At 44.9% G+C, this 230,686-nt stretch carries 211 protein-coding genes, 6 tRNA genes and 4 pseudogenes (2 of these 221 only partly in view); 120 read left to right on the top strand and 101 right to left on the bottom strand.

The window, feature by feature from the left end; genetic code table 11:
- Positions 1-1,077, bottom strand: partial view of an acyl-CoA dehydrogenase gene (locus tag HMPREF1222_RS04675; protein WP_006187867.1) — the 5' portion only. Its footprint begins 96 nt before the window's first position; 1,077 of the gene's 1,173 nt are visible here — the first part of the coding sequence; it begins with the start codon at positions 1,075-1,077; its stop codon lies off the left edge, out of view.
- A gap of 243 nt (positions 1,078-1,320) precedes the next feature.
- Here HMPREF1222_RS04675 and HMPREF1222_RS04680 point away from each other — a divergent pair, with 243 nt between their 5' ends.
- Positions 1,321-2,697, top strand: a complete 1,377-nt coding sequence (locus tag HMPREF1222_RS04680; RefSeq protein WP_016518423.1) for an aldehyde dehydrogenase — start codon at positions 1,321-1,323, stop codon at positions 2,695-2,697.
- 67 nt (positions 2,698-2,764) lie between these two features.
- Here HMPREF1222_RS04680 and HMPREF1222_RS04685 read toward each other — a convergent pair whose 3' ends face one another.
- Together HMPREF1222_RS04685 and HMPREF1222_RS12490 are read right to left on the bottom strand one after the other, a co-directional pair.
- Positions 2,765-3,001: a type II toxin-antitoxin system MqsA family antitoxin gene (locus tag HMPREF1222_RS04685; RefSeq protein ID WP_016518424.1), complete on the bottom strand. Its 237-nt coding sequence runs from the start codon at positions 2,999-3,001 to the stop codon at positions 2,765-2,767.
- 1 nt (position 3,002) lies between these two features.
- Positions 3,003-3,278, bottom strand: a complete 276-nt coding sequence (locus tag HMPREF1222_RS12490) for a DUF4258 domain-containing protein (RefSeq protein ID WP_016518425.1) — start codon at positions 3,276-3,278, stop codon at positions 3,003-3,005.
- A 156-nt stretch (positions 3,279-3,434) separates the two neighbouring features.
- On the opposite strand from HMPREF1222_RS12490, the gene HMPREF1222_RS04690 reads away from it, so the two are divergent.
- From HMPREF1222_RS04690 to HMPREF1222_RS04700, 3 genes are read left to right on the top strand one after another with little or no spacing between them, the layout of a single operon-like run.
- Positions 3,435-4,457 (top strand): calcium/sodium antiporter, encoded by a 1,023-nt coding sequence (locus HMPREF1222_RS04690; protein WP_016518426.1) that lies wholly within the window; start codon positions 3,435-3,437, stop codon positions 4,455-4,457.
- Positions 4,458-4,517: 60 nt separating this feature from the next.
- On the top strand, positions 4,518-5,483 hold the full coding sequence (locus HMPREF1222_RS04695; protein WP_016518427.1) for an RsmE family RNA methyltransferase: 966 nt from the start codon (positions 4,518-4,520) through the stop codon (positions 5,481-5,483).
- Entirely contained in the window at positions 5,443-7,185 is a 1,743-nt protein-coding gene (locus HMPREF1222_RS04700) for a hypothetical protein (protein ID WP_016518428.1), read from the top strand. The genes HMPREF1222_RS04695 and HMPREF1222_RS04700 overlap by 41 nt, the downstream gene beginning before the upstream one ends.
- A gap of 472 nt (positions 7,186-7,657) precedes the next feature.
- Here HMPREF1222_RS04700 and uvrB read toward each other — a convergent pair whose 3' ends face one another.
- The 9 genes and pseudogenes from uvrB to rplU form a co-directional block, all read right to left on the bottom strand.
- Complete coding sequence (gene uvrB / locus HMPREF1222_RS04705; protein WP_006187872.1) at positions 7,658-9,649, bottom strand: excinuclease ABC subunit UvrB; 1,992 nt, start codon at positions 9,647-9,649, stop codon at positions 7,658-7,660.
- A gap of 4 nt (positions 9,650-9,653) precedes the next feature.
- A complete protein-coding gene (rsfS, locus tag HMPREF1222_RS04710) occupies positions 9,654-10,004 on the bottom strand; it encodes a ribosome silencing factor (protein WP_006187873.1) in 351 nt (116 codons plus the stop codon).
- Positions 10,005-10,101: 97 nt separating this feature from the next.
- Positions 10,102-11,286 (bottom strand): LCP family protein, encoded by a 1,185-nt coding sequence (locus HMPREF1222_RS04715; RefSeq protein ID WP_016518429.1) that lies wholly within the window; start codon positions 11,284-11,286, stop codon positions 10,102-10,104.
- On the bottom strand, positions 11,283-11,939 hold the full coding sequence (yqeK, locus tag HMPREF1222_RS04720; protein ID WP_016518430.1) for a bis(5'-nucleosyl)-tetraphosphatase (symmetrical) YqeK: 657 nt from the start codon (positions 11,937-11,939) through the stop codon (positions 11,283-11,285). The genes HMPREF1222_RS04715 and yqeK overlap by 4 nt, the downstream gene beginning before the upstream one ends.
- Positions 11,932-12,522: a nicotinate (nicotinamide) nucleotide adenylyltransferase gene (gene nadD / locus HMPREF1222_RS04725; RefSeq protein WP_016518431.1), complete on the bottom strand. Its 591-nt coding sequence runs from the start codon at positions 12,520-12,522 to the stop codon at positions 11,932-11,934. The genes yqeK and nadD overlap by 8 nt, the downstream gene beginning before the upstream one ends.
- 377 nt (positions 12,523-12,899) lie before the next feature.
- Positions 12,900-13,916, bottom strand: a pseudogene (gene obgE / locus HMPREF1222_RS04730) (GTPase ObgE); the annotation flags it as partial.
- A 121-nt stretch (positions 13,917-14,037) separates the two neighbouring features.
- Positions 14,038-14,289, bottom strand: coding sequence for a 50S ribosomal protein L27 (rpmA, locus tag HMPREF1222_RS04735; RefSeq protein ID WP_006187878.1), 252 nt, complete (start codon positions 14,287-14,289; stop codon positions 14,038-14,040).
- A 35-nt stretch (positions 14,290-14,324) separates the two neighbouring features.
- Entirely contained in the window at positions 14,325-14,648 is a 324-nt protein-coding gene (locus HMPREF1222_RS04740) for a ribosomal-processing cysteine protease Prp (protein WP_016518433.1), read from the bottom strand.
- A 7-nt stretch (positions 14,649-14,655) separates the two neighbouring features.
- A complete protein-coding gene (rplU, locus tag HMPREF1222_RS04745) occupies positions 14,656-14,970 on the bottom strand; it encodes a 50S ribosomal protein L21 (RefSeq protein ID WP_006187880.1) in 315 nt (104 codons plus the stop codon).
- A 273-nt stretch (positions 14,971-15,243) separates the two neighbouring features.
- On the opposite strand from rplU, the gene HMPREF1222_RS04750 reads away from it, so the two are divergent.
- A complete protein-coding gene (locus HMPREF1222_RS04750) occupies positions 15,244-16,269 on the top strand; it encodes a hypothetical protein (RefSeq protein ID WP_016518434.1) in 1,026 nt (341 codons plus the stop codon).
- 1,140 nt (positions 16,270-17,409) lie between these two features.
- On the opposite strand, the gene HMPREF1222_RS04760 is transcribed toward HMPREF1222_RS04750, so the two are convergent.
- From HMPREF1222_RS04760 to HMPREF1222_RS04770, 3 genes are all read right to left on the bottom strand, one after another.
- Entirely contained in the window at positions 17,410-18,117 is a 708-nt protein-coding gene (locus HMPREF1222_RS04760) for a PP-loop family protein (protein ID WP_016518435.1), read from the bottom strand.
- Positions 18,118-18,183: 66 nt separating this feature from the next.
- On the bottom strand, positions 18,184-18,831 hold the full coding sequence (locus HMPREF1222_RS04765; RefSeq protein WP_016518436.1) for a helix-turn-helix transcriptional regulator: 648 nt from the start codon (positions 18,829-18,831) through the stop codon (positions 18,184-18,186).
- A 6-nt stretch (positions 18,832-18,837) separates the two neighbouring features.
- The gene (locus HMPREF1222_RS04770; protein ID WP_016518437.1) at positions 18,838-19,746 is read right to left on the bottom strand and encodes a hypothetical protein; all 909 of its coding nucleotides are present in this window, start codon (positions 19,744-19,746) and stop codon (positions 18,838-18,840) included.
- A 167-nt stretch (positions 19,747-19,913) separates the two neighbouring features.
- On the opposite strand from HMPREF1222_RS04770, the gene HMPREF1222_RS04775 reads away from it, so the two are divergent.
- From HMPREF1222_RS04775 to HMPREF1222_RS04825, 10 genes are all read left to right on the top strand, one after another.
- Positions 19,914-21,353 (top strand): potassium/proton antiporter, encoded by a 1,440-nt coding sequence (locus HMPREF1222_RS04775; RefSeq protein ID WP_016518438.1) that lies wholly within the window; start codon positions 19,914-19,916, stop codon positions 21,351-21,353.
- A gap of 465 nt (positions 21,354-21,818) precedes the next feature.
- Positions 21,819-23,690, top strand: a complete 1,872-nt coding sequence (dxs, locus tag HMPREF1222_RS04780; protein WP_016518439.1) for a 1-deoxy-D-xylulose-5-phosphate synthase — start codon at positions 21,819-21,821, stop codon at positions 23,688-23,690.
- A 514-nt stretch (positions 23,691-24,204) separates the two neighbouring features.
- Positions 24,205-25,260, top strand: a complete 1,056-nt coding sequence (locus tag HMPREF1222_RS04785) for an aldose epimerase family protein (RefSeq protein ID WP_016518440.1) — start codon at positions 24,205-24,207, stop codon at positions 25,258-25,260.
- A gap of 170 nt (positions 25,261-25,430) precedes the next feature.
- Positions 25,431-26,045 (top strand): V-type ATP synthase subunit E, encoded by a 615-nt coding sequence (locus tag HMPREF1222_RS04790; RefSeq protein ID WP_016518441.1) that lies wholly within the window; start codon positions 25,431-25,433, stop codon positions 26,043-26,045.
- 3 nt (positions 26,046-26,048) lie between these two features.
- Positions 26,049-26,594 carry a hypothetical protein gene (locus HMPREF1222_RS04795; RefSeq protein WP_006187904.1) on the top strand — a complete coding sequence of 182 codons (546 nt, stop codon included), beginning with the start codon at positions 26,049-26,051 and terminating at the stop codon, positions 26,592-26,594.
- Positions 26,591-28,384, top strand: a complete 1,794-nt coding sequence (locus HMPREF1222_RS04800; RefSeq protein ID WP_016518442.1) for a V-type ATP synthase subunit A — start codon at positions 26,591-26,593, stop codon at positions 28,382-28,384. Before HMPREF1222_RS04795 ends, HMPREF1222_RS04800 begins: the two co-directional genes overlap by 4 nt.
- Positions 28,365-29,684 carry a V-type ATP synthase subunit B gene (locus HMPREF1222_RS04805; RefSeq protein ID WP_016518443.1) on the top strand — a complete coding sequence of 440 codons (1,320 nt, stop codon included), beginning with the start codon at positions 28,365-28,367 and terminating at the stop codon, positions 29,682-29,684. The genes HMPREF1222_RS04800 and HMPREF1222_RS04805 overlap by 20 nt, the downstream gene beginning before the upstream one ends.
- A gap of 224 nt (positions 29,685-29,908) precedes the next feature.
- A complete protein-coding gene (locus HMPREF1222_RS04815; protein WP_016518444.1) occupies positions 29,909-30,526 on the top strand; it encodes a V-type ATP synthase subunit D in 618 nt (205 codons plus the stop codon).
- Positions 30,523-32,463, top strand: a complete 1,941-nt coding sequence (locus HMPREF1222_RS04820) for a V-type ATP synthase subunit I (RefSeq protein WP_016518445.1) — start codon at positions 30,523-30,525, stop codon at positions 32,461-32,463. The genes HMPREF1222_RS04815 and HMPREF1222_RS04820 overlap by 4 nt, the downstream gene beginning before the upstream one ends.
- Before the next feature lie 112 nt (positions 32,464-32,575).
- Positions 32,576-32,998 (top strand): ATP synthase subunit K, encoded by a 423-nt coding sequence (locus tag HMPREF1222_RS04825; RefSeq protein ID WP_006187911.1) that lies wholly within the window; start codon positions 32,576-32,578, stop codon positions 32,996-32,998.
- A gap of 136 nt (positions 32,999-33,134) precedes the next feature.
- Here the strand turns inward: HMPREF1222_RS04825 and HMPREF1222_RS04830 are convergent, their stop codons facing one another.
- Positions 33,135-34,985: a methyl-accepting chemotaxis protein gene (locus tag HMPREF1222_RS04830; protein WP_016518446.1), complete on the bottom strand. Its 1,851-nt coding sequence runs from the start codon at positions 34,983-34,985 to the stop codon at positions 33,135-33,137.
- Positions 34,986-35,455: 470 nt separating this feature from the next.
- Here HMPREF1222_RS04830 and HMPREF1222_RS04835 point away from each other — a divergent pair, with 470 nt between their 5' ends.
- The 7 genes from HMPREF1222_RS04835 to HMPREF1222_RS04865 all read left to right on the top strand — a co-directional run bounded on the left by HMPREF1222_RS04835 (position 35,456) and on the right by HMPREF1222_RS04865 (position 39,191).
- Entirely contained in the window at positions 35,456-35,653 is a 198-nt protein-coding gene (locus HMPREF1222_RS04835) for a hypothetical protein (RefSeq protein WP_016518447.1), read from the top strand.
- Between the two features lie 16 nt (positions 35,654-35,669).
- Positions 35,670-35,924 (top strand): hypothetical protein, encoded by a 255-nt coding sequence (locus tag HMPREF1222_RS04840; protein WP_016518448.1) that lies wholly within the window; start codon positions 35,670-35,672, stop codon positions 35,922-35,924.
- 18 nt (positions 35,925-35,942) lie between these two features.
- Complete coding sequence (locus HMPREF1222_RS04845) at positions 35,943-36,140, top strand: hypothetical protein (RefSeq protein ID WP_016518449.1); 198 nt, start codon at positions 35,943-35,945, stop codon at positions 36,138-36,140.
- 64 nt (positions 36,141-36,204) lie between these two features.
- A complete protein-coding gene (locus tag HMPREF1222_RS04850) occupies positions 36,205-37,317 on the top strand; it encodes a GTPase (RefSeq protein WP_016518450.1) in 1,113 nt (370 codons plus the stop codon).
- A 98-nt stretch (positions 37,318-37,415) separates the two neighbouring features.
- Positions 37,416-38,537, top strand: coding sequence for a GTPase (locus tag HMPREF1222_RS04855; RefSeq protein ID WP_016518451.1), 1,122 nt, complete (start codon positions 37,416-37,418; stop codon positions 38,535-38,537).
- A gap of 442 nt (positions 38,538-38,979) precedes the next feature.
- A tRNA-His gene (locus HMPREF1222_RS04860) sits at positions 38,980-39,051 on the top strand.
- 66 nt (positions 39,052-39,117) lie between these two features.
- Positions 39,118-39,191: transfer RNA gene (locus HMPREF1222_RS04865), tRNA-Arg, on the top strand.
- A gap of 48 nt (positions 39,192-39,239) precedes the next feature.
- On the opposite strand, the gene HMPREF1222_RS04870 is transcribed toward HMPREF1222_RS04865, so the two are convergent.
- Positions 39,240-40,199: a GNAT family N-acetyltransferase gene (locus HMPREF1222_RS04870; RefSeq protein WP_016518452.1), complete on the bottom strand. Its 960-nt coding sequence runs from the start codon at positions 40,197-40,199 to the stop codon at positions 39,240-39,242.
- A 70-nt stretch (positions 40,200-40,269) separates the two neighbouring features.
- Between HMPREF1222_RS04870 and eno the strand changes: the two genes are divergently transcribed.
- The 3 genes from eno to HMPREF1222_RS04885 all read left to right on the top strand — a co-directional run bounded on the left by eno (position 40,270) and on the right by HMPREF1222_RS04885 (position 43,193).
- Complete coding sequence (gene eno, locus HMPREF1222_RS04875) at positions 40,270-41,568, top strand: phosphopyruvate hydratase (RefSeq protein ID WP_016518453.1); 1,299 nt, start codon at positions 40,270-40,272, stop codon at positions 41,566-41,568.
- 97 nt (positions 41,569-41,665) lie between these two features.
- A complete protein-coding gene (locus HMPREF1222_RS04880; protein WP_006187923.1) occupies positions 41,666-42,046 on the top strand; it encodes a RidA family protein in 381 nt (126 codons plus the stop codon).
- On the top strand, positions 42,039-43,193 hold the full coding sequence (locus HMPREF1222_RS04885) for a DUF8086 family protein (protein ID WP_244870117.1): 1,155 nt from the start codon (positions 42,039-42,041) through the stop codon (positions 43,191-43,193). The genes HMPREF1222_RS04880 and HMPREF1222_RS04885 overlap by 8 nt, the downstream gene beginning before the upstream one ends.
- Positions 43,194-43,204: 11 nt before the next feature.
- On the opposite strand, the gene HMPREF1222_RS04890 is transcribed toward HMPREF1222_RS04885, so the two are convergent.
- The 9 genes from HMPREF1222_RS04890 to HMPREF1222_RS04930 form a co-directional block, all read right to left on the bottom strand.
- On the bottom strand, positions 43,205-44,242 hold the full coding sequence (locus HMPREF1222_RS04890) for a Gx transporter family protein (RefSeq protein ID WP_016518455.1): 1,038 nt from the start codon (positions 44,240-44,242) through the stop codon (positions 43,205-43,207).
- A 12-nt stretch (positions 44,243-44,254) separates the two neighbouring features.
- Positions 44,255-44,773: an FKBP-type peptidyl-prolyl cis-trans isomerase gene (locus HMPREF1222_RS04895; RefSeq protein ID WP_016518456.1), complete on the bottom strand. Its 519-nt coding sequence runs from the start codon at positions 44,771-44,773 to the stop codon at positions 44,255-44,257.
- A 90-nt stretch (positions 44,774-44,863) separates the two neighbouring features.
- Positions 44,864-45,517 (bottom strand): sulfate/molybdate ABC transporter ATP-binding protein, encoded by a 654-nt coding sequence (locus tag HMPREF1222_RS04900; protein WP_016518457.1) that lies wholly within the window; start codon positions 45,515-45,517, stop codon positions 44,864-44,866.
- The gene (gene modB, locus HMPREF1222_RS04905) at positions 45,514-46,173 is read right to left on the bottom strand and encodes a molybdate ABC transporter permease subunit (protein ID WP_016518458.1); all 660 of its coding nucleotides are present in this window, start codon (positions 46,171-46,173) and stop codon (positions 45,514-45,516) included. Before modB ends, HMPREF1222_RS04900 begins: the two co-directional genes overlap by 4 nt.
- Before the next feature lie 148 nt (positions 46,174-46,321).
- Positions 46,322-47,104, bottom strand: coding sequence for a molybdate ABC transporter substrate-binding protein (gene modA / locus HMPREF1222_RS04910; protein WP_016518459.1), 783 nt, complete (start codon positions 47,102-47,104; stop codon positions 46,322-46,324).
- Between the two features lie 94 nt (positions 47,105-47,198).
- Complete coding sequence (locus tag HMPREF1222_RS04915) at positions 47,199-47,825, bottom strand: MogA/MoaB family molybdenum cofactor biosynthesis protein (protein ID WP_016518460.1); 627 nt, start codon at positions 47,823-47,825, stop codon at positions 47,199-47,201.
- Positions 47,816-48,793 carry a molybdopterin-binding protein gene (locus HMPREF1222_RS04920; protein ID WP_016518461.1) on the bottom strand — a complete coding sequence of 326 codons (978 nt, stop codon included), beginning with the start codon at positions 48,791-48,793 and terminating at the stop codon, positions 47,816-47,818. The genes HMPREF1222_RS04915 and HMPREF1222_RS04920 overlap by 10 nt, the downstream gene beginning before the upstream one ends.
- Before the next feature lie 59 nt (positions 48,794-48,852).
- Positions 48,853-50,331 carry a hypothetical protein gene (locus HMPREF1222_RS04925; RefSeq protein ID WP_016518462.1) on the bottom strand — a complete coding sequence of 493 codons (1,479 nt, stop codon included), beginning with the start codon at positions 50,329-50,331 and terminating at the stop codon, positions 48,853-48,855.
- 82 nt (positions 50,332-50,413) lie between these two features.
- Positions 50,414-51,274, bottom strand: coding sequence for a flagellin N-terminal helical domain-containing protein (locus tag HMPREF1222_RS04930; RefSeq protein WP_016518463.1), 861 nt, complete (start codon positions 51,272-51,274; stop codon positions 50,414-50,416).
- A gap of 449 nt (positions 51,275-51,723) precedes the next feature.
- On the opposite strand from HMPREF1222_RS04930, the gene HMPREF1222_RS04935 reads away from it, so the two are divergent.
- Positions 51,724-52,050, top strand: a complete 327-nt coding sequence (locus tag HMPREF1222_RS04935; protein ID WP_016518464.1) for a DsrE family protein — start codon at positions 51,724-51,726, stop codon at positions 52,048-52,050.
- A gap of 228 nt (positions 52,051-52,278) precedes the next feature.
- Here the strand turns inward: HMPREF1222_RS04935 and HMPREF1222_RS04940 are convergent, their stop codons facing one another.
- The 6 genes from HMPREF1222_RS04940 to HMPREF1222_RS04965 all read right to left on the bottom strand — a co-directional run bounded on the left by HMPREF1222_RS04940 (position 52,279) and on the right by HMPREF1222_RS04965 (position 57,216).
- Complete coding sequence (locus HMPREF1222_RS04940) at positions 52,279-52,515, bottom strand: 2-hydroxyacyl-CoA dehydratase (RefSeq protein ID WP_244870118.1); 237 nt, start codon at positions 52,513-52,515, stop codon at positions 52,279-52,281.
- Between the two features lie 25 nt (positions 52,516-52,540).
- Positions 52,541-52,912 (bottom strand): acyl-CoA dehydratase activase, encoded by a 372-nt coding sequence (locus tag HMPREF1222_RS04945; RefSeq protein ID WP_016518466.1) that lies wholly within the window; start codon positions 52,910-52,912, stop codon positions 52,541-52,543.
- Positions 52,913-53,154: 242 nt separating this feature from the next.
- Positions 53,155-54,303, bottom strand: a complete 1,149-nt coding sequence (grdD, locus tag HMPREF1222_RS04950; protein ID WP_016518467.1) for a glycine/sarcosine/betaine reductase complex component C subunit alpha — start codon at positions 54,301-54,303, stop codon at positions 53,155-53,157.
- Positions 54,300-55,850, bottom strand: a complete 1,551-nt coding sequence (grdC, locus tag HMPREF1222_RS04955; protein WP_016518468.1) for a glycine/sarcosine/betaine reductase complex component C subunit beta — start codon at positions 55,848-55,850, stop codon at positions 54,300-54,302. The genes grdD and grdC overlap by 4 nt, the downstream gene beginning before the upstream one ends.
- 164 nt (positions 55,851-56,014) lie before the next feature.
- Positions 56,015-56,674: an endonuclease III gene (gene nth / locus HMPREF1222_RS04960; protein ID WP_016518469.1), complete on the bottom strand. Its 660-nt coding sequence runs from the start codon at positions 56,672-56,674 to the stop codon at positions 56,015-56,017.
- Positions 56,675-56,691: 17 nt separating this feature from the next.
- Positions 56,692-57,216, bottom strand: a complete 525-nt coding sequence (locus tag HMPREF1222_RS04965) for a cysteine hydrolase family protein (RefSeq protein WP_016518470.1) — start codon at positions 57,214-57,216, stop codon at positions 56,692-56,694.
- 298 nt (positions 57,217-57,514) lie between these two features.
- Here HMPREF1222_RS04965 and glpK point away from each other — a divergent pair, with 298 nt between their 5' ends.
- The 8 genes from glpK to HMPREF1222_RS05005 all read left to right on the top strand — a co-directional run bounded on the left by glpK (position 57,515) and on the right by HMPREF1222_RS05005 (position 65,320).
- Positions 57,515-59,008 carry a glycerol kinase GlpK gene (glpK, locus tag HMPREF1222_RS04970; RefSeq protein WP_038076526.1) on the top strand — a complete coding sequence of 498 codons (1,494 nt, stop codon included), beginning with the start codon at positions 57,515-57,517 and terminating at the stop codon, positions 59,006-59,008.
- 212 nt (positions 59,009-59,220) lie between these two features.
- Positions 59,221-60,786 (top strand): NAD(P)/FAD-dependent oxidoreductase, encoded by a 1,566-nt coding sequence (locus HMPREF1222_RS04975; RefSeq protein ID WP_016518472.1) that lies wholly within the window; start codon positions 59,221-59,223, stop codon positions 60,784-60,786.
- Positions 60,787-60,815: 29 nt separating this feature from the next.
- Complete coding sequence (locus HMPREF1222_RS04980; RefSeq protein ID WP_342302560.1) at positions 60,816-62,081, top strand: NAD(P)/FAD-dependent oxidoreductase; 1,266 nt, start codon at positions 60,816-60,818, stop codon at positions 62,079-62,081.
- A 73-nt stretch (positions 62,082-62,154) separates the two neighbouring features.
- Entirely contained in the window at positions 62,155-63,273 is a 1,119-nt protein-coding gene (locus tag HMPREF1222_RS04985) for a site-specific DNA-methyltransferase (RefSeq protein ID WP_016518474.1), read from the top strand.
- Entirely contained in the window at positions 63,270-63,836 is a 567-nt protein-coding gene (locus HMPREF1222_RS04990; RefSeq protein WP_342302561.1) for a HinfI family type II restriction enzyme, read from the top strand. Before HMPREF1222_RS04985 ends, HMPREF1222_RS04990 begins: the two co-directional genes overlap by 4 nt.
- 185 nt (positions 63,837-64,021) lie before the next feature.
- A complete protein-coding gene (locus tag HMPREF1222_RS04995; protein ID WP_016518476.1) occupies positions 64,022-64,330 on the top strand; it encodes a nucleotidyltransferase family protein in 309 nt (102 codons plus the stop codon).
- Positions 64,314-64,664: a HepT-like ribonuclease domain-containing protein gene (locus tag HMPREF1222_RS13100; RefSeq protein ID WP_016518477.1), complete on the top strand. Its 351-nt coding sequence runs from the start codon at positions 64,314-64,316 to the stop codon at positions 64,662-64,664. The genes HMPREF1222_RS04995 and HMPREF1222_RS13100 overlap by 17 nt, the downstream gene beginning before the upstream one ends.
- Positions 64,661-65,320, top strand: a complete 660-nt coding sequence (locus HMPREF1222_RS05005) for a hypothetical protein (RefSeq protein WP_006190317.1) — start codon at positions 64,661-64,663, stop codon at positions 65,318-65,320. Before HMPREF1222_RS13100 ends, HMPREF1222_RS05005 begins: the two co-directional genes overlap by 4 nt.
- A 148-nt stretch (positions 65,321-65,468) precedes the next feature.
- On the opposite strand, the gene recO is transcribed toward HMPREF1222_RS05005, so the two are convergent.
- The 3 genes from recO to HMPREF1222_RS05020 all read right to left on the bottom strand — a co-directional run bounded on the left by recO (position 65,469) and on the right by HMPREF1222_RS05020 (position 68,366).
- Positions 65,469-66,320, bottom strand: coding sequence for a DNA repair protein RecO (gene recO, locus HMPREF1222_RS05010; protein WP_016518478.1), 852 nt, complete (start codon positions 66,318-66,320; stop codon positions 65,469-65,471).
- 78 nt (positions 66,321-66,398) lie between these two features.
- Complete coding sequence (gene asnS, locus HMPREF1222_RS05015; RefSeq protein WP_016518479.1) at positions 66,399-67,820, bottom strand: asparagine--tRNA ligase; 1,422 nt, start codon at positions 67,818-67,820, stop codon at positions 66,399-66,401.
- Between the two features lie 15 nt (positions 67,821-67,835).
- The gene (locus HMPREF1222_RS05020) at positions 67,836-68,366 is read right to left on the bottom strand and encodes an adenine phosphoribosyltransferase (protein ID WP_006187951.1); all 531 of its coding nucleotides are present in this window, start codon (positions 68,364-68,366) and stop codon (positions 67,836-67,838) included.
- A gap of 84 nt (positions 68,367-68,450) precedes the next feature.
- Here HMPREF1222_RS05020 and murD point away from each other — a divergent pair, with 84 nt between their 5' ends.
- Positions 68,451-69,896, top strand: coding sequence for a UDP-N-acetylmuramoyl-L-alanine--D-glutamate ligase (murD, locus tag HMPREF1222_RS05025; RefSeq protein ID WP_016518480.1), 1,446 nt, complete (start codon positions 68,451-68,453; stop codon positions 69,894-69,896).
- A 15-nt stretch (positions 69,897-69,911) separates the two neighbouring features.
- Here murD and HMPREF1222_RS05030 read toward each other — a convergent pair whose 3' ends face one another.
- The 5 genes from HMPREF1222_RS05030 to HMPREF1222_RS05050 form a co-directional block, all read right to left on the bottom strand.
- Positions 69,912-70,094 (bottom strand): hypothetical protein, encoded by a 183-nt coding sequence (locus tag HMPREF1222_RS05030; protein WP_006187953.1) that lies wholly within the window; start codon positions 70,092-70,094, stop codon positions 69,912-69,914.
- Positions 70,087-71,847, bottom strand: a complete 1,761-nt coding sequence (locus HMPREF1222_RS05035; RefSeq protein ID WP_016518481.1) for an ABC transporter ATP-binding protein — start codon at positions 71,845-71,847, stop codon at positions 70,087-70,089. Before HMPREF1222_RS05035 ends, HMPREF1222_RS05030 begins: the two co-directional genes overlap by 8 nt.
- Positions 71,844-75,158, bottom strand: a complete 3,315-nt coding sequence (locus HMPREF1222_RS13265; RefSeq protein WP_016518482.1) for an energy-coupling factor transporter ATPase — start codon at positions 75,156-75,158, stop codon at positions 71,844-71,846. Before HMPREF1222_RS13265 ends, HMPREF1222_RS05035 begins: the two co-directional genes overlap by 4 nt.
- 81 nt (positions 75,159-75,239) lie before the next feature.
- Positions 75,240-75,980 (bottom strand): energy-coupling factor transporter transmembrane component T, encoded by a 741-nt coding sequence (locus tag HMPREF1222_RS05045; RefSeq protein WP_016518483.1) that lies wholly within the window; start codon positions 75,978-75,980, stop codon positions 75,240-75,242.
- Positions 75,981-76,583, bottom strand: coding sequence for an MptD family putative ECF transporter S component (locus HMPREF1222_RS05050; RefSeq protein ID WP_016518484.1), 603 nt, complete (start codon positions 76,581-76,583; stop codon positions 75,981-75,983).
- Between the two features lie 226 nt (positions 76,584-76,809).
- Here HMPREF1222_RS05050 and secG point away from each other — a divergent pair, with 226 nt between their 5' ends.
- The 3 genes from secG (at position 76,810) to fusA (ending at position 82,479) form a co-directional block, all read left to right on the top strand.
- On the top strand, positions 76,810-77,208 hold the full coding sequence (secG, locus tag HMPREF1222_RS05055; protein ID WP_016518485.1) for a preprotein translocase subunit SecG: 399 nt from the start codon (positions 76,810-76,812) through the stop codon (positions 77,206-77,208).
- Between the two features lie 124 nt (positions 77,209-77,332).
- Entirely contained in the window at positions 77,333-80,350 is a 3,018-nt protein-coding gene (locus tag HMPREF1222_RS05060; protein ID WP_016518486.1) for a ligand-binding sensor domain-containing protein, read from the top strand.
- Between the two features lie 65 nt (positions 80,351-80,415).
- Positions 80,416-82,479, top strand: a complete 2,064-nt coding sequence (gene fusA / locus HMPREF1222_RS05065; protein WP_016518487.1) for an elongation factor G — start codon at positions 80,416-80,418, stop codon at positions 82,477-82,479.
- On the opposite strand, the gene HMPREF1222_RS05070 is transcribed toward fusA, so the two are convergent.
- A complete protein-coding gene (locus HMPREF1222_RS05070; RefSeq protein WP_016518488.1) occupies positions 82,476-83,555 on the bottom strand; it encodes a 6-phosphofructokinase in 1,080 nt (359 codons plus the stop codon). The two genes, fusA and HMPREF1222_RS05070, sit on opposite strands and share 4 nt — an antisense overlap.
- A 339-nt stretch (positions 83,556-83,894) precedes the next feature.
- On the opposite strand from HMPREF1222_RS05070, the gene HMPREF1222_RS05075 reads away from it, so the two are divergent.
- From HMPREF1222_RS05075 to HMPREF1222_RS05110, 8 genes are all read left to right on the top strand, one after another.
- Complete coding sequence (locus tag HMPREF1222_RS05075) at positions 83,895-84,182, top strand: BrnT family toxin (protein WP_038076531.1); 288 nt, start codon at positions 83,895-83,897, stop codon at positions 84,180-84,182.
- Position 84,183: 1 nt separating this feature from the next.
- Positions 84,184-84,396 carry a BrnA antitoxin family protein gene (locus HMPREF1222_RS05080; RefSeq protein ID WP_006187966.1) on the top strand — a complete coding sequence of 71 codons (213 nt, stop codon included), beginning with the start codon at positions 84,184-84,186 and terminating at the stop codon, positions 84,394-84,396.
- Positions 84,397-84,541: 145 nt separating this feature from the next.
- A complete protein-coding gene (gene hisS / locus HMPREF1222_RS05085) occupies positions 84,542-85,867 on the top strand; it encodes a histidine--tRNA ligase (RefSeq protein WP_016518490.1) in 1,326 nt (441 codons plus the stop codon).
- On the top strand, positions 85,864-88,269 hold the full coding sequence (locus tag HMPREF1222_RS05090) for a bifunctional cytidylate kinase/30S ribosomal protein S1 (RefSeq protein ID WP_016518491.1): 2,406 nt from the start codon (positions 85,864-85,866) through the stop codon (positions 88,267-88,269). The genes hisS and HMPREF1222_RS05090 overlap by 4 nt, the downstream gene beginning before the upstream one ends.
- Positions 88,270-88,289: 20 nt before the next feature.
- Positions 88,290-89,750 (top strand): sigma 54-interacting transcriptional regulator, encoded by a 1,461-nt coding sequence (locus HMPREF1222_RS05095; RefSeq protein WP_016518492.1) that lies wholly within the window; start codon positions 88,290-88,292, stop codon positions 89,748-89,750.
- A 12-nt stretch (positions 89,751-89,762) separates the two neighbouring features.
- Complete coding sequence (locus HMPREF1222_RS05100; protein WP_016518493.1) at positions 89,763-90,434, top strand: tetratricopeptide repeat protein; 672 nt, start codon at positions 89,763-89,765, stop codon at positions 90,432-90,434.
- A gap of 22 nt (positions 90,435-90,456) precedes the next feature.
- The gene (locus HMPREF1222_RS05105) at positions 90,457-91,185 is read left to right on the top strand and encodes a hypothetical protein (protein WP_081636878.1); all 729 of its coding nucleotides are present in this window, start codon (positions 90,457-90,459) and stop codon (positions 91,183-91,185) included.
- Positions 91,186-91,238: 53 nt separating this feature from the next.
- Positions 91,239-93,329, top strand: a complete 2,091-nt coding sequence (locus HMPREF1222_RS05110; protein WP_016518495.1) for a methyl-accepting chemotaxis protein — start codon at positions 91,239-91,241, stop codon at positions 93,327-93,329.
- A gap of 3 nt (positions 93,330-93,332) precedes the next feature.
- Here HMPREF1222_RS05110 and HMPREF1222_RS05115 read toward each other — a convergent pair whose 3' ends face one another.
- Together HMPREF1222_RS05115 and HMPREF1222_RS05120 are read right to left on the bottom strand one after the other, a co-directional pair.
- Positions 93,333-94,193, bottom strand: coding sequence for a methyl-accepting chemotaxis protein (locus HMPREF1222_RS05115; RefSeq protein WP_006187976.1), 861 nt, complete (start codon positions 94,191-94,193; stop codon positions 93,333-93,335).
- A gap of 13 nt (positions 94,194-94,206) precedes the next feature.
- Complete coding sequence (locus HMPREF1222_RS05120; RefSeq protein ID WP_006187977.1) at positions 94,207-94,980, bottom strand: oxygen-binding di-iron domain-containing protein; 774 nt, start codon at positions 94,978-94,980, stop codon at positions 94,207-94,209.
- Between the two features lie 308 nt (positions 94,981-95,288).
- Here HMPREF1222_RS05120 and HMPREF1222_RS05125 point away from each other — a divergent pair.
- From HMPREF1222_RS05125 to HMPREF1222_RS05150, 6 genes are all read left to right on the top strand, one after another.
- Positions 95,289-95,362: transfer RNA gene (locus HMPREF1222_RS05125), tRNA-Arg, on the top strand.
- A 57-nt stretch (positions 95,363-95,419) separates the two neighbouring features.
- Positions 95,420-95,668 carry a hypothetical protein gene (locus tag HMPREF1222_RS05130; RefSeq protein WP_006187979.1) on the top strand — a complete coding sequence of 83 codons (249 nt, stop codon included), beginning with the start codon at positions 95,420-95,422 and terminating at the stop codon, positions 95,666-95,668.
- Positions 95,669-95,756: 88 nt separating this feature from the next.
- Positions 95,757-96,185 (top strand): 50S ribosomal protein L13, encoded by a 429-nt coding sequence (gene rplM, locus HMPREF1222_RS05135; RefSeq protein WP_016518496.1) that lies wholly within the window; start codon positions 95,757-95,759, stop codon positions 96,183-96,185.
- 17 nt (positions 96,186-96,202) lie between these two features.
- Positions 96,203-96,592: a 30S ribosomal protein S9 gene (rpsI, locus tag HMPREF1222_RS05140; RefSeq protein ID WP_006187981.1), complete on the top strand. Its 390-nt coding sequence runs from the start codon at positions 96,203-96,205 to the stop codon at positions 96,590-96,592.
- Positions 96,546-97,208, top strand: coding sequence for a regulatory protein RecX (locus HMPREF1222_RS05145; protein ID WP_016518497.1), 663 nt, complete (start codon positions 96,546-96,548; stop codon positions 97,206-97,208). The genes rpsI and HMPREF1222_RS05145 overlap by 47 nt, the downstream gene beginning before the upstream one ends.
- A gap of 17 nt (positions 97,209-97,225) precedes the next feature.
- Complete coding sequence (locus HMPREF1222_RS05150; protein WP_016518498.1) at positions 97,226-98,002, top strand: TPM domain-containing protein; 777 nt, start codon at positions 97,226-97,228, stop codon at positions 98,000-98,002.
- A 63-nt stretch (positions 98,003-98,065) separates the two neighbouring features.
- On the opposite strand, the gene HMPREF1222_RS05155 is transcribed toward HMPREF1222_RS05150, so the two are convergent.
- The 4 genes from HMPREF1222_RS05155 to HMPREF1222_RS05170 form a co-directional block, all read right to left on the bottom strand.
- Positions 98,066-98,353, bottom strand: coding sequence for a PG0541 family transporter-associated protein (locus HMPREF1222_RS05155; RefSeq protein ID WP_016518499.1), 288 nt, complete (start codon positions 98,351-98,353; stop codon positions 98,066-98,068).
- Positions 98,346-101,513 (bottom strand): efflux RND transporter permease subunit, encoded by a 3,168-nt coding sequence (locus HMPREF1222_RS05160; protein WP_016518500.1) that lies wholly within the window; start codon positions 101,511-101,513, stop codon positions 98,346-98,348. The genes HMPREF1222_RS05155 and HMPREF1222_RS05160 overlap by 8 nt, the downstream gene beginning before the upstream one ends.
- Positions 101,514-101,521: 8 nt before the next feature.
- Positions 101,522-102,487, bottom strand: coding sequence for an efflux RND transporter periplasmic adaptor subunit (locus HMPREF1222_RS05165; RefSeq protein WP_016518501.1), 966 nt, complete (start codon positions 102,485-102,487; stop codon positions 101,522-101,524).
- An 84-nt stretch (positions 102,488-102,571) separates the two neighbouring features.
- Positions 102,572-103,876, bottom strand: coding sequence for a TolC family protein (locus HMPREF1222_RS05170; protein ID WP_016518502.1), 1,305 nt, complete (start codon positions 103,874-103,876; stop codon positions 102,572-102,574).
- Between the two features lie 286 nt (positions 103,877-104,162).
- On the opposite strand from HMPREF1222_RS05170, the gene HMPREF1222_RS05175 reads away from it, so the two are divergent.
- The 6 genes from HMPREF1222_RS05175 (at position 104,163) to HMPREF1222_RS05205 (ending at position 110,326) form a co-directional block, all read left to right on the top strand.
- Positions 104,163-104,236, top strand: a tRNA-Val gene (locus HMPREF1222_RS05175).
- A gap of 504 nt (positions 104,237-104,740) precedes the next feature.
- Positions 104,741-106,087, top strand: a complete 1,347-nt coding sequence (locus tag HMPREF1222_RS05185; RefSeq protein ID WP_006187985.1) for a YgeY family selenium metabolism-linked hydrolase — start codon at positions 104,741-104,743, stop codon at positions 106,085-106,087.
- Positions 106,088-106,150: 63 nt separating this feature from the next.
- Positions 106,151-107,350 (top strand): knotted carbamoyltransferase YgeW, encoded by a 1,200-nt coding sequence (ygeW, locus tag HMPREF1222_RS05190; RefSeq protein ID WP_016518504.1) that lies wholly within the window; start codon positions 106,151-106,153, stop codon positions 107,348-107,350.
- Positions 107,351-107,511: 161 nt separating this feature from the next.
- Complete coding sequence (locus HMPREF1222_RS05195) at positions 107,512-108,315, top strand: metal ABC transporter permease (protein WP_038076535.1); 804 nt, start codon at positions 107,512-107,514, stop codon at positions 108,313-108,315.
- Between the two features lie 104 nt (positions 108,316-108,419).
- The gene (locus HMPREF1222_RS05200; protein ID WP_016518506.1) at positions 108,420-109,100 is read left to right on the top strand and encodes an MvaI/BcnI family restriction endonuclease; all 681 of its coding nucleotides are present in this window, start codon (positions 108,420-108,422) and stop codon (positions 109,098-109,100) included.
- A complete protein-coding gene (locus HMPREF1222_RS05205) occupies positions 109,097-110,326 on the top strand; it encodes a modification methylase (RefSeq protein ID WP_196799918.1) in 1,230 nt (409 codons plus the stop codon). The genes HMPREF1222_RS05200 and HMPREF1222_RS05205 overlap by 4 nt, the downstream gene beginning before the upstream one ends.
- 4 nt (positions 110,327-110,330) lie before the next feature.
- Here HMPREF1222_RS05205 and era read toward each other — a convergent pair whose 3' ends face one another.
- The 7 genes from era to rsxC are packed head-to-tail and all read right to left on the bottom strand — an operon-like array spanning position 110,331 to position 116,479.
- Complete coding sequence (gene era / locus HMPREF1222_RS05210; protein ID WP_016518508.1) at positions 110,331-111,218, bottom strand: GTPase Era; 888 nt, start codon at positions 111,216-111,218, stop codon at positions 110,331-110,333.
- A 30-nt stretch (positions 111,219-111,248) separates the two neighbouring features.
- A complete protein-coding gene (locus HMPREF1222_RS05215; protein ID WP_016518509.1) occupies positions 111,249-112,091 on the bottom strand; it encodes an RnfABCDGE type electron transport complex subunit B in 843 nt (280 codons plus the stop codon).
- A 15-nt stretch (positions 112,092-112,106) separates the two neighbouring features.
- Positions 112,107-112,679 (bottom strand): electron transport complex protein RnfA, encoded by a 573-nt coding sequence (locus tag HMPREF1222_RS05220; protein WP_006187993.1) that lies wholly within the window; start codon positions 112,677-112,679, stop codon positions 112,107-112,109.
- Positions 112,680-112,681: 2 nt separating this feature from the next.
- On the bottom strand, positions 112,682-113,500 hold the full coding sequence (gene rsxE, locus HMPREF1222_RS05225; RefSeq protein ID WP_016518510.1) for an electron transport complex subunit RsxE: 819 nt from the start codon (positions 113,498-113,500) through the stop codon (positions 112,682-112,684).
- 13 nt (positions 113,501-113,513) lie between these two features.
- On the bottom strand, positions 113,514-114,092 hold the full coding sequence (locus tag HMPREF1222_RS05230) for an RnfABCDGE type electron transport complex subunit G (RefSeq protein WP_016518511.1): 579 nt from the start codon (positions 114,090-114,092) through the stop codon (positions 113,514-113,516).
- Complete coding sequence (locus HMPREF1222_RS05235; protein WP_016518512.1) at positions 114,089-115,102, bottom strand: RnfABCDGE type electron transport complex subunit D; 1,014 nt, start codon at positions 115,100-115,102, stop codon at positions 114,089-114,091. The genes HMPREF1222_RS05230 and HMPREF1222_RS05235 overlap by 4 nt, the downstream gene beginning before the upstream one ends.
- A 3-nt stretch (positions 115,103-115,105) precedes the next feature.
- The gene (gene rsxC / locus HMPREF1222_RS05240; RefSeq protein ID WP_016518513.1) at positions 115,106-116,479 is read right to left on the bottom strand and encodes an electron transport complex subunit RsxC; all 1,374 of its coding nucleotides are present in this window, start codon (positions 116,477-116,479) and stop codon (positions 115,106-115,108) included.
- Positions 116,480-116,866: 387 nt separating this feature from the next.
- Between rsxC and fabV the strand changes: the two genes are divergently transcribed.
- The 5 genes from fabV (at position 116,867) to HMPREF1222_RS05265 (ending at position 121,772) form a co-directional block, all read left to right on the top strand.
- Positions 116,867-118,063, top strand: a complete 1,197-nt coding sequence (fabV, locus tag HMPREF1222_RS05245; RefSeq protein WP_016518514.1) for an enoyl-ACP reductase FabV — start codon at positions 116,867-116,869, stop codon at positions 118,061-118,063.
- Between the two features lie 74 nt (positions 118,064-118,137).
- Complete coding sequence (gene accB / locus HMPREF1222_RS05250; RefSeq protein WP_016518515.1) at positions 118,138-118,731, top strand: acetyl-CoA carboxylase biotin carboxyl carrier protein; 594 nt, start codon at positions 118,138-118,140, stop codon at positions 118,729-118,731.
- 2 nt (positions 118,732-118,733) lie between these two features.
- Positions 118,734-120,056 carry an acetyl-CoA carboxylase biotin carboxylase subunit gene (locus HMPREF1222_RS05255; RefSeq protein ID WP_016518516.1) on the top strand — a complete coding sequence of 441 codons (1,323 nt, stop codon included), beginning with the start codon at positions 118,734-118,736 and terminating at the stop codon, positions 120,054-120,056.
- Positions 120,056-120,838 carry an acetyl-CoA carboxylase carboxyltransferase subunit beta gene (locus HMPREF1222_RS05260; RefSeq protein WP_006188002.1) on the top strand — a complete coding sequence of 261 codons (783 nt, stop codon included), beginning with the start codon at positions 120,056-120,058 and terminating at the stop codon, positions 120,836-120,838. Before HMPREF1222_RS05255 ends, HMPREF1222_RS05260 begins: the two co-directional genes overlap by 1 nt.
- Before the next feature lies 1 nt (position 120,839).
- Entirely contained in the window at positions 120,840-121,772 is a 933-nt protein-coding gene (locus HMPREF1222_RS05265) for an acetyl-CoA carboxylase carboxyltransferase subunit alpha (protein WP_006188003.1), read from the top strand.
- Between the two features lie 111 nt (positions 121,773-121,883).
- Here the strand turns inward: HMPREF1222_RS05265 and HMPREF1222_RS05270 are convergent, their stop codons facing one another.
- From HMPREF1222_RS05270 to HMPREF1222_RS05285, 4 genes are all read right to left on the bottom strand, one after another.
- A complete protein-coding gene (locus HMPREF1222_RS05270; RefSeq protein ID WP_016518517.1) occupies positions 121,884-122,597 on the bottom strand; it encodes a hypothetical protein in 714 nt (237 codons plus the stop codon).
- 582 nt (positions 122,598-123,179) lie between these two features.
- Positions 123,180-124,028, bottom strand: coding sequence for a carbohydrate ABC transporter permease (locus HMPREF1222_RS05275; protein WP_006188005.1), 849 nt, complete (start codon positions 124,026-124,028; stop codon positions 123,180-123,182).
- 30 nt (positions 124,029-124,058) lie between these two features.
- Positions 124,059-124,994, bottom strand: coding sequence for a carbohydrate ABC transporter permease (locus HMPREF1222_RS05280; RefSeq protein WP_016518518.1), 936 nt, complete (start codon positions 124,992-124,994; stop codon positions 124,059-124,061).
- 172 nt (positions 124,995-125,166) lie between these two features.
- Positions 125,167-126,471, bottom strand: coding sequence for an ABC transporter substrate-binding protein (locus tag HMPREF1222_RS05285; protein WP_016518519.1), 1,305 nt, complete (start codon positions 126,469-126,471; stop codon positions 125,167-125,169).
- A 239-nt stretch (positions 126,472-126,710) separates the two neighbouring features.
- Between HMPREF1222_RS05285 and HMPREF1222_RS05290 the strand changes: the two genes are divergently transcribed.
- The 6 genes from HMPREF1222_RS05290 to xdhC all read left to right on the top strand — a co-directional run bounded on the left by HMPREF1222_RS05290 (position 126,711) and on the right by xdhC (position 133,685).
- Positions 126,711-126,783, top strand: a tRNA-Thr gene (locus HMPREF1222_RS05290).
- Between the two features lie 135 nt (positions 126,784-126,918).
- Positions 126,919-128,196 (top strand): amidohydrolase family protein, encoded by a 1,278-nt coding sequence (locus tag HMPREF1222_RS05295; protein WP_016518520.1) that lies wholly within the window; start codon positions 126,919-126,921, stop codon positions 128,194-128,196.
- Between the two features lie 40 nt (positions 128,197-128,236).
- A complete protein-coding gene (gene ade / locus HMPREF1222_RS05300) occupies positions 128,237-129,988 on the top strand; it encodes an adenine deaminase (RefSeq protein WP_016518521.1) in 1,752 nt (583 codons plus the stop codon).
- A 10-nt stretch (positions 129,989-129,998) separates the two neighbouring features.
- Positions 129,999-132,296, top strand: a complete 2,298-nt coding sequence (gene xdhA, locus HMPREF1222_RS05305) for a xanthine dehydrogenase subunit XdhA (protein WP_016518522.1) — start codon at positions 129,999-130,001, stop codon at positions 132,294-132,296.
- A 1-nt stretch (position 132,297) separates the two neighbouring features.
- Positions 132,298-133,179 carry a xanthine dehydrogenase subunit XdhB gene (gene xdhB / locus HMPREF1222_RS05310; RefSeq protein WP_006188014.1) on the top strand — a complete coding sequence of 294 codons (882 nt, stop codon included), beginning with the start codon at positions 132,298-132,300 and terminating at the stop codon, positions 133,177-133,179.
- Positions 133,180-133,181: 2 nt separating this feature from the next.
- Positions 133,182-133,685 (top strand): xanthine dehydrogenase subunit XdhC, encoded by a 504-nt coding sequence (gene xdhC, locus HMPREF1222_RS05315; RefSeq protein ID WP_006188015.1) that lies wholly within the window; start codon positions 133,182-133,184, stop codon positions 133,683-133,685.
- A gap of 178 nt (positions 133,686-133,863) precedes the next feature.
- Here the strand turns inward: xdhC and mtaB are convergent, their stop codons facing one another.
- From mtaB to HMPREF1222_RS05355, 8 genes are all read right to left on the bottom strand, one after another.
- Positions 133,864-135,360 carry a tRNA (N(6)-L-threonylcarbamoyladenosine(37)-C(2))-methylthiotransferase MtaB gene (gene mtaB, locus HMPREF1222_RS05320; RefSeq protein WP_016518523.1) on the bottom strand — a complete coding sequence of 499 codons (1,497 nt, stop codon included), beginning with the start codon at positions 135,358-135,360 and terminating at the stop codon, positions 133,864-133,866.
- Positions 135,361-135,430: 70 nt separating this feature from the next.
- Positions 135,431-136,069, bottom strand: coding sequence for a tetratricopeptide repeat protein (locus HMPREF1222_RS05325; RefSeq protein ID WP_016518524.1), 639 nt, complete (start codon positions 136,067-136,069; stop codon positions 135,431-135,433).
- Positions 136,070-136,082: 13 nt separating this feature from the next.
- Positions 136,083-136,445, bottom strand: a complete 363-nt coding sequence (locus HMPREF1222_RS05330; RefSeq protein WP_016518525.1) for a bactofilin family protein — start codon at positions 136,443-136,445, stop codon at positions 136,083-136,085.
- A 119-nt stretch (positions 136,446-136,564) separates the two neighbouring features.
- The gene (locus tag HMPREF1222_RS05335; protein ID WP_016518526.1) at positions 136,565-137,512 is read right to left on the bottom strand and encodes an L-lactate dehydrogenase; all 948 of its coding nucleotides are present in this window, start codon (positions 137,510-137,512) and stop codon (positions 136,565-136,567) included.
- 128 nt (positions 137,513-137,640) lie between these two features.
- On the bottom strand, positions 137,641-138,411 hold the full coding sequence (locus tag HMPREF1222_RS05340) for an outer membrane lipoprotein-sorting protein (protein ID WP_016518527.1): 771 nt from the start codon (positions 138,409-138,411) through the stop codon (positions 137,641-137,643).
- A 131-nt stretch (positions 138,412-138,542) separates the two neighbouring features.
- Positions 138,543-141,293, bottom strand: a complete 2,751-nt coding sequence (locus HMPREF1222_RS05345) for an efflux RND transporter permease subunit (RefSeq protein ID WP_016518528.1) — start codon at positions 141,291-141,293, stop codon at positions 138,543-138,545.
- 299 nt (positions 141,294-141,592) lie between these two features.
- Positions 141,593-142,903 carry a right-handed parallel beta-helix repeat-containing protein gene (locus HMPREF1222_RS05350; RefSeq protein WP_006188024.1) on the bottom strand — a complete coding sequence of 437 codons (1,311 nt, stop codon included), beginning with the start codon at positions 142,901-142,903 and terminating at the stop codon, positions 141,593-141,595.
- 25 nt (positions 142,904-142,928) lie between these two features.
- On the bottom strand, positions 142,929-143,519 hold the full coding sequence (locus HMPREF1222_RS05355; protein ID WP_016518529.1) for a hypothetical protein: 591 nt from the start codon (positions 143,517-143,519) through the stop codon (positions 142,929-142,931).
- A gap of 273 nt (positions 143,520-143,792) precedes the next feature.
- On the opposite strand from HMPREF1222_RS05355, the gene HMPREF1222_RS05360 reads away from it, so the two are divergent.
- From HMPREF1222_RS05360 to HMPREF1222_RS05370, 3 genes are read left to right on the top strand one after another with little or no spacing between them, the layout of a single operon-like run.
- The gene (locus HMPREF1222_RS05360; RefSeq protein ID WP_016518530.1) at positions 143,793-144,014 is read left to right on the top strand and encodes a hypothetical protein; all 222 of its coding nucleotides are present in this window, start codon (positions 143,793-143,795) and stop codon (positions 144,012-144,014) included.
- The gene (locus HMPREF1222_RS05365) at positions 144,011-144,202 is read left to right on the top strand and encodes a hypothetical protein (RefSeq protein ID WP_038076538.1); all 192 of its coding nucleotides are present in this window, start codon (positions 144,011-144,013) and stop codon (positions 144,200-144,202) included. The genes HMPREF1222_RS05360 and HMPREF1222_RS05365 overlap by 4 nt, the downstream gene beginning before the upstream one ends.
- Positions 144,203-144,217: 15 nt before the next feature.
- Complete coding sequence (locus tag HMPREF1222_RS05370; RefSeq protein WP_016518531.1) at positions 144,218-144,634, top strand: EamA family transporter; 417 nt, start codon at positions 144,218-144,220, stop codon at positions 144,632-144,634.
- Positions 144,635-144,825: 191 nt separating this feature from the next.
- Here HMPREF1222_RS05370 and HMPREF1222_RS05375 read toward each other — a convergent pair whose 3' ends face one another.
- Positions 144,826-145,458: an NAD(P)-dependent oxidoreductase gene (locus HMPREF1222_RS05375; protein ID WP_006188029.1), complete on the bottom strand. Its 633-nt coding sequence runs from the start codon at positions 145,456-145,458 to the stop codon at positions 144,826-144,828.
- A 125-nt stretch (positions 145,459-145,583) separates the two neighbouring features.
- On the opposite strand from HMPREF1222_RS05375, the gene HMPREF1222_RS05380 reads away from it, so the two are divergent.
- From HMPREF1222_RS05380 to HMPREF1222_RS05435, 12 genes are all read left to right on the top strand, one after another.
- A complete protein-coding gene (locus HMPREF1222_RS05380; RefSeq protein ID WP_006188030.1) occupies positions 145,584-145,916 on the top strand; it encodes a winged helix-turn-helix transcriptional regulator in 333 nt (110 codons plus the stop codon).
- A 341-nt stretch (positions 145,917-146,257) separates the two neighbouring features.
- A complete protein-coding gene (locus HMPREF1222_RS05385) occupies positions 146,258-146,497 on the top strand; it encodes a type II toxin-antitoxin system Phd/YefM family antitoxin (RefSeq protein WP_016518533.1) in 240 nt (79 codons plus the stop codon).
- A complete protein-coding gene (locus HMPREF1222_RS05390; protein ID WP_016518534.1) occupies positions 146,494-146,889 on the top strand; it encodes a type II toxin-antitoxin system VapC family toxin in 396 nt (131 codons plus the stop codon). The genes HMPREF1222_RS05385 and HMPREF1222_RS05390 overlap by 4 nt, the downstream gene beginning before the upstream one ends.
- 236 nt (positions 146,890-147,125) lie before the next feature.
- Entirely contained in the window at positions 147,126-148,064 is a 939-nt protein-coding gene (locus HMPREF1222_RS05395) for a DUF6788 family protein (RefSeq protein WP_016518535.1), read from the top strand.
- A gap of 187 nt (positions 148,065-148,251) precedes the next feature.
- On the top strand, positions 148,252-150,786 hold the full coding sequence (locus HMPREF1222_RS05400) for an excinuclease ABC subunit UvrA (protein ID WP_038076892.1): 2,535 nt from the start codon (positions 148,252-148,254) through the stop codon (positions 150,784-150,786).
- A gap of 153 nt (positions 150,787-150,939) precedes the next feature.
- Positions 150,940-151,554: a TetR/AcrR family transcriptional regulator gene (locus HMPREF1222_RS05405; protein WP_016518537.1), complete on the top strand. Its 615-nt coding sequence runs from the start codon at positions 150,940-150,942 to the stop codon at positions 151,552-151,554.
- A 41-nt stretch (positions 151,555-151,595) separates the two neighbouring features.
- Positions 151,596-153,335: an ABC transporter ATP-binding protein gene (locus HMPREF1222_RS05410; protein WP_016518538.1), complete on the top strand. Its 1,740-nt coding sequence runs from the start codon at positions 151,596-151,598 to the stop codon at positions 153,333-153,335.
- Positions 153,336-153,384: 49 nt separating this feature from the next.
- A complete protein-coding gene (locus HMPREF1222_RS05415; RefSeq protein ID WP_016518539.1) occupies positions 153,385-155,148 on the top strand; it encodes an ABC transporter ATP-binding protein in 1,764 nt (587 codons plus the stop codon).
- A 58-nt stretch (positions 155,149-155,206) separates the two neighbouring features.
- Positions 155,207-155,662, top strand: a complete 456-nt coding sequence (locus HMPREF1222_RS05420; protein WP_016518540.1) for an MptD family putative ECF transporter S component — start codon at positions 155,207-155,209, stop codon at positions 155,660-155,662.
- A gap of 195 nt (positions 155,663-155,857) precedes the next feature.
- A complete protein-coding gene (locus HMPREF1222_RS05425) occupies positions 155,858-156,106 on the top strand; it encodes an AbrB/MazE/SpoVT family DNA-binding domain-containing protein (protein WP_016518541.1) in 249 nt (82 codons plus the stop codon).
- Positions 156,103-156,504 (top strand): putative toxin-antitoxin system toxin component, PIN family, encoded by a 402-nt coding sequence (locus tag HMPREF1222_RS05430; protein ID WP_016518542.1) that lies wholly within the window; start codon positions 156,103-156,105, stop codon positions 156,502-156,504. Before HMPREF1222_RS05425 ends, HMPREF1222_RS05430 begins: the two co-directional genes overlap by 4 nt.
- Positions 156,505-156,529: 25 nt before the next feature.
- Entirely contained in the window at positions 156,530-156,943 is a 414-nt protein-coding gene (locus tag HMPREF1222_RS05435; RefSeq protein WP_016518543.1) for an energy-coupling factor transporter transmembrane component T family protein, read from the top strand.
- Here HMPREF1222_RS05435 and HMPREF1222_RS05440 read toward each other — a convergent pair.
- The gene (locus HMPREF1222_RS05440) at positions 156,890-158,317 is read right to left on the bottom strand and encodes a class I SAM-dependent DNA methyltransferase (RefSeq protein ID WP_016518544.1); all 1,428 of its coding nucleotides are present in this window, start codon (positions 158,315-158,317) and stop codon (positions 156,890-156,892) included. The genes HMPREF1222_RS05435 and HMPREF1222_RS05440 overlap by 54 nt on opposite strands.
- A gap of 471 nt (positions 158,318-158,788) precedes the next feature.
- On the opposite strand from HMPREF1222_RS05440, the gene HMPREF1222_RS05445 reads away from it, so the two are divergent.
- Genes HMPREF1222_RS05445 through HMPREF1222_RS05455 form a run of 3 tightly spaced genes read left to right on the top strand, consistent with a single transcriptional unit; the run spans position 158,789 to position 164,593 of the window.
- Entirely contained in the window at positions 158,789-159,793 is a 1,005-nt protein-coding gene (locus tag HMPREF1222_RS05445) for a hypothetical protein (RefSeq protein WP_016518545.1), read from the top strand.
- 1 nt (position 159,794) lies between these two features.
- Complete coding sequence (locus HMPREF1222_RS05450) at positions 159,795-163,835, top strand: Eco57I restriction-modification methylase domain-containing protein (protein ID WP_016518546.1); 4,041 nt, start codon at positions 159,795-159,797, stop codon at positions 163,833-163,835.
- A 5-nt stretch (positions 163,836-163,840) separates the two neighbouring features.
- On the top strand, positions 163,841-164,593 hold the full coding sequence (locus HMPREF1222_RS05455; RefSeq protein ID WP_016518547.1) for a hypothetical protein: 753 nt from the start codon (positions 163,841-163,843) through the stop codon (positions 164,591-164,593).
- Between the two features lie 34 nt (positions 164,594-164,627).
- Here HMPREF1222_RS05455 and HMPREF1222_RS05460 read toward each other — a convergent pair whose 3' ends face one another.
- The 6 genes from HMPREF1222_RS05460 to HMPREF1222_RS13125 all read right to left on the bottom strand — a co-directional run bounded on the left by HMPREF1222_RS05460 (position 164,628) and on the right by HMPREF1222_RS13125 (position 169,581).
- Complete coding sequence (locus HMPREF1222_RS05460) at positions 164,628-165,122, bottom strand: restriction endonuclease subunit S domain-containing protein (RefSeq protein ID WP_016518548.1); 495 nt, start codon at positions 165,120-165,122, stop codon at positions 164,628-164,630.
- 96 nt (positions 165,123-165,218) lie between these two features.
- Positions 165,219-166,094, bottom strand: coding sequence for a protein adenylyltransferase Fic (gene fic, locus HMPREF1222_RS05465; protein WP_016518549.1), 876 nt, complete (start codon positions 166,092-166,094; stop codon positions 165,219-165,221).
- 34 nt (positions 166,095-166,128) lie between these two features.
- Positions 166,129-166,755, bottom strand: a complete 627-nt coding sequence (locus HMPREF1222_RS05470; protein ID WP_016518550.1) for a hypothetical protein — start codon at positions 166,753-166,755, stop codon at positions 166,129-166,131.
- Positions 166,748-167,608 carry an ImmA/IrrE family metallo-endopeptidase gene (locus tag HMPREF1222_RS05475; protein ID WP_016518551.1) on the bottom strand — a complete coding sequence of 287 codons (861 nt, stop codon included), beginning with the start codon at positions 167,606-167,608 and terminating at the stop codon, positions 166,748-166,750. The genes HMPREF1222_RS05470 and HMPREF1222_RS05475 overlap by 8 nt, the downstream gene beginning before the upstream one ends.
- Entirely contained in the window at positions 167,605-167,946 is a 342-nt protein-coding gene (locus tag HMPREF1222_RS05480; protein ID WP_016518552.1) for a helix-turn-helix domain-containing protein, read from the bottom strand. Before HMPREF1222_RS05480 ends, HMPREF1222_RS05475 begins: the two co-directional genes overlap by 4 nt.
- Before the next feature lie 84 nt (positions 167,947-168,030).
- Positions 168,031-169,581, bottom strand: coding sequence for a type I restriction endonuclease subunit R (locus HMPREF1222_RS13125; RefSeq protein ID WP_016518553.1), 1,551 nt, complete (start codon positions 169,579-169,581; stop codon positions 168,031-168,033).
- Positions 169,582-169,929: 348 nt separating this feature from the next.
- Here HMPREF1222_RS13125 and HMPREF1222_RS05490 point away from each other — a divergent pair, with 348 nt between their 5' ends.
- Genes HMPREF1222_RS05490 through HMPREF1222_RS05500 form a run of 3 tightly spaced genes read left to right on the top strand, consistent with a single transcriptional unit; the run spans position 169,930 to position 171,622 of the window.
- On the top strand, positions 169,930-170,154 hold the full coding sequence (locus tag HMPREF1222_RS05490) for an AbrB/MazE/SpoVT family DNA-binding domain-containing protein (RefSeq protein ID WP_016518554.1): 225 nt from the start codon (positions 169,930-169,932) through the stop codon (positions 170,152-170,154).
- Positions 170,151-170,876 carry an ABC transporter ATP-binding protein gene (locus HMPREF1222_RS05495; protein WP_016518555.1) on the top strand — a complete coding sequence of 242 codons (726 nt, stop codon included), beginning with the start codon at positions 170,151-170,153 and terminating at the stop codon, positions 170,874-170,876. The genes HMPREF1222_RS05490 and HMPREF1222_RS05495 overlap by 4 nt, the downstream gene beginning before the upstream one ends.
- Entirely contained in the window at positions 170,873-171,622 is a 750-nt protein-coding gene (locus HMPREF1222_RS05500; RefSeq protein ID WP_016518556.1) for an ABC transporter permease, read from the top strand. Before HMPREF1222_RS05495 ends, HMPREF1222_RS05500 begins: the two co-directional genes overlap by 4 nt.
- A 215-nt stretch (positions 171,623-171,837) precedes the next feature.
- Here the strand turns inward: HMPREF1222_RS05500 and HMPREF1222_RS05505 are convergent, their stop codons facing one another.
- Together HMPREF1222_RS05505 and HMPREF1222_RS05510 are read right to left on the bottom strand one after the other, a co-directional pair.
- A complete protein-coding gene (locus HMPREF1222_RS05505; RefSeq protein WP_016518557.1) occupies positions 171,838-172,755 on the bottom strand; it encodes a YaaC family protein in 918 nt (305 codons plus the stop codon).
- A gap of 245 nt (positions 172,756-173,000) precedes the next feature.
- Positions 173,001-173,711: a hypothetical protein gene (locus HMPREF1222_RS05510; protein WP_016518558.1), complete on the bottom strand. Its 711-nt coding sequence runs from the start codon at positions 173,709-173,711 to the stop codon at positions 173,001-173,003.
- Between the two features lie 665 nt (positions 173,712-174,376).
- On the opposite strand from HMPREF1222_RS05510, the pseudogene HMPREF1222_RS05520 reads away from it, so the two are divergent.
- A pseudogene (locus tag HMPREF1222_RS05520) lies at positions 174,377-174,961 on the top strand (MptD family putative ECF transporter S component).
- A gap of 54 nt (positions 174,962-175,015) precedes the next feature.
- Here the strand turns inward: HMPREF1222_RS05520 and HMPREF1222_RS05525 are convergent.
- Positions 175,016-176,410 (bottom strand): hypothetical protein, encoded by a 1,395-nt coding sequence (locus tag HMPREF1222_RS05525; protein WP_016518561.1) that lies wholly within the window; start codon positions 176,408-176,410, stop codon positions 175,016-175,018.
- 577 nt (positions 176,411-176,987) lie between these two features.
- Between HMPREF1222_RS05525 and HMPREF1222_RS13430 the strand changes: the two are divergent.
- From HMPREF1222_RS13430 to HMPREF1222_RS05560, 8 genes and pseudogenes are all read left to right on the top strand, one after another.
- A pseudogene (locus HMPREF1222_RS13430) lies at positions 176,988-177,550 on the top strand (ABC transporter transmembrane domain-containing protein); the annotation flags it as partial.
- A 43-nt stretch (positions 177,551-177,593) separates the two neighbouring features.
- On the top strand, positions 177,594-177,755 hold the full coding sequence (locus HMPREF1222_RS12720) for an ABC transporter ATP-binding protein/permease (protein ID WP_155997579.1): 162 nt from the start codon (positions 177,594-177,596) through the stop codon (positions 177,753-177,755).
- 255 nt (positions 177,756-178,010) lie between these two features.
- Complete coding sequence (locus HMPREF1222_RS05535) at positions 178,011-179,495, top strand: ABC transporter ATP-binding protein (RefSeq protein ID WP_016518564.1); 1,485 nt, start codon at positions 178,011-178,013, stop codon at positions 179,493-179,495.
- Between the two features lie 352 nt (positions 179,496-179,847).
- Entirely contained in the window at positions 179,848-180,489 is a 642-nt protein-coding gene (locus HMPREF1222_RS05540; protein WP_016518565.1) for a TM1812 family CRISPR-associated protein, read from the top strand.
- A gap of 18 nt (positions 180,490-180,507) precedes the next feature.
- Positions 180,508-181,446 (top strand): hypothetical protein, encoded by a 939-nt coding sequence (locus HMPREF1222_RS05545; protein WP_155997581.1) that lies wholly within the window; start codon positions 180,508-180,510, stop codon positions 181,444-181,446.
- Between the two features lie 29 nt (positions 181,447-181,475).
- Positions 181,476-183,908, top strand: a complete 2,433-nt coding sequence (locus HMPREF1222_RS05550; RefSeq protein ID WP_016518567.1) for an AAA family ATPase — start codon at positions 181,476-181,478, stop codon at positions 183,906-183,908.
- 8 nt (positions 183,909-183,916) lie between these two features.
- The gene (locus HMPREF1222_RS05555) at positions 183,917-184,219 is read left to right on the top strand and encodes a hypothetical protein (RefSeq protein ID WP_155997583.1); all 303 of its coding nucleotides are present in this window, start codon (positions 183,917-183,919) and stop codon (positions 184,217-184,219) included.
- Positions 184,203-186,431, top strand: coding sequence for a vWA domain-containing protein (locus HMPREF1222_RS05560; protein WP_016518569.1), 2,229 nt, complete (start codon positions 184,203-184,205; stop codon positions 186,429-186,431). The genes HMPREF1222_RS05555 and HMPREF1222_RS05560 overlap by 17 nt, the downstream gene beginning before the upstream one ends.
- Before the next feature lie 206 nt (positions 186,432-186,637).
- Here HMPREF1222_RS05560 and HMPREF1222_RS05565 read toward each other — a convergent pair whose 3' ends face one another.
- A complete protein-coding gene (locus tag HMPREF1222_RS05565; protein ID WP_016518570.1) occupies positions 186,638-187,606 on the bottom strand; it encodes a helix-turn-helix domain-containing protein in 969 nt (322 codons plus the stop codon).
- Between the two features lie 493 nt (positions 187,607-188,099).
- Here HMPREF1222_RS05565 and HMPREF1222_RS05570 point away from each other — a divergent pair, with 493 nt between their 5' ends.
- Positions 188,100-191,153 carry a TOTE conflict system archaeo-eukaryotic primase domain-containing protein gene (locus HMPREF1222_RS05570; protein ID WP_016518571.1) on the top strand — a complete coding sequence of 1,018 codons (3,054 nt, stop codon included), beginning with the start codon at positions 188,100-188,102 and terminating at the stop codon, positions 191,151-191,153.
- A 120-nt stretch (positions 191,154-191,273) separates the two neighbouring features.
- Here HMPREF1222_RS05570 and HMPREF1222_RS05575 read toward each other — a convergent pair whose 3' ends face one another.
- The 10 genes from HMPREF1222_RS05575 to HMPREF1222_RS05620 all read right to left on the bottom strand — a co-directional run bounded on the left by HMPREF1222_RS05575 (position 191,274) and on the right by HMPREF1222_RS05620 (position 200,712).
- Positions 191,274-192,314 carry a YeiH family protein gene (locus tag HMPREF1222_RS05575; protein ID WP_016518572.1) on the bottom strand — a complete coding sequence of 347 codons (1,041 nt, stop codon included), beginning with the start codon at positions 192,312-192,314 and terminating at the stop codon, positions 191,274-191,276.
- Between the two features lie 24 nt (positions 192,315-192,338).
- Positions 192,339-193,760: a hypothetical protein gene (locus HMPREF1222_RS05580; protein WP_016518573.1), complete on the bottom strand. Its 1,422-nt coding sequence runs from the start codon at positions 193,758-193,760 to the stop codon at positions 192,339-192,341.
- Positions 193,761-193,921: 161 nt separating this feature from the next.
- Entirely contained in the window at positions 193,922-194,206 is a 285-nt protein-coding gene (locus HMPREF1222_RS12500; RefSeq protein WP_016518574.1) for a transposase, read from the bottom strand.
- A gap of 51 nt (positions 194,207-194,257) precedes the next feature.
- The gene (locus tag HMPREF1222_RS05590; RefSeq protein ID WP_016518575.1) at positions 194,258-194,695 is read right to left on the bottom strand and encodes a DUF5680 domain-containing protein; all 438 of its coding nucleotides are present in this window, start codon (positions 194,693-194,695) and stop codon (positions 194,258-194,260) included.
- A 197-nt stretch (positions 194,696-194,892) separates the two neighbouring features.
- The gene (locus HMPREF1222_RS05595; RefSeq protein ID WP_016518576.1) at positions 194,893-195,192 is read right to left on the bottom strand and encodes an IS5 family transposase; all 300 of its coding nucleotides are present in this window, start codon (positions 195,190-195,192) and stop codon (positions 194,893-194,895) included.
- Between the two features lie 132 nt (positions 195,193-195,324).
- Positions 195,325-195,564 (bottom strand): transposase, encoded by a 240-nt coding sequence (locus tag HMPREF1222_RS05600; RefSeq protein ID WP_016518577.1) that lies wholly within the window; start codon positions 195,562-195,564, stop codon positions 195,325-195,327.
- A gap of 438 nt (positions 195,565-196,002) precedes the next feature.
- Positions 196,003-197,715 (bottom strand): ABC transporter ATP-binding protein, encoded by a 1,713-nt coding sequence (locus tag HMPREF1222_RS05605; protein ID WP_016518578.1) that lies wholly within the window; start codon positions 197,713-197,715, stop codon positions 196,003-196,005.
- Positions 197,716-197,760: 45 nt separating this feature from the next.
- Positions 197,761-199,479, bottom strand: coding sequence for an ABC transporter ATP-binding protein (locus HMPREF1222_RS05610; protein WP_016518579.1), 1,719 nt, complete (start codon positions 199,477-199,479; stop codon positions 197,761-197,763).
- 107 nt (positions 199,480-199,586) lie between these two features.
- Entirely contained in the window at positions 199,587-200,102 is a 516-nt protein-coding gene (locus HMPREF1222_RS05615) for a hypothetical protein (protein ID WP_016518580.1), read from the bottom strand.
- 40 nt (positions 200,103-200,142) lie between these two features.
- The gene (locus HMPREF1222_RS05620) at positions 200,143-200,712 is read right to left on the bottom strand and encodes a TetR/AcrR family transcriptional regulator (protein ID WP_016518581.1); all 570 of its coding nucleotides are present in this window, start codon (positions 200,710-200,712) and stop codon (positions 200,143-200,145) included.
- Between the two features lie 258 nt (positions 200,713-200,970).
- Between HMPREF1222_RS05620 and HMPREF1222_RS05625 the strand changes: the two genes are divergently transcribed.
- The 5 genes and pseudogenes from HMPREF1222_RS05625 (at position 200,971) to HMPREF1222_RS05645 (ending at position 204,783) form a co-directional block, all read left to right on the top strand.
- Positions 200,971-202,119 (top strand): ATP-binding protein, encoded by a 1,149-nt coding sequence (locus HMPREF1222_RS05625; protein WP_016518582.1) that lies wholly within the window; start codon positions 200,971-200,973, stop codon positions 202,117-202,119.
- Positions 202,120-202,139: 20 nt separating this feature from the next.
- Positions 202,140-202,232, top strand: a pseudogene (locus tag HMPREF1222_RS13405) (L-2-amino-thiazoline-4-carboxylic acid hydrolase); the annotation flags it as partial.
- 284 nt (positions 202,233-202,516) lie between these two features.
- Positions 202,517-202,900, top strand: a complete 384-nt coding sequence (locus HMPREF1222_RS05635; RefSeq protein ID WP_006188651.1) for a VOC family protein — start codon at positions 202,517-202,519, stop codon at positions 202,898-202,900.
- A 341-nt stretch (positions 202,901-203,241) separates the two neighbouring features.
- Complete coding sequence (locus HMPREF1222_RS05640) at positions 203,242-204,174, top strand: hypothetical protein (RefSeq protein WP_016518583.1); 933 nt, start codon at positions 203,242-203,244, stop codon at positions 204,172-204,174.
- A gap of 168 nt (positions 204,175-204,342) precedes the next feature.
- Positions 204,343-204,783, top strand: a complete 441-nt coding sequence (locus HMPREF1222_RS05645; protein WP_016518584.1) for a Dps family protein — start codon at positions 204,343-204,345, stop codon at positions 204,781-204,783.
- Positions 204,784-204,927: 144 nt separating this feature from the next.
- Here the strand turns inward: HMPREF1222_RS05645 and HMPREF1222_RS05650 are convergent, their stop codons facing one another.
- On the bottom strand, positions 204,928-205,491 hold the full coding sequence (locus HMPREF1222_RS05650) for a YbhB/YbcL family Raf kinase inhibitor-like protein (protein ID WP_244870119.1): 564 nt from the start codon (positions 205,489-205,491) through the stop codon (positions 204,928-204,930).
- Between the two features lie 197 nt (positions 205,492-205,688).
- Here HMPREF1222_RS05650 and HMPREF1222_RS05655 point away from each other — a divergent pair, with 197 nt between their 5' ends.
- The 4 genes from HMPREF1222_RS05655 (at position 205,689) to HMPREF1222_RS05670 (ending at position 207,777) form a co-directional block, all read left to right on the top strand.
- The gene (locus HMPREF1222_RS05655; RefSeq protein ID WP_016518586.1) at positions 205,689-206,039 is read left to right on the top strand and encodes an arsenate reductase family protein; all 351 of its coding nucleotides are present in this window, start codon (positions 205,689-205,691) and stop codon (positions 206,037-206,039) included.
- Between the two features lie 236 nt (positions 206,040-206,275).
- Complete coding sequence (locus HMPREF1222_RS05660; protein ID WP_016518587.1) at positions 206,276-207,160, top strand: ketopantoate reductase family protein; 885 nt, start codon at positions 206,276-206,278, stop codon at positions 207,158-207,160.
- A 6-nt stretch (positions 207,161-207,166) separates the two neighbouring features.
- Positions 207,167-207,580 carry a P-loop NTPase family protein gene (locus tag HMPREF1222_RS05665; protein ID WP_016518588.1) on the top strand — a complete coding sequence of 138 codons (414 nt, stop codon included), beginning with the start codon at positions 207,167-207,169 and terminating at the stop codon, positions 207,578-207,580.
- 80 nt (positions 207,581-207,660) lie between these two features.
- Entirely contained in the window at positions 207,661-207,777 is a 117-nt protein-coding gene (locus HMPREF1222_RS05670) for a hypothetical protein (RefSeq protein ID WP_016518589.1), read from the top strand.
- Between the two features lie 117 nt (positions 207,778-207,894).
- Here HMPREF1222_RS05670 and HMPREF1222_RS05675 read toward each other — a convergent pair whose 3' ends face one another.
- The 4 genes from HMPREF1222_RS05675 to HMPREF1222_RS05690 all read right to left on the bottom strand — a co-directional run bounded on the left by HMPREF1222_RS05675 (position 207,895) and on the right by HMPREF1222_RS05690 (position 213,400).
- Entirely contained in the window at positions 207,895-208,410 is a 516-nt protein-coding gene (locus tag HMPREF1222_RS05675; protein WP_006188662.1) for an HdeD family acid-resistance protein, read from the bottom strand.
- A gap of 74 nt (positions 208,411-208,484) precedes the next feature.
- Positions 208,485-209,879 carry a DNA repair protein RadA gene (gene radA, locus HMPREF1222_RS05680; protein WP_016518590.1) on the bottom strand — a complete coding sequence of 465 codons (1,395 nt, stop codon included), beginning with the start codon at positions 209,877-209,879 and terminating at the stop codon, positions 208,485-208,487.
- A 3-nt stretch (positions 209,880-209,882) separates the two neighbouring features.
- Positions 209,883-211,175: a S1C family serine protease gene (locus HMPREF1222_RS05685; protein ID WP_016518591.1), complete on the bottom strand. Its 1,293-nt coding sequence runs from the start codon at positions 211,173-211,175 to the stop codon at positions 209,883-209,885.
- Positions 211,176-211,312: 137 nt separating this feature from the next.
- On the bottom strand, positions 211,313-213,400 hold the full coding sequence (locus HMPREF1222_RS05690; RefSeq protein WP_016518592.1) for a methyl-accepting chemotaxis protein: 2,088 nt from the start codon (positions 213,398-213,400) through the stop codon (positions 211,313-211,315).
- Between the two features lie 248 nt (positions 213,401-213,648).
- On the opposite strand from HMPREF1222_RS05690, the gene HMPREF1222_RS05695 reads away from it, so the two are divergent.
- Together HMPREF1222_RS05695 and HMPREF1222_RS05700 are read left to right on the top strand one after the other, a co-directional pair.
- The gene (locus HMPREF1222_RS05695) at positions 213,649-215,364 is read left to right on the top strand and encodes a hypothetical protein (protein ID WP_244870121.1); all 1,716 of its coding nucleotides are present in this window, start codon (positions 213,649-213,651) and stop codon (positions 215,362-215,364) included.
- Between the two features lie 123 nt (positions 215,365-215,487).
- Positions 215,488-216,120 (top strand): DUF421 domain-containing protein, encoded by a 633-nt coding sequence (locus HMPREF1222_RS05700; RefSeq protein WP_016518594.1) that lies wholly within the window; start codon positions 215,488-215,490, stop codon positions 216,118-216,120.
- A 77-nt stretch (positions 216,121-216,197) separates the two neighbouring features.
- On the opposite strand, the gene HMPREF1222_RS05705 is transcribed toward HMPREF1222_RS05700, so the two are convergent.
- The 5 genes from HMPREF1222_RS05705 to HMPREF1222_RS05725 form a co-directional block, all read right to left on the bottom strand.
- Complete coding sequence (locus tag HMPREF1222_RS05705; protein WP_016518595.1) at positions 216,198-216,830, bottom strand: shikimate kinase; 633 nt, start codon at positions 216,828-216,830, stop codon at positions 216,198-216,200.
- A 29-nt stretch (positions 216,831-216,859) separates the two neighbouring features.
- Positions 216,860-217,534 (bottom strand): YkgJ family cysteine cluster protein, encoded by a 675-nt coding sequence (locus tag HMPREF1222_RS05710; RefSeq protein WP_016518596.1) that lies wholly within the window; start codon positions 217,532-217,534, stop codon positions 216,860-216,862.
- Positions 217,531-219,672: a methyl-accepting chemotaxis protein gene (locus tag HMPREF1222_RS05715; protein ID WP_016518597.1), complete on the bottom strand. Its 2,142-nt coding sequence runs from the start codon at positions 219,670-219,672 to the stop codon at positions 217,531-217,533. The genes HMPREF1222_RS05710 and HMPREF1222_RS05715 overlap by 4 nt, the downstream gene beginning before the upstream one ends.
- A 27-nt stretch (positions 219,673-219,699) precedes the next feature.
- Positions 219,700-220,353, bottom strand: a complete 654-nt coding sequence (locus tag HMPREF1222_RS05720; RefSeq protein ID WP_006188672.1) for a hypothetical protein — start codon at positions 220,351-220,353, stop codon at positions 219,700-219,702.
- Between the two features lie 196 nt (positions 220,354-220,549).
- Entirely contained in the window at positions 220,550-221,224 is a 675-nt protein-coding gene (locus tag HMPREF1222_RS05725; RefSeq protein ID WP_016518598.1) for a DUF2259 domain-containing protein, read from the bottom strand.
- 270 nt (positions 221,225-221,494) lie between these two features.
- Here HMPREF1222_RS05725 and HMPREF1222_RS05730 point away from each other — a divergent pair, with 270 nt between their 5' ends.
- Positions 221,495-221,974, top strand: coding sequence for a Fur family transcriptional regulator (locus HMPREF1222_RS05730; RefSeq protein WP_016518599.1), 480 nt, complete (start codon positions 221,495-221,497; stop codon positions 221,972-221,974).
- Positions 221,975-221,991: 17 nt separating this feature from the next.
- Here the strand turns inward: HMPREF1222_RS05730 and HMPREF1222_RS05735 are convergent, their stop codons facing one another.
- Entirely contained in the window at positions 221,992-224,379 is a 2,388-nt protein-coding gene (locus HMPREF1222_RS05735) for an ATP-binding protein (protein ID WP_016518600.1), read from the bottom strand.
- 86 nt (positions 224,380-224,465) lie between these two features.
- Between HMPREF1222_RS05735 and lspA the strand changes: the two genes are divergently transcribed.
- Both lspA and HMPREF1222_RS05745 read left to right on the top strand, forming a co-directional pair.
- Positions 224,466-225,011 (top strand): signal peptidase II, encoded by a 546-nt coding sequence (gene lspA / locus HMPREF1222_RS05740; protein ID WP_006188677.1) that lies wholly within the window; start codon positions 224,466-224,468, stop codon positions 225,009-225,011.
- 1 nt (position 225,012) lies between these two features.
- A complete protein-coding gene (locus HMPREF1222_RS05745; RefSeq protein ID WP_006188678.1) occupies positions 225,013-225,246 on the top strand; it encodes a hypothetical protein in 234 nt (77 codons plus the stop codon).
- A 17-nt stretch (positions 225,247-225,263) separates the two neighbouring features.
- On the opposite strand, the gene HMPREF1222_RS05750 is transcribed toward HMPREF1222_RS05745, so the two are convergent.
- On the bottom strand, positions 225,264-226,922 hold the full coding sequence (locus HMPREF1222_RS05750; protein WP_016518601.1) for a hypothetical protein: 1,659 nt from the start codon (positions 226,920-226,922) through the stop codon (positions 225,264-225,266).
- Positions 226,923-226,957: 35 nt separating this feature from the next.
- Positions 226,958-227,031 (bottom strand) — tRNA-Ala (locus tag HMPREF1222_RS05755).
- 138 nt (positions 227,032-227,169) lie between these two features.
- Between HMPREF1222_RS05755 and HMPREF1222_RS05760 the strand changes: the two genes are divergently transcribed.
- The 6 genes from HMPREF1222_RS05760 to HMPREF1222_RS05785 all read left to right on the top strand — a co-directional run.
- On the top strand, positions 227,170-227,568 hold the full coding sequence (locus HMPREF1222_RS05760; protein ID WP_006188680.1) for a hypothetical protein: 399 nt from the start codon (positions 227,170-227,172) through the stop codon (positions 227,566-227,568).
- Positions 227,569-227,571: 3 nt separating this feature from the next.
- Complete coding sequence (locus HMPREF1222_RS05765) at positions 227,572-227,964, top strand: (deoxy)nucleoside triphosphate pyrophosphohydrolase (protein ID WP_006188681.1); 393 nt, start codon at positions 227,572-227,574, stop codon at positions 227,962-227,964.
- Positions 227,965-227,966: 2 nt separating this feature from the next.
- Positions 227,967-228,353, top strand: a complete 387-nt coding sequence (locus tag HMPREF1222_RS05770; protein WP_232502090.1) for a hypothetical protein — start codon at positions 227,967-227,969, stop codon at positions 228,351-228,353.
- Positions 228,354-228,465: 112 nt separating this feature from the next.
- Positions 228,466-229,668, top strand: coding sequence for a coenzyme F420-0:L-glutamate ligase (locus HMPREF1222_RS05775; RefSeq protein ID WP_016518602.1), 1,203 nt, complete (start codon positions 228,466-228,468; stop codon positions 229,666-229,668).
- Positions 229,669-229,937: 269 nt separating this feature from the next.
- Positions 229,938-230,462, top strand: coding sequence for a signal peptidase I (gene lepB / locus HMPREF1222_RS05780; RefSeq protein WP_081636880.1), 525 nt, complete (start codon positions 229,938-229,940; stop codon positions 230,460-230,462).
- Positions 230,453-230,686, top strand: partial view of a penicillin-binding protein gene (locus HMPREF1222_RS05785; RefSeq protein WP_016518604.1) — the start only. The gene runs 1,644 nt beyond the window's last position; only the first 234 of its 1,878 coding nucleotides appear in the window; it begins with the start codon at positions 230,453-230,455; the stop codon falls past the right edge of the window. Before lepB ends, HMPREF1222_RS05785 begins: the two co-directional genes overlap by 10 nt.

Below are 230,686 nucleotides of genomic sequence, written 5' to 3' on the forward strand. Positions count from 1 at the left end.
GATCGGGTAGTCACGGGTATAGCCGTATCCGCCGAAGAGCTGTAAACAGCGGCGGGTTACATCGCTTGCAACCTCAGCTGCCACGAGCTTTGCCATCGCCGCTTCTACGGAATAGCGGATATTGGGATTATCGTTTGCCGCTTGCTTCTTGCACGCTGCCGCATAGACAAGATACTGCGCACCTTGCGTACGGGCTGCCATATCGGCAATCTGGAACTGAGTGTTCTGCTGCTGGCTGATGCGCTTTCCGAACTGTACGCGTTCTTTAGTATATTTGATGGTTTCTTCGAGAGCACCTTCCGCAATACCGAGCGCCTGTGCCGCAATACCGATACGTCCGCCGTCGAGGGTGGTCATTGCAATGATAAAGCCTCTGCCCTGTACGCCGAGGAGATTTTCTTTCGGTACGATGCAGTCTTCAAAGACCAATTCACAGGTTGAAGAACCGCGGATACCCATCTTCTTTTCGTGCTTACCGATGGAGAAGCCGGGAAAGCCGCGCTCTACGATAAATGCGCTGATTTCTTTGACAGAGCGGCCTTTCTTATCCTTTACGATACCGGTTACCGCAATAACGATAAAGACATCGGCGTATCCCGCATTGGTGATAAAGATTTTGCTACCGTTTAAGACCCAATGATCGCCGTCAAGCACTGCAGTTGTCTGCTGCCCCTGAGCATCGGTACCGGCGCCCGGTTCGGTCAATCCGAATGCACCGATTTTCTTACCGGAAGCTAAATCGGGAACATACTTCATCTTTTGCTCTTCCGTCCCAAAGTGCATAATCGGATCGATACACAGTGACGTATGCGCGGAAATGATAACGCCGGTTGTTCCGCATACCTTACTCATTTCTTCTACACACATAGCATAGGTTAAAACGTCAGCACCCTGTCCGCCGTATTTTTTGGGGACGGGAATACCGAAGAATCCCAGCTTTGCCATCTTTTTGACATTTTCTTCAGGAAATTTTTCCTCTTCGTCGACTTCGGCAGCAAGCGGTTTTACTTCGTTTTGCGCAAAATCGCGAAACAGTTGCTGCGCCATGAGCTGTTCTCTGCTCAACGTAAAATCCATCTTTGAATCTCCTTCGTTTATTGAATTTTATTAAAATCTCTACTTTATATAGAGGATTTTCTATAGTATAATAGTGATCTACGCTGTTGTGTTCAAGTGAATAATAGTAGTATTTTTATAGATAGATTATATCAGTAAACCGGGGAAATGGATAGAGGAAGAATCCGATTTATAATACTTTTTTCGCGAGGGAAATCAATTCATAATTAAGAATTATGAATTGTTTATCATGGAGGAGTTTCAATGGAGAAAGCAGACATTGCCGCGCTGGTGCGGGATACTTCGGCCTTTTTTGCGTCGAATGTAACGAAATCATACGAGTTTCGAGCCGAACAGCTTCGTAAGCTGGGAGCTGCCGTCGATACATACCAGCAGCGGATAAGCGATGCGCTTTATAAAGATTTGCACAAGGCGCCGATGGAAACCTACCTTACGGAAATCGGTATGGTGCAGGAAGAAGTCCGGTTCTTATTAAAGCATTTAAAAAAATTGATGAAGCCGAAACGGGTGCGTACGCCGCTCAGTCATTTTTTAGCGTCGAGTACGGTGTACTATGAACCGTACGGAACTGCACTGATTATGTCTCCGTGGAATTATCCGGTGAATTTAACACTGACACCGCTTGCCGGTGCAATTGCCGCAGGCAACTGTGCGGTAGTTAAACCGTCTAACTACACTCCCGAAACCTCAAAGGTTATTGCCGAGCTGATTGCGGAGACCTTTGATCCCCGTTTTATAAGCGTTGTAACCGGCGGCCGCGAAGAGAACACCGGGCTTTTGGAGCAAAAATTCGATTATATCTTTTTTACCGGCGGAACGGTCGTCGGCAGGTTGGTGATGGAAGCTGCGGCTCGGAATCTGACGCCGGTAACGCTTGAACTCGGAGGCAAGTCGCCTTGCATTATCGACAAAACCGCCGATATTAAAGCGGCTGCACGGCGCATCTTATTCGGCAAAATTCTGAACGGCGGACAAACCTGCGTCGCTCCCGACTATGTGTTAATTCACTCTGCGGTAAAAGAGAAGTTTATCGAACAGTGCAAGGCGGTTTTACATGAGTTTTTGCCGACGGATGCCTACGTCTCCTGCAACATGACAAGGATTGTAAACGATAAGCATTTTGAACGGCTCTCCCGTTTAACGGGAGGAGAAACGGTTGCTATCGGCGGGGAAAAGGATGCGCACGGGCGTTTTATGCCGCTGACGGTGCTGGACAATATCAACTTTGAATCGCCGGTTATGCAGGAAGAAATTTTCGGTCCCATCTTGCCGCTCATTCCTTTCACCGATTTGCAGTGGGCGGTCGACCAAATCCGCGCCCGTCCCAAACCGCTTGCGCTCTACCTCTTTACCAAAGATGCCGCCGTTGAGCGGAAAATTTTATCGGAAGTATCGTTCGGTGGCGGCTGTATCAACGACACAATCGTACACCTTGCAACGCCGTATATGCCCTTCGGCGGAGTCGGCACAAGCGGCATGGGGAATTATCACGGGAAACAAAGCTTTTACACATTCAGCCACGAAAAGAGTGTAATGAAAAAATCCTTGCTGGTAGACTTACCGATGCGCTATCATCCCTACAGCGAGAAAAATTTCAACCTCGTTAAAAAGTTTATGTAGGCGCATATCGGATGATTTTCTACTATTATTCTTGTTATGTGCATAGCGAACAGGACTGGAAAGAAAACTATGCAGAAACTAACTGCTTATATTCCATAATTGCAACTTCTTGCCCTGATGTAAAACAATTATCTGCACGATGATAAATATTTTGTGCTGTTTGTTCGTCAAGGTAATATTCTCCACAGTTGTCACAAATTTTGGCAGGAACATTACGGAAAATAACTGTCGCATTACCGCGAGTAAGTACAACTTGTGTAAACCCTTCTTGCATCTTTCCAAACTTGCAAATTGGACATTTCATATCAATTTCTCCTCTTTGTGAAATCAGAAGTCCATAACTGTGTATCAGGTTCATAAACGGTGATAATATATTCCATATCATCATCTTGATCATAAGCCGAAACAACATGAATCGGTCTATTACCATCATATCCAAGAATAAGCCTGCTTGGATATGGAGTATCATCAGGATATTCTTTTATTGTTTTACCATTCTGTATGACTTCTTTTATCGTATTGGGCGAAAAACTACGTTCTGCCATACGCCTAAAAACGTGTTCAGAAAAGAAATATTGCACAAACTAACCGCCTACTTTTATCCACAGCATTATAGCATATTTGAATTGTCCTACAAAGTATCTGATGAGTTTGCCCCGCAAGCTGTCTTGCGTGATTTTGCCTAAACCGGTATATTTCCAGATATTCCGGTTACAGATATTTTACGAGGTTTATTTATGGATGCACTCTTACATGATTTCTTAATGAATTCATCGGTTGTGATATCGTTGATTGTGCTTGTTGCAAGTTTATTTACGCTGAGTAAGGGTGCGGATTGGCTGGTAGACAGCGCGGTTGCCCTTTCGCTCAAATGGGGAATGCCCAAGATGGTGATCGGTGCAACGATTGTCAGCCTCGGTACAACGTTGCCCGAAGCGTCGGTGTCTACATTGGCGGCGATTAAAGGCAATGCGGAACTTGCGCTTGGAAATGCTATCGGCTCGATTATTGCGGATACGGCTCTCATTATCGGACTTGCCGCGATGCTTGGTACGGTGCCGGTCGATAAACGGCTTATTCACCGGCAGGGTACCGTGCAATTTGCAGCAGCGCTGCTGCTGACGCTTGTTTCGCTCCCCTTCTTTTCTCCGGGCAGGGAAGGAAAAATTTATCAGTGGATGGGTTGGATTTTTGTCGTGCTGCTTGCGTGTTATATGTATATCTCGTTCCGCTGGGCTAAGGAATCGATGGAAGAGAGCGAACAGGATACGGCAGAAGAAAATCAAAAACCGCTGTGGCTGTTGTTTGTGTGGCTGATTGCTGGAATTGCAACGGTGGTGTTGTCGTCCAAAATTCTTATCCCTGCGGTAGAAGTTTCCGCGATAAAAATAGGTATTCCGCAAAGCATCATCGCGGCGACTTTAGTTGCATTCGGTACGAGCGTACCCGAATTGGTAACCGCGATTACCGCCGTTCGAAAAGGGCACGGAGAACTTGCAGCGGGCAACATCATCGGAGCGGATATTTTGAATGTCCTTTTCGTATTGGGTGTAGCGGCGGCTGTTACCCCCGCGGGTATCCGTGTGCCGATAGATTTTTACTATCTGCAATTCCCGACTATGCTGTTGGTACTCGGTATTTTCCGCTTTTGTTCTACGCGTAAACGAAGCGTCATAACTCGGCTGCAAGGCGCGTTTCTTTTTATCTTTTACGTCGCATATATTATTCTCAACTTTACCTTACGACATATCACGAGCTAACAATGGGGCAAAAGAATAGGAACGGGAATTGCGAAAAGGTAATCGGCTCTTGAGGCATCCTTGTTTGCCTTAGATGTCTCGATCGGCAAGGCTGACATGAATATTATTTTACTACGAAAAGAGGAACTCTCTGAAGGATGTTTTTCTTTTTCTAAAACGGATGAACGTTTTTTACATATCAAAAAAGTGTTGAAGCTCGGTGTCGGTTCGACATTCAAGGCCGGGATTATTGACGGTGAAAAAGGCACTGCGGAAATCATTTCCTTTTCCGATGAGCTTCTGACCGCACGGTTTAGCGCATCGGCGGAGCAGGCTCCGGATAATGGAGACTGTCCGTCTTCCGCATTGCCGCATATCAGACTGATACTCGGTTTTCCGCGTCCCATCCAGCTTCGCCGTATTTTGCGGGATGTTGCAGGACTCGGTATTGAGGCGCTGTATCTGACGGGCACCGAGCTAGGAGAAAAATCCTACCTGCAGGCTGATATTGCCGCAGAGGCGGAGATAGAGCGGCTGCTGATCGACGGATGCAGCCAGGCCGGAGAAACTCATATCCCTACAGTGTACCGCGCCTATAGTTTGCGGCATTTTTTCGATCGGTATGAGGATGAGATACTGCCGGATCACCTACGAGCTGTGCTCGATGTTCCTTTTCAAGTTGAGCAAGATAAAATTGACCAAGCTCACATTGAACGAAAGCCCATTGAACAAAACCGCATTGTACACGGTGAAGACAGCAATCTGTATACCCCTGCGATTTATCCGCTGCCTCAGCTGCAGTGGGACGGGGCAAAAACGCTTTGGCTTGCCGTAGGGAATGAGCGGGGGTGGAGCTTGAACGAGCGGTTGCTCTTTGCCAAAAAACGGTTCACGGTATATGGTATGGGGCAAAGGATTTTGCGTACGGAAACAGCCGTTACTTCCGCCGTTGCAGTGTGTCTTGCATTATCCGGCGCGTGGAATACGGCGTTTGCGGAGGGGCGTGATGAATCAGGATCAGGTAAAAGAAATATTATTGCAGATTGAAGAGTCGGGACTTGAATTTTCGGTAACGTTTACCGGTAAGGCGAGTAAAAAAGTCAACGGGCTTTATAAGAGCGATACGCACGAGATACTGCTGCACAATAAAAATTTTTCCGTCGATAACGAACTGCTGTACACTGCGATCCATGAATATACGCATCATCGGCTCTGCGAACTTGACGGTACCCGTTCCGGCCGTGTGCATACGCAGCGGTTTTGGAGTTATTTTCACCGGCTGCTGCAAAAGGCGGAAGAGAAAGGGCTGTATAAAATCACTCTCGAAGAATCGCCTGAACTGCTCGAATTAACGGATACGATTAGGACAACCATCATGGCGGAGGACGGCAAGCTGATGAAAGAGCTCGGCAGGCTTTTGAGCAAGGCGCGGGTACTCTGTAAACAAGCGGGTGTCCGTTATGAAGATTATATCGATCGCGTGCTGTGCCTACCGCGGGCATCCGCTGCGACAATCGAAAAAATACATGCGTTTGACGTAAAGCCGGAACTCGGTTACGAAGCGATGAAGGTAGTTGCGAATATTGCCAATCCCGATAAACGTGCCGCAGCAGAGGAGCTTTTTTTACATAATAACAGCCCCGCGTTTGTACGCGACAGTGTGAAAACCAAACCGCAGGACGAAGACCCCCGCCGAAAGTTGGAAAATGAAAAACGGCGGATTGAACGCACAATTATAAGCCTTCAAGCGCGGCTCAGCGAATTGGAGGATACTCTTGCAAAGCTGCCCGTAACGCCGTTTATCTTCTGTTTTTTCTTTTTCTTACAGGTGCTTTCTCCCCTCGCTGCGGACAATACCGGAGCAGGCAGCGGACAAATTCCGATGCCTGCAATACCGGATATTCCCGAAGTTACCGTCGGCGGAGGCATCAGACGTCCGCCCGCGCCTCCCGCTATTCAGCCACCGATATTCCGGCAGCAAAACCGTAGTCTATTACCTGAACCGGAAACGGGCGGCAGCAAGACCGGCACAGCCGCTTCCGGCAAAAGCAGTACGGCAAAATCGGCAGCCATAGACGGACTTAATGCCAAAACTCTGTCGGCACTAACGCAGAACAGCGGCAATCTGGCGCTGCTCAATAATTTGCTCGGCAGCGATGCGGGATTAGGCGGCAATGCAGGCTTGGGTAATGTAACCGGTTTGGAAACCGATACGGGCGGCGCTGTTTTAACAAAGATTTTAAGCGAACTGGAAAAACTGCAAGCACAAACCGGCCAAGCTGCCGGCACAAGCGGCGGTACGATTACCGATACTGTCAATGCTGCAAGTGCTGCCGGAAATACCGGCGCGGGCAATGCGGCAAATACTCACACTGCGCTTGCACAAGGGGCTGCGGCGGAACTCATCCGGTTGCGGATAAACGGTAAGGAAATAAAAGACGATTTGGTTTACACATTCTGTTCAAGCCCCGCCGCGAACGGTTCGTTTTTATACGGAGCAGACCGCCGCTTTACCGTCAACGGCGCCGAACTGAACGAAACCGCTTATTTTTTATGCCGAAAGACGGAAGCGCAGCATTATGAAATTACGATGGATTTACGCCAAGAGCCGCTTAATGCCAATTCCTTTCTTTATAAGCTCCGTGAGCTCAGCCCCGTATCGGTAGAACAAACCTCTGACATCATCTTTTGGCATTATAAAGCTTCCGATCTCGAAGTGGAATTAATATTCAGAATTGTGCATCTCTAAAAGCTCGGTTAGCTTTTAGAGATGCACGACGAGTTTTGCTTTAAGTCTTTATATTATAATGACTTAAAGTAAAACATCGCAAATAAACTTAAGGGAAACCACTAAAAACTGCGGTTTTTAGAGGTTCTTAATTAAGGAAGCAAAGGCGTAAGACGCTCCCCGCATATCCCCGAAAAAATCCTTTTTGCCGTACGACGAAGTAGATGCACCGTATATTTCAAAAGGTCGCCTTTTGAAAATAGACGATGCAGATACGAGGCGCGAGCACAAATTAACCGCAGGCGTATCTTTGATACGTTGAGGATTAATTTGTGCGCAGCAACGAAGTAGATGTGTCGTATATTTTTAAACCAGCACTTTTGAAAATAGACGCCACAGATGCTAGGAGCGTACAAAAAACACCCGCAGGCGTACTTGTTGTACGTCGAGGACTGTTTTTTGTTAAGCGACAACGCAGATGTGCCGTATATTTTCAAAAGATCCCGAGGCGCTTAATCTCCTCGATCTTATCACGTATTACCGCCGCTTCCTCAAACAGCAGCATGTCGGCATATTCCGCCATCTGCGCTTCAAGCTTTTTGATGAGTTTTTTGCGGTCGGCGGGGTTCAAAATGTTGAAGCTGTTGACGAGAGGCTCCGTTTCGGCGCGGGCTGCGTCTTTTTTGATTTCCGCCTCGCGTACCAAAATATCTTCAATCGATTTTTTGATTGTTGTCGGCGTAATACCGTGTGCGTCGTTGTATGCTTGCTGGATCGAACGGCGGCGCGTGGTTTCTTCTATGGTTTCCTTCATCGCATCGCTGATGCGGTCGGCGTACATTACTACGCTGCCGTTGGCGTTACGCGCCGCCCGCCCGACAATCTGCACAAGACTGGTGGTTGAGCGCAAAAAGCCGATTTTGTCCGCGTCGAGAATACCGATAAACGACACTTCCGGCAAATCGATACCTTCCCGCAAGAGGTTAATCCCGATCAGCACATCGAACTCCCCTGCCCTCAAGCCTTTGAGGATTTCCACCCGCTCGATGGTTTCCACCTCGCTGTGAATGTACTTTACTTTAAGCCCCAGACCGGTCAGATAGTCGGTCAGGTCTTCCGCCATCTTCTTGGTGAGGGTGAGGATGAGGCTCCGCTCATCCTTTGCAATACGTTTTTTTACCTCACCGTAAATATGTTCCATTTGCCCCTCGCTCGGATGAATTTCGATGAGCGGATCCAAAAGACCGGTCGGACGGATCAGCTGTTCGACGACGCGGGTGGAATACTGAAGCTCCTTCGGACCGGGCGTGGCGGAAACAAAGATTGCCTGATTGAGCATCGCTTCAAACTCGTTGATTTTGAGCGGACGGTTATCCAGCGCGCAGGGGAGCCGGAAACCGAAGTCCACAAGGTTCTGCTTGCGGCTGCGGTCTCCTTCGTACATTGCGCCGATCTGCGGAAAGGTTACGTGGCTTTCGTCCATAAACAGGAGAAAGTCTTTGGGAAAGTAATGGAAGAGCGTCGCGGGCGGCTCCCCCGGTTTGCGGTTAGCAATCGGCGCGGAGTAGTTTTCGATGCCCGGACAATAGCCCATTTCCGAGAGCATTTCGATATCGTATTCGGTACGGGTTTTGAGCCGCTCAGCCTCAAAAAGCTTCCCCTGCGCTTTCAGCACTTCCAGCCGGGCGTCAAGCTCCCGCTTAATCCGCTCGATGGCATTGGGTATTGCATTCTCCGGCATAACAAAGTGCTTGGCAGGGTAGATCGAAAGTTCTTCATACTCTTGACTCACCTCTCCGGTTAGCGGATTAAAACGGCGGATGCGTACAATTTCTTCCCAGTCAAACTCGATGCGGTAGGCTTCCTCCATATAAGCGGGGAAAACTTCCATCACATCGCCCTTAACACGAAACCTGCCGCGTTCCAGCACTGCATCGTTCCGCTCGTATTGCAGGCTGATCAGCTGCTTTTTCAATTTTCCGGGATCGACGGTTTGCCCTTTTTCTATGGTGATACGTAAATCGCGCCACGATTCGGGCAAACCCAAACCGTAGATGCACGACACTGTTGAAACAACGATGACGTCCCGCCGCTCCATCAGGCTGAACGTTGCCGAAAGCCGGAGCCGGTCTATTTCATCGTTGATAGAAGCATCTTTTTCGATATAGAGATCCCGCGCCGGAACATAAGCCTCCGGCTGGTAGTAATCGTAATATGAAACAAAGTATTCGACGGCGTTTTCCGGAAAAAAGCCTTTGAACTCGCGGTACAGCTGCGCCGCAAGGGTCTTGTTGTGGCTGATAATCAGCGTCGGCTTTTGCACCGCTTGGATGATATTCGCCATCGTGAAGGTCTTACCCGAACCGGTTACGCCTTTCAGCGTTTGGAAACGGTCGCCGGCAAGTATACCGTCCGCAAGCTGCCGTATCGCATCTCCTTGATCCCCCGCCGGTTGGTAGTCCGCCATCAGTTTGAATTGTTTCATACTGTTACGCTAACAAATTGGGGCTGTCGTACCATAGGCGTTCAAGGTCGTAAAATTTCCGGGCGGTCGGACTCATTAGATGGACAACAATGGAACCGAAATCGAGCAGCTTCCATTCATCCCCGTCCGGGCTTTTTCTAATTGTCCGGTATTCTTCTATCTGCATCTCTTTCGCCGCTTCCATAATTTTACCTTCAAGACCGCCGGCTTGCTTTCCGCTCGATATAGTCGCAATAACAAAAAAATCAGTCCAAATATGAGCCGGCCGTAAATCGAGCACTACCACCGATTCCGCTTTAAGATCGCGCAGAAGCGTTCCGAATGTTAAAGCCGCCTGTTCAAAATTAACTTCCATATATTCTTATATCCTCTCTTTAAAACCGCATATCATTGGTGAAAATCTCTCAAACTTCGATTTTTAGAGATTTTCCGATGTGTACAGCGGCGTTCTTTTATTTTTTTTGCCGTACCGAATACCCGTTAAAATCCTTACCGAGTATCAGAGTAAAATCGACATTTGTTTCGCTGCCGGAATGATCATCACCGACTTGGGCGGATTCGATATTTTCGCAACGTACGACCTGCCCGACAATTTTTGCAACTGCCTCGTTGCCGATTCTATCGATTAAGACCGTATGTTCGACTCCCGTTTGCGACGCATTGCCGACACGGATAACGTCGTAACCGAAACTTTGATACAGCTCGGAGGCAGTCCGCGCGAGTCCGTTAATATCGGTTCCATTTAAAACTTCCAATGCATAAACCCGCTCCAACGTTGTTCCCTCTCTGGAGGCAAGCGCCGCAAGCGTCTGTCCGATAATTTCCTTTATCTGTTGGCCGTCGCGGAACGGGAAGAGTAACTCCTTTGAATCGACAATACGCACGGCGCCGGTTAACCGCTGAGGTACCAGCCGCTCCGAATCGATTTTACAAAGATATTCCAACAGCTGTTTTAAATTCCCCCCGCTCACATTGCTGTGCAGCAATGGGCTAAACACCTTAAACTGCTCTTTTTCGAGCATATCGGGATGCTCATATAAACTCCTAAGAAAAGCTAAAACAGCCTTTTGCTTGCGGGTTACCGCTTCCCCGTCCGCATCCGATTCGTCTTCATACAGCAGATAGTCGCGCACTTTGTCGCCATCCAACAGTACGGAGCCTGAGGGGAGCAGAACTTTTCCATATTTTTCGGTATCAATATCTATCGACGAAGGTATAAAAACTGAAATGCCGCCGAGTAAGTCGGTTAAGTGCATAAAATCGGTTAAGGAACATACAATATAAAAAGGAATAGAAATACCGGTCAGTTTTTCGATTTCTTCCTTATAAACTGCGGCTCCCTTTTCCGTATAGAGTGAACCGATATCTCCGGTACGTCCCAATTGAGGTAAAATCAGTCCGATATTCGCAGGAATATCGAACATTGCCGCACGCCGTGTTTGTGAATAGTGGGCGACGATATTCGTAGAAATCGGGACATTGTCATTTTCGATTATGAATAAAACCTTTAACACGTTATCATCGGAAAGCGATGTACTGATGGGGTCGATATTGAGATTCCGTGCCACAATAACTCCTGAAGGAATCAGCATAGCCAAGATGAGTACTAAAAAGATAATATTTTTTCCCTCTTTCAATTTCTTGCTCCCCTATTGATTGTATTTGTTTGGATATCCCTTGGATTCCGCCCATCCGGCACGGCATCTCTCTGGTTAAAAAACCGGTACGTTTTATAGGTAGAAGCCTGTACTTTTTTTCCTTTAGATTCTACAAAACCGATAACCTCTTTCAACACTTCAAGAAAGAGTGTATCGAGCGTCAGCTTCTCAACCTTCTCCCGTAAGTAACCGCAATTTTTCCTGCCCGGTTCAATTTTATCTGCAATATAGATAATCTTTCCCAATGCATCGAATTTTGCTGAAGCCGAGGTATGATACCGTACCGCATTTAAAACCGATTTTTTATGAATACCGTAATTCTCTTGCAATAAAACCGCTGCAGCCCGTCCGTGCAGCAGCTCCGAATTTGATTCTTCATCGGGAGTAACGGGATGTCCGTCTGTCCGCACCGTACCAAGCAAAAACTTGACAGATCGCTCTTTGCACATATCGTGAGAAATACCGGCGAGGTAGCAAAGCCGCTGCAGCCTATGCCCGTAACCGTAACGGCGGGCAAGGTCTTCCGCATAAGAGGCAACTCTGCGTGAATGTTCATAACGGTAGTCGGAAAGGTTGCGGCGTGCATCATTATCCAGAGCGGTGATGAGTCTTTCAATACGAATATCATTCATAGAGTTTGTGTTCTTTAATATACGAGTATACGGCGGAAGGTACAAGATATCGCCAGCTCTTTTTTTCTTTTATGGCAGCCCGTATTCCGCTGGAAGATACCGGCAGCAAGGCGTTATCGACCCTTAAATGAGGAACCCTGCCCGCGGAAGCGGCTTGTTCCGTCGAATACCGGTCGATAATGCGGTTTCCTACTATTATATCGGCATAATCGGGTATGTGTTCCGCTTCACGCCAGCCGCTAAAACCTTCCAGTAAATCATCGCCGATAATCAGCCCTATTTTTCCTTCGCACTGCGGATACTTTTCTTTTAAGAATTTCAGCGTATCGATGGTATACGAAACACCTTGCCGCTCTATCTCGCACGGTTCGCAGTAAAAGGCCGGATTATCGGCGATTGCAAGCTTTACCATTGCAAGTCTATCTGCGGCGGTACAGCCTGAGTGTCCGTCCTTAAAGGGAGATAAGAAAGCGGGGACAAAGGCGATGGTGTCGTACCCGTACCGGAGAGAAACCGCATCGGCAAGCATTAAATGACCGATGTGAATGGGATTATAAGATCCGCCCAATACAGCGAGCTTCATTTTTTGCCCTTCCGCTTGCGGCTTAAACTCACCGTTGCGCCGAATCCTTCCTGCTGTACGTAAACGGGATCTTCCAAGTCAGCATGCATAAAGCCGTTGTCCGCTGCGGGCTGCGCTCCGGTTTTTTGCGTAGCGCCGGCGCCGCTAAAACTTCCGGAGAGCTCGCCGCTGCCGTTAAAGCCGCCGGCGGTATTGCCGGTTTTGTCAAAAGGCTCTCTTTCGGCAGCATTCTCGAAATCGAACATGCCGCTTGCAGCCATGCCGTCCGCTAAACCTTCGGCGGTAAAGTCATCACCGGATGCCGCGTTGCCGAGTGCAGAGCTGCCGAATGCGGCGCTGAGTGACGATCCGCCGGAGATGCTCTCTGCAGATGTTTCAGCATTTTTGCCGGCGTCCGATGCGGCGAGCTCTTCCACCAGCGCAACAAATGCATCGCGTACCTCGTCCAATCCCCAACGGTTGAACACCGAAATACCGAGTACGGGCACATCGGAAAGTTTTTCCCGCAGGGTTTTGAGCCGCTCTTTTGTTCCCTCAAGGTCGAGCTTGGTTGCGATAATAACCCGCTTTTTTGCAGCCAATTCTTCCGAATAGGCTGCAAGCTCGCCGCAGAGGGTATCGTACGCGGTTAAATAATTGTCATCGGAAAGGTCGATCAAAAAGGCCAAACCCGCCGTCCGGGAAATATGCTTTAAGAACCGGATACCGAGTCCGACACCCTCCGAAGCGCCCTCCAGTATCCCCGGTATGTCCGCGATAATAATATCCTGCTCATCATCGATACGGAGTACGCCGAGGTTCGGAATCTTTGTGGTAAACGGATAGGGTGCAATCTTAGGACGGGCATTGGTAAAGTAATCGAGGAGCGATGACTTCCCCGCATTGGGAAAGCCGACAAGTCCGATATCGGCAATGATATTCAGCTCAATTTTAAGCCGGCGGGTTTGCCCCTCCTGTCCCGGCAGGGCGGTACGCGGCGCTTGATTGGTAGAGGTTTTAAAATGGCAATTTCCCCAACCGCCGTTACCACCGGTTAAAAACGGAATAAGCCCGTCTGTCCTATCGCCGAAATCGTAGATAAGTTCACCCGTATCGGCGTCTTTAATAATGCAGCCCGGCGGCAGCGGAATAATACAGTCGGCTCCCTTTGCACCGAAACGCTTTGAGCCTTGTCCGTCCAAACCGTTTTTTGCTCTAAATACCCGCTTATGGCGTAAATGCACAAGCGTACGCATATTCCGTTTAATCTCAAACAGCACATTGCCGCCGCGCCCGCCGTCTCCGCCTGCAGGGCCGCCCTTAGGTACGTATTTTTCCCGCCGGAACGCAATACAGCCGTTTCCGCCCTTTCCCGATGAAACTTCGATTAAAGCTTCATCTGCAAATTGAATCATCGCGTTGTTTCCTTCTCGAAAAAAAAGCCGGCATTGGAGCCGGCTTACAACAAGTACCCTCTAAAAAATTCAATTTTCAGAGGGTCTCAATATCATTGCGGAATTAACCGCTCGTCCATCCCTACGCTTGCGTTACAGATGCTAAATGTCTGCCGTTGCGGTGATGATACACAACCGTACCGTCTACAGTTGCAAATAAGGTATCATCTTTGCCGCGGCCGACATTGTCGCCCGGATGGATGGGAGTTCCGCGCTGACGGACTAAAATGGAACCGGCTTTTACCGTCTGTCCGCCGTATACCTTAACGCCCAAATATTTAGGGTTTGAATCTCGTCCGTTTTTTGCACCGCTTCCGCCTCGTTTCCGTGCCATAGTAGCCTCCTCGTATCAGATAAGCATCTGTGTGCTTACCGCTGTATCTTTTTGCATTGAACCGCTTGCGGATATTCTTCCTGTAAAGAAGCTATCCCAAGCCATAAAAATTCCGCTGCATACCGTAATTTTTCGCTTTGCGTTTCATCATAGTTAAGAACCCGAAAAGAAAGCGAACCGCGCCGTTCCGCACTGACATCAGCTTGCACGGAACCGAGCGCCTGTACAGTCGTCCTTAAAAGGATCGTTACGGCTGCACACACAATATCATGTCCTTTCACGCCGCTATTCGCATGGCCGGAAGCTTCAACGGAAAGAAGATGTTCCTCTTCGTCAAGCTCCAAAAGGACTTGTATCATTCCGCGCTTATACTCCGGTAATCGAATTAACCGTTAAATAGGTATAGTGCTGGCGGTGCCCGATTGTACGGTGATAGTCTTTCTTGCTCTTGTACTTGTAGACAATCACTTTCTTATCGCGCATACCCTCTTCAACCGTTGCAGAAATCTTTGCACCCGCAACGTAGGGAGCTCCAACCGAAACCTTACCGTCGTTATTAACCAATAAAACGGTATCGATATCGATAGCCGTTCCCTGCGGTTCGTTGATTTTATCTACCAGAATCTTGGAACCTTGTTCAGCCTTATACTGTTTGCCTTTATATTCAAAAAGTGCGTACATAAAAACCTCTGTTCATGCCTTCGCGGAATCATTTGTCATCGGACAAATAAATCCGTTTGTTTTATAGATTTGCGCATGACGATATACGAACGGGTGTACATCATCAAAACTAAACGGTTGATTTCAAAATATAGCATAAAAAACCTTGAGAGGTCAAGCTATTGATTCGATGCAAACACATCGGATTTTCTTAGGCTTTTCGGTATATTTACCGATACCTCTCATAGAACTCTTTGTTTTTTACTATACCTTACCGCTAAAGGAGGATTTTAAATGAGAAAATCATTGTTGCCGTGCATCTTATTCGGCTTAGTAATAATTGCCGCGGGCTGTAAAACGGCTCCTGCAGATAAAACCCCCGACCCCATACCGATGGAAAATACAGAAGAACTTTCAGGCAAACCGCAAACAATACAGGCTACGGACGAATCCGCAACCGCGCAAAAACAGGATACCGCCGAACAGCCTTATACGGCTTCCGCCAAAATTACGGATATTTCCTTGATGATAGAGCAAGCCGACGCTTCCTTTGTTTCCAAACAGCATAAGGGCCAGGGGAAGATGTTTGTTACGATGCTCGCAAAATATCAAGGCGCCCTAAAGGTGCAAGATTTTCAGGAAGCATTTTTTGCATCCCCAGCCGATGTATGGAGCCTTGATGCAGCAAATGCAAAAGGTCTGATCGAAATCGACAAAACTGATAAATTATTGCTGCTAAAGCATCTTTCTGCGGGAGAAGGCGAAGGCGCCGCTGCGCTCGGTAAATGGTTTGCGTCGATTACGCTTGCAGGCCAGAAGCCTTTTGAAAAAGAATTGAATGTAACCGGAATCGGAGGTCAAACGGTAAAGGTTACGACCGATAAGGCGGTTAAAGGGAGAACGGCAAAAAAGTCCGTTCCGCTTATCGTTCCCGTTGCAAAAGCCGAAAACGAACAGCAGGCGCTCGCGATGCCGGTTATTCACTCCGTTTCCCGCGATGCGGATACAATCGAAATTATCTTTTCAATTAACGATCCACGAGTTAAAAATGCCTATTTTTATTTTGACGTGCCGGGAGAAGAATACTACCGCGATTCCGGCTCGATGATCGATGCAACGGGAAAGCCGGTAAACGGCTGCCGTTCATTTTCTACCGACGGTAAAAAATGCCAGTATGTACTCCGCAGAGATTCGAGTAACAGGAGCTGGTTTGGAAAGGCAACCCGATGTTTTCTCGTAGTTTCCGATGTAAACCGTGTTGCCTCTCCTTGGGAAGAACGGCACCGCAGTGTTAGTGCTGCATCACGTATCACAAAATAGCGACTATGGCGGGGTAATGAGGTATTCTTTTGAATACCTCGCCATCCATAGCAGAATTAATACGGCTCGATATCTTGCAACGTGCTAATAAAAAGATCATCCAGCCACCACTTCAACCTGACATTGCTTCGCAAGGCAGGCGAAGTGTGTTGTTAGGTTGATTAACTAAACTATCGAGTACCCAAATATCTAACTGCCGTTATTGACTCCTTTGCAGCAACATGTATCTCTTTTTTCGGCTATACTATTATTTCGATACTATTTGCCTTTGCAGCAAAAGCGGACATCGATCAAACCGAAGTAAATATCAAGGTATTAGGACAATTTATTGCGCCGTTGGTGGCAACCTTTATTTGTGCAATGACAGGAACCGGTAAAATTATTTTAAAACATTTCGTTTTATATGCGGTATCCGCTTTATCGATTTTGATCTACGGAAAAACAATTTTAGCTTCGGCTGAATTACTATATGCTCTATCGGCGCCGATATTGCCGGTAATAATCTCATTTTTATTAATGAATCGAAAAAGGAAAAACGGTGATGTTTTGAAAAAGCAACCCAACACCGACTAACTTATCAATAGAGCAATCCTCATTGCAGGTTTAACGGGGTGGCGAAAAACATCCGTGTTCGTTCTGATACGTTGAGGATTAATTTTTTCGCAGCAACGGCATATCGTAAAACATACTCTCCGTAAGCCTTTTGAAATAGACTGTTAAGCAGTTGTACATCCGTGTACCTCTCTACCGATGTACGTCCATGTACATCGGTAGAGGACAAGTTTTGTTCCAAAACTTGTTTCTGACTTATTTCCCGCCCATCCTTGGGCGTTCTGACGACGAGATTTGTGCTCAGTACCGCCACGGATGGCGGGCGTATTAAGCAGAAACGATGTTTTGCCTTTGGCAAAACTTGCAAGTCAATTTACAACACGGATGTTGTAAATTGACGCAACTCGCTACTGCTTATAGCCACTGCCATCCTTGGCAGTTTTGATACGTTGAGCGGCGGCACGGATGCCGCTCGTATTAAGCAGAATCAAGTTTGACAATGGTCAAACTTGTGTTCAGCGAAGTACACGGACGTACTTCGCTGAACGAGCGACCCAGTAGATGCGTCGTATATTTCAAAAGGTGTTGCTAGGGTAGATACGCCGCATTAACATTCCTCAACGCATCGAAGAGCTTACGCTTTAACTCATAGTTACCGTCCGTAAGCTTATCCAATCGGGAACGAGCGGTTTTTCTGCCTGAATTATCCTGATAGCAGCATGTACAGGTAGAAGAAATATACCCCTGCATTTCTGCATGACGCACAATCATCGGGATGTCGGCGAGGCAGAGCGGACGGATAAAGGTCAACGGAAATTTATCGAACTTCAATACCGGAGGCATCGCGGCGAGTTCGCCCTTGGTGAGTGCATTCATCAGCGCCGTTTCCAGAATATCGTCCAAGTGGTGTCCGAGCGCAATTTTATTAAAGCCGTACTCCTGCGCATATTTGCTCAGTTCCAAGCGGCGCTGGCTGGAACACCACCAGCAGTTCATCTTCTTGCCGGTTTTAAGCCGTTCCAGCACCGAAATAGTTTTAACGGTTAAATCAATGCCCCAGCTCTTAAAGCGTTCCGCCAATTCAGGCGCGAACTCTGAGCCGATATCCGTAGCGATATGGAGTGCAGCGGCTTCAAAAACCGGGTGCCGGCGTTGGAGCCGTGCTGCAAAATATTCCGTAAGGGCGGTTGAATCCTTTCCACCGGAAGCGGCAATCAAAATCCGATCGCCGGCTTCGATCATGTTGTATTCGGAAACAGCCTTATCGATTGTTCTAAACAGTTTAGGATTCGGCATGGTGAGCGGCGAGGCACGCAATAGGAATAGGCGACCGGAACTGCCGGTATAAAGTGCGGCGCAGCATCATTGATGTCCGTTCGCACCGGCATCTATATAACTGTAGAGCGTGTATTTGGAGATGCCGAAATAATTCGAAACCTTATCTCCCGATTTTGTAATTAAAAAAGCACCCGACTGATTTAAAAATTTAATAGCGGCAATCTTATCGTCTTTATTCATCAGCGCAACCGGCTTTCCCACAATGCGGACGGATTGCTCGATCAGTTCATCTAAAAGATCATTCACATTTTGCGGGATATTTTCCGGTTCATTTTTAACGCTAACAGGTGAAACAAGCTGCTGCAATACGGTTTCGGCCATCTGCATCGGTGTAATATCAAAGTTAATCGAAAGCACCGCTTCAATAGAACTATTTTCGTCTCTGATAAACATACTGCTCGATTTAAGAATACGTCCGTCTTTTGTTTTTGTCAGATAGCTGAGTTTATCTTCCAGTGTTTTATGATCGCTATGCAGCGCTTCAAGCACCACGTGAGACGGCCCGTCGCCTATTTTTCGCATGGTAACATTGCCGTTTTCTATAATGACAATCGAACTGTTGGTATAGTCGGCTGTAAGATCATGCACAAGGACTTCGCAATTATTACCGAAGTGAACTGCAATACCGTGTGCAATTTGCTGCAGCAGTGTAAGGGTGTGTTTAGACATCATAGTATATTATTCCTTTCGCAGTTTATGTATAGCTTGATTAAGCTGCTGCACCGTGGCATTTTGAGGATCGGCTTCGACGGCTCTTTGTAAATAACCAACAACGGTGTCCGTATCGGCATTGCCCGCCATTAAATACGAATAGGCTGTTAAGTACCATGCAAGCTGTAATTCGGCAGGAGACAAATCTCCCGTTTCTGCAGCACTTTTGTATTCGTCGCCTGCTTTAAGATAATTGCCCTGCTGCGCAAAGTTTTTAGCCCGTATGTCCGCACCCATCAGCACGTATTTGCCTTTTAATCCCGTCCGGTTCCCGGGATCGAGTGCCGGTACCTGCATACGCAAGGCATCATAACGGTGTGCCTCCGCATTACCGACCGCATTTAAAAAAGCATCGATCGCCTGCGCCTTTTCCGGCCCCTTTGTGCCGGCGATGCGTTTCCGTGCTTCAACTACGTTTGTCCGCTGTGCCGTTAATGCCTCAATTTTTTCCATCAGCTGCGCTTCGGTTTTTATATCCGCTTCGATAACAGCCGCTGCATACATATCTTGTTCCGCAGTCTGTAATACGATAAAAGGAACTTCCGGTACCGCATATTCGGCAAACAGCAGATAATTTTTTTGCGCAGCTTCCCGTTCATTTTCAGAAGGGTTATGCAGCAAATCGATAAACAGGGCTGTATAGTTTTTTACCAGCTCCGTTTTGCATGATTCGGTTAAAATATTTTTTGAAAAATCTTGCGCGTCTTGTGACCAATCGGATCCGGTAAAGATAAGCAGGATGTCTTTATCGTTCTTGCCCGAATTACGAGCGGCTAATCCGCTTTTTTCCGCCGGCGAAGTAGAAACACAGGCACCGAGCATAACGGCCAAGCAGAATCCGATACATAATAATCCATATCGATATATTTTTTGCATAGAGCAATTATAGCACTAAATAAAAAAACCGCAAAGATGCTTTTTTGATTGCCCTGTTAGTTAGACTGTTGATTTTACCGCTAAAATCGGTACAATCGGCATAAGAAAATCTCTAAAAGCCGACTTGAGTTTTTAGAGATACCCATAGCTCCAACTTTGAGGTTTCTATGATTCTGTTTATCTCGTTTCTTATCATTTTGGCAATGCTGTCGACCAAAATCAGCGATAAATTCGGGTTGCCGCTCCTTATCGGTTTTATTCTTATCGGTGTTCTTGTTGGCGGTGATGTCTTAAATTTATTCTATTTTGATAATGCCCTTTTAACAAAAAAAATTGCTGATATCCTGCTGATCTTTATTATTTTTGACGGCGGATTTTGCATTACAAAGGAGACGTTTCAAAGAGTTGCCGGCCCGTCGATGACGCTTGCAACCCTCGGTGTTGCACTTACTTCCGTGACGCTTGGATTTTTAATTCACTTTATCCTTAAACTAGAGTTAACCTATTCGATGCTGATTTCTTCTATTATTTCTTCTACCGATGCCGCTGGTGTTTTTATGATTACCAAGTCCAATCCGATTAAGGATAAGCTTGCCGCAACGCTCAATGTTGAATCCGCTGCGAACGACCCAATGGCGATTTTGCTTACCCTCACCTTTGTGCATATTGCAACAGGGGCTTTTAAGTCCCCAGCCTTGGCGGTAGCAGAGCTTATTTGGCAATTTGTCGGCGGTATCATTATCGGCTACTTTGCTTTTCAAATTTCGATATGGCTGTTTAACCGGCTGCAGTCGGATAACAGAGGAAACTATAATGTGCTGATACTGGGATGTGTGCTGCTTGGATACGGCGCGGCGGAGCTCTGTCAAGCAAACGGGATTATCGCAGTGTTCTTTATGGGTTACTGGATCGGTAACACCGCTTTTCCTGCAAAGCGCAGCGTCGGAAATTTTCTCGAAAGCATTTCTACAATCTTTAATATCACACTTTTTATTATGCTGGGGCTTTTGTCATTCCCACACCATTTTGTTCATATCTGGAAAGAAGCGCTCATTATTGTCGGTATTATGATGTTTGTCGCCCGACCGCTTGCGGTATTGGTTTCCACGTTTCCGTTTCAATATACACGGAAGGAAAAGTTTTTTTTAATGTGGGGCGGCATCAAAGGTGCGGTTCCGATTGTTCTTGCAACCTATCCCCTTGCAAACGGGTTGGATAAGGACGGCTTTATTTTTAACTCTATCTTTTTTGCCGTTTTTCTTTCCTGCATTATTCAGGGAACCACGCTTGCTCCGCTTGCTCGACTGCTTAAATTTACCGACCCTAAAAAACCGGAATCGCTGTATTCGGTTGAGCTGTATTCGCTGAAAGCAAGCGATATCGATATCTTCGATATTTATATTGAAGATCATTCCGGCAGCATCGGTCAAAAAATCAGTGCGCTTCACCTTGATAAAGATACGCTTATCAGTTCAATCGTACGGGGAGGAAAAATCATCTTTCCTAAGGGCGATACCGTTATTCAAAAAGACGATATATTGTACGTACTTGCCCACTCGGCAAAAATAAAGGAAATTACGGATAAACTTAACGAACCGGCTCAATAAACAAGGGGCTGCATCGTTTTTTATAGCACGCCGGCAAAACTGTTTTGCAGCCACCCGTTTTTATACTTGTTTCAGCTGCCTTGACTTTTTACCGCTGTTCGGCTATTATCATCTATCTTTATAAATAAGGAGTGTGTTCACGTGCCCTGCGGAAAAAAACGGAAGCGACAGAAAATAGCAACGCATAAACGAAAGAAGAAGCTTCGAAAGAATAGACATAAGAACAAGTAATAAATAACCTCTAAAAATACGATTAAACTTTTTAGAGGTTTTCAGTAATCTTGCATCCTTCTTTATTATATCCGTATATACGTAAGTATATAAGCATAAGAAGAAAAGAATTTACTTATTCACAAGATTATTATAGGCGTATTGTTCTATCGCTTTCACTACGGTGAGAAAGGGCTTTGTTGAGTATCTTCACAGCCCTTTTTTTATGTATTCGGCAGTTCACTGAGCATCTACATGAATAAAAACGTACTCTTATCAATACGGGAACCGAAAGACCTGCAGTCTCTCTCTCGAGAGGAGCTTCGTATATTAGCTCAGGAAATGCGCAGCATTATTTTGGAAACGGTAGGCGCAAACGGCGGTCATCTTGCCAGTAATCTCGGCGTTATAGAATTGACAATCGCGCTGCATCGGGTGTTTTCAAGTCCTAAAGACGCAATCATCTGGGATGTAGGGCATCAATCCTATCCGCATAAACTTTTAACCGGACGGTATTATAATTTTCCGACACTCCGTTTAAAGGATGGGCTTGCAGGATTCCCCAAACGGGAAGAAAGCCCGCACGATGCATTCAATACCGGACATGCTTCTACCTCAATTTCGGCGGCTGAAGGGATTTTAACCGGACGGCAACTACGGCGCCAAGACGGAAAGGTTATTGCCGTTATCGGTGACGGAGCGCTAAGCGGAGGAATGGCCTTTGAAGCGCTTTTAAACGTTACGCCTCAAACTAAAAATCTGGTTGTTATCCTCAACGACAATAAAATGTCCATTTCGCCGAATATACGGGCAATTTCCGAATATCTCAGCCGTTTAACCGTGCGGAAAGGATACCAGCAGTTTAAGTATGTCTTTGACACCGCTGTCGGTAAAATTCCGTTTGTAGGCAAGCGAATCAATTTTTTAATTCATCGGCTAAAACGGGGCGCCAAAGGAATTTTTTATAGAAACAACCTTTTTACTGACCTCGGCTTTGAATATGTCGGTCCCTTAAACGGGCACAACGAAAAAGAACTTGAAAAGGTATTCCGAAACGTTAAAAACATTGAGGCGCCGGTGCTCATTCACGTTGAAACCAAAAAAGGCAAGGGATATCCGCTTGCGGAAAACAACCCTTCCGCTTTCCACGGTATCGGGCCGTTTAATATTGCCGACGGAAAGATAGAAAAGGCTCATACCAATTCTTTTACGGAAGCATTTTCCCGGATTATCACCGAGGAAGCGGCAAAGCGGAAGGATATTGTAGCGATTACCGCTGCAATGGCGCAGGGAACAGGGCTTCAACAGTTCCAGCAGCAGTATCCCGAGCGCTTTTTTGACGTTGGTATCGCCGAACAGCATGCGGTAACCTTTGCCGCAGGGCTGGCCGCGGCCGGTTTACGGCCTATCGCAGCTATTTACAGTACGTTTTTGCAGCGGGCTGTGGATCAAATCATCCATGACGTTGCGCTGCAAAAACTGCCGGTTATCTTTGCGATAGACCGTGCGGGAGCGGTTCCCTATGACGGCGAAACCCATCAAGGTTTTTATGACATCTGCTTTTTGCGCAGTATCCCCAATATGACGGTGCTCGCTCCTGCGTCGGCAGCGGAAATGCAGGAAATGTTCCGGTTAGCCTTGCAGTTGGAAGCTCCTGTTGCAATACGCTATCCTAAGAATACTTGTGCGCCTGAATGCCCCGCATTTTCGCTGCCGATGGAAACCGGCCGCGGCGTGTTCGTAACAGAATCGGAAGACAGCGGCTTACTGTTGGTATGTACAGGAGGCATGTTCCCCGAAACAACTGAAGCGGCAGAGCTGCTCCGGCGGAAAAACATCTCCGCCGATATTTACAATCTCCGCTTTTTAAAACCCATCGACGAAGCATTCTTTTTGGAACAGGCAAAAAAATATCATTCCATTCTCTTTATCGAAGACGGCGCGTATATCGGCGGCGTAGGCCACTACCTTGAAGCGCTGATACACAAACAACGTTTAGATATAAAAACGGCAGTACGTGCCTTCCCCGATACGGTTTTTATACAAGGTTCACGGCAAGATATTCTTGAATGCGCAGGATTGACCGGTGAGCAGCTTGCCAAAGCCGCATCGGCTCTCTGCCGTTAAGATACAAAACAGCAATCGCACCACCTGCCTATTTTTACAGGGCAACCGCATTATAAAATATTTGCAGCGGGTGCCTTCCTTCTGTGCGAAATTTCATAGGTATAAGGTGAGCGTCTACAATGACGCCGCTCACCTTAACCATCAAGTTTTCTTTCGAAAACTTGCGTATTGATGTGTGCGCTTTTCGCGCACGAATGCAACAGTTTCCAAAATTCATATTTTGTTCAACTGTTGCATTTTAAGGAAATAAAATTTCGCACATTTTTCCAGCAAAGGGGGAAACACATCAGGCAGAATAGATAAAAATCGCGGAAAAATTGAGACTGTGAGACCATTTGAACCGCGAAGAGGTTCAACTCTGGTCGAATAGTCTCAATTTTTCCGCGGGGGTGTTAAAAAAACGGCCTGATGCGTTTCCCCTGCATATTTGCAAAAGTATCCTTGTAAATTTGTGGAAATGCTTGTACAATAGTACAAGCGTTTACTTTTTTGCAGGTAACTTTGGGCAGGTAGTATGGAAGTAAAGAAAGAGCGGTTCGGGATGCTGTCATCGGGAGATGCGGTATCGATTTTTACGGTTTCTAATGGCACAATGTCGTTTTCGGCAATCGATTACGGCTGCTGTATTACCGCGATTTTATTACCCGCAGCAAAGGGCGGATATGACGATATCGTGCTGGGTTATTCAACGCTCGAAGGATATATCCGCAATAAACCTCATTTCGGTTCTATTGTCGGACGATGTGCAGGCAGGATTTCAAATGCCCGCTTTTCTATAGAAGAAAAATGCTATACACTGACCCGCAATAACGGCGGAAAGCATTGTTTGCACGGCGGTTATCCCCTGTATGACAAGCAGCTGTGGCAAGCGGAACCTATTTCCGGCAACGATGAGGCGGGTATCCGTTTTTCCCGAATAAGTCCTGACGGAGAACAAGGTTTTCCCGGAGAAGTCCAACTTACCGTTTCGTATACCCTCAACAAAAACAATACTATCACGCTTCGGTACGAAGCTCATACAACAAAGACAACACCAATCAATCTGACAAACCATACCTATTTTAATCTCAATCCTGCCGGAATGGAGGCAGATGGCGGTTATATTTCGGCGCTTAATCATCAGGTACAGCTTTTGGCAAGCCGCTATGCAGAAGTTGACGCTTTGCTTATACCGACAGGCAAGTTGGTGTCGGTAGAAGGGACGCCGTTCGATTTCCGTACGCCGAAGCTGTTACCGCAGGATTTTGCTCAATTGAAAAACGGCTATGACGATACATGGCTGCTTGATGCGGATGGTGCGGACGATGTTCCGCTTACTGCGGTTGTAACTGAGCCGGTAACAGGCAGGGCGCTGCGTATTTATTCAACACAGCCGGCAATTACGATGTATACCGCAAACTTTTTAAACGGAGAGCAAGGAAAGAACGGCGATGTGTACAACAAGCACTCCGGCGTGTGCTTTGAAACTCAGCATATACCGGATTCGCCCAATCGTCCTGAGTTCCCTTCCGTATGGGTTCATCCCGGCGAAGTATATCGGCACGAAACGCAGTGGCGCTTTACAGTTTAGCGGTAAGGAGTAAACAGCGCACAATTGGGAATAGATACTATCGGGGTTATAACGATACCGGATAAATGCTATACTTATAGTTGAGATTGATATAATAGAAACTGATCGAGCCTGTTATAAAATCGATACAAACAATATGACGATACATACATAAGAGAGGTGAGTTGATTATGGAAGTTCAGTTACAGGATCTTGTTGAAAAGATCAAGCAGGATGGTATTGCTTCTGCTGAACAGCAAGCTGCGGGTATCATTGCCGAAGCGGAGAAAAAGGCAAAAGCTATCGTTGCGGATGCGGAAAAAGAGGCTGAAACCTTGCTCAAAAAGACCGAGGTCGAATCCCAACGGTTTACGAACGCTTCGGAGGCTGCCGTTAAACAGGCTTGCCGCAATGCGCTCATCGCCTTTAGAGAGGGTGTTGTCGATTCGTTGAATGCCCTCATAAAAACGGAAACAGCGGCGGCGTATAACAGCGATGTGCTTAAAACGCTGATCCCCGAAGCGGTAAATGGCTGGATTAAAACAAACGAAGCCGATATTGCCGTTATTCTTTCCCCGGAAGATGCGAAAAAGCTCGAAAGTTCGCTGCTTGCCGCATTCAAGAAAGAGATTGAAAAAGGCATCGAGGTTAAATCCGATGCTCAGCTCGCAGGCGGCTTTAGAATCGGGGTCAAGGACGGTTCGGCATATTACGACTTTTCTGCAGAAGCGGTCGCCGACTTATTCTCCGCCTATATCAGCTCACGCGCGGCACACCTTCTCAAGGATGCGGTAAAGGAGTTATAAGGAGTGGCTTCATACTATTATTTGATGGCGCAGCTGCCGTCAATTATGCCGCACACCGATCCGCCGCTTTCTTACGCGCAATTTAAAGAGCTTGCCCTGCGGTTTTTAACTGAAAAAGATGCCGCCGTGCTGGAATCTTTAACGCTTGTTCCGCCCCGCGAGGCTGTCCATACGGCTTCTGCGGTGGTGAACGAATGGTATGCGTTTGAACAAGAACTGCGGTTTGCGCTTGAACAAATGCGCGCTGCAAAGCTGAAACGGGATGAGCGGATTGCTCCTGCAGAAACACCTGCTTCCGCCTTTGATATCGGCGCTATTGTGCGCGGGGTTTCCAACATCGATGACCCCTTAGCGGCGGAACGGTATTTGCTGAATGCGCGGCTTGCGGCGGCAGATCAGCTGCGGAAACTGCATTTTTTTGATAGCGAAGCGGTTTTCGGCTATGGAATTGTATTACTGTTGAGCGAACGGGCTTCAAAATTTAAGATGGAAACCGGCCGCACAGAATATCACTCAATTTATACACAAATTCTCGGAGAAAAGATATGAGAGGAACGAAAGGAAAGGTAGTCGGTATTAACGGGAATATGGTCAGCGTTGAGTTTGACGGTCTGGTTACGTTAAACGAAGTTGGCTACGTCCATATCGGCGACACCAAATTGAAGAGCGAGATCATCCGTATACGCGGCTCCGTTGCTCAGATGCAGGTATTCGAAATTACTAAGGGTATCCGCGTCGGTGATGAAGTTGAGTTTACCGGAGATCTCTTGTCGGTTGAACTCGGGCCGGGGCTGCTCGGCAGAGTGTATGACGGTTTGCAGAACCCGCTCCCCGACCTTGCAGAAAAGGCGGGGTACTTTTTGGAGCGCGGTATCTATTTGAATGCGCTTCCTACCGAAGCACAGTGGGATTTTACACCGGTTGCACAGGTTGGCGATACGCTCGTGCGCGGCGATGTGCTGGGAACCGTGCCGGAGGGGAACTTTACCCACCGGATTATGCTTCCCTTCGGTATGTACAGCACATACATACTTTCTTCCATTAAACCGGCAGGACAGTACACCGTACACGAAACCATCGCCGAGGTAACCGACGAGCGCGGTAAAAAGTACCCGCTTACGATGAGCTTCCGCTGGCCGGTAAAGCGTGCCATCGACTGCTATACCGAACGGCTCAAGCCCTCCGAAACGCTTGTTACCAAAATCCGCACCGTAGATACCTTCTTCCCGGTAGCAAAGGGCGGAACCTACTGTATTCCGGGGCCGTTCGGTGCCGGTAAAACCGTTTTACAGCACGCAACCAGCCGTAACGCAGAGGTTGATATCGTTATCATCGCCGCCTGCGGTGAGCGCGCCGGTGAAGTTGTAGAAACCTTAAAAGAATTCCCTGAATTAACCGACCCCCGCACGGGACGTACCTTGATGGAGCGGACGGTTATCATTTGTAATACATCGTCGATGCCGGTTGCGGCGCGCGAGGCTTCGGTTTATACCGGCGTTACCCTTGCCGAATACTACCGCCAGATGGGGCTTGACGTTCTGCTCCTTGCAGACTCCACCAGCCGCTGGGCACAGGCTTTGCGCGAAATGTCCGGACGCTTGGAGGAAATCCCCGGTGAAGAAGCCTTCCCCGCCTACTTGGAATCCTACATTGCAGCGTTCTATGAGCGCGCCGGTATTGTCCGCTTAAAGGACGGCAGCAAAGGCTCTGTAACGATCGGCGGTACGGTTTCCCCCGCAGGCGGTAACTTTGAAGAGCCGGTTACGCAGGCGACGCTCAAAGTTGTCGGCGCATTCCACGGTCTTTCCCGCGAACGCTCCGATGCCCGTAAATATCCCGCCATCCACCCGCTCGATTCATGGTCAAAATACCCGAGCGTACTCGGCACGGCGCAGGTGGAATACGGCAGAGGAATGCTCCGCCGCGGTACCGAAGTTGAGCAGATGATGAAGGTTGTCGGTGAAGAAGGTACCAGTATGGAAGACTTTATCGTCTACTTGAAGGGCGACTTCCTCGACGCGGTTTATTTACAGCAAAACTCCTTCGATAAGGTTGACGATGCCGTTTCCGTAGAGCGTCAGCGCTATATTTACAAACTGATCCTGCGCATATTGGGCTCTCAGTTCTCCTTTAATACCAAGGATGAAGCCCGCGCATACTTTAACAAGCTGCGCCAGTCCTTTATCGACTATAACTATTCGCCGTGGGAATCGCCGGAATTTAAGAAGCACGAAGCAGCTATTACCGGAGCGCTTTCCGATAAGGCAACAGGGCTTGATGAAAAAGCGGCAAAACTCATAAAAGAAGCGGAGGCACATCATGAAGAAAGTGTACAGTAAGATTGAATCCATTAACGGTTCGGTTATAACCGTCAAGGCTGAAGATGTGTCCTACGGTGAGCTTGCGCAGGTTCAGACAAGCTTTGGCACCTCGCTCGCGCAGGTCAATAAGCTGGATAGAGGGCTTGTTTCGTTGCAGGTATTTGCAGGCGGACGCGGTGTTTCCACCGGTGATGAAGTACGCTTCCTCGGTCGGGAAATGCAGGTAAGCTTTTCCGATGACTTACTCGGACGTATCTTTAACGGTTCAGGTGAGCCGCGCGACCAAGGCCCGATGCTCAAGGACAATATGGTAGAAATCGGCGGCCCGTCCGTAAACCCGTCCAAGCGTATTATGGCGAAGCGCATGATCAGAACTGGTATTCCGATGATCGACGTATTCAACACCCTCGTGGTTTCCCAGAAGCTGCCGATTTTCTCAAGCTCCGGTGAACCCTACAACGAACTGCTCGCACGTATTGCAATGCAGGCTGAGGTTGATGTCATCGTACTCGGCGGCATGGGGCTTAAATACGACGACTATCTCTACTTTAAGGACACGCTGGAAGAAGCGGGCGCACTGAGCCGCACGGTAATGTTCGTGCACACCGCCGCCGATCCGACGGTAGAGTGCTTGATGATCCCCGATATGTGTCTTGCGGTCGCCGAACAGTTTGCACTCAAAGGCAAGGACGTACTGGTGCTTTTAACCGATATGACCAACTTTGCCGATGCGATGAAGGAAATCGCCATTATACAGGAGCAGGTTCCGTCCAACCGCGGTTATCCCGGCGACCTGTACAGCCAGCTTGCCGCCCGCTACGAAAAGGCGGTTGACTTTGACGACGCAGGTTCGGTTACCGTTCTTGCCGTTACCACCATGCCCGGCGACGACGTAACGCACCCCGTTCCCGATAACACCGGATATATCACCGAAGGTCAGTTCTATCTTAAACACGGACGCATCGAACCGTTCGGAAGTCTTTCCCGTCTCAAGCAGAACGTCAACGGCAAGACCCGCGAAGATCACCGTGCGCTTATGGACAACATGATCAAGCTCTATGCGTCCTACAAGGACACGCTTGAGAAAAAGTCGATGGGCTTTATGATGAGCGAATGGGACGGCAAGCTGCTGAAATACGGCGAGCTGTTTGAAGCCCGGATGATGGACTTGTCGGTGAACATTCCGCTTGAGGAAGCGCTCGATAACGGATGGAAGATTCTTTCGTCCTGCTTTACTCCTGAGGAAACCGGTATTAAGTCCGATTTGATCAAAACCTTCTGGCCCAAGGATGCGCAGAACAATCCCTCCGCGGATTAATGCGTTTCACTGGGGATGTCTCAAAAGTTGGTTACTTTTTCGGCATCCCTCATCAGCATAGCTGATAACGAGTTTAAAATTAAGTCTTTGTATGGCAATGACTTAATTTTAAACATCGCAGTTAAATCTAAGGAAGCTTTCCAAAAACTGAAGTTTTTAGAAAGCCCAACCCCTAAAACGTTTGTTTTTAGAGATTTTTCTTCTATAAACGAGAAGGAATAGCGATGGCTATTAAACTGACAAAAAACGAGCTGAAAAATCAAAAAGAATCGCTTAAGATGTTCCAGCGGTACTTGCCGACGCTTCAGCTTAAAAAACAGCAGCTGCAAACCGAAATCCGCACGATTGAGATGCATGCAAAAGAGGTTCGGCTGAACCGCGATGCGCTGCACAAGGAGTTTGAGCAGTGGATTGCCGTCTTCGGTGAAGCGGGAGTCTTTACGCCTGAAATCCTCAAGGTGAAAGAAGTGCGTACCTCGACGGGAAATATTGCCGGTGTTTCGATACCGGTATTTTCCGGGGCGGACTTTGAACGCAGCAGCTACGATCTTTTTACAACGCCGCTCTGGCTCGACATTGCTTGCGACCGGATGGAGCGGGTTTTATCGCTCGACCTTGAAGCCCAAATCCTTGACGAACAGGTGGCGCGCCTCAACAACGAACTGCGAACCACAACGCAGCGTGTCAACTTGTTTGAAAAGGTAAAGATACCGGAAACAAAGCGGAACATCAAAAAGATTTCCGTGTATCTGGGAGATCAGCAGGTAGCGGCGGTTGTGCGCGGCAAGATTTCCAAGAAAAACTTGGAAAAGAACGCTCCTGCTGAGGAGGTAACGGCATGATCTTACCAATGAAAAAAATTACGCTCCTTGTGCTGGATTCTCAAAAGAAGGCGGCATTAAAAACGCTGCGGAACTTTGGGGCGGTGCATGTTGAAAAGGAAACCGCCTCAAGCGATACCTTGACGGAGCTGCAAACCGTCTATGCGCGCCTGCAGCAAGCGGAATCCCTGATTACCGAAGCTCAGCCGAAGAAGGGCGCAAAGCAGCCCGAAGCGGCAGCGCTGAATAGACATGACCTATTGGAAGCGGCGGACGGGATACTCGATTTGAAAGATCAAGAATCGAATACGCTTGCCGCTATCAATAAGCTGACCGGAGACATCGAAGCCTACAGCTCTTGGGGAGATTTTAATCCCGAAGATATACGTGGATTTGAAGAAAACGGCATTTGTTTAACGATGGGCGAACTTTCGGAAAAATCCTACGCAGCCTTGCCCGAAACGGTTAAAACGGTGAGACTTGTAGGCGGCAAAAAAACGGTACGCTTTGCGATTGTTTCCGAAACTGCTGACGTGCCTACAGACCTGCCGTCCGATTTTGCTCCGCTTATTTTACCGGAGATGCGGCTTTCTGCAATGAAGGCTGAAAAAGAACGCTTACAAAAGCGGCTCCCTTCATTCAAGGCTCGGATTGGGGCGCGAACGGACTTGCTTGCACCGTTAAAAGCGGAGAAAAAGAAGTTTGAAAAGGAAATAGAGTTTGAAACAGTTCATGCCGGTATGGCGATTATCCCGCTTGAAGACGAATGCGGTACGGAGAACTCTGCCGAAAATACGGCAGCCTCGGCGGTAAACGTTCAGGCTCATTCTGCTGCGGGTACTCCCTGCGCTCAAAAAGAGCCGAGACGGCTTGCACGGCTTTCCGGGTACATACTTGCCGAAAAGCAGGCTGATTTTGCGGGGCTCGCAAAGGCAAACGGCTGGGCGTTTATCTCCGATGACCCGGCAGAAGAAGACGCCGTTCCGACGGCAATGCGGCACAACCGCTTTGTACAGCTGCTGACTCCGCTTACGGACTTCCTCGGCACCGTGCCGGGCTACCGCGAACCCGATATTTCACTCTGGTTCCTGCTCTTTTTCGGTATCTTCTTTGCAATGATCTTCGGAGACGGCGGTTACGGCGGTATTCTGGTAATCTTATCGCTTATCGGAATCGTCAAAGCAAAGGTAAAAGAGCAGCCTGCTCCGCTTGCGATGCAGATGTTTTTGTACCTCGGCATCCTGACGGTGATTTGGGGTACTGCAACCTGTAACTGGTTCGGTATCTCGGTGAACTATATTCCCGCTTGGCTGAAAAACCTGTCCGTACCGGCAATTTCCAATGCAACGGAGGAAAGTATCAGAAATGCCAACCTGATGCAGTTCTGTTTTACGCTCGGACTTATTCAGCTGACAATCGGGCATATCATCTCGATTGTGCGGAATATCCGATCGCCGCAGATACTGGGACACATCGGTTCCATTGCGATGCTGGGCGGTATGTATATCGTGGTACTCAGCCTTGTCGTCAGCGCCGAGCGGTATCAGATTAACCAACCGGTGATGATTGCGATCGGCGGCGGATTTGCGCTTAACTTTATATTTTCAAATTATCAAACCGGTATCGGACAGAGCATCCTCGACAGTCTTAAAAATATCATCACGATGTTCTTAGGCGTCGTAAACGTCTTTGCCGATATTATGAGTTATATCCGTCTTTGGGCAGTCGGGCTTGCGGGTTCCGCAATCAGCGCGACAGTCAACCAGATGGCGGGGCCGGCGCTCGGCAGCTTCCTCATCTTTTTAGGAGTGCTGCTCTTATTCTTCGGTCACGGTTTGAACTATATTATGAACGTACTTTCGGTTATCGTACATGGGGTGCGGCTTAATACGTTAGAGTTTTCAAACCATGTCGGTTTAACATGGGCGGGGTTCAAATACGAGCCCTTTGCGGAATAAGGTATATTTGAAACGCCGGTATCCGCACTGGGTGGCTATCGGCAATATTTCTTACTTCACACGCGGGAGCGGTGAAATAGATCGTGTAGATTACAAACTTGGAGGATTTTCAATGAGTTTTGGTATGTTTGGTGCAGCAGCTGCACTCGGTATTTCGGCATTCGGATCGGCATTAGGACTTGCTATTGCAGGACAGGGCACAATCGGAGCGTGGAAGCGGTGTTATTTGAATAATAAACCGGCTCCCTTCATCCTCCTCGCATTTGCAGGCGCTCCGCTTACGCAGACCATCTACGGCTTCTTGCTGATGAATAAAATGCTTACATCAAAGGCTGATCCGTGGTTCCTGTTGGGCGTCGGTGTCGCGTGCGGTCTCGGTATCGCCGCTTCCGCTATTGCACAGGGCAAGGCTTCCGCAGCAGGTTCCGATGCGTTGGCGGAAACCGGTAAGGGCTTCGGCCAGTACATCACCGTCGTCGGTCTTTGCGAAACCGTTGCGCTGTTCGTTATGGTTTTCGGACTGATTAACTGCTAACGGGATTACAAATAAATCTAAGGGGAACGGGGCTGTCTTAAAAGTTAAGTGCTTTTTCGCTAGCCCCGTTTTCTTATTCGTGCGGAGGGTTTAATACCCGCCGTCCCCGGCAACGCTCGCGTCGGGGTTGTTGATTTTACGATATTTTAAACTTATTAACTTCCGCTGCGAGTCCTACCACAGCCTGTTTATTTTGTTGGGTAATGGTATTTACTTCCTGTACCGCATTATTGATATGGACAGCCTCACTTGCCATGCTGCTCATACTGGAGGTAATTGTTTTTGTCAGGTCATCGAGCTTCCGCATTTCGCCGGAAACTTGAGCTCCTTCTTTAAGCATTTCCTGGGATCCGTTTTTGACATCACGGGTTACTGCATTGATATTTTTTATTGCGGTCAATACTTCCCGGCTGCCGTTATCCTGCTCCTTCATCGCATCCATCAACGTGGTACTCATCACTTTAACCTGCTCGGACAGTTCAAAGATCATATTGAATTTTCCTTCAACCGTTTTGGATGAAGAGGATAAACCTTCAATTTCGGTACCGAGCATCTTCAGTGTTGCAGTAATATTTTTACCTTGCATAGAAGACTCTTCGGCAAGCTTTCTAATTTCATCGGCAACTACAGCAAAGCCTTTACCGGCATCCCCTGCGTGAGCCGCTTCGATTGCAGCATTCATTGCCAAAAGGTTCGTCTGACTTGCAATATTCTGAATAACATTGCTTGCTTCAATCAATCCGCCCGATTCTTCGGCTATCTTCTCCGTAACCGTATTGGAATTAACCAGTGTTGTCCGTCCATCATTGGTAGCGGACGCGAGCTTCTTAATAACCTCATCGGTTTTTTCAAGCGTCTGCGTGATGGAAGCAATATTAGCAACCATTTCTTCTATGGAAGAAGAAGATTGCGCTACACTTTCAGCTTGTATTTCTATGCGGCTATTGAGCCGTTCAATAGTGTTCATAATTTCCTGCACTGCAGCAGTTGTTTCACTCACACTTGCCGCTTGGGTAACCGCTTTTTCTGTTACGTGCTTAATATTCGTATTGATTTGGTCTACTGAGTGCGCACTTTGCGAAGTATTAACAGAAAGGGTATCGATAGAATTATGCATCGCTTTGGTGTTATTCTTAACGCCGGTCAGTAACGCCACTGTATTATCATAAAACCGGTTAACGTTACCTACCAATAAACCGAATACATCACGGCGGTTCATTTCAAGATGATCAGCCACAAAATCTCCGACAGCAAGCTTATCGGTAAAGACGAGAATATCTTCTATCTTGCTATTGATGCCTTTATACAGACTGTAATTGACAAAGAGAGCTCCCGCAAGCAGCACAATGGAAAGCGGCAGAATAGAATGGATTAGGGTATAGGCAATATCAAAACCGTTATATACGGATGCTAAGAAGGGTGCAATGGTTAAAAACAGCAGTCCGGTAAACAGGAAAAAACTTACCAGCATACCGCGCTTTGTATATGACATAGTGATATACTTTTTTTCTAACGGTAAAAACTTTAGATACTGCTCAAACTTTTGTATCCAGATTACATAAAAAAAGAGCGAAACAAAAAAGAGGCAGCCCGTCGAGGTGAAAATAGCCGCCGTAAATTTGATAACGGAATTCATGCCAACCCAGACGAGTGAAACAACAGGAATAACGGTTGCAAGCAGAATCGGTACCACAATACTCAGCTTTGAATACATTGCGATAGCCCGATTTGCCCGGTCAAGTCCATCGGCGTATTCTTGCCATGTTTGTACTGCATGCATACATTTTTTATACAGCATAAACGGAAAAAAGATGGTCATAATAAGTGCAATAACCGTCGGCGGCGCCAGCGCAATTCTGATAAGTTCATGCGGGGGAACTACTTGTGTATATCCTCCATATAAAAAGATAAAAACAAACACACCGCAGTAAATAAGCAAGTTCAATATAAAAAGCGATTTAGGCGGTTGAGGAATAGTATTGTTCATAAAGATCTCCTATTTTGCCCTGAGAGAGGCAGAGGCTGGACAGAAAGGCAGTCAATTCGCTATGCATTTTACAATGCGGCTCATAGTATAGCATCGCTTATGATGTGTCAAGAACACAAAAAAATCAATTTATACAGCTATTAACTAACCTAAAAATATCTCTTGTATTTCGCTAAGAACCGGTGTACAATAAATAATATGTTGTATAAAGTAAACGCTGTGCCGCATATAAGCAGTTTATACAAGCATTGTGATATAAATAATAATTTATCGGGACAGCATTCAGCATTAACCCCGCTCTTTCTGCTCACACTGCAATCTATTTTCCATATCCACAAGACATAAAAAAAGTGCAAAAAAAATTTCACTGCCGACGCTATTTGTCGGGGTCGGGATGCTAGACTATGGTTATGGGCACCGATAAACATTCAGTTTTTAGCAATACCCATAATCATAGAGGATGTAGCAGGATGAATGATATTGAAGTGCTGCACGATGCGGTGTTTGAGCTTCCTGCCGGTTTTACGGTAGAGCAGTACATCGATAAAAATGTCGGCGTATGGATAAACCGCCGGAAGCCGTTTACGGTGCGGGTACTGGAGCCTGCGGAATTAGCGCAAACGGTACAGGAAGAGATAGCAGAAATGAAGAAGCTGTATAAGGCTTAAAGTGAAGGAGATCAGTATGCATGATTTTAGACCGACTGAATCGGCACACGGGATTCCTACTAATCCATTCGTGCAAAAACAGCACTTCCGATGCAGGAACTGCGGAAAGCTCTTTAGTGCGGTAAACGGCACACGGCCGGAAAACAGTTTTGAAGCAAATCCGTTTACGCAATCTGATGAGCCCTCACATTTTTTCAAGCGGCTACGGAAAACGGTTGAGCATTGTCCCGACTGCGGAGGAAAACTTGACGAGTATCTTGAGTTGCTCTGAACACAAAAGGAGAAAATTATGAATTTGATACCGCCAAAGCCGGGCGATACGGGAATGTTTCACTGTTTAGCGTGCGGAGAGTGGTTTGTCGGAAAATTGGAAAAAAGGGGTATTCTTGATGCTATCTTTTTGAAAGGGCTGTGTAAAAGTCCCTGCTGCCCGGTATGCCGGAGCAAGAATACAATACGTATTCCGCCGTGCGGTGAGTATATGTGAAGGAGCTGTTGCAGAAAATATCGTTACCATGCGGTATCATATATTATAGTATCAGGAGGTCTTTATGACAAAAACAGAATTTGAACAAAAGTTCGAGGAAGAGTTGAATAAGCAAATACAGGAACTGCAAAAGCCGAATTTGCTCATTGTAGGTGGAACTGGTGTCGGAAAAAGTTCTCTGATAAACCGGATTTTTGGAAAAAATGTAGCGACAACAGGAGAAGGTCGACCAATTACCAAAGGTATAGATAAGTATGAATCGGAAAATATACCATTAATTTTTTGGGATGCAGAAGGCTATGAAATTTCACAAGATGGACAACCGGATAGGACGAATTTTGAAATGAATGTTATTCCGAAAATCGAAGAGATGAATCAAGGGAATCTAAAAGACCAGATTCATCTTGTTTGGTATTGTATTTCAATTACGAATCATCGCGTACTGGATTATGATCTTCAAAACATCCGTTATTTTATAGATCATAATATGAAAACCGCTATCGTGTTTACACAGTGTGATAATGATGAGGAAGATAGTAACGGCACAGGCAAAGATGCTTCAATTTTCAGAAACGCAATATCAGAAAGTATTAGGGGGCTTGTTTATTTTGAGACATGCGCTTCGGATCAAAGTCTTACACTTGATTTAGAAAAACTTATTATATGGTCATCAGATTCACTTCCCAATGAACAGTTGCGTAAAAGTTTTATTCAGGCACAAAAAGTATCAATTACTGCAAAAAAGACATTAGCTTACAAAATCATTATGACCATTGCATCGACGACCGCAGCAACAGGTGCATTTAATCCTATTCTCGTATCCGATTCGATTTTAATTGCTCCTCAACAATTAGGTATGTGTATTTCAATCACAAATATTTTTTGGATGAATACGAGATTATCATCGGCTATCTCCGATCTGCTCAAAACTCAAATTATTACATTATTAGGCAAGCAGACAGCCACAAGTTTATTAAAACTTATTCCCGGTTTTGGACAATTGATAAACGGTGTGGTTGCAGGCGGCATAACATGGGGGCTTGGCGCTGCATTAACTGAAGCAAATGCAAGAGCCTTAGAAGAATTCTTAAATACCGGTAAGATGCCGGACTGGTCTATTATTTTTTCTTCTGCATCTTTTATTAATGCAGTTAAAGAAATGGTAAATAAGAAATAGCAAGCCGCTAAACTATGTTAAAAAGAAGCCTAAACATATCAAAAAAACGCCGATATGTTTGGGCTGCAATGGTTCTATTATTATGGAAAGGATTTAATATGCAAAAAAAAGTTTTTGATTTTCAAATAAGATGTAATGTGTTATTAATAGGCAAATCAGGATCCGGTAAGAGTTCTTTTGCAAATTACCTTTTCGGTGTTGATACATTTACTACCGGAGCCGGTAAACCGGTAACAAAATGGGAAGAAAATTTCCAACACTATCAATTACTACAAGATAGCATAGAGATTAATGTGTATGATTCTGTTGGATTGGAGCCTAACACCTTTAAGACATGGCAAAAAAAATTAGAAGAGTTTTTACTGAATACCCAAGGAACTCTAGCAAATTCTTTGGTATGTTCTGCTAATAATATAATGCATGTATTATTCTATGTAATTAATGCAGCCAGTGCGCGAATAGAGAATAGTGAAATACAATTAGTAAACAGGATACAAAATAAATATAAGCTTTCTTCGGTATTCATACTTACAAATTGTGACACAGCAACGATACAGCAAATTGAGGCTGCGGAAAGTGAAATAAAAAAATATTCAGATAAAGTTGAAATCATCCGAGTATGTTCTGTTCAAAAAAAGAAACGAAATGGAAGCAGTATAAAGCCATTTGGAAAAGATGATGCGGTAATAAAAATATTGACCGCATCTTACGAAAAAATCGGAAAAGACTTAGTATATGGTGTATGCAATGATGCTATAGATAAGCTTGAAAATATGAAGCCCTATCTGCATCAGAAAATCGATAATATGCCGATGGTAGGAGCCTTTTCCAACCACGCTATAAAAGCTGCAATCAATACTGTAGATTTAGAATTAACGCGGGTTTTTTATGAATCAAAATGGATCCCCCTATCTTATGAGAACTATCATGCATTTATTAATAATTTCCCTAATAAATGGAGAGGAAAAGATGTATTTAATAAAACCTTTGATACAATCATTAAACTTTTTGATAATTGCATGAATCAAGGTCTAAGTATTGAACGACTTATTACAAATGCCTGTGATATATTTGAGGATGGCAATATTTTTGAAAAAATCGCAGCAATATCTGAGATAGCTCCAAAACTACTATTCATCAAAATGACATTAAAAGAAAATATAGATAAACAGATCGATTCACTTATTTTAATTTTAAGGGATCAACAATCTTCTCTATGATTTAAGTAAGAAGCAAGAAAATTAGCTTATGCGATAACGGTTAATCCTGTAAAAACTTTTAATCAATTTTCAAGTATTGCATCTGATCTTATTTCCAGTATTGAAGATCAATACCGCTTGTGTGAGAAAGAAGTATTCGATGCAAAAACGCAAGAAATCGATGCGGTAAGAGAATCGCTTATTCAAATTTAGGAGCAGTAATAATGATTTTCCACTGCGTGGATTTCATGGTACCCATGGAAGCAACATTTAGATATCCTTGGTAGTTATAATAACCAATCAAGTTACCGTTTGTTCGCAGGGCTTCTTTCAGGAAGCGTGCAAGATCGGTAAAGGCCGGATCTTTGTGTTCAAGTTCGATAGCATTTATGCGTTGCTCAACAAAGAAAACACGGCTACTTGACTTTTTTTAGGTTATCTGGCATGATTGCGACCATTCATGGTGGGTGTAGTTCAGTGGTAGAGCGCCAGATTGTGGATCTGGTTGTCGTGGGTTCGAGCCCCATCACCCACCCTTTTACGTCCATGTTCAATTATCGGGCATTGAGCAATCGGTCTTATTGTTGGCATGACGGAAAATGCGCCTGTAGCTCAGTTGGATAGAGCAACGGACTTCGAATCCGTAGGTCGCACGTTCGAGCCGTGTCGGGCGCACGTTTTTTTCCTCATCTCTTTAATTGTAATGCATACCTCGGTCTTTCATCACTCTTCGGATAAATCTTTTACATACAGCAGTCCTCTCCGCTCAAACCTCTCCCGCTCGAGCAGCGCAATGATATAAGGTGGCGTACAAAAGTCGGCAAATATCAACGCAGCGGCTAACGGCTTGCTATAGACACAGGCGCGCTGCAAAAGTTCCTTTCCAAGCCCGAGTCCCCGATATTCAGGCAATACCCGCAAAAACGGAATGCACAAACATTCATTACACGGGAACACAACAACAGCGCACAATCCGCATAGCCCGCTCTCATTGTATGCAGTGATATAGGCCGCATTATCCCGAAGTGTACCGTACTCCCGTCCAGCTGCAGCGCACACATCCGCATCGAAAAACAAGGTCTGCCCGAACAACCGGCCTACGGCAAGCGCCGCCTTTTCGTCAAAGGATATAAACGTATTATCATCATTAACCGGCGAATCCGTCTTACGGATAAAATCCCTTAAAAGCTCAGCATCAAGCGCCTCCCGCTTTTGAACCTGAAACGTAAAATCTTCCTGCAAAAGCCGGGTATCCGTCTCCTCTTCAAAGCTGCTTTTTTCCAACCCCCAGATTGCCCTAAGCTCATTGTACCATTCATACACGGCAGCCTTCATCTGCTGCTCCTTAAAGCGGTACCATTCGCGTTCTACGGAAGGCACGGTTTTCAGCACTTCTTTATACCGGCGGAACACCCCTTTCCGCTGACCGAGGGCATTCAACAGCGCTTCCCGCAGTAAGGGATTATGTACCTGAGCGGTAAACTGTTCCATTACATGGAAACCTTGGGCAGAACTCCATTCGGGAAGATCATAGTAGCGTCGGCCGCTGATAACCGTTTCATCGTCAATCGCATCTTTGTCTACACAGATACCCTCAAGCGCATCAAAAAACAGAATTTCAGTCTGATTTTCCATCGAAAAGAGAATATCGTCGACCATTTCAGGTGATAAAATAAACGTCATACCATTTGATTATATCATAAAATAAGTGTAATATATAACGAATTATCTCTACAATAATGGGAGGTCGTATATGAGTGATATTGTTTATATTGAAGGACGCGAGATTTTGGATTCCCGCGGAAACCCTACGGTTGAAGTTGATGTTGCATTGAGCGACGGCAGTTTCGGCCGCGCCTGCGTTCCATCGGGAGCATCTACCGGTGAATTTGAAGCATTGGAAATGCGCGACGGCGATGCAAAACGCTACGGCGGCAAGGGTGTGTTAAAAGCGGTCGATAATGTGAATACCGTTATTGCGGAAGAGCTTGAGGGAATGGATGCCTTGGAACAGGCTGAAATCGACCAGACCATGCTCAATCTGGACGGAACCCCGAACAAGTCCAAACTCGGCGCCAATGCGATGCTCGGCGTTTCAATGGCGGTTGCCCGCGCTGCAGCCGACTATGTAGGTTTACCGCTGTACCGCTACTTGGGCGGCGCACATACGCTGCAAATGCCGGTGCCGATGGCGAACATCATCAACGGCGGTAAGCATTCCGATAACAAAATCGACTTTCAGGAATACATGGTTATGCCGATCGGCGCCGAATCCATTCACGAAGCGGTGCGCATGACGGCGGAAGTATTCCATGCGTTAAAGAGCCTTTTAAAAGCGGACGGTAAGGCAACTTCCGTCGGCGATGAAGGAGGCTTTGCCCCTGATATCGATAACGAAGCGGCGCTGGAATACATTATGAAGGCAATCGATAAGGCAGGCTATAAGCCGCGCACCGATATTGCTATCGCACTTGACTGCGCCTCTTCCGAACTGTTCGACGAGGGCGGACGCAAGGGCTATAAATTCTGGAAGTCCAATCCCAATAAACTGTTCACTGCGGATGAAATGATCGAAATCTACAAAAAGTGGATTAACACCTATCCGATTGTTTCCATAGAAGACCCGCTCGATCAAAACGATTGGGAAGGTTATGCCCGCCTGACCAAAGAACTCGGCAACAAAATTCAAATTGTCGGCGACGACTTTTTTGTTACCAACACCGAACGGCTGCAGCGCGGCATTAAAGAAAAAGCGTGTAACTCCATTCTGATTAAGCTCAATCAGATCGGCACGGTTACCGAAACCATCGATGCGGTACGCATGGCACAAAACGCAGGTTATACCGCTATTATCTCCCACCGCTCAGGCGAAACCGAGGATGCGTTTATCGCCGACCTCGCCGTCGCAGTAGAAGCGGGACAGATTAAGACCGGCTCGATGAGCCGCAGCGACCGTATTGCCAAATACAACCAGCTGATTCGCATTGAAGAAGAGCTCGGTTGTCAAGCACGCTATGCAGGCGCCGCAACCTTCGCACGCTACGGATTTTAATCAATTCATAATTAAGAATTATGAATGAAGAATTTTTGCCCGTTTAAGAATTCTTAATTATGCATTATGAATTCTTAATTAAGATTAAGGAGTATTTATGAAACAGATTATTGCAACAAACAAGGCGCCGGCCGCAATCGGACCCTATTCGCAGGGAACAGCCGCAAACGGCTTGATTTTTACCTCCGGCCAGCTGCCGATCGATCCCGCTACGGGAGCATTTGTTCCGGGCGGTATTGCCGAACAAACCCGTCAGTCGCTGATGAACCTTAAAGCAGTGCTCGAAGCAGGCGGCAGCAGTTTGGACAAGGTGCTTAAAACAACGGTGTTTTTAAGCGATATGAACAACTTTGCGGAAATGAACAAAGTGTACAGCGAGGTATTCGGTACCGGAAACTATCCCGGACGTTCCGCTGTGGAAGTTGCCCGCCTGCCGAAAGACGGTTTGGTCGAAATTGAGGCTATCGCTCTTGCGTAAGCCGATGTTAGCGCTGCCGCTTGCGGCAGCGCTTGTTTTTTCCGCTTGTACAAAACAAAAAACGGAAACCATCCCGCAGCAAGTGCACAGCAATGCCGCCGCAATATCGGTTGAGCAAGCTCATACCAACCATTGGCGGTATTTTTCTTCCGGCGATAACGGTTCCGTGGAATTAAAAAATGCCGATGCCGTTTCCGAAATACCCGCCGCAGCGTTTAAGCCGTGGACGGAAGCTGTTCGGGTTGCCGATCTTGCGTTAAATCGCGGAGACGCTGTTTTTTTAATCAATAAATGCGGTTTATATCCGTTTACCGGTTTGCAATCAGGTGCACAACTCCCGGTAGGCCACGCACTTTTTTCGCAAGCTACTGCCGGTGATCTCTATACGATAGACGGACAATTTTTTATCCGCGTCTACCAAAATTCGATCTTTTTATCGGACGATGCCGAAAACCCGCACTTCTTATTGCGTGCCGATTCGAATCTCAAAGCCTATACGCCCGCAGCCGATGTACGGAATCTGCATTTACCCAAAGAAGCACAATGCAAATCGCTTGAACAGGGCGGCGGTCAATGGTATGCAAGCTTTAAAGCCGATAACGGAACGGATATTTCCTTCTTTTATGTAAAATGCAATACGTTTGCCTCATTTACGCACGAGGATGCGTACAAACATATCGAACAGCTTTCTGCAGAAGAATTCAGGGCAGCCTGCGAACCGCAGCACTATAGCCGGATGCCGGATATGCTCAAGGCATTGGCCGGCACAATCGAAAATAATACGGACTTGTATCTAAAGACATTCACCGGAGCTTCGGCGCACGGTATTGTTTTCTTAAAGCCCGCACGGAACGAAGCCGACGGCAACGGTGAAGAGAAGGCTCCGGTAAATGCTTATGCAGTTCAATACACCCAAAGCGACGGTAAACAAAGTGCCGCGCTTCTTTTACCCGATGGTGCCTTGTCGGTTAACATGAACGGCAGCGGCATTCGGAACACACATCTGCCGTCTTTACCGGAAAACTTTAGCTACACCGCGTTTTCCATCTCGGATACGTCTATCACTGCTGCATGGGAAGAAACCGTGTTCTACGAAGTCGGCCGCGCGGGAATTTTTACTGCCGAGTTGAGTGAGCTGGGACTGTAAAAACTTATCTTTTATACGTCTCTCGGTTGTTTTACGATATAGGGAAGACCGAGCAACAGCTCGTCGATACTTGTGATAATATGCCGGGAACGTATTTTATCTTTAAATTCAAGCAACTGCTTAAATATGTAGAGAGACTCATCGAGCGCCATGCCGAGCGTACCCGGAATCCGAATCCGCACCTGCAGCGTCCACCGCGAAAGAAAGATCATCGCCTGCAGAACAACGGTTTTTTCCAAACCGTTCAGCAGCGCTCCGCTTGTAATGGGAAAGTTCCCTATTAAGAAAAGTTCTCTTCCTACCGGAATAAAAACATGACAGATGACAATCCCCGCCGTTGAAACACAAAGCGGTATCCAATATATTTTTTGTTTTTCCGCAAGACAGAGTAAAAATCCCGCAAAAAAAATAACCGCTTTTGCCGGTAAGCCCGGGATAAAAAGGAGCGCTGCCAGCAAGGTAAAACCGGTTATCAGCCGAATCCTTGGATGAGGGGCTCGATTTGTATCGCCGGGTAACTGCACGTATAACGGAGCATCTGCATCCCGTATATGGGCATACCATTCGGATTCAGCTTCAAAATTTTCGCAAAAAATGCCGAGGAGCAAGGACGTTACCGCACCGATAAAGAGGAACGGCGGTACCATATAGCGGATACCCTCTCCGAAAACAAAGAAGCGCCCGATAAAAAGCTGTATGCAGTTCGATGCAAAAGCCCCTGCCATACTGATTCCAGCAAGCGATAAGACCTTACGGGGAATCTTATGCAGCGCATACATTGTAAGCGCCGCCCCGATTGTTCCCGCTGCGGAAAACAAAACAAGATAAGAAAAGAGCGTTCCGCTGATAAACGCCTGCCCCAGAATTTTTATCATCGTCAGCAGTAAAAACGCCTTGAACGACAGTACGTCAAGCGCCAGCATCAGCGGAACATTTGCGAGTCCTATCCGCAAAAACGGCAGCGGCTTGGGAATGACAAATTCAATAGCTGAAAGGAAAAAGCACAAGGCACCGAAAACCGGCACCAGTGCATCCTGCTTTTTATTCATAGCGTATGGGACTTAATGGCAGCCTGAACACCCGCCACAGCCGCCTTCGCCGGTTCCGCAGCTGCTTCCGCACCCGCCCGCGAATGACGCTTGAACCTCCTCAAGTTCTTCGGGAGTAGCATCCCGCACACCGGCAACCTTTATATCAAAGTGCAGTGTTTTACCGGCAAGCGGATGGTTTGCATCCAGCGTGATAATGTCTCCGTCGATGCCGGTTATCACCACGTGATGGCCGCTTGTTTCAAATTCCATACCGACTTCCAACTGTGTGTCGGGCGGGAACTGTGCACGGCTTACTTCAAAAACGGCGCGAGGATCGATTTCGCCGTAAGCCTGCTGCGGCGCTACCGTAAGAGAAAAGCTTTCGCCCGCTTCCCGCCCTTCAAGCGCTTTTTCCAAGCCGGGAATAAGCTGCCGATAACCGTGGACATAATCCAGCGGTCCCATCTGTTCCGATGAATCCAAAACCTTTTGGTCATCATCTTTTAAGGTATACTCAAGGGTAACCAAACAATTGTCTGCAATTTTCATGCTGAATATGATACCTATTTTTCGGCTTTCGGGCAAGGCAAAAATCCGAAATATGGCTGCTATAGGGAAGTTTTAAAAATCGTGCAGAATTTAAATTGCGCCTTCGGTTTCCGTTATTCTGCCGTTTTTGATGAAAAGCGAGCGGGTACAATACCGTTCAACCTCATCCTTATTATGAGAGACAAAGAGGACGGGACAAGCGGCGCGTTCGAGGGTTGCTTTTAAATCTTCTTGCAGGGAATCTTTCAGCTCGTTATCGAGGGCGGAAAACGGTTCGTCCAACATAATCAGCGAAGGAGAGGCTGCGAGGAGGCGTGCGAGGGCAACCCGCTGTTGCTGCCCGCCGGAAAGCTCCTTAGGATAGCGGCTTTCAAAGGGAGTAATGTGCAAAAGCTCCAAAAAATGATCGGCAATCTCTTTTTTGCGGTTCCGGTCTTTTATTCCGCAGCAAATGTTTTCCCGCACTGTCATATACGGAAAGAGCGCATACGACTGGAACATGTAGCCGGCGTTCCGATCCCGTACCGGTACGTTGATTTTCCGTTCGGAATCGAAAAGAACATGCTCGTTTAAGATAATTCTGCCCGAATCGGGCGTTAGAATACCGGCAATGGATTTAAGCGTCATGGATTTTCCGCCGCCCGATTCTCCGAGCAAGCCGACAATTTCGCCCTGCGCCGCGGAAAGGCTAACGTCAAGCGTAAAGCCCTTCATCTTTTTTACAATCGATGCTTCAAGCTTCATACCCGTTTTTCCCTCGAAAACATATTCATAATAAAAAGCGACGCGCAGGAAACGGCGGTAATAACGCCGACCCACACCCACGCCGTGTGCATGTCGCCGCCGGCGGTCGCAAAGTAGATAGCCATCGGAATGGTTTGGGTGCGGCCGGGGATATTTCCCGCAACCAGCAGCGTGGCGCCGAATTCTCCAAGCGAGCGGGCAAAGCTCAATGCAAGCCCTGCAAGGATTCCCGGCCACGCTTCCGGCATCATAATGCGGACAAAGATGGAAAATTCGCTCATGCCGAGAGTACGCGCCGCCCATACGTGATCTTCATTTACCTGCTCAAACGCGCCCTTTGCCCCCTTGTACATCAGCGGAAATGACACGACAACTGCGGCGATAACCGTTGCCTGCCACGTAAATATGAGTGAAATTCCCGCTTTTGCAAGCAGCATACCGAGTGGGCTGTTTCTCCCGAATATAACGAGCAGAAAAAAACCCAGCACGGTCGGCGGCAGTACCATCGGTAAGGTAAAGAGCACATCGATAAGAACGAGTAACTTACCTCGTATATTTAAGCAGAGCCGCGCCGCTGCCGTTCCCAGTATGAATACGAAAATACCGGAAAGGACGGCTGCGCGCAGCGAGATAAAGAGCGGCGAGTAATCAAACATAATTTAAAATACTATCTTTAGATATGGAGATGTCTCAAAAGTCGGTTGCTTTCTCGACATTCCCGACAGGTTTAACAGGTTTAAAATTAAATCTATATAACAAAAATGACTTAATTTTAAATATGGTACCTAAAACGGTTAAAGTCGTTTACAGAACGGTAAATCCGTAGCGTGCAAATACTTCCCGTGCAGCATCGGAGAACAGGAAGTCGACGAATTTTTGAGCTTCGGCTGCGTGCGTGCTTGCCTTTACAACGCCGATCGGATAGATAACCTTTTTATGGCTGTTTTCCGGAGCGGTGGCGCAGATGGTAACATCTTTGCTGATCTTCGCATCGGTTTCGTATACGACACCCGCATCGACATTGCCCGTTTCAACCCACGAAAGAACTTCGCGAACATCCTTTGCGAGGACAAGCTTGGAAGCAACCTTATCGGTAAGGCCGAGGTTCTGAAAAACCTGTTCGGTGTACTGCCCGACCGGTACTGATTTCGGTTCGCCGACGCCGATTTTCTTTACGGAATCTCCGGCGAGTGCTTCAAAAGACGCAACGGTTGCCGCGTTTTTCGGGGTAATCAGAACAACTTTATTCTCGAGGATGTTCTTTACGCTTGAATCGAGCATCATGCCCTTTTCCTTCAGTGCATTCATCTGCTTGATACCGGCGGAAAAGAAAATGTCTGCAGGTGCGCCCTGTTCAATCTGCTGCTGCAAAGCTCCCGATGCACCGAAATTCGAGGTGATGGTTACCTGCGGATTTTTTTCGGTATACATGGCCGAAAGATCTTGAATACAGTTTGTAAGGCTGGCTGCTGCCGAAATCAGAATTTCAGTCTTTTTGGCAGGGGCGGCATTTTCTTTGCTACCTCCCGCACAAAGCGGGGCAAATATGATGCTGCCGATAAGCAGCGCTACAATAGTTTTCTTCATAAGATACTCCTTTCGTATTTACGCCCCCCCCTAAAGGTATTCCTCTTAGCGGTTTCCTAAACATGTTTTGAGCGCCTCTAAAAACTTCGGCGTTTTAGAGGCGCTTCTTAGATATATTTGCTTCGGCAGCAGCGCAGTCCTGCGTGCCGCCGGTAAGCACCAAAAGAGCGTGATCCAAGGCGGGCAAAACACAGGCAAGATTTTCCCTTGCCGCCTTGGGACTTCCGGGAAGGTTGATAATCAGCGTACGTTTCCGTATGCCTGCAATACCGCGGGAAAGCATTCCATGCGGTGTTATTTTCATGCTTTCCGCACGCATCGCTTCGGGAATACCGGGAACGGCGCGGTCGATAACCGCAACGGTCGCTTCGGGGGTTATATCGCGGGGAGCCAGCCCCGTTCCGCCCGTCGTAATAATCAGATCGGCGCTGTTTTCATCGGCTATGCTCATCATCGCCGCCCGCAGCGCTTCGTATTCGTCGGGAAGTACCGCAGAAGCGGTAATCTCATATCCTTGACCGGAAAGTATTTCGGCTATTATAGGGATGCTTTCATCTTTGCGCACCCCCTGAAAACACCGGTCGGACGCACAGATAACGGCGGCTCTATACCGGACGGTGCTGTCGTTTTGGGCGCCTCTATCGGTTCGGACATTACCGGCAGCGGCTTCATCCCCGGCAACCGTGCTTCCGGCAGTCAGGGATGTATCGGTTACGGGCATAAGCCGCCCTCTCCCAAGAGCGCAATATCTTCAACGGTAATGGGGTCGCGGGCAAGGATACGCGGCAGCAGCCGGTCAAAGACGGTGCGCTTGGCATACATTACACAGCCGGGAAGCCCCGCGATGGGAACATCGCCCGCGTAGGCTAACAGCATCATCGCGCCGGGAAGGACGGGCGCACCGTAGCTGACAATGCGCGCGCCGCTTGCGCGGATGGCGGCGGGGGTTTTATCATCGGGGTCGACGCTCATGCCCCCCGTGCAGAGCACCATATCGGAACCAGCCTGTACGGCCTTTTGTATCTCCGCCGTAATGGTTTCAACATCGTCTCCGGTATTCACCGTTTTGAGTGTTTCCACGCCGTAATCCGCCAGTTTTGCCTGAACAACCGGTGCGAACGTATCCTTAATCACCCCTGTCAAGACTTCATGTCCGGTTACCAGAATGGTACAAGTTTTAACACTGTAAGGGATGACGGACATCAGCGGATTGGAAGCATCAGCGATTGCAGCAACCTCGGCCATTTTTTCTTTTTCGATAAGGAGCGGAATAACCCGCATTCCCGCCGCCGTTTGCCCCTTCTTGAGCGGCACATAATTGCGCTGCGTTGCAATCATCACCTTACCGAGCTTGTTGATTGCAAAAAGCCGATCGGTATCGATTTTCAGCATACCGTCAACCGTTGCCTTCAGCTCGATCTTGCCTTCTTTGGGAGCGGTCTTTTCCAGATTTGCCCCCATCGCCGCCGTGGCAAGCACCTCCGCCCCTTCGTCCTCGTGCAGCAGGTTTTCGGTCTTTTCCCAGACAAACAGATGCTCTTTGCCCATCGAGCGGAGCACCGGAATATCCTCCTCGGTTACGATGTGCCCCTTTCTAAATCGGGCATCCTTCGACACTCCTACGATAATCTGAGTAAGGTCGTGGCACAATACATGCCCGACTGCCTCGGAAAGCGATATTTCTTTCATATAATATTCTCCATGGATGTCTCAAAAATCGGCTGCTTTTTCGACATCCTCATTCGTTTTTAAACGTTTTCTTTTGCCCAAAGGCGGATTATCGGTTCAAGGCTATCGACACGGAATCCTTGCGCTATTACATCGGCCTGTTCCTTGCTGCCCTGCCATTGCTGATAGGGATTATCGTAATTGGTTTCTAAAAAGTGATAGATAATATTTTCAGCATTATTCTGCTCAGTGCCGAAGAACGACAATTTTTGTACCGCCGAATGCTGGAGTATTGGACGGATCGCCGAACGAACCTCTTTAAAAAAAAGATCGCGGTAAACGCCATAGCTCTTCCCCGTTATTTTTTTCACCGTTTCGGCGATGGACACGGGCAATTCCTTCGGCGAATTGATAGGGTATATTTGAGTCGAAGCACTTTCTATGGCTGTTTGTTCGGATTTAGACGGTGAGGTTTCAACTACTGATTCAAATGTGGTGTCGGTTATTTGAGATGCCTTTTTTTCAGCCGTCGTTTTTTTGTCCCGTTGTTTTGGACATTTTACCCGCTTAGCTTTTTTGGGAGCCGATGCGGGCTGTGCTTTTACCTGCGGCGCAGGAGGCTCCATTCTAAGTTTGAGCTGCTTCCATGCACGCTGTAAATATAAATCCCCCATAATACTATAGTAGTATCCCTGCGCCACATTCGCGAGCACCGCATGTAGCAGTTCTTCATCTTTCCAATTGCGGATTCGGCCTATTTTTAGCGCATGGAAAACAGCATAATGATTGGTACCGTACTTCCTGCTGTATAAAAGCACTATATTTTCAAAAGCCCCATCGGCATAGTGATCCCAATATTTTATTGTATACGCGAGCACTTTATCTTCAATACGAGTTATGGAAGAAGGAATCGTAATTGCGGCGATCTGCTCTTTTGTAAAAACAATCTTTGAAAAATCGACGACAGAGGCTTTTTCCTTTTGCATCGCCCTACGTGTTTTTTCTAAATCGTTTTTCCGGCTTTGTTCCTCACGGTATTCCCGTACCGAAGAAATCGTGTCGGTAATATACATACGGATAATATCGGCAGCTTGGTGCATATCGGTTGCATGATACTTGAGCCTTTCAGCATAACGGACATATTTTTCGGTAAAGCTGATAGCGGCAAAACGATCCGGCGAAATAGCATTAATGACTTTTTCACATACTTTGATAATCGTATAAACTTCCGCACGCTTCAGCGGCGTAATGGTGTCTGCAAAAAAAACGATAACTCTTTTTACCTGAACAATAGTTCTATCGGCAAGTTTAGCAAGCGAATCGGTGAGTAAGATATGAAAGCGATAATCACGTTTCCGATAATACGTCATCAGCAGTACCCGCATCTTATCATCGGGATACCGGCGTACCAGTTTAGTATTATAGAGCTGTAAGGCCTCCCCTTGCCTATTCAAAGAACGGAATTCAAAATAACGTTCAATATCGGGGTCTTCGGTCAAGCTGAGCTGCGGAAATTCTTGCTTTAAAATATAAACATCAAGTTCGGTAAGCTGGCGCATAATGTATAACGAGGGGGATTATAATAAAAAAAAAGGTTGCTTCCTAGTAGGAGGCAACCTTTTCCGTCACTATCTAATGCTCTTAGCGCAACAGCGACATCACGCTTTGTGTCTGCTGGTTAGCTTGCGCAAGCATTGCCGTACCGGACTGCGTCAAGATCTGGTTTCTGGTGTATTCGACCATCTCCTTAGCCATGTCAACATCACGTATGCGTGATTCCGAAGCTTGGAGATTTTCCGCTGCAACGTTGATACCCACAACACTCATTTCGAGTCTGTTCTGGTATGCACCGAGATCAGCCCGCTGCTTGTTGATCTTCTTGATGGCTTCATCAAGGGTACCGATTGCACGGTTTGCTGTTTCAGGCGTATCGATAGTAAGAATCGATTCGTCACCAATGTCGCGAACACCGAGTGCTTTGGCGGTCATTGTACCGACATACGCACGTACGCGCTGATCCATGTTGGCGCCGATATGGAACCACATAGAAGCGGTAACAGTGTTCTCTCCTGTTTCACGAGCGAAACGGCCGGTAAGCATATTCATACCGTTGAACTGTGCGTGACTTGCGATCCGGTCAACTTCAGCAACAAGCTGAGATACTTCAACCTGGATGTACAAGCGGTCTTCGGCACTGTAAATACCGTTTGAAGACTGAACGCTTAATTCACGGATGCGCTGCATAACATCAGTTGTTTCCTGCAGATAGGCTTCTGCAACTTGAATAAAGGAAATGCCGTCTTGAGCGTTGGCACTTGCTCTGTTTAAGCCGCGGATTTGGCTTCGCATTTTTTCGGAAACTGCTAAGCCGGAAGCATCATCTCCTGCACGATTGATGCGTAAACCGGATGAAAGTTTTTCTATGTTTTTCTGAGTAGATACGTTGGTCTGTCCAACAGTTCTCTGTGCAAACATAGCGCTCATGTTGTGATTAATGATCATATTGCTACTCCTTCGGCGATTTTTGACGAGTTTTTTACCTTACGGTGTCCGTCACGGCATCCCTGCCGATATGTCAATAATTATTTTCCAGATCCTCTGCTATCCGACACAGAAGAACGTAACACACTGAAAGGTGCGCAACCTTTTCACTGTGCTTATTACATATATCGGAGTTATCGCAAAACACTTAAGAAGAAAAAAGAAAAAATACGAGGAAATTATTATCTGCCGTAACCGGCTACATGCCGAACACCTTTGTTGATTTCTACAGCTGTCCTCAACACAGATATTTTCAAATGTATAAACAGCTCTGTTGCTGCCGATAGGATCAAATAAACAAACAAAGAGAATAAAGCTATCGTCGAGTGCTTTATAGGCCACATCTACAATGGTTAGCTCTTCAAAATCGGCTTGACAGATGCGGAACCGCACTATATAGTTCTGCCGCTATGCACTATAAAGTTTTATTCAGAATAGAAAAGCTTCGGTTAATTTCAAAATTGCAAAATAAATTGACGAATTACCAAAACTACTGCAAAGAAACGGGGGACACGGTGGAAATCGAAATCGTGTTCGCCGGAGACGTCGTACAATATTTTCAAAACCTTGACAATGAGTTTACGGAACTCGATGCGGATATAGCGTTGTGCCACAATGCACTATCGGGACAGGGTATGGAAGATATACAGTACAAAAATATCCGAACCGTCAGAGCGGGAATCGGCGAAATTATCAAACGGAAAGCCGAAGGTTTTATCGAATACACGATCGAGTAACTCTACTGTCCATCTCTCCTACACGTCTTTCAGTATTGTAAGCGCATTGGGCATCAGTTCGCGGCATGCCCCTATAGGTAGCGAGAAATCAAAGGATACACCGCTTTGTCATAAGCAGCATCTGAGCGACAAACGGGAACATTGCCGTAAAAAAGCCGGGTAGGTGCTATAATGCGGAAGCCCTGCATAGGGAAGTTTATTCTTTTTCCCCAAGCTATTTCTTTACGCTTACATTTTCTCACGGACCAGTTCCAAAAAGGCTTCTATTCTTGTAGCAAACTGACCGGCATCGCCTTGCGAATAATCCGATTCAATGTGAAGATACGGAAGTCCCTCAATGGCACCTCCGGCAATGACCACTTCGTCCGGCACGTGAATACAGAAACTGCCGACTACTTTTCCGCCTTTTTTCTGGAATGCTACCAGTTCGGCGGGGCGAATGCCGTGAATGTCGGCAACCACCATATTGAAGTAGTCCATCGCCTTAGGCCTATTTTTCTGAGATAAATACACATCGCCGAATGCCTGCGGTAACGCCTCGCGGGGTTCCTTTCCCCATCAGGGAGATAACTTCGCTTTCGGCGAATACCGTACAAATGGAAGAAATTTTTACTTCTTTTCCTTTGGCGGCATAATCGAACATCTCCGGCAGCAAAAGCCCGAGCCGATTTGCCATGACTTCCAAAAACTTGCCTGTTCCGGCAGAGCATTTGTCGTTCATCACAAAATCGAGCACCTTCCCGTTCTGCAGCACAATCACCTTGATATCCAGCCCGCCGATGTCGATAACCGTTACGTTTCCATCCGCTAAAAAAGCAGCACCGCGTCCGTGGCAGGTGATTTCGGTAACGGTGCTGTCCAAAAACTGAAAGCCTATCGGCTTTTTCTGTAAGGAAATGATTTGTATATCCGCTAAAGCGGATTGCGTAACAGTTTTTGGACAGTTTCCTTAGATTCAACTGCGATGTTTAAAATTAAGTTATTATTGTACAAAGACTTAATTTTAAACTCGTTATCAGCTATGCTGATGAGGGATGGCGAAAAAGTAACCAACTTTTGCGACATCCCCATCATCCCCCAACACGGGAGGCTTACTGTGATTTTTTAAATATAGTTCGCTGCGGTTAAAATCTTACGCGCTTTTTCGGCATCTTCTCCGGCGAGGAGAATAACGGGGCCGGTACAGCCCATTCCCGCTTCCGCATAGATGTTCTCTTTCCAGAGCGTCTTGCAGGCGTTTTCTATATCGATAACGTCGATGCCGTGGATTTCTTCCGTAACGGCCTTTTTAGGCGGCACCGCTACCGTTTCGGCGCTCGCTTCTTTTGCAGCACCTAAGGAATCGAGTATGGCTTGTAAACCCGCTTTTTCGGCAGCTTGCACCTCGGCACGGCACAGCGCCTGTAAGTTTGCTTGAGCGCTCCGTGCGGAATATGCCAGAGCGGCGGCGATAACCGGAGCCCCGGACGCACGGGAGACAATCGCGACGACATCGGTCATATCCTTACCGGCGCAGGGGCCGTAACCGGAACCGGAGGCTTCGTAGCTGCCGCCCGTTAAGAAGGAACTGAAAAGCTTCATCAGCACATTGCCGGTTAACGTATCGCAGACCATCACATCGGGCGTGCCCTGCAGCAAATCGTTTCCGCGCATACGTACGCCGCCGTCGGCGCGGTGCGATTCGGTAAAGCGTATCGGATAGCCTGCTTTTTGCAGCTTTAACAGCGCTTTTTCAATCGTTGCAACGCCGTCGATGTTTAAAAGCCCGACCGTCGGAGTTTCAATACCGTTTGCTTTTGCAACGGCAATTCCGGCAAAGGTGTTTAACAGCATTGCCTTATATCGGTCGGCATCGGAGGCGCCGGTGGTGGACGCAATAAACATTTCTTTGCCGAAGCCGGGCGTTACCACCTTTCCGATTGTCGTAACGCCGAGCGGGAAAGTGTAGTGCATTGTTACCGCGGCTTTTATTTCGCCCGTTTTAAACAATTCTTCCATTTTATGATGGGCATCTTCCAGCGTCGGCGCTTCGTACCAGCGGAATCCCTCGGTTTTTGGGCCGCCGATCAGCACAATATCCAATCCGGGGTTCGCCTTTGCGGCAAGTTTTGCGGCGCGGATAAGCTCCGCTTCTCCGTGCTCGCTGCCGGGAACGGTTAAGCCGACCGGGAAAGCTTCCGCAAAGGCGCCTGTTTCCAGTCCCTTCGCCATCAAGCTGAATGCATCGGCCAGTTGTTGTTTCGTACTGCTCATTTTGCTCCGTCCTCCGCTAAAATACGGGCAGCGACATCGCGCATAGCATCGGCTACAATCTTCTTAATTTCCGCTTCACCGGCGCCGCCCGCAGCACCGGCACTTCCCTTGCCGTTGTTCGCTTCGATTAAAAGGCTTAAACCGTCAAAGAGGTTTGTCAAACGGCCGAGGAACAAGCTGCCCTTTCCGATAATCATCACACGGTGTAGACTGCCTGCGAGCATATCCCGCCGCGCATGGCCGATAAACGGAACGCCGGAGGGAATGTGCCCTTGAGTAGGTGCAAAACCTTCCACACCGTATTGCTTTACAAATTCCGCAATTTTCGCGCGTTCAAGCTGCCCCTTCATAACCGCAAGCGCGGCAATCATCTTCGTGTTCGCTTCCGGCACATTACCGGCTCCGGCAGGAGCGGTAATTTCGTGGTTCTGCAATTCCGCCGCGAATTTTTCGACATCGGTAATCTTCATCCCCGCCGCATTCAGCGGATCGTAGATAAGCGCCGTCATAACCGCCTGCGGAGAAGAACCGGAAGAAATCGTATGCTTACCGATGACATCGGTATTGATAACGGGGTTTACACCGTCGTCTTCCGTAATCAAAACGGCAAAACCGCCGACCATATCCTCAATGAGCGGCATATCTTTTTTTACGTGGTCTTTACCGTTCATGCCGAGCTTTGGTACGGAACCTCCGGCAACAACCATTACGTTCTTAAAGATGCCCGACCGCACAAGCGCTGCCGCATTGGCCAAGGCATGTACCGGCGCTGCACAGAAACCGCGGATATCGCAGCCGGTAGCGTGGACACAGCCTGCTTTTTCGCCGACCGATTTTGCGATATTTCCGCCTCCGCGCTGGTTTACATCGCCCGCAGCTTCTTCCGAACACTCGATAATATAGTCGATGTCCGCCGCATTAATGCCTTCCAGTTCTGCAAGATGCCATGCGGTTAAAATACCGGTTCCCTTAGTAACAAGGTTTTCCAACATCGTATGAGCGCTCAGGTTCGGGTCGGTGTCATGCGCTTGTTTAACGCAGCCGACCAGCACGTCATTGTCATATAAACCTTCCGCCATGTGAGACTGCACCAATTTTTCTATATCGACTTTCGGATGGCCTTCGCCCAACGCGATCGCCTTGTCCTTCATGAGCGGATGATTTTGGATAATTGTTGCCGCTTCTTTAGTAAATTCTTCGGTTAAGTATACCAGTTCAAAAACGTCGGCGTACTTCATCAAAATATAGAGTTCTTTTTGAGTTGCAATTTCACCGAACGGCCCGAAGCGCTCGGCTTTTTCCGTGCACTTAAACCACGGTTCGGGAATACTGGGTAAATCTTCAGGCTTTTTATTCCCGATATACACTTGATTGGGAGGATATTGAACAGCCTGTTCAAAAGTTCTTAAATGAGACGGAATAGCGGCAATATAGGGATCCGCAGGATCTTTCGCAATCGCTGCGGTTTGAGTTGAACCGTTCCGTTTTAACAGATCGGGGCTGTATGCTAACGTATAGCTCGCCCCTTTAATCACTGCGTTTTTCATAATACATCCTTATAATTAAGATATTTGGGAGTTAAATTTAAGGGAACCGTTCAAAAACAGCAGTTTTTGGCAGCCCCAAAAGCTCCTATATAATGGTAGCATTAACTTTAATTTATAGCCTACACGTTGAAAATGCTCTTGTCAAGCATTCATTTTTTATAGATTTAAGACAGAACTGTCACCCCGTTTTTTAGGCATACATCATTGAGATTACATCCTGCACAATCGGGATTGCGGGCTTTGCAGACATATCGGCCGTGCAGCAGTATCCAATGGTGAGCATCCAGCAAAAATTCTTCGGGCGTTATGCGCAGTAAATCCTGTTCCACCTCCAGCGGCGTTGTTCCGTTCGACAGCCCGATACGCGGAGCAGTCCGCAAAATATGCGTGTCGACCGCTATCGCAGGTTCTCCAAAGCCTACATTCAGCACAACATTCGCCGTTTTCCGCCCAACGCCCGGGAGACTCTCCAATGCGGCACGGTCATGCGGCACTTCCGAATGATATTGCTCGATCAAAATTCGGCTAAGCGCTATAATCCGCTTCGCCTTTGTCGGGTATAAGTTGATGGAATTGATATAGCCTTTCAACCCCTCTTCACCGAGGGCGAGCATTTGTTCCGGCGTATCTACCTTTTCAAAAAGAGGCGCCGTTGCCTTATTTACCCCGACATCGGTCGCCTGTGCGGAAAGAACTACGGCAACCAGCAGTGTGTAGACATTTTTCCAATGCAGTTCGCTCCGCGGGTCGGGGTTCTCCTGCCTCAGCCGTTCATACACCGTGTGAACCGCATCGGCAGGGAGCAATTTAATTGTAGAATCCATAACCTCAATAAGCCTCTTTATTCATTTTCGATAATAATTTGGCACATACGCATAACCTGCAGCGCCGCCTTGTGATTTTCGGGCGTTGTTCCTGCACAGCAAGCAGCATCAACATGAATGGGCACTTCGGGGAAAAAAGCTTTTAACAGCAGCGCATTCGACACGACACAAATATCCGTACATAATCCTATCAGCGTAATAGAATGAATCGGTGTTTTTTTATTTAAATTTTTTAAGGCTTCCGCCAACGAAAGTGAACCGAACGTAGGTTTTTCATAGACTTGCCCGATTATGAGTTTTTTAACCGGCTCGACAAGCTCCCATCCTGCCGTGTTTTTTATGCAATGCTGAACAGGTAAAAACCTTCCTTCCTGTGATTGCAAATAGGAATTTGAATGCGTATCCTGCGTAAAAACAATGTCCCCCTTAAAGGTCTCAATCCTTTTTACAACATTTTGAACGATTGCCTGAGCTTCCTTTGTACCCAAACTTCCGCTGACAAAATCATTCTGCATATCGATAACCGCTAACACATCGCTCATAGAAACCTCCGTTTATCTCACATTCTGCCGCATATGGGAACCTCTAAAAACCTCAGTTTTTAGGGGTTTTCCTTAGATTTAAGTTGCGATGTTTTAATTTAAGTCATTGCGATATAAAGACTTAAATTAAAACTCGTCGGGCATCTCTAAAAATCTAACTGAGTTTTTAGAGATGCCCATATCATTGATGCACATCCTCATATATAATTTTCCATCGTTTATTTCAAGGGTGTATGCCGAACTTACAAACATACCGAACTTGCAAAATTGTCGGAACCGTCTTATAGTATACTGTAGTATGAAAAAGTACATTTTATCATTTGATCAGGGAACAACCAGTTCCCGCGCTATTTTATTCGATAAAACGGGAGCAATTATCGCAACTGCGCAGCAGGAGTTCACCCAGATTTTTCCGAAATCGGGATGGGTGGAACATGATGCAATGGAAATTTGGGGTACGCAAAGCGGTGTTGCGCGTCAGGTATTGGAAGAAACGGGAACACGCCCCGATGAGGTTGCGGCGATCGGGATTACCAACCAACGGGAAACCACAGTCGTGTGGGATAAACATACCGGAAAACCCGTGTACAATGCCATTGTGTGGCAGTGCCGCCGCACCGCTTCGATATGCGATGAGCTCAAAGCGAAGGGTTGGACGGATACCATACGGCAAAAGACAGGGCTTATTCTCGACGCTTATTTCTCCGGTACAAAAATAAAATGGATACTCGATAATGTAGCGGGAGCGCGCGAGCGAGCGAATAGGGGAGAGCTGCTGTTCGGCAATATCGATACGTGGCTTATCTGGAATTTAACCCGCGGCAAAGTGCATGTGACGGACTACAGCAATGCATCCCGTACAATGCTATTCAATATTAATACCCTGCAATGGGATGATGAAATCCTTAAAGAATTGAATATTCCCCGTTTGATGCTGCCTGAGGTAAAGCCGTCGAGCTGTGTATACGGTAATACGGATGAGCATACTTTCGGCGGTGCCGATATCCCTATTGCAGGAGCTGCGGGAGATCAGCAGGCAGCACTCTTCGGACAAGCGTGCTTCGATGCGGGCATGGCGAAGAACACCTACGGTACCGGCTGCTTTCTGCTGATGAATACCGGCACTACGCCGATTATTTCGCAGAACGGCCTTTTAACGACAATCGCATGGGGCATCGGAGATACGGTGTCTTACGCGCTTGAGGGGAGCATCTTCGTAGCGGGAGCTGCCGTACAATGGCTGCGGGATCAATTAAGGCTAGTGTACGACGCTGCAGAAACGGAATACTATGCGGAACGGGTGGAAGATACCAACGGCGTATATGTTGTGCCCGCCTTTACCGGCCTCGGCGCTCCGTATTGGGATATGTATGCGCGGGGTGCGATTGTAGGCTTGAGCCGCGGCGCAAAGCGTGAACACATCGTCCGCGCCACCCTAGAATCGATTGCCTACCGGACGCGGGATGTCCTTTCCGCAATGGAAAAGGATTCCGGCATTATGCTTAAAGCGCTAAAAGTGGACGGAGGCGCGGCAGTCAACAATTTTTTGATGCAGTTCCAAGCCGATATTTTGAACGTGCCGGTACATCGGCCGCAGGTGCTGGAAACAACCGCGCTCGGCGCCGCGTACTTGGCGGGACTTGCAGTAGGTTTCTGGAAGGACATGGAAGAAATTAAACGCAACTGGGCAGTAGACCGCGCGTTTACCGTTCAAATGGACGAAGCGGCGCGCACACAGCGTTATGCAGGTTGGCAAAAAGCGATAACACGTGCCATGAATTGGGACAGCTAGCATCGGTCAAACACATCAGATTTTTGAAAATATACGCCCGCAGAATGAGAGGCGGTTCAAGCAGAATTTCGCCGCTTTGCGTCTCAAATGCTTGCCCCTCCTCTCATTCTACGGTATTTGAATTACAGATCTGATGTGTTTGACCTTTTCGGAAAAAAACTGCACAAAATTTTATCTAAAATTTTGTGCAGCCAAGGAAGATAAAGAAGAATATGTATGATGTGATTATAATCGGCGGGGGCGTTGTAGGGTGTGCTATTGCACGGGAATTGTCTCAGTACCGGCTGAGCGTTGCGCTGCTGGAAAAGCATTCGGAGGTTTGCGAAGGTTCCTCCAAGGCAAACAGCGCTATCGTGCACGGCGGCTTCGACGCAAAACCGGGAACAGTAAAAGCCCGCCTCAATGTACGGGGAAACGAACTGATACGCCGCCTTGCCCCACAGCTTCAATTTCATTTTAAGCAAATAGGTTCGCTCGTTGTTGCCTTTTCCGATGAGGATATGGAAGAACTCAAAAAACTGTATGACCGAGGTATTGCAAACGGCGTACCGGAACTTGAACTGTGGGATAGGGAAAAGACATTAGCGGAAGAGCCGAATCTTTCACCCGAAACGCAGGGGGCGCTGTTTTGCGGGACTGCCGGTATCGTGTGTCCCTTTGGCATGACGTATGCCTTTATCGAAAATGCGGTAGAAAACGGCGTTGAGCTGATATGCGATGCCGAGGTAACCGGTATAAAAAAAATCGGGAGCGGCACAGGGACGGATGGCGCCGCCGTTCAAACACGGGATGGTGCAGCTCAAACTGTAACTGCACAAACTTCGGCGCAAGAAAGCGGCTTTTCCGTCACAACGCCGCAAGGTGTTTTTACGGCGCGGTACGTTATCAACGCCGCAGGTCTGTATGCCGACAAGATTGCCGCGATGATAGGCGACTGCGATTACACAATTCTGCCCCGCAAAGGGGAATACCGCGTGCTGGATAAGGTGTGCGGCGATTTGGTACATCACGTCATCTTTCAGGCGCCGACCAAGATGGGAAAGGGCGTACTGGTAACACCCACCTACGATAACAACCTGTTAGCAGGCCCTACGGCACAAGATATCGACGACCGTGAGGATACCTCGACAACGCTTGCAGGCTTGAATAAAATCGATAGTTCGGCAAAAAAAGCGGTGCCCTCGCTCGATTTCCGGAAGACTATCCGTACTTTTACCGGCGTACGCGCCCGCCCGAGTACCGGCGACTTTATGATTTATGCTTCAAAACAGGCAAAGGGATTTATCCATGCGGGAGGCATCGAATCTCCCGGTTTGAGTTCTGCACCGGCGATTGCCGAATATGTTGCGGAACTTTTACGGCAAGAGGGTATGGCGCTGATAAAAAAGCCGCATGTCATTACCGGACGAAAGGGCATCGGTCAATTTTCCGCGATGCCGAACAAGGAGCGGGCGACCTTAATTGCGGAAAATCCGCTCTACGGACGGATTATCTGCCGCTGTGAAACGGTAACCGAAGCAGAAATCATCGAAGCCATCCGCCGCCCTGCGGGAGCGCGCACTGTCGACGGGGTTAAACGGCGGGTTCGCCCCGGAACCGGACGCTGCCAAGGAGGCTTTTGTACGCCGCGGGTTTTGGAAATCCTCAGCAGGGAATTACGGCTGCCGATGGAAAGCATCCCCAAATCGGACAAAGGCACGGAAATCGTGCTGGGGAAATTAAAGAATCCCGTTGAGAGTAAAAGCCGCAGCGGTGATTCCTCAAAGCATTCAAGGTAATCTGTTCAGAAACGGAAGTTTCCGAACAGATTAATCGGAAAAAGAATATGATGGAATATGATGTCGTAGTTATCGGAGGCGGCCCCGCAGGTTTGGCGGCAGCCCTCGCCGCACGGGAAGCCGGCGTAAAAAAAATATTGATTATTGAACGCGACCGTGAATTGGGCGGAATCCTCAACCAATGTATCCACGCCGGTTTCGGTTTGCATGAATTTAAAGAAGAATTGACCGGGCCGGAATATGCGCAGCGCTTTATCACACAGGCTTCACAGACGGACATTCAGGTGATGCTGAATACCATGGTGCTGGATATTTCGCCCAAGCGGGTTATCACCGCGGCGGCAACGGACGGGCTTAAAACCATTCACGCAGGCGCCGTGGTGCTCGCGATGGGATGCCGAGAACGCACTGCGGGTGCGATTGCCGTAAAAGGGTACCGTCCGGCGGGAGTGTACACTGCAGGCATGGCGCAGCGGATGATGAATATGGAAGGCTGCCGCATGGGTCGCGAAGTTGTTATTTACGGTTCCGGCGACATCGGGCTGATCATGGCGCGGCGTATGACGCTTGAAGGCGCAAAGGTAAAAGCCGTTGTGGAGATCATGCCCTTTTCCAGCGGACTGAACCGGAACATCGCCCAATGCTTGGAAGATTACGGCATCCCGCTTCTTTTGAGCCATAATATCAGCTTTATCCACGGGAAAGACCGGCTGGAAGGCGTTACCGTTTCGCAAATCGATTCGCGCTTTAACGAAATTGAAGGCACGCACGTGTATTACCCCTGCGATACGCTCCTCCTTTCGGTAGGTTTAATTCCTGAAAACGAGCTTTCGATAAAAGCAGGCGTGCAGCTCGATCCTGTTACCAATGGGCCGATGGTTGACAGCGCTATGCAAACCGAAATACCGGGAATCTTCGCTTGCGGAAATGTGCTGCACGTCCACGATATCGTGGACTTTGTAACACGGGAAAGCAGAACCGCCGGTAAACACGCCGGGCTATACGCGCTCGGCGCACTAAGCAGCTCGGCTTCCGTTCCCTGCAAAGTTGGACACGGTATCCGGTATGTCATGCCGCGCAAGGTATTAACGCAGACACCCGACGGGGCAAATCTTTTTATGCGGGTCGACGCAATCTATCAAAACTCTACCGTATCGGTAAAATCGGGAAATACGGTGCTCGCAAAAAAACGGATTGCCCGCATGATCCCCTCGGAAATGATCAACATCCCGCTCAGCGCCGAAACGCTGCGCCCGCTGACGGAACCGATTACCGTAGAAGTTGCAGCAACGTAGTGGGGGGGTATCCGTACAATTACAAATAAGAGGCTCTACTATAAATTTTCAGGAAATTTAGTATAATTCCCCTATGTCAACCTATAAGATAATCAATGGTAACTGTATCGAGGAGCTTAAAAAAATAGAAGCAAATAGTATTAACCTCATATTTGCTGACCCACCGTATTGGATGCGTGTTTCAGGCGTTTTAAAACGTGTCGAAGGAACTGATTATGACGGCTGTGCTGATGAGTGGGATAATCAGTTTGAAAGCCTTGATGACTATATTGAATTTACGCGTAATTGGCTCAAAGAATGTTACCGAGTTCTATCGCCGAATGGTTCGATTTGGGTTATCGGAGGGATGCAGTGTATTTATACTATCGGGAATACTATGCAAGAAATCGGATATTGGCTCATAAATGATATTATATGGTATAAAACAAATCCTACGCCTAATTTTATGGGTACCCGGCTCAATAACAGTCATGAAACTCTTATATGGGCAACAAAATCACAAAAAGCAAAATATACATTTCACTATAAGACAGCAAAAGAACTAAATACGGATACGGTTCTCGTTTCAGATTATGAAAAAGGTATACGTAAGCAAATGGGTTCTATATGGCGATTTCCTGTTTGCTCCGGGAACGAACGTATAAAAGATGATACAGGGAAAAAACTTCACTCTACGCAAAAACCATTTGCATTACTTCACAGAATCGTTGCTATATGTTCAAACATCGGCGATACGGTTCTTGATCCATTTGGAGGAACATTTACTACCGGTGCGGCCGCCATTCAATGTGGAAGGAATTTTATAGGGATAGATGCTTCTGAATTGTATTGCAAATATGGAGAAAAGAGATTATCGGAAACGAAAGAAATGATAGGCGATATTGAAAAAGCAACATTTGATATAAAACCTATAAAAGTAGATTTTATTGATCTAATAAAAAATAATTTTTTATTGCCTGATGAAAAATTTTTCTTAAAAAATAGTGATAGCTTTGCAATTCTGAAATCGGATGGAAAAATTGAACTTCCCTCAAAAAATATTGTAACCGATATTCACAAAGGAGCAGCGATACTTGGCAATAAAAAAGCTGCAAGAGTCAACGGATTTGATTTTTGGTATGTAGAAAGAAATAATAAACGAAAATCAATCAAAGATATACGCGAAAACTATCGAAAAATAATAGCCGGATAAAGAAGAAAAATAATTTTTTTAGCATAACAAAAGAATCGTTTTCACTTGTAGACAATTATATTACCGAGTGTCAACTTATACCATTTAACGAAAAAGAGTCTCTCCATAAGTTTAATACATTGCTTAATGACATAATTGAAGCAGAGCAAGATTCTACAAAATCTGAAAAAATTTCTCATGATGTTGATTTACTCTTTTATCAAAACTCCACGAAACAATATGTTTATGCGGAAATCAAATATAACGATGACCATGACACAGGAAAGTTTATAGATATAAATCGAAAATTTTTGCTTAGTTATGCTTTGCTAGTCAATAAATTAAACATTAAAAAAGTAAATCAGTTAAAACCGATTCTCATGTATTTTAATAATAAGAAGATGAAAGGCAATATTTATGTGCCAGAACAAACAAATATTTTTCGAGGTGAACGATTTTTTAGTGAATTTACAACAATTTCATATAGCGAAATAGATACGGTATTTTCTAATATTTCAGAAGATCCCTGCATAATTAAAAAATTTGATGAACTTTGTAAGAAAATACTTAATGAAAACTATTGAGAGGGACGTATTACAAATTAAGAAAAGATCTTAGAAACTAGTATAACACCGTTTTCAAAACAGACAAGGCAGACAAGATGCGTTGCGGTTTAAAACAATGTTATGTGGACTCGTGCTACTGCACGAGCTGAATTTTTAGGTATAAAGCTAGATTTAATATTAAAAAAACGTATAATAGAGCTATGATGAAACCTAAAGAAAAAAAAGAGATTTTTAATTTCTTAGAATATAATAAAAACATTCTCCAGTCCTATGGCGTAAAAAAAATAGGTCTTTTTGGTTCTTATGTACATAATCAACAAAATAAAAATAGCGATATTGATATATTAGTAGAATTTCATACTAATAAAAAAAACTATAATAACTTTATAAATTTAGTTTATTACTTGGAAGATAATTTGAATACAAAAATAGATTTATTAACTATAGAAAGTTTAAGTCCGTATATTGGTCAGAGAATACTCAATGAGGTTGAATATGTATCGATCCAATGAAGATTTGTATAATCATATTTTTGATGAAATCATTTTTTTGGAATCTGAAACAGGTACTATGACAAAAAAGGCGTTTCTAAAAGATGAAAAAACGCAACGGGCATTTGCACGGAGTATTGAAATTATTGGAGAAGCCGTTAAAAATATTTCAAATGATATAATCATTAAATATAAAGAAGTTCCATGGAGAAATATTGCCGGTATGAGAGATAAACTCATTCATGGTTATTTTTCCGTTGATTATGAAATTGTGTGGGATGTTGCAAAAAACATTATTCCTAAATTTAAGAACCAGCTGATAAAAATCATGGATACAGAAAAAAAAGAAAAATGACAATTAAAGAAATAATAACAGAAATCAATAAAATAGAAATAGATATTGTTGATTTTATAAGTAGTTACAGAAGTGAACGACTTGTCAGTAATTACAATGATTGGAATTATAAAGATGTCATTGCGCATCTTTTTGAATGGATTATGTTTTCAAAAAACAAACTAAACGCTATTGTACATAACCAAGATTTTCAAGAAATAAGTAATATCGATATATTCAATAAACAAAATTATATAAAAAATAAAAATAGGCATATTATAGAATTACAGAAGAAACTAATCTTTGAACTGAATGAATATAAAAATATTGTGTTGTTGTATACAGAAGCGGATTTACAAAGAAAAGATTTGCCAATAGGTTTTTCATTTGAATTATGGCGGTATATGGTAATGGATACTATTATACATCCTGTAATGCATTTATTATATTATTTAATTAAAACAAAAAACTATAAGTTATTTTTCAAATTGTGTAAAAAATATAATGAAATATTTTATTGTTATGCAAAAGGAAATATTGAGGTGTATTCTTTTTATGAATATATTGAAGATAGTAAAAAATTTATTGAGAATATAAAAGAATTAGGCGAGCAGTATAAAAATGATGATATGATACATGCAGTTTTAAAAGCCAATAAAATAGATGAAAACATCTAACACCCGCTTCAACCTGACATTGCGGACAAGCCGCAAATGCAGGTCAAGCGGTAGTTAGGTTGACCCGTGTTACTGCACCAGCTGAATTTCTAAGGCATAAATCTAGATTTAATATTAAAAACCTGAAAACCAATTGAGATTTTACCGATTACACATAACCGGCCTGAAACGTTTTAAGCGGCGCGCCTGCCAGCTTTTCCGTTAAAAAGAAGAGAAAGCGTTTGAGCTCCCCATAGGCAGCGGGGCTGAGCGGCAAGTGCCGTGAATAGCCGGGGGCTTTTTCCGTTACCGCATACAAATACCCGAAAGCTTCTGCAGAAAGCGGAAAGCTATGTCCATCGAAGCTGCGGCAGGAGCTGCAAAAGCATTCATCCTCGGCAGGGCTATACACGGCGCAGCACGCTTCCGCCGGAGAAGACACGGCTCTTGAAGTATTTTCAGCGCCGCCACTTCCCCACCCTGTAGGATTGGTTATACTCTTGGTGCCGCTGCTCCCCGCACCGGCGCCAATTGCGATCTCTGCGCCGCAGAAACCGCAATGAAATATATCGGGCGCAACGCCGGCCGTCTGTAACAGCCGCCATAAAAAGCGTAAAAGCCCGCGCTCGCATCCTTCGTCGTCGGACACACAGAGCCCGTCCAAAAAAGCGTTAACCAGCTGCCAGTTCACCGTGCCGCAGGTTTTTATCGTAATTTCGCTGCACACGGCGGCGCACCAGCTGCGGGCTAAACTTTCGCGCAGCTCCATCCGATAGGCGCTCACTGAAAAATCGGTAATTTTATTTAAATTTTTTATCGGGTTGGAATAGAGCCAGACTTTTCCGCTCTGATAGGCTGCAACCATCCCCCGCAGTTTACTCCGTGCGCCGCCGAAAAGCGTTGCAGGCACAATGGTACACCCGTGCTCTTGCGGCACAAGGAGCGATACGTTCCGATGATCGCTATTAAAAGAAGAAACCGACAGCACGAGCGCCTCGGTATTCCACGAGCGGTTACTCATACTGCCGGTTTTATGGTTAGAACGTGTAAGTACATCACGTACAAGTATATCGCATCGCGGTACAACACGCTGCCGGGGTTAAAATTCCGCGGATTTGGGAGTGCGCGGATACGGGATAACATCGCGGATATTCGCCATTCCGGTAACATAGAGGAGCAGCCGGTCAAAACCGAGGCCGAAACCCGAATGAGGTACGCTACCGTAACGGCGTAAATCCAAATACCACCAATAGTTTTTCATATCAAGCCCAAGCTCGTTCATACGGGTTTCAAGCGCAGCAAGATTATCCTCCCGCTCGGAACCGCCGATAATCTCGCCAAGTCCCGGCACCAGAACGTCCATCGCCCTCACCGTTTTGCCGTCATCGTTTTGCTTCATATAAAAGGCTTTAATTTCCTTGGGATAATCCGTTACGATAACGGGGCCTTTAAACACCTGTTCGGTCAAATATTTTTCGTGCTCGCTTTGAAGGTCGCAGCCCCAGAAGGGTTTAAACTCAAACTCGGCAGCGTGCTTTTCAAGTTCCTTCACCGCCTCCGTGTAGGTGATGCGGGTAAAAGGAGTTTTCACCACGTGTTCCAGCGTTCCGATGAGTCCGGGTTTAATCTGCGCGTTAAAAAATTCAAGATCCGCCCTGCAATGGGTGAGCGCCCATTTAAGGAGATAGACGATAAAATTTTCCGCCAATTCCATGTTGTCTTCAAGCCGGAAAAACGACATCTCCGGTTCTATCATCCAAAACTCGGAAAGGTGGCGCGTCGTGTTTGAGTTTTCCGCACGGAATGTCGGCCCGAAGGTATACACCCGGGAAAGCGCCGTTGCATACGTTTCTATCTCAAGCTGACCGGAAACCGTCAAATAGGCAGCCCGCTCAAAAAAGTCCTGCTTATAATCGAGGATAAAGGTAGCAGGATCGGCTTTATCCTTGAGCGCCTTGCGCACAATCTCCTGCATATCGAGCGTCGTTACCTGAAACATCTCTCCGGCGCCTTCGCTGTCGGAGGCGGTAATCAGCGGCGTATGCACGTACTGAAAGCCGTGCTCTTGAAAGAAGTTATGCACGGCAAATGCCATTTGATTCCGCACACGGGCAACCGCTCCGAACGTATTGGTGCGGGCACGCAAGTGGGCTATGTCCCGCAAAAACTCAAATGTGTGCCGCTTTTTTTGCAGCGGATACGTTTCGCCGGAAGCCTCGCCGTACACAAAAATCGTTTTTGCGGCAACTTCTACAGCCTGTCCCGATGCGGGAGATTCAACCAATGCGCCGGTTGCTTTAATCGAAGCACCGGTCGTAATCCTGCTTAGTTCTTTTTCGGTTTGGGAATCAATTCCCTTATCGCGGTCAAAGGTAAGCTGAATGGATGCAAAGCATGAACCGTCGTTTACCTGAATAAAAATAAGGTTCTTTGTTTCACGCTTGGTACGCACCCACCCGTAGACGGCAACCTCTTGTCCGTCCGGTTTTTGCATCAGTATATCTTTAATCAATGTAATCATTTTAAAATCTCATCCCTATTCGCTGTCGTATTCAATCAGTGTTTTAATCGGTAAATCACCTAGAACTTTGTCGTAGTGCAAAAACGGCAATCCGATAACACCGCAAAAACCGGCCACTTCCGCACCGCCCTGATTCAGCATTTTCCGGGCGGCATTCAGCGTACCGCCGGTGGCGATCAGGTCGTCAAGCAGCAATATCCGCTGGCCTTTTTGTATATCGGAAGTGTGTACTTCGATAGTAGCCTGACCGTATTCGAGGTCGTAAGAACAGGAATACGTTTCTCCCGGCAGCTTGCCCTTTTTCCTGATGAGAATGAGCGGAATACCGAGCCTGTCGGCAAAAGGCGCGGCAAAAATAAACCCGCGCGATTCGATGGCCGCAACCGCATCGATTTTTTCATTCTTATAAAAGCTCGTAAGCTTGTCCAAACAATAGTGAAATGCTTCAGGATTTATCAGAAGCCCCGTAATATCATAAAACAAAATTCCCTTTTTAGGAAAATCCGGAATCTTACGGACGGCACTATCAATCAAAATATCTTTCATATTAACATTTTAACTTTACAAGGTATAATAGTCAAGGTAACGCGAATTATAGCCATAACACTTTTTTTTTGATACTATTGCCCAATGATGATACGGAATTTGAACGATATTGCAGGCCTTTCGGTAACCGTTATGGGACTCGGTTTAAACGGCGGAGGGCTTGCTTCCGCGCGTTTTTTTGCCGAACACGGCGCAAAAGAGGTTGTCGTAACCGACATGAAAACCGAGGAGGAGCTTGCCCCCTCCGTTGCGGAGTTGAAGCCTTATCCGAATGTACGCTTTGCCCTCGGCGGCCATAATATAGAAGACTTCCGTACGGCAGATATGGTGATTAAAAACCCCGGCGTAAAATCGGAAGGAAATCCGTATCTTGCGGCTGCGCGCTGCATCGAAACGGATATTTCAATCTTTTTAAAGCTGAGCTCCGCGCCGGTACTTGCCGTAACCGGCAGCAAGGGAAAATCGTCAACCGTCAGCGCGCTGTATTACGGGCTGCAGCAATGCGGCATACCGGCATTCCTCGGCGGTAACATCACGGTGAGTCCTCTTACCTTTTTAACGGAAACACGTGCCGATACGCCGGTTGTGCTGGAGCTCTCCAGCTGGCAGCTCGGTGACCTCGCGCATTGCCCGCAGTTAAAGCCGAAAATAGCGCTTATCACTCACATCATGCCCGACCATCAAAACTGGTACGGGTCGATGGAGCAGTATGTAGCCGATAAAAAAATTATCTACCGCAATCAGGACAAAAACGATTACACTATTTGCAACTACGATGACGGCTGGGGAAAAATTTTTGCCCAAGAGACTGCAGGGCAGGTCTTTTGGTATAGCGCACATCCGTTGCCGCCGCATCTGCTCGGCGCATGGATAGCCCCCGACGGTTCCGCGCGGATACGGTTAAAAGCTGGCGATGACCGGCTGCTGCTGCCGCCCAAAATTGCGGTACCCGGTGCGGCGCTTAAACAGAATGTCATGGCTGCATCGCTTGCCCTTGCGCTATACGGCGTTGAGCCGAAAAAAATCCCGGACGTTATGAAGACCTACGGAGGAATCCCCCACCGACTCGAATTTTTTTATGAAACGGAACAGTTTAAATTCTACAACGATTCTGCGGCAACGATTCCCGAAGCGGCAGCGGCGGCCGTCAATGCTTTCGATAAGCCGGTTATCCTGATTACCGGAGGCACCGACAAAAAGCTCGACTTTACCGGACTTGCGCCGGAACTTAAAAAGGCAAAGGCCTTGTTTTTGCTTGCCGGCACGGGTACCGATAAACTAATACCGCTGCTGCAAGCCGAGCACACTCCGTACTTCGGCCCCTTTCAAGACCTTACAACGCTGCTTGAAGCAGTCCGCAACGAGACGGAACATGCGTTGCGCAGCGGAAGCACAGCGGCGCAAGAAATTGTCGTATTTTCCCCCGGCGCTACGAGCTTCGGAATGTTTAAAAACGAGTTCGACCGCGGACTCCGCTTTAAAGAAGCGGTACGGCAATGCTGGCCGACAGGACACTCCCCTACTCCTTAAGCCCGCCCCCTTTTCTTACGTCTTCAGCACTTTGTACGCAATAAGACCGCCGATCAAAAAAAGGAGACCGGCGGCATCCAATATGCGCATCATCCAAGGCGGCGCTACGGTTGCAGGAAGATAGAGGCCTGCGAGCAGTAAAAAGATACTGACGATAATAAGGCTAAGGCCGCAGAGTTTTTTGGTTGTTTCAGACATCGGAGTGCGCTCCTTTTTGTTCATACCAAGCATCGGAAGACGGCTGCGCATGAATCATACGGTAATAAAGGCCTTGCTGCGCGAAAAGCTCCGCATGAGTGCCGCGCTCTTTTAATTCACCGTTGTCGATAACAAAAATTTGATCTGCATTGCGGACGGTTTTAAGCCGGTGAGCAATAACGAGCGTTGTTTTTCCGCGGCACAACTCGCTGAGCGCTTTCTGTATCGCCTGCTCGTTATCGGCGTCGAGGCTCGCGGTCGCTTCGTCTAAAATGATAAGCGGGGCGTTTTTGAGCATACTGCGCGCAATGGAGATACGCTGCGCTTCTCCGCCTGACAGGGTCGCCCCACCCTCGCCTATCACCGTATCGAATCCGTACGGAAGCTTCATAATAAAATCATAGCAGCAGGCTTTTTTTGCCGCCTCGATAACCGCCGTCCTGTCTGCATCCGGTATACCGAACGCGATGTTGTTTGCGATAGTGTCTTCAAACAGGTACACCCGCTGAAACACCATACTGATATGATCCATCAGTGCCGCAAGCGGAAGCGTTTTGATGTTTTTTCCCCGCAGCAGAATTTCCCCGTCCGATATATCCCAAAACCGAGCCGCTATATTTGCGACGGTGCTTTTCCCGCTGCCCGATGCCCCCACAAAGGCAACCGTTTGCCCCTGCGCTATATCAAACGAAAGGTTATGCAGCACTTCATCGCCGCCGTACCCGAACGAAACGTTTTTAAACGCAAGTTCCGTGTTTCCGGCCGGCGGAACCGATTCGGTTCCCGTATCGTCAAGCGGCTTTTCGTTAAACAGTTCTTGAATACGATCCAGCGCCGCCTGCATAATCGTCAGTATCCCAATCTTTTGATAGAGCTGTTTAAGCGGCGTAAAAACATTGAACACAAAAAGCATTACCGCAACAAACACGGAATGCGATACGGATCCGCTTTGGAGTAAAAAAATATCCGCCGCAAGAAGCGCCGTCATGCCGATGCCGTAAATAATTAAAAGATTGCGATCCTTCGGTGCGTATTCTTCCTCAAACGTCAAGTTCGTATCCTTCAAGCGGGCAAACCCGTTTCTGATATCCTCGGCACCCTCACCGGTAAGATTGTAGCTTTTTATCACGCCGAGCCCTTCCGTATATTCCAGCACGGCGCCCGTTAAATCTTCTATGCTTTTTTGCCGTATGACGGAGTTACGCGCCGAAAGGCGGATAGCAGTCTGCGCAAAAAGAACCGCGGTAAGCTCCGTGACGAGAGCAACCGCACCGAAAAGCGGATGCAGGGCAAACAAAAAGACGGTCAGTATGATTTGTGCAATGATACTGCCGGTAACATCCGAAACAATCATCATCGCCTGCTCTTCGATGAATACCATGTCGGCGGATAACACGGAGCTTATCTTGCCGAGATTTCCCGCAGTAAAGTATCCCATCGGCAGCGAGCGGAGATGCCGTCCGAGCGCAAGCCTTTTTTCAGCAAAAACCTGAAACCCTGTTCCCGATTGCAGCCGGTCGGCGATATTTTGACAAACTGCTTGGACGGCAAACAACAGTAGCATGGCAAGCACCGCGTAACCGGCCGCCGCAATCGAGGCTTCCCCTTTCATAAGCATGTCGATGAGCTTTACGGCAATCATGAGCGGGGCATTTGCGGCAACCGCTTTTAAAAAAGTAAAGAGATACGCCCAGCGGATTTTACTTGCATACGTGCCGGTAAACTTCAGAATACGATGAACCATTGCAATCATAGAGGGCTTCCTTCTTTTTTCACCGTCCAATCCGCGGCATCTTCCGAAGCGTGCCAAAGGTTTTGGTATTCGCCGCAGGTTTCCATCAGCTGTTCATGGCGTCCCTGTCCTACGATGCCGCCGTCCTTGAATACGATAATGCAATCGGCGTTTATAATTGAAGACAGTTTATGCGCGATGACGATAACCGTTTTATCCCGCACGATCTCGCGGATTGCAAGATTCATTTTTTGCTCGTTTTCCGGGTCGACAAAGGCGGTCGCTTCATCCAACACGATAATAGGCGCATCTTTGAGTATTGCACGCGCAAAAGCAATCCGCTGGCGCTGCCCGCCTGAAAGCTTACTGCCTGCCTCTCCCGCAAGCGTATCGTATCCGTCGGACAGTGCACGGATAAAATCGTCAGCCTGCGCTTTTTTTGCCGCTTCGATTACCTCCGCATCGGATGCGCCTTTTTTCCCGATACGGATATTTTCTCGAATACTCTTGTTAAACAAGAACACATCCTGAGAAACATACGCAATCTTTTCATTGAGCGCCTCCAAAGTCATCTCGCGAATATCCTGCCCGCCGATAAAAATACCGCCGTCCGAAATATCGTAATAGTGAACCAGCAGCTTTGCGGCCGTACTCTTCCCGCTGCCCGATGCGCCGACAAAAGCCGTCATCCGGTTTTCTTTTGCCGTAAAGCTTACTCCCTTTAACGCCTCCGTATCCTTGTAGGCAAAACGGACATCGCGGAATTCGATGCCGCTGCCGGTACCGGCAAACGGTGCGCTGCCTGTTTTAAGCTCAGGGTAATCGAGCGCTTTTTCCAACGATTGAATTTTATAGCTAACCTGCGGTATGGCGCCGATAAAGCTCACGCTTCGCAAAAGAAGCGGAGAGATGCCGAAAGAAATGCAGATAATGAGGATATAGCGCGCAAGTGTCAATTGACCGAGCACAATCAAAAGCGTACCGAACGGCAAGCTGTACAATAAAATGCTTGAAAACAAACTTCCGTACAAGGCCATCCACGGCCATGACACCTTGTACCACGACAGTGCAAAATCGCGGTAAGCGGTAACCGACGAGGCGAAGTGTTCGCCGAATTCTCCCTGCCGGTTAAAGATGCGGATAACCTCCATCCCGTTTACGTATTCGACAATGGTATTGTTGAGGCGTTTTGATGCGGCAAAATAATTTCCCATCTGATCGGTACCGATTCGGAACATTTGCGTTGAAACGCTCACCCCCATCACCACAACGAGGCCGGTAAGCAGCGCGAGCTGCCAGTCGATGGCAATGAGGCACAAAAGAGCGGCGGCTGCAACGGTGAGGTTTGCAATTCCTTCGGGGATGATATGCGCAAGCAAAAGCTCGATCGATTCAATATCATCGGTAAAAAGCTTTTTTACCGCGCCGCTTCCCATCTCTTTGATTTTCCCGAGCGGTATGCGCTCAAGCTTTTCCTGCAAAAAACAGCGGATGTTTTCCAGCGTGCTAAACGCCGCCCGATGAGAAAGCTGCAAGCCGTAAACGTATAAAATAGAATATGCAAGCTCACACAATAAGATGAGTGCGAGTGTTTTCGCACTTCCCTCTAAAGTCGGAGAAGCGCCGCTCAATAAACCGTTTAAAATGCTGTAGACAAAAAGGTACGGCGCGATACTCGCAATAGAAGCGATTGCCATACAAGCGGCTGCGCGGTATATCGTACGGCGATGTACGCCTGCGTAATGCAAAATTTTCCCGACGGCGCTCTGCTTTTCCCGTTTCCTGCTTGTATTCTCGTCGTTTTGCCGTAAAAAATATGCCGAAACCCGATCGATTCCGGCTTCGTTCAAGGGATAAAAGGCCTGCGCTCTGCCGTTTTCAAGATGAAGGATATGCGTACAGCAGTGCATAATCAATTCGGGATCGTGCGTAATAATGAGCGAAAGGGAAGCGCTGCTTTTCAACTCGTTTAAAAGCGTACCGAAGCGTTCCATACCGCGCCGGTCAAGTCCGCTAGTCGGCTCGTCAAAGATGAGTATTTCTTTTTTTGCGCATAACGCGGAAGCAATCGCCGTACGCTGTTTCTGTCCGCCTGAAAGCGAGGCAGGATGACGGTCTTTAAACGGTAAAAGCCCGAGCTTCGATAGCACCGCTTCTGCTTCCTCACGGGAAATATCCGTATTCATCATCACTTCTTCCAATACGCTGTCGGCAAACAGCTGCCAGTTGACATCCTGCATCACCATAAAACTGCGCCTGCTGCGTTCCTTTGCCGACATATACATGCCGTCAAAAGCGATACTGCCGCTTGACGGAATAAGCCCTGCGAGCGCTTCGGCAAGGGTACTTTTCCCCGAACCGTTATTACCGATCAGCGCAACGATTGCGTTCTTCGGCAGCGCCATCCGCTCTATATCGAGAATGCGTGCAGAACCGTAGCCACAGTTTAAATCGAGCAGCTCCAGCGCAGGCTTCGCTTCAAAAGCTACTCCTTCGGCGGGAGTCGCGGTCGGCTGTTCCGCTCTTACCGCATCGGATTTCGGCCGCACAGACGCTTCCGCTTTCTGCGCAAGAGCCGGAAGCGATCGCATATCCGTAATACGCAAGCCCAGCGCTGCTAAATCGGATTCGGCGAGTCCCTTCATTTCGTCCCGTGTAAAAATGCGTTCGATTTTTCCACCGTTCATATAGATGAACCTGTCAGCCAAATCCATAAGGTAGTACAGCCGGTGTTCGGCAATAACGACGGTTTTCTTTTCAGACTTTATTTTAACAAGCATGGAACGGAGCCGTTCAATGGCGCGTTTGTCCAAATTAGAGGAAGGCTCGTCCATGACAAACACCTTGGGGTTTGACGTATAGCAGGATGCGCAGGCAATTTGCTGCTTTTCTCCGCCGGACAGCTCAAAAATATCCCTATCCAGCAGGTTCGCAAGCTGCATATCGCACTTGGTTTTCTCAAGCCGTTTTTTAATTTCTTCCCTCGGTACGCCGAGATTTTCCGAGCCGAATACCAGTTCGCTTGTCGTATCGATATTGAAAAACTGGCTTTTCGGATTCTGAAAAACGCTGCCTACCAGCGCCGCCGTATCGGATAGCGCCGTCTTATCCACGCACACCCCGTCTATCAGCACGGTTCCCGTCATCTCGCCTTCGTAAAAGTGCGGGGCAAGTCCGTTTATCAGCCGGGTTACAGTCGTCTTACCGCAGCCCGATTCTCCGCACAAAACAACAAATTCGCCGTCTGTTATGGTAAGGTCTATTCCGTATACGCCGTCTCCCGTACCGTGTTCTCCACTATAGGAAAAAGAGACGTTTTCAAAATTGATCACACTATTACTCTCCGATAGTATTGAGGGGTTTCTTACTATGACAGAATATTATTGATAGCGCTTTATGGAGAAAGGCCACCTCTACCACCCCACGCCTGTAGCGGCATAGATTGCCATCCCCACAAACAGCAGCATCACGATATAGTCGGGAAGCGTCATCTTTACCGCTTCGTATGACGTGCGCTTCCGCTCCGCATCCAACCCGCGCGCAAGGGAGGCGGCCGCAAGTTCTTCCATTACGGAAATGCAGCTGAAAAGGAGCGGTATCAGCATATATTCAACGGTTTTACCGGGAGCGCGCAAGATTGCACCCGGTTCAAGGGATATACCTCTAAACGCCATCGCCTTTCTGATGCCACTCCATTCCTCTCGAACCGTCGGTATAAAACGCAGTAAAACAGCGATAGGGATGATCACAAAAACGGGCAGGCGCATGGCGGAGAGGGCTGCAATGAGCTTACTAATCCGTGTCGTTTTGATTAAAAGGGCAAGCGCAAGAAACGGAGGAATCCCATACCTAAAAAGCATCGCAATCCCAAGTATGATGCCCGTTACGGCGGGAGCCCCCGTGCCTGAAGAAAGCATAACGTACCTGATGTATTCCATAACGGCAATCAAAAGGAAGCATTTTACGGCAAACCAAACTTCGCCGCACAATGCCAAAAGCACACAGACCACAGTACAATACATCATAAAAGGTTGGCCGTTATAGCAAAATGTACTGAGCACCATACTCGAAAAGAAAATCAGCAGCTTTGTGCGCGGATCGAGCGAGAGAATACCGTTACCGCTTTCACCGCTTCCATACAGCGCGGGGGACATCTAAACGGTTCCGGCCTTTTCAAAGTGTTTTTTGACCAAATTCTTCGCAATGAGCGCACCGCCTATTCCGCCGAGTATTGCGCAGCCTAACACGACATACCATATTTTCCCGTGAAAGGCAAACCGGGCAAACGCTTGCGCGGATGAATCGTTATAATACCCCTTTGTAAAGGACATGAATTTGTCATAGTCCAAAAGGATCATTAACGTGGGAGCGGCCATCGTTAAATTAAAAAAAACAAACGATATAAGATACATAATCCGCGATTTGTACTTGCCTAAGAAAAGGATCAGCTCCGCCAAAAGCGCTGCGGTTAGTGCAAACAGCACGCCATACCAGCTTTGTGCACAGGCTATCAGTGCAAACAGTGCACCGAGTATAAGCGCCGCCCCGAATTTATGTACTTTAAGCACATACAGCATATAGACGGTACCGCCTATCAGACCTACCGTCAGCGGCGCCATAAAATAAAGCAGCGGGCTAATCATTGACGATCCCATAACGATAATCAGCATCAGCACAAGGTAAATTGCGCAAAACGCTCCCGCATAGATAAAATCTCTTGTCCTCATTTTTTTATCGGATTGTGTTGTCGAACTCATCGTTTTAAAACTCCTTACATTTGAAAACCGGTTAAACGGCACTCTAAAAGGCGGGCAGCATTTTAAAGTTGAATAATGGTAGTACATACGCTTCTATCTGTCAATGACGTGTTAACGCAAGGTAACTATTCCTACATATAAAAAAATAAAGTATTGAAGATGGTGTTGCATAAGCTGTCAATTATTTATATAATATAGGGTAATTTGTTAAATTTCTGGAGTATCTATGAGCGGAGTAAGTATTGCATTACTGGTATTTTTTATTATAGTTGCGTTTTTGATTGTCGGATTGGTATTATTGCAGAATGAAGAAGGAGACAGCCTCGGCGGTCTTTTTTCGGGCGGATCGAATTCGGCTTTCGGCTCGCGTTCCGGCAACATACTGACAAGAGCAACGTATACCCTGATAACGCTGTTCTTTGTGGTTACATTTTTTCTCGCATGGCTGAACAAAAGCCCGGGAGATTCCGGTTTACAGCAAGATGCTCAACTGCAGCAAGCCGAAACCGCAACCGAATGGTGGAAGGAAGGAACGCCGAACTCCAATGAAACCGGCAATACGGAGAATACCGAAACCGTACCGCAATCTTCCGAAGGAACAGCTGCCGATAATACTTCTCATTAAATAGTAAAATTTTGCATTTAATAACCTTTTGTGAAACATGAAGTCCGTTAAGTTGCAGCGAGATGAATATATCTTCATTTCATTCTAGGATTGTTCCTCTATAAAAAGGATCGTACGAGCAGGCATGAAATATTTTATAACATTCGTTAGCACACTTTTTTTAATGGCCGGTCTGGTATTTTGTACGGATTTAATACCGCTTTCATTTTATACCGAACCGGCTCTATTCCCCTTTAATGCGGTAGTCGGCGTTGCGGAAGACAGCCATGATTGTCTGTACTTCGCTACCCATTCAGGACTTATTAAGTATAATGGAATTACGTCCGAAAAATATGAGCACCTGCCCTTTGACAACACAACTATCCGGTCAAGCCAAATCCAAACCATTTATATGGACACCGATGATATCCTATGGCTCGGTACATACAGCGGGCTGGAGCGTTTTGATATCAAAAACGGAACGATCGGCCATTTTCCTGTCAGTGATGATGTAATTACAGCGGTTTTCCGAGACTCAAAACGGCACTTATGGATAGGGACAATCAACGGATTATACTTTTGCCGCGACGGCAGCTGTAAAAACTTTACCCCTTTTAATAATCACCAATACAATTCTTTTATCGGAAATAATACCATCCGTTCGATCAGCGAAGATTCCCGCGGCATCATCTATGCCTCAACGTATGACGGAGTATGGCAGTATAATGAAGCAGAGGGCTCATTTGAACCGTGCTCTCTGATACCCGAAGGATGCCCCGGAAAACATGGGGTTGTATACCATTTTATCGAAGACGTTAACGGCACGTATTGGCTTTCTGTCTGGGGTGTCGGGCTTATCCGTATTACACCGAGCAAGAACAAATACGAAGTGTATTCATTACCGGATGCACGGATATACACGCTCTACAATAATTTTATCACCGACAATTATATTGCGGTAGGTACATGGGGCAGCGGCATGTATATCATCAATAAGAAGACAAAAGAAGTAACTCCCTATAAAGCCAATCAAAATCTGACGGGCTCTCTTACCAATAACGTCATTTATTCGCTTTTTATAAACAAATATAATATGCTGTTTGTGGGTACGGCCGATTCGCTGAACATAGCGGATTTAAGCCGGCTTTCGGGCGATATTGCAGTACCTCTCTATACCGAACCTGCCGAAGCTCAAAAAAAATTAGCACATCTTGAGGATACCATTTCTTGTTTAGCAGCCAGCGCCAACTACATTTGGGCGGCTTCACATAACATCCTTGCGCGGTACAGCCTTGGCGGATCGGAACCGAAAGAATTTCCCTTCATAGTGGACGAAAACCAAGTAAACAGCGCCCTCATTTATTCCATCAGTGTTATCAGCGATACGGAAGCTTGGATAGGTACCAACAAGGGACTGTACCTTTTTGATTCAACAGCCGCTTCGTTTACACCTATTTCACTCTACAATAATAGAGTATCCGACACCTCAAGCTTTTTGATACGGTCTATTTATCAAGACCTTGATGATACACTTTGGATCGGCACTTATGGCGCGGGGCTTATTCATTTTTCTCCTACAAAAGGGATACTTGCACAATACCGCCATTCCGATACCCCCCGCTCGTTGAGCAACGACATTGTTTTTTTTGTCAACCGGGACAGTCACGGTACGCTGTGGATCGGTACAAATAAAGGTCTATGCCGATATGTGCCGGAGACAGAAGACTTTATCGCGTACTTATATGATGTAAACAAGCCGACCGGTATTTCTTCCAACCGTGTCGATTCCTTTTGCGAAGATACAAAAGGCTTCCTCTGGTTCGGCACAAACGACGGCGGTATCTGCCGGTTTAACCCAAAAACAGAACTCTTCCGAACCTATACAAAAGATATAGGGCTTTCCTCCAATCAGATTATCGGGATTACCGATGCGGATGACAGCTTTTTATGGATAGCCGCCCTTAAATATTTAAATTTATTCGATATGACACATGAAACGGCTCAAGCATATAATATCGCCAATATACGTCAATACGGCTATTTTTCATGTTCTCCTATCGCTTTAAAAGATAAAGGGCTGTTTTTCTTCGGTACCGACAAGGGTATATTAAAAATCTCTCAAGAAAAACTCTATACCTTCCGCCTCCAATTTGCACCTATCAAGATACGGGCACTGACAGCCGACGGTGAGCCGGTCAATTTATATGCAAAAAAGCAGCCGTTAGTATTCGGCTATAAAACAGATGATATTAAAATTTCATTTGCCGCCCCCTACTCTTCCCGGCGCAAAAAGCCCGTTTGCGCCTATAAACTAAGCGGTATCGACAAAGATTGGATCGTTTCATCCGACCGAAACTATGTACGATATACACACTTACCACCCGGATCGTATACGTTCTCAGTAAAAAATGCGGCGGAAGGGCAAGATGTCGTACACGACAGTGTTTCATTTACCATACAGCAAAGTTTTCTCATTTCTCCCGTTATGATTTGGTTTTATATCGTAGTAGTCTCGATTATGGTTTTCTTAGCCTACAAAATCCATAAGTTGTATTGGCTGCAGCGGTATGCCGATCTGCTTGAAGAAAAGCAGCTGGTATTGATACAAGATAACTTTACTCTTAAAGAGCTTTCCCTGCTTGATCACTTAACCGGAATAGGCAACCGCCGATATATCGATATGCTCGGCTTAAAGATATGGCAAATGGTAATGGAGCATAAAACTGCAATAGCGGTTATGATGTTCGACATTGACTTTTTTAAAAACTATAATGACCGCTTCGGACACCAAGCAGGCGACGAACTGTTACGCTTAATCGGAGCGGATTTAAAAAAGCGTATCCGTACGGAAACGGACTTAACCGGCCGGTACGGCGGTGAAGAATTCCTCATTGTGATGTATAACCTCTTCCCCGACAAAGCGATGCATATCGCGGAAGGCATCCGGAAAACGGTAGAAACAATGCATGAAAGGCATCCGAAAGAAATAGTAGGACAAGCCACAATCAGCATCGGAGTTTTCTCGGAAACACCGTCTGAAGAAGATACCTTTGAGCAGATGATTCATAAAGCTGATTGCGCGCTATATCGTGCAAAGCAGACGGGAAGAAATAAGGTTGTGTTTTATGATACAACGATGGATCAAATAGACGGTTGTAACTAAAACCGCCTATTAATTCGAGTGCAAATCAATCAACACCTCGTTAACGAATTAAAAAGGAGCAGTACGTGCTTAATACTATGCGGAATATCGGCATCATGGCGCATATCGATGCCGGAAAAACCACCACAACAGAACGCATTCTTTTTTATACCGGAAAAATCCACCGTATCGGAGAAATCGATGACGGAGCTGCGGCAATGGATTGGATGCAGCAGGAGCAAGACCGCGGTATAACCATTCAAAGTGCCGCAACGACAACCTATTGGCGCGACCATCAAATCAATATTATCGACACACCCGGACATGTCGACTTTACCGCTGAGGTGGAACGCTCGCTGCGTGTACTCGACGGAGCGGTCGCTGTGCTTTGCGCAGTAGGCTGGGTGCAGCCGCAAACCGAAACGGTGTGGAGACAAGCCGACCGTTATCACGTGCCGCGTATTTGCTTTGTAAACAAAATGGACAGAATAGGCGCCGATTTTTTTGCGGCGATGGAGGATGTTAAAGAAAAATTCGGCTGCACGGTAATGCCGCTTGAAATCCCCATCGGCAGCGCAGAAAGCTTTGAAGGAGTCATCGACCTTGTTACAATGGAAGAGATTCGCTGGGATGCGGAAACCGAAGGGGAAAAATTCACCCGCAGCCCGCTTTCAGAGCAATACCGTGCGGAGGCGGAAAAATACCGCGAAAAAATGCTGGATGTCGTTTCCGCCTATTCCGACACGGTAACGGAGCTGATGCTTGAAGGAGAACCCATTCCTGCAGAACTGATAAAAAAAGAGATCAGAAAGGCGGTACTTCAGCGCGATTATATTCCGTTTTTATGCGGAGCCTCGCGGCGCAATATCGGTATTCAGCCTCTCATCGACGCTATCGTAGACTATTTGCCTGCCCCCGATGAGGTGGCGCCTGCCGAAGGCATTCAACTGAAAAAAGGCACACCCGTTTCTATCCCCTGTAAGGTCGGCGGAGTACCGCTCGGCCTTGTCTTTAAGATTCAATACGATAGGGAAGCAGGAGCGCTCTGCTATGTGCGGATGTATTCGGGAAAGATAAAATCAGGCGATCAGGTATACAATGCAGGAAAGAAAAAACGGGAACGGGTCAGCCGTATCTTGCGGATGCACTCCAATAAATCGGAACCGATGGACAGCGTAGAAGCCGGCGACATTGCCGTGTTTGTCGGGCTCAAGCTGGCACAAACGGGTGACACGCTCGGCAGCGAAGGAATGCCGATACTGCTTGAATCCATGCAGTTCCCCGAACCGGTTATTTCCGTAGCCATAGAACCTAAAAGCCTTTCTGAAAGCGATAAACTAAAAGACACGCTCGCGATTTTATCGCGGGAAGATCCGACCTTTATAAGCCGCGAGGATTCGGAGACGGGGCAGCTGATTATCTCCGGTATGGGAGAGCTGCACTTGGATGTCCTTACAACCCGTATGCTGCAGGACTTTAAGGTGGAAGCCCGTATCGGCAAACCCCAAGTAACTTACCGCGAATCCATCACGCAGACAGTGGAACATACCGAACGGTTCAGTAAGGTGCTTGCCGGTAAAGAACAAACCGCACAGATTACACTCCGTGTGGAACCGCTTGAACGGGGTTCGGGGAACAGCTTTAAGAACAAAGTGAAAGTTTCGACGGGAGGAACTCCGCAGGCGCATTCCCTGCCCGAAGATATTGTCGAGGCGGTAGAACACGCAATCCGCGGCGCCTTTAATTCGGGTATTCAATACGGCTACCCCTGCGTAGACATCGGCGTAACCCTTATCGATGCGGAATACGACGAGCTGACTGCAACAACCTTTGCCTTTGAAGCCGCCGCCGCGATGGGTTTTGACGAGGCCTGCCGTAAAGCCTCTCCCGAACTGCTGGAGCCGGTGATGAATGTCGACATTCTCTGCCCTAAGGAATTTGTCGGAGATGCGATGAGTCAGATGACGCAGCGCGGCGGTATGGTACTCGGCATGGATTCAAAACCGAGCATCGATGTTGTTCATGCACAGGCGCCGATGGCAAAGCTCTTCGGTTTTTCTACCGATCTCCGCTCCGTTACGCAGGGACGCGCCTCTTTTACAATGAGCTTTAGCCACTTTGAAATTAAAAAAGGCGGCCTCGGCAGCTAACCGGCAAGGCAGGTACTGACGTCCCGCGCAGCAAGAATCATCGGGTGGCCTTCCGGCACTTTTTTGACCTTATCGGCGACCTTGCTGAGCGGTACGGCAGTGATAACACCCTGTTGCAGAGCTGTCATAACGCCGTACTGATCTGCTGCAGCAAGCTCCGCAGCAGCGGCGCCGAACCGTGTCGCCAATATGCGGTCGTAGCCGGAGGGAGTGCCGCCCCGCTGCAAATAACCGAGCACGGTTACCCGCGCTTCTGCGCCGGTAACCTCTTCAATCTCTCTTGCAACCCGGTATCCTATTGAACCGGCCATTGTTTTGCGCGCTTCCTTTAAGGCCTTTTTGTTCATATCCTTTTCTTGAAACGACACGGCACCCTCGGCAACCGCAACCACCGAAAAGTTTTTTCCTTTTATACGGCGTTCCCGTAAGTGCTCCGCAATTAATTCAATTCTATAGGGAATTTCCGGAATAATAATGATGTCGCTGCCGCCGGCAATGCCTGCATACAGGGCAAGCCATCCCGCTTTATGCCCCATAATTTCTATCACCATAATACGGTTATGGCTTGCCGCCGTCGTATGCAATCGATCAATAGCATCCGTTGCAATATCAAGCGCAGTGTGGAAGCCGAAGCTCATATCATTATGCACGATATCGTTGTCGATGGTTTTCGGAATACCGATGATGTTCAGTCCTTCGTTTACGAGCATATCGGCAGTAGTCTGCGACCCATTGCCACCGAGAACGGCAAGACAGTCTAACCGTAAGTCTTTGTAATTTTTTTTAATACAATCCACCGCCCCGCTGCCGTCCGCATTACGCCAGCCGCGGTCTTTAAACGGTTTTTCACGGGAAGCACCCAAGATCGTTCCGCCGCGTGCAAGAATACCGGAAAGATCCTGCTCTGTTAATATGTGATACTTATTTTCGATGAGGCCGCGGTACCCTTGCTCAATACCGACCACTTCCATGCCGTAACGGTTCATTGCTGTCCGGGCCAAAGCTCTGATAGCGGCGTTTAAACCGGGAGCATCACCCCCCGATGTTAAGATGCCGAGGCGTTTATGTGCAGTCATGTACAAAGAATACCCTGCTTTTTCCCCTTATGCAAGCGAAAAAATCCGGGCAAACGCATCAGATTGTTTTTTAACAGCCCCGCAGAATAATAGTTAGACGGATGCCGCACAGCGGCACTTATTCTTTATAATAAAAATCTTTCGATATATTTTTGTCTAAAAAGTCAAGTCTCGGTAGCTTTTTATGAATAGAGCAGTGATCGATGCTGCAATAGCGTATGATTTTTTGTATTGGAAAAATAAGAAAGTTCTTATTGAAAAAGTTCCTCAAGTTTAATTTAAGTAAAAATTTAGCTTTTTTTATGTTGACAAATGCAGAAGCATAATTATAATATAATTATGGATACAATAATATTTGAATGGGATCCGGTAAAAGCAGATTTAAATTACGCAAAGCACAAAGTAACTTTTGAGGAAGCAAAAACCGTATTCTATGATGAAAATGCGGTATTGATTGCAGATCCTGATCATTCAAATATTGATGAAGATCGGTTTATTATGCTTGGTTTGAGTTCAGAAATGCATATGCTGCTCGTTTGTCATTGCTATAGAGAAAATGATAGAATTAGAATAATTTCTGCAAGAAAAGCAAATTTACACGAAGCACAACAATACGGAGGTAATTAATATGAGAGCCGATTATGATTTTTCAAATGGAATCAAGAATCCCTATGCAGATAAATTAAAGAAACAGATTACCATCCGTCTTGATGACGAAGTAGTCAATTATTTTAAAAATATGGCAGAGGAAACAGGTATGCCGTATCAGAATATAATCAATTATTATCTAAAGGATTGTGTAAAAGAAAGAAGACACTTGGAAGTTGCTTTTCCGAAATAAGAATCATCTAACACCCGCTTCAACCTGACATCGCCTTTGCGGCAATGCAGGTTAAGCGGCAGATAGGCTGCTCAACCTTTCCTTTTAAAAACAGGCGGTGTGAATTACACTGGTAACAAACGGAAAGTTTCAGTATACTGAAAAAATGAGTGAATTGATACAACCGAAAGTTCTTAAAGGATTTAGAGATTTTTTACCCCGCGACGAAATACGGCGGGCTCTTTTAATCGAAACCGTTACAAACGTATTCAGAAATGCAGGGTTTGTTCCCATCGACACCCCCGCCTTGGAATATTCCGAAGTGCTGCTGCGCAAAAGCAATGGGGAAACCGAAAAACAAGTATTCCGTTTTAACGATAACGGCGGACGCGACATTGCGCTCCGTTTTGACCTTACCGTCCCCTTTGCCCGCTTTATAGCGGAGCACTACAGCGAATTATACTTTCCGTTTAAACGATATCATATTGCAAAAGTTTGGCGCGGAGAAAAACCGCAGGCAGGACGTTACCGCGAATTTATTCAGTGCGATTTTGACAGCGTCGGTTCGGACTGTGCCTATACCGATTTTGAAATCCTGAAAGTTATGTACAGCGCCCTCAAAGCGCTCGGCGTAACAAACTTCCGCATTCATATTTCGCACCGCGGCATATTCAACCGCTTCTTGGCTCGGCTGGAGTTAAAGGATAAAAGCGAAGATATTCTCCGCATCGTCGACAAACTCGCAAAAATTGGCAAAGAAGAGGTAATCAAACAGCTGAGCGAGATTGCCGGAGCGGAAAAGGCCGAGCAGATTGTGCAATACAGCAACAGCTTTCCGGTAGGCGCCGATTTTGAAACGGTTCTTGCGCATATAGAATCGCTTGCAGGAGGCGCCGCCCCCGATACCGGCCGCTTACGGGAAGTATATCAGCTTTTATGCGATGCCGGCATTGCCGGAAACTTTGTGCTTGACCCGTCCATTACGCGCGGCCTTGACTACTACACCGGCATCGTGTACGAAACCTTTTTAACAGACCTTCCGCAGCTCGGCTCCGTCTGCTCCGGCGGCCGCTACGATAATCTAACGGGGCTCTACATGAAGGATACGGTCAGCGGGGTCGGCGCTTCGATCGGACTTGACCGCCTCCTCGCAGGCTTGGAACAGCTCGGTATCGTCTCCAAAGAGGCCGGTTTTATCGACGCCGTTATTTTTTACGAGAAAGGCAACTCCATTCGCCTGAATAGTGCGGCGGCGGCTTATCTCGAACGGAACGGTATCCGCGTCGAAGTATTCCCCGAACCTAAAAAGATACAGCAGCAGTACGGCTATGCCGAAAAGAAAGGCATCGAATGGGGGCTCTTTATCGAATCTTCTTCCGAAAGCGCCGGCGGAGACGAGTTGCCGGTGCGGCTTAAACATCTTCCGACACGGACGGAAACGAATCTCTTATTAAAAGAAGTTCCGGAAGCTCTAAAAGGCGGTAAAAAATGATTATTGCGATAGACGGCCCGGCAGGTTCGGGTAAAAGTACCGTTGCAAAGATGCTCGCAGCGGATTTAGGGTTTACCTTTATGAATACCGGTAGCTTTTACCGTGCAATGGCGCTCGCGGTGCTCCGCTCCTTGGGCGGGGATGAAAGCGGCGCCGGTGCGGAAAAACCGGATTTGGAAAACGAAGCAAAGTGGATAAATTTTGCCGAAACCGTACCGCTTGAATATAAACGGGACGGAATGTATTTAAACGGCGCTTGCGTGGAACCGTATCTCCGCAGCGATGCCGTAGAATCGATCGTTGCCGCTCTCTCCGCGATTGTCCCTATTCGGCATCTTATCAATAAAAAAATCCGCGCTGCGGCGGCTCAACTGGACATTGTCTGCGAAGGCCGGGATATGACCACCGTCGTTTTTCCCGATGCCGAATGCAAGGTATACCTCGACGCGTCCGTAGAAGCCCGCACAAAGCGCCGCTTCGGGCAAGGTACCAGCAGCCTTTCGGAAGCAGAAATACGGAAGAACATAGAAGAGCGGGATACCATCGACCGGAATAAAAAAGAAGGCAGTTTAAAAATTGCTACGGATGCTTTCTATTTAGATACATCGGACTTGACCATAATGCAGGTTTGTGAGAAAATAAAAGACAAAATACACGAAAAAGGGTTGTTTATGGAAAAGAAGGAAGTGGCAATGGATGCGGTTACAAATTCCGATCAGAGCATCCAAACACAATTACCAGAGGAGTATTTAAATTTTGAATCTCCTGAAGTCGGAACATTAAAAGAAGGCCGTATTATTGCGATAACCGATGATTCGGTTTTTATTGACGTTGGCGGTAAATCGGAAGGACGCGTTGCACGCGAAGAATTTACCGAAGAGCCTCAGCTCGGCGATATCGTACAGGTATACATCGAAAAGACCGAGGCGACGGACGGAAAGCTGATTATCTCCAAGCAGAAAGCAGACCGAACCGTTTTACGCAAAAAGCTGCAAAATGCATACCGGGATAAAACTCCGGTAACGGGCGTCATCACAAAGCTTGTAAATAAGAGCGGATACGATGTCGATCTTGGCGCAAACATGATTGCATTCCTGCCGATCAGTCAGGCTGCCGCTCAAAAAGTAGATAAGCCTGAATCCCTGCTCGGCCAAAAAGGCTCGTTCTATATTGAAAAAATGGTGTTCGACCGCAAGGGAAACAGGGACAACATTGTAGTTAATAGAAGAAAATACCTTGAAGATACGGTAGAAAAGAACCGCGAGGCATTTTTTGAAAATACCAATATCGGAGACGTCGTAAAGGGAGCGGTAAAGAGCTTTACCAGTTTCGGTGCTTTTATCGACCTCGGCGGATTCGACGGTTTGCTGCATATCAATGATATGAGCTGGGGTCATGTTACCCGTCCTAAAGACTTTGTTAAAAAAGGACAGGAAATCGATTTAAAAGTTATCAGACTTGATCCTGCCGAAAAACGCATTAATCTCTCATTAAAACACTTTACACCTGATCCGTGGCTTGAATTTGAAGATAAATTCCAAGTAAATGACATTGTCAAAGGCCATGTTACCAAGATTACCGATTTCGGCGCCTTTGTAGAGTTGTCGGAAGGTATCGAAGGCCTTGTGCACATCAGCGAATTCAGCTGGGTGAAAAAGGTGAGCAAACCGAGCGATATGGTTAAAATCGGCGATGAAGTCGAATGCATGATCCTCGGCTACGATATTCAGGCAGGACGCGTTTCGCTCGGATTAAAGCAAGTAACGGCAAATCCGTGGGATAACATCGATGAACGGTATCCTGTCGGAACCCGCTTAACCCGTAAAGTGGTTAAACTGACCAATGCCGGCGCTTTTATTGAGCTTGAAGAAGGAATTGACGGCTTCCTGCATGTTGACGACCTTTCTTGGACAAAACGGGTACGCCATCCGAACAGCGAACTGGAAGTAGGACAAGAGCTTGAGGTTATCGTTATCGAATGCAACCCTGCGGAACACCGCATCAGACTCGGTGTAAAGCAGCTGAGCGACGACCCGTGGAAGACCTTTGCAGAAGCATATAAGCCCGGCTCAATCGTCGAAGGCGAAGTTACTTCGGTAACCGATTTCGGTATATTTGTTAAAGTTCCCGGCGGTATCGAAGGCCTTATTCACAAGCAAAATCTTGTAGAAAACCGCGAAGATAATCCCGATGAAGTATTAAAGAAATATGCTGTCGGCGATAAAGTAAAAGCGACTGTTCTTGACGTAAATGTCAAGGATAAGAAAACGGCTTTTTCAATTCGCGATTATAAGAAACGTCTCCAGCAAGAAGAGCTTTCCCGCTATATGTCTACCAAACAGGAAGACGGCGAAGGAGCCTTTACGTTGGGTGATTTAATGAAGAATAAAGCATCGGAATAGTGTTGCTGTAAGAGCAGCGTATGTATATTTCAGGCCGTATTTTACCCGAAAAACTAGCTGCTCTTATAACTACCCCCTTATTTACCGGCGGCGCTTCGGCTGCCGGTGATACGTTGCTCGAAATTATTCTCCGTTCGAGTATGCAAGCAGTGGATAGTACCGCTGCTTGTCTTTTTTTGGCGGACAAAATGCTGCAAAAAGCTCAAACGGCTGCATATATATGCGACGATACCTTTTATCGCGTTGATGCAAAAAAGGAATTACCGGCAGCAGCGGCGTGGGTATTACGGCAAAACGAACCGTTAAGAATGAATACGCCGGATGCTGAAAATGGGTTTACTTCCAACGGTATGGATGGAACTCCTTATTCGGCATCAGGATTTATTGCCGTACCGCTATCCATAGGAGATGCGTGTATCGGAGTTCTTGAAGCGGTCGGTAAACAAAATGGAGGAGATTTTTCGGAATCCGACCTTTCATTATTGGGTATTGTTGCCGGATACGCCGCTCCGGTTTACCGTACTTCATGCGCATATCGGCTCTATGCCGATGCCGTAAAGTATGGGGAGCAAAGAAGCGGATATATATCGAAAGAAGAGCCCTTTATAGCGGCAAGTCCGGTGATGAGGGAGAAACTTGAGCTTTGTAAACAGCTGGCTTCTTCCGATATACCGGTACTAATTGTAGGTGAAAACGGAGTAGGAAAAGCATCGGTTGCAAGACAGCTGCATATTCACAGCCGCCGTGCGGCTTATCCCTTTATTCGTGTGAATTGCGCCGAACCGGCAGAGGAATTGCTTGCACACCGTTTATTCGGCGGCGAGGACGGCAGCACTGCCGGTGAGGATTGTTTTAAACAAGCCGGCGGCGGAACACTGTTCTTGGACGAAGCGGCTGTCCTTCCGCTTCATCTACAAAAGAAGCTTTTGGACAGAATTTTAGCGCTTGAACAAAGCGGCGGAAACATACGCTTAATCGCCTCGACCGCCCGTGATCTTGAGCGCTTAACCCGCGAAGGGGACTTTCTATCGGAACTGTACGGTAGGTTAAATGTCCTGCCGCTGTACATACCGCCGCTCAGGCAGCGTAAAGAAGATATTGATGCGCTTGCTCAATTTTTTTTACGTCAGACAGCGCAAGAAATAAGAAAGCCCTTCTCCGGTTTTTCGGAAGACGCCCAAGCAGCTCTGCAAAACGCGGAATGGAAAGAGAATATACGGGAACTAAAAAACAGTATAGAATACGGATGTTTAAACGGGTATCCGCCGCTCATTACCGCTGAGTGCTTATTCCCCAACCATACCGCTGCGTTTACCGGCGAATTAGGCAGCCTCAAAAACGCAACCGATATATTTAAACGGAAATACATCAGGACGGTGCTTGAAACTACCGGCGGCAATCAAACGGCTGCCGCTTCAATAATGGGCATTCAAAGAACATATCTTTCACGGTTGATGAAAGAATTAAACATAAAGAACTAACGGGAGACATATATGGCAGACAAAAATGAACAGACACTTTCTTTTTCCGAACGCTGCGGGGAATTTTTAACGAGGCATCGGAAACCGATTATTATTATACTGGGAGCGGTTTGTGTCGTTGTTGCTATCGCTTTGGCTGCATCTGCGGTTACTGCACACGGAGCAAAAAATGCATCCACGGAAACGGAAACGATTATCTCCGAATGGACCGATTTACGGAGTAAAAATAGCGAAGATATGATGGCACAGGAAGATGCGCTCGTCGAAAAACTTGAAAAGCAAGCTGCATCAAACGGCCGTACTTATTCCGGATTCCGGGCATATACAACTCTTGGGGAAATCTACGTACTCCGCAAAGATTGGGAAAAAGCCCTTACCGCTTACCAAAAAGCAGGAGAAGCGCTGCCTAAAGCGTATACCGCCGGTATTGCTTACTTTAATGCGGCTGCCTGCGCCGATGAATTACAGCAACACGAAAAAGCATTGGAACTCTACACGTTATCGGCAGCCTCCGATGATTTTCCGCTAAAACCTCGGGCACTGTTTAATATCGGCCGGCTTGAGGAAAGTCTTTCCCATTCGGATAAGGCGGTCGAAGCATATACCAAGCTTACCGAATTATACCCCGACAACGATTGGGCACTGCTTGCAAAGTCGCGGATTATCGCGCTTTCCATTCAATAACGGTGCAAGCATACTATGAGGGATGATGCAGCCGGTGCAGCTTGACTATAAGAGATATATCTTCCTTCTCTGCGTTCTCGGTAGTATGCTTCTTACCTCCTGCGGCATCCAAAGCTTTATCTACCTTGAGAAGCCGCAGCGTTCAGGGCACGACCCCAGTAATATTACAGACTTAAGTGCCCGTTACTGCCAATTCGCTACCGCCGATACGCAAAATCTCGCCGCAGTAGGTGATTATTTCCGGGGAACCGAAATTTACTACCGTATCTATGAACGGAAGAATGACTGCGAAAACGATAGGAGTCAAATTAATCAATATAATGATGACAATCCGTTCTCGGCAGTGCAGTACTTGGAAACAACTAAAAGATACTATCGCTTAGAGACAACTACAATCTCTACACGTCCGTTAATCGGCAGGCAGTCTTCCAGCGTTACCGTTCGCTTCCGATTGCAGGATTATGGTACACCCGTTACGGATCCGGTACAACTCAGAGTAGCAGGAAGTCCGCAAGGTATACCCCTCAGAGACAGCAGAATTCCTAATACCACTAATACCAAACGAAACTTTGATAGGAATGATATTGCCGTAGGCGATGCAGATGTACAGCAAGCATCCGTATCAGGGGGGGCAGAAGAATACTGGTGCGTAAACTTTTATGCCGTCAGCTATGGATACACTGACACTTTTACTACACTCTACAGCGCCCTCGAATACCTTGGATACATTTTTATCGAGAAAAATCCGTAAAACACTTAACAATAAATCCTAGTTTAACGATAAATAAAGTATAAGGAATAATTATGCTTAAAAGATTTCCCCTCAAAGCCCGTTTATCGGTAAGCTTCGGTTTACTGTTTGCCGTTTCAATGACAATTATCAATGTCATTTCTATTCGTACTTCTCGCCTTGCACTTGAACAGCAAGCAGCCTCCCATCTGATAACGCTTGCGGAGAATCAAGCAACAATATTTGAGCAAACATATATTGAAAAATTTAGAACACAAATGGAAACCCTATCACGGGAATCGATCATTTCACATCAAGACATCCCGTTATCCTCGAAAATAGAAGTTTTAAAGGATGAGGTAGAACTGGCCAAAAAAGACGGATGTTTACGGATGTTGATAACCGATACCCAAGGGAATGCTTACAGAACCGACGGGACGACGGCAGACGCTAGAGAATTTGAATGGTTTAAAAAAAGTTTGCAGGGTGAATTTTTTTTAAGCACTCCATATCCTTCGAATAAAGACGGCTCCCTCGTCTGCACAATAGCGGCTCCTATCTACGGAAAAGACAAAACAATTATCGGAACAATCGCAACCGTGTATGACGGGCTCAAAATATACGAAACAATACGGAACATCAAAATAGGAGAGACGGGCGAAGTCTATATCCTTGATCAAAACGGCGTTACGATTGCCGACAGTAATGTTGCGCTGATTTATTCGCAAGAAAATTCGTATATCAAATCTCAATCCGATAAAAGTCTTGAAAGCGTAGGTCTTTTTGAACATAAAGCAGTTCAATCGGCATCTTCCGGATCCGGTTCATACAAATATGAAGGAGCAATAAAAGACGCCGCATACGCAAAGATCCCGACAACGGGCTGGACACTTATTACAACCGATTATCGGCAAAAATACATGGTTGCAGTTAGACTAATTATCATCATCGATACGGTGCTCGTAATCTTAGTTGTATGTATTATTTTTGCTGTCTCATCAGGACTTTCCCGTGCGCTCCAAAAAACGGCAGACGCTCTTAAAGAGATAGCGCAGGGAACAGGCGACTTAACGGTTGCTCTTCCGGTAAAGGGAAAGGATGAACTGACCGATATAGCGCGGTATTTTAACGAGACTATAGGAAAGATAGCGGGAGCAATCCGTTCGATAGAAGCAAACACCGCCGATATGGAAGTAACCAGCGTTAATCTCGCCGATAATATGCTGGAAACGGCAAGTGCAATACGGCAGATTACGGCAACTACCGAAACCGTAAAAGAAAAAATGATCAATCAAGCGGCGAGTGTTACCGAAACGGCGGCAACCGTTGAAGAGATTATCAGAACAATAAAACAGTTGAATAGCAACATCGAAATGCAAGCCGGCAGCGTCGCTCAATCTTCGTCTTCGATAGAGCAAATGGTTGCAAACATCGCTTCGATCGGCCAAACCCTCGGAAAAACCGACCAAATTATTAAAAATTTTGTTTCCGCCACCGGAGACGGAAAAGCGACGTTGGTAACTTCAAATACCGTAACGCAAAAGATTGCCGAAGAATCCGGCTCTTTGATGGAAGCTTCAAATGTCATTCAGCACATTGCAAGCCAAACAAACTTGCTTGCCATGAACGCAGCCATCGAAGCGGCGCATGCCGGCGAAGCAGGAAAAGGTTTTGCCGTCGTTGCCGATGAAATCCGTAAGCTGTCGGAAGACTCCGCAATACAAGGAAAAACAATTACCGCAACGCTTAAATCTTTAACCGCAGAAATCGAAACGTTATCGGCATCATCTAAAATCGTAGAGGGAAAATTCAATTTAATTTTCGAACTTGCGGAACAAATAAAATCGATGAGCGACCTTTTAACTGCAGCAATGAAAGAACAGGAAAACGGCAGCAAGGAAATTCTATCGGCAATTAAAAATATTAATATCGTAACAACCGAAGTACAGGCCGGCTCCGAAGAGATGCTGAAAGGCGGAGAAGGTGCAGCGCAAGAAATGCATACACTTGACGACTTAACGCGCACCATCACCGATAGTATGAACGAAATGGCCTCAGGCGCAATACAGATTAACAATGCCGTACAGGAAGTCAATGCAATGACGCAGAAAAACCGGCAAAGTATAGAAAAGCTTGCAGCCGAAGTAGGAAAATTTAAAGTATAAGTTTTATTCTTTCTTCTGAAGTAATGTCCCTAAATGTCTGTGGCTTGTCTGTACCACTTCCAAGATAGCGCTTGTTTCTTTTAAGAAGGTTTCGATATCTTTTAAAGAGGCAAATCCTTCATGGATTGTAGTATCCTGCTCTTTAATTGAAGACGTTACTTCCGTCAGTGCGAGCCCTGCATCATTTAAAACGACAGAGTCCTTATCAAAAGCGGTAAGTACACCGTTAAACGATTGTTGAAACTTTGAAAATAGCGAAATAAAAAGAGACATATTTTCGCTGATATCGTTTACCGATGCCTGTAATTCTGCGAGCTTTGCTTCTATCGTTTTTGCAAAAGTTCCTGTTTTGGTAGAAAGAGTCCGTACCTCATTTGCAATAATCCTAAAACTGTCCCCCGCCTTTCCTGCACGGGCAGCTTCGATGGAGGCATTGATCGCAAGGATGCCTGTTTTTATCGATACTTCTTGTATATCCCCAAGCATCGATTTAACTTCCCCCGTACGTTCTTTTAAAAGCTGAAAAGACGAGGCGGTATTTTGCGCATTTAAAGCCGCAGCATCGATCTCCTCTACCCGATGATGAATATCCGTTTGCAGCTGTTTTCTACTTAACAGTGTTTGCTCCAACATATCGTCCACACGGTCGATATTGGATGCGGAAGAACTACTCTCCTTTTCGATTTGTTCAAAAGCCGAAATGATAGTTTCAAACCGCTTTTCCAGTTGTTCCATCGAGCTATTGATAATTTGAAACGAATGTCGCGTTACAAAGTCTAATACAACGCCTTTATTGTATTTAACTACAATTTTATCTACTAAATCGGAAAAATTCTGCAGAGCTGTCTGTTCATCTATTTCCATATACACCTATTTCCTAAAATAACCTATCCAGATAATCGATCCCGCATTGCAAATGGGAAAGCCAATTTAAGAAAAGTTCGACTTTATCGTCGGTATAAATAGCTCCGTGCTGCGGCGCAATAATTACCGGATTTAATAGCCGTACCGCATCAACCCATCGTTTGACAATTTTGTTAGCAGCCATATATCTGACATGAAACGGTTCGATCAATGGAATATGTTTTTGGAAATCGTCGATAAAAAGCGTTTCATCTTCTTCTTTTTCAAAAACGGCGGCACCGATATCACCGCTAAATAAAATACGGGAACGTTCATCAAAAAGCGAAAACTGCCCCGGCGAATGCATAAAATGGGAAGGCACATAGCGCATCTTGCTGCCGGAAGGCAAAGAGACGCTCATACCCTTATCAGGAATGCCGGTCATACGCGAAACATCCACGATACCGAAGTGGGGCATAAATCGAAGCCAGAGAGAAGAAATATAAATTTGAGCCTGCGTAATACCGAGCCATAGCGCAATTCCCGAAGAGACATCCGGATCCTGATGCGAAAAAAAGATAATATCGATTTTGTCTACCGAAATAAACCTGCTTACAGCAGTTACTACCTGTGAAAAAAGATGTACTCCGCCCGGATCAAGTAAAATGCCGCGGCCGTTATCGATAATCAGATACTGCATGGTCTGTACGGCTCCTTTCCGATATTTTGTTTCGCCGCCCAGCCAGATAAACTTGTGATTCTCATCCTCGTAAAGAATCTTTCCGTGTACTTTTGCATCAAGTGTCATTATTACTCTATTACCTCGTATTAAGAAAGTGCATTCACCAGCAGTATACCGATAAAACTTTATAACGACAAGCACGGAATATAAGTTTTGGAGACAGGCTTTTAATGGCAACCGCCTCAGATAATTTGTAGGGCATCTCTAAAAACTGAAGTTTTTAGAGATGCCCTGTAGTATCTGCTGTTTCGATATGTTTTTCCCTTCTTCTAAAATAGAGGGCTTGTAAAAAGCCTATTTTTTTTCTATACTCTATAAAATAGAAGCTGTTTAAGAAGCATAGCTGATATGCCGATATAAGCAGCGTCATCCATGATCCGTTAGCTCAGGTGGATAGAGCGGTTGCCTCCTAAGCAGCAGGTCGCACGTTCGAATCGTGTACGGGTCATCTTTACAGCAAGCCTCTAAAAATTGCAAGTTTTAGAGGTGAAAACAGGAGGTTGCTATGATAGCGCTTATTATCGGGGCTGCTATGATTCTCTTTACGGTTTTTGCAGCGCTCCCGCCGGAGACAGCCGGTATAGGACTTGGCTGGGGAAAAGACATTTTGCTCTTCCTACGCGGCGGTTTACCCATTTTTACAGCCTTTGTCGGACTTATTTCCGTGTTTATCGGCATTGCCGACATTAAAGACAAACAAGACGCTAAAAAAGAAGAAGCTGCAATGAAAGCAGGTGAAAATAAAGCCGAATAAAACCCTGCGGGTTGACTGTATAGGCATTTTTCTGATATAGTATTTTACCCACATTATCTGCAATAAAAATATATAAGGTACACAAAAGATGAAGACAATTTTTTATAACGAGCGTGAAATACCGCGAAGCTGGTATGTTATTGACGCTGCAGGAAAGCCGCTCGGAAGAGTCGCTGCAAAAGTTGCGGCAATGGCTCGCGGGAAGCACAAGGCTTCCTACGCCCCTCATCAGGAATCGGGCGATTATATTATCGTTATCAATGCCGATAAGATTGCCGTTACGGGAAATAAAGGCAAAGATAAGATGTATCATCACCATACAGGTTTTCCCGGAGGTCTTAAATCCGTTAATTTTAATACTCTTATCGGGAAAAAACCGGCCGAACCGCTGTATATCGCGGTAAAAGGTATGCTGCCTAAGGGCTCACTCGGACGTAAACTGCTTAAAAATGTAAAAATTTATGCAGGCAGTGAACATCCGCATGCGGCGCAAAATCCTGTTGCAGTAGCGTTATAATTTTAGGAGAAATGGTTGTGAAAAATATCGGAATAGGAACAGGACGAAGAAAGACCTCGGTGGCACGGGTATATATCCGCGAAGGCAAAGGGGCAGTAACCGTCAATAATAAAAGTATGGACGAGTATTTTGCGACTCCCGAACAAGTTCAAATGGCAAAACGGCCGTTGTTTGTTACTGCAAGCGACACCCGCTACGATATTATAATTACCGTATACGGCGGCGGCTTAAACGGACAGGCAGGAGCTTGCTCACACGGTATCGCCCGTGCACTTGCGCAGGTAGATGCATCTAACCACAGCTCGCTTAAAGCAAACGGCTTATTAACCCGCGATTCAAGAATGGTTGAACGTAAAAAATATGGCCAACGCGGCGCCCGCCGACGCTTCCAGTTCAGCAAGCGTTAATCCTACTATTATTGCTGCGGAACATACATCTCCGGATACCGTCAAAATGGTATTGGCCGGGGATGTATCTATCGTAAGTCGGCTCTGTTACTTCGATGAGCCGCTTGCGGTGGATATTCTTCCGCTACCTCTTACAGAATCCCAAACAGAAGATCTCTATCAGGCAGGCCGGCGTTTCTTAGCTGAAAAGCAAGCTGCCGCTTATCTAAACCGTGCGGAACATTCCGCATATCAACTGACTGTCAAACTGCAGAAAAAAGGCTACGTGAAAAACGAGTATCAGCCGGCATTGGATTATTTATCAGCCGGAGGCGTGCTTGACGATTCCCGCTTTGCCGCGGCGTATTTACATACACGAAGCCTCTCAAAAAAAGAAGGGTATACCCGCCTTTTTTCCGAGCTGCGTAAACGCGGGATTGCTGCAGATACGGCAAAGCAGGCGTTGAGTAATTTTTTTTCAGAAGTTGATGAAGCGGATATATGCGAAGGGGCTGCCCGCAGTCTTATCCGCAAAGGCTACACCGAACAAAAACTTTATAGCGCACTTCAACGCAAGGGGTTCCCTTTTGCGATGATCAAGCGTTGTATCATGCGTATTTCTTCCGCCGCATCATAAAACTTTAGGGAGTGTCTATGAAATTTTCTCACCATCCGGTTAGATTTATTGTAATTGTATATATTTGCCTCCACAGCGCTTTTCTTTTTGCACTCGACGTTCCGCCGCTTAACGGCCCCGTTAATGACTATGCACGAATGTTCACCGCAAGTGAAACTCAGGAATTAAATACATATCTGTATAATATCGATCGTAACAGCGACTTGCAAATAGCGGTATTGACCATTCCTTCCTTGGAAGGTGAAAGCCTTGAAGATTACTCCATCCGCGTTGCGGAAAAATGGCAGATCGGACAAAAAGGTAAAGACAGCGGTATTATTTTGGTAATTGCCGCTCAAGACCGAAAGCTGCGCATCGAGGTTGGATACGGCCTCGAAGACCGTATCACCGATGCTCAAAGTAGTAGGATTATCCGCTCGGTAATTGCGCCTCAATTTAAAAAGCAAGAATACGGGAAGGGCGTTCTGATGGGGGTAAAAAACCTTGCAGGGTTGGCACTCCAAGATGAAAGCCTTATCAGCGAATCCGTAAAAGAATCGGACGATCAAGAGGAGGATTCCATCCCGCTGCCTCTCATTATTTTTCTTGTCATCATCCTTCTATTCGGTTCCCGCTTTATGCCCGGCGGTTTACTTTGGCCGTTATTCCTTCTTTTGTCGGGGCGGAGAGGCGGTTACTCGAGCCGCGGCGGCGGACGTTTCGGAGGCGGTTTCAGCGGAGGGAGCTTCGGCGGAGGAGGTTTTAGCGGAGGCGGCGGCAGCTTTGGGGGCGGCGGCTCCTCCGGTTCATGGTAAGATAAACCTCTCAAAGCTCTATCAAGCTTCAAGAGGTTTATCAGTGATTATCTGCAGATGTCTTTATGCATTTTTATCATGCATTACAAACAATTTGATACCGTCGGTCGGAAACTTTAGCTTTATATACCGAACAATTTGCGCAACCTTCTGTTCAACCTTATCGTCTGCATACGCAATTAAGACAAAGTTAGTCTCCGGCCACGTACTATCTCCCAGTTTATAAGTATCCCGTCCTCTGCCGTAAGCCAAAGGAATGGACGTATATAAGAAATCCGGCAAACAAGCTTCAAGGTTTGCAACGAGTTCCGGATAAACGGATTGGTTAGCGATTATCTCAATTCTAATCATTGTTATTTTCTCCTTCTGCTGCAAAATATTCAGCCCTCATTGCTGCAAGCTCCGGAGGAAGAGGGATTACTGCTTTGGCATTTGCCTTGCTATTAAATAAAGAATAAATAACCGGAATAATAAATAGGGTTACTAAGGTACTGGAAAACAAACCGCCGATTATACACAAACCGATCGGCTGCGTTACGCTTGCGCTGTCTCCTCCAAAAAACGCCATAGGTATCATTCCCAAAATGGTAGTCAACGTTGTCATCAAAACGGGACGCAACCGGCTGGTACCTGCTTCCTCACATGCTTGCAGTACAGGGCGTCCCCGCCGCACTAATAGGTTTGTCTGGTCTACTAAGATAATACCGTTATTTACAACAATCCCGATAAGCATAACAACGCCGATTAACGACACCATACTGAAGGCCTGCCCCGTTACCAAATGAATAAGAACAACACCGACAACAAGGAACGGCATCGTAAAGAGGTTGATAAAAGGATTTTTAAAATCTTCATAAGTTCCTGCCATAACACCGAATACGAGGATAATCGCCAATACAATAATTAACACAAAAACATTTGCAGTCTCCATTGTGTTTTTCCATGAACCTTCATACGTAAGCGTTACATTGTCCGGAACTACCAGATTATCGCTGATAATTTGCTTTATTTGATTTTCTATCTCTTGTGCGCTGCTGCTTGCATCTTTAATACCTGCAGTAAGATGAATAATGCGCGATTGGTTTTCCCGATTGATGGAAACAGGTCCCGTACCGCGAATAATTTCCGCAAAGTTTGCTACGGAATAAAGACCGGATCGCCCTGCAACATAAATCTTTTCCAAATCGGGAATTTCATCTCTATCCTCATTCCTAAGCAAAACAACAACATCATAGCTATCGCCGTTTTTATGATAGGTTGTAGCCGTCATCCCGTTGATGCAATAGTTAATTTCATTTGCGATCGACATGATGGAAATGCCAAAACTATATGCCCGTTCGCGGTCAACTTTAATTTCTACTTGCGGTAATCCGTCTTGCATATCAATCTGAGGTTCGGTAACCGCAGGAAGCTGCTCTTTTATAAGCGCTTGAATTTCCTTTGCTAGGGCAACGCTTGCATCCAAATCATTTGAACGGAAAACAATATCGATGTCGTTGCCGCTCATTTGCTGCATCATACCTTCGTTAAAGGTAAACGTTGCTGCAGGATAAAAATCAAAATGACTTCTGAGTTTCTCTTTTACCGTTTCGGCATTATCAATCTGCTTGGAAGCATCAGGTAAATACACGGTTAAGGAACCTTTATACGATGTATCCGACATGGACATTCCGCCGCCGGACCCGATACTGACAACGATATTATCATATCCCTTAATTTCATCCTGCGCAAACTGATAAAAGTCATCGAGGATGGACTGCGTTTCTTCAAGTTTTGAACCCAAGGGTAAGGTAACATTTAAGGAGACCGAGGAATCATTAAAATTGGACATAAAACTTATGTTCAGCCGGCCTATTAATACGAGTGATGCTACAAAAATTCCGACAGCAATTACCATCGCTGCAAAGCGGTGACGCAAAACAAAATGCAAACCTTTTTGATACCGAGAGGTTACCCAATCGAGCGCCTTTTCAATACCTTTATCGCATTTTGCAAGAAATTTATTTTTAATGGGATGTTCTTTTCTGTTATTGACCGGTAAAAACTTTCCTGCCAAGACGGGTACCAAGAATATCGCAACAAAAAGCGATGAAAGGATCGCTATTAAAATAACGGACATCAAGCTGCTGAACATCTGCCCAAGTATTTCAAGTCTATTTTTAAATACGAAAAAGGGAATAAATACACAAATAGTCGTAAGGTTGCCGGCCGCTACGGAAGTCATAACTTCTTGAGTACCGATTACTGCTGAAGTCAAAGCCTGCGTTCCGCGATTGCGGTAAACATAAATATTTTCCAATACAACAACGGAAGCATCGACAACCATACCGAGCCCCAAAATGAGACCCGTCATAGTTATCATATTCATGGTTATTCCGGCAAACGACATAATGGTAATCGTAACTAAGATACAGAATGGAATGGAAATAGCCATAATAAAGGTACTCTTTCCGCTGCGTAGGAATATGAACAAAACTAACACCGAAAGAATAAAACCCTGTACAATCGATTTGATAAGCTCGGTCAGCGTATCGCTTACCATTGTAGAATCATCACTGATGATTTCTATTTTGATATCTGCAGGCAGTGTTTTTTGAATTTCTTTAATTTTTTCTTTTACCGCTTTTGCAACATTAACCGTATTTGAACCGCTCTGTTTTTGCACCGAAACATACACGCCGGGTTTTCCGTTTATGTAAATTTTACTTGTCACATCGGAGTACCCCATAAAGGCTGTCCCTATATCTTCAAGTTTTACATCATACCCGTTATATGTTCCGACAACACTTTGATTGATTTCATCGATTGATTCAAACTCTCCGGTGGTGCGAACCGTATATCTTTTTGTTCCTTCACTTACATTTCCGCCGCCAACTTCTATATTCTGAGAAGAAAGGCTCCTCGCAATAGAAGAAAGCGTAAGGCCGTATGCTTCCAGCCGATTCTGATCAAGTTCAATTCTTACGATTGCACTGCACCCGCCTCGGACGGAAGCCTGAGCAACACCGTCCGCTTGCTCTAATAGACTGGAGATTTGTTCATCGGCTATTTTTTTTAGCGACTCTTCCGAACGGTTGCCATTGACGGCAAGCGTGATAATAGGCATGGAAGACATATCAAATTGAAAAATAGAAGGTGTACTTGCGTTAGTCGGCAATGCCTGCTTTACTCTATCAATCTTATCCCGTAACTCATTTACCGCTACATCCATATCCGTGCCGTAGTTAAATTGAAGCGAGATTGAAGACATTCCTTCCGATGAAGTTGAAGTCATCTTCTTGAGATTCGTTACGCTGATAAGGCTTCTCTCTAATACTTGCGTAACCGATTTTTCAACCGTTTCAGGACCGGCATTGGGATATGAGGTACTGACCATGGCTACCGGTATATCCATATCCGGCATTAAAGCGATATTTATGTTCCCCAGCGTAAACGCTGATACAATCGCAATCAAGACGAAAGTACAAAGCATTAATACCGGATGTTCGAGTATTTTTTTCGATATGCTCATAGTTGCTCCTATAAAGCGCTTGCCGTATCTGTTGCGGCCGTTTCTTTTATGTGCGCACCTTCGCTCAAGTTTTGTGTTCCGTCTACAACTATTTTATCACCTACGGAAAGCCCGTTTACAATTTCAACAATACCGTCCACATTTACGCCGATGTCAACATTGCGTACTGTTACCGTTGAATCGGATTGAACTACATACACAAAATTTGTACCGTCCAGCGTTTGAATTGCATCGATAGGAAGGCAGAGCGCACCTTTATGAAGTACGGTCAAAAGCTTAATTTTTGCATACATTCCGGCATTTATTTTCGGATCGATGGTATCGAATGCCAGATATATTTCTTTGGTTCGCGAAACTTCATCAACAATAGGTGAAACTCTGATGACATGGGCATCAAAGGTTTGATTTTTATATGCGACAAGAGAAACTTGAGCTTTCAAATCGGTTTTTAGAACCGAAATATCCCGTTCCGGTACCATCGCTTTAATCTGCAGCTCACGGATATTTCCAATCTGAGCTACAGCGGTGTTTGTGTTGACGGAGGTTCCTACCGTTAACGGCAGCGCCGTAATTGTACCTGAAATCGGTGCATACACGGGGCTTATTTCATAATACGTTCCGGGGGTCGAAGGGTCGATTTCTGCAAGCTTATCTCCCCGTCTTACCACAGAGCCGAGCGTTACATAAACTCTGGTAATTTTTCCGCCAATTCCGGGATAAACGGAAATAGTACTGTTAGCTTGGACATTTCCGTTCATGGTTAAATACTCCTGCAAATCCGTTTTTGCCAACACTTGTGTTGTTACGGAATATACGGTTTCGGCAGCATCACCGCCCTGCATATTGCCTCCGGGCATCCCGCCGTTTCCGCCGGACATACTACCTTTGTTTTTGGGCAATATTGCAATTATCACAATAATCGCAATAACAACCGCTACCAATATAATCCGCCGCGTAATTTTGTTTAATTTCATGTTCTTCTCCGTCATTTCCGAATAGATTACAGAAGTTCTTTAGAGAGCTTCCTTTGACTCAGTATTAAGAGGCGTTTGTCCGATTTATTTGCCGATAAGACTTTTAAGCGTTAATCTGCTGTTTATCAGCGACAGTTGCTGGCTCCGATATTGAAGTTCGGCATTGCTATAGGCATTGTGAATAGATTGCAAGCTATTCAAATCTTTCGTTCCGTTTTTATAGGCAACTTCTGCCATTTCGTAACTCTTCTTTGCCAAATCAATATTTAAACGGCAATTTTCCAAACCTTCCTTCGCAATCTCAATTTCGTTCAGTATTTCGATGATATTTGTTTTTATCTGCTGTCTTTTTTTATCAAGCTGCATTTCGAGCGTTTTAATTGAATCGTCCATATCTGCAATATTGTCCCGCACGGCAGACCCCGGAATATAATTATCCAATGCAAACGAGAGACCTGCAGAAACAGACCAGCTGTCTCTTGTAATTCCTATTTTATTAGGCAAACTATAGGAATACGAATAAGGATTGATATTGGCGCTGAGCATTATATTGGGAAGATATGCCGATAGAGCAAGTTGAGAACGGGATATACTATTTTTACTTAAGGTACTCTTTATAGTGCGGATAGCGGGACTGTTTTCTATTAATTCATCCAAGTTTCCTTGCGAAAGCTCAAAATCGTTGGCATTTACATAATCATCAAGGCTTCCCTCAAAAGAAACGCGCTGTCCCGGCTCCACGTTGATTCCTATTTCATTTAAGAATGTAAACGTTGCATTAAAATATGACTTTTCGGTATTCCGTAGATTGATTTTTGCCGATTCATAATTTACCTGACTGGTCAGTAAATCAAGCTCTGTAACAAGGCCTTGGCTTTTTTTAATCTTCGTTTGATTATATTGAGCTTCATTAGCACTTACCGATGCCCTACTGATTTCTACCTGTCCCTGCATATATAACAGCGAATAAAAGCTTTTGCGGATTTCCGTTTCAATTTCGCGGACGGCATCTTCATAATTTTTTTGCCCGCTTTCATAGTCAGCCTTTAAAGCGGCAATCTTTTTACCGACGCCAAGGCTGATATTCAAATTTGCATTGATTCCGGTAGAAAACGTAAGCGCATTGGCTGCCGTAGAGGTCAAGCCGCCGTTTGCCGCGCCGTTTACATTCGCCGAAAGAGACGGCAAAAAGTTATTCCACGAATGATCATACTTCCTTTTAGCTTGCTCCAGCTGTATTCTGCTTTGCTTAACCGAAAGGTGAGTCTGTAAGGCTGATTGTACGGCAGTTTCTACATCGATAATTTTATCGGGGATTTGTGTTTCTTCTCCAAAACCATTGAACGTAAGTAGGATCGACAGCGCAAGTATGATGAGTTTCTGCTTCATGCTTCCCTCCAATATGGGATAAGACAGACGTTGCTCGGCTTATGTAAGGTATAAGCCGTTTGCATAATAATAGTAAAACATGTCATATAAGTACAGGTTACCGAGGGGACTGAATCAGGACAAATGCGTCAGACGTTTTTTGACTATCCCGGTGTGCTCACCTTTTCACTTTATTCGTGTGGAGGATTTAACGCCCCGACGCTCACGCCGGGGTTGTTTATTGTCGATAAATGAAACAACCCTGTTGACATTTTTATCCGGTTCATATATAGTCTTTTCATTGTTAGGGCGCTTAGCTCAGCTGGTACGAGCGTTTGGTTTACACCCAAAATGTCGGCGGTTCGATCCCGTCAGCGCCCATAGTTCCCTTCCTTGCTATATATAGACTTATCAAATCATTGCTTTTAATCATTGCTTTTAATTGATTTTTAACAGGTCAAGTCGGGAGTTTATATATGGATTATCATGTCTTTAAAAAGCCGCAAATCAAAAACGGTAAGAAAGTCTACAAATGGTATTACTATTACATGCAAAACGGTAAGCAAATACAAAAAGCCTGTAAGGGTTGCAGCAACCGTTCCGATGCCGAATCTTACATACGGACGTTACCGCCTTTAAATTACTGCGGTGCCGTAGAGACAGCCGTTCTGCATGCTGAACATCCCTGTAAACAAAGCTAAAAAAGAATTAGCATGGCTAAAAAATTTTTAGAAGATTATGCTTGACAGAAGAATTTTTCGCTTCTATAATTAAATTAACCTAAGGTTCCTTCATCCGGATATATTTTTACGTATTTTTATAGGAGCTGGGTTGTAATCAATATCGTATCAAGCGGTATACTTGAAAAACGATAGAGGAGGAAGCATGAGTTTGGATTTTAACAAAATTAAAACTGCAGCAGAAGGATATAAGGCCGATATGACCGCCTTTCTGCGCGAAATCATCCGCCTTCCGAGCGAAAGCAGTCAGGAAGGGGAAAAAGCAAAGCGCATCCAAAAGAAAATGGACGAGCTCGGATTTAACAAAACATGGATCGATCCGCTCGGTAACGTAATGGGATGGATGGGCACCGGCCCGCACATCGTTTGTTTTGACGGTCATATCGACACGGTCGGTATCGGTAACCGCGACAACTGGAAGTTTGACCCCTACGAGGGTTTTGAAGACGATATATTCATCGGCGGACGCGGAGTTTCCGATCAGACCGGCGGTGTTGTTTCTTCAATGTATGCTTGTAAGATTATGAAGGACTTAGGTCTCCTCAACGATAAATACACCGCTATGGTAGTCGGCTCCGTACAGGAAGAAGACTGCGACGGTATGTGTTGGGAGTATATCCTGAAAAAAGACGTCAAAGTCCCCGGGTACGAAAAACTCTGCAAACCCGACTTTGTCGTTTCAACCGAACCGACCGACGGCGGTATTTATCGCGGGCACCGCGGACGCATGGAAATCCGTGTGGATGTTAAAGGCGTTTCTTGCCACGGTTCCGCACCGGAGCGCGGCGATAACGCCATCTACAAGATGGCCGACATCCTGCAGGAAGTTCGCCAGTTAAACGAAAACGACGCTGCAGACGGTACCAAAATCAAAGGTCTCGTCAAAATGCTCGATAAAAAATACAACAAGGAATGGGAAGAAGCAAACTTCCTCGGCCGCGGAACCGTTACCGTTTCCGAAATTTTCTATACCAGCCCGAGCCGCTGCGCCGTTGCGGACTCCTGCTCCGTTTCGCTCGACCGCCGTATGACGGCCGGAGAAACATGGGAATCCTGCTTGGAAGAAATCCGCCAGCTTCCCGCCGTCAAAAAGTACGGAAAAGACGTAAAGGTGTCGATGTACAATTACGACCGGCCGTCATGGACGGGAGAACAATACCCGATCGAATGCTTCTTCCCCACGTGGGTACTGCCGAAAGAGCACGTCGTTGCCCGCTCAATCGTAGAAGCATATCACAACCTGTACGGAGATAAGCGTATTGGTGCAAAGGATCAACTTGCGATGCGCGAAGCCCGCCCGCTCGTTGATAAGTGGACATTCTCCACAAACGGCGTGTCCATCATGGGACGGAACAAAGTCCCCTGCGTCGGTTTCGGACCGGGAGCGGAAGCACAGGCTCATGCCCCGAACGAAATTACTTGGAAACAGGATTTGGTAACGTGCGCTGCTGTGTATGCCGCGCTGCCGTCCATATACGTTGAAAAACTATAAAAAAGCGGGGATGGCAAAGAACTAAGCGATTTTAAAACCATCCCCACGCCCATAGGAGTAATTATGGCCTTGATTATGGATCCGTACATTACAAAGCTCAATAGTTTGGGCTTTAAGAAGATGTACAACAATGACTTTTTCCTGACATGGGAAAAAACCTTCGATGAAATTCTTGCGACATGGACGGTAGCCGATGCGCTGCGCACCTTGCGGGAAGCTAACATTTCCACCAAGATTTTTGAAAGCGGCCTCGGAATTTCGCTGTTCCGCGATAACTCAACCCGTACTCGGTTCAGCTTTGCGTCTGCTTGTAACCTGCTCGGTTTGGAAGTACAGGATTTGGACGAAGGAAAGTCTCAAATTGCCCACGGAGAAACCGTCCGCGAAACTGCTAATATGGTTTCGTTTATGGCGGACGTTATCGGTATCCGCGACGATATGTACATCGGTAAGGGCAATACCTATATGCACACCTTTATGGATGCGGTTGCCGAAGGCAATAGGGACGGCGTACTTGAACAGCGCCCTACCCTCGTCAATCTGCAGTGCGATATAGACCACCCCACACAGATTATGGCGGACACGCTCCATATCATCCATGAATTCGGCGGACTTGAAAACTTGAAAGGCAAGAAAATCGCTATGACATGGGCATATTCACCCTCTTACGGAAAACCGCTTTCCGTTCCGCAGGGCGCAATCGGCTTGTTCTCCCGCTTGGGCATGGACGTTGTACTTGCACATCCGGAAGGATACGAGATTATGCCTGAGGTTGAAGAAGTCGCAAAGAAGCAGTCCAAGGCATCGGGCGGTTCCTTTACCAAGACCAACAGCATGAAGGAAGCATTTAAGAATGCCGATATCGTGTATCCCAAGAGCTGGGCGCCCTTTACTGCAATGGAAAAACGGACGAACCTTTACGGCGCAGGCGACTTTGACGGCATCAAAACCCTCGAAAAAGAACTGCTCGCACAGAACGGTAACCACAAGGATTGGGAATGTACCGAAGATATGATGAAGCTGACCAAAGACGGTAAAGCACTCTACCTCCACTGCTTACCGGCGGATATTACCGGTGTCAGCTGCAAAGAAGGCGAAGTTGCCGGTTCGGTGTTCGACCGCTACCGTATACCGCTTTACAAGCAGGCAAGCTTTAAGCCGTACATCATCGCCGCAATGATCTTCCTTGCAAAAGTACGCTATCCGCAGCTTACCCTTGAAGAACTGGAAAAGCGGGCAACGCTCCGCCATACCGGAAGATAACATCTAAAGGGAACGGGGCTGTCCCGAAAGTAATTGACTTTTAGGGCAGCCCCGTTTTTTTTAGTATTTAAAAAAACGATAGACTTTTTTCTTTCGATCTGACTGCCTAACTGCGACGCAGCCGATAGCCCTTCCGCATAAAATTTGATAATATAACCGCTATGTTGAAATACGCTTTTATGCAGAATGCCTTTATCGTATCGTTCTTTATCGGTATTCTCTGCCCATTGATCGGCATTTTTCTTGTGTTACGGCGGTATTCGCTTATCGGCGACACTCTTGCGCATGCCTCTCTGACGGGGATTACGCTTGGGTTGGTTACCGGCGTTAATCCCATACTCGGTGCGTTCACATTTACCTCTGCAGCGGGAGCGCTCATCGAAGCGCTGCGCAGCTATTTTAAAGAATACAGCGACCTCATTCTTTCCATCGTTCTTTCGCTTAGCGTCGGTATCGCCATCACCCTGATGAGTTCGGGGCTCATACGTACCAACGCGGAAGCCTATTTATTCGGGAGTATCTTAACGGTTTCGACCTCCGATGTTATCACTGTTATCGCATTGAGCTTTTTTGCCGTCGCCGTATTGGCAGTGCTGTACCATAAGCTTCTTTATATAACGCTTGATGAGGACATCGCGTATGTTATCGGAATCCGCGTTAAGACAATCAATTACATTTTTTCGGTTTTAGTAGCGGCGACAATCGCCGTTTCCATTAAGATAGTGGGGATTTTGGTGCTCAGCTCGATGATTGCTCTACCGGTTGCAGCCGCGCTGCAGCTGCACACGGGATTCAAGCGGACGGTATTTTTTTCAATCTGCTTCGGCATCGCGGATATTATGCTCGGCCTTATCTGTTCGTATTATTTAAACGTAGCCCCCGGCGGCTTTACCGCGCTTATTTCCGTTTTTATGCTGTTGCTGGTGCTGATTATAAAAAAGCTGCGGAGCTATAGGCGGCGCTAACAACCATTAATAAACCTTGTTGGACGGATGTTGCTATCGCAACGCTAGTAAATAAATATATTGAATTTTAGGTTGAAATATAATATAAAGAATCAGGGGTATATATGACTATTGATGAATTCCAAATATTATTTAATAAAATAAAATCTATGGGCTTTATTAAAAGCACTCGAAATGGCCCTACTGGAATTGGTCACACATTGGAAACATACCTTGGACTTGCAGAGAATAATTATGCAAATCCTGATATTGCAGGCGCAGAGTTAAAAGCTCATAGAGCGACAAGTAATAATCTTATCACACTTTTTACATTTAATAATAAAGCATGGAAAATGCCACCGTTAGATGCTGTCAAAAAATACGGCAGTTTAGATAAAAATGGACGGCAAGGATTATATTATACAATGTCATTAAAGCCAAATAGTGTAGGACTTTTTTTATATGTAGATGAGAGTGCTATTTCTGTGCGGCATATATCTGGTGAAATTATTGCTATATGGAAATTAGAAGATATTGCAAAAAGATTTTTACAAAAGCTACCGGCATTGATTTTTGTTTCAGCTGAGACTGAAGAACGTGATGGTATAGAATATTTTCGTTTTTTTAGAGCACAGTTGATGAAAGGAACATCACCAGACTTACTTGGAAACCAATTTAGGCAAGAAAATATATTAGTTGACTTGCGATTGCATGATAAAGGTACTATGGCACGAAATCATGGTACAGGATTTCGTACATACGAAAACAAACTACCATGTTTATTTGAAAGTATAAAGGATTTATGATGTATAAAGTTATTAGAAATGATAAATATGATTTTGTAGGCAGTTCATACTCTGATGCATATCCGAATTTACATAAGTATCCGGCTACAATGTTGCCACAAATTGGGATAGATTTATTTAAAGAATTTAATATAAAAGCAAATAGTTTATTAGATCCATATTGTGGTTCAGGCTCGTCTTTCACCGTCGGATTAGACAGAGGTGTTAAAGAGATGTATGGATTTGATCTAAATCCTCTTGCAGTACTTATTTCAAAAGCAAAATTTACGAAACTGGTCCCTGAAAAAATTGAATCGATTAGAAAAGATTTGCGGTACAAAGTATATGACTTTATAAAATATGAGAAAAATATTATAGATATAGAAGTACCTCAATTTTTTAATATAGACTTTTGGTTTTCTAAAAACACTTCTAAAAGTTTGACAGTTTTAAAAAAATTTATTGATAAAATTGAATTAGAATACAGAAGGCTCTTTTTATTACCATTTTCTGAAACAGCCAGAGAGTGTTCGTATACAAGAAATAATGAGTTTAAGTTATATAAAATGCGGGAAAAAGATGTTCTTTCTTTTAATCCCGATGTATATGCAATGTATTTTTATAAATTACAAGTTATATCACATATATATGTGGCATATTATCTGCCTAAGCTTAATAATATAGAGACAATTGAAATAAAGAATGGTTGTTTCTATGGAGATGATAAAAAATTTGATGTTGTCTTAACAAGTCCTCCGTATGGTGATAGCAAAACAACCGTTGCTTATGGCCAGTTTTCTTTTTTTGGTAATCAATGGATTGGTGTAAAAGATGCACGTAAAGTTGATAATATGCTGATGGGCGGGACAACTGTAAAAGACCTCTATTCAAAAGGAATAATGAAAAATTATATTTGTGAAATAGCGAAAAAATCAAAAAAGCGTGCTTTGGAAGTTTCATCATTTTATTTTGATTTAGAAAAATCAATTAAGTTTGTTGCAAAAAGTATAAATAGAAAAGGAAAAGCAATTTACGTTGTTGGAAATAGGTGTGTAAAAGATATTCAACTCCCTACCGATCAATTTGTTGCAGAGCAGTTTGAATATAATGGATTTAAACATTGTACAACATATGAGCGACTGCTAGGAAATAAATCAATGCCATTGAAAAACTCTCCAACAAATATTGCAGGTCAACGCAAAGGAACAATGACTAAAGAATATATAGTTGTATGTGAAAAGTACTAGCCCCCTACTCTTGCAACACAGCTTGCAGCACCCGGTCTTTTTGGCGCCAATTTTTATCGACGCGCACCTGTAAATCGAGCTGCACCCGATAGGGGAAGATTTTCCGAAGTTCTTTTTGGGATTCCACCCTGATTGCCTTAATGAGCGCCGCACCTTTGCCGATAACCATAGCCTTTTGACTTTCCCGCTCTACGCACAAAAAGGCGCGGACAAAAAGCTCCTTGCCGTTCTTCTTCATCTCCATATCCTGAATATCAACATACAGCGCATGGGGAATTTCTTCATAGAGGCGGCTGATCGCCTGCCCGCGGATAATTTCGGCAATGCGGAAATCCACCGGCTGGTCGGTATAAAAGTCTTCGGGATACAAAAGGTCGCCTTCGGGCAGGAGAGAAAACAGCTCGGCGAGCACGGGCTCAAGCCCCGTCTTTTCCTGCGCGGAAAGCTCGAAAATCCGATCCTGCGGCAGATCGGGTAATGTCTGCATAAGGCTGATACGAGTTTGACCCGGCCGCGCAGCCGGACTGTCGGTTTTGTTAATACCGGCAATTACGCGGTTCTGTTTATCTTTCAGTAATGCGCAGATAGCAAGTTCTTCTTCCCCGAACGGGCGCGCCGCATCGATAAGATACAACACCGCCTCAGCTTCTTGCAGACGGTTTTCCGCAATGAGCTGCATACGGCGGTTTATTTTTTTTTCACTGATATGATAGCCGGGCGTATCAATAAAGATGATTTGCCCCTGCTCCGCCGTGAGGATGCCGCGGACGGAGCTGCGCGTGGTCTGCGGCAGTGCCGAAACAATCGACACTGTTCCGCCGCAGACGCTGTTTAGAAATGTTGATTTCCCGGCGGAGGGGCGTCCGATAATACAGACAACGCCGCTCCGCATTGGTTTATCCGGCACGTTTGCTACCGCTGCCTAGCTCGCTTGGCACGCGCTGCAGGGAGACTGCACGGCAATCTTATCTTCTACTAAGGCAAGTACCTTGGTCGGGCAGCCTTTGATACAGATACCGCAGGAATCGCAAAGTTCGTAATTAACTTCCGGAATACCGTTGATAACTTTTATCGCACCTGTGGGACAATTCTTTTCGCACTTCATACACTTGATGCAGCCGCGTTTACAGTTTTTCATAATAACGGCTTTTCTAGGATTGCGACATGAACAAAGCGCAATGGAACCTTTCCGGGTCGTCGGCACGGTAGTCAAAATATGCTGGGGACAAGCTGCAACGCAAACGGCGCAACCGGTGCACTTTTCGTAATCTACGTGCGGAATACCATCCGCTTCAACGTGAATGGCATCGAAAGGACACGCCATTTCGCAGTCGCCAAGTCCGATACAGCCCCAATCGCATTCCCGCAATCCGTTTACCGAAATCTTTGCGGCGCGGCACGTCTTAACACCGACATAATCAGCCTTTTCTTTGCACACGTCGTGCGAACCTTGGCACAGCAGCACCGCAACCTTTGCATCGGCCGATGCGGAAACACCCATAATAGCGCCAACCTTTGCCGCAACGGGACCCGCACCGACGGAACAGCCATTTACCGGCGCATTACCGCTTGCAACCGCTGCCGCAAAACCGTCGCAGCCCGGGAAACCGCAGGCGCCGCAGTTAGCGCCCGGAAGCACTTCACGAATTTTTGCCACCGTTTCATCAGGGGCAACATAAAACAGCTTTTTAAAAAATCCTAGTAAAAAGCCTATTGCTACGGACAATACCAGCGAAACAATAAGCGTTAAAATGATTATTTGCATACTCTTTCCACTCCTTTAAATCATGCCGGCAAAACCGCCGAATGCCAACGACAACAGCGCTGCAGCGATAAACAGGATGGGAGTACCCTTGAGGTACTTAGGTATCGGAGCAATATCGATGCGTTCACGTAAACCGGCAAACAATACCATTGCCAACAGATAGCTGAGCGCAACACCGATTGAATATACCATCGATTGGATAAAGGTATAGTCGGCAGCGATAACATCGAGCGTAACCGCTAAAATAGCGCAGTTCGTGGTGATCAGCGGAAGATACACACCCATCGCCGAATATAGCGCAGGTGCAGACTTCTTCAAGTAGAATTCTACCAGCTGAACCAAACTCGCAATAACCAAGATAAAGAGCAAGGTTTGCAAAAAGCCGAGGTTGTACGGTGCAAGAACCAATTTGTAAAGCGGATAGGTAGCGGCAGTTGCAATAACCGTAACAAAGAGAACCGCCCATCCCATACCGGTAGATTTCTTAACATCGGATGTCATACCGATAAACGAACACAACGCAAGGAAGCGGATAAAAACGATATTCTTAACAAATACCGCAGCAAGAAAAATCTTAAACAGTTCCATTCTCAGTTCCCCTCCTTTGCAGGCGCCGCAGTAGCCGCAGATTCGTTTTTAGCTGCAGGCTCGATATTGGCAGTGGCAGCTTGTTTTTCCGCTTCAGCTTTTAATGCGGCTTCTTTTTGTGCTGCCTCTGCCTTGAGCGCGGCTTCTTTCGCCAGCTCAGCTTCCCGTAATGCTGCAGCCTCTTTCAGCGCCGCTTCTTTTAACGCGGCCGCTTTCCGTATTTTCCGCTGTTTGCGCTGATCCTGTATTAAATACGTTAAGGCAATCAGCAAGCCGAATACAAAGAAGCCTCCGGGAGAGTTTGCAAAGAACTTAATAAGGTAATCGTCCGGCAGCAGACGTACACCGAGCACGGTACCGCTTCCCAAAAGTTCACGGATGGCGGACATCACAACCAAAACCCATGTAAAGCCCAAGCCCATACCTAAAGCATCAGCCATCGCTTTTATCGGCGACTCTTTTGAGGCAAAAGATTCGACACGTCCCATAATGATACAGTTTACAACGATAAGTTTAATGAAAATACCCATCGATTCGGAAAGCTCCGGTAAAAAAGCCTGCATCAAAAGGTCCACAATGGTAGTAAACGATGCGATAACAATAATAAAAATAGGAATACGGATATCATTCGGAATAAATTTCCGGAACATACTGATAATCATTTCGCTCAACACAATAACGAAGGTCATTGCGAGCCCCATACCGATACCGTTCGCAACCGAGGTTGTAATAGCCAGTGCGGAACATAGTCCGATCATCAGCATAATCAGAGGGTTTTCTTTTACCAACCCGTTCGTAAAAATGCGTACATACTCTTTCATAGCCGTTCTCCTCTTAATTTCCGCTGCCTGAGCTGCCGATACCTTGGCTGTTCATATATGAAGAAGCGGCATCGACGGCAATTTTTACCATGCGGGTAACAGCGGTAGAGGTAATCGTCGCACCGGCAATCGCCTGAACATCGCTTCCCAGCGCAAAGGCGTCGGAGATAGGCTTATTACGGAACTGTCCGATGAACGGTTCATCCTTCGCTTTTGTTCCGATACCGGGTGAATCGGTTAAGACTAAAAACTGAATCATCCTCAGTTTTCCTTCCATATCGATACCGGTAAGAATGGTTGCCTGATCATACGTATGGCCGCTTACCGTTACGATAACTCCTGCAGGTTTATCTCCGTTCAGTGCAAGAAAGGCATCGCCGAACGATACCTTATCAACCGATTTCGGCATTCCTTCGGTGATAGGACGGAAAGAATCCGCATCGGGGAAAATCGCTTGAAGTGCCAGCTTTGTTTTTGCTTCTTTTGCCGCGAGAATGCGGGGAGAGGTCAACATGTTAACCGCCGCAAGCGCAAGGCAGGCCACAACCGTATACAGCGCCAACGTAACGGATAATTTTATCATCTGTTTCATTTTGCACCCTCCTTGGCAGGCTTAACGGGCTTTACATATCCGTATTTTTTCTGAATCAGTTTATTTAAGAACGTAACAACAGAATTCATAATCAAAATACTGTACATAACGCCTTCCGGCATTCCGGCAAACAGACGCATCAAGGCGGTGATCAAACCGCAGCCCGCGCCGAAGATAATCTGCCCTTTAAAGGTTACCGGAGAGGTTGCATAGTCGGTGGCCATAAACACGGCGCCGAACAGCAAACCGCCGCTTAACAGCGTCAAAAGCGGATCGATGCCCGCAAGCCATGTTACCAGCACGGCCGTTACAATCATTGAAACCGGAATCTGCCATTCAATAACGCGGGTTACCAGCAAATAAACAAAACCGATAAGGATAAGCACCGCGCTTGACTCGCCGATACAGCCGCCGTGATCTCCTAAAAAGAGTTTCAGGTATACATCGCTCGAAGAAGATAACCCCATCTTTTCTGCGATTGCTGCCGCGGTGGAAATACCGCCTTCCGACATTTTGAGGTACGAAAGCGGGGTGGCAGTACTCACTGCATCAAAACCGTGATGAGGAGCAACCCACGACGTCATCAAGCGTGAAAAACTGACAAAGGCAAACGCGCGACCTACCAACGCAGGGTTAAACGGGTTTGCGCCGAGTCCGCCGAAGAATTCTTTTGCGACGACAATCGCAAAAATTGCGGAAACAACAACGATCCAGATAGGAATAAGCGGCGGCAGCACAAGCGCCAACAGCAAACCGGTTACGGCGGCGGAACAATCCTTTATGCGGATGTCCTTACCCATCACCTTTCTGAATGCGGCTTCGGCGCCGACTGCAACGGCTACGGAAACGATTATTCGGATAAGCGCCGGCACACCGTACAAATAAATACCGTACAGCGCAAGCGGAGCAAGCGCAATCAGTACGTGTATCATCAATTTTCTAGTGGTTACGGGACTCGCAATATGCGGCGCGGGGGAAAGATAAATTTCGTTTTTATCTGCTTCTGCCATAGTTTATTTTCCTCCTTGCGCAGCGGCTGCTTTTGCCGCTTCTTTCTGCTTTGCTTCACGCAACAGCTGCTTTCCGACCTTGAACCGTTGGACGAGCTTTATACGTGCCGGACACACATAAGAACAAATGCCGCATTCAACGCAGTCCATAAGACCGCAACGGACTGCTTCGTCGAGCTTATTGGCTTTTAACGCACGTATCATAAGAACGGGAGACAGTTGGCAACTACAATGAGTGACACATTTTCCGCATCCGATACAGGGGCTTTCTTCATCAAGATTGACTTCTTCGCGCGTTAAGAAAAGAACACCCGACGTATTCTTTTGTACAGGGAAATCCGCGCTCTTCATCGCGAAGCCCATCATCGGGCCGCCGGAAATAATCTTTGTAACGCCCGGTTTTAAACGCACTACTTCGGGAATAAGGTCACCGATACAGGTACCTATAGGCGCTATCGCATTTATCGGATTTTCACAAGCTCCTCCGCCGATCGTAAGCGGACGGTCGATTAACGGCATTCCCTTACGGAACGCATCGGAAATCGCCTTCATTGTTCCGACATTCTGGACAATACAACCAACCTGAAACGGAAGTCCGCCCGAAGGAATTTCTCTGCCGACAACAGCGGAGGTCAGATTTTTTTCTCCGCCCTGCGGATATTTTGTTTTGCATAATTCAACGGAAATGTCGTAAGCGCCCGGACCGACAGGATTTTGCTTTATTTTTGCAATCGCTTTTTCGAACACAGGAACCAAGTGCGTTTTGTTATCCTCAAGTGCAATAATCCCCTTGTCGGCGCCGGTAACGTGCATGATAATCGCCATTCCAATAATCGTTTCAGCGGGATGATACATCGTAGCAGCGTCGGTGCACAGATACGGCTCGCATTCTGCGGCATTACCTAAAATGTAGTCTATCTTTGCATCCTTAGGAGGGCTCAATTTAACATGTACAGGGAATGAAGCACCGCCCATACCGGTTATACCGGCCTCGCGGATACGTTTAAGGGCATCCTCTTTTGTGCAGGTGAAGGGATCAAGCGGTTCCATAAAAGACTCGGAAGTGTCCTCGCCCGCTTGAATTGCGATACAAAGTGCGTCCGTATTACCGGTAACGAGATGGGGTTCTATTTTCTTTACGGTACCGGAGATCGAAGCATGTACCGGCGCAGACATAAACTTGTCTGTTTCCGCTATTTTTTGACCTCGTACAACCGTATCTCCAACCTTTACTAACGGAGTATTCGGAGCACCGCCTTGGGTAACCGGAATCCATACCATCTTTGTAGATGGCATGACGGCCAAGACTTCGGATTCGGCGGAAATCGCTTTCCGCTCTGGAGGGTGACAGCCCCCCTTAAATGACTTAGTACTCATTCTTTTATTATATAAAACATCGTATTATCAGTCAAGAAAAAAAACACGATTGAATCAGGAGAAACGCACCAGACTCCTTTCCGGATTTCCCCGCAAAATCAGGGGACTGTTCAAGCAGAATTGAACCTCTTCGCGGTTCAAATGCTCGCCCAGCCCCCCTGATTTTGCGATTTATATTTACCCGTCTGATGCGTTTCCTCCTTTGCTGGAAAAATGGAAGGTACTATCGGCAAACGGTAAAAACTGATAAACTAAGCAATCGAGTTCTCTAAGAGCCCTGTTAGATTTTTAGAGATGCCCGGCAAGCAATAATTTGTATACCGTGCATTGCCAATCATGGCGTAATGATGCATTATAAATGACTAATATAGCAAGGAGCAGAAAAGTATGAGTATGAAACCGATGTTGAGGAGCAATATCTGTTTAAACGCGCACCCTCAAGGATGTAAAAAAGCGGTTGAAGATCAAATCGCATATACGAGAAAACGGGCGGCTTCTCACCCGGCGAGAACGGCAACACCGAAAAATGTTCTTGTGATCGGCTGTTCGGGCGGATACGGACTGGCAAGCCGCATTACGGCAGCCTTCGGATACGGTGCTGCAACGATCGGCGTCTCGTATGAGAAAGCCGGTTCCGAAAAAAAGTGGGGAACACCCGGCTGGTATAACAACTTAGCGGTTGACGCCGCGGCGAAAGAGGCAGGGCTTATCTCCGTTACGATAAACGGCGATGCGTTCTCCGATGCTATCAAGGCACAAGTGATTGACGAAGCAAAAAAGCTCAATATTAAGTTCGATTTAATAGTATACAGCGTGGCAAGTTCCGTGCGTACCGACCCCGACACCGGCGTTACCTACCGCTCGGCGCTCAAGCCGTTCGGGAAACCGTTTACCGGAAAAACCCTCGACCCGTTTACCGGTGCACTCACCGAAATTACGGCGGAACCGGCTACCGATGAAGAGGCCGCCGCTACCGTAAAGGTCATGGGCGGTGAGGACTGGCAGCGGTGGATAGAAAAACTCGGCGCTGCGGATGTACTGGCGCAAGGCTGCATCACCGTTGCGTATTCCTATATCGGGCCGGAAGCGACACAGGCGCTGTACCGCAAGGGCACCATCGGCAAGGCAAAGGAGCATTTGGAAGCCACCGCCCATTCGTTGAACACCAAGCTCGCAGCCTTAAAAGGGCAGGCATTTGTGTCGGTTAACAAAGGATTGGTAACCCGTGCAAGCGCCGTCATCCCCGTTATTCCGCTCTATTTGGCAAGCCTTTTTAAGGTGATGAAGGAGAAAGGCACCCACGAAGGCTGCATCGAACAGATCAACCGCCTCTTTGACAGCCGTCTCTACACGGCGGACGGTGTTATCCCGACAGATAACGAAAACCGTATCCGCATCGACGACTGGGAATTGGACGAAGGAGTGCAATCCGCCGTTGCAAAGATTATGGCAACCGTTACCGACGAGACCAGCCGCAAACTCACTGACGTGGACGAGTACCGGCACGACTTTTTGGCTATTAACGGATTCGATATTGCCGGCATCGATTATGATACCGAGATTGACCGGTTCGACCGGATATAACAGGGAAACTGTCCGAAAACTAACATTTTTGGACAAACCCAAGAAGATTATTAGGATTTACACAGAGAAAGAACATGAACGAAAAATTTATTTTGAATGTCTTTGACAAATTTGAAAAAAGCTCGGCTGTGCTGCTCCATATAAAGGAAGGAGAAGCGGAGCTGACCTTAAAAAAAGAGGCAGCCTATCAGAACGTACCGGCGGTACAGCCGTTTGCGCTGCAAAATCCCCCTGCGCAGCCGGTTTTACCTGCAGATGCGAACGGATACGCCGCAGCGGGAGTTGGAGTACCGAATAGTGCGGCAAATCCAGCTGCAGCGGGTATGCAGGGATCAGCTGCCGGTTCTACCGGTACGGGAACAAATCAGCTCGGTACAACTTCGGCGGGAACGGTTAATGCAACTGCCGGAATGTCCGGCGCCGATGCACACCTCGTTACCGTTAAAAGCCCCATTGTCGGCTCATTCTACCGTTCACCCTCCCCCGACGCCCCCGCGTATGTCGAAAAAGGTTCCAAGGTTTCAAAGGGACAGCCGCTGTGCATCCTTGAAGCAATGAAGATGATGAACACCCTTGAGTGCGAATACGACGGAACGGTCGAAGAAATTCTTGCGGCAAACGGTGATTTGGTTGAGTTTGACCAGCCGCTCTTTACAATCAGGATCTAAGTATGATACGGAAAATGCTGATTGCAAACCGCGGTGAAATTGCCGTCCGCGTTATCCGCGCCTGCCGCGAAATGGGCATTGAAACGGTCGCTGTGTATTCAACTGCCGATAAAGAATGTCTGCACGTACAGTTAGCGGACCATGCGGTGTGTATTGGCCCGCCGCCTTCTTCCAAAAGTTATTTGAACAAGGATGCGCTGATCACCGCCGCGCTCTGTACCGGCTGCGATGCCGTGCACCCCGGGGTCGGCTTCCTGTCGGAAAATGCGGATTTTGCACGTGAGGTAGAAAAATCCCGTATGTTCTGGATTGGACCTAAACCAGACACTATAGAAATGCTCGGCGATAAGGTAAGAGCGCGGGAAACCGCTCAAAAAAGCGGACTGCCGATTACCCCCGGCTCTAAGGGCGCAATTACAACCAAAGAACAAGCGGCGGAAACCGCGAAGGAATGCGGTTATCCGGTTATCATCAAGGCAGCCTCAGGCGGCGGCGGCAAGGGAATGCGCATTGTCTGGAAAGAAGCCGACTTAGCCGAAAACCTCGCCATCGCATCCTCGGAGGCAGAAGCCAATTTTGCCGACGGGACGGTGTACATCGAAAAATACTTGAGCGACCCGCGCCATGTTGAGCTGCAGGTTATCGGCGACGGTGCTGGCGGTGTTGCGATTCTCGGCGAACGGGACTGTTCCGTGCAGCGGAATCACCAAAAGTTAATAGAAGAAAGTCCTTCACAGGCAGTAAGCGACGCAATGTACGATGCGATGTGTGCCGGGGCAAAGAAGCTTTTTTCCACGCTCAAGTATTGCGGAGCGGGTACCATCGAATTTCTCGTCTCCGGTGATCAGTTTTATTTTATGGAAGTGAATGCGCGTGTGCAGGTTGAACACCCCGTCTCCGAGATGGTAACCGGCACGGATATTATCCGTGAGCAGATCACCGTATGTACAGGCGGCAAAATGTCGCTGCCCGACGGCGTGCTACCGGTAAAGGGCTGGGCAATCGAAGCCCGCATCAATGCGCGTACCCCCGGTTTGATTACCAAGTTACGGATACCCGGCGGAAACGGCGTCCGCTTCGACGGCTTTCTCTATCAGGGCTATAAGGTGGTACCCTTCTACGATTCTATGATTGCAAAGCTGATTGTACACGGCGCAGACCGGGCGCAGACCATTAAAAAGCTGCTCTGTGCGCTGGATGAGCTGCACATCGAAGGTATCCAAACCAATATCGAAGAGCAAAAAACTATTTTGCGGTCGGCTCAGTTCCAATCGGGCACCTTCGGCACCAGTCTCTATGCACAATTATTTGAGGGAGAAAAATAATGGAATGTCCTCATTGTAAAAAACAATATGAGCGAGAAATACTTTTGAAATACTTGATGGTATGCCCCGACTGCGGCTGCCATCTCCGAATGGATGTATCAGAGCGAATTGCCTATCTTGCCGATAAAGATACGTTTGAAGAACTTGATCCTACTTTGCGAACGATGAATCCTATTCAGATGGCAGGGTATGAAGAAAAAATCTCCGCTGCGGAAGCAAAAACCTCGATGAATGAGGCGGTCGTTACCGGCAAGTGTAAGATAGAAGGTAGGGATGCGCTTTTAGGCATTATGTCGTTCGACTTCCTCGGCGGTTCGATGGGTTCGGTTGTCGGGGAAAAGATTTCACGGCTGATGATGAAAGGAGCCGCAGAACGGATACCGGTAATTATCTACGCAACATCGGGCGGCGCGCGTATGCAGGAAGGTCTTTTCTCGCTGATGCAGATGGCGAAGACCTCAAGCGCGGCGGCAGAACTGGATGATAAGGGCGTCCCGCTTTTTATCATGCTGTGCGACCCCACGACCGGCGGTGTAACGGCAAGCTTTGCGATGCTCGGTGATATTATCGCAGCGGAACCCAATGCGCTGATCGGCTTTGCAGGACCACGCGTTATCGAAGGCACTATTCATCAGCAACTGCCGGAAGGTTTTCAGCGTGCCGAATTTCAGCTTAAAAAAGGTTTTGTCGACTGCATTGTACCGCGCATCGAGCAAAAGCACTTTTTTGCCGTGATGATCGATGCCCATATAAATCCGCCGTTCGGCAAGGAAAGGAAATAACATGAGTAAAGAAAACGAACAGAAAACCGATCAGACCGAGCTTTTAATCGGCTTGCGCGATATTGCGGATAAATACGGACTCGACATTACCACCGAGTTAAAAACGATAACCGAAAAGCTGCAAGCAAGTTCCGCAATTTCGCAAGTATGGCGGAAGATTGAACTCGCCCGGCACAACGACCGTCCGCGCGCCCTCGATTATATCGATATGATTTTTGATAACTTCATCGAGCTGCACGGCGACCGCTGCTTCGGCGACGACCCCGCGCTGATAGGCGGCATTGCCTTTATCAATGGGATACCGGTAACGGTTATCGGCAACCAGAAGGGGCGGAACTTGCGGGAAACCATCGACCGGAACGGCGGCATGGCAAACCCCGAAGGCTATCGAAAGGCGCTCAGGCTTATCAAACAAGCGGAAAAATTCCACCGCCCCATCATCACCTTTGTGGACACGCAGGGCGCCTATCCGGGACTCGGTTCGGAGGAACGAGGCATCGCCGAAGCTATCGCGGTCAACTTACGTGAACTCAGCCGCGTTAAAGCACCGGTCATCTGCTTTGTCATTGGAGAAGGCGGCTCAGGCGGTGCTCTTGGCATCGGCGTCGGCGATAAGGTGTATATGCTGGAGAATGCGATTTTCTCGGTTATCTCGCCGGAAGGCTGTGCGTCTATCCTATTGCGGGACTCGAGCAAAGCGAAAGATGCTGCCGCGATGCTGAAAATTACCAGTCGCGAGGTATTGGGGCTCAAACTGATTAACGGCGTTATTGAAGAGCCGGTAGACGGCGCCCATACCAATCCGCAAAAAGCGGCGGACAAAATACGGGCTCAAATCCTGCACGACCTAGCGGATCTCTGCAAGCGCGACCCCAAAGTCTTGGTACGGTACCGCCGCAAAAAGATACACGCCATCGGGCTTTTCTCCGAATAACAAAAAACGCCTCTCAAGCACAAAACTTGAAGAGGCGTTTTATTCGCTTATTCACTCACAAGCATCCCTAAAAATCTAACGGAATTTTAGAGACATTTTATTCGATTATTCCTATTTCCGGTTTAATGTACCGTTAACCGTTAAAACGTTATCTTTTAATGCAAATTTCAAGGTTCCTTCATAATGGTAGGCTGCATCGGAGGCAAAAGTATCGTCTTTTAGCGGCACCTTATTCCAATCCAAATCGGACATTTTTGCCGGATCACCGCCTTCTTTGAGGTATTCGGGTTTGATCATATAACCGGTTTCGATCTTGTCCGTAATATCTTTTGCGATCTTCGCACCGGTTAGGATGTTAAAATTTCCTTTATTGTCGGTTTTTAACTCATACGCCGTTGCCTTGCGGGCAAACCGTATCGTAAGCGCACCGTCGGTGTTTGTTACTTGGAGTCCGTATTCTTCGACGAATTTCCAATCGGAAAGCGGGAATAAAAACAGACTGCGCAGTGCTGCCGGAATCGCGGCTTTCTTATCTGCGGCATTGCCTGCATAGCGGACAACATTAAATTCTTTTGTAGACCCCTTTAAACTGGCCCCCGAAACGGCATCGAATTTATCCTGCACCGTTTCTTGCTTTCCAAGCGTCCAATTAAAATAATTGGATTCATAATCCTGTTTGGCAATGTTCATTCTAAAATCGATTTTGACATCGGTTGCAGCATCGGTAGCCGCAGCCTTGGAAGATGCAGCATCGGCAGAGCCTGAGGCAAACGAAAAAGCACTTGCCAAAAAAAGAATCGATAATACGAAAACGGATTTTTTCATAATCCTGTCCTCCTAAAATAAAAGAAAATTTCGGATATTCCGGCTACACACAATTGTTTGCTTTGTGCAACTTTAGAACATCGAAGTACAGCATAACGGATTTCCTCTTAAAAGTAAAGTATGTTAGCAGAGATCATCTATGGTGAGTATGACACAGCATTTGATGCATTTGTCTTGTTTATTTTGAGCAACAGCTCTTCCGTAAGCCTTTTGAAAATAGCCTGTTAAGCAGTTGTACGTCCGTGTACAACTGCTTAACGACGAGTTTGCACTGCAAACTCGCTTCTGCCTAGAACCACGGACATCCTTGTCCGTTCTAAAACGACGAGGCGCGAGCACAAATTAACCGCAGGCACGCCCAAAATGAACATCCGTGTTCATTTTGGGCTGCAAGTTTGTAAACAAACTTGTTTCTGTGTGGAACCAGCGGCATACGGTATATAGCCTTCCGTAAGCCTTTTGAAATAGACGGTGCAGATACAAGAAGTACAGCAAAAAAGTACCGCAGGCGTATCTTTGATACGTTGAGGACACTTTTTTGCTGTACGACGCCGTAGATGCGCCGTATATTTCAAAAGGTGGTTAGCCCTTGCGGGATTCGTACACCACCGACCCTCCAATAAAGTATTTGGAAAGTCCGAAGAAGATCAGCATCATCGGGATACTGGCAATAACGGCGGCGGCCATCATCGCCCCTTCATCGGTACTCCGTTCGGCTGTGAACGAGGTGATGTACTGCGGAATGGTTTTCATGGTATCGGACTGAGAGACCAGCAGCGGCCACAAGAGGTTATCCCACTGTGTTCTAAACGAAAGGATGGCAAGCGTTGCGATAACGGGTTTACAGTTCGGCAGCACGATATGTGAATAAATGGAAAACTCGTGCATACCGTCCACACGCGCCGCATCCAAAAACTCATTCGGAAAGGTGATAAGATATTGGCGCATCATAAAAATACCGAAGGCGCTCACCATAAAAGGCAGAATCAGGCCTGTGTACGTATTTTGAATATGCAGCTTAGTCGCAATCATGTACAACGGTATCATAATAGCTTCAAACGGAATCATCATCGTCGCCATAATCAGCATAAAGATGAGGTTCCGTCCGCGGAATCTGAATTTTGCCAGTCCGTAACCGGTAATAGACGCCAGCAAAACCGTAGTAAACGATACGCTAACCGCGACGATAAACGAGTTGATAATATTCCGGACGTAAATGTAATTACCGTCGTTTCCTTTAATCGCCGTTATAAAATTGACATAATGCCAGCTGTCGGGTATCCACTTATACGGCATCTGCATAATCTCTTTTCCCGACATCAACGATGCGGTCAGCATAAAAATCAGCGGCATAACGGTAAATGCAGCCAGCGCCAGCAATAGTATAACTTTAATAACCGAAAGCGCTCCTACCGTCATAGATTGTTTCATATTTTCTCCTATGCGTCTTACGGCGCGCTCTTAATAATCCGTCTCGTCGGGTTTTGACGAACGGAACTGCAGCCATGTCAAAAAGAGCATTATCAAAAATAAGACAACACTCATCGCGCTTGCCCGCCCGATCCGCTGCAGCTTAATACCGGTTTGATAGATATTCAGCGTGATAACATTGATCGGCCCGAGCGAAGCGCCGTTCTGTGTAAATAAATATTGAGTGCTGAACGTCTTTAAACACTGCAGCATTGCCATAATCGAAACGAGTACAACCGTCGGTTTGAGGAGCGGAAGCGTTATAGACCAAAAGACTTGAAATTTATTGGCGCCGTCGATTAAAGCCGCCTCGTACACCACAGGCGGAATAGTCGAAAGGCCGGTAATAAACAGAATAACAAAGTATCCGATATATTTCCAAAAGTATACAATCATCGTCGAAAGCTGAAGCATCGTGCTGTTCAACAGCCATTGATGATCGATACCGGGAGTGGACAGGAGTTTGTTAATCCAATAATTTCCCAATCCGCGGGGATCAAAAATAAGCAGCCAAATAGCGGCGGCAACAACCGATGATAAAATAGCAGGCGTATAGTATGCTATCTGAAAGATTTTTTTAAAACTATCCCGCTTCAATGAACTGATAAGCACTGCAAACAAGAGGCTTAATATAACAAGCGGTATAAATGTCCCCAGCGTAAACACAACCGTTGCACGCAGCGAATTTAAAAACGACATCGGATTATCATAGCGGGAAGCATCAAAAATATAGAAATAATTTTGCAGCCCGACAAATTTCGGGGGAACATTGCTCAATACGCGCTTATCAAAAAAACTTTCGACAAACGCATTTATGATGGGATAAAAACTGAATACGGCAAAAAACAGCACCGCGGGAATAACAAAGATGACGCCCCACCGCGCGATCTTTTTTTCGATACCGCCGCTTTTTTTAGAGATAGACATAACCGCTTTTCCTTTACCGGCAGCCACGGGATAATCCGCTGCTGCCGAAACGTTGCAAGGCGAACACGAAATACTCCGCGCCGCCCTGCATCTTGTTTGATTTTTATGTAATATTCAGACACCCCTAACAAGTCGGCTGGCTTTTAGGGGTGTCTCATCATTTGCTATTTACTTATTTGTTTTCTTCGTCAAGAATTTCTTGAGCCGTTGCCCGCAAAGATACCAATGCTTTTTCGGGGCTTACGCCTGCAAGCATCACCGATTCAACTGCGGAACGGATTGCCGTTTGCAGCTCTGCGCTGTTTGCTCCGTAGTAAACGATATGAGCTTTGTTCATATCGTTGATAAACACTTCGGAATACGGCATGTCTTTAAGCGTCTGCGATTCGAGCAGTGCTTTGGTCGGCTGGATAATATTGCCGCCTTCCCGCAGGTAATCTTCACCGTGTTGCAGTAAAAAGCCGATAAGCTTCCATGCAGCCTGCTGTCTTGCTTTGGGAATATCGTTGTTGACCATCAAGAAATGCCCGTAATAGCAAGCGGGGACTTCTTTAACCGCATCTTTAAATTGAGGGAACGGTACAACCATCCATTCGCCGCTGTTATAGAAATCGGGGTTATCCTTGCGGATACGTCCCTGCTGATACAAACCGGTGTTGGCCATCGCAATATCGTTGTTATCTTTATTAAAGAGGTTGCGGGCACTCTTGTAAGTGGGAGAACCGAGGTTCTTTCCCGATGGTCCCCAATCGCGCATAAAGGTAAGGAACTTTATCCATGCCTCATCGCCGACAATCGCAGTCTTGCCGTCATCGCTGATCAGTTTTCCGCCCAGCTGTTCTACCATCGGAACAAATGCAACAAGATAATACGGATAGCGGAAATCGAAACCTCTGCGTACGAGGATATCGCCGTCGCGGATAACCAATTTTTCGGAAACGGCAACCATATCCTCCCATGTCTTGGGATAATCTTTTTCGGGATCCAGACCGGCATCACGGAAAATCTTCTTATTAATATAGATACACCAGTTGGTAATTTCCAACGGAAGACCGTACACCTGTCCGTCCTTTGTTACGGCGTTGAGGATTTCCGGTAAATAGCTATTGTAGATAGCTGCCTGATCCGCATAACCGGCAGCTTTCGCATCGACAGGAGCAACTCTGCCGTTCGCAACATAAGAATATTCGTCTTCGATAGACAAATTGAAAATATCAGGCCCTTGATTAGCCGCAAACGCGGTTTGAACCAGCTCGATCAGCTTTGCAGCACCCTGTGTCGTCCGCTCTACCTTGATATTCGGATTAGCTTTTTCAAACTCGGCAATAAGCTTTGTTTCAAGCTCGGTACGGGCGGGGTCTTCATGCGTCCAATAGATGAGCGTAATCGGCCCCTCTTCCTTCTTTTCCTGCGCACATGACATAACAGCCGCAAGCATCAGCGCTGCAGCAGTAACACCAATTAATTTTTTTAACATAATATCTCCCTTGCTGCCCGCATCTTAGGATGTGATTAGTACGATGCGAACATCTTTTCTATTGTCTCACACTATTCCCGAAACGTCAATCAAAAAAATAACACCGGAAGACAGCCGGCAGACAGTTCAATATTTTCCTGTCAATATTTTCCTTGACGTAACGAGCTTTTTTCCGTATACTATCGGAACCTTGTTTAAAAGAACTCTATGCGGTAAATCCGTGCCAGGTTCTTTTAATTGCCAACTTAGCTCACCCGGCAGAGCAGCACCCTCGTAACGTGCAGGTACTCGGTTCAAGTCCGAGAGTTGGCTTTTTTATCTTTTTCCTTTTAATTTCTTCACTAATCCTTATATATTGTGAGACATCCTAAAAAAAAATTAGTTTTTTGCGTTTTTTTGCTTGTTTTTGCGGTGAACCGTGCTATACTGGTACAAGGGTATTGCAGTATGAGTCAGACACAGTTTGTCGTTAAGGGTGATTTTATATCAGCCGTAACTAAAGACCTTCTTGTAACGCATCCGAATATGTATGCGCTGTGCAAAAGCGGAAGAATAATTGATTTTGTCAGTACATTACCGGAAGGCGAATGGGAGCATACTCCCTGCTTCGATTTTTCCGGTATGCTTATCGTGCCTGCGTGCGTGGATTTACACGTTCATGCGCCGCAGTATGCGTTCCGCGGAATGGGGATGGAGCTTGAACTCATCGATTGGCTGAATACCTATACCTTTCCCGAAGAAGCGAAATATGCCGATGCGGATTACGCTTTGCAGAGCTATCGGCTTTTTACCGATGACCTTGAAGCGAGTCCGTCCTGCCGCGCGGTAATCTTCGGTACCATTCATAACAGCGGCAATCGTGTGCTGGCGGATTTACTGAAAGCTAAAAAGATGCCGTGCCTCGTCGGCAAGGTGAATATGGATCGGAATGCGCCCGACTACTTATGCGAAACGGCGGAATCTTCTTTTGCGGCGACCCAAGCCTTTGTTGATTCATTAAAAAATGATGATACCGTTGCTCCTATTATAACGCCCCGCTTTGTACCTTCGTGTACGCCCGCTTTAATGGATAATCTCGGCAAACTGGCAGCAGCCCGGCACTTGCCTATACAGAGCCATCTTTCGGAAAACAAAAAAGAAATCGCGTGGGTGAAGGAACTTCATCCCGAATGCAAAAACTATGCCGAAGTGTACGACCGCTACGGTCTTTTAACCGATAAAACCATCCTCGCTCATTGTGTGCACCCTACCGACGAAGAAATAGAATTGCTGATTCGGCGCGGCACGTATATTGCGCATTGTCCCGAATCGAATATCAATTTAACCAGTGGCATTGCCCCGGTCGCGCGGCTTTTGGATGCGGGCGTTCATATTGGGCTCGGCTCCGATATTGCGGCAGGCTCCCAGCTTTCCCTGTTTAAAGCGATGATGTCGGCGCTTCAAGTTTCAAAAATGCGGCGGTATTTTTATGAAGGAGAGCGTGCGCTTTCCGTATCGGAGGCCTTATACCTTGGAACGAAAGGCGGCGGCTCCTTCTTCGGCGATACCGGCAGCTTTGAAAAAAACTTCTGGTTTGACGCAGTGGTGATTGACGACTCCCGTTTTAGCGCACGTACCGACTTTTCTATCGAACAGCGGCTTGAGCGTGCGCTCTATTTGACCGAGCGGGATAATATGGTCGCAAAATTTGTGCAAGGCCGCTGCGTATGGAATAAACGTGCGTAGGCGTCTATAAAAAATTAAATACATAATTGGGAGGTGTCGTATGGACGAAAAACGAATTATCGATATTGCAGCAGGACGGATAAAAGCCGATTTGGTGTTGAAAAATGCTTTTGTGCTTAATGTGTTTACCAAAGAATTTATTAAGCAGGATGTCGCGATTGCCGACGGTTATATCGCCGGTGTCGGGCAATATGACGGCGTGGAAGAAAAAGATCTAACCGGCAAGTATGTTTGCCCGGGGCTTATCGATGCACACATGCACATCGAATCGACGATGGCGCCTCCGCATAATTTTGCACAGCAGGCACTGAGGTGCGGTACAACCGCCGTTATTGCCGACCCGCACGAAATTGCGAATGTCGCCGGTGTTGACGGTATTCTGTACATGTTGGAAGATGCGCGGAAGGCGGTGTTTGCAGGTACCAATCAGCCGCTTGTTTCCATCTATTTTATGATACCGTCCTGCGTGCCGGCTACCGATTTTGAACATACCGGCGGCGCTATCACTGCCTACGATATAGAAAAATTATTGGAAGAGCCGAATGTACTCGGACTCGGCGAGATGATGAACTATCCTGCGGTCATCCGCGGGGAGGAAGCCGTATTGAAAAAGATTGCAGCCGCCCGAAAAAAGATATGTGACGGTCATGCGCCTTTTGTCCGCGGTAAAGAGTTGCAGGCATATTGTGCCGCCGGCATCCGTACCGATCACGAATCTTCATCCTATGAAGAAGCCTACGAAAAACTTCAGCAGGGTATGTACATACTGATTCGCGAAGGTTCTTCCGCACAGGATTTGGAACCCATCGTAACCGGAATGTTGGAGCATAAAACGGATACGGGACGCTTTGCATTCTGCACCGATGATAAAAAAATGAGCGATATATTGGCGAATGGACATATCGACAATAACGTACGCAAGGCAGTCTCGCTTGGATTGCCGGCAGAAGATGCGCTGTGTATGGCGAGCTTCCATGCGGCGCAGTGTTACGGCTTGACCGGCAGAGGCGCTATTGCTCCGCGGTATTATGCGGATATCGTCGTGTTTGATAATATCACTGATTTTCCGATTAACACGGTGTATAAGGCCGGTATCGAAGTAGACAGTATTCCCGTTGCACCTGAGTCAAAGGAAGCGGAACCGCAGAAGAACCGTTCGTTCTCCATTCAAAGAATTACTGACAGCGTGCACGTGGTTCCCGTGCCGCGGAGTGCTTTTAATGCCGATCATTTTATGCCGTCCGGTTCGGATAATTTCCATGTTATCGGTATGCAGCCGGGAAAATTGGTTACACAGCATTTAGTATTCCCGCGGCAGGAATGTACCGAATTGCTTAAAGAGGGCAAGCTCTGCTATCTGGCGGTTCTGGAGCGGCACAAGAACACCGGCAATATCGGCCGAGCTTTACTGTACGGTTACGGCGTATCGAAAGGGGCTGTCGCATCGAGTGTCGGCCATGATTCGCATAACATCATCGTAGCCGGTTCCAATGCTGCTGACATGCACCGCGCCGTAGAGGAAATAATCGACATGAAAGGCGGTGTAGCCGTTGTACAAAACGGTGTAGTGCTTAGCAAATTTGCGCTGCCGATTGGCGGTTTGATGAGCCCGATGGAACCGGGGCAGCTTGCCGATGCTATTCACCATGCGGCCGAGAAAGCGCATACTATCGGCGTATACCCCGAAGTTGAACCGCTGATCGGGTTGTCGTTCCTTGCGCTGCCGGTTATCCCCGAATTGAAGCTGACGGATACCGGTTTGTTCGATGTAGTAAAATTTCAGTTTATATAGGGAGGTAAAAATGATAGTTGGAAAAGCGGTGCCCCGTGTCGATGCTTACGATAAAGTAACCGGCAGGGCAAAGTATGCTGATGATTATTTTCACAGTGATTTTTTAGTTGCAAAGGTATTGCACAGTACCATCGCGAACGGACTGGTAAAAAAGATCGATACGAGCGCTGCGGAGAAAATTCCCGGCGTGGTTAAGATTGTTACCTGTTTTGATGTACCGGACATTTGTTTTCCGACTGCGGGACACCCGTGGTCTACCGAGGAGGCGCATCAGGATATTGCCGACCGAAAGCTGCTCAACAGAAGGGTACGGTATTACGGCGATGATGTTGCAGCTGTTATTGCGGAAGATAATGTGACCGCCGAACGCGCGTTAAAGGCCATCACCGTCGAGTATGAAGAATATCCGCCTATTCTGGATGTGCATCAAGCGATGTCCCCTGAAGCAACCGTTTTACACGAAGCGTTCCCGGGCAATGTGCTGAAGCATACGGTGTTTAGCGTAGGCCAGTATGAAGAAACGCCGGATGATCCCGATACGGTTATGTTTGAAGGCGATTATGCCGTATCTCCTATTTCTCACTGTCATATCGAAAATCCCGGCTCGTATGCCTATATGAAGGGCGGAAAGATTATCGTGGTGTCTTCCACGCAGCTGCCTCACATTTGCCGCCGCGTGTGCGGACAGGCGCTTGGTATCGACTGGGGAAAGATACGGGTTATAAAGCCGTATATCGGCGGAGGCTTCGGCAACAAGCAGGATATCCTGTATGAGCCGCTGAATGCCTATCTTTGTACGCTGGTCGGCGGACGGTGCGTACAGCTGTCCGTTTCGCGGGAAGAAACCTTTATGTGTACCCGCACGCGCCATGCGATGGAATTCCACATGAAGACAACAGTGCGGAAGTCGGACGGCAGGTTCATTTCGCGTAAAATGCTCTGCTATTCTACAAAGGGCGGTTACGCTTCACACGGACACGCCATTACCGCGAATGCCTCCAACGAGTTTAAGCAGCTCTATTCGGCTGAAAAGGGAATCATTTCCGAAGCGTATTCCGTGTTTACCAATCATATTACCGCAGGGGCTATGCGCGCGTATGGGATTCCGCAAGCGGATTTTGCCCTTGAATCTTTTATGGATGATATGGCGCTCAAACTGAATATGGATCCTATCGATTTGCGGCTCAAGAACTGTATGCGGGAAGGGTACGAAGACCCTGTTACAAAGATTAGAGCAAACTCGGACGGGCTGTATCAGTGCTTGCAGAAAGGCCGCGAGGTGTTCCACTGGGATGAGCTGCGGAAAAAGTATGCGAATCAAACAGGGCCGGTGCGCCGCGGTGTCGGAGTTGCCTGCTTTAACTACAAAACCGGCGTTTACCCGATCTCGCTCGAAACCGCCTCCGCCCGTATTGTGCTCAATCAGGACGGCAGTATTCAAATTCAGATGGGCGCAACGGAAATAGGGCAAGGTGCAGATACGGTGTTCAGCCAGATGGCTGCCGAAGTGCTCTCGCTGCCGATGGATAAGGTCTACATTTTTTCCGAGCAGGATACCGATGTCAGCCCGTACGACAGCGCGGCTTATGCATCGCGGCAAACATACGTGAGCGGCAAGGCGATTAAAAAGACAGCCGAATCGCTTAAACGGAAGATATTGGATTATGCGGCGTGGATGCTCGATATGAAGGCCGATGAACTTGATCTGCAGCATGAAAAAATTATTGTCCGTAGTACCGGCGAAGAGCGGCTTACCTTGGAAGAGGTCGCAATGGAAAGCTGCTATAGTATGAAAGAATCCAATCACCTCAGCGCGGAAGAAACATCGCATTGTACCGATAACTGCTTCTCGTTCGGTGCAACCTTTGTTGAGATTGAGGTTGATATTCCGGTCGGCAAAATCAAGGTATTGAATATTCTGAACCTGCACGACAGCGGTACGCTTATCAATCCGCAGCTGGCAGCAGCTCAGGTACACGGCGGCATGGGAATGGGAATCGGCGCTGCGACTGCCGAACAGATGCTCTACGATAAGAAAGGCAAGCTGCTGAATGGGAACCTTTTGGACTATAAGCTGCCGACGGCGATGGATCTTCCTGATTTACACGAGCTGTTTATCGAAAATGCCGACCCCACCGGCCCCTTCGGGAATAAATCACTGGGCGAGCCGCCGATTATTTCGCAGCCGCCGGCAATCCGCAATGCGCTGCTTCATGCCACCGGCGTTGCCATTAACAAGCTGCCGCTTAATCCTCAGCGGCTTTTTGAAGCGTTCAGCGAGAGCGGGCTGCTGAAGGAGGTAATCTAATATGTACGATATGGAAAGTTTTTATCAAGCGACATCCATCGCCGATGCCGTAAGCGCCTTAGTCCGTACCGAAAATCCGGTTATCCTTGCCGGCGGCACCGACGTGCTGATTCAAATGCGGGAAGGTAAACTTGCCGGACGGAATGTCGTGTCTATTTTCGGCATCCCCGAATTGCGCGGGGTGAGCATAGATGAGGAAGGTACGATCCGTATCCGGCCGCTGACGGTCTTTAGCGAATTAACCGGAAGCCCCATCGTGCAAAAGCACTTACCGATGCTCGGCTATGCGGCCGATCAGGTAGGCGGGCCTCAGATACGGAATATGGGAACGGCAGGCGGGAACATCTCCAACGGTGTAACGAGCGCTGACACCGCTCCGAGCCAGCAATGCTATAACTCGGTTGTCGAAATTACCGGCCCGGACGGCGTGCGGTTGGTTCCCGTACAGGAATTTTACGTCTCCGCCGGAAAGGTGGTGCTGCAAAAAGGCGAGTTGGTAACCTCATTCCTCATTAAAAAGAAGGACTACGAAGGTTTTACCGGCGATTACATTAAGTACGCGATGCGTAATGCGATGGATATTGCGAACTTGAGCTGCGCCTCTCTCGTAAAAACCAAACGGGAAAACGGCGCCTTAAAAATCGACGAGGTGCGTATGTGTTTCGGTGTTGCCGCGCCGGTACCGCTGCGCTGTAAAAATACCGAGGCTTTTTTGACCGGTAAAGAAATCAACGATGCGTTATATGAAGGCTTGCAGGAAGTGCTCCTCACGGATATCAACCCCCGTGACTCGTGGCGTGCGTCAAAAGCGTTCAGAGTTAATACCGCCAAGCAAATAGCGGTGCGATCTTTACGGAAAGCTGTCGAGCGGCAGGAGGTGTAGGCATGTTAAAAATTATTACAATGACGGTGAACGGAAAAAAGCACGAGCTTGCGGTCGATGTTCGGGAATCGCTTGCAGACGCGCTCCGCAATAGACTTTCGATGACGAGCGTTAAAAAGGGCTGTGAAGTAGGAGAATGCGGCGCCTGTACCGTGTTGGTGGATGGAGTGTCTGTTGACAGCTGTATTTACCTTGCAGTATGGGCAGACGGCAAGAGTATTTTGACGGTTGAAGGACTACAGGGCGAAAACGGAGAACTCAATCCGGTGCAGCAGGCCTTTATCGATGAAGCTGCCGTTCAGTGCGGCTTCTGTACCCCCGGGCTTATTATGACAGCGGTGGAAATTGTCGGAAGCGGAAGGCTGTATACGCGGGAAGAGCTGCGTAAGCTTATCTCCGGGCACTTGTGCCGCTGTACCGGCTACGAAAACATCCTCCGCGCGGTCGAAAAAGCGATGAAGCAAAACCTTGAAAACCTTGAGCAAATAAAAAAGGCCGGTGCGTAATACTACTTGGGTAATACTATTAAGGAAGAAAAACGGGGCTGTCCAAAAACTGCAAGCTTATCGGCTTGTTCTGTAAGGAAAACGGGGATATCTCAAAAGCTGGTTACTTTTTCGACATCTCCGTTTCCATTAAGCTATCCGCTTTGCGGACTCTGCGAATCGGTTTTTAGATGAGCCCTCATCTATGCGGGCGGGAAATAATGTCCGTTAATACGGCGCCTTCTTCTTGTACCTGCACTCGAACGTATTCGCCGCCGAGCAAAACTACCCCGCTCGATAAGCTCTCTTTAATTAACGGCAGCGAAAGATAATTTTCCGTAATGACCGTTATACGGCCGTTGCGCGGCGCTTCGGTAACTCCATATACAAACTTTCCATCCCATCCGTGTAAATATGCCACAGCCTGTGTTTCCGCAAGTTCGTTCAGCTTTTTTACCCGCTGTCCTGCGATGCGTTCGGGTACCTTGGGCTGCATTTCCCACGCCTTCGTTCCCGGACGGGCGGAAAAAGGAAAGGCATGTATCCCTGCAAAATTAAGTTCGCGGCACATACGATACGTTTCCTCAAAATCTGCTTCCGTTTCACCGGGAAAACCGGTGATAATATCCGCACCGATGAACGGATCACCTTTTACACGGCGAAGTTCGGAAACTGCGTGATAAACGGTCGTATTTTTGTATCCGCGGTGCATCGTTTTCAGCACGGCGTCGCTACCCGATTGCACTGAAAGGTGAAAGTGAGGGCAAATTCGCGGATGCGCCAGTAACGGAACGAGCGCTTCGTCTATCCTGTCCGGATAGAGGCTCGAAATACGGACGCGGATAGTGCTGTTTTCCAATATAAGCTTTAGTATACCGGCGAAGTCTCCGGCTTCGCTCCGGTACTGCGAGAGGTTTACGCCTGTCAGCGTTACTTCCGGAACACCGGTTTCTTCAATACATCGCAGCCGTTCAAGTACTTCGGCTGCCGGCAGCGAAACGGATTTTCCCCGTGCAAGCCGTATCCTGCAATAGGCGCACGCATCGTTACAGCCGTCTTGAATTTTCAGCAATGCACGGGAATGGAATAAAAAGTGCGGAGAGCTGAGCGCAAATAGCGGTTTTCTCTGTATGCTGTGCCCGGGTTGGTCCCCTACCGGCTTATGATGCCGCGGCTTGTCTTGCGGTATTCTGCCCGTCAAACCGCTAAGATAGGTTCGTAACGCGCTTAAAAAAAAGGCCGTGTCAAAATAGGCGCTGCCGCGAACCAATTCTGCAAAATAGGCCGGTATTGCCGTCAATAGATCTTTCTGCTGCCCGGGAAAGGCCAGCACGTGAGGATGCAGCGCTTCTATCTCGGCTGCTTCCAGCTGAGCGTAGCATCCCGTTACCAAAATAACGGCGTAGGGATGTTCCTTTATCAATAATCTGATAAGCCTACGTGCCTTTTGTTCGGCTTTTCCAGTTACGGTACATGTGTTTACAAAGCAAAGAGCCGTTTGTTCGGGAGGTACTGCGGCATATAACCGGATGGGCGTTTCGGTAATATTTACAGGGGAAAATCCGGCATAATCGGTATGTCCGGTATATATGGAGAAACCCGCATCGATGCACAGTGCCGCAAAGGATTCTGCCTCTGCCTGATTAAGTCTGCATCCGAGCGTTTCAATTCGTATTGCGCATAATTGAGTATTCATATTAACGGAGAAACCTTACAAAATCGGAATCCGGCAGAAAGTCAAGTGAAAAGAGAACAACTGCGGCAGACTAAAGGCGGTGCAGGACGCGCTCATATCCTTTTTGAGCATCCGTTGAATTTTTATTCAGCTGCAGTGCAGATGAATAGGCTTCCAAAGCTGCCCTGTATTCTTTTGCCTGTTCCCGTGAGTATGCAAGCCGCGTCCACCATACGCTATTGAGCGGTTCCAGCCGGATTGCCGTAGAAAAAGCAATATCGGCGTGGCGGTACTTTGCCATCCGTAAATACAATTCCCCGATATGATAATACACCCCGCTCAGCTTAGTACCGTTAGGCGCATACGCGATATAATCTTCAAACAAATGCAGGCTTTCTTCGTTCCTGCCGAGGTGATAGAGCGCTTGCGCATGACTTTCGATAAGACGCGGGTCGTATTGAGAAATAACCCGGCCTTTAACAATCCAGTCGGCCGCTTCCTGATAGCGTTCATCGGCAAGAAGCGCCCATGTCAACACAACATAGCTATCGATATTGCGGGGCATCCGTTCTATTTCATTTAAGCAAACCGATGCCGCTTCCTTGTATCTGCCTTCGCGGTATAACACCAGCGCGTCATCGGCTTTTTGCGCATAAAGATAGTACGGAAATAAGATATATAAAAAGAGCAATCCGATGCCGGCCGGAAAGCCTTTGCGAAGGGTACGCACGTCCTTAAAACCTCTATTGCCGATTCATTGTACAGATTCCGCTGAAAAAGCAGCCGCTATCCAATATCACCTCAGGCGCCGTTACATCGCCGGTTAATTTACCCGAAGCGAATACATGTACGGAAGTTGTGGCGGTAACATTACCGATTACCTCGCCTTTAATAATAACGCGGTCGGCATTTATCTTTGCCTTTACTTTTGCATATTCGCTAATCATTAAATCGCTTGAAGATTGAATGGTACCTTGCACGGAACCCTTTATCATAAAAGGTTTTTCAAACTTAATGATCCCGTCAAAGACGATATCCTCAGCTAAAACCGTATCGTAATCTTCTTCATCCAAATCTATCAGCGCTATTTTATCCGATTCTATCATGGGTAGCAGAATAACAATGTTTAGGCGTCGAGGTCAAGGGGTTGGGGATGTCTCAAAAGTTGGTTACTTTTTCGCCATCCCCGACGGTCTCACACTCCCAATGAATACAAACGCATCATTTAACGGATGGAGGCGAGGGCTTCCTTCAGGCGTCCTGCGCTTGATTCAAGCGCGGACTGTTCATCTTTGGGTAATTCGCCTTCGATAATCCGTTCAACGCCGCCTCTGCCGATAATACACGGAACGCTTAAACAGACATCATGGAGACCGAATTCGCCGTTGAGGGTCATCGATACTGAAAGAATACTGCGTTCATTCCGTAGAATTGCACCGGCTATTCTGGTAAGCGCCAGACCGACGGCAAAATAGGTTGACCCTTTATAGTCGATGATATGATATGCCGAGTGGCGCACTTCGTCCAGGATTTTTTGTTTGTCAAAGCGGATACCCGAATTGCAAAGTCCGCTCCGGCAGTATTCGTCGATGCGTTGCCCCGCGATGGTTGTCATCGACCATGCGGCAAATTCGCTGTCGCCGTGTTCGCCGAGGATGTATCCGTGTATATTACGGGCATCGACGCCGCATTCTTTGCTGAGTACATAGCGGAAGCGGGCGGTATCCAAGACAGTACCTGAACCGATTACCCTGCCGCGTTCCCAGCCGCTTGCTTCACAGGCCACCTTAGTAAGGATATCGACAGGATTGCTGACGAGCAGCATAACGCCTTTGCAGCCGCTTACGGCAATTTCCTTCGCAATGGTTTCGATAATGGCGGCATTTCGTTTTAAGAGATCTATTCGTGTTTCGCCCGGCTGCTGTTTTGCACCGGCTGTTATTACGATAATATCGCTGTCCGCATAATCGGTTTGACTGCCGGTGTGGATATCGACCTGCGGTAAAAAGGGTAGGCCATGGACAAGATCCATCGCCTGCCCTTCCGCAAAGTTTTTATTCATATCGGTTATTGCAATTTCATCGGCAAAACCGCTTTGAGCCAATGCATACGCAAAGGTAGCCCCAACAGAGCCTGCGCCGACGATTGTTACCTTTCGTTTTTTCTGATCCATAAAATCTCTCCTCATAAAATAATTTCGGTACTACTCAAAACACAATAGGTATGAGCAGTTCCGTACACGGTTATTATACACTTTTGGATAGATAAATTATAGATAGGCAATTAACACACTCGCTATTGCTAACGGCCTTGCTCCAGATACCGGGGAGTAAAAATCTTGTCGGGTATATTCATATTATATTGCATCTTTATAATGTGAATGGTTGTCGCCGTATTCATTGCAAGGGTTGTCATTTTAGTAATCCGCGGAGTATCCACGCCTTGGGTTGCCTCGTAATTGCTCATCTCCATGATTTTTACCAATACGTTTTTCCGGTCATAAAAGGCAATTTTTACCAAATGCCTACTCCCCTTCTCCACCCATACATTGGTTTTGGAATATTCGGACTTTGTATCCTTGGGAACACCTTCGATAACATAGCACAAGGCACCGCCGTATTCTTCCTCACGGAGCAACGTGTATGTGTCCAAACTGCTGTCCCGCTGCAAATACGACATATCGTTGTACGAAAAATCGGTACCGAGGAAACTTTCGGTACCTTCCGATTCACCGGTAATACGGCGGACTTTACCGAGCGCCGGTAAATAAATCCGCTGATCGATAACGCCGTCTTTTGCGACCATCAAAAACCGTGTGCCCTTTACATTTGCGGGCGATTTGATTTCCAAAAAAGTACGGTGGTCGTTTTCTTTTTGTACGGAATACTGATCGACCAACAGCTCCGCCATTGTGATACCGTTCCGCTGAATTTCCATCTTTGCCCGCGTTCCGATTGTTTCAATCGTTATTTGCGACGGAGCGCCTTTCATAATGGATTCGGCGGACTCTTCGGCAAAAAGAACCGCGGCGCTGCATATCAACAAAAAACAAAGCATCGATAATTTTTTCATCCCTCGCTCCCATAAAAATTTCAAAAAAATATCAGGGAACCTCTAAAAACTTCAGTCTTTAGAGGTTTTCCTTAGATGTAATTTACGATGTAAAATATCATCAATAATCCGCCGCCCGGCAAGTAGATTCTCTACTCAAGATTATCTTCCGAAACGGATTCCGCATTATCCCCCGGCAAGGGTTTGGTAATAAACCGCGGTTTTACAATCGAAAGAATAGTCGGCAGTACCGTTAAGCTTGCAAAAGAACTGGTGCCCATCACCAAGGCAATCAGTAAACCGAGTTCGGACAGCATATTAAATTTTGACAGCATCAAAACGGCAAAACCTGCACCTACGGATACCGCATTAAACAGAATCGCCTTGCCCGAACCGTAGAAAGTATAGATAAGGAAATTCCGATCATTACGCCGTTTGATACATTCATGATGATAAGCCGCCAGATAGTGAATTGTATAATCGATACCGATACCGATTGCAAAGCTTGCCACCATCGCCGTGCCGATATTGAGCTTTATGCCGACCATTCCCATAAAACCGAAATTCAATGCAACGGAGATCATCAACGGAATAAGCCCGATAATACCGGCAACTATTGAGCGGTAATAGAACGCTAAAATGAGGAATACGATGCCGAAAGAAACCGCCACGGAAATCAGCTGTGATTGTACTACAAGAGTATTTAAGGACTGTTCGATAAACATCGAACCGTTCGGCTCTACGGTTATATCCTTGGGAAAATTGTCCTTAACAAACGCCATAATCGCTTGCAGCGCTTTTTCGCTGTCTTGCTGCCCGACCGTCCGCAGTTGAATATTTACTTTCAGCGTAGTCGGCGCGTTCGTATCGTCGATAAAGTCCTGTATACTGCCACCCATCAGTATCAGATAATTTTGAATAAGCGCCGCAAGTTCCTCCTGCGTTTCTTTGCCGTACTTTTGAGGATTCGTAGGAATTTCGTAGTAGGAAGCACCTTTATAATTGATATCTTTCTTTAAGGCATCAACCAATTCGGTGGCGGAAACATATCTGCCGCGGCGCGCGGTTTGGGCATCTGCAAGTTTTTCGATAATTTCGGAAAAAGTATACACCCTCTCTTTTTGTGTTTCCGCTGCGGCATGCCCGGTATTATCGGCAGCGGGCTGTTCCGCATCATCAAAGCTTCCGAAATCCCCAAAGTCGCCGAAGTCTCCAAAAGTATCTTCTTCCGAATCCGTACCGCTGCCTACCGAAATAGAGCCGTCTCCCGATTGCCCGCCGGATGGCGGCTGCGAGGCCGTATCTGCAACTGCAAGACCTGCAGCAGGGGCATCCGCATTATATACCTGATTAAACCGTTTAATGACATCCGCAAGCGATGTAATCTTTCCTACTTCGGGGATATTTTCTTCTGCGTATTCGGCAAGGGAATCGATTGCCTGCAATACATCGGGACGGATAACATCGCCCTGTTTTTCTCCCGTAATGATTAGGTTCAGCAACTTTGACCCGCCGAAATTTTCGCGGATAAATGTGTCGGAACGGACAACCTGTACATCAGGTTCAAAATATTCCATTAATACGTTGTCAATAACGAGCTTTGAAATACCTAAGCCTGCAAAGATAATACAGGCCAGACTGACTAAAAGCACGCTGCGCTTATGCGCATGGACAATCATCAGCGTATCGGCGATAATCCGATCGATAATGCCGGTGTGACTCGGCTGTGCCCCAAACTTACCCTTGATGGTCGGATTATGCGGCCCGCGCAGCATAAGGATTGCAGGGATAAGGGTTACCGCCACGACAAAGGCCGACAGCACGCCGAAGCTTGAAAATATACCGAATTCAAAAATCGGAACAACGCTCGTAAAGCAGAATGACACAAAGCCGGCAAACGTCGTAAGCGCCGCCAAAAAGACCGGCGGAATAACCCGCGACATCGCTTCGATAATCTGTGCCGAATGGGTTTCCGCAGAAATCTCTTTGCTTTGTGTTACCTCATCAAAATAATGATTGATAACATGAATACCGTACGCGCTGCCGACGGCAATCAAAATAACGGGCAGCACCGTCGAAAGGATGGTCAACGGAATTTGCAGCAGCGCCATTGCGCCGAGCGCCCACACACACGAAATAATAACGGTAAGCAGGGGCAAAAATACGCCGGTAAATCTTCTAAACGAAAAAAATAAAACCCCGGCTACCACCACAACGACGATGGGTACAAGAAGCATTAAATCGTGTCCCGTCGCTTCATTGACAATCTCGCTAAAAACCGGCGCACCGGTTACATAGGTAACGGAATCCGGACAATCCCATTCTGCAGCAAGCCGCATCACCTCACGGCACACGGCAACCGTTTCCGGCAATCCGCTTTCTTCCTGCTTTACATTAAGGAAGATAATCGTCTGCGTTGCCTTTAAATCGTCCGAAACCAAGCTGCGGTTATAGATATCCAACGAACGAAGTTTTTGGGTTATTGCATTCAGCTCCTCAGAAGAGCCGGTCAAATGCTCCGGCACCAGTTTTTCGCTTACAATAGAATCGCCTACTGCTTCTATATGAGTTGTCGTTGTGAGCGAGACGATGTTTTTTACCAACGGCAGCGCTAGCAGCTGTTTATCCAGCTCCTGCATTTTTTGTAAGAATTCCCGGTCTACGACGGTAGAATATTTCCGTTGGATCCCGATAAGGAGCGGAACCGAATCGCCGAATATTTTTGCCATTTCGGCATCGGCAATACGGGCAGGATCGCTTTCCGGTATAAATCGAAAATTATTGTTATCAAACCGCATACGCGGAAGCTGCAACGCAAAAAAGAGCGTGATGCCGAGGATAATACCCAAAATAACACGCGGATGTTTGTATAGTTTTTTAACCAGTGCGTCTTTTAGACTCATAAGCACCTACTTTGACAAGCGGGAAACGGATATCTTAAAAGCCGGTTACTTTTTCGCCATCCCATCCCAAAGATTATTTAAGAGACCCTATACTATACTCCCGTACGAGTAAAGTCAAGGTTGAGGATTTTCTCCTTTTTTTAATTATGGGGATAAAAATATAGGGATACAAAAAAGCCGCCCCAAGCAGAAATCTTCTTAAACTCAAAGCGGCCAATGTAATGTTTTCAATGGCTTATGAGGGCGTCTTTAAACACCGGAATTTTTAAAACTTCCAATATGTAATTGCCCTTTACTCATTACTTAATCGCCTGTGCACCGAATCCCTTTACTGCGCCGAACAGTTTTACGGCGTCATTTTGCGGATATTTATTCGCAAACATCGACACATCGGTTTGAACGGTCATGGTTTGGTTCATTCCCATTGCACGTCTAAATTCGTTGGCGGGAGAATTGGGATCATAGTCGGTTTTTTCTTTGTAAGCGGCGTTTAAAAATCCCGCTAAGTATGCCTTGTTTAAGACGTTTTTAAGCGGAGCGACATCTTTCAGCTCTTCGTTGCCTTCCGCGCTGTTAAAGCGGTCGACATCTTCAAAGTCTTTTACCCACACATACTCGAAGGTTCCTAAACCCGGCAGGGTTACATCCGCCTGTTTGTTCATAAAAAAGCGGTTGTTGTCTACAAGTACCTTCCGTCCGTTTTCCATAGAAGCGGGACTGTCGATATAGCAACGGTCGATTGCCGAAAGGGAAGAAAGCCCGATGATGTTGTTGTGCAGGTTCACCTCGACCTTTGTCATAACGCGGAAGCCATACCCCATATCTTCGAAGCTGTGGGTGCGCGGCCACGTGAACAGCACCGTATTGTAGGCAAATTCAAGCCGTATAGCGGTAGGTGTATTCATCATTCCCGCAATTTGACAAGCAGACATTGCATTTGCGATAAAAACGTTGTTAATAATTTTCCAATTTCCCGAACCGCCCATTTGAATTGCAAAATTGGGAGCATTAAGAAATACGCAGTTTTGAACAAGGAAATCGCAGTTGTTAATTGTCCCGCCGACTAAGGGTTTTTCGGTGGTGATAACTTTTTTTTCGCTGCCGTTTTCTCCTTGTCCCGGCGGTAAGATAAGCATACCTGTTTCCACACCGGCAGGTTTTCCCTTGGTTGCGTGGTAACCGTTGGAATCTCCTTTATCGACGATTAGCCCGTCAAGCACCATTTTGCTGCCGGCCGGACCGTTGATAGCAAATTCCACCAAGCGGTTTGCACGGCCTGTTCCGTTGGAAGAAGCAGGCGGCATAATGAGTGTGCGGTATTTTAAAACATCCCGCTGGGAAAAGTCTTTGGAATATCCGCCGTAAATTTCGACCGGAACTTTTATCATGATAAAGCCTTTGTCCCGAACACCGTAGTAATTGCCTTCCGCGACATACAGCTTATCGCCGGGCTGCGCTTGTTCGGCAGCCTTTTCGATGTTTTTAAACGGAGCATCCTTTGTGCCCGCGTTTCCATTTCTCCCTGTTTCTTTTGAAACGTAGTACTCCGCAGCTGTTACATTTGCCAAAACGAAGGCAGCCAGTAAACATGTTGTAAGTGCTTTTTTCATTGTGTAATCTCCTTTAATTAGGTAATTAGGGTTCCGTTATATTTCCCTGCGCATCAAGATAGTACACAGGAATGGCAACGATTGAATCCCGGTTATTCCTGAATTTTGATTGCAAGCTTTGCTGAAGCGGACTGTAGTAAAAGGCGCTTGAGCTGGCGTCGCAGTGGGATGTCCAAAAGTCCGTGCTCGTAAATTGAGCCATTTTTTCCGCCTCATCCCGCGAGGGCAGCCATCCTCCCCGTGAAATGCAGTACATCACAGCATTGTTCTGCGCCGTGCGCATGTTAGAACCGCCCGATTCAAATTCTCTTTTTAAGAAAATGCTGTTTTCTTTTCCATCCCCTATTTTTGAGGATAGAGACTTCGTGCTGATAAACCGCGAAGTGTCAAGATCCCACGGCATCGGATTTGACGGGGTTCCCATTGCAAGAAACCGCCAGCGTCCTTCGCCTGTGTTGACCCACACGATCGTTTTCCCATTCAGTACGTCGCCTGCAGAATACGATTTTGACGGCGTAGCTTCCGGAGCCGTTATTTCGCCCAGAAAGAAACAGCCGTGCAGTATAAGCGATGCGGCTATAATGAGCGCCGCTGCTCCCTTGTTAGATTTTGTCATAAAATCCTCCTTTGTTTGTTTTATATGAATGTATATTTCATCAATAAAAACTGCCGCACCACATCTTACTATAACATAAATACCGGCGCGAACAAAGCGCAGCATCGAGCAGTATAGAGGAATGCTGCCCCGGTTTTAAATACAAAAATGCAGTGAGAAAAAGCTCCGGCATCTCTAAAAATCCAACCAAGTTTTTTATAGATTTCCTGTAGCATTAACGTTAAAAACCTTCTATAATAACTCCCTTTATTTATCAAGGAATGAGGAGTTATTATGACTATTCAACTATCGGAGCGGTTTACCTTTATAAAATTGCTGCGCTTTACCATTCCGACTATCATTATGCTTATTTTTACATCCGTTTACAACGTTGTCGACGGATTTTTTGTTTCAAACTATGTCGGTAAAACTTCGCTCCGATTTTGTATTTTGCCCGTCCTAACAAGAGTTTTTTCCGGCTATGCAATCTTCGGCTCATCGTTTTTACGGCATTGAACAACGGCAGCGTTTCCGCTACGATTTCATTTTTACGGACTGTGGTGTTTCAAGCTGCAGCCGTTTTGCTGCTCCCGCTTCTTTGGGGAGTCGACGGTATCTGGCTTTCGATTGTCGGCGCGGGGCTGATGGCGGTTATTGCAACACTCTGCTTCCTTGCAGCAAATCGGAAGAAGTACGGATATTAAAGGAGAAATGATAAAATGATGTGGGCGGTTTTCGCACTCTTATCCGCGGTATTTGCGGCGCTGACTTCTATTTTGGCAAAGGTCGGGATTGAAGGAGTAAATTCAAATTTGGCGACAGCGCTGAGGACGGTTGTTGTGTTGGCAATGGCGTGGGGTATGGTTTTTCTGACCGATACTCAACACGGAATAGTAAACATCAGTAGAAAAAGCTGGGTGTTTTTGATCCTTTCGGGTCTTGCAACAGGTGCTTCGTGGCTGTGTTATTACAAGGCGTTGCAGCTTGGCGAAGCATCAAAAGTAGTTCCTATTGATAAATTAAGCGTTGTAATCACATTGATTTTAGCAGTGATTTTCCTCCACGAGAATATCACTGCTAAATCGGTAATCGGTTCGCTGCTAATTACGGCAGGCACACTGTGTATGGTGTTATAAGTGGGGCAAAAGGTTTTCCCTTAACCGACTGACCTTTCCCTTATTTTTACCTATAATTTAAGGGAAAGGCGAGGGATAAAGTCATGAGAAGGTTTATTTTCAACCGCAAAATAGTGCGGCTGAAAAACACTACGGAGCAGGCGTGAAGTACCGCACGGCTTTAATGTCCGTGCAGCATTGCCGTCAAACGCTTATTTCCCGACAACCGAAATACATTGGCGGATATGCGTACCGTTTACCGCTTCGTCAACAATGGCGATTGCGTAGTCGGCATAGCTTACCGTACTTTCTCCCGCTGCATTGTGCGGCAATACATCTTCTCCGATTGTATAGTTGCCGGTACGCGTTCCATCCGCTTTAAAATCGAACGGCGGACACACATACGTCCATAAAACGTCATCCCGTTTTTGCAACGCTAAAAAGGCCTCCGTCTCCGCCTGTGCAAGCGGCTTAAACGCTTCGGGAAAATCCGGCGCATCAATCAGCATAAGCGTACGCTTATCGTTCACATAAAGGCAGCCCGCACCTCCGACAATCAACAATCGCGTATCCGTACCGGCAAGCATATCGCATAATTTTTTCAGCGAACTGCCGTGTTGCGCAAACGTTTCCGGTCTCCACGTACCGAATGCATCGATAATGACATCGAAACCTCTCAAATCGTCAACCGTCAGATCGAACAAGTCCTTTTGAATAACCTTTGTCGCCGCGCTTTCATTCTTTGACCTTATAACTACAGTAACATCAAGGCCTCGGTCAACCGCCTCTTTTGTAATCAACCGCCCGGCTTTGCCATTCGCGCAAATAACCGCTACTTTCATCATCGTACTCCTATAATGTATATTTTGGCGTTATGCCTCTTGTATAGAATAATAATGGAAGTATATAATCATCAAGTAGGCACTTTTTTGTGCTATAGTATCTTTTAGATACCTTATAGGGTAAGACAATGATGAAAAAACAATTGCCGCACTGCGATGTCGAACTCACCGTTACGCTGATAAGCGACCGGTGGAAAATACTGATTCTGCGGGATTTACTGACGGGAACCAAACGGTTCGGCGAATTAAAAAAATCGGTGAGCGGCATATCGCAAAAGGTACTGACTGCTCATTTGCGTTCGATGGAAGACGACGGTCTTGTGAACCGCAAAATATACGCGCAAATCCCGCCGCGTGTCGAGTATTCGCTTACGGAAACGGGCTGGAGCCTAAAGCCAGTTTTGGATGCAATGGCTCAGTGGGGCGAAACGTACCGATGCAAAGTGCAAAATCCTTTATAATAAGCTGCAGCCATTTTGAGGTTTCCACTTCTGAGGCATTGATAGCATCTTATTTTCGAAAGTTGGCAGCGATGCTTTCTACCACTCATTTGCAACACGTCGACTGGAATCCGGTTATGATATACGCATCATCCGAGAGCGAATCGGTAATAGTGATGTTTTTAATGAGGATAGAAGTAATATGAAAACGGCAGATATTCTTCTGTCGAGGATGCAGTTTCCCGTATAAGGGAAAAACATGGCTTATAATGTCCGAATTATGTTATGACGATACCTACTGGCATGGCTGGAAATATAAAACACAACTTGACCATGTTGTACACATATAGTATTGTATCCGTATGAAAACATTATCGGTTGCTAAAGTAAGGATGAATTTCTCTGCACTTCTGAAAGAAGTAGCATTAGGTAACGAAATCGGTATTGCATTTGGTCGAAAACAAGAAACAATAGCCGTTATTGTTCCAATCGAAGAATATAAAAGAATAAAAACACGGCAGCTTGGTACATTGGAAGGAAAAGTACAAGTTGAATTTAGTGAGAATTGGGCGATAACCGATGAAGAGTTTGTTACTGTATGAAAATCCTATTAGATACGCACTATTTATTGTGGGCATTTATTGATACAAGTAAAATATCTCAGTCAGTGTATCATAAACTATTAGCAGATGAAAATGAAGTTTTTTATAGTCAAGCGAGCTTATGGGAAATATCGATAAAGTTTAATATGGGAAAATTATCCCTAAAAGGAATGAAACCGGAAGAATTCTACGAAGAAGTAGCAAATAGTTTTTTAAAATGCAGAGCTTTTTCAAATGATGAATTAATTACTTTTTATAAATTACCAATAGAACACAAAGATCCGTTTGATCGAATTATGATTTGGCAATCCATAAAGTCTGATTACTATTTTTTATCCGTTGATAGACAGATTACAAAGTATGAAAGATACGGCTTAAAAATATTAACCTGATCCCTGTACAATGGCAACAAAATCAACCGATAAAGCAATACTCACGGAATTAAAATCACTAACGAAAGATAAGACAAATTGGAAAACGGCGATTGCTGATGTGCAATCCGCATAACTAAAAAAGCATTGGTTGAGGCTATCGGCAGTTCTTGAGAGAAACCTTGAATTCTGCTTGAGTTTTGGGGAGCATAATAGTATGATAATTGTAATAAATACTCCCTAAAGGAGAAAAGCTAATGGCAGCAAAATACAATGAAATACAGGAATTCCTTAGGGTTCGTGCCGATCTTTATGCCAGATTACATTTACTGCCGTATGACGGTACGCCTGAAATTAAAGAACGCGGCGATGGAAAATATGTATATGTTAGAAAGCGTGTAGCCGGTAAACAGACATCGACATACGTAGGGGTCTATACAGATGAGTTATATAACCTGCTCCTTCGTAATGCAAAAGAAGCTCGTGTAATAAGAAAAGAACTGAGAGATATAGAAAAACAACTGGCGATTGCCGGATATTCGGAAGACGGACTATCTTCCAAAGTCATAGCAAATATCGCATTCGCAAGAGCCAATATGAAAATAAATATCTATGATCAAGCTGTCTTGGAGGGTGTTGCAACATCTTTTCCACAGACGGAAGAAATTATAGACAACGGAAAGGTTTCCGGCATGACAGCAGCTGATGTGCAAAAGATTTTGAACTTGAAACATGCTTGGGAGTTTATTTTGGATAAAGATGTTATTGCAAGTAGATCAGACTATTATATGCTGAGTTATATTGCAAAACTGGTAAATGAAGGTTTTTTTGCGGAAGGCGACCGGATTCGCGGTGTTCCGGTAACCATCGGCGGTTCATCATATATTCCGCCTTTACCGAATGAAGCGGATGTTAAAGATACCATTCAAAAGATTATCGAGGAAAATGATGATGCGATTACTATTGCTATCAAACTATGCCTTTATTGTATGAAGACACAGATATTTCTTGACGGCAATAAAAGAGCAGCCGTTATTTTTGCAAATCATTATTTAATTTCACATGGCGGCGGTTTTATTGTAATTCCGGAAAAGGAAGTTCCTAAGTTTAAGCAGTTATTAGTAAAATATTACGAAGGAGAAGATCTATCCATTATTTCCGGCTTTATGAAAGAACGTTGTTGGAAAACAATGTAATTGGAACCGTGATTAATGGCTTAATATTTATGTAAACAGAAGCATAAAAAGAAAGATTACTGTTTATTTTCTATCAGTTGTCTGCTAAACATAAAAATAACCGTGAGAGGAATAGAGAGATAAAATGGACTGCCGTATACAAGAAATAATGTTATTATCGGTTATGAGTAAAGGTAAAGAAGAATGTATGCAGCACGATAAAAAAAGGCGTCCACGCCATATCAGCATCAAAGGAGCGCGGGTACATAATTTGAAAAATATCGATGTGGATATTCCGCTTGAAATGCTAGTTGCTATTGCGGGTGTATCCGGTTCCGGTAAATCTTCGCTGGCGCTGGGAACGCTGTATGCCGAAGGTTCCAGACGGTATTTGGAAGCGCTGTCTACATATACCAGACGAAGAATTACACAGAGCGGCCGGGCGGATATCGATGAGATACACCATATTCCTGCTGCACTTGCCCTGCATCAAAGACCGGGTATTCCCGGAGTGCGCAGCACGTTCGGTACCGCTTCGGAACTATTGAATAGTCTGCGATTGATGTTTTCCCGGCTCGGCAGCCATGTATGTCCGAACGGGCACCGCACACCGGCGAGTATGGCGGTCGCGCTGATGCAGCCGATTGTCTGTCCCGTATGCGGTGAATCGTTTTACGGTCCCGGTGCGGAAGCCATGGCATTTAATTCGGACGGCGCATGTCCGGTCTGCAGCGGCACGGGCATGGTGCGCGAAGTGGATGACAGTACACTGGTGCCCGATGAAAGCCTCTCCATCGAGGACGGAGCCGTGTTGCCGTGGAAGCTTTTCGGGCTTATTGCGATGCCGAAAACCGTAGCCGAACTTGGAGTGCGCATCGACGTGCCGTTTTCCGAACTTACCGAAGAAGAGCGGCACACCGTCTTTGCAGGCGAAGAAACCAAAAAGATGATAGTATGGCATTCCAAAAACGGCAAAGTGTTTGAACTGAATTGCACCTACTATAATGCACACCGCGCTGCCGAAAATGCGCTGCATAATGTCGAATCGGAAAAGGGCTTGGATAAAATCCGCAAATTCTTACGTGAGGCGCCGTGCCCGGAGTGCAAAGGAACGCGGCTCTCAAAAGCCGTCAGAGCGACAACACTTGCAGGTAAAAATCTTGCCGAAGCGACGGCGCTGACACTTGACGAATTGCTCCAATGGGTGGATATCGTTCCCGCAACGCTGCCTCCGGAGATGCGTCCGATGGCGTTGAGCATTATCGGCTCGTTGACGGATAATGCACGGCGGCTGAAAGACCTCGGTCTCGGCTACCTTTCGCTCGACCGCGCAAGCAGCACGCTTTCTACGGGAGAGCGGCAGCGGGTACAGCTTGCACGTGCCGTCCGCAACGAAACACTGGGCGTTTTGTATGTGCTGGACGAACCGAGCATCGGTTTGCATCCATCTAATATCGACGGTTTAATGGAAGTCGTCAACAGTTTAATCGCGGACGGCAATTCCGTTGTGCTGGTTGACCACGATGTACATGTGTTAAAGCGTGCGGATTATATAATCGAAATGGGACCGCTTGCCGGAAACGAGGGCGGAACCGTCATCGCACAGGGTAGCGTCGAAGAAATTGCGCAAAATCCTGCTTCAAAGATTGCAGGCTTTATCACGGAAACGGAAACCGTTCTGACGCGGAAACGTGCAGCAAAAAAAGATTTGTTTGCAAACGGAACTATTCATCTGGAAACAGAGCAGATTCATACGGTACATGCGCTGAAGGTAGATATTCCTAAGGGTAGGCTTACGGCAGTAACAGGCGTCTCCGGTTCGGGTAAAACGACCCTCGTGCTGGAAAACCTTATCCCCGCGCTGCAGGCGGCCGCCGGAGGGAACAAAGTTCCGCCGCATGTTTCAAAGATTTCGGCTGAAGGAATTACGCGGGTAAATCTCATCGATGCAGCGCCTATCGGCATAAATGTCCGATCCACCATTGCAACATACAGCGGCATATCGGATGATTTACGCAAACTATTTGCGGGAACAAAGGCGGCAAAAGAAAAAAAACTTACTGCGAGTGAATTCTCATACAATACCGGAACACTCCGCTGTCCAACCTGTGACGGAACAGGACAAATATCGCTCGACGTACAATTTCTGCCGGATGTTACCATCACGTGCCCCGATTGCGGCGGCTCCCGTTTCGGCAAAGAAGCCGAGTCGATATTATGGACACCTAAAAAATCGGAACAAAGCTATTCGCTTCCGGAGCTTATGCGCATGACGGTACGCAAAGCGCTTCCCGTGTTTTCAGCTTCCGGCGTGCACAAGATAGCGGAAAATCTTTCGGTTTTACAGAACTTGGGACTCGGCTATCTGACACTTGGTGAAGATACCCCTGCTCTTTCGGGCGGGGAAGCGCAGCGGCTCAAACTTGCCGCCGAAATGGGAAAAACGCAAAACGATGCAGTGTTCGTATTTGATGAACCGACAATCGGACTGCACCCGCTTGACGTACAAGTGCTGCTCGGCGTATTTCACCGGCTTGTGAAAGCGGGCGCAACCGTTGTCGTCATCGAGCACGACCTCGATGTTATTGCAAACAGCGATTACATCATTGATATGGGGCCGGGTGGAGGCGCAGCTGGGGGAAAAATCGTCGCATACGGAACACCTGAAGAAATTACCCAAAATCCCGCCAGTATTACCGGCCGGTATCTTGCAGAGGTTTTGAAATATGGAGTGATACAATAAAAACCACTCATTTTCAATCTAAACTGCCCCATCATAACACCTTCCATCGTTTCACCCTCATAACGCCACGCTCCAAAATATTGACAGGAAAAAATCCCCGTACTAATATACCAGTGGTATATACCGATGGTATATTAAATGAAGGAAAGATATATGAGCATATCGGAAACGCAGAGAAAAATGCTGGAAGTAGGTAAAAAGGAATTTTTAGCAAAAGGATTTAAAGACGCATCTTTGCGGAAAATCGTAGCGGAGGCGGGGTTTACGAAGGGGGCATTCTACGGCTATTACCCGGATAAAGCCGCATTATTTGAAGCGCTTGTTTCGGAAGCGGCAGACGGATTGGTGAATATGTTCAAGGCTGCTCAGGATGCACATCTTGATTTGATTCCTTCAGGAGATACTGCCAAAAGTAGAGAATTGTCAACGGAGTATTTAAGACATTTCATAAGCTATGTTTATGATCATTTTGATGAATTTAAACTTGTACTTTGCTGTGCGGAAGGGACAAAATACGAGAATTATACCCATGAACTTGTGGAGCTTGAGGTAGAACGTGCAGAAAAATATTACAGACTTCTGCGGAAAAAAAATAAAATTAAAGGAAGCGTCAGTCGTGAACTTCATCACATGATTACCAGCGCGTACTTTACGGCAGCGTTTGAAACGGTGGTTCACGATATGACGAGGAAAAAGGCTATGGGGTATATTGAAGAGCTTGCAGCTTTCTTTAATTCGGGCTGGGACGGAATTTTAAAGCTTGTATAAAGGCATCTTAAAAAAAGTCGGTAAGAAGGAGAAAAAATATCGTGAGTAAAAAAGAGAATAGCTCAAAAGAAAGCTCGATAAAACAGCTGCTTGCCTTTGCAACATCATGCAAAAATTTGCTTGTCAGTGCCGTTATTTTGGCGGTTCTGGGAGCGGTGGCGGGCGTTATACCGTATCTTGCGGTGTCTAAAATCATTATCGCTTTATGTGCGAAAGATTATAATATGCGTATCATCGTTGCAATGGCGGTAATTGCACTTGCAGGTTATCTGATGCAGCTCGGATGTTCAACCTTATCTACGATACGCTCGCATCGTGCGGCATTCACCGTATTAAAAAATATTCGTATGCAGCTGACAGCAAAGCTTGCTCGTGTTCCGATGGGCTTTGTGCTGGATACTCCCTCCGGAAAATTTAAGACAATGCTGGTTGATACGGTAGAGAAACTGGAACTGCCGCTTGCTCATATAATACCGGAACTTACCGCAAATTTGCTTGTACCGGTTTTAATGTTTGTCTACTTCTTTGTTCTGAATTGGAAGCTGGCTCTTATCGCATTTGCAACATTTCCCATAGGACTTATTTGTTACATGGGTATGATGAAAGATTATGAAAAACGCTACGCTAAAGTTCTGACTGCCGGTAAAAATATGGACGCAGCCACAGTAGAATATATCGGCGGAATTGAGGTTATTAAAGCTTTTAATCAAAGCAGTACCTCGTATCGCAAATATGCGGAAGCCGTAAAAGAAAACGAAGTTTCAAAAAAAGAATGGTTCAAATTAACAAACCCGTATTATGCAGCGGGACTTGCCATCGCTCCGGCAAGCCTTTTGGGCGTATTACCGCTTGGCAGTTTGTTTTTTATACAAGGTACGTTATCTTCCGGAAATTTCATATCGTGTATCATCTTATCTCTCGGTCTTATCGCTCCGCTCATTCAGGCATTGCGCTATACCGACAGCCTTGCAATGGTGGATTCCACCGTCAAAGAAATTGCAAAACTTTTGGAGACAGATGAAATAAACCGGCCTCAGGAAAATGTTCCGCTGGAAGGAAATCAAATAGTATTTTCATCTGTCAGTTTTTCGTATGGAGATACGGAAGTTTTGCATGATCTTACCTTTCAAACCGTACCGGATGGAATGACCGCTATTGTAGGACCTTCAGGTTCCGGTAAATCTACGGTTGCACGGTTGATTGCATCTTTCTGGGAGGCAAGCGGCGGTGAAGTGATTATCGGCGGTTATCCGGTACGGAATATTCCCCTTTCACAAGTGATGGATTATGTCTCGTATGTTTCGCAAGATAACTATCTCTTTCATCTGTCTATCAAAGAAAATATCAGAATAGGAAAACCGGATGCTACGGAGGAAGAAATTGTGCAGGCGGCGAAAAGGGCAAGCTGTCATGAATTTATTACATCACTTCCGAATGGTTACGACACGATAGCAGGCGACGGCGGCAACAATCTTTCAGGCGGAGAAAAACAGCGTATCGCAATCGCAAGAGCAATATTAAAAAACAGTCCTATCATTATTCTGGATGAAGCAACCGCTTTTACCGATCCTGAAAATGAAGCGGTGATTCAACGTTCCATCGGAGAACTGATTAGCGGCAAGACCTTGATCGTCATCGCTCATAGATTATCCACGATCACAATGGCAGACAAAATTATCGTAATGAATCAAGGAAAGATAGAAGCCCAAGGACGGCATGAAGAACTCTTGGAAACCTGTTCACTGTATCATAAACTATGGGAAGCACATGGGTATCTCTAAAAACTCGGTCAGCTTTTAGAGATACCCGACGGAAAGGAGGATATACAACATGCTTAAAATGTTCAAACGCTTGCTTGAATTTGCAGGCACTGAAAAAAGAAAACTGATACTGTCTTTTGTTTTTCATATATGCCATTCGTTTTTTGAAATGCTCCCTATTATGGCAATTTTAACCGTATTAACGGGGATATTATCATCTACTGAGGGGAGCGCTATGCCTCACCGCGTAATTTGGGTATCATTCGGAATTATGATCCTGAGTGTTATCGGTAAAATTATTTTTATCAATGTATCTTCCGTACAAAGGACGTTGGGAAGTTTTGCTATGTGTTCAAATTGGCGCATGGAACTCGGTGAAAAATTAAAACGTGCGCCAATGGGATATTTTAGCGAACATCGTCTGGGCGATATTACCGCTGCCGCAACGACCACACTCGGTGATCTTGAAACAAGCGCGGTAACTATACTGGAAACCGTGGCAGGCGGATTTGTACATGCGGTTATCATCGGTTTGTGGCTTTTAATCTATGAATGGAGAATAGGGCTTTTAATGTTTGCGGGGCTTCTGATTTCAAGCCTTGTATATAAAAAAACGCAGACAGCGGGAGAAAAATATGCTCCGCGCAGGCAGGCGGCACAGGCGGGGCTTGTAACCGGAATACTCGAATATATCCAAGGAATGGGTGTGGTAAGAGCTTTTGGTCTTTATGAACAATCCGGCAAAGCGGTAGATGCCGCCATTTATGAAAGTGCAGAATCGAATATCGTTCTGGAAAGAGTGTTTTCAGGATTGGCAGCAGCCTTTCAAATGGTATTTAAGTTCATCCGGGCGGCAATCTTAATCATAGTACCGTATCTTTTGATTCATGGAGAAATCACTGCACCCAAATGTCTGCTGCTGACGATTGCAAGCTTTATGATTTATTCTACAGTGGAACTTGCCGGAAGTACGGCGGCCGTAGCAAGAGCGGTAGACGCATCGCTTAACAGGCTTGATGAAATATCCGAAATACCGCTTTTAGATGAAAACGGCAAAGCGCTTACTCCCGCTTGTTACGATATCGTGGTTCGGAATGTGTCTTTTTCATATAACGGCAAAGAAGTTATACACGATGTGAGCTTTCAAGTTCCGCAAAAAACCGGCTGCGCGATTGTAGGTTCTTCCGGTTCCGGAAAGACGACGCTGTGCAGTTTAATTGCGAGATTTTGGGATGTCGATAACGGTGAGATTTTGCTCGGCGGTATTAATGTAAAGGAGTATACCTGCGACACTCTTTTGAAAAATTTTTCAATCGTATTTCAGCACGTTTATTTATTTGAAGATACGATTGAAAATAATATAAAATTCGGAAAACCGAATGCGACAATGGACGAGGTGATCTTTGCTGCAAAAAAAGCCTGCTGTCATGATTTTATCTCCGCACTTCCGAACGGCTATCGGACACAAGTCGGAGAAGGCGGAGCTACGTTATCGGGAGGAGAAAAGCAGCGTATTTCCATCGCGAGAGCGATTTTAAAAGATGCTCCGATTGTAATTTTAGATGAAGCGACTGCCAGTGTGGATCCTGAAAATGAACAGGAATTACAGAAGGCAATCGATGAACTGACAAAGAATAAAACGTTGATTATCATTGCCCACCGTTTGAATACCGTCCGAAAAGCGGAACAAATTCTTGTTATTGATGATGGAAGTATCGTGCAGAGAGGGACGCACAGTGAACTGATGGCTCAAGAGGGGGTTTACAGACGATTTGTAAATATTCGAGAAGAAGCCATCGGATGGAAAATAGGTGAGAACGCAGCAAAACTTTAGGCATGAACGGAGAAAAGTGTGATTTTTGCTTTTATTCTAAATCATAAAGGGGGTATATATGAATGATCAAAACGGTTTTGAAAAAAAAGGATTATCGGTAAAGGTTCGGAAACGCTGGAGCATTACCATACTCGGCATTATTATGGGGCTGCTCTTTTTTGTTACCGGAATGCATTGGTCGATGGCGCTTGGAAATATCGCAATGGGCATTATTGCCGATATCATTGCAGGACTCGGCGGATATACCAATAAAAAGGTAAACGCGCTTTCGTATATGGTTCTGATGCTTGCCAATACCTATACCTATCTTATTTTCTTTATCGATCCTGCAGGATGGACACAAGCGATGCTCAAAAAGGGAACGGATGCCTCTTATATCGAAACGATGAACGCATCGGCGACAGGGTGGATGCCTGCGGTAATTATCGGAGGAACACTGCTTACAGCGGCATTCAGTGCATGGGTCGGCGGGAAAATGCTGAAAAAACAATTTGAAAAGGCGGGGGTGCTGTAATTCATAATTGGTAATGAGGAATCTTCCGCATTTTTAAAGCTGTTGATGAATCCTTTGCGTGCTCTGTAGTTCTCCTGCGGTAGAATTGAAAAACTGCTCAAGATTGCTAAGAGCACAAAAGAGAAAATACAGGACTTCTTGTTTTTTAGGAGTTAATAGGTTATATTGTGAGTAAGGAATGTAAGGAGCCTTGATATGGAATTAGCTAAAGTAACGTCAAAAGGTCAAATAACAATTCCTCTGACGATAAGGAAAGCTTTGCAGTTGAAAACGGGAGATAAAGTATTTTTTGAAGAAAATCAAGGAAAATTCTACATCACAAACGCTTCTTTGATTGCATTGGCGAATATTCAAAGGCAGATGTCAACTACAGCAGAAAATGCAGACTTTAAGTCGGAAGAAGATGTCGTAGCCTATATCAAAGCATTGCGAAAGAATCGATGAGAGTTTTTGTAGATGCCAATGTCATAATTTCAGCGATATTATTTCCTAACGGAAAAACAGCATTTGTCTTTTCTCATCTACTTGAAAAGCATACGGTAATAATATCGTCATACACAAAATATGAATGCCGCGAAGTTTTTGAAAAGAAGTTCCCCGCACAAATGGATTTACTTGATGCATTTTTTGAAGGCATTAGCTATGAGAAATTTCAAAGTCCCGAAAAATACGATGAAACAAAATATCCCAGAATTCGTGATATAAGAGATTTGCCTGTATTGGTTTCAGCAATATTGTCAGACTCGGATGTTTTGATAACAGGTGATAAAGATTTTGAAGAAGTTAAAATTGATAAGCCGTTGATTTTTAGCCCGACAAAATATTATGAATTGATAAATTAAGGATTATGGTATCGAGGATGTTTTTGTGGAAAAACGAGTAAGCTTTATTTTTGATCCGCGGACAAAGCTTTTTATACTACTGCTGTGCGTGATTGCCGCCTCAATTTCTCCGTCCCTTGAGTATAACCTCGGCTTGGTTCTGCTGGTCGGGATAACGGGTATGCTGTGCGGGAAACGGCGGAGTGCAGTTATCGGGATAGCGGGATATGTGCTGCTGTATGCGCTCACGATATGGGCTGCCGGTATGACGGGAACACTGAAAACAACGCTGCTTGCAGCCTTTGGGCTGTTTCATAAGGTGTACGCCTGCGGAATGATGGGCGGTTTGCTTATTTCATCGACAAAGGTGAATGCATTTATGTCGGCACTGAATCGTCTCCGTAGCTTATTTCACCGCTTCCCTCAACTTTGTCAGCAGCGCATCGCTTTTCATAAATGACTGGTGCAGCAGCTCCAGCAATTCCGCCGTGGTGTGCGTTACTTCTTCTTCCTTTATATATGGATTTTTTATATCCAGGTTATAGCCGTTGGTTTTTAAGGTTTCAATATTGACCTTCCAGACGTGTTCATTTTCGACACGGCTATTCCACCATGCTTTTAGCGGTTCGAACTCACTCTTCCGAATAGGCTTTGTTTTGGAGTAGGATTTCTGCCCCTCCGGCAGTTTATGCTCCCAGTACCAGATGTCCCGTGTCGGCTCACCTTTTGTAAAGAACAACAAATTCGTGGCTACCGACGCATACGGCTGAAACACGGAGTTAGGCAAACGCACGATCGTGTGCACATTACACTGCTCTAAAAACTCCTGCCGGATTCTCTGCTTTACACCATCCCCGGTCAACGACCCATCCGGCAGCACAATCGCAGCGCGTCCACCTTTTTTAAGCAAGCGGATCATCAACAGCAAAAACAAATCTGCGCTTTCTGTGGTGCGGAACTGAGCCGGATAGTTTGTTTCAACCCCATCGCTGACACTTGCACCGAACGGCGGATTTGCAAGAATCACATCAACACGGTCTCGCTCCGTAATGCTCGTGTATTCGCGGTTCAAGCTGTCCCCATTCATCACATTCGGTACTTCAATATCATGCAAAATCAGATTCGTAACACAGAGCATAAACGGCAGCGGCTTCAGCTCATGACCGCGTATCGTTTCTTCCAGCACCTTCAAATCCTCAACGGAATGAACATCCTTCGCACGGATATTTTCGATTGTGCTTGTTAAAAAGCCGCTGGTGCCGCATGCAGGATCCAGAACCTTTTCTCCAAGCCGCGGATTTATCAGCTCCGTCATTATTTCCGTTACAGCACGTGGAGTGTAAAACTCTCCATAGTTCCCCGCACTCTGTAAATCGCGCAACAAACTTTCGTAAATATCTCCAAACAGATGCCGGTCTTCACTCGCATTAAAATTAATTTCATTCAGCTTATTCACCACCTGCCGGATAATTGTGCCGTTTTTCATATAGTTGTTCGTCCCCGCAAAAATATCACGAAGCAAAACTGCACGTTTATTTCCCGTCGAAACATCAAGATTTTGCAGTCCGGGGAACAATACCGTATCGACAAAATCTTTCATCTCATCCCCGGTAACCCCTTCGCCGTCAGCCGCCCAGCTCCGCCACTTCAATTCTTCCGGCACTACCGAAACATACTCATCATGCAAAAGTTCAAGCTCCGCTTCTTTGTCATCAAGAATTTTGAGCGTAACCATCCACCCCAGCTGTTCAATACGCTGCGCATCCCCCGAAACTCCCTGATCTTTCCGCATAATATTTTGCAATGATTTTATAATTCCACCAATATTCGGCATGTGTACTTCCTATAAAAACTTCAAGCACTACTATTTTCAGTATAGAAAGACAAATATCCGTACGTATATTCATATCCGCTATCGTTTTATTTACAATATTATATAGCGACTATTGTAAATAGTTTTAGACTAAAAGCAACATGAAAATTTTTAGCTGAAAATTTCGAAGATGTTCGACCGTATACATATAGGCAATAGATGAAGATATAAAATTTCCAGTTCAAAATACGTAGATTGGTTCTTTTAAATTTACCTATCTTATAGTATACTATAATTATTGGTGTTGTAGGTATGGTGAATTCAAAAGACACGATAAAAATATAAAGAGTTTGCATCAGTAAAATGAAAAAATTTGAAAACCGTATTACCATAAATCCCGATTTATTTTGATTTCTGAAAGGAAATTTTGTCGAATACGACAAAGTGAAATAATCATACGTTTTCTTGAAAGATTGGAATAAACTGCTGAATATGATAAAAGAAGAAAAAAAATCAGTTGATGTAAGAGAAAATCAGCTTTTACAGATGGATAGAGAAATATTAGTCCTCCTCTTAAAAGACAGAACCACTGATAGAAATATTATGTGGTGTACCGACAATTACAAAAAATACGGTTCGCAATATGAATATAATCAGCCCATTGCCATACATCTTATCACTTCCAGACATGGAAATATAATTAAACCTCGTGTAGAAAAAAGTAGGCATGACCAGCAACGGCGTATTAGAGATAAGGGGGAAGTATTCACTCCGTCATGGATATGCAATAAACAAAACAACCTCATAGATAATGCATGGTTCGGAAGAGAAAATATTTTTAATGTAGAAACAGAAACCAGCTGGATTTCCAATAAAAATAAAATTAAATTTTCGACGGAGCAAGGAAAAGGATGGACGGATTATGTTGAATCGGATCGCATGGAAATTTCCTGCGGAGAGGCACCGTATATCACAAGTCGATATGATACGGTATCGGGAAACTATATAGAAGTTCCAGATAGAATAGGACTTTTAGACAGAAAATTACGCGTTATCAGTGAAAATACAGACTTAGAAGACAAGTGGCTGACATGGGCATATAGAGCCGTTCAGAGTATTTACGGTTTTGACTGGCAAGGCGATAATTTACTTATAGCGCGTGAAAACATTCTTTTTGATGTCGTTGAATACTTTGAAGTAAAATTCAATAAAAAAATAGAGACTTCTCATCTTGTTGAACTGGCAAAAATCATTTCATGGAATATCTGGCAGATGGACGGAATAAAATTCGTCGTTCCGGAAAGCTGTACCACAGAAAAAAAAGAAGCTGAGCAACTGTCTCTTTTTGAATATATGTATAAAAAAGAACAAGTATGTGAGTGTGAAGGCTGTAAAACGGGAAACCATTTCAAACATAACGGCATATACTGTAAGTTAATGGATTGGAAAACTCACAAGTCAATCAGATATGCGGATCTAATCAGTAAGGGAAAGTAAAATGGCGACTTTTAAACAAACTTTTGAACCGAAACTTATTTATGTTTATAGAATCAACGACTCCGCTCATGACGGAATCTTAAAAGTCGGAGAGGCTTCATGTGCCGAAGCCGGAATGCAGTATTTTGCGCTACAGCCTAATTCAAAAATGCTGAATGACGCTGCAAAAGAGCGTATTCGACATCAGACACAGACAGCAGGTGTCTCTTTTGAACTTCTTTACACAGAAATAACCGCCTATCAATCCGGAAAAGAGTTGAAAGTATTCCAAGATCATGAAATTCACAATATTCTCAAACGTTCGGGAATCAAACAAAAATCTTTTGCGACAGATTCAAATGGTCATAAAGCGAATGAATGGTTTTATACGGATCTTGAAACGGTAAAAAAAGCCATTGCAGCAGCAAAAGGGGAAAGAACTTCATTAAATGCCTCCGAAATTTCAAAAGATAAAAGTCCTATTCAGTTCCGCCCGGAGCAGCAGGAAGCAATCGACAAAACAATCAAACAGTTCAAAAAGAAAAATTCCGGCAACCAAATGCTTTGGAATGCAAAAATGCGTTTCGGGAAAACACTTACTGCACTTCAGGTTATCAAGGAGATGAACTTCTACCGTACTTTGATTTTGACTCACAGACCTGTAGTTGATAAAGGTTGGTTTGAAGACTATGCAAAAATCTTTTATGACAGAAACGACTTTTATTATTTTTCAAAAAATAACGGCGGAGATGTGTCAGATGAAAGTAATTTTCATGAAATGGTAAAATCAACTCAGAAAAACGGTTTAACCGATTACCACTTCATTTATTTTGCTTCCATCCAAGATATGCGCGGTTCGGAAATCGTAGGCGGCAAGTTTGACAAGAACGAAGAAATTTTCGATGTTGATTGGGATTTAATCATCATCGATGAAGCGCATGAAGGAACACAGACGGAACTCGGGAAAAATGTAATAGCAAAATGTCGTAAACCCGATACAAAGATTCTTCATCTTTCAGGGACTCCCTTTAATCTGATGGATGACTTTAAAGAAGATGAAATTTATACATGGGACTATATAATGGAGCAGAGAGCAAAAGCCGAGTGGGAATCGATCCATCAGGGAGACCCGAACCCTTATGCTTGTTTGCCGAAACTCAATATCTTTACATACAACCTTGGAGCTTTGTATCCCGAATATGCGGATGCGGATATTGCATTCAATTTTAGAGAGTTTTTCCGCGTAGATGAGAACGGAGATTTTATTCACGAAAGCAATGTTAAACAATTTTTGAACTTACTTACAAAAGAAGATAAAGACTCCAACTATCCATATTCAACTCGGGAATATAGAGAAAACTTCCGCCATTCACTTTGGGTGATTCCCGGCGTAAAAGAAGCCCGTGCTTTAAGTAAACTCCTGCAAAAGCATCCGATTTTCAGTCAGTTTGGAATTGTAAACGTTGCCGGAGACGGCGACGAAGAAGTGGACTCAAGCGATGCCCTTGCAGCCGTTGAAAAAGCAATGGGAAAACATCCGGAAGAAACATATACAATCACATTAAGCTGCGGTCGCCTTACAACCGGTGTCAGTGTAAAACCGTGGACCGCTTGTTTTATGCTTGCAGGAACTTATTCAACCGCGGCAAGTACATATATGCAAACGATTTTCCGTGTTCAAACACCTGCAATTATCGGCGGAAAACAAAAAGAAGAATGTTTCGTATTCGACTTTGCACCCGACAGAACTCTAAAAGTAATTGCGGAAACCGCAAAAATCAGTTCAAAAGCAGGTCACACAAGTGAAAGCGACAGGGAGATTTTAGGCGAGTTTATAAACTTCTGTCCTATAATCGGGTTTGAAGGCTCGAAGATGATTGATTACGACACTTCGAAAATGCTTGAGCAGCTTAAAAAAGTTTATGTCGAAAGGGTCGTTAGAAACGGTTTTGAAGACGGATATCTTTACAATAATGACTTGCTGAAGCTTGATGCCGTTGAGTTAAAAGAATTTGAAGGCCTCAAGAAAATCATCGGTACGACAAAAGCAATGGCGAAAACCGGTGAAATCGACATTAACTCTTTGGGATTTACTGAAGAAGAATTTGAGCAATTAAATGATTCAAAGAAAAAACTGAACGAAAAAAGAGAATTAGATCCTAAAGAGCAGGCTTTAAGAGAAAAACGTGCAGAAGCAAAAAAGAACAGAGACGCAGCCGTTTCAATTTTACGCGGAATTTCCATTCGAATGCCGCTTTTGATTTACGGAGCGGAGCTGAATAAAAATCTTGACGGTTCTGATAATGAAGCCGAACTTACAATAGATAATTTTACCGCTCTCGTTGATGATATTTCCTGGGCGGAATTCATGCCTGTCGGCGTTACAAAAGATGTATTCAACTCATTCAAAAAATACTATGATCCCGATGTATTCCATGCAGCCGGAAAACGTATCAGAGAAATGGCAAGAGCGGCGGATAATCTTTGCATAGAAGAGCGTATTGAACGCATCGGCACAATTTTTAATACATTCCGTAATCCCGATAAAGAAACGGTTTTAACTCCGTGGCGTGTCGTAAATATGCACATGACAGACTGTCTCGGCGGGTGGAGATTTTATGATGAAAAATATGAAAATCCGATAACGGAACCCGTTTTTGTAGAACAAGCGGAAGTAACCGAAAACGTTTATAAAAAGAACTCAAAGATTCTCGAAATAAATTCCAAAAGCGGACTTTACGCCCTTTACTGTGCATATTCCGTATATCGCACACGAGCAAAATTCGAACTGGGAGCGAAACCGACACGAGCAATGGAAAAAGAGCTTTGGGATAAAGTTCTGGATGAAAATATTTATGTAATCTGTAGAACCCCAATGGCAAAGGGCATTACGAGGCGAACGCTTGCAGGTTTTACAGGTGCAAAAGTAAATTCACACAGTTTTGACGATCTTGTCATGCAATTAAAACATAAGCCCGATAGCTTTATCAGCAAAGTCTTAAACCCCGGTTTTTGGAAAAAAGAAGGAACAGCAAATATGAAATTCGATGCAATTGTAGGAAATCCACCTTATCAGGAAACATTACAAGGTTCTAGTGATACTCCAATCTATCACTATTTTTATGATGCTGCATTTAAATTAAGCAATTTAGTTACATTGATTACACCAGCAAGATTTTTATTTAAAGCTGGGAAAACTCCAAAAGAATGGAATGAAAAAATATTAAATGATGAACATTTTAAAGCTGTAAAATACTTCCAGATTAGTGATGATGTTTTCCCAAGAACAGATATTAAAGGTGGTGTTTGTATAACTTTGCGAGATGAAAGTAAGATTTTTGGAAAAATAGGTTTATTCTCAAATTATCCTGAATTAAATTCAATTCTTGATAAAGTTTTAACTCATGAAGATTTTAAAACATTGAAAGATTTGGTTTATGCTCCAGAAAGTTATAGACTTTCAAAAAAATTACACGAAATGCATTCTGACGTAAAAGATTTATTAAGTTCTGGACATATGTTTGATGTAACAACGAATATTTTTGAAAAGTTGAATGAATTTTTCTTTGATGAAAAACCTAGTGATAAGAAAGAATATATAAAAATATATGGAAGATTTAACAATGAAAGAGTTTTTAAGTTTATTTGTAAAGATTTCATTGATGAACATGAAAACCTTTATAAATGGAAAGTATTTGTTCCAAAATCAAATGGATCGGGGGCGATAGGCGAAGTTCTATCGACCCCGATAGTCGGCGAGCCGATAGTCGGCCACACTCAAACTTTTATTAGCATTGGAAAGTTTGAAACAGAATTTGAAGCAACTTCTTTGTTGAAATACATAAAATCAAAGTTTGCTAGAACATTATTAGGAACATTAAAAGCGACACAGGATAATAAAAAAGAAACTTGGGCAAATGTTCCCCTTCAAGACTTCACTGAAAACTCTGGCATCGACTGGGAAAAATCTGTGCATGAAATCGATCAACAGTTATACAAAAAATACGGCTTAGAAAAGAACGAAATCGAGTTCATCGAAAAGATGATTAAAACGATGGAGTAGAGAAATTGACCAATTTTAAAATATCTTTCGATACCAAAAACTTAGAGAATCAATTTAAAAAACAATTACAGGATGCACAACGCAAGGCTAAACAAGAAGCCTTAAAACGGCAGAGAACTGAAATTGCTCGGAATATTGTTCAAAAACAGGAAATTATCGGAGGAATAAGAATGTTGGATAAAAGTTCGGAAGTTGTATTGGAAGTATTATTAAAATTATCCGAACAATGCAATTCATTGGATTTCGAAGCTAATTACGATGAATTGCCGGACGGTTATGCAGACGGATTAACGCAAATCCTTGAAAACTTACAAGCGTACGGTCTGGTGTTCAGGCATATTGAATTTATGGGAGGTAACTTTATGGTGATTTTATCTCCGCAAGCTAGAACTTACTTCAAGGATAAAGAAGAAGCATTAAGAAAAGAGGAGGAAAAACAGACAACCCAAAACATAAACATTACTGCAACTGGAAGTAATATAACATTCGGTTCAATTATTAATTCTACTTTATCTGCGGAAAATATTGTTTCAACCATTGAAAAAGAAATTGAAGAAAAGGGCGGAAATGATAAGGAAGAGTTAAAAGAATTACTTGAGGAAGTAAAAGAGTTATGTGAAGGATTCCAAGTGAATAATCCTTTACCGAAAAGGAAAAAGCTTATGGAAAAATTATCAAATCACATGTCGAAGCACGGTTGGTTTTATGGGGAAATTGTAGGTCTAATCGGTTCTGCAGCTATGTCTGCAATGATGTGAGCTACCGATTTGTTAAATGAAGCTGTCGGGATATTCAACAACATTTGCAAGAAGTGTACAGAGTGACTGTTTCAGCAGATCTTATTCCCATGTAACGGAAACAGTGATGCTGGATGAAAAAGAATGGCAGAAGAGTATACTTTTTTATTTCAGTCTTTATTCCGCCTTTTGCTTGTTTTTTCAGGGTTTCGATAAAAGTGGGACTTTTGACAAAGTATTTAAAATACTCTAAATCAACAACTGAATCATCGAATATATATGAAGAATAATGGATTGTTGCTGTAACGGGTTCTGTTCCCTGATATACTGCAATAGCCCCTTTTGCCACGTTAATTCCGGAAATAACCAAATCACCCGGCTGAACAACAATCATATCAGTTTTAGAAGGTTTTTCGGAAATATGAACTGTTCCGGAAAAATCTATTTTATCAAGACGTTTATATGTTGCGATAGCGTTATCATCGGGTTTGTATCGGCCTTGTCGTTCTGTCAGGAACTCCCCAATCCTAACTTTCTTCCATTCTCCCATCTTTTATTCCTTCAGTAAATCCATCATGTCCCAAGTATACTCCTTTTCGGGATATATAGCAAAGATATGTACCAAATATTGAGGAAATGGTGTATATTACTCCGCTTCTTCGTAATAATAGGAATAATCAATCCCTTTCATAAACATTTCACGGTCATTGATTTTATCGGTCAGAGCATTTTGCAGCAAAGCCTTTATTTTGCTTGAGTCGATTACGCTTTCCGCCATAGCTTCCAGATATTCTCTTTTATTGATTTTGCTCCAATCGATGCACTTTTTTAATGTACGCTTGAGAATTAAATCCAGCCATATCCTTGTTGTTCTTCCGTTACCTTCACGGAAAGGATGGGCGATATTCATCTCGACATATTTTTCTGCAATCTGTTCAAACGTTGTATCCGGCATTTTCTCTATTCCGGCAAGATTTTGTTCAAGGAACTCTGCCGCTGCAAACTGAAAACCGCCTTTTGAAATATTTACGGTTCTTATTTTACCGGCAAAATCATAGAGCCCTCCAAAAAGATAGGCATGAATCTGCTTCAAGCCCTTTATTGTCCCAACTTCAATACTGTCCAGCAATGAACTTTCAAAAAGTGCGTATGCCTTTGTTTTACTCTTTGCGTCTATTGTTTCTTCAGAATAGGTAAACCACTGGATAAACGGCACGGATTTATTGTTCGGAAAATTTTTTGCAAGCTCTATTACTTGATTGTAATCAATGACGTTTGATAACCGTTTTTTACCATCAGGCGCGGTAAGTTTGAACTGGGTAGTAACACTACCCAGTTGATTATTTTCTTTTTTCAGTTTTGCTTTTAAGTATTTCCAGTAGTTACGGTTCTTTTCGTATTCATGCTGTTCATTTAGAACACCGATGATATCAAGCACACTAAACCACCATTTGGACTGTTCTTCATCCCAAACGACGCGAACTTCCGTATCATTAAAAAATCTAATCGATATTTTATCCATCTTGTCCCTTATACCTTAAAAGCAATAATACTACTTATTTGTATTCCCCCATAAATTCATTGAGGGTCTTTGGTATTACTTTTTGTCTAATTCTTGGACTACAGAATTCTTTATATAATGCTTTTAAGGCTTTCTTTTTATCTTTATCCGGATTTGATTTATAGGCTATTCCAAGAAGTGTTTCAAAACCAACTATTGATATATTGTGTAAATCTTCTATTTCGTTACAGACATCACAAGCATCTGTATCTTTTGATGAGAAAAATAATATATTATAGTAACAGGCATACGCAAGAGAATGAACTTCACCCTGATTTTTGTTTTTATTAAATGGTGCATACATTAACGGATGATCATGAATTTCGTTAAATACCCGCATAAACTCTGGATCAGAATTAAACAAGTCTTTATCTGAGACTACCGTTACATTCTTCCCAACATATCCATCAATAATTTTTTTTGTTTCATTATCCAATTCTTGATAGACAACTTCATGAATCAATATTTTTTCAAAATAAGAAAGTACATCATCCATCCAATTTTTTTTCATATTTTCGAGAGAATAGTCCTGATTTGTTTGACGTTTATCAATTCCGACCATGAAAATACAGGTATCTATTATGATGGGGGTATCTTTCTTTATTTCTAAATAATTATTCATTACGTATCAGAGATTCCTTTATTTGAGCTTCTGATAAACTAAATTTCTTGATTATTTCGTTTACAGTTGTATCATCAAGTCGACCGCTGTTATAGAGAAACGGGACTAAATCGTAAAGTTGTTCATTTATATACATATTTGATTTAGAATATAATTCTTTGATATAAGGATTATCTGCAAAACTTTCAATCAAAATCTTTTTGATTTCTTTATAATGATTAATCATAAAATCGATATCTGTGATTTTTTCTTCTTTTAGTCTATACATAACAGCTTTTAAGGGTAATGAGTATTTTATAACAAGTAAAAAACAGAATAATATTTGTTTTGGCAATGGAACCTGCTCAAAAGTTCCATAATATTTTATTAATTGTTCAACTTCTATTGATAAAGCATCTTCCGGTAATAAAAATTCTGCTGCGAAACGGTTCGCCTTTATCTCTTCTTTATCATTTTTATTAAAGAAACACACAATTGAATCTTTTGTATTTCCTGTGAAACTGTACAAGTAATGATAGTATTCATGGGCAGCAGCAAATATCTGATTAATAAGAGGTTTTTCGCTGTTAATTATTATATATTTACGATTTGATTTTGAAGAATATTTTATAATCATTGCATCAAGTTCCGAATCCTTAAAATTTTGAAGTTGGAATACAATATCATTGTTTTGTGCAATCATTGAAAAAACATTCATTCCAATTGGTGCATTTACACCGTATACCCCTCTTGAATCTTTAGATTGTTTTTTTATTTGCCGAATTTCAGAACCACTCAGTTCTCCACTGCCAAATATATATCCGGATTGAGAAAGACTTTTTATTATTTCATCGATATTATCTGTTAACTTCATTTACTAATCCTGTCATAAAGAGCAAATAAATATTCACGCATTCCTATTTTTTCTAAGACGTCTGTAAGACTTGCTTTATCCAAATCAGCTATTTTTCCCATGAGAAATGCCATAGGCATATCATCTGAGGTTTCCCAATAGTCTTCAGCACGATGATTGGTTATACGGCAGTAATTTGCAAAAACATCTTTTGAGGGTGCTCGTTTTCCCTGTTCAAAAAGTGACACTAATGTGTGATTATCCAATTTCAATTTATGCGCAAAATCAGCCTGAGTAAGATTATTGATTTTACGGTATTCTTTAACATCACTTGAGAATTTCTGCAAATTAAAATTCATAATAACTCTTCTTCCCCCTATATATTATACTACATACATCGACAAAATGTTACAAATTGTAACAAAAATCATAGAAAAATACAATTACGCCGCGTATATTTCATTCTCAAGTTCCTTGAGTGCAGCCAGATGCTTCTCTTTCCCACCGAATATTTTTACAATTTCTGCCGGTGTTCCCAGATTCTTCAAAGGCTCTATCGTAAGCACCTGCATTTCTTCAATATTCTCTATACCTGTTTCAGCATATTTATCCAGCAAAGCGTTTAATACACGCCGTGCATTTTCACCGTACTTTGCCCAATAATTTCTTTTACGGACATTTTCGACCCGTTCCTTACGGGTAAGCGCCGGGGCATCGGTACCGGTACTCATCAGTTTTGAAGTGGTCGCAATCACAGGGAACGGTGCTTCCGGGTTTATAAAATCTTCAAGATACCCCTTTGCAACAGGATCATCACCGGTAATACGGACAATATAGGTATCAGATTTTCCGGTAATTTCCGGAACGGCGTATCGTAACAGCGCCTGACGCATTCGCTCTGCATGTTCTATATCGACACAAAAGACAATGGTCTTTGCCATCGGCTCTGAATTATTCAGATATTCCATAATCTTTTTGGCAACTACATCTGTCCGCTCATCGATAACAATGCTTCGGTCAAAGCCTTTTCTATTGTAGAGGCGGTCTTCTATTATTTCGCCGTTTACATCTGTCTTGCTGCGTTCAGGACGGTAGCCTTCTAAATCAACACCCCTGACGCAGAGCATCGGGGGTGTTGTTCTCATAAGGTGGTTGCAGTCGGCTTTCATCCCCTTTATTACGGCGCAGAGCGCCGGGGTATGAAACCCTCCGCACGAATCGACATTCATTCCAACACGAAGCACTTTGTATGGAGCCAAAAAGCCGTCATCAATTCCTTGTTTTAACGAATAGGTATAAATCGGCTCTCCAAAATATTCTATGTTCGAGAGATTCTTTGTCTCTTTCGGTGTAGCGGTCATACCAATCTGTGTTGCTGAACTGAAATACTGTAGGATTTTATGCCATGCTTTATCAGCATCAACCGAACCGCGATGGCACTCATCTACAATGATAAGGTCAAAGAAGTTTGGACTGAAATTTTTGTAAGCATCCGCCTCGTCATCATAATTAGTCAGCCCCTGATACAAGGCAAGGTAGATTTCATACGATGTATCGATTTTTTTCTGTTTGATAATATGACATTTATCCTTGAAATGCTTAAAGTCACCTTTTTTAGTTTGCGTTATAAGGTTGTTTCTGTCAGCTAAATACAAAATTCTCTTTTTTATTTTTGATTTCCAAAGGCGATAGATAATCTGAAATGCCGTATACGTTTTACCGGTTCCCGTTGCCATAACAAGCAGGAGACGGTTTTCTCCGCGGGCAATCGCCTCTACTGTTCTATTGATGGCAATTCTCTTGTAATAGAGGATAATATCTGCGCGTTTTCTTATCCCTCGCTTTGTCTTTCTCCCTTTTACAAAAATACGCCCGTCTGTAAAAGAAACTTCCTCTTTCATTTGAGTCTGCATATTCCAGCCGGATTGTTCGATGGCAGGGAGTATATATTTAGAAATAATATCCCGTTCGGATAGCGCTTTCTTCACAAACATAGTTTATTATAATACGATTTTCTTCATTTATATAGCGGTTTTTCGCATTCGTGCGGTGGGGTATTACGACGGCGAGGCACAAGGGTTAGCGATGGGAGCTACGCTCACATCACGGACATCCTTGTCCGTACGGAAACGAAGTGGAGGAATGGAGCGAAAGCGGAACAGCGGACGTAGCGACCCGAACGCAGTGAGGGGAATCTCCATAAAAAATTCAAAAAGAATGATAAGACTGCGGTTAGATTATTGACATGGAAAGTAAGTTTCGTTATATTATATGGTATAAATCATACAAATCATACTTATTGCACTGATCATACTAATCATACTTGAAATAAGGAGGAGAAAATGAAGCATCCGGAGGGAAAATATGCGTGGACAGTTAAGGTTGGAGAGAAGGGGCAGTTTGTTATTCCGAAAGAAGCGCGGGATGTGTTTGGCATTAATCCCGGAGATACGTTGATTGTCTTGGCAGATATAGAGAAAGGTATCGCGATCCCGCCTAAAAATATGTTTGCACATTTTATGGAGACTATTTTTAATCAAAATGAACCGGAGGAGGGGGAAAAATGAGTGCCATTGTAACCGACCGGCTGACAAAAAAATACGGCGATGTTGCTGCTGTAGATAATCTTAATTTGACTGTTGAGCAGGGTGAATTATTTGCCTTACTTGGGGTGAACGGAGCGGGAAAAACCACAACCATTAAGATGCTTTCTTGTCTGATAAAGCCTACGAGCGGGGATGCCGTGTTGCTTGGGAACAGTATTGTTGCAGAGCCCAGCGCGATAAAGGAAAAAATCAATATTTCGCCTCAGGAAACGGCGGTGGCTGCGAATTTGTCGGTTTTAGAGAACTTGGAGCTGATTGCGGGAATTTACGGGCAAGGCGGTAAAACGGCAAAGAAAAACGCGTACGAGATGGCTCAAAAATTCAAATTGGAACATGAATTGAATAAAAAAGCAACACGCTTATCGGGTGGAATGCAGCGGCGCCTTTCTATTGCAATGGCGCTGATTTCCGATCCGCAGATTTTATTTCTTGATGAGCCGACGCTCGGACTTGATGTGCTGGCGCGCCGTGAGTTATGGGCATCCATTAGAGCATTAAAAGGAAAAGTGACGATCATCCTGACAACGCATTATATGGATGAAGTTGAAACGCTGTCCGACCGTGTGGGAATAATGGCAAAGGGCACGTTAAAAGCGATTGGGACGGTAGCGGAATTAACGGCACAAACGGGTACGTCTAAATTGGAGGATGCTTTTGTTGCGCTTTCGGGAGGTGAGTTATGAGGATACTGTTATTTGCAAGAAGAAATACAAGAAAAGTTTTGCGGGATCCCGTCAATTTCTTTTTCGGTCTGGGATTTCCTCTCGTACTGTTGGTTCTTCTGTCCATTACCAATGGAGCCATTCCGCCTGAAGCCGGAAATCCGATGTTTGAAATAAGAAATCTTGCACCGGGCTTGGCGATGTTCGGGAGCGTATTTATGGCGTTATTTGCGGGGATGTTGCTTTCAAAAGACCGTACCTCATCTTTCTTAATGCGCTTGTTTACGTCTCCGATGACGTCCGTAGATTTTATTTTGGGCTACACGTTGCCTATGCTCGCTATGACAATAGTGCAGGCGGCGATAACCTTATTGGCGGCGAAAGCTTTTGGGCTTGAAATAACGGTGTACTTTCTGTTTGCGGTTATTGTAACAGCGTTGACCTCTCTGCTGTTCGTGGGGTTAGGACTGCTTTTCGGCAGTCTGATGAATGATAAGGCGGTCGGCGGTGTTTGCGGAGCTTTGTTGACAAATGTTGCGGGATGGTTATCCGGAGTATTTATCCCGATCGATTTAATAGGCGGCGCTTTTAAAACGATAACACATATCCTGCCGTTCTATCATAGTGCTGAAGCGATACGGGCAACCTTAAGCGGCAATTTCAGTCAGGTCTTTTCTCATTTGGCTGTTGTGATGGGCTATACGGTGGTTGTCTTTGTGCTTGCGATTGTTGTCTTTCAACGGAGAATGAATGGGGAGAAAGGATAGGGGGAAGGGGGGTAAGAGAGGGATAGAAAAAGAGGTTATTTAAAAGATATGGGGCATCTTGCAAAAAACTTAAGAAGATGTCCCGTAGTATGCAAGGCTGCACTGCAGTATCTCGAATATGATGAGATGATGGGGTGATCGCTCTACAGAGCAGCTGTCCAACTATCACTTAACCTGCATTGCTGCACTAAGACAATGTCAGGGTGAAGGAGGTGTTAGATTAATATTTCGTATCTATTAGTCAATTTTCTTGCTATATATGCCCAAAATTTAAAAAACATTGTTCTTAGCATTTTCTCAATAATAACCAACTCATTAGAGTTTATTTTTTCATACCAATTCTTAGGCTTATACCTAACGAGTGATGAATATTTCAAAAAAATAAGATATATTGATAATAATTCATCATCCTTACTTATACTTGAATCAAGAAAAAGCTTCCCATTACAATCAAAGTAAATAATATCATTTAATGGATCTTCTATATTTACTTTTGAAAAAACTACTTTTGTTTCAGTAGTATCTCTAATGGTGTATAAATCATTATTATTTAAATTTTTATCATAAAAGGTTTTATCAACGACCAGCCAATGGAAATACCAGTGTGCCCGCATATGTCCTGATTCATACATATAGTCTTGACAATAGCAAACTGGAACAAAATCTGTTTTACAATCAGAAAAAACCATTGGTAAATATTCATATAAATCAGGAATTCTTTTGTATAACTGCAACAATGAATAGGAATTATTACTCATTGGATTTTGTATTTTCATCAATTCAAGAAATGTACCTCTATTAGAAATAGATACATCATTTACATTTTTTGAAGTAGCCCCATGACTCGAAAACATTGATTCAAGAGTTGATAATTTAATATTATGAATACCATTATTTATTATAATAAATACTTTTGATAAATTTAAAAGTGAGTAAAATTGAATAAGAGGAACGGTTTCAATTGAGGCATTACTTTGTAGATTTGCATATTCAACAGCTTGCTTAAAACAATGGCGTAAATATAATTTTGAACTTCCATTTTTCATTTTTTTTAAATAATTATTAACAGATATATTAATTAATCCTTCATTTTCTTGAATTGAGTTTTTAACGGATAATACAAAAGATCTCATTCCAACTCCTTGCCCACTGGGGAAATCCAACATTGTTTTAAACCGCAACGCAGTTCGACTGTGCTGTTGGCTTTAAAAACAGTGCTATGCTTATATTTACGCTATCAATTTATCTTCCAAATAGCATAGTAAAAATAAGGCGTTTTTCTATTTATAAGAATTAAATTTCCATAATAAACCTTATAAATCTACAGCTTGCTTATCAGAAGCTTTCAAATAAATCAAGTTCACAATTTCTAAAATTGTTATGACGAATAGCCAATTCCAAGTATTTTCTTTTTCTCCTCGATTTGTTTTGCTCGGTCATTGATATGTTTGAGAGCAGGAATCGGGCGGTTAGTTATTTTGATTTCTTCCTCTTCAAGTTCATCAATTTTGCCGGCATCCTTTGCCGCCATTACTTTTATGATGTCTACGATATCGTCAATCTGTTCCACGCCGATAACTACCCCGCCCGTTACATTTGCAATCCATGAGAAAAATTCCGGATGGTCAAGACGGGAAACACGATGGCTGAAGTCTCCAATTTCAACCTCATGCAAAGAGGTAAGACGGCGGTAATCAACACGGGTAGAACAATAGACGGAATTTATTATCGTACCATGTTTGAATAAACTTTCCGTAATAGCAAAATAATCATAGCCGTTATCACATTCATCGGGTTCATGGGGCCGAGCATCTCCAAATAAAACAATTGAACGAGTATTTATCTCACTCCAGTTTAAATTCTGAGCTTCATACAAAGCATCTCCATTTATTGGGAATAAGTCAAGATATAATAAGTTGGTAACCAAGGAAATATTATCCATTGCATTGAAGGCATCCGTGACGGCTTCCCAACGGTTTTCATCTATATCTCGAATTCCGTCCGGAATTGTAGGATATACACGGAACAAATGATCAAGATAATTTCTCTGGTTTGCGTATTCGATACTTAACTGCATCCAATGATTCATTATGGCTTCCTCGATATCAGCGATGCTGATGGGGCTTCTTCTAAAAATCTAACCAAGTTGTTAGAAATGCTATATAATTTATTTATCTAGCGTATTATACCTCAATATCTAATTTTCTACAATAAGAGAAGGTTGATACCCTTTGAATTATGTTTCTATAATCGTTGACACACATACGTGTATCAAAAATGCCGACACAGACGCCACTGGTTCCATGCAGAAGCGATGTTTTTGCTTTGCCAAAACTCGCGTCCAAGAATTGACACGGATGTCAGCTTCAGCACCGTCATGGATGACGGTGGTTCCATGCAGTAACAAGTTTGTGCAACAAACTTGTAGTGAACGAATGTACATGGAGGTACATTCGTTCGCGTTGCGTGAGAGATTGCAGCGATAGCCTTTTTGCTGTCAGTACGAGCATTAGCAGTTTATGAAACGTAAGCGGAATAACACTACTTATAAGAATGCAGTAACAGCAAAAAGCTACAAGCGGAAAGCTCGACGGTTTTGAGCGGTACGCACAAAACCGGCACGCCTATAATCAAAAAAAAATACAATTTTATCTACTTATTATTTCAGCAAAAATATATCGCTATCAGACAAACTTTTACCGATTTTGCGGACAGTTTATGCAAAAAAATATATATATCTAAAGAGGTATATTTATGAATACATGGAAAATCAGCCACTTTGTTTTGATCGGTTTAATGGCGGCGATTTATGCAGCTGTTATTTATGGCGTCGGAATACTGACGTCCGTTACTATTCCTATTATGCACGTGTTTGCACCCAGCATGACGGGCATTCTTATGGGGCCTATCATCCTGTTCGTTGTAAAGACTGTCCGGCGGTTCGGAGCATTAACGCTGTTGGCAGGACTGGGTGTCGCGCTCTTTACGCTGACGGGAATGGGAAGTATTAACTGTCTGATTTTTGTTGTGATTGCAGGCTTGATAAGCGATGTGATTATCACAAAAACAGGGTTCAAAACACTTTCAATCGCTGCAGGTCACGGACTTACACAGGCAGCATATTTTGGCGGAGGTGTGGTTCCCCTCATCTTCTTTTTAGAACGGTAATTGGCGAAGTGGCAGGAAATGGGTATGAGCTCGGACGAAATACGTGAATATGTACAATACTTTACCGGTGCTTTTGCTGTAATAGGACTTGTATTAGCTGTTGTCTTCGGCATTGCAGGCGTGTATATCGGCAAGCTCATCTTAAAACGGCATTTTAAGGATATGGACTAGGGGAAGCGAAAAAGACAAAAAACCTGACAAAAAGCATACGTTATTGTATACTTTTTATCTTAGAGATTTTTGATATTTTTTTAAGAGCTTAGAAACTCTATTGCATTCAAAGTCATCCTTTTTAAATCGTCCTAATATTTTATTAATATTATTAATCTCTAAATTGTTTGAATCTTCTAAGAAATCTAGGAAAGCTGTACTTTTTATAGAAGTCTTCAGTTCTTCTAATAATTTATGTTCTTCATACATTGTATCTATTTCTATATCCAATATTGTAGGATCCTTTATATAGTCTTTGTAAAAATTTTCGATTTTTTCTTTTGAAAACATACGAATTTTCTCTCTATTTTCGATGTATGGAAGCCAAGGAGTCTCAACAAAAAAACGAGTAACTGATAAAAGATCAAGTATTAGCATATTTGATAAGTAAATGGTTTCATTGGTATTCAGATCACCATGTGCAATTTTATTTCTGAGTACAGGGAAAGAGAATGCAAAATATTCATATTCTAAAAAAGCATAAATATGATTTCTAATATAAGTAAGCTTAAAATTTAAAGACTGGGCATATAAATCTTTTTTTTCAGCTTTCAATTCGATACACATATCTTCAAAAAGACCTTCAATAAAGAGAGGCACTAAATTACTAAAAACAAAATAATCTTTGTTTTCATATACTTTTAATATTTTTTCAAATAGATGCTTTTTTTTGTTTAAGATATGGTTAGCATCGACATGACATCGAATTTTATTTTCAATTTTTTCTGTTTTACAGTATTCTAAAATTATATCTTTAAAACGTTCAAAATCATTATAATATATATCAATCATCTCGTCTAAATTAGGTATCCCGAGATTTAAAAACTTATTTGTAACTTCATTTACTGTATCAATATCTCCCTTTGTTAATTTCTTTACCTTATTATATTTATAAATAAGTTCTCCATCTCTCTCAGCATAATGTGCTCCGAACATAATCTTCTGAGTCAAAAAAGTGATTAATGCTTCTTTCTTTTGTGAATACACATCTATATAAAACTTCATTCTATTTTGCTGGTAGTTTTCTTTTCCATCTAAGTACCTTTTCTCTTTTTTAATTTTTTCTAGTCTGTCTAATTCATTTTTGCACGAAGTAATATTCTCATTACATATATTTAAATCTTCGATGGCAGCTTCATAATCTTCAATAAAAACTCTTGCTGGCAACTGATTGATATTAAGATAATTTTTACAAAAATACTCGTAAAAGTTATGTTCTGTATTCGGAAAAGAGTCATCTTCAGTGATATTACAAATTTCTTGTCGTACTAAATCAAAGGAATCATGATACACATTTACGTTGATTTTATCTTTTAAAAAATTCTTTGCCAATAAACTATAACTACTAAACTTTCTATAATCATGTTTTTTAATATTTTTGCATTCTTCAATAAAATCATCTTTATTCATCTTCTAATCACCTCGTAAATTATTTATCTAATTCCACAGCCTAAAACTTTCATTTTTATAAGTGATGATATTACTACACCGGCAATAATTCTATCAATCCTATTTATCTTTATACTGGAATAAATTTATTTATAAAATATACTCAATTTTATGTTAATGGGCAAATCAATTCTAAATTTTCACAAAATAATTACAAATATATTTCCATTTCATAAAAGCCTTATTGTAACAATAGTAGATGGAAACAGATATACACATACGCAAAAAATATATTACACCTTTCTTTTATGCTCAAAGCAAGAACATGTCACTAACAGACAAACTTTTATCTGTTTTCGGACAGCTTATTCGAAAAGATATATAAATGAATTATGCAATTTAAAGATTTTACAAAAGAACATATTCCGATTTATGGCGTTTCCGTGCTGTTGGCAATTGGGGCGGTTTTTTTTCGACCTTGTACCGTATTATCTGGTGTACCGGCTGCTGCTTGATGTTGCGCAAGGCTGCAGTGAGCGGACGGCGCTGCAGTATGCAGCTGCTGATTTTGCTTGCGCTCTCGCTTCAAATTCTGATGCACTGTCTTTCGACTGCGCTCTCGCATAAGACGGCGTTTTCCATTTTGAAAAAAATACGACTTGCCGTCACGGAAAAGATGATGCGTATGCCGCTCGGCTACACACAGACAAAGGGGAGCGGTTATTTTCACAGTTTGCTGATCGACAGCACCGAGCGACTTGAATATCCGCTTGCACATGCAATCCCCGAAACGACTTCAAACGTGCTGCTACCGGTCAGTATTATCGCAAGTTTAACTGCGGCCGCTAAAATTTCGCGGTCGCAGTTAAACGCCGAGTTTTGCGTAATCGCAAAACATCGCTGATTGGAGTGCTTTTCAGCTTTGATTGGCGGATGGGACTTTCACTATTGGCGCCTGCGGGATTGACCTTGCTTTTTTATCTTCCGATGTATATCGGCATTATGAACGAATTTGCCGCGACCTATTATACAATGCTTGAAACGATGAACGGCCGCGTTATCGAATATATCCGCGGGAATAAAGAAATAAAAATTTTCGGACGGGAAGATGCGGCGCTCTCAAAATATGACACCTCCATCGACGAGTATAAAACCGCAACGCCATCGGCTGTCGACGGTTACCGGCTGCGATCAAATTATCGTGATGAATAACGGAACAGTCGCAGCAACGGGAACACACAGCGAACTTTTGAGAACCTCGCCGCTGTATGCAAAGCTGTGGGACACACACGAGCAAAGCCGCAACTGGAAGCTGGAGAGGGGAAAGGGGAATCGGTATGTTAAAAACGGTAAGGAATTTTATTAAATTGATGGGCAGGCAAAAAAAGCAATTGTATGCATCGCTCGTGTTAAGTTTTTTTGACGGCTGGCTGATCGTGGTTCCGTTGATGACCACCTTTCATATTACCGCGCGGATGCCGGAATTTAATCCTGGCGTTGCGGAGGCTTTGACGATGCCGGTAATAATCCGGTATTCGCTGATTATGTTGGCGAGTATTCTTGCCCGCATTGTGTTGCGCTATCTTGTTTCGTGTCTGCGGTCGGGTGGGGGTATAAGTGTATGGCGGAAGAGCGCAAAACGTTGGGGAAGGAATTGCGGAAGGTTCCGCTCGGTTTTTTTAGCGAAAAGAATTTGGGCGATGTGGTTTCAACGATTACCTCGGACGCAGCGTTTTTGGAAATAGAAGGCATCGGCGTTATTGAAAAAGTTGCGGTCGGCATTCCAACCTTTGTTATCGCACTGATTATCTGTCTTTCATTTGATTATCGCATTTTTATGCTTGTACTCGTGCTGCTGATGCCGACATGGTTTGCCTACCGATATCTTGCAACACGGCAAGATGCGCTCAATCTAAACCGGCAAAAATTGGTCGGGCAGGTAACGGAAGACACGATTGAATTTATCAAAGGACTGCATGTACTGAAAGCCTACAATATGGCGGAAAAACAATTTTCCAAAACGCAAGAATCATACGAAAGACTCCGCGTCTTTTCCGTACGGGGAGAGTTTGTGCATATCCCGCCGATGGGCATCTATCAATTATGCTTCCGCCTGATTACTACGGGTATCGTATTTCTTTCGGGGCTTTTTCTGGTGTATAAGGACTTTACATTCCCGCAAACATTTTTGTTGATGCTTGCTTCGTTCAGTCTTTTTACCGGCGCGGAAGCGATGGGCATATTCAGTATCTTTTCCAAGATGACGCAGCAGTCCATCGACCGGATGAATCAAATTAAGAGCATTCCTAAAATGCATGATTTGATGTGTGCGTCTAACATCGCGCCGGAAGAATTGAAGCGATTCGATATTTGTTTTGATCATGTGAATTTTGCATACAGCCAAACGTCGGTATTACGGGATGTGAGTTTTTGCGTACCGGAGGGAACGACGACAGCGCTCGTCGGACTTTCGGGGAGCGGCAAGACGACGGTTACAAATTTAGTTGCCCGCTTTTGGGATATTATGCAGGGACACGGGATGATCAGCATCGGCGGCAAGGAGATAAAAACGCCGTCCTATGAAAACCTATTGAAGAATATCAGCTTTGTGTTTCAAGATGTATTTTTGTTTAACGATACCGTGCTGAACAATATCCGAATAGGACGGCCTGATGCGACGGTTGAGGACGTGCAAGAAGCGGCTCGGCGCGCAGGTTGTGCGGATTTTATTGAAGCGATGGAAAGCGGCTATGACACCGTTATCGGAGAAGCAGGCTCACGGCTTTCCGGCGGAGAAAAGCAGCGTATTTCTATTGCACGGGCGCTTCTCAAGGATGCGCCGATTATCCTCTTGGATGAGGTAACGGCAAATGTCGATGTGGAAAACGAGCGGATGATCCAAACAGCGTTGCAAGAACTTTTGAAAAATAAAACGGTGATTATGATTGCCCATAAACTTTCTACCATACGTAACGCCGATCAGATACTCGTGCTCGAAAACGGAACAATCATCGAGCGAGGTATGCATGATGAACTGATTGCGCAAAACGGACTGTACCGCAGGCTGTGGAATATTCAATATGAAGCGGAACGGTGGATGATGTAGGAGAGAAACCGTGTTTCGATGAATCACAGCGGAGGATTACGACAGATCAATAAAAAGAATTCTTATATTACAGTGACTTCTCGTGAGATATATATGAAGTATTGCTTCAGGGCACCCCTATTCCGAAGGACGCGAAGCAAATCTATACCTGAGTTTTTGCAGGTTCCCACAATATAAAGCGGCGCAGTAGTTTGATAACATCCTTTTACAAATAAAAAGTTTGACCCATTTTTCAAAACTATGTAAACCCTTTTCTTTTTTCTCTCTTAAAATACAAAAATATGCTAAAATTGTGCTATAATCTGTCAACTTTTCTGTATTATGACGCTATTACGAGATAGTGAGGCTAAAAATGAAAAAAATTGTGTTTGTTGATATCCCCATGAAAAAAATGGATACAGCAGCTTATGGGCAGTGTTATGCGGAAACGGGAAATGCCGATTGCCGCTATACCGGTAAGGTGGTATTTCCTATCAATGCCGTGCTTGCAGAAAAATTGCAGAAAGGAGATCAGGTAAAAGCGGTACTCCTCACAACCATCACCGGCAAAGATCATTCAATAGAAAATGCCGAACTTTTTCAGCAGGAACTGAATTCGATTAATGCTGCTATCGGTGCGCATATTGAATATGAGCAGCTTGCAACGGATTTTGTTGAATCAAAAGCAAACCATGAAGTACGGCTCCGTAAAATGCTGCCGCTTATGGAAGAAGGCGCTGAACTCTATGCGGATATTACATTCGGACAAAAAACGATCCCCATGGTTTTAATGTGTGCCTTTCATTTTGCGGAAAAATTTTTTGATGCGGATGTAAAAAAAATCATATACGGCAAAGTTGAGTTTATCAAACATGCCGACGGAATAGCCTATCCTGAAAATCCTGAACTGTATGATATTACGCCGCTCTATTATTTAAATAATCTTATGGGGACAATGGAAGCTCCAAACGGAACAGAGGCATTAAAAGCCTTGGATGCCTTTTTTGCACTGTAAATAAAATGACCGGAGAGAATGATGGACAAAAAGCAGCAGGAAGCAAAGATTATCAGGATTGCAACGGAACTGTTTCCGTTTGTTCAACAGAAGAATACCGCCTGCGCAGAGTTTCTCACCTTGCGGACTAAGCTGACAGATGCCGTATGGCGTTGGGCTTTGCTGACATTCAATCCGGAAAAAATTAAAAATGCCGCGATTGAGATAATGGAATGTGTAAACCGCAGTGTGCTCAGCTATGAAGGAACTGCCGAACGTTATATTAACTATCTTGCACGCTCTTTAAAACAAGAAATAAACCGCGCAAATATAAAATTGCATACTTTTCACTCTGAAATCATTCCGCTCCCGGAGAACAAGCGGCGGAAATGGAATCGGCTGTGCGCCGCTGCTGCACACTATGGGAAAGATATAGAACGTGCTGAAACACAAGAATGGCTGGCAAAAAGAACCGGTGGTCAGATTAGCGAAATAATCAAGCTTATACAATGGCAGTTACAGACTGCTGTACAATCGGAACATATCGATTTCGAAAACGGCAATGGATATTCTCTGTTTGATTCTGCGGCACTATGCATCCAAAACGGTTACAAAACAGCAGATACCTTTTTAATAGAACAAGACTACATTGAGCACTACCTCCAGCGCATTGATGCTGTATTTACCGCATTGCAAGACCGCACAAAGCCGTATCTTTCCGCATTGCTGACCCATCGGGTGTTATGCGAACTAGATGCGGCAAAAGTAGACAGTACCGTAATAGCTGTAGTCTTGCGCAATGTACGCTTTTCAGATACGGAACATGGACGCACGCTCATCCGGCTATTTTTTGAAGCGAAAAGCTTCCCCACGCAAGAAGATATTGCCAAACAGTTCGGCAAAGATAAAACCGATGCAAGTAGAACGATAAGCATTTTTATCAAAAAGCTGCAAAAAATCTGTCAAGCGGCGGAATAAATGACATATAATAGATATTGGAGGCTCACATGACAGCACCTGCTACAAAAGAAGAGATTACGGAAAAGATTATTGCCGTAGTAGAAACCTTTGACGGCAAAAGGAATCCGTCTGTAATTATGCAAAAATTAGGCTGGACTAAAGACACCGTCAATGATATGTGCGGTTTATTCAATGTCAGTAAATTCAGTGAAATTTTATCTCAGATACCGCAGATAAAAATGGAGAAAACCGAACATGGCACCACGTATGTACAGTTGGTTCTGGATACCGAACACACACAACTAAATGCCAAGCAGGAGGAACCACAGATGGCAGAAACAACAAAACATCACGATAGGATAGCCGCACTTGAAAATGCGCTCAGCGAAGGTCTATACGAAAAAGACGAAGCACTGCGCCTTGCACTCTTAGCGGCAATCGCAGGAGAAAGTATTTTCTTTTTGGGTGCTCCCGGGTGTGCCAAAAGCATGCTTGCACGGCGCATTGCACAGGCATTTAAGGCGGACGGCGATGGAAGCCTTCAGTATTTTGAAACACTCTTAAATCAATTTTCTACACCGGAAGATGTATTCGGCAATATTTCTCTGAAAGGCTTGAACGGCGAAGGTGAAAGCGGCAAAGAAGAATACCGCCGCCTCACAGAGAACATGCTGCCGGAGGCGGATGTTGCCTTTATTGATGAAATTTGGAAGGCAAGCCCTGCAATTCTCAACACACTTCTTTCCATCGTAAATGAACATATATTTCATAACGGCAGTACAGTACAGGACGTACCTCTAAAAGCCTTACTTGCTGCGTCAAACGAACTGCCTGCAAAAAACCGCGGACTTGAAGCCTTGTACGACCGGTTCATTATTCGTTTACCTATCGGCTTTATTCAAAATGAAGATTCCTTTTTTGATATGATAGAAGGTACATCTTCGGAATTTGAGCTTTCCGATGAGCTGAAAAAATTGCAAATTTCCAACGAGGACTTAAAAAACTGGAAAACACAGATCGACGCAGTGCAGCTTTCAGAAGAAGCGCGTGCGGTTATTTCCGCAATCCGTAAAGAACTGACGGCGCAAAATGAGACCTTGAGCGAAGAGGAAAAAGCCGCCGGAGAAGCGTTTGCAATCGGCGACCGCCGCTGGAAAAAAATAGTGCGCATCTTAAAAACATCCGCATTTTTGAACGACCGTACAGAAGTAGATTTAATGGACTGTCAGCTGATAGAATACTGCATCTGGGGTACGGAAAAGCAACAGAAAAAAGTACGCCAAATCGTAGAGACGTGCATTCAACAAAACGGACTGGATTGCGATACTGCGATAGATGACATTAACGACGAGATTGAGGCGTTTACAGCAAAAGTTGAGAAAGATTGGTTTGACATGGTAAAAACTGCGGCAAAACCTGTTTCTTACAAAATGAAAGATGATACGAATGCTTATAAACTATTAAAACCGACAGCGGTATATTTTGCTGATCAGACAGTTAAACCTTATTACATTTCTATTGATGATTTTAAATGGCAAAATTACAACGATCGAAAAGGAATGTTGTTTGATTCGAAGGGCGAGAAACTGGGGCCCAATTATAACTTTTCTTTTAGTGAATGTAGTATCGTTAATGATACGGTAACTTGGACTGATTGGTGGAGAAATTACAATGGATATTCAGACAAAACTCATTCAATGCAAATCGAAATGACTCCTGCCAAAACATATCTACAGCAAAAAGAATATTCCGATATAGCGCAGGAAACGTTACAAAAGAATTTTGACAAAGCGTATTACAAGCCGATTGTAGATGAAATCCATACTGAAATTAAGGCACTGAAAGACAAAAAAGAAGCGGATGCGATACCGTTCAAGGCAAATTTATTTGCAAATCAATCCTATAATAAAAGTCTTACTGCAAAACTAGATGAGGCAATCCAGCAATTTGAAGATGCGGAAATCGCACTTGCCAAGCAGCATGATAGATATTTCAATGCTGAACTCGATACTGATTTTTCAGAAGGAGATGTCATTCTCAAAGACGGGACCGCTTTTTCTTCGGAAGAAATTGAAAGTATGACAGAGGAACAGAAAAAGAATGTGATTGCAGTTGTGTGCATTGCTAACGATAAAACCTTTGCCCTTGGTATAAGTGAAAAGAAATTGACATGGAATGCACTCAAAGAATATACCCTTCATTACGGCGATGCCTTACCGAAAGACTATACAACAAATTGGATAGTTCCCGATAAAGCTCAACTGTATGCGATATGGGAAAATAGAGATAAACTAAATACGTCCTTCGAAGCCCTTGGTATTGAGGAGGCGATGCTTACTCCGCAAGAATACTGGTCGGCATCCGAAAACGGAGAAGCGGCGGCCTTCTATCAACTTTTTGATGAGAACGGTTTGCAAGACCATACGACAAAAGATCATGAGTATGCGGTTCGCACTATCCGTGAATGGAGCAAAATATAGTGGGTGATATGAATACATCCCGTGAAGCCCTTACCGCATTGCAGCAAAAGTATTCCGGCGGCATGCCCAATGTCTACCGGCTTTCCGATGAACAGAAAGCATGGCTTGAGCTGAAAATACAGACGCTTGCAGAAGGGCTTCAACCGCCGCAGCCAGTTATGGAATTGCACAAAATCCGCAACCGGCTTGCGCATGCAACGGAAGATATTCCCGATAAGGAATTGCAAAAGATGGTTTCATTTGTATTTGACAATATGGAAGAGATTAGAGCTTTAATAGAAACAGGATACACTGATGACCAAGAAAGATAGAAATTCAAGAAAATACAGCAGAAAAGCACTGCTCCCTATTGAAAAAATTACTGAAAAATACCCTTCCGGTATTTCCGATGTTACAACAATCAATGAAGAAGCGCGTGCATGGCTGCAAATAAAAATGCAGCAAGTACGAGAATGCTTAACAAAAGTATGGTTTTCTTCAAAACCTTATTGGTGGGAATCGCTCCGTCTAACACGGAACAGAACCGCACACCAAACGGAAGATTTAAGCGATAATGCATTTTCCAACCTGTGTAGTACACTATTTTCCAACATCGGTAACATAAAACAAAATTTAAACGCAAACATTCAACGCTATAAGCAGCAATCGAAGAAAAAGCGAAAGTTTGAAAAAAATGCTGCCCCTGAATCTGCATTTGGTTCAACTCTGGAACGGAAGCAGTTGGTTGATGCGATCGAAGATGCCATACAGCCTATTGAGCCGGAAGACATCCCCATTGCTTTTCCGCAGAATACGTTTGCACAGCTTGCACAGCATACGCTTTCCGAAATTTTAAATACTCAAGACGTACAAGAGTATATGCAAACCCACGAAGGGCTTTCAGAAAATATTCAAACGGATCTTTTGGAATGGCTGCAAAAAACACACGGCACATTAGAAAAAGAAAATCCGTTTTTAGATGAGGAAATCTTTGTTGCACAGCAGAAAAAGCAGTCTGCAGAAGAAATTGCAGCCGGTCTTTCTGCGGAAAAGTCAAAAATACAGTATCACTATAAACGCCTTCCGTCAGTTAGCGATTCAAAACGCGGAACTATTCAGGAAAGTACGCTGGACTTTGATTTTTACCGCAAAGCATTTGGCGAGCAAAAACACATCACCGATAGTGCAGCAGACGATACCGCGAAAACAATCCCGGCAGAGGGATCACAAACGTCTCCGGAAGCAAGTATACGGGTAGACGATATGCAAGCAGAAAACACTCCTGGAAAAAATGAGCAAGTAAATACTACCCATGCAGAAACCGTAACACAGAAAACGAAAAATAGTGAAAAAAATACGCTTCAATGGAAATCGCCGGAAAAACTTGAGGCACTGCGCAGAAACTTTATTGCCGATATGGAAAAAAATCTCATCGAACGCAAAACAAAGTGGGAGCAGGAGCGGATCGATGCTATGCGAAAGCAGTTTTTGGAAGAGCTGTATAAAAAAATACAAAACTTTATGCGGCTTGAAAAACTACTTACGCCGTTCACTAAAAATTTCGGAAGGCTCTGGGATTTATCCAAGCATCCCTTTGAAACAAGCGGGTTTGAAATTCTTGATACCTTTGCCAAACTTCTGGAACAAGATGAATCGCTGCAGGAACTCGCCGACCTTCTCGGCAGGCAAAGCCGCACACAAGCGGTGTTTGAAAAAGAGCTGCGGGATAAAATCGTCATAACAACGGAGTGGCACCCTCAACCTGCATACCGCGGAGAGATAAACGGACTCAAGTATTCAAACGATATTGCAGCGGCTCTTCCCTGTGAACTTGCTCTGCTGAAAAATCCTGCAGCAAAAAAACTCTTTCAGCTAAAATTTGCGCAAAAACAGCTCCTGTCATTTGAGTATCAAAATGAGCAAGAGGAATTAAAAGAAAGTATCGAGCAAGAAGAGGTAACGATGAAAAAGCAAGAACCCAAGGGACCGATTATCATCTGTGTTGACACGATCGGCTCTATGCACGGCACTCCGGAGAATATTGCAAAAACGGTATCATTTGCACTGGCAAAGATTGCGGCGGAACAGGAACGGCTCTGCTATATCATCTCGTTTTCCACGGATATTGAAACACTTGAAGTAAAACCGAATGAGGATATGGAATTGACAAATGCAGACGGCGGCAACTACCTGCAAAAACTGGTACGTTTTTTGCGTATGTCGTTTAACGGCGGAACCGATGCAGAACCCGCGCTGCGGAAAGCGCTTAACATGCTTGCAGGCAGCGATACTGCAACCGGATATAAAAATGCCGATGTACTGATGATCTCAGACTTCGTAATGGGCAATCTTTCAGATGATCTTGTTACGGCTATCGAACAGGAAAAAGAAAAAAACACCGGCTTTTACAGCCTTGTTATCGGAGCAAGCGGCAACAAAAATACCATCGCCTGTTTTAATCACAACTGGCTGTACGACACCAATGATACCCGCGCGTCCCGGCACCTTGTTGAGCAGCTGCATGAACTGAAAACACGGGAATAGCCAGTCAAACGGATATTAAAACTGGCAGACTGTGGGATATTCAATATGAAGCGGAACGGTGGATGATGTAGGGGAATGGCGCGACGGGTAATTTTATGATAATGGTTCATGACGTGTACCGTAGATTGCCCGCTGTACACAACTGTTCTGAAATATCCACTAAAGCATCTCAAAAAACTCAAGTGATATTTCTGCAGAACCGACTATTATTTTATAATGTCGCAAGCTCTGTTTAAACGATAATTCGATGGCAGCACACCTGTATAGTTTTTGAATTGAACGGAAAAACTTCCTGCATTTTTATAGCCGAGCCGATAGGCGATTTCCGCTACATAGAGATTACTTTGCACCAATAGTTCGCATGCCAATTCCATTCTTTTTTGCGTGATGTAATCGGAAAAACTTCGCCCTGTAACCGCTTTAAATACATATTTGAATTTTGAAACACTCATATATGATTCAGATGCCAGATCGGACAATAAAAAGTTCTTCGACAAATGAGCATTCACATATTCAATAATCCTTGCAACAGCATATCTATCGGAAGCGGCAATCTTTCTGTCATCCGCATGGCGGAGTTCTTTCGCTTTTTGAATAATGATTGCAGTCAGTTCATCTATCTTACTTTTGAAAAATAATCGAGTAGAGATTTTACTGCCTTTGAAAATGCGGATACGGTTAAATATTGATGCAATTTCAGGAATAAAAACGCCGTGCGGAAACACCTGCAATTCCTTTTTCAAATCGATACCTTTTATGCCGAACTCTTTTTTCAGATACATTTCATAATAATCCGGCAACAGTTGAACACTGATTACTTTTGCAGGAACATCTTTTTTGATCACATACTGGTACCTGCGATTGTCCGGCGTATAGTCAATATATTGCATCCCCGCCGAAACATTTCCCTGCGGATAGCGCCGATCCGAATCTATGGAATCGTACTGCTGTATGGTGATGGAATCTTCCGTCGAAACGGAGTACTCAAAATCGCTGGTATATGAATGCTTAGCAATACAGATATTCGCATAAGAATCAAGCTCGTATACGGCGGTGAATCCCTTACCGTATTCGGAAGAGAACTGATACGTGTTAAAATACTCATTCGGCAAAGCACTCTTTTTTGTGAGCATACTACCGGTATGTTCTATAAAGGTTTGATAACTTTTGGTCAATTTTGATGGTATCTCCATTTTACAAGAAAATTCATCTGTCAATAATTGTATGTATTATACCGAAACTTTCAAGCTTATAAAATTCTCCATAAGGGAATCTCAAACGCAAAAATCAATCTCCGCTAAAAGATATGATTATCGCTGCCTTGAGTTCTGTTAATTTGAAAGAAATAACGGCAGACTCCGACGGTTTATATTCGGTTATCGTATTTCGGAAGGTATGCGACTATTGCGAGAGCCTTATTAAAGGATGCGCCGGTACTGCTGCCGGATGAGGAGACCTCCGCTTTGGATGTGGGCAGCGAGAGCACCGTGCTGGAAAACGGCGCAATAGCAGAAACCGCCCCCTCTGCTGAGGTCAAACACGCAGGCAGACTGTCCCAAAAGCTGCTTTCCGTTAAGACGTCTCTAAAAACCTTATTAGATTTATCTTAAAACCGAATAGTTCATTTATTTCCATATAGAACAGGCCGATATATAATTTGTACGCACAATGGCCGATATATCAACCGTTATTTTATCATATTTGGAAACACTTTCTCACGAAGAACTTATCGGATTGATACGTTCTTTCGCAATGACGCATGAAGATGTCCTGCTGCACCTTGAAGAAAAAAGCACCGCGGTAATCGCAAAAAGAGAAGTTTCGGCAACGGTCGCACAGAAACAACAAATGCCGCAGACGCTTCCTACGATGGATGCTCAAAATACATTAGAGCTTTCGTCGTCGGAATCGGCAGCAGCGGATGCATTCACACCGTCACATCCGCTTGTTAATCGGAGCAGCACGGCGCAGGAAAAAATCAATTTATATACATCGTTGTTTATCGGTCGGCAGGATGTCTTTGCGCTGCGCTGGTATAATGCAAAATCAAATAAAAGCGGCTATTCACCGGTTTGTGAGAACAAGTGGCAACGCGGGAAATGCGATATGAAAAAATATTCGTGCGCTGCCTGTCCGTTTAAACTTCCCGTTCCCCTCTCAGACCGGTATATTTTTAATCATTTGGCAGGAAAAGATACAACCTGCCGCGATGTTATCGGATTATATCCGCTCATCGAAGGAGATGTATGCCGGTTTCTTGCATTTGATTTCGATTCGCATACGGGGAGTTCCGATGCGTGGAAAAAGGATACGGCGGCTGTCCGTAAAACCTGTGCGGCATTTTCTATTCCCGTTTCGGTTGAAATATCGCGTTCGGGAAAAGGAGCTCACCTTTGGATATTTTTTAGTGAAAATATAGCCGCAAAACGTGCGCGTAATTTCGGAGCATTGATTTTACAGGCGGCGATGAATGAGCGACATTCGTTACCGTTTGAATCCTTCGACCGTATGTTTCCTAATCAGGATGCAATACCGAAAGGAGGCTACGGTAATTTAATTGCTTTGCCGCTACAGGGACAAGCGGTAAAAAATAAACATTCCATTTTTGTAGACGAAAATTTTATTCCATTCGATGACCAGTGGGCGTATTTAAACTCCATTAAAAAATTATCCGAAAAAGCCATGCGAGTATGCTGCAATGAAATTGCAAAAACCATACCGGAGTTTTTGCCGAGCGATGCTGATGACGGTGAAATCAATACAATCGGTGATAGTGTGAACCCCAACGCGACATACAAAGTTCTTAAAACATCGCAGGGGAATCGGTTCAACAAGGAATTGCCGCAAAGCGTACTACTGACGGAAAAAGATTTTTCTTCGACAGTACACATTACAATTTCAAATCAAATCGAAATTGCAAAAACAGGAATCTCAGAACGGGCGCTGGGAATATTCCGGCGGACAGCGGTTTTCTTAAATCCGGAGTATTTCAAAAATCTTCAGATGCGTCTCCCGCTGTATAACACTCCGCGTTATATCGATTGTTCCACAGAAACCGAAAACACCTTGTTGCTGCCGCGCGGTAATCTTAGTCAAATTAAGAAACTATTAGACGATTGTAATACGCCTTATGAAATTAAAGACGAGCGATATGCAGGTACACACATCGAAGTTAATTTTACTGCGGAGTTATATGCAGAGCAAAATGCGGCTTTACATGCAATGCTTAAATCGGATATCGGTATCTTGTCTGCCGGAACAGGGTTCGGAAAAACGGTAACGGCTGCCGCGTTGATTGCAGAACGGAAAACCAATACGATAATTCTCGTGCAAACGCACACGCTTTTAGAGCAGTGGAGAAAGGCAATCAAGCGATTTTTGAATTACGAAGCCGGAACAATCGCTGCAGGAAAAGATATGTCGACCGGAATTATCGACATTGCAATTATTAAATCACTTACAGAGAAAAGTTCGGATGCGGTAAAACCACGGCGGCATATTTATGGTATGCTTATCGTTGATGAATGCCATCACGTTTCGGCTTTCGGAACGGAAAATCTCGTAAAGAGCTTTCGTGCAAAATACGTATACGGGCTGACGGCAACGCCTATACGCCGTGACGGTCGGCAAAAAATCATCTTTATGCAATGCGGGCATATTCTCTATTCGACAACAGCAAAGCAGATGAACCGTGTGCAAAACTTTGAACATTATTTTATCCCTCGTTTTACGAACTTTCATATCGCTGCGGATAATACGGAAAGTTCAAAACATTCAATACAAAATTATTATTCCGAAATGATAAAAATGGAAGCGCGGAATGTATTAATCGTTTCGGATGTGCAAACCGCTGTCAAAGATAGGCGAACGCCACTTATCCTTTCCGACAGGATCGAACATTTAAACTTGTTAAAAGAATATCTCAAAGATGCTGCGCTCCATGTTATCGTGATTACCGGTAAAGGGACGCAAAAACAAAAGAAAGAACAACTTGAGACACTCAGACAAGTTCCTGCATCCGAATCGCTTGTCGTACTTGCAACAGGGAAGTACGCAGGAGAAGGTTTTGACCATCCGCGGCTTGATACGCTTATGCTTGCAATGCCGTTCAGTTGGAAAGGTACGCTTGCACAATACTGCGGACGTCTGCATAGAAATTTTGCAGGCAAAGACGAAGTGCAGATTTTCGACTATGTTGATTTTCGTATTCCAGTTTTCGATCGTATGTATCAAAAACGACTTAAAGGCTATAAGCAGCTCGGCTATACGATAAAGCCCACTTCCGATTTAGAGCTATCACAGAGTGAAACGTCAAAATTGTATTCCGCCGATGATTACAAAACCGATTTTATTCACGACTGCATGAACGCAAAAAACTCCGCCGTCATCTGTTCGCCGTATCTTTCAAGAACGGAAATACAAAAATTTCTACCGCTCGTACCGAAAATACTTTCAAGCGGATGCAAAATTTTCATAATAACAAGGCTGCATAAAGATAAAGAACGGCAAAAAAAGCAGCAGCCATATATCGATATGCTCGAAGCAGCGGGAGCTTCCGTTTTTCAGAGAGAAAACATTTCGCAGCGGCTTGCCGTCTTCGATGAAAAAATTTTATGGTACGGCAGTATCGATTTTCTCGGATATTTGGAAGCGGAAGACTGCAGCATCCGTATTTGCAATACGGAGATCGCATCGGCCATTGAAGCGGAAATTATTAAATGATCACGATACTAAAGGACTGTAGACTTTGCCCTGTCTTGTTAATTCATAACACTTGCGATACGGTTCACTCTTGTCAACACCGATATATTCTGTATCTTCTGACCAAACTTGCTTATTTTTTTAAAAAACACCAGCAAGAACTTTCTGCATAAAAAGACTGACTGCAATAATACCGAGCCAGCAGCAGGCTCCCATTAAGAGCGGTTTTCCACCGGTTTTTACTAATGTAATAATATCGCTGTTGAGTCCTACTGCCGCCATTGCCATAACGATAAGAAACTTGCTGAGCGTTTTTAACGGTGTAAACACGGATGCGCTGATTCCGAATTTAAGCGCTATTGTTGTAATAAGCGATGCTGCGATAAAGTATAAAATAAAGAAAGGGAATATTTTTCTAATATTTACCTGAGTGCCTGTTCCGCCATTTTTTTTCGCGGCACGGGTGCGCAACAATGCAAGTATAAAGGTGATAGGTATAATCGCAAGTGTCCGGGTAAGTTTAACCGTTACCGCTTTGTCAAGCGTTGCTGATCCGAGATTCCACATTGTATCCCATGTTGCGGCGGCTGCCGTAACCGATGACGTATCATTGATTGCCGTACCGGCAAAAATTCCAAAACCTTCACCTAATGCAGTATCAAATCCTACCATTCTGCCGAGCAGCGGAAAAGTCAGCGCGGCAATGACATTAAAAAAGAAGATAACCGAAATAGCTTGCGCTACCTCCTCATCGCTTGCCTCGATAACAGGCGCTGTTGCTGCAACCGCCGAGCCTCCGCAAATAGAAGAACCAACCCCAACCAGTATGGAAATATTTACCGGTATATGCATAGCCTTTTGTAGAAAAAATGCCGTAAGCAGCGAGATTGACACTGTACAGATGATAATCGGCAGCGATTGCCGCCCTGTTTCTAATACGACTGTATAATTCAATCCAAAGCCGAGCAGTACAACAGCCCATTGCAGAACCTTCTTTGAAACAAAGGTAATACCTGTTGCAGATGTCCCTTTATCTTTCCAAAAGATGGTAATCAGCATACCTGAAACAATTGCGATAACCGGCCCGCCGATAACAGGTGCCAATGAACCTAAAAACCACGCCGGTAGTGCAACCGCTGTACAAACTGTGAGACCTGGCACATACTTTTTCATAAAATTCATTATATAACTTCCTTAATATACTGATTAACCTTGTACCTCTGCACTATAAATTATGCGTCCGTTTTCTTTAGATGTTTTAACCTGAATGCCGTCAGCCTTTAAAGAGGGTGAATCAATTGTCAAAATACCGCCTTTACTGTCATATTTCATTGTCAACGGTATTCTTACACACTGATGTTCTTCTTCATATCCGCTTATAATTGCCGTATCTTTAATTTCTACATTTTTACCCTTTACAGTAAATGTACTGCTGTAGCCTGCCATGACGGAAAGGTTTTGATATCTATACATACTTTCCGCATAAAAACTTTTTGAGGCTTTGGAAACATCCAAATGCAACAGGGGAATATCGGTATTATCTTTAGCTGTAATTACATCCTTCAGTTTATCTGCATCAGCTTTATTAGTACTATTCACTTTTTTTGTAATGTTATCTTCAATTTTCTTATCCGGTTCATCAGGAATAGGAGTTACATTTGCAAGCAATACTTCCGGAATGCCTTTCCCTGTAGCATAAAAATTTTCTTTCCAATTCGGATTTTTTTCATCTAAAATAAGTCCTGCGACATATCCTATTTCATAGCTTTCCTTGTCAGCAGCGATAAAAATCTGCTCTTTTCTTATGAACTTATCCGCTTCTTTTCTTATATCTTCTTGAGACAAATTCTTTCCGATAAACATTCCAAAATTTTCCGTATATCGTGCCGTTGCCTCAGCAATATCCGTAGCTCTAATTCTGTCAGCTTCACTTTTATATTCATCATTGTATTTGTCCATCCGGAATTTCGCCTTACCCAGATATTCATCTTGCCGGTCAGGTTTTTCAAATGCTTGTATTAACCTTGTATAGATCATTCTTCGAAGAATTCTCGGCTCTCTTTCTATCGGATATATTTGGCTTCTGCTTGACTCTGCCGAAGTTTGTACATCTTTTTGATAATAAAAATGAACCATTTCATGTGTTGCCGTTTTGTATAATTCATTGACGGAATCTTCGGCTTTCATAACAGCATCGTCTACACTCATAACGATGGACGGTTTTGCTTGGAATTGTATCTGATCATACCCTTCCGGATTTGGAGGAGTAATGTTTTCATATTCCTTCTTTCTTAGGCTTCTGTTTTCGTTGACGTTCAAAAGCTTCGCCTCTTTTACAACGCCTTTTTCATCAAGATAAAAAATTAAAAAGTTGTGATTCGTATAATCGTATCCGGGCCACACTTTATACATCGCAGGCCAATTTACCGTTACTAATTCACTCAGTCGGTCAACATATATGTCAAAACTTATATCGTTCGAAATTTTGCTTGTAATTTCTTCATCTTTTGCACTTGTACCGGCATGCCCTTTTACAGGACTTCCTGCGCAAGCCGTTAAAAAAGCGCTGGCGACCATAGCAGCCGCGAGGGCTATACATACCGATTTAGTCTTCTTGAATTTTTTCATTATTGTATTTCCTTATATAAATAGATTATCGCTATTGCGTACTCAGTGAAGAACTTCCTAAAATAGCATAGCAATATAAGTGCAGGGCAAATGTTTCTCTTCGCTGCTTTTATACCATACATTTGCATATTTTGCTACAGCTTGAGTTTTGCTTATCGCATTTATGCTCTGCCACTCATTTGATTATTCTCATCGTTTCGGTTAACGGATAAGAGAATAGCTGAATTACTATATGGGGAGGATACCGCTGGGTGATTACTCGTCTTTGATTTTGATTGCATCATCGCAATCGTACTTTTTCCTTCTTTGTTTTTCTTTACCCGCTGTTTTCTCCAGCCTGCTAATGTTCCGTAGTTCACATTAAGCTGTTCACATGCCTTCTTGACTCCGATCTCGTCCGACAGCTTCAATGCCTCGATTTTAAAGTTCTCATCGTACCGTTTCATTGCCCTTCCTCCTCTCTTTTTCGGCAATTTTGGCACTGTACTTTTATTGTATCACTCCACATAGCTACCATTTTTATATTTCTCGGGACCTCTAAACGGTTTTTCAAAAGGAACATTCAGCAATGCTTCCCGCAAGAAGTCTCCACTGAAATTTTCTCCAGTCACACGCCCAATATAATTCATAGCCCAATACGGCTTGTCTGCAATCCAAAGAGCTTCTTCGCCAGCAAATTTTTCCCCGCCAAGATATGTATCGTAATACATAAAATTATTTTCACAATAGACCAAGTCATGTGATTTTTCTCTTGAAGAAGCCGTTTCAGCTCCTTTTCCTGCATACGTTTTCTGTTTAGCTTTTATCAAAAAATCAATTATTTTCTTGTCCATCTTATCCCTTCCCCTTCCAGTGTCAGCAGCAAATTGATTAAAAAAAATACCTAAAGATACTAAATCTTTGTTTGCATTGGTCATTAATTCAAAATTATTCATATTTTTAAATAAAATAACATTTGTGTAAATAATTCAAGTGATTGAAAATTCTTTTCAAAGTTACAGTTTGCCGTGCCGTTAGACATTGTTTTCTGTTATAAACAACATTGTATTGATATATGGTAATTTTGGTGTAGAATTATCTATTCTAAAATCTGAATACCTCATTATTTCTTGAGCAATATCATTACCAGTTTTCAGTTGGGGTATTTAGGCACTGTACTAATATTGACTATTCCATTTTCTTCTTTGCTGTTATGTTGTATCGGTGCTTCTACTATCGTCGCATCTATGATTGTTCCTTCTTTCCCTATCAGATTTTGTTTAGCCAGTTCTCTTCCAAATCTATCAAACAGCTTTTCCGATGCTTTCCCTTCTATCAATCTTTCCTTAAATAACCATATCGTTTTTGCATCAGGCACTTTATCTTTTATTCCTAATCCTAAAAATCTCATAAATGATAATCGATCATTGATCTGATATTCTGGAGTACTCATCGCTTATATTCCTTAAAATTCAGCAGCTGAACAAAATATCAATTTTTTGAGGATGCTGAATTGGTACGCGATAGCGTACATACAATGATCGACGTTTGCGGAACGCAAACTCGGCAGCGTTTTTAGACAATGCTATCTGCATTGTCTAAAATAAGCGCTGTACAGTCTTTGCAAAATGATGATCTTAAACATCATCACATAATCGTATGCTGGTCTTCCGCCCAAACCTTTCGCTTCTTTTTTCAATGCTTTCTTTAAAATCGGTCTAAACAGTTCCCAATTTATTTTTTTATTCAAAGTTTCAAGGTTGTCTCCGAGCTTGCTCAATATGTTTAGCCGCTCTTCTTCGTCAAATAATCCTCTTTCTTTCATTCTTTTACTTTAGCATTTTTTTACTTCTTTTTTAAGGGGTTTTTAGAGGTGCCCTAAGGTATAACTTCGGCAACCAAATAGGGCTGCCTCGTTAACCGGTGAGTTTGCTGCTCGGCAAACATCGCTTATTAACGTGTGCGCTAATCGCGCACGAATGCAACAGTTTCCAAAGTTCAAACTTTGTTCAACTGTTGCATTTTAAGGAAGGTATAACTTCGGCAACCAAATAAGGTTGCCTCGTTAACCGTCGAGTTTGCCGTTCGGCAAACGTCGCTCATTGACGTGTGCGCTACCGCGCACGAATTCGCCCGCCTCCAAAATTGATATTTTGTTCGGCTTTCGAATTTATAGGAACATTAAAAATGGATCAAGATGTTATCGCTTCAAATAGACAGCTCTGCGTCATCTTTAAACAACTAATTTTTTCTTTCCCCGCAATCAACACACCTCGTACTGTGCCTTCCACAACTGCGCATAGTACCCGTCTTGCTCTAACAGCTCCCCGTGCTTTCCCTTTTCAACAAGCATCCCTTTTTTGAATACAAGAATTTGATCCGCATGCTGAATAGTTTTTAAATGATGTGCAATAACAAGCACTGTTCTGTTTTTTGCAAGCTCTGTAACAGCCTCCTGAATCAGCGCCTCGTTTACCGGATCAACATTGCTGGTCATCTCATCCAAAATCAAAATCGGCGCATCTTTCAAAAAAGCCCGTGCAATAGAAATCCGCTGCCGCTGTCCGCCCGATAGCAGCGCACCGTTTTCTCCGATATGCGTTTCGTACCCGCCCGGCAAGCTCATAATAAAATCGTGTATCCGCGCTTTTTTGCAAGCTCCGATAATAGCTTCTTTCGAGGCGCCTTTTTTACCGACGCGGATATTTTCTTCAATGCTCGTATCAAAGAGCTGCACATTCTGCATCACAATGCTAATGCGGTTCAAAAGTTCATCATACGGAATGTCCCGTATATCCGTGCCGCCCACCGTGATGCTGCCGCCGTGAACTTCGTAAAACCGAAGCAGCAAGTGAGTAATAGTTGTTTTTCCGCTTCCCGATTCTCCTACCAGCGCAGTCATCGTTTTTTCTCCAATCGTAAAATCGATATGTTCAAGCCGAAAATCATCTTGATGATACGAAAAACCGACATCCGTAAACGCTATATCATTGCGCACCGGTATACTGCCGTTCGTCTTATCCGCGATCACCGCACCGTATAAAATTTTCCCCAGCCGCTTGTAGGAATCGCTTGCGGCAACATAATACATATAATGCGTTTCCATCTGTGCAAATGGTTTGTAAAATTCTTTTGAAAGAACCGCAAAAATGATAAATGACTGAACGGAAAGTCTGCCGCGCAAAACAAAAACCGTGCCAGATATAAGAAGCACACAATAGGCGCAATCCAACAAGAAAGCAAACACGGAAAGCTCTGCCGCTTTAAAGGCTGCCGCCCGCGCACTTGTTTTTCCGAAGCGTTCGGTTTTTTGCGCAAGCAAAGCATCGAGCAGTGTATTGTTTGCAAAACTTTTCAGCACGGGCATTCCCCGCACGTATTCAACAAACAGATTCACCATATCGATCAATGCGCTATTATTTTCTTTTTCAATTCTTTTTGCCTGCTTGAGCGAATACGCCAAAAAAGAAAGCGCAGGGATCATCGCTGCCGCCATCAGAACTGCAAGCACCGTATCCGTTACGGCAAGGAATGCAAAAATCGCAGCCGCCGCTAAAAAATCCCCAAACATACGGGACCACACATGCCCGACCACCATCGACATCGTATCCGCATCTTTGTGCAGAATCGTATTAATCTCGCCGAGTTTTTCATCGGTATAAAACCCAAGACTAAATTGTTTCAGTTTTATAATCATCCGCTCTCTGATTTGCTGCACAATATCAAACCCCGCATTGTGTTTCTCTTTGTCCGCCGCCATATTGCACAATCCGCGTATCACAACCAGTAGCCCTAACCCTGCAAAATACGGTATCTGCGCAGCAATACTTTGCCGCCCTGCAATCATCGCAAACGTTGAAAACACAATCACAATCATCCCTGCGGAAACAATCCCGTACACGGCAAAAAACAAACTCGACACCGCAAGACTCCGCTTTCCGCTTTTAGAAAGCAGCGCAATCATCTCTTTAAACATAGCACCCCCATTATGGTTCATCAATTATGGATTATGAATTTTTAATTACACCACACACCATCGGTCTATCCTCCGTTGTGCATCCAACATGGTACGGTAAACTGCGCAGCGCTCCGTCAATTCCGCATGAGTACCCGCATCGAGTATGCAGCCCTTATCCATCACCACTATTTGGTCGGCGTTTTGTATGGTGCTCAGGTGATGCGCAATGGTGATAACCGTTTTGTCTTTCCGTAATTCGTCAATCGCCTCACCGATGAGCTTTTCGTTTTCGCTGTCCACCGCTGCCATTGCTTCATCAAAAATCAAAATCGGCGCATCCTTCAAAAATGCCCGCGCAATGGAAATCCGCTGCTTTTCTCCGCCCGAAAGCCGCGCACCCATTTCGCCGATTTTCGTATCGTACCCGTCGGGCAAGCTCATAATAAAATCATGACAGCGAGCCTTTTTCGCAGCGGCAATCACTTCTTCATTCGATGCGTGCGGTTTTCCGATAGCAATATTATCCGCAATGCTCATATCAAACAAAACGGCATCCTGTTGTACGCTCCCGATCAGCCGTGCAATTGTTTCTTCCGAATACTCGGCGATGTTTTTTCCGCCGATAAAAATACCGCCGTCAGACGCTTCCCAAAATCCCATCAGAAGATACGCAAGCGTGCTCTTACCCGATCCGCTTGAACCGACAATCGCCGCTGTCGTGTTTTGTTTGACAGTCATTGTTACATTGTGTATATGAAATCCGTCTTTTTTATACTCAAAGCTCACGTTTCTAAACTCAATATCGCCTGCTTCAAGACCGCCTTCCATTTTAGCGTGCGGTAGTTCAGCGCATAACACCGTCCCTGCAGCCTTCAACGCCTCATTAAACACCGCTTGAAAATGCTGCAGCATAGCGGTCTTACCGATCGCCGCCGTAAACGTCGCGGATAACATCACCGCCAAAATAAAGCGCGGTACACTTATGCCGCCCTGCGTAAGAAAAACACTCCCCAAGATGATAACGGCAACCACGCCGGCTTCCATAAAAACATCGATCAGCGCCATCGGAACCGATACCGTATTCATGCTCTTTTTCACCAGTGTGATATACTCGCGCGCAGTTTTCAGCGTCCGTGCACTCATCGCCTCTTCCTTTGCAAACGCTTTAATCACCGCAATATTTTTAACGTACTCCATCAGCTCTTCACGCATCTGCATTTCGTGCGCAAAGTACCGTTGCAGACCATCCTCCATCGCCTTCTTTGAAATCTTCATCACCGCAAACATCAGCGGAATCCCGATCAACATAACAAACGCAAGCCGCACATCCACCGCCAGCATCACCGCAAAAATAAGCGACGGAATCAAAACCGCCGACATAATTTCCGGCAGCCCGTGCGCAAGATACACTTCAGCCTGCTCCACATCATGCTGAATAATATTGGTAAGTTCTCCTGTATTGTGTTCTTTGAAAAACCCTAAACTTAATTTTTTCAAATGTTCTATTATATTCAATCTAAGCTCTGTCAGTTTTTCATAAGCCTTTTCGTGAGCGATCTTTGTTGAAAAATAGGAGCACAATCCTTTTAAAACAAATGATACCAGCATTGCAAAAAAAATATATTTCAGTTTTTCCATTTCCGTATTCTGTGCAATCAAGGAACTGATTAAATAAACAAGCAATACCTGCGGTATTAAATCAAACAATATTTTCAAAGTAAGTAATATATTTGATTTCAAATTATTGCCTACTATTTTTCCCTTTAACTCTTTTTCCGTCATAAACGATTCCATCCTTCAAAATTGAATAATATTGAATTTAAATTCAATATTAAGATTTAAAGTAAGACTTTGTGCAAATTTACAAAGTTTATTCACATATTAAATAACTATATTTCTAATTCGGTATTCTTAATTTTTTTCTTTGCAAATACCTCGCCATTTGTAACCCACGTTTTACCTTGATCAAAAGATGTTTTATTCTCCCAATGAAATTGCGAAGTGGAAATATCATCAAAAATCCATAAGTTTAAGCCATTATCGTTACTTAGATTCGTCAAAATAATTTTATCTGCTTGTTTTTCAGCTTCCAAATAAATCATTTTACCTAAACAGGTATAACAGACATCCCATTTTTTCTTTTTAGGATTATATACTCTTATCGTTGTCCCGTATTCCGCATCAGGCTGAGGATTGGATATTCTTTCTTGTCTTGACGGGCAAATAAAAACATCTTGTATTCCATCTCCATTTAATATTTTAGTGAATATCCATTCACCAATAACATGTCTTTCATTTTCAGTGCCTTTACCATCAACCCACTCAATCTCCCATGCTCCAATTAAATCACTGAAAATATTTTTCTGATTATTATCTTCTCCAATTAACGCCTCATAAAATTCCATAATAATCTCCCAATCCATCATATTTCATAATAAATCAGACTCACAAGGATTCTACTCCTTTGTAATAACACTGAGCTATCAACCTCAACATTTCCATCGCCCATTCGTCGTTTTTGTAATGGCGTGCGATTTCCAAAAGCCCTTCAACATAATTATTTGAAAGGATATGAAACAGCGCCGGATCATACGAGCCGTGTGCAAACCGCGCTGCTCCTTTTTCGATATGCAGCTGCAGCCGTTCAACCCACCGGTCTTTTGCTCCAGCGTGCTTGGTACCGGCGCTTTTATCCATCAGAATCACGAGCTTTACATGATTTTGCAACAGCCCGTGCACATACTCCGCTCCTCCTTTTTCAAAACGCTGTGACGGCGACTCCAACTCCAGTGCTTCTTCTTTTTCAAGCGCATCCGTAAAATGTTCGCTCACACCTGCAACGACTGCATCGAATAACACTTCTTTGTTTTTGAAATAGGTATAAATCAGCGCAACGGGAATATCAGCCTCTTCCGCAATATCGGTGAGCTTGGCGCTTCTGAAGTCTTGTTCATAAAATATTTTTTCAGCAGCTGTCAGTATCCTGTTTCTGATTTCTTCTTTTAATACCTGCACGGGTGGATTACTTCCTTTTGGATCAATACTGAATTATAATTTAATATTATACAGATGTAGCTTATTTGTCAAGTAGAGCTGACATGGTGATTAGGGAAGGGAGAATGAGCTGCCGAGATATTCAGCGATATCTGCAAAAAACTCGGTCAGATTTTTCGAAAATGTAACTCATTGATATTCTGAAACTTGAACATCTGAATAAAATATGCTAGATTTTATTCAGATCAATTTGAATAAAATCAATTTGAATAAAATTTCATGGCGGCGTATTTATTTGCGAGGATATCAATATGTTTAATAGATGAATTGCCGTATTGGGCGGAAAAAGACGAAGGACTTCTTTCTATATTACAGAAATATATTGATACAATATGGCAGGGTAAAAATTTAAAAATCATTTTATGCGGTTCTGCCTTGAGTTTTATGGAAAATAAAGTATTGAGCGAAAAAAGTCCGTTATTCGGCAGGCGTGATTCTCAAATAAAATTGGAAGCCTTTGATTATTTGGATTCGGCAAAATTTGTATCAAAGTATTCATATAAAGATAAAGCAATTTGTTATGGAATTACCGGCGGTGTGGCAAAATATCTGTCGATGATTGATCCTACAAAGAGCATTGATAAAAATATTATAAGATTATTCTTTCGCACGGGCGGATATTTATATGATGAAACAAGAAATCTTTTAACGCAGGAATTTTCCGATATAACGCTGGTGAATAATATCATCGAACAGATTGCATCCGGAAAAAATACGGTTAATGGTATCGCAAACGGAATAGGCGAGAAAGAGCCTACCGTCCTTTATTCTTTGGAGAAATTGATAAGTGTAGGCCTAATAGAAAAGAAAAGATGCATAACGGAAGAGAAAAATAAAAAGAAAAGTCAGTATGTTTTAAAAGACTCTATGTTTAAATTCTGGTATACATTCATTCCAAAGGCTGCCAGCATAATAGAAATGGGACAGGGAGAACTGTATTATAAGAAGGCTGTAAAACCGTTTTTGCATTTTTTCATGGGTACCGTATTTGAGGATATGTGCAGATATTACACGTTGCAGCATGGCATTTTAGGAGAATTTGGTTGCTTTATTACGTCCGTCGGCAGCTGGTGGGGAATGGAAACCATTATAAGTGATGATGGGAAGAAAATGGGACAGTCGGCTGATATCGATGTGGTTGCCCTATCGGAAATAGAAAAAAAGGCAGCCGTAGGAGAGTGTAAATTTAAAAATGAAAAACTTGACCGAAGAGTATATGAAACTTTGTTACGACGAGCGAATGTATTGTCTTCAAAATATACCATAACAAAGTATATACTATTCTCATTGTCGGGTTATACAAAGTGGTTTGATGACTTGAAAGATAATCGTGTGATTCGGATTTCACTAGATGATATGTATCAGTAATTGCAGTAGGTGCAAAATGAATCAGTATCCATTTGGTCGGGTGTCCTATCGCCGATTTTGCAAAAAAGAACGGATACGCCGAACTGATGCCGTATTTTTATGAAACGGATAAACAGGCAGATAATATGCCGACAGCGCTTCCCGCAACGGTAAAGCGCAAAACGGTATCCTTTGCATTTGTTCCCGCCTATCATGGCTATCTCGGCGTAAAAGTAAAAACTATTGAATATGAGCAATCGTCCGGTTTCTGTTATCATTTCTTTTTATATGTTTTTAAATTCTGCCGTAAATCCGAATACGCACCCGATTCTCCTGCTTGACGTGAAGCACACTTTAAGTAATATACTGGAAAACGATAGAAACACAGGAAGGATTGAGGGATGAGGGAGCGGCAAAAATGAAAATCGAACACATTGCTATGTATGTAAATGATTTGGAAAAAACAAAAGATTTTTTTATCGAATATTTTAACGGACATGCCGGCGCCGGATATCACAATAAAACGACCGATTTCCGCTCGTATTTTATAAGCTTCGATGAAGGGGCTCGGCTGGAAATAATGAAAAAGCCCGATGTCACCGACCCCGAAAAAGCGCCGGCACGCACGGGATATGCACACATCGCGTTTTCCGTCGGAAGCAAAGAAGCGGTTGATGCGCTGACAGAAAAGCTTAAGCGGGCTGGTTTCAAAGTTGTAAGCGGACCGCGAACCACCGGCGACGGATATTACGAAAGCTGCATCGTCGCAATCGAAGACAATCAAATTGAAATTACCGTGTAATTGAATATCCGTTCTAAAGGCGCGGTAATATGTATGAAGCCGGAACTTTCGGCGATTGATAGGGGAAATTATATCGTACCGGTTTGGGTAATATGATAAACGGAATCTGAGGAGATACATTATATGAGCGATTTTAAAGAAAAGGATTATCGGATTTTTCAGATGTTTGATAAACAGTGGGCTATTGTGACACATTTAGAGTTTTCGGCTTTAAAAACGGATGCAGATGTGCGAGACTCGTAATAAAAGATATCTACAATTGAAGTTTTTAGAGGTTCCCTATAATTTGATGCAATGCGATGTCTTGTATAGGGTTTTGCTTTTCGGTACAATAGCTGCCTATGGTAAAAGATACTGCCGAAAGGAAAAAAGACTCTATACCGGCAATCGACTCTTGCGGTGTGTTTCTTCCGTATTTGATTATTCCTTTCCGGCTTAAAAGTGCAAAAGTACTTTTCCGCTTTTTACGTACCGTTGTACGCGATTTTTTCTGGCTGCAGTTTTCGGTAAAATGGCACTTTAAAACTATTCCCATTTTGGACGTCTCGCATCCTCTGGACGACCTAATTCCTTTTACACCCGGCAAAGTACAAATTTATTTGAATTTTACGAATTTCTGGATTAGGCCGATGACTTTTTTGTTCCGGCGAATTGGAATAAAAAAAGCATTACCGTACTGCACTGAGTATCTTTCGCTTATTGAACAAGCGTATTCAGGAGCGGCAAGGGTATACCGATTCTGTATGACGACTACAAACCGCCCCGATTATAAAGCGGATAAAGCATTCAAAATGATTCATGCCTTAGACCCTCATTTGCTGTGCGTTCCAAGTCTGCACGTTTCTATCGTTGTTCTTGCATCGGTTTATTATGCCGAAGTTTTTAAGCATGATGATTTTACCCAAGAAGAACGAGAATTCTATACGGAAGAATTAAAAGAAGGCGCCCGGCATATTATCGAAAGCGTATTGTATATAAAACAGCATAGCGTAAATTGCATTCCTGCAGCAATGTATATGATGCTGTATGTGCTCAAAGATCGATTTACGATAAGCGCAGGAGTTGATATTATCAACAGTTTGTTTACCGACGACGAAACGCTTTCCGAGCAGACTAAACAAGAAGTGCGAGCACACATTCATTTTATGTTTGAACGCCTTCTCTTAGAGGGCGCCCATGAAAATGATTGGACTATTCCAGTAAAGCGCTGGCTGCAAAGCTACGCACGCTCAAAAAAGGCCGTTTTGCCAATCGATCACCTGCCGCTTACATAATTTATGGCTCGTGTGCTTATTAAAGAACTCTAATTATTACACAAAATATAAGCCTTATTACGACGAATTTTGTTGACGATTGCCGTTTTTTTGAGTATCTTAAATGAGATGGTGATAATGCATTTCTTTAGAAGTGCAAAAAATACATCTTTTAAATAGGAGACAATTATGACCAAAGAAATGGAAAAGAAATTAAATCTGTATCTTGCCAATCAACTGGTTGATTATGTCAAAAAGCATAACCTACATTGGAACTTGAAGGGAAGCCACTTTTTTACCCTTCATGCAAAACTTGAAGAATTGTACGACGAAGCGGACGAAATTCTCGATGAAGTTGCGGAACGCATTCTTGCGCTCGGAGGTAACCCCGTTTCCAGCATGAAAGAAGCGCTGGCTATTGCAACGATTAAAGAATTGGAAGACGGTCCCAAATCGACCGATGCGGTTATCCACGCTCTCGTTTCCGATACCAACTATTGGATTAAAGATTCGAAAGAAATCGTCGAACTTGCCGAAAAAGAAGGCGACGGCGTAACGGCTGATATGTTCAACGGCTATACTAAAGAATATCAAAAATTAGCATGGATGCTGAAGGCATATCAGAGCTAAGAACCGCCGCTTTAAGATTAAAAGCAACACACAAGGAGATTCCAAAGCAAAAGGCTTTTGGAATCTCCTTTTTTATTTGATGGGCAGTTTGAAAACTCGGCGGGAATTCCGGAATACCCGCTGCCGCACTTTTCAGTGCTTCGGTCAAGGGTTATCCTTAGCCCCAAACATACCCGTAAGCGAGGCCGTTTCGATTACGTGCCCTTTAAGCGCAGCTTTAAGTTCTTTTACACCGCTGCCAGCCGGAAGGCTAAGTTCCGTATCGAGCGCATAGAGATAAAAAATATAACGGTGCGTACCGAACGGCGGCTGCGGTCCGTTGTAGCCGCTCGTCCCCCAACTCGTTTCGCCTTCGACGGCTTCCGGCGGCACATTACCTTCTCCGATCGACGCCGTTTGCGGCGGAATGTTCCACAGTGTCCAATGGTAAAATCCGCCCGGAAGCGGCGCATCCGGATCATGCACGATAATCGCGAGGCTCTTTGTACCCTCCGGCACTCCTCCGATTCCGAGCGGAGGAATATGGTTCGCTCCGCGTTTTGCAAATTCTTGGGGCATTTTTTCGCCGTCGGCAAAGCCCGTACTTGTCAATTCCATACTACCCCCTTGGGTAAGCGGTTTAATTTCGTCCTTACTTGAGCAGCTTCCGCAGAAAATAAGAATCAGCGCCGCCGCAAACGGCAGCACCTTCATATATATATGTTTCATACCGATATTTTATAACAAAGACATTTTAAGTCAATATATGTCGCTTGTAACAAAAGTGTAAGAATTGTTTATCGTCTCATTACTCCGGAGAAAGTAGAGATTGTCGAAATTTGGAGTATTGGCAAAAGAGACAAATTAAAGATTTATAAAACTGTAGGAGACAGATTGAATAACTCAAAATAATACTTGGATTCGCAATGATTTTTATTTACTATCCTAAATGTACAACTTGTATGAAAGCAAAAAAATGGCTTGACGATCATCACATTGATTATACCGAACGGCACATCAACGAGAATAAGCCCTCTGCTGCAGAATTAAAAACATGGCATCAACAAAGCGGATTGCCGCTTAAAAAGTTTTTTAACACCAGCGGTTTACTGTATAAAAGTTTACAGCTTAAAGATAAACTTCCCGGTATGACGGATGATGAGATGTATGCTATTTTGGCATCCGATGGTATGCTTGTTAAAAGACCGCTGATTATTACACAAGATAAAATCCTAATCGGCTTTAAAGAAAAAGAATGGGAAGAAAATCTTTTGTAAGATCGCCATAAACACACTTTCGATTACAGTCGAAATACTTGTTTGTTTTAGTTGATGTTTCGATTATAATCGAAAGTATAAGAGATACTGATAAAGTATATTATCAATATCAAGCCTAAGTACATAAAATAGATTACTCAATTAAAATAGCAGGGGAGATATACTATGAATACCGTTACAACAACAAAAACAACATGCATTGACTTTCATGCCCATGCACTGGATCGCGGCGGAAAATGAAACTATTAATTTACGGTGCCGGTGTAATCGGGTGTTTGTATGCCGCCGCATTCAGTAAAGCCGGTTATGATACGAGCGTGTACGCACGAGGGAACAAACTTGAAGTGCTCAAACGCCGCGGATTGCAGTACGAAAAAAACGGTAAAACGTATAAGGCGGATGTTAAAGTTATCGGCACATTGCAAAACGGCGACATCTATGATTTTATCTTTTTAACGGTACGGGAAAATCAAGTACATACAGCGCTCGAAGAACTCAAGTTCAACAACAGTGCAAACATCGTTACGATGGTGAATACGCTTGAGCTCTACGGCAGCTGGGAGAATCTGTGCGGCAGGGGGCGCATTATTCCCGCATTTCCCGGAGCCGGCGGAAGCTATGAAAATGGAGTGCTTAAAGCGGACTTTACGCCGCCTTTTATTCAGGCTACGACATTCGCCGAAATCGACGGGAGTAAAACGGAGCGTTTAAAAAAACTGGCGGCTGTTTTTAAGACGGCGGGAGTTCCCTACAAAATCGTAAAAGATATGCACGCATGGCAGATATGCCATTTGGCGCTGGTTGTTCCGCTCGCCGATGCGTATTACAAAGCAGAGAACTCCGAAGCGGTTTGGAAAGAGCCGAATGTAATGAACGAAACCGCGCGGCAAATCAAAAGTAATTTTCAAAAACTGTACCGTTCCGGCGTAAAGCTTTCTCCGCCGAAAATGCACCTTTTCAGACTTCTGCCCGTCGGTATACTGCAGAGTATTTTAACGCCGATTTTTAAAAGCCGCTTTGCGCATATCTTTATGTACCGCCACTCGATGAACGCCCGCGATGAAATGAAGGAACTGCACGATCAGTTTTATCGATACCTTAAAGAGTTGCAAAGGACTTAAAACACCATGGATTATCTTAATCATCTGTACGGTAGAAATATAAAAAGAATTAAGGAAATAGACGGCGGAACGATACATAAAATTAAAACGCACAATCAAGGTGTGTGCTATATAACGGCATATCAGATCTTTTCAGGTGTAAGCGTTATGTTTAACGATATTCATGCGTCAAAATTCGATATGGTAATGAAAGAACACGCAGACGGTGAAATCACGGTTGCCGGTATCGATCCGCGTAAAAAAGAACTGTATGAAGTCGGGCGGAAGGTCAGTTCAATTTTTCAAAATCCGAAAAGTCAATTTTTTGCGGAAATCGTCGAGGACGGAATTGCGTTTGGACTGGAAAATTACGGAGTTGAACGTACGCATATTTTAGAGAGACCGAACAAGCGCTGCGTTCCATTAACGGGGAGAATTTAGCCGGTAAGAACTTATTTCAACTTTCAAGCGGAGAGCGGCAAAAAATCGTCATCATTATTTTGCATGATTATGAGTTTTTGATGGAAGCCTGCAACAAAATCCTCTATTTGGACGGGCATTCTTTGAAGGAATTTTCCGCCGCGCAAGATAAAGAAAAAATACTGGAAGTGTTGCAGGGTGGGGAAGAATTTTCTTAATTTCGTCTTAATAAATCGTGAATCCTAAATATGAGGCTTCCGTATCACGCTGTAAACAGGGCTACTATCAACTGATGCACACAGGTTTACATCAGTTGATAAATGACCGCTTATGACTTACCGGCCTCTAAAGAATAAAACGATACTGATGATACCGTGGTATATAAAGTTAAAGCCGATCATGTACGCTACGAACAAACTGGTAAAGAGCGGATGCATCAGCATGACTATTCCGCAGATTATGCCCAGTATACCGATTAACAGTAAATAAAAACCACCCCTTCTGGTTATATAGCGAATTTTAAAGCTGATAATAAAACGTGTAATACCGCTAAACAATATCCAACACGCGAATAAATACGGAATAAGAGTTGCAGCTGCAAATAGAGGACTGGACAGTACAAGAATAGAAAGCAGAATAGTCAGGATACCATTGAGCAAAACAATGAAGATATGATCTTCTCTATCTGCAAAATAATGAATAATTTCATAAACACCGTTTATAAACATAATCACTGCGAAAAAAAGTGAAAACGATGCTAAGCTGGTAATCGGACTGATAAACATATAGATACCTGCAATAATGGAAAGGATACCTACTGCCAATGCCGTGAATCGGAATTCTTTTTTCATACCTTCTCCTTTAAGAATTGTATTCCTAATAAAGAAGGTATATGCCGCACCTTATTTTGTCAAGCCGGTGTACATTACATCTTTCTGGAGCCGAATGCTTGTTTAATTGTCTCGGCAAGGTTTTCTACGCGGGAAACTCCTTGTATTGCAGGTTCGGGCTCGTCGCCGTCGCCGGCAGCTGCCGGAACATAAAGCTGGGTAAACCCGAGGCTTTGCGCGGTTTTAATCAGCGGTTTTAAGCGGCGCACCGGACGGATTTCACCGGCAAGACTTAATTCTCCGATAAACGCTTCGTTTTTGTGCGCGGGGATGTCCGTCCGCGCGGAGTAGAGCGCAAGCGCCAAGGCCAAGTCGATTGCCGGTTCCCGCAGTCTAATACCGCCGGCGACATTGATATAGATGTCCTGATCGGAGAACCGCAGGCCTATCCGCTTTTCCAGTACGGCGGCGACGCGGCTAACCCGTGCGGAATCCACCTTGTCGGAGAAAACGCGCGTCATCGTGCCCTTCGCAGGTACCGTAAGAGCCTGAATTTCTACCATAAACACGCGGCTACCTTCAAACACAGGCACGGTGGCAGACCCGGCGGGAAGCTCGCCTTGCCGCTGAATAATAAAAAGGGCGGCAGGATCCTGCACGACAGCCAAGCCTTTTTCATCCATCCTGAAAATCCCCAGCTCGTCCACCGACCCGAAGCGGTTTTTAAGAGCACGGAGAAAGCGGACATCGTCTTCGTTCCGCTCAAAAGAGATAACGGTATCGACGATATGCTCCAACACTTTCGGCCCGGCAATAATGCCTTCCTTTGTTACATGCGCAGTAAGAAAGAGAACCGCATCCCGTTCCTTTACCCACTGCACCAATTCGTTGGCGCAGTATTTCAGCTGATTGATGGTGCCCGGGATGGTTCCTGCCTGAGGAGAAAAAAGGGTTTGTACCGAATCGATGATAACGACAAGAGGATTGATATTGTTTAATACTTTTTCGATATTTTCCACCGAATTAGTGCAGAGTAATTCGATGTTTTTAAGCGGAACCCCCAGCCGGTCTGCCCTGCCGCGTATCTGTCCGGCGGACTCTTCCCCCGACACATAAAGCGTCCGCTGTCCGGCCGCTGCGGCCGCTTGCATCAGTAATGTCGACTTTCCGATACCGGGTTCGCCGCCGATCAATACCGCCGAACGCTTTACCGCGCCGCCGCCGAGCACCCTATCAAATTCCGAAATACCGGTAGTGATGCGGGCGGTATCATGCACCTCAACCTGTTCAAGCGGGACGGGGTGCGCTTCGTCCGTTTGCCGCACGGAGACGGCGCTCGAAGCAAAGCCGGGGGTAAAATCCGCCTCTTGGAACTGCTCCTCAAAGGTATTCCATTCGCCGCAGCCCGGACAGCGCCCAAGCCATTTCGGCTGACTGTACCCGCAGGAGCTGCAGCGGAATATCCGCCCGCCGGCTTTCTTTTTTGCCATGCCCTACTCGTCGTTCCGTTCCGACAGGGTAAGTGTCAGTTTTACGGTCTTATTGCCGCGCAGCACCGTTACCGAAATGCTTTCGTTCGGCTTTTTATCTTCCAACACAGCGTAGTATTCGCTGAGATTATTAACCGCTTGACCGGCAATTTCCGTAATAATGTCGCCGCCGAGGTAGATAACCGCAGCGCGCTTCCCGATACCGTAACGGACGGCGTTTGAACCTCCGCGGAGCCCTGCCTTTTCGGCATTGCTGTCCTTTTGAACGCGGGAAACCAATAAGCCGCGCTGCACCGAAAGCCCTGCATAGTTTGCAATCGAAGCATTCAGCTGCACCAGTTCCGCGTCGATGGATGCGCGCCGCACCTTTCCGTATCTGATAATTTCGGAGACAACTCGTTTTGCCGTGTTGATGGGTACCGCGAAACCGACACCTGCGGAACTGCCCGACGTGGAATAGATCATCGTATTGATGCCGATCATCTTACCGTCGGAGTCAAGAAGCGGCCCGCCGGAATTTCCGGGATTGATGGCCGTATCGGTTTGAATCATATTTTTGATGATGATGTTTTTATCGGTTTGAATCGGGCGGCCTAAAGCGGACACAATACCGACCGTCAGCGTCCGGGTTAAACCGAACGGATTTCCGATTGCCAGAACCCGCTGCCCAACCTTGAGCCCGTCGGAATCGCCGAATTTTATCGTTGTAAGCTGGGTGTTTGCAGGAGGGTCGAATTTAAGCACCGCAAGGTCGTTTTCGCGGTCTACCCCGATAACCTTTGCATTATACTGACTGCCGTCCGAAAGCGACACGAATATCTTTGTTGCATCCTCGATAACATGCGTGTTGGTCAAGATGTAGCCGCGGCTATCGATAATCGAACCCGAGCCCGAACCTCCCTCTTGCGGAACCGGCTCAAGGAACCAATTCACGCCGACCGTTTCCGTGGTGATGTTGACAACCGCATCGTTCGTGTTTTCGTATACCGAAATATTTTGCTTTTCTTCAGCCGTATAGCGGCTCGCCGGTTCGGCAGTATTTGTCAAATAAGGACTTGCCGATTCCGCGGGTTCTAAAACAGCGGCGGCGCTATTACCGGCATCCACAGTTTGTACACCGCTTTGTTGACCGGCGGCAGAACCGCTGTCCGCCAAAGCTTCAAGCTCAGCAGCACTGTCGCTTTGCGGTGTTTTTCCGTGTCCTAAATAAAAGCCCGCACCGTAGGCGGCGAGCGCAATAAAACATCCGACAACAGCTGCGGAAAGAATAAGTTGTTTTCTACTGTAAAGCTTCATAATGCGATCCTCTCCTTATATTTATTCAACATAAATATACAAAAAAAAAGTCTATCCGCCAATAGAATAGAGCCCCACGCAAGCCGCGTAATCTTATAGGGAACCTCTAAAAATCCAACCGAGTTTTTAGCGATGCCCTATACTTTAAACTTAGAAACCTCTGCAGCAAGAGCGGCGATACTCTCTTTAGTACGCAACGTAATCTGGTTAACCTCTTGTACGGAGGTATTGATGTAAGACGCCCCTGAAGTCATTTCATCCATGCTGCCGGTGATAACGCGGGTAAGGTCGTCCAGAATCGCCATTTCCTTTGCAGCTTTTTCGCCGCCCTTCAGCATTTCCGCAGAACCGTTGTTGACCTCAACCGTAACCGTATTGATATTTTTGATTGCGGTCAGTACTTCCCTACTGGCATTTTCTTGTTCGCGCATTGCTTCGGTCAGCTGATTACTCATCATCTTAACCTGTTCGGACAAATTAAAAATAGCATTGAACTTCTCTTCAACCGTATGAGCCGAATTGGAGAGTCCTTCGATTTCCGTGCCGAACTGTTTAAGCGTTGTCGAGATGGTTTTTCCCTGCGTTGCGGAATCTTCGGCCAACTTGCGGATCTCGTCCGCGACAACGGCAAATCCCTTGCCGGCTTCCCCTGCATGGGCAGCCTCAATAGCCGCATTCATTGCAAGCAGGTTTGTTTGACTCGCAATATGCTGGATAACTCCGCTCGCTTCAATTAAGCTGCCCGACTCTTCCGCAATTTTTTGCGTAATGGCATTGGAACTGTGCAGCGTTTCTTTACCGTCGGAAGTTGCAGAGGCAAGCGATTTAATCGATTCGTCCGTTCTTTCCAGTGTCTTGGTAATAGAGGCAATATTTGCAACCATTTCTTCGATAGCCGAAGAAGATTCCGCAACACTCGCCGCTTGAGTCGCAATACTACCGTTTAACTGCTTAATGGTTTTGATGATTTCTTCGATTGTTGCAGACGTTTCGGTAACGCTTGACGCTTGCGTAAATATCTTTCGTTTTACATCTTCAATATGGGTGCTTATCTCATTTGCAGCGCCGGCGGTTTCCGACATATTTTGCGCAAGCTCATCGCCTATCTTTGTCATCGCACCGGCATTTTTATCAACGGATTGAATTGCCGTTCTAATCTTTCCGATTGTTTCGTTAAAATATTCCGAAAGATTACGGATTTCATCCAACCCCGTTAGCGGTAAGGTAACGGTTAAGTCTCCTTCACCCTGCGCAATATCTTTTAGCGCCGCAGCCACACGTACGAGCGGCCTGATAATCCGGTGCGACAGCCAATACACTACGATAGCCGCAATAATCAGCATTGCTGCTCCGATAAGATACATCCACCGATTTAATGTCCGTACATCGGTTAAAAATTCTTTTTCGGGGGCACGCAGCATCACAACCCAGCCGGTGTTCATCTTTTTTCCCACCACAAATTGCGTTTCCCCGTTATATGAACCTGAACCGCTTACAACATCATCCGATCTAAATACCGATTCGACCAGAGCTGACAGCGAAGCCATATCCTTATCATTTGCGGCCGCATCTCTGATGGAAATTTGTGCGGCAACTCGGCTAAAGTCGGTATCCCCTATAACTCTCCTGCTTGTTCCGACAATAAAGACGGAACCGCTTGTGCCGACGGTAACCGTTTTACAGATATTTGAAAGATATTGTCCGTCTATATCGATCGAAAAGAACCCTGCAATTTTCTGATCTTTCCCGTACATAGGGATTGCATACGACATAAGGAAAACATCTTTCCCTGCCGGAAAAGGTTCGGATAAAAACGGAATCCCGTTCATAACGGTATTATACCACGATTCATTCCCGCAAAAGAAACTGCTGCCGTCGGCACGGATAAGTTTTCCGTCCATACCGGCCATACCATAGCTTTTTACGGATGGCTGCCGTTTCATAAGGAAGTCTATTTCCTGTAGCCGTTCGGGAATACTTAAACTTTCATCGAACAGGATAGGAGAACCGGCTACTCCCTCAAGCCAAAATGAAAGCCCCTTCATTTCCTGTTCGATTTTTTCGGCAGTCGTAATCGCTTTGTTTTGCAGTAATTCCATAACTTTTGCGGTAATTGCCCGCCTGACGATACTGCCGGCAAGAACGGTCTGCAAAATCGATACCGTAACGATAAATATTGCAAAAATAATAATCAGGCGTTTCTGCAAACCGAGTTGTTTTTTCATAGTTTCTCCTCAATACTAAAACGGATATGGCCGCACGAGCGGTAAAACGATTATTAATTGTGCAGCGCTTATTATCATTATCTATTAAAACTCTGTCAATTCCTCACCTTTTGAAAATAGACGGCGCATCTGCGTTGTCGCAAAGTAAGCTTTGAGGAGCCACAAGTTTTTTCATATTATTTTAAGTTTTTTTCAAAAAATATAAAAAATTTGCGGCCAAAACGCTGCGCAAGTCGCATAACAAGAGTATGAGTGTTACAAGATTTTATTCCGGCATCAGACGTATGCCGACCCTATTGTGTATGTTTGTTATCCTTTTTGTAAACCTTTCCGCGCAAGGTTACGGACAACAATCGCTCTTTGACCGTTTTACCGATGACAGCTTTATATTCAGCCGGCAGGACGAAGACGGAGAGAAATACGAAAATGACGAAGATGAGGATTCCGAAAGCAAAACGGAAGAAGACAATTCCGGTGGAAATGCCGCATCGAACCTACAAAAAGACAATACAGCCGGTATGGATGCCGCCGCATCGGAGCGCGACTATTTTATCCGCTATACGCACAGCCTCCGTAAGGGAGCCGGCATTTCCACAGGTATAAGCGGACACGGCTACATCGGCTTGCTGAAGCTTGCGTCTCCGATGCCGGTTCCCTATTTTGAACTTTCGGTTAAGAATTTCGGTGTCGGGCTGTATCCCCTCGCCTCTCTGCAAACCTCTTTCCCCGAAAAAAACATCCCGACGGTGTTTCTCGGCGCGGGGTGCTTAACTTTTGACGGTTTTTTAAAAGCAGCAAAGTTTTCCGGTTATGCTAAAACGAAAGCAACCTACAGCGGGCTCAAATTCCCCCGCGAACAGTTCATCGGTATCGGAAGTGCACAAAAGGCCGTCCAATACGGGGTGGAAGTATACGGCGGCGGATGGAACGGCGCTTTTTTTGCAAGCCCCGAACCGAAGAAGCAACGGATGCGGTACGGCCTTATGGGCGGCTGGCGCATGAAACAAAAAAAAGCGGATATCAATTTTACCCTGCAGCATCTAACCGCTTTTATCCCGGAATTGGTTAGAGAAGTAAAAACGCCTGCCGCACAATCCGCAACAGGCGGAACTTTGGCGGTTCAATCAAGCAGTACATCGGTAATATCTTCAGATATAAACGGTGAATATGCTCGGCAGCGGTACCACACGCTTTTCGGCTTAAATGCCGTTTTTACCCATCCGATTGTTTCGTTGGCGGCAACCGGTTTTTGCAGCTATGCGGCGGATAAAACCGTCTCCGGCGCAGTGCAGGCTGAAACCGATGTTTGGTATCGATATGTGGGTGTGCGTACCGGCGGCAGCTATACCGGAGCGAATGCCTTAAACTGGGACGACGCCCGCACAAACGAACAGGTTACCGCATTTGTGCAGCCGTATTTTAAAGCCGGTCTGTTTTCGCTGTTTACGCTCTATGCTTTCAATATGGAGGGCGGAACAATGCTGCATAACGGCGGGCTGATTGCGCAGGTAAACCACAAGGTTGTTCGTTGGAAAGCAAGTTGGGATTACGGTAATGAACTGCATACGGTCAAAACGGAGATAACATTTGTCAGCAAGCCGGCATGGTTTACCGGTATCCGGTGGTTCCAAAAAGCTGCCGCCGGCGCTGCGGTTGAATTGCAGGACAGAACCGCCAATCCGTTTATCCTAAAAAAATATTCAGTGAATGCAAACAGCACTTTTTGCATTACCGACGGTATTTTTTGCGGCATCAGCGGTTCGTTCTCTCAAGCAATACGGAAAGAAGAAAGCGAAACGGAACGCCTTATATACCTGCAAGGCCCTGTATACGGCGGCGGAGTATCCGTAAGTTTTAAGCGGAACGGTATCGGAAAGGTACACTCCGGCAAACTGGAAGTTTCGGTAAAAAACGAAAAGCCGTATTATGACGTCAAACTTATATATCAGATTCGCGGAAAGTGAAAAGTCTTTGATACACGTATTACTGAGTTTTGCTGTATACATTTAAAAAGAAAATGATATAATGGCTCAATTTATGAAGGAAGCGTACCATATAATTTTTCTAAATAATAGAGGAGCACATATATGGGGGTATTTTTACTAGTAACGATAAAGCTGCTCATCGGCTTCTTTGCAATGGTAGTAATCATAAACATATCAGGAAAAGGAAATTTAGCGCCATCATCAGCCAGTGACCAAATTATAAATTATGTGTTCGGTGGGGTTATGGGAGGCGCTATTTACAACAGTAGTGTTCGAATACCTGATTTTATTGTTGTTTTGTGCATTTGGTGCGCCTTTGTTCTATCGATGAAATGGGTAAAGAAACGTAATCTAAAGGCTAAGCAGCTTATAGACGGCAAGGCGTTAATTATAATCGATGACGGCAAAATAGATATCACAAATTGCAAGAAGGCTCGGTTGTCGGCTCACGATGTAGCTTTTAAACTTCGTACAAATGGCATTTACTCATCAAAGGCTGTAAAGAGAGCTTTAGTCGAACAAAATGGGCAGTTCATTATCATACAGGCTGGTGAAGAAAATCCCAAGTTTCCCATTATTACGGATGGTCAGGTACAGAGTGATATCCTTAAAGTAATCGGGAAGGATGAAGAATGGCTTCTTGATGAACTAAAAAAGCAAGGCATAGATGCATATAGCGATGTATTTTTGGGGGAATACGTAGACAAAACTTTGATAGTAACTCCGTATGAATAACGACAAGCAATACCCTTAAAGAAATAAGAATTTTACCGTTTGCCGTATCTCACAAAAGATATATTAATTTACGATAATCAGCATTGCTCCGCTATCTTCTGAGCGGCGGCAGCGCAATCCAAGCCGGTCGTGTCGATGGTGAGGTTGCAGATACTGCGATACCGTTCCGTGCGGCGCGCATACAATTCGGCAAAAAGCCGGCGTGCTTCCGCTTTTTGGTCAACAGGCAGAAAGCGTAAGAAAGCCGGATAATACCCTGTTTGCAGCGCATCGTGTGTCAAGCGTTCAAAAAGCGCCGCTTCCTCTGCATAGAGGAAAACCCGCAGCGGTATCGCTGCAATGATGGCGGATGCTTCGGCGTTATCGCAAATGCCGCCGCCAGCCGCGATGACAGCGCAGTTTTCTACAGTCATGCCCTGCCGTTTCTCGGCGGAGCCGTCGGTTGGCAGAGCCAGAGGTGTAGAGTGTCGCAACGGCTCGGCTGCAAAGGCAACGCCGCTGCAGTCATGTAAAGAACAGCACTCACGCAAGGCAGCGGCTTCTGCAGCGTGCAGGGCGGATATCCCCGCTTGACGGCAGAGCTGCCGCGGCGTTAAGCCGGTGCGGATGCGGATAACCTCATCGGTGTCGTAAAAGGGGCAGCCGAGCCGTTCGGCAAGAAGCCGCCCCGCGGAGGTTTTTCCTGCATGGCTTAGGCCTAAAAGAATCATCGATTGAAGTGAAGGTACGTACGGTACCGCTAGGCGCTCAACGGACGCGGCGAAGGACAATCCGGTTCGGGCGGCGTTATAAAGCGCAGCACCATTTTCAGTTTTCTAATTGCAGCGGGGAGCGCAATCCGCAGCGGACGGGGATGCGTATCATCGGGGTTTAATGCCAAGAGCGCCGATGACGCGGCGCCCATATACGGCGGAACAGCACCGAATAAGCGCATCATCTCTTCCTCTCCGTATTGCCGCCCTGTTTGCGCAGCTTGAGCATCGAAGGTTTTATCCGCAGGCTGCATGTATTTACACGGCTTCCAGCGGATGAGGCCGTCTTTGCCGTGATCACCGGAAAAGCCGAAAAGCCTGCATATCAAACATCTGCCTCCGTATACCGTGCAGTGATACGGACTATCGGGGTCAAATAGAATGCAGCCGTCTCGATGGGCAAAATATTCACCGTTCATTTCGGCAATACGGTCAGCCCGCTCGTTCTGATTTTCCAGCATCCACGCTGCAAGATATAAGGCCTCGGCCTCGTATACTTCCGGCTCAAAGTGAACGCAACAGCTGCCGCATCCGTCAGGGCACTGCATCGGGCTTTTTTCTTTCCATGTTTGCTGGTCTGCTTCTATGCCGTTATACAGCGAGTCAACCGCTGCCAAAACATCATAGATAACGGTGCCTGTAAATTTTGCCGCTTCTATCATACCTTAAATTCTTTCACCTTATTTACCAATATTCCGATACTCTCTTTGTTTTTTTGTACCAGATCATTTACTTCTACGACGGCATTATTTATTTGAATGGCGCCGGCAGACATTTCATCCATGCTATTGGTAATAACCTGCGTCAATCCATCCAGTTTATTCATCTCCCGTGCAACTTCTCCGCTGCCCGAAAGCATTTCCGACGAACCGGACTGCACCGTATTGGTGGAAGTGTTAATATCTTTAATTGCAACAAGAACTTCCTTGTTCGCGTTCATCTGTTCTACCATGGAGCGCGTAATAAAATCTTCCTGATCGGAAATTTGAGTGGCAAGTTCATATACTTTCTCAAAAGTCTTTTCGGCGCCGTCGCCGGCAGCTATCAAAGTATGGATAATTTCGATAGATTCTTTCAAAACGCCGCCGATTTGTTTTCCTTGTTCGTTTGATTCTTCTGCAAGCTTGCGGATTTCGTCGGCAACAACCGCGAACCCCTTTCCGGTCTCTCCCGCATGTGCCGCTTCTATAGCGGCATTCATTGCAAGCAAGTTTGTCTGACTTGCAATATTCTGAATAATGACGCTCGCCTCCAACAGGGCATCGGAGCGCTCCGCTATTTGTTTAACTACCGAGTTTGCCGTTTTTGCACCGTTTTTCCCGTCAATCGTCATCGAATACATCTCTTTTATCAAATTGTTGTTTTTTTCCAGCGTTTGGGTGATGGTAGTGATATTCGCCGCCATTTCTTCCACCGAAGACGAAGACTGCGAAACGGCGCCCGCTTGCACCGCTATTTCACGGTCAAGCTGCTGAATTTGTTCGATAATATTTTCGACGACATTACCGGTTTTTTGGACGCTTTCTGCTTGGGTTTTTGCTTGCCTCTTAATGCTTTCCACATTTGCACTGATTTCATTTATCGCGCTCGCCGTTTCGGCCATATTATTGAAAAGATCGTCCCCTACATGCTGCATCGTTTTCGATTCACGAATCAGCGAATTAACCATAGCGGCAACTTTATCCATTGTCGTATTAAAATCGATCATCAAACTGCCGATTTCATCATTTTTCTTAATAAAAAACCGTCCGGTAAGGTCTCCTGCCGCCATTTTTGTAAAGATGAGTTGAAGCTTCCGCAGATATCCCTTTAGCCGTTTTGAAAACAAAAAAATAAGCCAGAAAAATATAATGAGCATTCCCGTTCCGACTGCCGTCATACTAATAACGATCCGGTAAAAACTTTCCAGTATCTCATTATTCTGAATCAGTATTGCTATCTTCCATCCCAGTTCATCAATTGAGAAAACACGAAGCCGCCATCTGACATTATCGATCGTAACAACTTCCGTCTCCTCGCCGGCATTTTGAAAAATTTCAAGATATTGGCTGCCGCTGTTATCCAGCTTTGTAAATACTAAATCCCTATGCATCGGATCGGCCAAAATAGTACCGTCGTTTTGGAATAACATAACGTATCCCGTCCTTCCCACTTTCAGAGAATCGATAAACGACGTTAGTTGATCCAACTTTACCTCAACGCTTACACACCCAATAAACTCCCTGTCCGGTGATAACACACGCCGAGAAAAACAGATAACAGGAACACCTATCGTAGACATATATGCAGGCGTTACAATTGTATCACCGCCGGCGGTTTCGGCTTGTTGGTACCATATACGTTTTCGCGGGTCAAACCCGGCGCGTACGGTATCATCCCAAGAACTGACAAATCCTCCCCACTTTGATCCGAAAAAAACTTGCGCAATATCGGAATATCCGTTATAAATACGCTTAAAAAGCGTTACCATCTCTTGCTCCATTTCTCCCTTAGATACGTTTTTCAATAGGATATCTTGTTTTGAAGCTGTATAATTATTGAGATTTGTATCGGCAACTTGCACAGTAGGATGTTCGGCAAGCATTTTCACTGTGTTTTTATTATTCTGCATGAACAGCATAACGGTTTGTTCAATAAGCGAAAATTGCTGAGCCGAAGTCTGATCATATTGCCTTATGTTAACCTGATATACTTGAATACCGATTATAGAACAGGCGCCTATTATCAAAATACACAACGAGACTATACCGATAAGCAAAATTTTAAAACGCAGGGACACTCCCTTTCTCTTACTGTCCATTATTTTTCTCCTCAAAATATATTAACACTACTTTCCAAAGAGTCCGCGCTGTCCGGCTTTAATCCATTTGCCGGGCATACGCGATAATGCCGGTTGATTTATTTGTGCTGCCAGCCATTCGATATAAAGCGCATTGTCTTCACCTTCAAGACGGACAAGCATTGTTTGCAAAAGGGCATTTTCTTCCTGCGCAAGCGAAGCCGTACTTGCTTCTGCCATCCGCACAAATGCCCCCGAAGCGGCAGCAACCGGAATATTCCCGCACGAGCCGGAAACATCACGGTGTACAAAAATTAATTTTCCCGATTTTTTATGGATAAAGTAACGCATGAGCGTATATGCCAGCTGCATGTTTGCGGTAATCAGCTCCGTAACAATCTTATCGGTATGCAGCACGCCGCTGTTGGAATAAAGTTCGGCGTATGCCTGCCCGTCAAAGATCAGCAGAGCGGTTTCTACATTCAACTGTAAATTTTTAAATTGAAGCGGCAAGGATTGCAGCGAAAACGCAGACTGACGGTTCCACAGTATCACCGGCCCTATCGCATTTTCCGGTTTTTTTTCCTTTATCCGTTCGGAATCTGAGGTAACAATTACCCGCTGACCCTGTACCCGTAAAAAATCAACAAGACTTAACGAAAAATTTAAACGATCATCTGTTATCAGTATATCGGAACTCATAATGCCCTAGTATATACCGAATAAATAAAAATTTGAATAGCGGGGCAGCCTTTTGTCTCAGGGTAAACGCATTGGTCAGTTTTTTTAGATGTAACTACGAAGTTTAAAACCAAATCATTGCTGTGCAAAGACTTGATTTTAAACTTCGCCGGGGATGGCTGAAAAGTAACCGGTTTTTAAGACATTCCCCGCTTTGTTATTCGATAAAAGCAGTTTCAACCATATAGCGGAATGAATCGCCTGCAGCGGAATATTCTTTTTTTTCAATGACAAAAACTATAGCACGAGAGGTGTCATCCATCAATATTTTCTTGACGGCATAATTCTTAACACCGCTTCTTACATAATCAGGCCGGCCGACCTCTTTTTTTACCTTGGTTCCATTCGGTTTTGTCTTCTCTACCGTTAAATAAAAAGAACTGTCGGTTTTCGATTTTTGCGTTGTATTCAATATAACTGTGTATTCGTCGCTTGTTTGAAAGTCGCGGAAAAACAGCGTCTGGTTTCCTTCCGTCGATTCGGTTTGTGCGTAAAGAACCCTACCCTGCCGCGTTTCGGAAATTCCCCATTTACTGAGCGAAACCTGAGCTCTATTTTGCAGCGCAAGGAAGGTCGATTTACTTTCTTTTCCTTCAGTTTGCTTTGAAGGAGATGTCCTAAAAATACCGTTCTGCAAAAAGCTATTGCTGCCCACATCAACTGCGTAAATTTCGGCATACGCGCGGTAGGTTTTATCCTGTAGGCCGTACTGACCGAAAGCAAACTTTGTTCCGTCTACCGAAAAACCTAAATTAACAAAATTAGCAAGATCGCCGGCATAAACGGCGGCAGCAAAGGCTGCCATGATAATTATGGTATAAAGTTTTCGCATAATAACTCCTGCGCGTAAAAGATCCATGAATAATGTGTCTAAAATGCCGATTAAAGCTTGGGGAAATATATAATCAGCATCTTTCTATCCTTTTATCGGAATATACGCAGCAAACTTTATATCAGAACCGCTCCGAGGTCTTTCAAAAAAATGTGTTCTTTTATATAATCGAAGCGTTGTATTTAGGCATTCCTTAATTTAGGAATGATATTATTTAGGAAATGGCAAAAAAGTAACCGACTGTTGAGGCATACACGGGACACAAAAAGTATGGAAAATCCGCTTGTTACAAAAAAGCTGCGCAAGACAAAAGCGCGGAATCTGATTATCGGTATTTTATCTCAAGATAAAGATAGAGCTTTTTCTGCAGAAGAGCTGCATGAAGCCTGCGGCGCCGATCTGCAAATCGACTTATCGACAGTGTACCGCACGATGCATACGCTTGCCGAATCCGGCTTTGTAACAAAAAGCATACACCCCGACGGTAAAGCGTACTTTCAGCTTGCTTCCCGGCAGGGGACGGAGCATCACCACAGGATTGTGTGCAGCCGCTGCAAGGCTTCGGCCGACATAGCCGTCTGTCCGCTTCATGATTTGGAAGACCAAATCTTATCCGAAACAGGTTTTACGATGACCTCACACAGTATAGAGCTTACCGGCCTGTGCCCCGCCTGTAAAGCTGAAGAAGAAGCCGAAGCGCAGGCGTTTCTGCAAGGAACGCCGCAAATTAAATCTAAGGGGAACCTCTAGCTTCCGGCGGATCGGTTTTAAATTAACTTATTTTTTTGTGCCGCAGCGTAGAGTTTTGCATTCCACACATTACGGAAAATAAATTTATCCCGCACAGTGTTTTCCGTCATCATATCCATACAATTTTGTAACGCTTTAAACGAACGGCTTAAATATCCGTTTGCCGTATCCGAAGTACTCCCCTCTCTGCGGAGAATGGCATCATAGCAAAGATATGCATATATGGAAGCATACATATCGGAGTGGCGGAGAGCCTCCCGTGCGGTATCTTCAAGCACTTGCAGATATGTTTGAGCAGAATCCTCCAACAATTCCGCAGCAAGACGGAAACGGTAATAGCTGTCCATTGCGGTATAAAATATCTCCATCACCGGCCGGCTGTACAAATGTCCCCAAACCAAATCTTCTGCAAGCGCGAAACCGCTTTGATACGGTTCAACCGGTGCAGTTATTATTTCGGAAGCAGCTTGTATTTGCGAACGTTCATCCCTGAAAATCGGAGCCAATAAAAATGATTCGATTAAAAACAAAAGTGCATCGGGCGATTTATCCAAATTCGCAATGAATACCGGCTGAGCTTTGCCCGTTTGCCCTTTTTGAGACAATGTCCTTGCGTACCAAATTCTGCAAAGCGGAATCCATTCTTGAAAGTGCTTCGACGCCGCTTTTTCCGCTTCTTGGAATAAAAGCTCCGCCTTACCGTAATCTCCTAATTGCAACGCAACCCTTCCCTGCATAAAAAGGCACGGTATCTTTTTAGGCTCCTCAAAATAATCCTCCGATGCCTGTAAGAGACGGTCTAAAAAACCGGAGACAGCATGCAAATTATTCTGCAAAAAGCAGCTAATACCGAGGTTAAACAGTGCTTCGCAGATAAATCGGCTGTCGTTAAGCGATTCGGCAATATCAAGCGCATATTGGAAATATGTTACCGCATCTTCTATTTTATTTTGAGACAGATGCAGAAACGCAATACAAGAAAGCGCTCTGTATTCACCTGCGGGGAACGTATGTTTTTGAACCGAGCTGACGGCTTTTTTTACCGCGTGCACCGCTTCGTTAATATTTTTTTGTTTACTGATTTTTAATGCCTTTTGATAACTTTCAAGAGCACCGAAAAAGACTGCATTCTTAAAGGAACCGATATCGATCTGAGGAATTTCTTTATCCGAATATTTATGGAAGAAATAATGCAGCATAAACTGATCTTGCGGCTCAAATTGCAGCGCATAAAAAATATCTTTTAGGTTCTCGTCGGGACACAGCATTCCCTTCTTATATTTATCCCATAAAAAATCAGCTATATACGGTTTTACCTTCTCTCTTTCAGCTCCAAGTTTTTGTTCCAATAGATCAACGGCACCTTTACTTGCCGAATATATATCATCTTTCACTGCAGTGATACCGGCAGCATACATCCATTCGTATAAATTCGTAATAAACGACGTGCTTTTATGCAGCGAAAGGAAAAATTCTTGTAGCTCATCCTCAAAAATAAACGAGGAACCGTATATTGTCAGATACGCAAGCTGTAAAAAGTCCAACGATAAACCGTCAAGCTGCATTGACTTTTCCGGCATACGCTCGGTATGCGCACGAATAGGGAGCACGTTTAACAGCCGATTAGCTTCTTCGGCATTTTCCTCGGTATATATAACCGTTAGTTCGGTAATATGAGCGCTTTTTTCAAAAACGCGGAAGTACAGCTGTGTGTATAATAAAAAAGCATCGATAAAGTAATCGGGATAATCCGAACAAAATCGATTCCGGCGGAAATAATACTGCACGTGCTTTGTCTTATCAAATTGCGCTCTTTCGCTGTCCGAAAGGACTTCCGCTACGGCTTGGCCGGTAACAGGATGCAACAGCATAAAATGGTACAGCGCATGCAGCCATGTAACGGTACCCGTTAGATAGATGCTGCACGGCTTTTCCGCAGATTCACCGTTAATCGTTTTCGGTACGATAAACTCAGCGCTGTAGTAGAGTTTGATTTTCGATACATATTCAAACCGGATATAGGATTGCAAAAGCCGCTCCGCTTCCGGGGAGGCAAAAAAGCTGCGGTTCGGCACAAGTATACTTCTATAGGCAGCAAAATGATCGGTAATGGTATCTTCCGAATCCGTTTCGCCGCAGCAATCGATAATAACCCGATAGTCTACAATCCGCCTTCTATAGACACGCAGCAGATCGGCCAAGTTCTGTAAAAATAAATTGGCGGAAAAGACCGGGGCAAGTTCGCTGCTGCTAAAGCAATAGATAGAAGCACAGGAAATCTTAAATGAAGTTGCCCCGTTTGCTTCGGCCGATTCCGCAACGGCATTAAAGAGTTTTTGTATTTCAAACGGCGCAATTCTCAACAGCTGCCGTTCATAAGGAATTTCAAAATAAACACAAAGCATAATAACCTTCCTTAATAGGTATCGGCTTTTTTGCCGTTCCGATAAAGTTTGTAGACCTTTCGGAAAAATTCGATTATACTGTGCCGATGAATATTAAAACCAAACGGGATTACTTTTTGCCGCTTATACTCATCTTTGCGGTTATTGCTCTTGATCAATTCACTAAATGGCTGATTATAAAATCGATTGCCCCGTGGTCTGTCGGCGCTTCTTTTTTCGGCGGCCTCTTACGGATTGTCTGTGTGTACAATACCGGCGCCGCATTCAGTTTAGGAAGCGGACTGTCTTCCGTTATGCGCTTTATCGTAATGGCCTGTATTCCTGCCTTTTTTATCGCCGGCATTTGCATTGTCTATTTTAAATCGGAATTTTCCCGGCTGCAGCGCTGGTTTTTAAGCGGCATTATAGGCGGCGGAATAAGCAATTTACTCGATCGGTTTTTTAGAGCGGAAGGAGTTGTGGATTTTATCGATGTTAAATTTTTCGGTATTTTCGGTTTGGAACGCTGGCCTACCTTTAATATTGCAGATGCTGCCATCGTCGTATGCGCTTTCGGCTTATTGATTGCTATTTTCATTCAAGAACGAAAAGGAAAAAAGAAAAACCGAAGTACAGGCAAAAGCGGGGAATAACATGCGGAATATTATTCTTTTTTTAATTATCGGAACATTGGTAACCCTTGTTCTCATCATCGGCTGCAGCGCGATATGTGCCGGAATTATTATTTTGCTGGCAAAATTAATTAGTGCAAGTATTTTAGCGGCGCTTCCTTTCTCGGTTATTGCAGGAATCGTCTTATCATTCTTATTTTACGGTAAGATTATGAAGAAAATAATGAATAAGTATGGATTAAACAATAAAAAATAAACTGCGGCAGACAGGCATTAATAACCGTCGGACATCTGGCGGTTCAGGTCTTTCTGGCACAGCTCTTGATAAACGGGCGCCCGATTTTTCAGCTCTTCTTTAACAGCCTTGCTGAACGGCATATAACGCCAAAATACATTGCGTACTTCCCTATCCAGTTTCTGTATGCCTTCGCTTTCTTTCGTCATCCAGATTAGGTAGTCTTCGATAAAGTATTCTTTTACATCGCCTTTCAGCTTTTGAGCCTGGAACCATTGATAGTAATTACCGGTTAGACCTTCTTCCATCCAATAGTATGAAGCTTTTTCTTTTGCAACCTGCCAGCGGAGATCGGCAGTAGCCGTTAAAAGTGCATTTTTTAAATTTTTTGTATACATCGGAATTGCAATGCGTCCGCGGCTGGTTACGCGGTTATACCGGTCAAAGGGTTCCCAACAAAAACCTATATCTCCGTAAGAGGGGATAAGGACAACAAACGGCGGTATTCTGTTTAGCTGCGAACGGTATTGGCGGCAATACGCTTCACAGTCGATGCTTTCAATCCAGCGCATAATTTCCAATACATTTTCCCGAATACCGATTTCGTTCGGCGTACAATGGAAAAACTCACGTGATAAAATAGGAAAGTGGTTTCCTTGCCGGCCGCAGGTCATCTTAACCATTTGCCGGACGGTTTCAAGCTCGGTATTTACATCCGAAACATTCAATTCACCATCGCCGCTTACCTCAATTTTTTCTTTCAACGAGCGTACATCCTCGTCTACACGGTGATATTCGGCCAAGAAATTGGTCAACTCTTTATCCAGTGCGAGGATACGCCGCAGACTGTCGCCCAGATCGCTTACATTGCGTTTTTGTATTTCGGTAAACGGAGCTTTTATCCCTGCAAAACCGGCAAGGCTATCGTGCACGAACAACTCGTGGATTTGGTTCTTTACCAATTCTTCCGCGCTTGACCGTTCATCGGATTTCGCACGGAGCAGGTTTTCCGCACTTTGCAATTTTCCCTGCGCCTTACTAAGAAGCTGTTGAAAATGGGTCGAAATATTCTTTTGCTTTGTCCGTACCTCATCGGTAGAAGAAGGATTGATTAAGCCGATTGCAATATCATGGAACCATTCATCCAGATAATAAATGGGTTCATTGTAGGGATTTTCATCGATAATCTTTGCAAACGTATCTTTCTGTTCGGCAGTCAAAAGCGTCGGTAAAATAAGCCCGTAACGAAGCGCATATTTTTTTTCTATTGCAGCTTCGTCCGTCGTCAATTTTAATACAAGTACGGAAATAAACTGCCAATAATTTGTAACAAGCTGTTGCCGGTATACGGTACGGTCTTTTTGGTCGCGGGTAGTAAGATATTTAGTAAGCGTATTATGCAAGCGCTGGGAAGCTTCACCGCAGTTTTTTAATACTTTTTTATAAAAATCAGCCGAATCAAAATAGGTGTGCGGAGCGTCATTATAGAAACGCTCAACTTTGGGGAAAGCTTTAACGGTTAGGTCAACTCTCGCAGGACTCGGTTCCAAGCTGCCGGATGCTTCCGGAGAGGCGGATAGAATAATGTCATCGCTTATATCATCAAAAAGATCAAGATGAGGAGAGGAAGGAGAAGGCGCAACAGGAATATCTTCCAATAAGGCTGCAAGATCAGGGTCAAGAGTTGATATATCCATACGCGGTTCTTTGCCTACCTTCTTTTTATTTTATCTGGAGGTGAGGGGAATTGAACCCCTGACCTCTTGCATGCCATGCAAGCGCTCTAGCCAACTGAGCTACACCCCCGAAAGGTAACGAATCGATTATGAAGTAATTTTCATTTTAGGTCAACCCCTCAATTTACTGCCGGCAAATTACGAATTGCTTTTTTTTATAAAATAAAGTATCCTAACAAAGACGCCATTATGCGTTACGGGGGCAAACATGTTACCATTCTATTATCTTTCCGTTACCACAAACCTCATGATGGGGGGGATTCTAATCCTGTCTGCAAAGGACAAAGAGGAATTTAACATAAAATATCCGCTTTTAAACGATCCGACTTTTTTGTTGGTGCTTCTGATTTTTTCGGGAATTTCTGCAGTGTTTAAACTACTCAGTCCCGTTGGAGGGTCTGTCCCGCTGGTCGGCGATATTATCCCTGCCCTTTCCGGCCTATTCGGCGGCGTCGTATTCTTTGACCGCTGGCTTAAAGCCTCAGAAAATCAAATGACGCTGCCTCCATTCCTTGCCCCTATTCTGAACTTTGAACAGCCGATCGGCATCTTCTGCCTGTTTGCCGGTATTACTCACCTGCTCTTCTCGCAGGTATTGTTCTTATAGCCTATGCGTGAATCGGTAGTGGGTATTGTCCGGAAGAATAATAAGTTCCTGCTCGGCTTGCGGACACCCGGCGGCGATGTCGGAGAGCATTGGGAATTTCCCGGAGGAAAGTGTGAGGCAGGAGAAACGCATCAGCAAGCGTTAATCCGCGAATATGAAGAAGAACTTGCAGTAGGTATATCCGTCGGCAAGTTTATCGCACATAAGCATTTTCAAAACGACCGCCGTAATTTTGATCTTTTTGCCTACGAGGTAATTCTTCCGGAGGAACAGAACTGTGTTTCTTCCGTACATTCGGAATTAAAGTGGTTCTCGATTGACGAGCTGTCCGGCATTCCGATGGTTCCGTCGGATGCACTATTCATCCCTGAGCTGCGGAAATTTTATCAGTTATAATCGTGAAAAATACCAAAAGAAACGGAAACTCCGCACCACTATGGAAGATTGCTGCAGTGTGCGTTTTATTCGGCTTGGCTGCCTGTACGCGGCATGTAAGTTTGGATTCGATTGCGCTGCCGCCCGATTCTGCCGTAAATGACGCCGACCGGTTTGCCGTTATCACCGAAACATATATCTCATTAAAGGATACGCCCGGTGCAAACGGCATTATCGTCAATCATGCGCGGCGGAAAGAAATATACGAAGTAACGGGGACGGAATTCGTTTCAAAAGATTCGGAGAGCGAACTGTGGGTACACCTCAGCGGAGGCTGGCTTCAACGTTCGTGTGTAGAATTGTATCCGAGCATGGCAAAGGCCGCAACGGCCGCCGCTCGGTTAAAATAAAAAGCACCGCTAAAACTGCAAGCCTATCGGCTTGTTCTGTAAGGAAATTCATTACGTCATCCGCTTTGCGGACTGCGGATCAATTTTTGGCGGCGCAGGAGGAAGAGAGATTATGCCTCAGAAGGTTGGAACGGTTTCGCGGGGGCTGATAGCGCCTATTGTACATGCGGGGGATGATATTGCGGCAATTGCGGTAGATACGCTCTTGTCGGCGGCAGAGGCGGAGGGTTTTTCCATTCACGATCGGGATATTCTTGCCGTAACGGAATCCGTTGTGGCCCGGTCTCAAGGGAATTATGCTTCTACCGATCAGATCGCCGCCGATATACGGGAAAAATTCGGAAGCGAACACATCGGCTTGGTGTTTCCGATTTTGAGCAGAAACCGTTTTGCAATCTGTTTGGAAGGTATCGCAAAGGCGGGAAACCGGCTAACGCTCGTGCTAAGCTATCCTTCCGACGAGGTGGGGAACCGGCTGATGAATCCCGATGCCGGAAAAGCGGAATCGGTAAACCCGTGGCTGGATTCCTTTACGGCAGAGGAGTTTACACAGCGCTTCGGGTCGTACAAGCATCCCTTTACCGGCATCGATTATATCGCTTTTTATAACTCGATCATCAAAAAATACAATTCACAATCTTCCATTATGCTCGCAAATGATCCGTGCGCCGTTCTTTCCGCAACAAAGAACGTGCTCGCCTGCGACATTCATACGCGGGAAGACACAAAGTGGCGTTTAAAGGAGCACGGCGCCGTCCGCGTATACGGCCTTGATGACATACTTGCCAAACCGGTTAAGGGCAGCGGATACAACAGCAAGTACGGGCTGCTCGGCTCGAATAAGGCCACGGAAGATTCCATAAAGCTCTTCCCGAATAATTGCCAAGCCTTGGTGGAAAAAATTCAACTCATGCTTAAAGAGAAAACCGGCAAAACGGTTGAGGTGATGGTATACGGCGACGGCGCGTTTAAAGACCCCGTCGGAAAAATTTGGGAGCTTGCCGACCCCGTCGTGTCGCCGGGCTTTACCGCAGGATTATCCGGCACACCGCATGAGGTAAAACTAAAGTACCTTGCCGACAACAACTTTAAAAACTTATCCGGCAAAGAACAGTACCAAGCGATGATAAACTATATCAGCGAGCATAAGAAAAATGCCTTATCGTCGCAGATCGACGAAAGCGAAGCGCAGGGAACAACACCCCGCCAATTAACCGATCTGATCGGTTCCTTGTGCGACCTTACTTCCGGCAGCGGCGACAAAGGTACCCCGATTATCTTTATTCAAGGTTACTTTAATAAGTTCGGCGAATGAGTCAAAGGCAGATTGTCTCCCTTCTGTGCGAAATTTTACTTAAAATTTCGCATATTTTTCCGGTAAATGGGTAAACGCATCAGGTAGAGTAGATATAAATCGCGGAAAAATTGAGACTGTGAGACCATTTGAACCGCGAAGAGGTTCAACTCTGGTCGAATAGTCTCAATTTTTCCGCGGGGTTGTTAAAAAAACGGCCTGATGCGTTTACCCTGATTGCCTGTTGCTCCCCGCTGGAAAAAATCTTCTTTTTTTGCTATGTTTAGCCGGTGAAAAGAAAAATCCTGCGCTTCCTTATTTTTATAGGATGCGTTCTCTTTTTAAAAAGTTATGCTTTAGAAATACGGCGGATTTCGGGGCATTCGATGGAGCCGGCTCTTTCCGATGGGCAATTTGTTGTTATATGGAAATTGGCTTATGGAATTCCCCTTCCTGCTACGAACCGGTATCTTTGCCGGTGGAAAATGCCGCAAACGGGAGACACCGTGCTTTATCATATAGACGGCCGATATGTTGTAAAGCGGTGCGTAAAAACGGAGAATGCGGCACTGCATTTTATCACGGCGCCGCAGGAAGCACAGGGGGATTATGCAGCCCTTCGATTGGATAACAGGACGGTCGCGCTTAACCGCGTACAGTTTAGGAATCTCGGAGGATTCTTACCGGAAAACGAGCAGCGGGTTCCTGACGGTTTTATTTTAGCGCTTGGCGATAATGCAGCGCAATCTCGCGACTCCCGCGATTACGGGTTCGTCTCCGTCGATAGTATCTGCGGTCGATTACTATGGAACTAAATCATTTTATTTCTAAAAAACGCATTATTGTTTTTGCCGGCCTGTTACTCATCTTTACCGGCTTACTCGTTGCAAAGTATGCGTGCGCAATGCTTGGGGAAGAACCCGAAGTACGCACGGTTACAAAGGCACGCGAACGGGGCGCAATTTTAGATAGGAACGGAAAAATTTTAGCTGCGGCGACCACGCTCTATAATCTTTCGGCAAATAAAACCCTGATCGGG

It is taken from the genome of Treponema vincentii F0403, assembly GCF_000412995.1.
Taxonomy (GTDB): Bacteria; Spirochaetota; Spirochaetia; order Treponematales; family Treponemataceae; genus Treponema; species Treponema vincentii.

Coding starts and splice junctions, on each gene's coding strand:
- HMPREF1222_RS04915 (WP_016518460.1), bottom strand. CDS start 47,825: ATGCCCGTAACCGATACATCCCTGACTGCCGGAAGCACGGTTGCCGGG.
- HMPREF1222_RS05390 (WP_016518534.1), top strand. CDS start 146,494: ATGAAAATCCTATTAGATACGCACTATTTATTGTGGGCATTTATTGAT.
- HMPREF1222_RS05540 (WP_016518565.1), top strand. CDS start 179,848: ATGAAAAAAATTGTGTTTGTTGATATCCCCATGAAAAAAATGGATACA.
- HMPREF1222_RS05145 (WP_016518497.1), top strand. CDS start 96,546: ATGGCCAACGCGGCGCCCGCCGACGCTTCCAGTTCAGCAAGCGTTAAT.
- HMPREF1222_RS05760 (WP_006188680.1), top strand. CDS start 227,170: ATGTTACCATTCTATTATCTTTCCGTTACCACAAACCTCATGATGGGG.
- HMPREF1222_RS05660 (WP_016518587.1), top strand. CDS start 206,276: ATGAAACTATTAATTTACGGTGCCGGTGTAATCGGGTGTTTGTATGCC.
- HMPREF1222_RS04920 (WP_016518461.1), bottom strand. CDS start 48,793: ATGAAAGAAATATCGCTTTCCGAGGCAGTCGGGCATGTATTGTGCCAC.
- HMPREF1222_RS04850 (WP_016518450.1), top strand. CDS start 36,205: ATGACAAAAACAGAATTTGAACAAAAGTTCGAGGAAGAGTTGAATAAG.
- HMPREF1222_RS05625 (WP_016518582.1), top strand. CDS start 200,971: ATGGCGGCGTATTTATTTGCGAGGATATCAATATGTTTAATAGATGAA.
- modA (WP_016518459.1), bottom strand. CDS start 47,104: ATGAAGAAAACTATTGTAGCGCTGCTTATCGGCAGCATCATATTTGCC.
- HMPREF1222_RS05370 (WP_016518531.1), top strand. CDS start 144,218: ATGATGTGGGCGGTTTTCGCACTCTTATCCGCGGTATTTGCGGCGCTG.
- HMPREF1222_RS04680 (WP_016518423.1), top strand. CDS start 1,321: ATGGAGAAAGCAGACATTGCCGCGCTGGTGCGGGATACTTCGGCCTTT.
- HMPREF1222_RS04785 (WP_016518440.1), top strand. CDS start 24,205: ATGGAAGTAAAGAAAGAGCGGTTCGGGATGCTGTCATCGGGAGATGCG.
- HMPREF1222_RS05480 (WP_016518552.1), bottom strand. CDS start 167,946: ATGAATTTTAATTTGCAGAAATTCTCAAGTGATGTTAAAGAATACCGT.
- HMPREF1222_RS05275 (WP_006188005.1), bottom strand. CDS start 124,028: ATGAAACAATCTATGACGGTAGGAGCGCTTTCGGTTATTAAAGTTATA.
- HMPREF1222_RS05490 (WP_016518554.1), top strand. CDS start 169,930: ATGAAGCATCCGGAGGGAAAATATGCGTGGACAGTTAAGGTTGGAGAG.
- HMPREF1222_RS05730 (WP_016518599.1), top strand. CDS start 221,495: ATGGAAAATCCGCTTGTTACAAAAAAGCTGCGCAAGACAAAAGCGCGG.
- HMPREF1222_RS05715 (WP_016518597.1), bottom strand. CDS start 219,672: ATGGACAGTAAGAGAAAGGGAGTGTCCCTGCGTTTTAAAATTTTGCTT.
- HMPREF1222_RS05690 (WP_016518592.1), bottom strand. CDS start 213,400: ATGAAAAAACAACTCGGTTTGCAGAAACGCCTGATTATTATTTTTGCA.
- HMPREF1222_RS04820 (WP_016518445.1), top strand. CDS start 30,523: ATGATCTTACCAATGAAAAAAATTACGCTCCTTGTGCTGGATTCTCAA.
- HMPREF1222_RS05395 (WP_016518535.1), top strand. CDS start 147,126: ATGGCAGCAAAATACAATGAAATACAGGAATTCCTTAGGGTTCGTGCC.
- HMPREF1222_RS05230 (WP_016518511.1), bottom strand. CDS start 114,092: ATGAAACAGATGATAAAATTATCCGTTACGTTGGCGCTGTATACGGTT.
- HMPREF1222_RS05385 (WP_016518533.1), top strand. CDS start 146,258: ATGAAAACATTATCGGTTGCTAAAGTAAGGATGAATTTCTCTGCACTT.
- rsxC (WP_016518513.1), bottom strand. CDS start 116,479: ATGAGTACTAAGTCATTTAAGGGGGGCTGTCACCCTCCAGAGCGGAAA.
- HMPREF1222_RS05560 (WP_016518569.1), top strand. CDS start 184,203: ATGACCAAGAAAGATAGAAATTCAAGAAAATACAGCAGAAAAGCACTG.
- HMPREF1222_RS05265 (WP_006188003.1), top strand. CDS start 120,840: ATGAGTAAAGAAAACGAACAGAAAACCGATCAGACCGAGCTTTTAATC.
- HMPREF1222_RS04845 (WP_016518449.1), top strand. CDS start 35,943: ATGAATTTGATACCGCCAAAGCCGGGCGATACGGGAATGTTTCACTGT.
- HMPREF1222_RS04830 (WP_016518446.1), bottom strand. CDS start 34,985: ATGAACAATACTATTCCTCAACCGCCTAAATCGCTTTTTATATTGAAC.
- HMPREF1222_RS05080 (WP_006187966.1), top strand. CDS start 84,184: ATGAGAGCCGATTATGATTTTTCAAATGGAATCAAGAATCCCTATGCA.
- HMPREF1222_RS04750 (WP_016518434.1), top strand. CDS start 15,244: ATGAGAAAATCATTGTTGCCGTGCATCTTATTCGGCTTAGTAATAATT.
- HMPREF1222_RS05415 (WP_016518539.1), top strand. CDS start 153,385: ATGCTTAAAATGTTCAAACGCTTGCTTGAATTTGCAGGCACTGAAAAA.
- fabV (WP_016518514.1), top strand. CDS start 116,867: ATGAGTATGAAACCGATGTTGAGGAGCAATATCTGTTTAAACGCGCAC.
- HMPREF1222_RS05360 (WP_016518530.1), top strand. CDS start 143,793: ATGACTATTCAACTATCGGAGCGGTTTACCTTTATAAAATTGCTGCGC.
- HMPREF1222_RS05470 (WP_016518550.1), bottom strand. CDS start 166,755: ATGAATAATTATTTAGAAATAAAGAAAGATACCCCCATCATAATAGAT.
- HMPREF1222_RS05675 (WP_006188662.1), bottom strand. CDS start 208,410: ATGAAAAAAGAATTCCGATTCACGGCATTGGCAGTAGGTATCCTTTCC.
- HMPREF1222_RS05425 (WP_016518541.1), top strand. CDS start 155,858: ATGGAATTAGCTAAAGTAACGTCAAAAGGTCAAATAACAATTCCTCTG.
- HMPREF1222_RS05165 (WP_016518501.1), bottom strand. CDS start 102,487: ATGAAATTAAACAAAATTACGCGGCGGATTATATTGGTAGCGGTTGTT.
- HMPREF1222_RS04930 (WP_016518463.1), bottom strand. CDS start 51,274: ATGATCATTAATCACAACATGAGCGCTATGTTTGCACAGAGAACTGTT.
- HMPREF1222_RS05475 (WP_016518551.1), bottom strand. CDS start 167,608: ATGAAGTTAACAGATAATATCGATGAAATAATAAAAAGTCTTTCTCAA.
- HMPREF1222_RS05020 (WP_006187951.1), bottom strand. CDS start 68,366: ATGAAAGATATTTTGATTGATAGTGCCGTCCGTAAGATTCCGGATTTT.
- grdD (WP_016518467.1), bottom strand. CDS start 54,303: ATGAGCAGTACGAAACAACAACTGGCCGATGCATTCAGCTTGATGGCG.
- HMPREF1222_RS05400 (WP_038076892.1), top strand. CDS start 148,252: ATGCAGCACGATAAAAAAAGGCGTCCACGCCATATCAGCATCAAAGGA.
- HMPREF1222_RS05640 (WP_016518583.1), top strand. CDS start 203,242: ATGGTAAAAGATACTGCCGAAAGGAAAAAAGACTCTATACCGGCAATC.
- nadD (WP_016518431.1), bottom strand. CDS start 12,522: ATGAAGCTCGCTGTATTGGGCGGATCTTATAATCCCATTCACATCGGT.
- HMPREF1222_RS05270 (WP_016518517.1), bottom strand. CDS start 122,597: ATGAAAAAATCCGTTTTCGTATTATCGATTCTTTTTTTGGCAAGTGCT.
- dxs (WP_016518439.1), top strand. CDS start 21,819: ATGAATAAAAACGTACTCTTATCAATACGGGAACCGAAAGACCTGCAG.
- HMPREF1222_RS05445 (WP_016518545.1), top strand. CDS start 158,789: ATGATAAAAGAAGAAAAAAAATCAGTTGATGTAAGAGAAAATCAGCTT.
- HMPREF1222_RS05185 (WP_006187985.1), top strand. CDS start 104,741: ATGAGTTTGGATTTTAACAAAATTAAAACTGCAGCAGAAGGATATAAG.
- HMPREF1222_RS05255 (WP_016518516.1), top strand. CDS start 118,734: ATGATACGGAAAATGCTGATTGCAAACCGCGGTGAAATTGCCGTCCGC.
- HMPREF1222_RS05160 (WP_016518500.1), bottom strand. CDS start 101,513: ATGAGCATATCGAAAAAAATACTCGAACATCCGGTATTAATGCTTTGT.
- HMPREF1222_RS04975 (WP_016518472.1), top strand. CDS start 59,221: ATGTATGATGTGATTATAATCGGCGGGGGCGTTGTAGGGTGTGCTATT.
- HMPREF1222_RS05635 (WP_006188651.1), top strand. CDS start 202,517: ATGAAAATCGAACACATTGCTATGTATGTAAATGATTTGGAAAAAACA.
- HMPREF1222_RS05170 (WP_016518502.1), bottom strand. CDS start 103,876: ATGAAGCAGAAACTCATCATACTTGCGCTGTCGATCCTACTTACGTTC.
- HMPREF1222_RS04935 (WP_016518464.1), top strand. CDS start 51,724: ATGCACTATAAAGTTTTATTCAGAATAGAAAAGCTTCGGTTAATTTCA.
- HMPREF1222_RS05220 (WP_006187993.1), bottom strand. CDS start 112,679: ATGGAACTGTTTAAGATTTTTCTTGCTGCGGTATTTGTTAAGAATATC.
- HMPREF1222_RS04775 (WP_016518438.1), top strand. CDS start 19,914: ATGATTCTGTTTATCTCGTTTCTTATCATTTTGGCAATGCTGTCGACC.
- HMPREF1222_RS05545 (WP_155997581.1), top strand. CDS start 180,508: ATGATGGACAAAAAGCAGCAGGAAGCAAAGATTATCAGGATTGCAACG.
- HMPREF1222_RS05735 (WP_016518600.1), bottom strand. CDS start 224,379: ATGCTTTGTGTTTATTTTGAAATTCCTTATGAACGGCAGCTGTTGAGA.
- HMPREF1222_RS05595 (WP_016518576.1), bottom strand. CDS start 195,192: ATGAGTACTCCAGAATATCAGATCAATGATCGATTATCATTTATGAGA.
- murD (WP_016518480.1), top strand. CDS start 68,451: ATGATGATACGGAATTTGAACGATATTGCAGGCCTTTCGGTAACCGTT.
- HMPREF1222_RS04840 (WP_016518448.1), top strand. CDS start 35,670: ATGCATGATTTTAGACCGACTGAATCGGCACACGGGATTCCTACTAAT.
- HMPREF1222_RS04690 (WP_016518426.1), top strand. CDS start 3,435: ATGGATGCACTCTTACATGATTTCTTAATGAATTCATCGGTTGTGATA.
- HMPREF1222_RS04965 (WP_016518470.1), bottom strand. CDS start 57,216: ATGAGCGATGTGTTAGCGGTTATCGATATGCAGAATGATTTTGTCAGC.
- HMPREF1222_RS04815 (WP_016518444.1), top strand. CDS start 29,909: ATGGCTATTAAACTGACAAAAAACGAGCTGAAAAATCAAAAAGAATCG.
- HMPREF1222_RS05070 (WP_016518488.1), bottom strand. CDS start 83,555: ATGACTGCACATAAACGCCTCGGCATCTTAACATCGGGGGGTGATGCT.
- HMPREF1222_RS04855 (WP_016518451.1), top strand. CDS start 37,416: ATGCAAAAAAAAGTTTTTGATTTTCAAATAAGATGTAATGTGTTATTA.
- HMPREF1222_RS04790 (WP_016518441.1), top strand. CDS start 25,431: ATGGAAGTTCAGTTACAGGATCTTGTTGAAAAGATCAAGCAGGATGGT.
- xdhA (WP_016518522.1), top strand. CDS start 129,999: ATGATAGTTGGAAAAGCGGTGCCCCGTGTCGATGCTTACGATAAAGTA.
- accB (WP_016518515.1), top strand. CDS start 118,138: ATGAACGAAAAATTTATTTTGAATGTCTTTGACAAATTTGAAAAAAGC.
- HMPREF1222_RS05670 (WP_016518589.1), top strand. CDS start 207,661: ATGGAAGCCTGCAACAAAATCCTCTATTTGGACGGGCATTCTTTGAAG.
- HMPREF1222_RS04800 (WP_016518442.1), top strand. CDS start 26,591: ATGAGAGGAACGAAAGGAAAGGTAGTCGGTATTAACGGGAATATGGTC.
- glpK (WP_038076526.1), top strand. CDS start 57,515: ATGAAAAAGTACATTTTATCATTTGATCAGGGAACAACCAGTTCCCGC.
- HMPREF1222_RS05100 (WP_016518493.1), top strand. CDS start 89,763: ATGGCAGACAAAAATGAACAGACACTTTCTTTTTCCGAACGCTGCGGG.
- HMPREF1222_RS05550 (WP_016518567.1), top strand. CDS start 181,476: ATGACAGCACCTGCTACAAAAGAAGAGATTACGGAAAAGATTATTGCC.
- HMPREF1222_RS05200 (WP_016518506.1), top strand. CDS start 108,420: ATGACTATTGATGAATTCCAAATATTATTTAATAAAATAAAATCTATG.
- HMPREF1222_RS05280 (WP_016518518.1), bottom strand. CDS start 124,994: ATGTCTATCTCTAAAAAAAGCGGCGGTATCGAAAAAAAGATCGCGCGG.
- era (WP_016518508.1), bottom strand. CDS start 111,218: ATGCGGAGCGGCGTTGTCTGTATTATCGGACGCCCCTCCGCCGGGAAA.
- mtaB (WP_016518523.1), bottom strand. CDS start 135,360: ATGAATACTCAATTATGCGCAATACGAATTGAAACGCTCGGATGCAGA.
- HMPREF1222_RS05095 (WP_016518492.1), top strand. CDS start 88,290: ATGTATATTTCAGGCCGTATTTTACCCGAAAAACTAGCTGCTCTTATA.
- HMPREF1222_RS12720 (WP_155997579.1), top strand. CDS start 177,594: ATGAATAACGGAACAGTCGCAGCAACGGGAACACACAGCGAACTTTTG.
- eno (WP_016518453.1), top strand. CDS start 40,270: ATGAGTGATATTGTTTATATTGAAGGACGCGAGATTTTGGATTCCCGC.
- HMPREF1222_RS05375 (WP_006188029.1), bottom strand. CDS start 145,458: ATGATGAAAGTAGCGGTTATTTGCGCGAATGGCAAAGCCGGGCGGTTG.
- HMPREF1222_RS04995 (WP_016518476.1), top strand. CDS start 64,022: ATGAAACCTAAAGAAAAAAAAGAGATTTTTAATTTCTTAGAATATAAT.
- HMPREF1222_RS05035 (WP_016518481.1), bottom strand. CDS start 71,847: ATGATTGCAATGGTTCATCGTATTCTGAAGTTTACCGGCACGTATGCA.
- HMPREF1222_RS05050 (WP_016518484.1), bottom strand. CDS start 76,583: ATGAGTTCGACAACACAATCCGATAAAAAAATGAGGACAAGAGATTTT.
- HMPREF1222_RS05205 (WP_196799918.1), top strand. CDS start 109,097: ATGATGTATAAAGTTATTAGAAATGATAAATATGATTTTGTAGGCAGT.
- ygeW (WP_016518504.1), top strand. CDS start 106,151: ATGGCCTTGATTATGGATCCGTACATTACAAAGCTCAATAGTTTGGGC.
- HMPREF1222_RS05705 (WP_016518595.1), bottom strand. CDS start 216,830: ATGATTCTTTTAGGCCTAAGCCATGCAGGAAAAACCTCCGCGGGGCGG.
- xdhB (WP_006188014.1), top strand. CDS start 132,298: ATGTACGATATGGAAAGTTTTTATCAAGCGACATCCATCGCCGATGCC.
- HMPREF1222_RS05645 (WP_016518584.1), top strand. CDS start 204,343: ATGACCAAAGAAATGGAAAAGAAATTAAATCTGTATCTTGCCAATCAA.
- HMPREF1222_RS05775 (WP_016518602.1), top strand. CDS start 228,466: ATGCCTCAGAAGGTTGGAACGGTTTCGCGGGGGCTGATAGCGCCTATT.
- HMPREF1222_RS05195 (WP_038076535.1), top strand. CDS start 107,512: ATGTTGAAATACGCTTTTATGCAGAATGCCTTTATCGTATCGTTCTTT.
- HMPREF1222_RS05350 (WP_006188024.1), bottom strand. CDS start 142,903: ATGAAAAAAGCACTTACAACATGTTTACTGGCTGCCTTCGTTTTGGCA.
- HMPREF1222_RS05440 (WP_016518544.1), bottom strand. CDS start 158,317: ATGCCGAATATTGGTGGAATTATAAAATCATTGCAAAATATTATGCGG.
- HMPREF1222_RS05555 (WP_155997583.1), top strand. CDS start 183,917: ATGAATACATCCCGTGAAGCCCTTACCGCATTGCAGCAAAAGTATTCC.
- HMPREF1222_RS04880 (WP_006187923.1), top strand. CDS start 41,666: ATGAAACAGATTATTGCAACAAACAAGGCGCCGGCCGCAATCGGACCC.
- HMPREF1222_RS05580 (WP_016518573.1), bottom strand. CDS start 193,760: ATGAAAAAATTCAAGAAGACTAAATCGGTATGTATAGCCCTCGCGGCT.
- HMPREF1222_RS05665 (WP_016518588.1), top strand. CDS start 207,167: ATGGATTATCTTAATCATCTGTACGGTAGAAATATAAAAAGAATTAAG.
- HMPREF1222_RS04870 (WP_016518452.1), bottom strand. CDS start 40,199: ATGACGTTTATTTTATCACCTGAAATGGTCGACGATATTCTCTTTTCG.
- HMPREF1222_RS05340 (WP_016518527.1), bottom strand. CDS start 138,411: ATGAAAAAATTATCGATGCTTTGTTTTTTGTTGATATGCAGCGCCGCG.
- HMPREF1222_RS05500 (WP_016518556.1), top strand. CDS start 170,873: ATGAGGATACTGTTATTTGCAAGAAGAAATACAAGAAAAGTTTTGCGG.
- HMPREF1222_RS04890 (WP_016518455.1), bottom strand. CDS start 44,242: ATGAATAAAAAGCAGGATGCACTGGTGCCGGTTTTCGGTGCCTTGTGC.
- HMPREF1222_RS04985 (WP_016518474.1), top strand. CDS start 62,155: ATGTCAACCTATAAGATAATCAATGGTAACTGTATCGAGGAGCTTAAA.
- HMPREF1222_RS12500 (WP_016518574.1), bottom strand. CDS start 194,206: ATGAAACGGTACGATGAGAACTTTAAAATCGAGGCATTGAAGCTGTCG.
- HMPREF1222_RS05285 (WP_016518519.1), bottom strand. CDS start 126,471: ATGTTAAAAAAATTAATTGGTGTTACTGCTGCAGCGCTGATGCTTGCG.
- HMPREF1222_RS05570 (WP_016518571.1), top strand. CDS start 188,100: ATGGCCGATATATCAACCGTTATTTTATCATATTTGGAAACACTTTCT.
- HMPREF1222_RS05115 (WP_006187976.1), bottom strand. CDS start 94,193: ATGGAAATAGATGAACAGACAGCTCTGCAGAATTTTTCCGATTTAGTA.
- HMPREF1222_RS05710 (WP_016518596.1), bottom strand. CDS start 217,534: ATGATAGAAGCGGCAAAATTTACAGGCACCGTTATCTATGATGTTTTG.
- asnS (WP_016518479.1), bottom strand. CDS start 67,820: ATGATTACATTGATTAAAGATATACTGATGCAAAAACCGGACGGACAA.
- HMPREF1222_RS04740 (WP_016518433.1), bottom strand. CDS start 14,648: ATGATACAAGTCCTTTTGGAGCTTGACGAAGAGGAACATCTTCTTTCC.
- HMPREF1222_RS05535 (WP_016518564.1), top strand. CDS start 178,011: ATGGCGGAAGAGCGCAAAACGTTGGGGAAGGAATTGCGGAAGGTTCCG.
- HMPREF1222_RS05005 (WP_006190317.1), top strand. CDS start 64,661: ATGACAATTAAAGAAATAATAACAGAAATCAATAAAATAGAAATAGAT.
- rsfS (WP_006187873.1), bottom strand. CDS start 10,004: ATGGAAGTTAATTTTGAACAGGCGGCTTTAACATTCGGAACGCTTCTG.
- HMPREF1222_RS04895 (WP_016518456.1), bottom strand. CDS start 44,773: ATGAAAATTGCAGACAATTGTTTGGTTACCCTTGAGTATACCTTAAAA.
- xdhC (WP_006188015.1), top strand. CDS start 133,182: ATGTTAAAAATTATTACAATGACGGTGAACGGAAAAAAGCACGAGCTT.
- HMPREF1222_RS05260 (WP_006188002.1), top strand. CDS start 120,056: ATGGAATGTCCTCATTGTAAAAAACAATATGAGCGAGAAATACTTTTG.
- HMPREF1222_RS05655 (WP_016518586.1), top strand. CDS start 205,689: ATGATTTTTATTTACTATCCTAAATGTACAACTTGTATGAAAGCAAAA.
- HMPREF1222_RS05685 (WP_016518591.1), bottom strand. CDS start 211,175: ATGAAGCTTTACAGTAGAAAACAACTTATTCTTTCCGCAGCTGTTGTC.
- HMPREF1222_RS05345 (WP_016518528.1), bottom strand. CDS start 141,293: ATGAGTCTAAAAGACGCACTGGTTAAAAAACTATACAAACATCCGCGT.
- ade (WP_016518521.1), top strand. CDS start 128,237: ATGGACGAAAAACGAATTATCGATATTGCAGCAGGACGGATAAAAGCC.
- HMPREF1222_RS05420 (WP_016518540.1), top strand. CDS start 155,207: ATGAATGATCAAAACGGTTTTGAAAAAAAAGGATTATCGGTAAAGGTT.
- HMPREF1222_RS05720 (WP_006188672.1), bottom strand. CDS start 220,353: ATGAGTTCCGATATACTGATAACAGATGATCGTTTAAATTTTTCGTTA.
- HMPREF1222_RS05590 (WP_016518575.1), bottom strand. CDS start 194,695: ATGAATAATTTTGAATTAATGACCAATGCAAACAAAGATTTAGTATCT.
- HMPREF1222_RS05650 (WP_244870119.1), bottom strand. CDS start 205,491: ATGAAACATATATATATGAAGGTGCTGCCGTTTGCGGCGGCGCTGATT.
- rpmA (WP_006187878.1), bottom strand. CDS start 14,289: ATGGCACGGAAACGAGGCGGAAGCGGTGCAAAAAACGGACGAGATTCA.
- HMPREF1222_RS05700 (WP_016518594.1), top strand. CDS start 215,488: ATGGGGGTATTTTTACTAGTAACGATAAAGCTGCTCATCGGCTTCTTT.
- HMPREF1222_RS05605 (WP_016518578.1), bottom strand. CDS start 197,715: ATGTTTAAAGAGATGATTGCGCTGCTTTCTAAAAGCGGAAAGCGGAGT.
- HMPREF1222_RS05750 (WP_016518601.1), bottom strand. CDS start 226,922: ATGGATATATCAACTCTTGACCCTGATCTTGCAGCCTTATTGGAAGAT.
- HMPREF1222_RS05695 (WP_244870121.1), top strand. CDS start 213,649: ATGAGTGTTACAAGATTTTATTCCGGCATCAGACGTATGCCGACCCTA.
- HMPREF1222_RS05075 (WP_038076531.1), top strand. CDS start 83,895: ATGGATACAATAATATTTGAATGGGATCCGGTAAAAGCAGATTTAAAT.
- HMPREF1222_RS05430 (WP_016518542.1), top strand. CDS start 156,103: ATGAGAGTTTTTGTAGATGCCAATGTCATAATTTCAGCGATATTATTT.
- HMPREF1222_RS05130 (WP_006187979.1), top strand. CDS start 95,420: ATGATAGCGCTTATTATCGGGGCTGCTATGATTCTCTTTACGGTTTTT.
- HMPREF1222_RS05215 (WP_016518509.1), bottom strand. CDS start 112,091: ATGCAAATAATCATTTTAACGCTTATTGTTTCGCTGGTATTGTCCGTA.
- HMPREF1222_RS05405 (WP_016518537.1), top strand. CDS start 150,940: ATGAGCATATCGGAAACGCAGAGAAAAATGCTGGAAGTAGGTAAAAAG.
- HMPREF1222_RS05765 (WP_006188681.1), top strand. CDS start 227,572: ATGCGTGAATCGGTAGTGGGTATTGTCCGGAAGAATAATAAGTTCCTG.
- HMPREF1222_RS05150 (WP_016518498.1), top strand. CDS start 97,226: ATGAAATTTTCTCACCATCCGGTTAGATTTATTGTAATTGTATATATT.
- HMPREF1222_RS04925 (WP_016518462.1), bottom strand. CDS start 50,331: ATGCGCCAGCTTACCGAACTTGATGTTTATATTTTAAAGCAAGAATTT.
- HMPREF1222_RS04805 (WP_016518443.1), top strand. CDS start 28,365: ATGAAGAAAGTGTACAGTAAGATTGAATCCATTAACGGTTCGGTTATA.
- HMPREF1222_RS05450 (WP_016518546.1), top strand. CDS start 159,795: ATGGCGACTTTTAAACAAACTTTTGAACCGAAACTTATTTATGTTTAT.
- HMPREF1222_RS04900 (WP_016518457.1), bottom strand. CDS start 45,517: ATGAAGCTTGAAGCATCGATTGTAAAAAAGATGAAGGGCTTTACGCTT.
- hisS (WP_016518490.1), top strand. CDS start 84,542: ATGAGTGAATTGATACAACCGAAAGTTCTTAAAGGATTTAGAGATTTT.
- HMPREF1222_RS05460 (WP_016518548.1), bottom strand. CDS start 165,122: ATGGGAGAATGGAAGAAAGTTAGGATTGGGGAGTTCCTGACAGAACGA.
- yqeK (WP_016518430.1), bottom strand. CDS start 11,939: ATGAATGATATTCGTATTGAAAGACTCATCACCGCTCTGGATAATGAT.
- HMPREF1222_RS05600 (WP_016518577.1), bottom strand. CDS start 195,564: ATGAAAGAAAGAGGATTATTTGACGAAGAAGAGCGGCTAAACATATTG.
- HMPREF1222_RS05525 (WP_016518561.1), bottom strand. CDS start 176,410: ATGAATAAAGATGATTTTATTGAAGAATGCAAAAATATTAAAAAACAT.
- radA (WP_016518590.1), bottom strand. CDS start 209,879: ATGGCAAAAAAGAAAGCCGGCGGGCGGATATTCCGCTGCAGCTCCTGC.
- HMPREF1222_RS05725 (WP_016518598.1), bottom strand. CDS start 221,224: ATGCGAAAACTTTATACCATAATTATCATGGCAGCCTTTGCTGCCGCC.
- HMPREF1222_RS05110 (WP_016518495.1), top strand. CDS start 91,239: ATGCTTAAAAGATTTCCCCTCAAAGCCCGTTTATCGGTAAGCTTCGGT.
- HMPREF1222_RS05380 (WP_006188030.1), top strand. CDS start 145,584: ATGATGAAAAAACAATTGCCGCACTGCGATGTCGAACTCACCGTTACG.
- HMPREF1222_RS05330 (WP_016518525.1), bottom strand. CDS start 136,445: ATGATAGAATCGGATAAAATAGCGCTGATAGATTTGGATGAAGAAGAT.
- nth (WP_016518469.1), bottom strand. CDS start 56,674: ATGGATTCTACAATTAAATTGCTCCCTGCCGATGCGGTTCACACGGTG.
- rsxE (WP_016518510.1), bottom strand. CDS start 113,500: ATGAAAGAGTATGTACGCATTTTTACGAACGGGTTGGTAAAAGAAAAC.
- rplM (WP_016518496.1), top strand. CDS start 95,757: ATGAAGACAATTTTTTATAACGAGCGTGAAATACCGCGAAGCTGGTAT.
- HMPREF1222_RS05045 (WP_016518483.1), bottom strand. CDS start 75,980: ATGTCCCCCGCGCTGTATGGAAGCGGTGAAAGCGGTAACGGTATTCTC.
- HMPREF1222_RS04765 (WP_016518436.1), bottom strand. CDS start 18,831: ATGATGTCTAAACACACCCTTACACTGCTGCAGCAAATTGCACACGGT.
- uvrB (WP_006187872.1), bottom strand. CDS start 9,649: ATGAAACAATTCAAACTGATGGCGGACTACCAACCGGCGGGGGATCAA.
- secG (WP_016518485.1), top strand. CDS start 76,810: ATGAGCGGAGTAAGTATTGCATTACTGGTATTTTTTATTATAGTTGCG.
- modB (WP_016518458.1), bottom strand. CDS start 46,173: ATGTTTGATTACTCGCCGCTCTTTATCTCGCTGCGCGCAGCCGTCCTT.
- HMPREF1222_RS05030 (WP_006187953.1), bottom strand. CDS start 70,094: ATGTCTGAAACAACCAAAAAACTCTGCGGCCTTAGCCTTATTATCGTC.
- HMPREF1222_RS05495 (WP_016518555.1), top strand. CDS start 170,151: ATGAGTGCCATTGTAACCGACCGGCTGACAAAAAAATACGGCGATGTT.
- HMPREF1222_RS05120 (WP_006187977.1), bottom strand. CDS start 94,980: ATGACACTTGATGCAAAAGTACACGGAAAGATTCTTTACGAGGATGAG.
- lspA (WP_006188677.1), top strand. CDS start 224,466: ATGAATATTAAAACCAAACGGGATTACTTTTTGCCGCTTATACTCATC.
- HMPREF1222_RS05505 (WP_016518557.1), bottom strand. CDS start 172,755: ATGAGATCTTTTGTATTATCCGTTAAAAACTCAATTCAAGAAAATGAA.
- HMPREF1222_RS05615 (WP_016518580.1), bottom strand. CDS start 200,102: ATGGAATTTTATGAGGCGTTAATTGGAGAAGATAATAATCAGAAAAAT.
- fic (WP_016518549.1), bottom strand. CDS start 166,094: ATGGATAAAATATCGATTAGATTTTTTAATGATACGGAAGTTCGCGTC.
- HMPREF1222_RS04940 (WP_244870118.1), bottom strand. CDS start 52,515: ATGGTGGTTGCCGACATTCACGGCATTCGCCCCGCCGAACTGGTAGCA.
- HMPREF1222_RS04835 (WP_016518447.1), top strand. CDS start 35,456: ATGAATGATATTGAAGTGCTGCACGATGCGGTGTTTGAGCTTCCTGCC.
- HMPREF1222_RS13100 (WP_016518477.1), top strand. CDS start 64,314: ATGTATCGATCCAATGAAGATTTGTATAATCATATTTTTGATGAAATC.
- HMPREF1222_RS05235 (WP_016518512.1), bottom strand. CDS start 115,102: ATGGCAGAAGCAGATAAAAACGAAATTTATCTTTCCCCCGCGCCGCAT.
- HMPREF1222_RS04685 (WP_016518424.1), bottom strand. CDS start 3,001: ATGAAATGTCCAATTTGCAAGTTTGGAAAGATGCAAGAAGGGTTTACA.
- HMPREF1222_RS05575 (WP_016518572.1), bottom strand. CDS start 192,314: ATGAATTTTATGAAAAAGTATGTGCCAGGTCTCACAGTTTGTACAGCG.
- HMPREF1222_RS13125 (WP_016518553.1), bottom strand. CDS start 169,581: ATGTTTGTGAAGAAAGCGCTATCCGAACGGGATATTATTTCTAAATAT.
- HMPREF1222_RS05610 (WP_016518579.1), bottom strand. CDS start 199,479: ATGACGGAAAAAGAGTTAAAGGGAAAAATAGTAGGCAATAATTTGAAA.
- HMPREF1222_RS05295 (WP_016518520.1), top strand. CDS start 126,919: ATGAGTCAGACACAGTTTGTCGTTAAGGGTGATTTTATATCAGCCGTA.
- grdC (WP_016518468.1), bottom strand. CDS start 55,850: ATGAAAAACGCAGTGATTAAAGGGGCGAGCTATACGTTAGCATACAGC.
- HMPREF1222_RS05745 (WP_006188678.1), top strand. CDS start 225,013: ATGCGGAATATTATTCTTTTTTTAATTATCGGAACATTGGTAACCCTT.
- HMPREF1222_RS04700 (WP_016518428.1), top strand. CDS start 5,443: ATGAATCAGGATCAGGTAAAAGAAATATTATTGCAGATTGAAGAGTCG.
- HMPREF1222_RS04760 (WP_016518435.1), bottom strand. CDS start 18,117: ATGCCGAATCCTAAACTGTTTAGAACAATCGATAAGGCTGTTTCCGAA.
- HMPREF1222_RS05355 (WP_016518529.1), bottom strand. CDS start 143,519: ATGACAAAATCTAACAAGGGAGCAGCGGCGCTCATTATAGCCGCATCG.
- recO (WP_016518478.1), bottom strand. CDS start 66,320: ATGAGTAACCGCTCGTGGAATACCGAGGCGCTCGTGCTGTCGGTTTCT.
- HMPREF1222_RS05335 (WP_016518526.1), bottom strand. CDS start 137,512: ATGGATCAGAAAAAACGAAAGGTAACAATCGTCGGCGCAGGCTCTGTT.
- HMPREF1222_RS05090 (WP_016518491.1), top strand. CDS start 85,864: ATGATTATTGCGATAGACGGCCCGGCAGGTTCGGGTAAAAGTACCGTT.
- HMPREF1222_RS04825 (WP_006187911.1), top strand. CDS start 32,576: ATGAGTTTTGGTATGTTTGGTGCAGCAGCTGCACTCGGTATTTCGGCA.
- HMPREF1222_RS05155 (WP_016518499.1), bottom strand. CDS start 98,353: ATGATTAGAATTGAGATAATCGCTAACCAATCCGTTTATCCGGAACTC.
- HMPREF1222_RS05060 (WP_016518486.1), top strand. CDS start 77,333: ATGAAATATTTTATAACATTCGTTAGCACACTTTTTTTAATGGCCGGT.
- HMPREF1222_RS05105 (WP_081636878.1), top strand. CDS start 90,457: ATGATGCAGCCGGTGCAGCTTGACTATAAGAGATATATCTTCCTTCTC.
- HMPREF1222_RS05510 (WP_016518558.1), bottom strand. CDS start 173,711: ATGAATCATTGGATGCAGTTAAGTATCGAATACGCAAACCAGAGAAAT.
- rplU (WP_006187880.1), bottom strand. CDS start 14,970: ATGTACGCACTTTTTGAATATAAAGGCAAACAGTATAAGGCTGAACAA.
- HMPREF1222_RS04770 (WP_016518437.1), bottom strand. CDS start 19,746: ATGCAAAAAATATATCGATATGGATTATTATGTATCGGATTCTGCTTG.